The 229921-nt window shown below is 61.2% G+C and carries 211 protein-coding genes, 3 tRNA genes and 1 pseudogene (1 of these 215 cut by a window edge); 128 read left to right on the top strand and 87 right to left on the bottom strand.

The window, feature by feature from the left end:
- On the bottom strand, nucleotides 1-205 hold the start of the coding sequence (locus HFC70_RS01070; RefSeq protein WP_168471740.1) for an Rrf2 family transcriptional regulator. 296 nt of this gene lie to the left of the window's left edge; 205 of the gene's 501 nt are visible here — the first part of the coding sequence; the start codon lies at nucleotides 203-205; the stop codon falls past the left edge of the window.
- Between the two features lie 150 nt (nucleotides 206-355).
- On the opposite strand from HFC70_RS01070, the gene HFC70_RS01065 reads away from it, so the two are divergent.
- Both HFC70_RS01065 and pdeM read left to right on the top strand, forming a co-directional pair.
- On the top strand, nucleotides 356-2863 hold the full coding sequence (locus tag HFC70_RS01065) for a ligase-associated DNA damage response DEXH box helicase (RefSeq protein WP_168471339.1): 2508 nt from the start codon (nucleotides 356-358) through the stop codon (nucleotides 2861-2863).
- Between the two features lie 174 nt (nucleotides 2864-3037).
- A complete protein-coding gene (gene pdeM, locus HFC70_RS01060; RefSeq protein WP_168471338.1) occupies nucleotides 3038-3763 on the top strand; it encodes a ligase-associated DNA damage response endonuclease PdeM in 726 nt (241 codons plus the stop codon).
- A gap of 19 nt (nucleotides 3764-3782) precedes the next feature.
- On the opposite strand, the gene HFC70_RS01055 is transcribed toward pdeM, so the two are convergent.
- The 3 genes from HFC70_RS01055 to HFC70_RS01045 form a co-directional block, all read right to left on the bottom strand.
- Nucleotides 3783-4586, bottom strand: coding sequence for a TIGR02186 family protein (locus tag HFC70_RS01055; protein WP_168471337.1), 804 nt, complete (start codon nucleotides 4584-4586; stop codon nucleotides 3783-3785).
- Nucleotides 4586-5512, bottom strand: a complete 927-nt coding sequence (locus tag HFC70_RS01050) for a sulfite exporter TauE/SafE family protein (RefSeq protein ID WP_168471336.1) — start codon at nucleotides 5510-5512, stop codon at nucleotides 4586-4588. The genes HFC70_RS01055 and HFC70_RS01050 overlap by 1 nt, the downstream gene beginning before the upstream one ends.
- Before the next feature lie 211 nt (nucleotides 5513-5723).
- Nucleotides 5724-9515, bottom strand: coding sequence for a peptidoglycan-binding protein (locus HFC70_RS01045; RefSeq protein WP_168471335.1), 3792 nt, complete (start codon nucleotides 9513-9515; stop codon nucleotides 5724-5726).
- Between HFC70_RS01045 and HFC70_RS01040 the strand changes: the two genes are divergently transcribed.
- The 8 genes from HFC70_RS01040 (at nucleotide 9514) to HFC70_RS01005 (ending at nucleotide 17042) form a co-directional block, all read left to right on the top strand.
- Nucleotides 9514-9858 (top strand): hypothetical protein, encoded by a 345-nt coding sequence (locus tag HFC70_RS01040; protein WP_168471334.1) that lies wholly within the window; start codon nucleotides 9514-9516, stop codon nucleotides 9856-9858. The two genes, HFC70_RS01045 and HFC70_RS01040, sit on opposite strands and share 2 nt — an antisense overlap.
- 84 nt (nucleotides 9859-9942) lie before the next feature.
- On the top strand, nucleotides 9943-11736 hold the full coding sequence (locus tag HFC70_RS01035) for an acyl-CoA dehydrogenase C-terminal domain-containing protein (protein ID WP_168471333.1): 1794 nt from the start codon (nucleotides 9943-9945) through the stop codon (nucleotides 11734-11736).
- 59 nt (nucleotides 11737-11795) lie between these two features.
- Nucleotides 11796-12053, top strand: a complete 258-nt coding sequence (locus tag HFC70_RS27225; protein ID WP_168471332.1) for an AbrB/MazE/SpoVT family DNA-binding domain-containing protein — start codon at nucleotides 11796-11798, stop codon at nucleotides 12051-12053.
- Entirely contained in the window at nucleotides 12053-12382 is a 330-nt protein-coding gene (locus tag HFC70_RS01025) for a type II toxin-antitoxin system PemK/MazF family toxin (RefSeq protein ID WP_168471331.1), read from the top strand. The genes HFC70_RS27225 and HFC70_RS01025 overlap by 1 nt, the downstream gene beginning before the upstream one ends.
- A 57-nt stretch (nucleotides 12383-12439) precedes the next feature.
- On the top strand, nucleotides 12440-13648 hold the full coding sequence (locus tag HFC70_RS01020) for an acetyl-CoA C-acetyltransferase (protein WP_168471330.1): 1209 nt from the start codon (nucleotides 12440-12442) through the stop codon (nucleotides 13646-13648).
- Nucleotides 13649-13662: 14 nt separating this feature from the next.
- Nucleotides 13663-13860 (top strand): hypothetical protein, encoded by a 198-nt coding sequence (locus HFC70_RS01015; RefSeq protein WP_168471329.1) that lies wholly within the window; start codon nucleotides 13663-13665, stop codon nucleotides 13858-13860.
- Between the two features lie 32 nt (nucleotides 13861-13892).
- Nucleotides 13893-16109: an FAD-dependent oxidoreductase gene (locus HFC70_RS01010; RefSeq protein ID WP_168471328.1), complete on the top strand. Its 2217-nt coding sequence runs from the start codon at nucleotides 13893-13895 to the stop codon at nucleotides 16107-16109.
- 207 nt (nucleotides 16110-16316) lie between these two features.
- Nucleotides 16317-17042 carry a pentapeptide repeat-containing protein gene (locus HFC70_RS01005; protein WP_168471739.1) on the top strand — a complete coding sequence of 242 codons (726 nt, stop codon included), beginning with the start codon at nucleotides 16317-16319 and terminating at the stop codon, nucleotides 17040-17042.
- Between the two features lie 90 nt (nucleotides 17043-17132).
- Here HFC70_RS01005 and HFC70_RS01000 read toward each other — a convergent pair whose 3' ends face one another.
- Both HFC70_RS01000 and greA read right to left on the bottom strand, forming a co-directional pair.
- Nucleotides 17133-18059 carry an MYG1 family protein gene (locus tag HFC70_RS01000; RefSeq protein WP_168471327.1) on the bottom strand — a complete coding sequence of 309 codons (927 nt, stop codon included), beginning with the start codon at nucleotides 18057-18059 and terminating at the stop codon, nucleotides 17133-17135.
- Between the two features lie 163 nt (nucleotides 18060-18222).
- Entirely contained in the window at nucleotides 18223-18705 is a 483-nt protein-coding gene (gene greA / locus HFC70_RS00995) for a transcription elongation factor GreA (protein ID WP_168471738.1), read from the bottom strand.
- A gap of 268 nt (nucleotides 18706-18973) precedes the next feature.
- On the opposite strand from greA, the gene HFC70_RS00990 reads away from it, so the two are divergent.
- The 3 genes from HFC70_RS00990 (at nucleotide 18974) to HFC70_RS00980 (ending at nucleotide 21293) form a co-directional block, all read left to right on the top strand.
- The gene (locus HFC70_RS00990; RefSeq protein ID WP_168471737.1) at nucleotides 18974-19606 is read left to right on the top strand and encodes a CatB-related O-acetyltransferase; all 633 of its coding nucleotides are present in this window, start codon (nucleotides 18974-18976) and stop codon (nucleotides 19604-19606) included.
- 121 nt (nucleotides 19607-19727) lie between these two features.
- Nucleotides 19728-20219, top strand: a complete 492-nt coding sequence (locus tag HFC70_RS00985) for a ribonuclease H (protein ID WP_246735608.1) — start codon at nucleotides 19728-19730, stop codon at nucleotides 20217-20219.
- Between the two features lie 117 nt (nucleotides 20220-20336).
- On the top strand, nucleotides 20337-21293 hold the full coding sequence (locus HFC70_RS00980; RefSeq protein ID WP_168471325.1) for a bile acid:sodium symporter family protein: 957 nt from the start codon (nucleotides 20337-20339) through the stop codon (nucleotides 21291-21293).
- Between the two features lie 42 nt (nucleotides 21294-21335).
- On the opposite strand, the gene HFC70_RS26880 is transcribed toward HFC70_RS00980, so the two are convergent.
- Together HFC70_RS26880 and HFC70_RS00975 are read right to left on the bottom strand one after the other, a co-directional pair.
- On the bottom strand, nucleotides 21336-21695 hold the full coding sequence (locus HFC70_RS26880; protein ID WP_246735607.1) for a DUF4996 domain-containing protein: 360 nt from the start codon (nucleotides 21693-21695) through the stop codon (nucleotides 21336-21338).
- Complete coding sequence (locus tag HFC70_RS00975) at nucleotides 21650-22387, bottom strand: glycerophosphodiester phosphodiesterase family protein (protein WP_246735606.1); 738 nt, start codon at nucleotides 22385-22387, stop codon at nucleotides 21650-21652. Before HFC70_RS00975 ends, HFC70_RS26880 begins: the two co-directional genes overlap by 46 nt.
- Nucleotides 22388-22675: 288 nt before the next feature.
- On the opposite strand from HFC70_RS00975, the gene HFC70_RS00970 reads away from it, so the two are divergent.
- Nucleotides 22676-22885 (top strand): cold-shock protein, encoded by a 210-nt coding sequence (locus HFC70_RS00970; RefSeq protein WP_168471324.1) that lies wholly within the window; start codon nucleotides 22676-22678, stop codon nucleotides 22883-22885.
- Between the two features lie 164 nt (nucleotides 22886-23049).
- Complete coding sequence (locus tag HFC70_RS00965; protein ID WP_168471323.1) at nucleotides 23050-24753, top strand: GH32 C-terminal domain-containing protein; 1704 nt, start codon at nucleotides 23050-23052, stop codon at nucleotides 24751-24753.
- Between the two features lie 17 nt (nucleotides 24754-24770).
- On the opposite strand, the gene HFC70_RS00960 is transcribed toward HFC70_RS00965, so the two are convergent.
- Nucleotides 24771-26177, bottom strand: coding sequence for a bifunctional serine/threonine-protein kinase/universal stress protein (locus HFC70_RS00960; RefSeq protein WP_168471322.1), 1407 nt, complete (start codon nucleotides 26175-26177; stop codon nucleotides 24771-24773).
- A 3-nt stretch (nucleotides 26178-26180) separates the two neighbouring features.
- Nucleotides 26181-26921: a metallophosphoesterase gene (locus HFC70_RS00955; protein ID WP_168471321.1), complete on the bottom strand. Its 741-nt coding sequence runs from the start codon at nucleotides 26919-26921 to the stop codon at nucleotides 26181-26183.
- 300 nt (nucleotides 26922-27221) lie between these two features.
- Here HFC70_RS00955 and HFC70_RS00950 point away from each other — a divergent pair, with 300 nt between their 5' ends.
- Entirely contained in the window at nucleotides 27222-28709 is a 1488-nt protein-coding gene (locus HFC70_RS00950) for a pyruvate kinase (RefSeq protein ID WP_168471320.1), read from the top strand.
- Between the two features lie 49 nt (nucleotides 28710-28758).
- Here the strand turns inward: HFC70_RS00950 and HFC70_RS00945 are convergent, their stop codons facing one another.
- Nucleotides 28759-32268: a PAS domain-containing hybrid sensor histidine kinase/response regulator gene (locus HFC70_RS00945; RefSeq protein ID WP_168471319.1), complete on the bottom strand. Its 3510-nt coding sequence runs from the start codon at nucleotides 32266-32268 to the stop codon at nucleotides 28759-28761.
- 215 nt (nucleotides 32269-32483) lie between these two features.
- Between HFC70_RS00945 and mscL the strand changes: the two genes are divergently transcribed.
- The 8 genes from mscL (at nucleotide 32484) to HFC70_RS00905 (ending at nucleotide 40676) form a co-directional block, all read left to right on the top strand.
- Nucleotides 32484-32909, top strand: coding sequence for a large conductance mechanosensitive channel protein MscL (gene mscL / locus HFC70_RS00940; RefSeq protein ID WP_168471318.1), 426 nt, complete (start codon nucleotides 32484-32486; stop codon nucleotides 32907-32909).
- A 146-nt stretch (nucleotides 32910-33055) separates the two neighbouring features.
- Entirely contained in the window at nucleotides 33056-34225 is a 1170-nt protein-coding gene (locus HFC70_RS00935) for a pyridoxal phosphate-dependent aminotransferase (protein ID WP_168471317.1), read from the top strand.
- A 199-nt stretch (nucleotides 34226-34424) separates the two neighbouring features.
- Nucleotides 34425-35459, top strand: coding sequence for a UDP-glucose 4-epimerase GalE (gene galE / locus HFC70_RS00930; protein WP_168471316.1), 1035 nt, complete (start codon nucleotides 34425-34427; stop codon nucleotides 35457-35459).
- Nucleotides 35460-35608: 149 nt separating this feature from the next.
- Nucleotides 35609-36379 (top strand): glucose-1-phosphate cytidylyltransferase, encoded by a 771-nt coding sequence (gene rfbF / locus HFC70_RS00925; RefSeq protein ID WP_168471315.1) that lies wholly within the window; start codon nucleotides 35609-35611, stop codon nucleotides 36377-36379.
- Between the two features lie 2 nt (nucleotides 36380-36381).
- Nucleotides 36382-37455 (top strand): CDP-glucose 4,6-dehydratase, encoded by a 1074-nt coding sequence (gene rfbG / locus HFC70_RS00920; RefSeq protein ID WP_168471736.1) that lies wholly within the window; start codon nucleotides 36382-36384, stop codon nucleotides 37453-37455.
- Nucleotides 37452-38015: a dTDP-4-dehydrorhamnose 3,5-epimerase family protein gene (locus tag HFC70_RS00915; protein WP_168471314.1), complete on the top strand. Its 564-nt coding sequence runs from the start codon at nucleotides 37452-37454 to the stop codon at nucleotides 38013-38015. The genes rfbG and HFC70_RS00915 overlap by 4 nt, the downstream gene beginning before the upstream one ends.
- Nucleotides 38012-39241, top strand: coding sequence for a class I SAM-dependent methyltransferase (locus HFC70_RS00910; RefSeq protein WP_168471313.1), 1230 nt, complete (start codon nucleotides 38012-38014; stop codon nucleotides 39239-39241). The genes HFC70_RS00915 and HFC70_RS00910 overlap by 4 nt, the downstream gene beginning before the upstream one ends.
- A gap of 148 nt (nucleotides 39242-39389) precedes the next feature.
- Nucleotides 39390-40676, top strand: a complete 1287-nt coding sequence (locus tag HFC70_RS00905; protein WP_168471312.1) for a glycosyltransferase family 2 protein — start codon at nucleotides 39390-39392, stop codon at nucleotides 40674-40676.
- Nucleotides 40677-40709: 33 nt separating this feature from the next.
- On the opposite strand, the gene HFC70_RS00900 is transcribed toward HFC70_RS00905, so the two are convergent.
- The 14 genes from HFC70_RS00900 to HFC70_RS00835 all read right to left on the bottom strand — a co-directional run bounded on the left by HFC70_RS00900 (nucleotide 40710) and on the right by HFC70_RS00835 (nucleotide 56392).
- A complete protein-coding gene (locus HFC70_RS00900; RefSeq protein ID WP_168471311.1) occupies nucleotides 40710-41396 on the bottom strand; it encodes a metallophosphoesterase in 687 nt (228 codons plus the stop codon).
- Nucleotides 41393-42385: an ATP-grasp domain-containing protein gene (locus HFC70_RS00895; protein WP_168471310.1), complete on the bottom strand. Its 993-nt coding sequence runs from the start codon at nucleotides 42383-42385 to the stop codon at nucleotides 41393-41395. Before HFC70_RS00895 ends, HFC70_RS00900 begins: the two co-directional genes overlap by 4 nt.
- Nucleotides 42382-43257 (bottom strand): NAD(P)-dependent oxidoreductase, encoded by an 876-nt coding sequence (locus tag HFC70_RS00890; protein ID WP_168471309.1) that lies wholly within the window; start codon nucleotides 43255-43257, stop codon nucleotides 42382-42384. The genes HFC70_RS00895 and HFC70_RS00890 overlap by 4 nt, the downstream gene beginning before the upstream one ends.
- Nucleotides 43254-43979 carry a bifunctional 2-polyprenyl-6-hydroxyphenol methylase/3-demethylubiquinol 3-O-methyltransferase UbiG gene (locus HFC70_RS00885; RefSeq protein WP_168471308.1) on the bottom strand — a complete coding sequence of 242 codons (726 nt, stop codon included), beginning with the start codon at nucleotides 43977-43979 and terminating at the stop codon, nucleotides 43254-43256. The genes HFC70_RS00890 and HFC70_RS00885 overlap by 4 nt, the downstream gene beginning before the upstream one ends.
- Entirely contained in the window at nucleotides 43976-44692 is a 717-nt protein-coding gene (locus tag HFC70_RS00880) for a WbqC family protein (RefSeq protein WP_168471307.1), read from the bottom strand. The genes HFC70_RS00885 and HFC70_RS00880 overlap by 4 nt, the downstream gene beginning before the upstream one ends.
- Nucleotides 44693-44770: 78 nt before the next feature.
- Nucleotides 44771-45928, bottom strand: coding sequence for a class I SAM-dependent methyltransferase (locus HFC70_RS00875; RefSeq protein ID WP_168471306.1), 1158 nt, complete (start codon nucleotides 45926-45928; stop codon nucleotides 44771-44773).
- The gene (locus HFC70_RS00870; protein WP_168471305.1) at nucleotides 45925-46785 is read right to left on the bottom strand and encodes a phytanoyl-CoA dioxygenase family protein; all 861 of its coding nucleotides are present in this window, start codon (nucleotides 46783-46785) and stop codon (nucleotides 45925-45927) included. The genes HFC70_RS00875 and HFC70_RS00870 overlap by 4 nt, the downstream gene beginning before the upstream one ends.
- Nucleotides 46786-46905: 120 nt before the next feature.
- Nucleotides 46906-47661 (bottom strand): cephalosporin hydroxylase family protein, encoded by a 756-nt coding sequence (locus tag HFC70_RS00865; RefSeq protein ID WP_168471304.1) that lies wholly within the window; start codon nucleotides 47659-47661, stop codon nucleotides 46906-46908.
- A gap of 20 nt (nucleotides 47662-47681) precedes the next feature.
- Nucleotides 47682-48854, bottom strand: a complete 1173-nt coding sequence (locus tag HFC70_RS00860; protein WP_168471303.1) for a DegT/DnrJ/EryC1/StrS family aminotransferase — start codon at nucleotides 48852-48854, stop codon at nucleotides 47682-47684.
- On the bottom strand, nucleotides 48851-50008 hold the full coding sequence (locus HFC70_RS00855) for a glycosyltransferase family 2 protein (protein WP_168471302.1): 1158 nt from the start codon (nucleotides 50006-50008) through the stop codon (nucleotides 48851-48853). Before HFC70_RS00855 ends, HFC70_RS00860 begins: the two co-directional genes overlap by 4 nt.
- Before the next feature lie 185 nt (nucleotides 50009-50193).
- Nucleotides 50194-50532: a sulfur transferase domain-containing protein gene (locus tag HFC70_RS00850; RefSeq protein ID WP_168471301.1), complete on the bottom strand. Its 339-nt coding sequence runs from the start codon at nucleotides 50530-50532 to the stop codon at nucleotides 50194-50196.
- Nucleotides 50533-50659: 127 nt separating this feature from the next.
- Entirely contained in the window at nucleotides 50660-54031 is a 3372-nt protein-coding gene (locus HFC70_RS00845; RefSeq protein WP_168471300.1) for an error-prone DNA polymerase, read from the bottom strand.
- On the bottom strand, nucleotides 54028-55617 hold the full coding sequence (locus HFC70_RS00840) for a DNA polymerase Y family protein (protein ID WP_168471299.1): 1590 nt from the start codon (nucleotides 55615-55617) through the stop codon (nucleotides 54028-54030). The genes HFC70_RS00845 and HFC70_RS00840 overlap by 4 nt, the downstream gene beginning before the upstream one ends.
- Nucleotides 55505-56392: an ImuA family protein gene (locus HFC70_RS00835; RefSeq protein WP_168471298.1), complete on the bottom strand. Its 888-nt coding sequence runs from the start codon at nucleotides 56390-56392 to the stop codon at nucleotides 55505-55507. The genes HFC70_RS00840 and HFC70_RS00835 overlap by 113 nt, the downstream gene beginning before the upstream one ends.
- Nucleotides 56393-56721: 329 nt before the next feature.
- Between HFC70_RS00835 and HFC70_RS00830 the strand changes: the two genes are divergently transcribed.
- Nucleotides 56722-58014 carry an SGNH/GDSL hydrolase family protein gene (locus HFC70_RS00830; RefSeq protein WP_168471297.1) on the top strand — a complete coding sequence of 431 codons (1293 nt, stop codon included), beginning with the start codon at nucleotides 56722-56724 and terminating at the stop codon, nucleotides 58012-58014.
- Between the two features lie 18 nt (nucleotides 58015-58032).
- Here HFC70_RS00830 and HFC70_RS00825 read toward each other — a convergent pair whose 3' ends face one another.
- The 9 genes from HFC70_RS00825 to HFC70_RS00785 form a co-directional block, all read right to left on the bottom strand.
- On the bottom strand, nucleotides 58033-59352 hold the full coding sequence (locus tag HFC70_RS00825) for a hypothetical protein (protein WP_168471296.1): 1320 nt from the start codon (nucleotides 59350-59352) through the stop codon (nucleotides 58033-58035).
- Between the two features lie 19 nt (nucleotides 59353-59371).
- Nucleotides 59372-60724 (bottom strand): oligosaccharide flippase family protein, encoded by a 1353-nt coding sequence (locus tag HFC70_RS00820; RefSeq protein ID WP_168471295.1) that lies wholly within the window; start codon nucleotides 60722-60724, stop codon nucleotides 59372-59374.
- Nucleotides 60721-61797 (bottom strand): hypothetical protein, encoded by a 1077-nt coding sequence (locus HFC70_RS00815; RefSeq protein ID WP_168471294.1) that lies wholly within the window; start codon nucleotides 61795-61797, stop codon nucleotides 60721-60723. Before HFC70_RS00815 ends, HFC70_RS00820 begins: the two co-directional genes overlap by 4 nt.
- Before the next feature lie 63 nt (nucleotides 61798-61860).
- Nucleotides 61861-63144, bottom strand: coding sequence for a WcaI family glycosyltransferase (locus HFC70_RS00810; RefSeq protein ID WP_168471293.1), 1284 nt, complete (start codon nucleotides 63142-63144; stop codon nucleotides 61861-61863).
- Nucleotides 63144-64115, bottom strand: coding sequence for a GDP-L-fucose synthase (locus tag HFC70_RS00805; protein ID WP_168471292.1), 972 nt, complete (start codon nucleotides 64113-64115; stop codon nucleotides 63144-63146). The genes HFC70_RS00810 and HFC70_RS00805 overlap by 1 nt, the downstream gene beginning before the upstream one ends.
- A complete protein-coding gene (gmd, locus tag HFC70_RS00800) occupies nucleotides 64108-65211 on the bottom strand; it encodes a GDP-mannose 4,6-dehydratase (RefSeq protein WP_168471291.1) in 1104 nt (367 codons plus the stop codon). Before gmd ends, HFC70_RS00805 begins: the two co-directional genes overlap by 8 nt.
- A gap of 704 nt (nucleotides 65212-65915) precedes the next feature.
- The gene (locus tag HFC70_RS00795; protein ID WP_168471290.1) at nucleotides 65916-67028 is read right to left on the bottom strand and encodes an ABC transporter permease; all 1113 of its coding nucleotides are present in this window, start codon (nucleotides 67026-67028) and stop codon (nucleotides 65916-65918) included.
- A gap of 3 nt (nucleotides 67029-67031) precedes the next feature.
- Nucleotides 67032-69782, bottom strand: coding sequence for a ribosome-associated ATPase/putative transporter RbbA (gene rbbA, locus HFC70_RS00790; protein WP_168471289.1), 2751 nt, complete (start codon nucleotides 69780-69782; stop codon nucleotides 67032-67034).
- A complete protein-coding gene (locus tag HFC70_RS00785) occupies nucleotides 69779-70852 on the bottom strand; it encodes an HlyD family secretion protein (RefSeq protein ID WP_168471288.1) in 1074 nt (357 codons plus the stop codon). Before HFC70_RS00785 ends, rbbA begins: the two co-directional genes overlap by 4 nt.
- 411 nt (nucleotides 70853-71263) lie before the next feature.
- On the opposite strand from HFC70_RS00785, the gene HFC70_RS00780 reads away from it, so the two are divergent.
- Both HFC70_RS00780 and HFC70_RS00775 read left to right on the top strand, forming a co-directional pair.
- Nucleotides 71264-71479 carry a hypothetical protein gene (locus HFC70_RS00780; protein ID WP_168471287.1) on the top strand — a complete coding sequence of 72 codons (216 nt, stop codon included), beginning with the start codon at nucleotides 71264-71266 and terminating at the stop codon, nucleotides 71477-71479.
- Nucleotides 71480-71711: 232 nt separating this feature from the next.
- Complete coding sequence (locus tag HFC70_RS00775; RefSeq protein ID WP_168471286.1) at nucleotides 71712-75776, top strand: hypothetical protein; 4065 nt, start codon at nucleotides 71712-71714, stop codon at nucleotides 75774-75776.
- A 102-nt stretch (nucleotides 75777-75878) separates the two neighbouring features.
- Here HFC70_RS00775 and HFC70_RS00770 read toward each other — a convergent pair.
- The 10 genes from HFC70_RS00770 to HFC70_RS00725 all read right to left on the bottom strand — a co-directional run bounded on the left by HFC70_RS00770 (nucleotide 75879) and on the right by HFC70_RS00725 (nucleotide 82111).
- Nucleotides 75879-75954, bottom strand: a tRNA-Phe gene (locus tag HFC70_RS00770).
- A 262-nt stretch (nucleotides 75955-76216) separates the two neighbouring features.
- Nucleotides 76217-76429, bottom strand: a complete 213-nt coding sequence (gene yacG, locus HFC70_RS00765) for a DNA gyrase inhibitor YacG (protein WP_168471285.1) — start codon at nucleotides 76427-76429, stop codon at nucleotides 76217-76219.
- A gap of 3 nt (nucleotides 76430-76432) precedes the next feature.
- Nucleotides 76433-77053: a Maf-like protein gene (locus HFC70_RS00760; protein ID WP_168471284.1), complete on the bottom strand. Its 621-nt coding sequence runs from the start codon at nucleotides 77051-77053 to the stop codon at nucleotides 76433-76435.
- A 34-nt stretch (nucleotides 77054-77087) separates the two neighbouring features.
- Nucleotides 77088-77306, bottom strand: coding sequence for a translation initiation factor IF-1 (gene infA, locus HFC70_RS00755; protein ID WP_004435948.1), 219 nt, complete (start codon nucleotides 77304-77306; stop codon nucleotides 77088-77090).
- A gap of 119 nt (nucleotides 77307-77425) precedes the next feature.
- Nucleotides 77426-77929, bottom strand: coding sequence for a low molecular weight phosphatase family protein (locus tag HFC70_RS00750; protein WP_168471283.1), 504 nt, complete (start codon nucleotides 77927-77929; stop codon nucleotides 77426-77428).
- A 4-nt stretch (nucleotides 77930-77933) separates the two neighbouring features.
- Nucleotides 77934-78407, bottom strand: a complete 474-nt coding sequence (locus tag HFC70_RS00745; RefSeq protein WP_168471282.1) for a UPF0262 family protein — start codon at nucleotides 78405-78407, stop codon at nucleotides 77934-77936.
- 5 nt (nucleotides 78408-78412) lie between these two features.
- Nucleotides 78413-79711, bottom strand: a complete 1299-nt coding sequence (gene hisD, locus HFC70_RS00740) for a histidinol dehydrogenase (protein WP_168471281.1) — start codon at nucleotides 79709-79711, stop codon at nucleotides 78413-78415.
- Between the two features lie 99 nt (nucleotides 79712-79810).
- The gene (locus HFC70_RS00735; protein WP_168471280.1) at nucleotides 79811-80248 is read right to left on the bottom strand and encodes a DUF2948 family protein; all 438 of its coding nucleotides are present in this window, start codon (nucleotides 80246-80248) and stop codon (nucleotides 79811-79813) included.
- A gap of 138 nt (nucleotides 80249-80386) precedes the next feature.
- A complete protein-coding gene (gene murA, locus HFC70_RS00730) occupies nucleotides 80387-81679 on the bottom strand; it encodes a UDP-N-acetylglucosamine 1-carboxyvinyltransferase (RefSeq protein ID WP_168471279.1) in 1293 nt (430 codons plus the stop codon).
- A 123-nt stretch (nucleotides 81680-81802) separates the two neighbouring features.
- Nucleotides 81803-82111, bottom strand: a complete 309-nt coding sequence (locus tag HFC70_RS00725) for a hypothetical protein (protein ID WP_168471144.1) — start codon at nucleotides 82109-82111, stop codon at nucleotides 81803-81805.
- Between the two features lie 158 nt (nucleotides 82112-82269).
- Here HFC70_RS00725 and HFC70_RS00720 point away from each other — a divergent pair.
- From HFC70_RS00720 to HFC70_RS00690, 7 genes are all read left to right on the top strand, one after another.
- A tRNA-Thr gene (locus HFC70_RS00720) sits at nucleotides 82270-82344 on the top strand.
- Between the two features lie 348 nt (nucleotides 82345-82692).
- A complete protein-coding gene (kdpF, locus tag HFC70_RS27220; protein ID WP_168471735.1) occupies nucleotides 82693-82779 on the top strand; it encodes a K(+)-transporting ATPase subunit F in 87 nt (28 codons plus the stop codon).
- An 18-nt stretch (nucleotides 82780-82797) separates the two neighbouring features.
- Nucleotides 82798-84507: a potassium-transporting ATPase subunit KdpA gene (gene kdpA, locus HFC70_RS00710; RefSeq protein WP_168471278.1), complete on the top strand. Its 1710-nt coding sequence runs from the start codon at nucleotides 82798-82800 to the stop codon at nucleotides 84505-84507.
- 11 nt (nucleotides 84508-84518) lie between these two features.
- Nucleotides 84519-86555: a potassium-transporting ATPase subunit KdpB gene (gene kdpB, locus HFC70_RS00705; RefSeq protein ID WP_168471277.1), complete on the top strand. Its 2037-nt coding sequence runs from the start codon at nucleotides 84519-84521 to the stop codon at nucleotides 86553-86555.
- Between the two features lie 2 nt (nucleotides 86556-86557).
- A complete protein-coding gene (kdpC, locus tag HFC70_RS00700) occupies nucleotides 86558-87127 on the top strand; it encodes a potassium-transporting ATPase subunit KdpC (protein ID WP_168471276.1) in 570 nt (189 codons plus the stop codon).
- An 8-nt stretch (nucleotides 87128-87135) separates the two neighbouring features.
- Nucleotides 87136-89823: a sensor histidine kinase KdpD gene (locus tag HFC70_RS00695; protein ID WP_168471275.1), complete on the top strand. Its 2688-nt coding sequence runs from the start codon at nucleotides 87136-87138 to the stop codon at nucleotides 89821-89823.
- On the top strand, nucleotides 89820-90509 hold the full coding sequence (locus HFC70_RS00690; protein WP_168471274.1) for a response regulator: 690 nt from the start codon (nucleotides 89820-89822) through the stop codon (nucleotides 90507-90509). The genes HFC70_RS00695 and HFC70_RS00690 overlap by 4 nt, the downstream gene beginning before the upstream one ends.
- A gap of 80 nt (nucleotides 90510-90589) precedes the next feature.
- Here the strand turns inward: HFC70_RS00690 and HFC70_RS00685 are convergent, their stop codons facing one another.
- The 4 genes from HFC70_RS00685 to HFC70_RS00670 all read right to left on the bottom strand — a co-directional run bounded on the left by HFC70_RS00685 (nucleotide 90590) and on the right by HFC70_RS00670 (nucleotide 94761).
- Nucleotides 90590-91159 (bottom strand): putative colanic acid biosynthesis acetyltransferase, encoded by a 570-nt coding sequence (locus HFC70_RS00685; protein ID WP_168471273.1) that lies wholly within the window; start codon nucleotides 91157-91159, stop codon nucleotides 90590-90592.
- Nucleotides 91146-92318, bottom strand: coding sequence for a glycosyltransferase (locus HFC70_RS00680; protein WP_368669482.1), 1173 nt, complete (start codon nucleotides 92316-92318; stop codon nucleotides 91146-91148). Before HFC70_RS00680 ends, HFC70_RS00685 begins: the two co-directional genes overlap by 14 nt.
- Nucleotides 92315-93433 (bottom strand): glycosyltransferase, encoded by a 1119-nt coding sequence (locus HFC70_RS00675; protein ID WP_168471271.1) that lies wholly within the window; start codon nucleotides 93431-93433, stop codon nucleotides 92315-92317. The genes HFC70_RS00680 and HFC70_RS00675 overlap by 4 nt, the downstream gene beginning before the upstream one ends.
- Before the next feature lie 206 nt (nucleotides 93434-93639).
- On the bottom strand, nucleotides 93640-94761 hold the full coding sequence (locus HFC70_RS00670; protein ID WP_168471270.1) for a glycosyltransferase: 1122 nt from the start codon (nucleotides 94759-94761) through the stop codon (nucleotides 93640-93642).
- 255 nt (nucleotides 94762-95016) lie between these two features.
- On the opposite strand from HFC70_RS00670, the gene HFC70_RS00665 reads away from it, so the two are divergent.
- Nucleotides 95017-95889, top strand: a complete 873-nt coding sequence (locus HFC70_RS00665; RefSeq protein ID WP_168471269.1) for a DUF6030 family protein — start codon at nucleotides 95017-95019, stop codon at nucleotides 95887-95889.
- A gap of 139 nt (nucleotides 95890-96028) precedes the next feature.
- A complete protein-coding gene (locus tag HFC70_RS00660; protein WP_168471268.1) occupies nucleotides 96029-97666 on the top strand; it encodes a glycosyltransferase family 39 protein in 1638 nt (545 codons plus the stop codon).
- Between the two features lie 50 nt (nucleotides 97667-97716).
- Here HFC70_RS00660 and HFC70_RS00655 read toward each other — a convergent pair whose 3' ends face one another.
- Together HFC70_RS00655 and HFC70_RS00650 are read right to left on the bottom strand one after the other, a co-directional pair.
- The gene (locus HFC70_RS00655; RefSeq protein ID WP_168471267.1) at nucleotides 97717-98688 is read right to left on the bottom strand and encodes a glycosyltransferase family 2 protein; all 972 of its coding nucleotides are present in this window, start codon (nucleotides 98686-98688) and stop codon (nucleotides 97717-97719) included.
- Nucleotides 98685-99083, bottom strand: a complete 399-nt coding sequence (locus HFC70_RS00650) for a GtrA family protein (protein WP_210259095.1) — start codon at nucleotides 99081-99083, stop codon at nucleotides 98685-98687. Before HFC70_RS00650 ends, HFC70_RS00655 begins: the two co-directional genes overlap by 4 nt.
- A 766-nt stretch (nucleotides 99084-99849) precedes the next feature.
- Here HFC70_RS00650 and HFC70_RS00645 point away from each other — a divergent pair.
- From HFC70_RS00645 to HFC70_RS00585, 13 genes are all read left to right on the top strand, one after another.
- Nucleotides 99850-101496 (top strand): methyl-accepting chemotaxis protein, encoded by a 1647-nt coding sequence (locus HFC70_RS00645; protein ID WP_168471733.1) that lies wholly within the window; start codon nucleotides 99850-99852, stop codon nucleotides 101494-101496.
- Nucleotides 101497-101633: 137 nt separating this feature from the next.
- Nucleotides 101634-101933, top strand: a complete 300-nt coding sequence (locus tag HFC70_RS00640; RefSeq protein WP_168471266.1) for an STAS domain-containing protein — start codon at nucleotides 101634-101636, stop codon at nucleotides 101931-101933.
- Nucleotides 101930-102295, top strand: a complete 366-nt coding sequence (gene cheY1, locus HFC70_RS00635; RefSeq protein WP_168471265.1) for a chemotaxis response regulator CheY1 — start codon at nucleotides 101930-101932, stop codon at nucleotides 102293-102295. The genes HFC70_RS00640 and cheY1 overlap by 4 nt, the downstream gene beginning before the upstream one ends.
- Before the next feature lie 16 nt (nucleotides 102296-102311).
- The gene (locus HFC70_RS00630) at nucleotides 102312-104576 is read left to right on the top strand and encodes a chemotaxis protein CheA (protein ID WP_168471264.1); all 2265 of its coding nucleotides are present in this window, start codon (nucleotides 102312-102314) and stop codon (nucleotides 104574-104576) included.
- A gap of 4 nt (nucleotides 104577-104580) precedes the next feature.
- Entirely contained in the window at nucleotides 104581-105048 is a 468-nt protein-coding gene (locus HFC70_RS00625) for a chemotaxis protein CheW (RefSeq protein WP_168471263.1), read from the top strand.
- Nucleotides 105045-105950: a protein-glutamate O-methyltransferase CheR gene (gene cheR / locus HFC70_RS00620; protein ID WP_210259094.1), complete on the top strand. Its 906-nt coding sequence runs from the start codon at nucleotides 105045-105047 to the stop codon at nucleotides 105948-105950. The genes HFC70_RS00625 and cheR overlap by 4 nt, the downstream gene beginning before the upstream one ends.
- Nucleotides 105947-106987 carry a protein-glutamate O-methylesterase CheB gene (gene cheB, locus HFC70_RS00615; protein ID WP_168471261.1) on the top strand — a complete coding sequence of 347 codons (1041 nt, stop codon included), beginning with the start codon at nucleotides 105947-105949 and terminating at the stop codon, nucleotides 106985-106987. The genes cheR and cheB overlap by 4 nt, the downstream gene beginning before the upstream one ends.
- Nucleotides 106987-107376 (top strand): chemotaxis response regulator CheY2, encoded by a 390-nt coding sequence (gene cheY2, locus HFC70_RS00610; protein WP_168471260.1) that lies wholly within the window; start codon nucleotides 106987-106989, stop codon nucleotides 107374-107376. Before cheB ends, cheY2 begins: the two co-directional genes overlap by 1 nt.
- Nucleotides 107373-107927 (top strand): chemoreceptor glutamine deamidase CheD, encoded by a 555-nt coding sequence (gene cheD / locus HFC70_RS00605; protein WP_168471259.1) that lies wholly within the window; start codon nucleotides 107373-107375, stop codon nucleotides 107925-107927. Before cheY2 ends, cheD begins: the two co-directional genes overlap by 4 nt.
- A gap of 14 nt (nucleotides 107928-107941) precedes the next feature.
- A complete protein-coding gene (locus HFC70_RS00600) occupies nucleotides 107942-108328 on the top strand; it encodes a hypothetical protein (RefSeq protein ID WP_168471258.1) in 387 nt (128 codons plus the stop codon).
- Between the two features lie 268 nt (nucleotides 108329-108596).
- Nucleotides 108597-110288, top strand: a complete 1692-nt coding sequence (fliF, locus tag HFC70_RS00595) for a flagellar basal-body MS-ring/collar protein FliF (protein ID WP_168471257.1) — start codon at nucleotides 108597-108599, stop codon at nucleotides 110286-110288.
- Between the two features lie 276 nt (nucleotides 110289-110564).
- The gene (locus tag HFC70_RS00590) at nucleotides 110565-111311 is read left to right on the top strand and encodes a helix-turn-helix transcriptional regulator (protein WP_168471256.1); all 747 of its coding nucleotides are present in this window, start codon (nucleotides 110565-110567) and stop codon (nucleotides 111309-111311) included.
- 11 nt (nucleotides 111312-111322) lie between these two features.
- A complete protein-coding gene (locus HFC70_RS00585; protein ID WP_168471255.1) occupies nucleotides 111323-112072 on the top strand; it encodes a response regulator transcription factor in 750 nt (249 codons plus the stop codon).
- Between the two features lie 48 nt (nucleotides 112073-112120).
- Here HFC70_RS00585 and HFC70_RS00580 read toward each other — a convergent pair whose 3' ends face one another.
- From HFC70_RS00580 to motA, 6 genes are all read right to left on the bottom strand, one after another.
- On the bottom strand, nucleotides 112121-112561 hold the full coding sequence (locus tag HFC70_RS00580) for a hypothetical protein (protein WP_168471254.1): 441 nt from the start codon (nucleotides 112559-112561) through the stop codon (nucleotides 112121-112123).
- A gap of 5 nt (nucleotides 112562-112566) precedes the next feature.
- Nucleotides 112567-113649: a flagellar biosynthesis protein FlhB gene (gene flhB, locus HFC70_RS00575; protein WP_168471253.1), complete on the bottom strand. Its 1083-nt coding sequence runs from the start codon at nucleotides 113647-113649 to the stop codon at nucleotides 112567-112569.
- Nucleotides 113650-113995: 346 nt separating this feature from the next.
- Nucleotides 113996-115030, bottom strand: coding sequence for a flagellar motor switch protein FliG (fliG, locus tag HFC70_RS00570; protein ID WP_168471252.1), 1035 nt, complete (start codon nucleotides 115028-115030; stop codon nucleotides 113996-113998).
- A gap of 29 nt (nucleotides 115031-115059) precedes the next feature.
- The gene (gene fliN / locus HFC70_RS00565) at nucleotides 115060-115641 is read right to left on the bottom strand and encodes a flagellar motor switch protein FliN (RefSeq protein ID WP_168471251.1); all 582 of its coding nucleotides are present in this window, start codon (nucleotides 115639-115641) and stop codon (nucleotides 115060-115062) included.
- Between the two features lie 66 nt (nucleotides 115642-115707).
- On the bottom strand, nucleotides 115708-116655 hold the full coding sequence (locus tag HFC70_RS00560) for a FliM/FliN family flagellar motor switch protein (protein WP_168471250.1): 948 nt from the start codon (nucleotides 116653-116655) through the stop codon (nucleotides 115708-115710).
- A gap of 2 nt (nucleotides 116656-116657) precedes the next feature.
- Entirely contained in the window at nucleotides 116658-117530 is an 873-nt protein-coding gene (gene motA / locus HFC70_RS00555) for a flagellar motor stator protein MotA (RefSeq protein ID WP_168471249.1), read from the bottom strand.
- Between the two features lie 182 nt (nucleotides 117531-117712).
- Here motA and HFC70_RS00550 point away from each other — a divergent pair, with 182 nt between their 5' ends.
- The 44 genes and pseudogenes from HFC70_RS00550 to HFC70_RS00335 all read left to right on the top strand — a co-directional run bounded on the left by HFC70_RS00550 (nucleotide 117713) and on the right by HFC70_RS00335 (nucleotide 155307).
- Nucleotides 117713-118492 carry a DUF1217 domain-containing protein gene (locus HFC70_RS00550; protein WP_168471248.1) on the top strand — a complete coding sequence of 260 codons (780 nt, stop codon included), beginning with the start codon at nucleotides 117713-117715 and terminating at the stop codon, nucleotides 118490-118492.
- Nucleotide 118493: 1 nt separating this feature from the next.
- Nucleotides 118494-119228 (top strand): flagellar basal-body rod protein FlgF, encoded by a 735-nt coding sequence (gene flgF / locus HFC70_RS00545; protein ID WP_168471247.1) that lies wholly within the window; start codon nucleotides 118494-118496, stop codon nucleotides 119226-119228.
- A gap of 17 nt (nucleotides 119229-119245) precedes the next feature.
- Nucleotides 119246-120640 (top strand): flagellar protein export ATPase FliI, encoded by a 1395-nt coding sequence (gene fliI / locus HFC70_RS00540; RefSeq protein WP_168471246.1) that lies wholly within the window; start codon nucleotides 119246-119248, stop codon nucleotides 120638-120640.
- A gap of 2 nt (nucleotides 120641-120642) precedes the next feature.
- Nucleotides 120643-121203, top strand: coding sequence for a flagellar protein (locus HFC70_RS00535; protein ID WP_168471245.1), 561 nt, complete (start codon nucleotides 120643-120645; stop codon nucleotides 121201-121203).
- A 72-nt stretch (nucleotides 121204-121275) separates the two neighbouring features.
- On the top strand, nucleotides 121276-121665 hold the full coding sequence (gene flgB, locus HFC70_RS00530; protein WP_168471244.1) for a flagellar basal body rod protein FlgB: 390 nt from the start codon (nucleotides 121276-121278) through the stop codon (nucleotides 121663-121665).
- Between the two features lie 3 nt (nucleotides 121666-121668).
- Nucleotides 121669-122088 (top strand): flagellar basal body rod protein FlgC, encoded by a 420-nt coding sequence (flgC, locus tag HFC70_RS00525; RefSeq protein ID WP_168471243.1) that lies wholly within the window; start codon nucleotides 121669-121671, stop codon nucleotides 122086-122088.
- The gene (locus HFC70_RS00520) at nucleotides 122085-122423 is read left to right on the top strand and encodes a flagellar hook-basal body complex protein FliE (protein ID WP_168471242.1); all 339 of its coding nucleotides are present in this window, start codon (nucleotides 122085-122087) and stop codon (nucleotides 122421-122423) included. Before flgC ends, HFC70_RS00520 begins: the two co-directional genes overlap by 4 nt.
- A 19-nt stretch (nucleotides 122424-122442) precedes the next feature.
- A complete protein-coding gene (gene flgG / locus HFC70_RS00515; RefSeq protein ID WP_168471241.1) occupies nucleotides 122443-123231 on the top strand; it encodes a flagellar basal-body rod protein FlgG in 789 nt (262 codons plus the stop codon).
- Between the two features lie 22 nt (nucleotides 123232-123253).
- On the top strand, nucleotides 123254-123736 hold the full coding sequence (gene flgA, locus HFC70_RS00510) for a flagellar basal body P-ring formation chaperone FlgA (protein WP_168471732.1): 483 nt from the start codon (nucleotides 123254-123256) through the stop codon (nucleotides 123734-123736).
- Nucleotides 123737-123816: 80 nt separating this feature from the next.
- Nucleotides 123817-124854 (top strand): annotated as a pseudogene (locus HFC70_RS00505) (flagellar basal body P-ring protein FlgI); the annotation flags it as partial.
- Nucleotides 124851-125384, top strand: a complete 534-nt coding sequence (locus HFC70_RS00500; RefSeq protein WP_168471240.1) for a MotE family protein — start codon at nucleotides 124851-124853, stop codon at nucleotides 125382-125384. The pseudogene HFC70_RS00505 and the gene HFC70_RS00500, both read left to right, overlap by 4 nt.
- A complete protein-coding gene (gene flgH, locus HFC70_RS00495; RefSeq protein WP_168471239.1) occupies nucleotides 125381-126094 on the top strand; it encodes a flagellar basal body L-ring protein FlgH in 714 nt (237 codons plus the stop codon). The genes HFC70_RS00500 and flgH overlap by 4 nt, the downstream gene beginning before the upstream one ends.
- Nucleotides 126095-126134: 40 nt before the next feature.
- Nucleotides 126135-126653, top strand: coding sequence for a flagellar basal body-associated FliL family protein (locus HFC70_RS00490; protein WP_168471238.1), 519 nt, complete (start codon nucleotides 126135-126137; stop codon nucleotides 126651-126653).
- On the top strand, nucleotides 126650-127387 hold the full coding sequence (fliP, locus tag HFC70_RS00485; protein ID WP_168471237.1) for a flagellar type III secretion system pore protein FliP: 738 nt from the start codon (nucleotides 126650-126652) through the stop codon (nucleotides 127385-127387). Before HFC70_RS00490 ends, fliP begins: the two co-directional genes overlap by 4 nt.
- 327 nt (nucleotides 127388-127714) lie before the next feature.
- Nucleotides 127715-128674, top strand: a complete 960-nt coding sequence (locus HFC70_RS00480) for a flagellin (protein WP_168471236.1) — start codon at nucleotides 127715-127717, stop codon at nucleotides 128672-128674.
- Between the two features lie 312 nt (nucleotides 128675-128986).
- Entirely contained in the window at nucleotides 128987-129946 is a 960-nt protein-coding gene (locus HFC70_RS00475; protein WP_168471235.1) for a flagellin, read from the top strand.
- Nucleotides 129947-130248: 302 nt separating this feature from the next.
- Entirely contained in the window at nucleotides 130249-131208 is a 960-nt protein-coding gene (locus HFC70_RS00470; protein ID WP_168471234.1) for a flagellin, read from the top strand.
- A 322-nt stretch (nucleotides 131209-131530) separates the two neighbouring features.
- On the top strand, nucleotides 131531-132493 hold the full coding sequence (locus HFC70_RS00465; RefSeq protein ID WP_168471233.1) for a flagellin: 963 nt from the start codon (nucleotides 131531-131533) through the stop codon (nucleotides 132491-132493).
- A 320-nt stretch (nucleotides 132494-132813) separates the two neighbouring features.
- A complete protein-coding gene (locus tag HFC70_RS00460; RefSeq protein ID WP_168471232.1) occupies nucleotides 132814-133464 on the top strand; it encodes a GTPase in 651 nt (216 codons plus the stop codon).
- Nucleotides 133461-134738, top strand: coding sequence for a MotB family protein (locus HFC70_RS00455; protein WP_168471231.1), 1278 nt, complete (start codon nucleotides 133461-133463; stop codon nucleotides 134736-134738). Before HFC70_RS00460 ends, HFC70_RS00455 begins: the two co-directional genes overlap by 4 nt.
- Nucleotides 134739-134742: 4 nt before the next feature.
- Nucleotides 134743-136038, top strand: coding sequence for a chemotaxis protein MotC (gene motC / locus HFC70_RS00450; protein ID WP_246735605.1), 1296 nt, complete (start codon nucleotides 134743-134745; stop codon nucleotides 136036-136038).
- Nucleotides 136035-137690, top strand: a complete 1656-nt coding sequence (locus HFC70_RS00445) for a flagellar hook-length control protein FliK (RefSeq protein WP_168471230.1) — start codon at nucleotides 136035-136037, stop codon at nucleotides 137688-137690. Before motC ends, HFC70_RS00445 begins: the two co-directional genes overlap by 4 nt.
- On the top strand, nucleotides 137620-138195 hold the full coding sequence (locus HFC70_RS00440; RefSeq protein WP_168471229.1) for a transglycosylase SLT domain-containing protein: 576 nt from the start codon (nucleotides 137620-137622) through the stop codon (nucleotides 138193-138195). The genes HFC70_RS00445 and HFC70_RS00440 overlap by 71 nt, the downstream gene beginning before the upstream one ends.
- Before the next feature lie 279 nt (nucleotides 138196-138474).
- Nucleotides 138475-139146 (top strand): response regulator transcription factor, encoded by a 672-nt coding sequence (locus tag HFC70_RS00435; RefSeq protein WP_168471228.1) that lies wholly within the window; start codon nucleotides 138475-138477, stop codon nucleotides 139144-139146.
- A 130-nt stretch (nucleotides 139147-139276) separates the two neighbouring features.
- The gene (locus HFC70_RS00430) at nucleotides 139277-140545 is read left to right on the top strand and encodes a flagellar hook protein FlgE (protein ID WP_168471227.1); all 1269 of its coding nucleotides are present in this window, start codon (nucleotides 139277-139279) and stop codon (nucleotides 140543-140545) included.
- A gap of 24 nt (nucleotides 140546-140569) precedes the next feature.
- Nucleotides 140570-142039 (top strand): flagellar hook-associated protein FlgK, encoded by a 1470-nt coding sequence (gene flgK / locus HFC70_RS00425; RefSeq protein ID WP_168471226.1) that lies wholly within the window; start codon nucleotides 140570-140572, stop codon nucleotides 142037-142039.
- A gap of 3 nt (nucleotides 142040-142042) precedes the next feature.
- Nucleotides 142043-143095, top strand: coding sequence for a flagellar hook-associated family protein (locus HFC70_RS00420; protein ID WP_168471225.1), 1053 nt, complete (start codon nucleotides 142043-142045; stop codon nucleotides 143093-143095).
- Between the two features lie 37 nt (nucleotides 143096-143132).
- Complete coding sequence (gene flaF / locus HFC70_RS00415) at nucleotides 143133-143480, top strand: flagellar biosynthesis regulator FlaF (protein ID WP_168471224.1); 348 nt, start codon at nucleotides 143133-143135, stop codon at nucleotides 143478-143480.
- The gene (gene flbT, locus HFC70_RS00410) at nucleotides 143477-143926 is read left to right on the top strand and encodes a flagellar biosynthesis repressor FlbT (RefSeq protein ID WP_168471223.1); all 450 of its coding nucleotides are present in this window, start codon (nucleotides 143477-143479) and stop codon (nucleotides 143924-143926) included. The genes flaF and flbT overlap by 4 nt, the downstream gene beginning before the upstream one ends.
- A complete protein-coding gene (gene flgD, locus HFC70_RS00405; RefSeq protein ID WP_168471222.1) occupies nucleotides 143917-144405 on the top strand; it encodes a flagellar hook assembly protein FlgD in 489 nt (162 codons plus the stop codon). Before flbT ends, flgD begins: the two co-directional genes overlap by 10 nt.
- Before the next feature lie 39 nt (nucleotides 144406-144444).
- A complete protein-coding gene (fliQ, locus tag HFC70_RS00400) occupies nucleotides 144445-144711 on the top strand; it encodes a flagellar biosynthesis protein FliQ (protein WP_168471221.1) in 267 nt (88 codons plus the stop codon).
- Between the two features lie 174 nt (nucleotides 144712-144885).
- Nucleotides 144886-146973, top strand: a complete 2088-nt coding sequence (flhA, locus tag HFC70_RS00395) for a flagellar biosynthesis protein FlhA (protein ID WP_168471220.1) — start codon at nucleotides 144886-144888, stop codon at nucleotides 146971-146973.
- Complete coding sequence (fliR, locus tag HFC70_RS00390) at nucleotides 146970-147722, top strand: flagellar biosynthetic protein FliR (RefSeq protein WP_168471219.1); 753 nt, start codon at nucleotides 146970-146972, stop codon at nucleotides 147720-147722. The genes flhA and fliR overlap by 4 nt, the downstream gene beginning before the upstream one ends.
- Nucleotides 147723-147737: 15 nt before the next feature.
- Nucleotides 147738-148151: a hypothetical protein gene (locus HFC70_RS00385; RefSeq protein WP_168471218.1), complete on the top strand. Its 414-nt coding sequence runs from the start codon at nucleotides 147738-147740 to the stop codon at nucleotides 148149-148151.
- Between the two features lie 32 nt (nucleotides 148152-148183).
- The gene (locus tag HFC70_RS00380; protein ID WP_168471217.1) at nucleotides 148184-148735 is read left to right on the top strand and encodes a rod-binding protein; all 552 of its coding nucleotides are present in this window, start codon (nucleotides 148184-148186) and stop codon (nucleotides 148733-148735) included.
- A gap of 22 nt (nucleotides 148736-148757) precedes the next feature.
- Nucleotides 148758-149123, top strand: coding sequence for a hypothetical protein (locus HFC70_RS00375; RefSeq protein WP_168471216.1), 366 nt, complete (start codon nucleotides 148758-148760; stop codon nucleotides 149121-149123).
- A complete protein-coding gene (locus HFC70_RS00370; RefSeq protein ID WP_168471215.1) occupies nucleotides 149123-149662 on the top strand; it encodes a hypothetical protein in 540 nt (179 codons plus the stop codon). Before HFC70_RS00375 ends, HFC70_RS00370 begins: the two co-directional genes overlap by 1 nt.
- A 376-nt stretch (nucleotides 149663-150038) precedes the next feature.
- Nucleotides 150039-150923 carry a WecB/TagA/CpsF family glycosyltransferase gene (locus tag HFC70_RS00365; RefSeq protein WP_168471214.1) on the top strand — a complete coding sequence of 295 codons (885 nt, stop codon included), beginning with the start codon at nucleotides 150039-150041 and terminating at the stop codon, nucleotides 150921-150923.
- A 290-nt stretch (nucleotides 150924-151213) separates the two neighbouring features.
- Nucleotides 151214-152698 carry a nitrogenase cofactor biosynthesis protein NifB gene (nifB, locus tag HFC70_RS00360; protein WP_168471213.1) on the top strand — a complete coding sequence of 495 codons (1485 nt, stop codon included), beginning with the start codon at nucleotides 151214-151216 and terminating at the stop codon, nucleotides 152696-152698.
- 49 nt (nucleotides 152699-152747) lie between these two features.
- Complete coding sequence (locus HFC70_RS00355) at nucleotides 152748-152942, top strand: 4Fe-4S dicluster domain-containing protein (RefSeq protein WP_168471212.1); 195 nt, start codon at nucleotides 152748-152750, stop codon at nucleotides 152940-152942.
- A gap of 104 nt (nucleotides 152943-153046) precedes the next feature.
- Nucleotides 153047-153832, top strand: coding sequence for a 4Fe4S-binding leucine-rich repeat protein (locus HFC70_RS00350; protein ID WP_246735604.1), 786 nt, complete (start codon nucleotides 153047-153049; stop codon nucleotides 153830-153832).
- A gap of 3 nt (nucleotides 153833-153835) precedes the next feature.
- Nucleotides 153836-154165 carry a nitrogen fixation protein NifZ gene (locus HFC70_RS00345; protein WP_168471211.1) on the top strand — a complete coding sequence of 110 codons (330 nt, stop codon included), beginning with the start codon at nucleotides 153836-153838 and terminating at the stop codon, nucleotides 154163-154165.
- On the top strand, nucleotides 154162-154374 hold the full coding sequence (gene nifT, locus HFC70_RS00340; protein ID WP_168471210.1) for a putative nitrogen fixation protein NifT: 213 nt from the start codon (nucleotides 154162-154164) through the stop codon (nucleotides 154372-154374). Before HFC70_RS00345 ends, nifT begins: the two co-directional genes overlap by 4 nt.
- Nucleotides 154375-154410: 36 nt before the next feature.
- Entirely contained in the window at nucleotides 154411-155307 is an 897-nt protein-coding gene (locus HFC70_RS00335) for an SIR2 family protein (RefSeq protein ID WP_168471209.1), read from the top strand.
- 45 nt (nucleotides 155308-155352) lie between these two features.
- Here HFC70_RS00335 and nifA read toward each other — a convergent pair whose 3' ends face one another.
- The 11 genes from nifA to HFC70_RS00280 all read right to left on the bottom strand — a co-directional run bounded on the left by nifA (nucleotide 155353) and on the right by HFC70_RS00280 (nucleotide 165653).
- On the bottom strand, nucleotides 155353-157113 hold the full coding sequence (nifA, locus tag HFC70_RS00330) for a nif-specific transcriptional activator NifA (RefSeq protein WP_168471208.1): 1761 nt from the start codon (nucleotides 157111-157113) through the stop codon (nucleotides 155353-155355).
- Nucleotides 157114-157306: 193 nt separating this feature from the next.
- On the bottom strand, nucleotides 157307-157606 hold the full coding sequence (locus tag HFC70_RS00325) for a ferredoxin family protein (RefSeq protein ID WP_168471207.1): 300 nt from the start codon (nucleotides 157604-157606) through the stop codon (nucleotides 157307-157309).
- Nucleotides 157607-157662: 56 nt separating this feature from the next.
- Nucleotides 157663-158970 (bottom strand): FAD-dependent oxidoreductase, encoded by a 1308-nt coding sequence (locus tag HFC70_RS00320; RefSeq protein WP_168471206.1) that lies wholly within the window; start codon nucleotides 158968-158970, stop codon nucleotides 157663-157665.
- A 13-nt stretch (nucleotides 158971-158983) separates the two neighbouring features.
- Nucleotides 158984-160093: an electron transfer flavoprotein subunit alpha/FixB family protein gene (locus tag HFC70_RS00315; protein WP_168471205.1), complete on the bottom strand. Its 1110-nt coding sequence runs from the start codon at nucleotides 160091-160093 to the stop codon at nucleotides 158984-158986.
- A 107-nt stretch (nucleotides 160094-160200) separates the two neighbouring features.
- Nucleotides 160201-161055 carry an electron transfer flavoprotein subunit beta/FixA family protein gene (locus HFC70_RS00310; RefSeq protein WP_168471728.1) on the bottom strand — a complete coding sequence of 285 codons (855 nt, stop codon included), beginning with the start codon at nucleotides 161053-161055 and terminating at the stop codon, nucleotides 160201-160203.
- 249 nt (nucleotides 161056-161304) lie between these two features.
- Nucleotides 161305-161688 (bottom strand): nitrogenase stabilizing/protective protein NifW, encoded by a 384-nt coding sequence (gene nifW / locus HFC70_RS00305; RefSeq protein ID WP_168471204.1) that lies wholly within the window; start codon nucleotides 161686-161688, stop codon nucleotides 161305-161307.
- Nucleotides 161681-162490, bottom strand: coding sequence for a serine O-acetyltransferase (gene cysE, locus HFC70_RS00300; protein WP_168471203.1), 810 nt, complete (start codon nucleotides 162488-162490; stop codon nucleotides 161681-161683). The genes nifW and cysE overlap by 8 nt, the downstream gene beginning before the upstream one ends.
- Nucleotides 162478-163647, bottom strand: a complete 1170-nt coding sequence (gene nifV, locus HFC70_RS00295; protein WP_168471202.1) for a homocitrate synthase — start codon at nucleotides 163645-163647, stop codon at nucleotides 162478-162480. The genes cysE and nifV overlap by 13 nt, the downstream gene beginning before the upstream one ends.
- Nucleotides 163648-163675: 28 nt before the next feature.
- Nucleotides 163676-164878, bottom strand: coding sequence for a cysteine desulfurase NifS (gene nifS, locus HFC70_RS00290; protein ID WP_168471201.1), 1203 nt, complete (start codon nucleotides 164876-164878; stop codon nucleotides 163676-163678).
- Nucleotides 164879-164901: 23 nt separating this feature from the next.
- Nucleotides 164902-165315 (bottom strand): NifU family protein, encoded by a 414-nt coding sequence (locus HFC70_RS00285; RefSeq protein ID WP_246735603.1) that lies wholly within the window; start codon nucleotides 165313-165315, stop codon nucleotides 164902-164904.
- A 17-nt stretch (nucleotides 165316-165332) separates the two neighbouring features.
- Nucleotides 165333-165653 (bottom strand): iron-sulfur cluster assembly accessory protein, encoded by a 321-nt coding sequence (locus HFC70_RS00280; protein ID WP_168471199.1) that lies wholly within the window; start codon nucleotides 165651-165653, stop codon nucleotides 165333-165335.
- A gap of 490 nt (nucleotides 165654-166143) precedes the next feature.
- On the opposite strand from HFC70_RS00280, the gene nifH reads away from it, so the two are divergent.
- From nifH to HFC70_RS00215, 13 genes are all read left to right on the top strand, one after another.
- Nucleotides 166144-167043 (top strand): nitrogenase iron protein, encoded by a 900-nt coding sequence (gene nifH / locus HFC70_RS00275; RefSeq protein WP_028738197.1) that lies wholly within the window; start codon nucleotides 166144-166146, stop codon nucleotides 167041-167043.
- Nucleotides 167044-167140: 97 nt separating this feature from the next.
- Entirely contained in the window at nucleotides 167141-168652 is a 1512-nt protein-coding gene (gene nifD / locus HFC70_RS00270) for a nitrogenase molybdenum-iron protein alpha chain (RefSeq protein ID WP_168471198.1), read from the top strand.
- A gap of 167 nt (nucleotides 168653-168819) precedes the next feature.
- The gene (gene nifK, locus HFC70_RS00265; protein ID WP_168471197.1) at nucleotides 168820-170361 is read left to right on the top strand and encodes a nitrogenase molybdenum-iron protein subunit beta; all 1542 of its coding nucleotides are present in this window, start codon (nucleotides 168820-168822) and stop codon (nucleotides 170359-170361) included.
- A gap of 114 nt (nucleotides 170362-170475) precedes the next feature.
- Nucleotides 170476-170739 carry a type II toxin-antitoxin system Phd/YefM family antitoxin gene (locus HFC70_RS00260; RefSeq protein ID WP_168471196.1) on the top strand — a complete coding sequence of 88 codons (264 nt, stop codon included), beginning with the start codon at nucleotides 170476-170478 and terminating at the stop codon, nucleotides 170737-170739.
- Complete coding sequence (locus tag HFC70_RS27215) at nucleotides 170736-170978, top strand: PIN domain-containing protein (RefSeq protein ID WP_368669478.1); 243 nt, start codon at nucleotides 170736-170738, stop codon at nucleotides 170976-170978. The genes HFC70_RS00260 and HFC70_RS27215 overlap by 4 nt, the downstream gene beginning before the upstream one ends.
- Nucleotides 170979-171304: 326 nt before the next feature.
- Complete coding sequence (gene nifE / locus HFC70_RS00250; RefSeq protein ID WP_168471195.1) at nucleotides 171305-172810, top strand: nitrogenase iron-molybdenum cofactor biosynthesis protein NifE; 1506 nt, start codon at nucleotides 171305-171307, stop codon at nucleotides 172808-172810.
- On the top strand, nucleotides 172810-174192 hold the full coding sequence (nifN, locus tag HFC70_RS00245; RefSeq protein ID WP_168471194.1) for a nitrogenase iron-molybdenum cofactor biosynthesis protein NifN: 1383 nt from the start codon (nucleotides 172810-172812) through the stop codon (nucleotides 174190-174192). Before nifE ends, nifN begins: the two co-directional genes overlap by 1 nt.
- A complete protein-coding gene (gene nifX, locus HFC70_RS00240; RefSeq protein ID WP_168471193.1) occupies nucleotides 174158-174658 on the top strand; it encodes a nitrogen fixation protein NifX in 501 nt (166 codons plus the stop codon). Before nifN ends, nifX begins: the two co-directional genes overlap by 35 nt.
- A 13-nt stretch (nucleotides 174659-174671) precedes the next feature.
- Nucleotides 174672-175157, top strand: a complete 486-nt coding sequence (locus HFC70_RS00235; protein ID WP_168471192.1) for a NifX-associated nitrogen fixation protein — start codon at nucleotides 174672-174674, stop codon at nucleotides 175155-175157.
- A gap of 27 nt (nucleotides 175158-175184) precedes the next feature.
- Complete coding sequence (locus HFC70_RS00230) at nucleotides 175185-175385, top strand: CCE_0567 family metalloprotein (protein ID WP_168471191.1); 201 nt, start codon at nucleotides 175185-175187, stop codon at nucleotides 175383-175385.
- Nucleotides 175385-175702, top strand: coding sequence for a ferredoxin III, nif-specific (gene fdxB / locus HFC70_RS00225; RefSeq protein ID WP_168471190.1), 318 nt, complete (start codon nucleotides 175385-175387; stop codon nucleotides 175700-175702). Before HFC70_RS00230 ends, fdxB begins: the two co-directional genes overlap by 1 nt.
- 42 nt (nucleotides 175703-175744) lie before the next feature.
- Nucleotides 175745-176371, top strand: a complete 627-nt coding sequence (locus tag HFC70_RS00220; protein WP_168471189.1) for a nitrogen fixation protein NifQ — start codon at nucleotides 175745-175747, stop codon at nucleotides 176369-176371.
- Between the two features lie 190 nt (nucleotides 176372-176561).
- Nucleotides 176562-179096 carry a methyl-accepting chemotaxis protein gene (locus tag HFC70_RS00215; RefSeq protein WP_168471188.1) on the top strand — a complete coding sequence of 845 codons (2535 nt, stop codon included), beginning with the start codon at nucleotides 176562-176564 and terminating at the stop codon, nucleotides 179094-179096.
- Between the two features lie 72 nt (nucleotides 179097-179168).
- Here the strand turns inward: HFC70_RS00215 and HFC70_RS00210 are convergent, their stop codons facing one another.
- From HFC70_RS00210 to rsgA, 6 genes are all read right to left on the bottom strand, one after another.
- Nucleotides 179169-179657 (bottom strand): MucR family transcriptional regulator, encoded by a 489-nt coding sequence (locus HFC70_RS00210; protein WP_168471727.1) that lies wholly within the window; start codon nucleotides 179655-179657, stop codon nucleotides 179169-179171.
- 129 nt (nucleotides 179658-179786) lie between these two features.
- Complete coding sequence (locus HFC70_RS00205) at nucleotides 179787-180053, bottom strand: hypothetical protein (RefSeq protein ID WP_168471187.1); 267 nt, start codon at nucleotides 180051-180053, stop codon at nucleotides 179787-179789.
- Between the two features lie 211 nt (nucleotides 180054-180264).
- On the bottom strand, nucleotides 180265-181530 hold the full coding sequence (locus tag HFC70_RS00200; RefSeq protein WP_168471186.1) for an ATP-binding protein: 1266 nt from the start codon (nucleotides 181528-181530) through the stop codon (nucleotides 180265-180267).
- Nucleotides 181527-182258 (bottom strand): response regulator, encoded by a 732-nt coding sequence (locus HFC70_RS00195; protein WP_168471185.1) that lies wholly within the window; start codon nucleotides 182256-182258, stop codon nucleotides 181527-181529. Before HFC70_RS00195 ends, HFC70_RS00200 begins: the two co-directional genes overlap by 4 nt.
- A 234-nt stretch (nucleotides 182259-182492) precedes the next feature.
- A complete protein-coding gene (locus HFC70_RS00190; protein ID WP_168471184.1) occupies nucleotides 182493-182639 on the bottom strand; it encodes a hypothetical protein in 147 nt (48 codons plus the stop codon).
- An 83-nt stretch (nucleotides 182640-182722) separates the two neighbouring features.
- Nucleotides 182723-183763 carry a ribosome small subunit-dependent GTPase A gene (rsgA, locus tag HFC70_RS00185; protein ID WP_168471183.1) on the bottom strand — a complete coding sequence of 347 codons (1041 nt, stop codon included), beginning with the start codon at nucleotides 183761-183763 and terminating at the stop codon, nucleotides 182723-182725.
- Between the two features lie 281 nt (nucleotides 183764-184044).
- Here rsgA and HFC70_RS00180 point away from each other — a divergent pair, with 281 nt between their 5' ends.
- Complete coding sequence (locus HFC70_RS00180; protein WP_168471182.1) at nucleotides 184045-184944, top strand: bifunctional methylenetetrahydrofolate dehydrogenase/methenyltetrahydrofolate cyclohydrolase; 900 nt, start codon at nucleotides 184045-184047, stop codon at nucleotides 184942-184944.
- 17 nt (nucleotides 184945-184961) lie between these two features.
- Here HFC70_RS00180 and HFC70_RS00175 read toward each other — a convergent pair whose 3' ends face one another.
- Entirely contained in the window at nucleotides 184962-185987 is a 1026-nt protein-coding gene (locus HFC70_RS00175) for a substrate-binding domain-containing protein (RefSeq protein ID WP_168471181.1), read from the bottom strand.
- Between the two features lie 300 nt (nucleotides 185988-186287).
- Here HFC70_RS00175 and HFC70_RS00170 point away from each other — a divergent pair, with 300 nt between their 5' ends.
- From HFC70_RS00170 to HFC70_RS00135, 8 genes are all read left to right on the top strand, one after another.
- Complete coding sequence (locus HFC70_RS00170; RefSeq protein ID WP_168471180.1) at nucleotides 186288-187646, top strand: ABC transporter substrate-binding protein; 1359 nt, start codon at nucleotides 186288-186290, stop codon at nucleotides 187644-187646.
- A 124-nt stretch (nucleotides 187647-187770) separates the two neighbouring features.
- Nucleotides 187771-188781, top strand: coding sequence for a carbohydrate ABC transporter permease (locus HFC70_RS00165; protein ID WP_168471179.1), 1011 nt, complete (start codon nucleotides 187771-187773; stop codon nucleotides 188779-188781).
- Nucleotide 188782: 1 nt separating this feature from the next.
- On the top strand, nucleotides 188783-189928 hold the full coding sequence (locus tag HFC70_RS00160) for a carbohydrate ABC transporter permease (RefSeq protein ID WP_168471178.1): 1146 nt from the start codon (nucleotides 188783-188785) through the stop codon (nucleotides 189926-189928).
- A 47-nt stretch (nucleotides 189929-189975) separates the two neighbouring features.
- Nucleotides 189976-191631, top strand: coding sequence for an alpha-glucosidase family protein (locus tag HFC70_RS00155; RefSeq protein ID WP_168471177.1), 1656 nt, complete (start codon nucleotides 189976-189978; stop codon nucleotides 191629-191631).
- Nucleotides 191632-191649: 18 nt separating this feature from the next.
- Nucleotides 191650-192741: an ABC transporter ATP-binding protein gene (locus HFC70_RS00150; protein ID WP_168471176.1), complete on the top strand. Its 1092-nt coding sequence runs from the start codon at nucleotides 191650-191652 to the stop codon at nucleotides 192739-192741.
- Between the two features lie 181 nt (nucleotides 192742-192922).
- The gene (locus tag HFC70_RS00145) at nucleotides 192923-193279 is read left to right on the top strand and encodes a hypothetical protein (protein ID WP_168471175.1); all 357 of its coding nucleotides are present in this window, start codon (nucleotides 192923-192925) and stop codon (nucleotides 193277-193279) included.
- A 143-nt stretch (nucleotides 193280-193422) separates the two neighbouring features.
- Nucleotides 193423-194127: an SDR family oxidoreductase gene (locus tag HFC70_RS00140; protein WP_168471174.1), complete on the top strand. Its 705-nt coding sequence runs from the start codon at nucleotides 193423-193425 to the stop codon at nucleotides 194125-194127.
- 301 nt (nucleotides 194128-194428) lie between these two features.
- Nucleotides 194429-195664: a tlde1 domain-containing protein gene (locus HFC70_RS00135; protein ID WP_168471173.1), complete on the top strand. Its 1236-nt coding sequence runs from the start codon at nucleotides 194429-194431 to the stop codon at nucleotides 195662-195664.
- Nucleotides 195665-195709: 45 nt separating this feature from the next.
- Here HFC70_RS00135 and HFC70_RS00130 read toward each other — a convergent pair whose 3' ends face one another.
- The gene (locus tag HFC70_RS00130) at nucleotides 195710-196171 is read right to left on the bottom strand and encodes a MarR family winged helix-turn-helix transcriptional regulator (protein WP_168471172.1); all 462 of its coding nucleotides are present in this window, start codon (nucleotides 196169-196171) and stop codon (nucleotides 195710-195712) included.
- Between the two features lie 309 nt (nucleotides 196172-196480).
- Between HFC70_RS00130 and HFC70_RS00125 the strand changes: the two genes are divergently transcribed.
- Nucleotides 196481-197317 carry an alpha/beta fold hydrolase gene (locus tag HFC70_RS00125; RefSeq protein ID WP_246735602.1) on the top strand — a complete coding sequence of 279 codons (837 nt, stop codon included), beginning with the start codon at nucleotides 196481-196483 and terminating at the stop codon, nucleotides 197315-197317.
- Nucleotides 197318-197433: 116 nt separating this feature from the next.
- Here HFC70_RS00125 and HFC70_RS00120 read toward each other — a convergent pair whose 3' ends face one another.
- The 6 genes from HFC70_RS00120 to HFC70_RS00095 all read right to left on the bottom strand — a co-directional run bounded on the left by HFC70_RS00120 (nucleotide 197434) and on the right by HFC70_RS00095 (nucleotide 206497).
- Entirely contained in the window at nucleotides 197434-199230 is a 1797-nt protein-coding gene (locus HFC70_RS00120) for a methyl-accepting chemotaxis protein (protein WP_168471170.1), read from the bottom strand.
- 289 nt (nucleotides 199231-199519) lie between these two features.
- Complete coding sequence (gene edd / locus HFC70_RS00115; protein WP_168471169.1) at nucleotides 199520-201337, bottom strand: phosphogluconate dehydratase; 1818 nt, start codon at nucleotides 201335-201337, stop codon at nucleotides 199520-199522.
- A gap of 142 nt (nucleotides 201338-201479) precedes the next feature.
- Nucleotides 201480-202178 carry a 6-phosphogluconolactonase gene (gene pgl, locus HFC70_RS00110; protein ID WP_168471168.1) on the bottom strand — a complete coding sequence of 233 codons (699 nt, stop codon included), beginning with the start codon at nucleotides 202176-202178 and terminating at the stop codon, nucleotides 201480-201482.
- Nucleotides 202179-202188: 10 nt separating this feature from the next.
- The gene (zwf, locus tag HFC70_RS00105) at nucleotides 202189-203661 is read right to left on the bottom strand and encodes a glucose-6-phosphate dehydrogenase (protein WP_168471167.1); all 1473 of its coding nucleotides are present in this window, start codon (nucleotides 203659-203661) and stop codon (nucleotides 202189-202191) included.
- A 97-nt stretch (nucleotides 203662-203758) separates the two neighbouring features.
- Nucleotides 203759-205045: an FAD-binding oxidoreductase gene (locus HFC70_RS00100; protein ID WP_168471166.1), complete on the bottom strand. Its 1287-nt coding sequence runs from the start codon at nucleotides 205043-205045 to the stop codon at nucleotides 203759-203761.
- A 15-nt stretch (nucleotides 205046-205060) separates the two neighbouring features.
- Nucleotides 205061-206497: a glutamine synthetase family protein gene (locus HFC70_RS00095; RefSeq protein ID WP_168471165.1), complete on the bottom strand. Its 1437-nt coding sequence runs from the start codon at nucleotides 206495-206497 to the stop codon at nucleotides 205061-205063.
- 129 nt (nucleotides 206498-206626) lie between these two features.
- Here HFC70_RS00095 and HFC70_RS00090 point away from each other — a divergent pair, with 129 nt between their 5' ends.
- From HFC70_RS00090 to HFC70_RS00080, 3 genes are all read left to right on the top strand, one after another.
- A complete protein-coding gene (locus HFC70_RS00090) occupies nucleotides 206627-207808 on the top strand; it encodes an NAD(P)/FAD-dependent oxidoreductase (protein ID WP_168471164.1) in 1182 nt (393 codons plus the stop codon).
- Nucleotides 207809-208017: 209 nt separating this feature from the next.
- Complete coding sequence (locus HFC70_RS00085; RefSeq protein WP_168471163.1) at nucleotides 208018-208158, top strand: hypothetical protein; 141 nt, start codon at nucleotides 208018-208020, stop codon at nucleotides 208156-208158.
- 409 nt (nucleotides 208159-208567) lie between these two features.
- On the top strand, nucleotides 208568-209434 hold the full coding sequence (locus HFC70_RS00080; protein WP_168471162.1) for a LysR family transcriptional regulator: 867 nt from the start codon (nucleotides 208568-208570) through the stop codon (nucleotides 209432-209434).
- 228 nt (nucleotides 209435-209662) lie between these two features.
- Here HFC70_RS00080 and HFC70_RS00075 read toward each other — a convergent pair whose 3' ends face one another.
- The gene (locus HFC70_RS00075) at nucleotides 209663-209908 is read right to left on the bottom strand and encodes a hypothetical protein (RefSeq protein ID WP_168471161.1); all 246 of its coding nucleotides are present in this window, start codon (nucleotides 209906-209908) and stop codon (nucleotides 209663-209665) included.
- 229 nt (nucleotides 209909-210137) lie between these two features.
- Nucleotides 210138-211427 (bottom strand): isocitrate lyase, encoded by a 1290-nt coding sequence (aceA, locus tag HFC70_RS00070; protein ID WP_168471160.1) that lies wholly within the window; start codon nucleotides 211425-211427, stop codon nucleotides 210138-210140.
- A gap of 228 nt (nucleotides 211428-211655) precedes the next feature.
- Between aceA and HFC70_RS00065 the strand changes: the two genes are divergently transcribed.
- From HFC70_RS00065 to HFC70_RS00045, 5 genes are all read left to right on the top strand, one after another.
- Complete coding sequence (locus HFC70_RS00065) at nucleotides 211656-213083, top strand: short-chain fatty acyl-CoA regulator family protein (RefSeq protein WP_168471159.1); 1428 nt, start codon at nucleotides 211656-211658, stop codon at nucleotides 213081-213083.
- A gap of 140 nt (nucleotides 213084-213223) precedes the next feature.
- Nucleotides 213224-214318, top strand: a complete 1095-nt coding sequence (locus tag HFC70_RS00060) for a polyamine ABC transporter substrate-binding protein (protein ID WP_168471158.1) — start codon at nucleotides 213224-213226, stop codon at nucleotides 214316-214318.
- Between the two features lie 119 nt (nucleotides 214319-214437).
- Nucleotides 214438-215592, top strand: a complete 1155-nt coding sequence (locus HFC70_RS00055; RefSeq protein WP_168471157.1) for an ABC transporter ATP-binding protein — start codon at nucleotides 214438-214440, stop codon at nucleotides 215590-215592.
- Between the two features lie 12 nt (nucleotides 215593-215604).
- Complete coding sequence (locus HFC70_RS00050) at nucleotides 215605-216510, top strand: ABC transporter permease subunit (RefSeq protein WP_168471156.1); 906 nt, start codon at nucleotides 215605-215607, stop codon at nucleotides 216508-216510.
- Between the two features lie 9 nt (nucleotides 216511-216519).
- Complete coding sequence (locus HFC70_RS00045) at nucleotides 216520-217335, top strand: ABC transporter permease (RefSeq protein ID WP_168471155.1); 816 nt, start codon at nucleotides 216520-216522, stop codon at nucleotides 217333-217335.
- A gap of 7 nt (nucleotides 217336-217342) precedes the next feature.
- Here the strand turns inward: HFC70_RS00045 and HFC70_RS00040 are convergent, their stop codons facing one another.
- Together HFC70_RS00040 and HFC70_RS00035 are read right to left on the bottom strand one after the other, a co-directional pair.
- Nucleotides 217343-217588: a DUF6460 domain-containing protein gene (locus HFC70_RS00040; protein ID WP_168471154.1), complete on the bottom strand. Its 246-nt coding sequence runs from the start codon at nucleotides 217586-217588 to the stop codon at nucleotides 217343-217345.
- A 65-nt stretch (nucleotides 217589-217653) separates the two neighbouring features.
- Nucleotides 217654-219528, bottom strand: coding sequence for an AsmA-like C-terminal region-containing protein (locus tag HFC70_RS00035; RefSeq protein ID WP_246735622.1), 1875 nt, complete (start codon nucleotides 219526-219528; stop codon nucleotides 217654-217656).
- 171 nt (nucleotides 219529-219699) lie between these two features.
- Here HFC70_RS00035 and HFC70_RS00030 point away from each other — a divergent pair, with 171 nt between their 5' ends.
- Nucleotides 219700-221652 (top strand): acetoacetate--CoA ligase, encoded by a 1953-nt coding sequence (locus HFC70_RS00030; RefSeq protein ID WP_168471152.1) that lies wholly within the window; start codon nucleotides 219700-219702, stop codon nucleotides 221650-221652.
- Nucleotides 221653-221965: 313 nt separating this feature from the next.
- Here the strand turns inward: HFC70_RS00030 and HFC70_RS00025 are convergent, their stop codons facing one another.
- Together HFC70_RS00025 and HFC70_RS00020 are read right to left on the bottom strand one after the other, a co-directional pair.
- On the bottom strand, nucleotides 221966-223627 hold the full coding sequence (locus HFC70_RS00025) for an iron ABC transporter permease (RefSeq protein WP_168471151.1): 1662 nt from the start codon (nucleotides 223625-223627) through the stop codon (nucleotides 221966-221968).
- A gap of 137 nt (nucleotides 223628-223764) precedes the next feature.
- Entirely contained in the window at nucleotides 223765-227751 is a 3987-nt protein-coding gene (locus HFC70_RS00020) for an ATP-binding protein (RefSeq protein WP_168471150.1), read from the bottom strand.
- A gap of 244 nt (nucleotides 227752-227995) precedes the next feature.
- Here HFC70_RS00020 and HFC70_RS00015 point away from each other — a divergent pair, with 244 nt between their 5' ends.
- From HFC70_RS00015 to HFC70_RS00005, 3 genes are all read left to right on the top strand, one after another.
- A complete protein-coding gene (locus HFC70_RS00015; protein WP_168471149.1) occupies nucleotides 227996-228445 on the top strand; it encodes a phasin in 450 nt (149 codons plus the stop codon).
- Between the two features lie 136 nt (nucleotides 228446-228581).
- A tRNA-His gene (locus tag HFC70_RS00010) sits at nucleotides 228582-228658 on the top strand.
- Nucleotides 228659-229017: 359 nt separating this feature from the next.
- Complete coding sequence (locus HFC70_RS00005; RefSeq protein WP_168471148.1) at nucleotides 229018-229644, top strand: hypothetical protein; 627 nt, start codon at nucleotides 229018-229020, stop codon at nucleotides 229642-229644.
- The last annotated feature ends 277 nt before the right edge of the window (nucleotides 229645-229921 follow it).

The raw sequence follows: 229921 nt of genomic DNA, 5'->3' as shown, positions 1-229921 counted from the left end.
TCGCCAGCCGATAGCCCCCTTTGGGGCCGGGCAGGGTATCCACCAGTCCGGCTGCCGACAGCGATTGCAGATGCTTGAGCAGGTAACTCGGGGATACGCCGTGAAATTCCGCCAATGCGGCCGCCGAAAGCGTGCTGCCGGGCTCGAGGCTGGCCAGCATTGTCATGCTGTGGATCGCCTGCTCGACTCCATCTCCTAGCTTCATCTTGTCCACCTCCAAATCGTGGATAAAACATATCCGTGATTATGCTGCCTGTCAATCGGCAACCCATGCCATGCGGGCCGCGCTCGTGTGGTAGAGGAATATGTCCCTGAACCCGCTTCTCTTTTTCGGCCGTGCCACTACCTTATGGCGGTGCCAAAAGCTGATTCTGACACTTTATTGCTGCCCACCCCTTTCCTCCGCTGGTTTGCGGAAAAGGGTTGGCAGCCGCGCGACCATCAACTGGAGCTGCTGTCCCGTGCCAAGGCGGGCGAAAGCCTGCTGCTGATCGCCCCGACCGGCGCCGGCAAGACCCTGGCCGGCTTCCTGCCATCGCTGGTCGATCTGACGAAACGGGGCAAACGCCCGCCGGGCTCGGCCTTCACCGGCGTGCACACGCTCTACATCTCGCCGCTGAAGGCGCTGGCCGTCGATATCGAGCGCAACCTGACCCGGCCGGTCGAAGAGATGCGCCTGCCGATCACCATCGAGACACGCACGGGCGATACGCCGAGCGCCAAGCGACAGCGCCAGAAGCTGAACCCGCCGGATATCCTGCTGAGCACGCCGGAACAGGTGGCGCTGCTTCTGGCCAATGGCGAAGCGGCGCGCTTCTTCAAAGACCTGCGCTATGTGATCTTCGACGAGTTGCACTCGCTGGTCACCTCCAAGCGCGGCCATCTCCTGTCGCTGGGGCTGGCACGCCTGCGGCAACTGGCGCCAGCGCTGCAGACCATCGGACTGTCGGCAACCGTGGCCGAACCGCCGGATTTGCAGAAGTGGTTGGTGGCGCAGGAGGGCAAGGTGCCGCAGCTTGCCGGTCTCGTCACCGTCAGCGGCGGCGCCAAGCCTGATATCACCATCCTGCAGACAGAGCAGCGCATCCCCTGGTCGGGCCATTCCGCCCGCTATGCCATTCCCGACATCTACCGCACGCTGAAACAGTTCGGCATGACGATCGTGTTCGTCAACACCCGCTCCCAGGCCGAAATGCTGTTCCAGGAACTCTGGACGGTGAATGACGACAACCTGCCGATCGCCCTGCATCACGGTTCCCTTGATGTCGGCCAGCGCCGCAAGGTGGAGCAGGCCATGGCCGACAGCCGCCTGCGCGCCGTGGTCGCCACCTCGACGCTCGATCTCGGCATCGACTGGGGCAATGTCGACCTGGTCATCCATGTCGGCGCGCCGAAGGGGGCAAGCCGTCTTGCCCAGCGCATCGGCCGCGCCAATCACCGCATGGACGAGCCGAGCCGCGCCATTCTGGTGCCGGCCAATCGTTTCGAGGTCATGGAATGTCAGGCAGCGCTCGATGCCAACTATCTCGGCGCGCAGGACACGCCGCCGGTCGGCGAGGGCGCGCTCGACGTGCTGGCCCAGCACGTGCTCGGCATGGCCTGCGCCGAACCGTTCCGTTCCGACGATCTCTATCGCGAGGTCACGACCGCCTCGCCTTACGCCCGCCTCGACCGGCCGACCTTCGACCGCATCGTCGATTTTGTGGCAACCGGCGGCTATGCCCTGAAGACCTATGAGCGCTATGCCAAGATCCGCCTGACCAAGGACGGCACCTGGCGCATTTCCAATCCCGCCACCGCCCAGCAATACCGCCTCAATCTCGGCACCATCGTCGAAATGCCGATGCTGAATGTCCGCCTCGTCAAGCGCAACCATCTCGGCTCGATCGGCCGCGGCGGCATGACGCTCGGCAAGGTCGAGGAATATTTCACCGAGTCCTTGAGCCCCGGCGACACGTTTCTGTTTTCCGGCAAGGTGCTGCGCTTCGAGGGCATACGGGAGAGCGAATGCCTCGTCTCCAACGCCTTTTCGCAGGACCCAAAGATTCCCGCCTATGCCGGCGGCAAGTTTCCGTTGTCCACGTTTCTCGCTGATCTGGTGCGCTCTATGCTGGATGACCGCGCCAAATGGTCTGTCCTGCCCGATCAGGTGCGCGAATGGCTGGAACTGCAGCGCGAGAAATCCGTCCTGCCGAAGCGCGGCGAGCTGCTGGTCGAGACCTTCCCGCGCGCCAGCCGCTTCTACATGGTCATCTACCCTTTCGAAGGCCGCCTGGCCCACCAGACGCTCGGCATGCTCTTGACTCGGCGACTGGAGCGCATGGGCGCCAAGCCGCTCGGTTTCGTTGCCACGGACTATTCGCTGGGTGTCTGGGGTCTGGAGGATATCGGCACGATGATCCGCTCCGGCCGCCTGAGGCTTGCCGATCTCTTCGACGAAGACATGCTGGGCGACGATCTGGAAGCCTGGCTCGGCGAATCCTGGATGCTGAAACGCACCTTCCGCACCTGTGCAGTGATCGCCGGGCTGATCGAAAAACGTCATCCCGGCAAGGAAAAGTCCGGCCGGCAGGTGACGGTCTCCGCCGATCTGATCTACGACGTTCTGCGCGCCCACGAGCCGGACCACATCCTGCTCCACGCGACCCGGCAGGATGCGGCAAACGGACTTTTGGATATTGCCCGGCTTGGCGATATGCTGAAGCGAATCAACGGCCATATCGTCCACAAGGCGCTGGAGCGCATATCGCCGCTCGCCGTGCCGATCATGTTGGAAATTGGCAAGGAGCCGGTGGCCGGCGAGGCCCACGATCATGTCCTGGCCGAAGCGGCCGACGACCTGATCGGCGAGGCCATGGCGTGATGGTTGGGAGTGCCGCCCTGGCCGGGGCAAAGGGTGCCTAAGCATGTCGCCCGAAAGTGGGCACTGGTTTCGGGAGAACGACATGCGGTAAAATAAGGGGATAAAGCGTAAGGAGCGAATCTGGAAGATCGCGACACGCTTTAGGCCCGGTAGGGGCGATGACTGGGAATGGGAATGACAGGCTTAGCAGCAAAACGGCGGATGGATGTCGACCAGGCGGACACGACTGTGGAGATCGTTCTCCACGGCGTCGTTGCCCATTGCGATCTCTCTGGCGCTCTTTTCCTGCCGGACCTCGACTTGCTTGTTGTCTCCGATCTGCATCTGGAAAAAGGCGCTGCTTTTGCCCGCCGCGGCCAGCTTCTGCCGCCCTACGATACCCTGGCAACGCTTCGAAACCTCGAGCAGGTCATCGCCCGCTACGATCCGCGCATCGTCATCAGTCTCGGCGACAATTTTCACGATCGCATCGGCTCGGCGCTGATGCCGGCGGAATTCCGCGTGATGGTTGAAGCGCTCGCTCGTGGCCGCGAATGGATATGGATCAACGGCAATCATGATCCCGACGGCATTTGCGGATTGCCGGGCCAGTCGGCCGATGAAATCTGCTATGGCGGGCTGACCTTCCGGCACGAACCCTCGCTGATTTCCGGTGCCGGCGAAATCGCCGGCCATCTGCATCCCGCGGCCACGGTCCGCCGCCGCGAAAAATCGGTGCGCCGCGCCTGTTTCGCAACCGATGGTGTGCGTCTGCTGATGCCGGCCTTCGGCGTTTTGACTGGTGGTCTCGATCTGCGTCACAAGGCGTTTACCGGCCTCTTCGCCAAAGAGGCGCTGATCGCCCATCTGCTGGGCCGCGATCGGCTCTATTCCGTGCGTTTTGCCAATCTGCTTGGCTAGCCCGCAAACACTCCGACCGTCAATCCTTGCGGAAGATCAGGCTGGCGCCCCAGCCGGTGATCAGCGCCAGCATGACCGAGAACATGCCGTAGATCACCGGGTTCTGATGGGCAGCCTGCGAGATCGTCTGCTCCAGGCCGGTCTTGACGACACGCAGCCGCATCTCCCGTTCCGCGATGAACTCGCCGCTCTTGAAGAGATAGGCATGCACGACATGCACCCCGTCGGGAATGCTGGCCGGCAGGCGAAGGGTTGCCTTGAACAGGCTGGAGCTGACGAAGCGCACCCCGTTGGTGTCGTGCTGGTAAAGCCCATGCGTCTGCTGAAGCCGCCGATAGGCCCCGCGGAAATCGACGAGACTGACGGCATTGCCGAAATAGCCGGTGGGTGTCAGCGGCAGGAAGTCGATGCCGACCCCGAGTTCCGCCAGCAATTGCGGCGTCGAGATATTGGCGACCGGCCGGGTGGCGGCCAGCGAATAGGATTCCGGCACCCGCTCGAAGCTCATCGACAGCCGGTTGACCCAGATGCCGAACAGCCGCTCCTTGCGCCGTACGGTCGCATCGGTGCGCGGCCCTTCGAGCGTGACGACCACGTCATATTGGCCGATAGCCAGAAGCAGGGAATCCGTATTGCTCAGAGAGCCGAACACCGTCAGGTCTGCGCCGCGAAAATCCGAGGTAATGGCAATTTCGCTGGTCGACGTGCCGATATCGAGGCTTTCCTTGGTCGAATCGGCCGCCAGAAACGGGATCTGTGCCAGGGACGGCATGGCCGGCAGGGTGGCACCGAGCAGCAGAGCGGCTAAGAACAGGGCGCGCATCAGTTTCCAAAGCCTCCGATCGCCACGGAATAGACATCGGCCGGCGTTGCCACCAGTTCGATCGCCAGGCGCACACCGACGGCAAACACCAGCAGTCCGAGCAAAGCGCGAAGGTGTTCGCCGCGCAGCCTCTGGCCAACGCGCACGCCATATTGGGCGCCGATGACGCCGGCGATCATCAGGATGAAGGCCAGCACGATATCGACGGAATAGTTGGTCGCCGCCTGCACGATGGTCGTATAGGCGGTGACGAAGATGATCTGGAACAGCGAGGTGCCGACCACCACATTGGTTGGAATGCGCAGGAGGTAGATCATCGCCGGCACCATGATGAAGCCGCCGCCGACCCCCATGATCGAGGTCAGGATGCCGATCGCAAAGCCGAGGCCGATCAGCGGAATGACGCTCAGGTAGATCTTCGATTTCTTGAAGCGCATCTTGAAGGGCAGGCGGTGCACCCAGTTGTGCTGGCCGGGCCGTTTCAGCGTGGCGGGCTCGTTGCGCGCCGCGCGCCGCATGGCGTTGAGGCTTTCCATCAGCATCAGAGAGCCGATCGTGCCGAGAAACACCACGTAGAGCAGCGAGATGAACAGATCGAGCTGGCCGAGGCTGCGCAGCCAGGAAAAGATCCAGACGCCCACCGTGGCACCCGTCAGGCCGCCCATCAGCAGCACGGTTCCAAGCTTCATATCCAGCGTGCCGCGCCGAAAATGGGTGATGGCGCCGGAGACCGAGGAGGCCACGACCTGATTGGCGCCCGTGGCGACGGCCACGACAGGCGGAATATTGTAGAAGATCAGCAGTGGCGTAATCAGGAAGCCGCCGCCGACGCCGAACATGCCCGAGAGAAAGCCGACGGCCGCGCCCATGCCGAGAATGATGAAGATGTTCACCGACAATTCTGCGATCGGCAGGTAGATTGTCACGGTCGGCCCTCGAAAACTGCGAATGCCCGCGCGAGCGGGTGAACCTTATTAAGTGCGGATGACCACGTGATACCGTCGCGGCGCGGAAACTTGTCCATTGGCGGGCTGGAACGGCCCTGGACCATAACTTTTCATGCGCCCCAAGCAACCCCGAGTCAATTCAGGACATCGGATTACTCTTGCTTTTTTCAGGTTTTATGAAGGCAATCCGTCATTTGTTTCGTGCCAGCAGCGCCGTGACCAGTTGGTCGTTGATCCGGCCGGTCGGTTCCTGACCGATCGAGGTCTGGAAGGCCTTGATCGCGGTGATCGTCTTCTTGCCAAGCTTGCCGTCCGGCGTGCCAGCGTCGAAACCGTTGTTGTTGAGGATGGCCTGGATGTTGCGGATCGCCTTGTCCATGTCGACGCTGGCGGTCTTCAGACCCTTGCCGGCCCATTCGTCCGGAACATCCACCGCGTTGGCGTCGGCATTGAGCGGCTTGGCTTTCCAAAGGTCGACGGTCGCGCGCGCCTGTTCCAGCCGTTCGGCCGGCATGGCATTGGCGACTTCGTCGCGCTTCTTGGCGGCATCCTTGTCACCGTCCTTGGCGGCGATCGCAAACCACTTGTAGGAGGCCTCAAGGTCTTGGCTCACGCCGTTGCCGCGGGCAAAGAGGACGGCAAGGTTGAACTGGCTATCGGAAACGCCAAGCTCGGCTGCCCTGGTGAACCATTCGGCAGCTTTGGCAAAATCCGGCGTGCCATCGGCACCCGAGGCGTAAAGCACGGCCAGATTGTGCATGGCGCTGGCATTGCCGGCATCGGCAGCCTGCTGGTAGAGCGCCTTGGCCTTGGCGATATCCCGTTCGACGCCGGTGCCCTTTTCATAAAGATTGGCGAGGCGATATTGGGCCGGAGCAAAACCCCGGTCGGCGGCATGCTGGTACCAGACGGCGGCCTTGGACAGATCATTGGCAACACCGCGACCTTCGGTGAAGCGCGCGCCGATTTCAAACAGCGCCAGCGGATCGCCGGCCTTGGCGGCAGCGGTCAGCGATGGCGGGGTAATGCCTTCCGGAATCTCGATCGTGGCGGTTGCCGGCGCAGATTCAGGCGCCATCGCGGTTGCGGGCGGCGCCAGGCCGTCGGGTTCGGCGACGGTTCCAGCCGGTGCCAGCGTGTCGACGTCGCTGCCGCCATCCATCGGTGCATTGTCGAGGCTGGCGCTTGGACGCTCGACCGGCGCAACGGGTGCGGCTTCGATGGGTGCGCTTTCGTCCACTGCAGGCTGTTCCGCCGGTGCGACATTCTCTTCAAGTGCTGGCGGTACCGACAGGTCGTCGGTGGTTGCGGGCGCAGTTTCGGCGCTCATGGTGTCGGCGGTCGGTCCAGAGGGCAGGGCACCGGCGGGGCCGGGAGCCTGGCTGCTTTCCGGCGGCTCGATCGCCTCGATCGCAGCATCTGGAGCCTTTTCGCCGCGCGTCAGGGTGTTGACCAGCGGCAGCGCCATGGCGGCCAGCAGCACGGCGCCGACAGCCATCAGAATGGGCCGGCGGTAGCGCTTGAAGGTCGAGCCGGCGTTGACCTCGTCGGCAAGCTTGGCCATCGGGCTGCGCTGGCTGCGGTCGGTTTCCTGGGCTGCGGCCTGCGCGGCGCGACGGGCAGCGGCGATATAGTCGGCCCGGTCATCGGCGCCTGTTGTCGCCGTGCCTGAGGTGCCGGCGCGGGCGGCGTTCTGGCTGGCGCGCACCCGTTCGAGGATCTTGCGCACATCCGGCGTGCCGGAGCCGGGCTCCAGCAATTCGTTGGCCTCTTCCGGCGGCAGCATGTCGGCCGGGTCGATCGACGGCGAGGGGTCGATCATGTCGCGCTTCTTGGTGGCGGTCGGCTCGTCCTTCTTCGGGCCGGGGATCAGCCGCTTGCCAAGCCCGGCCAAAAGGCTTGGGCGGCCCGGCTTCTTGTCGGCGGCAGCCTGTGCTTCGACCGGTGCCACGGAATCGGAGGCGGTGCCCCTGTTGTCGGCTGCCGGCGGTGTCTGTTGGGTCTCCGGCGACTGGAAGGCGGCCTCCAGCTCGCGCCGCACGGTGCTGAGATGCGAGGCGGCAGCTGCGTCCATGTCGCGTTCAACACTGGCGGCCATTATCGCCTCCGGGCGGGCAAAGGCCGGCGCCGGCGCGGCCGTGCGCTGGTCCATCTGGTCGAGCTTCTCGGCAATCTGCACCAGGGTTTCGTGCAGCGCCTCGAAGGTCCGGTGGGTCCGCTCCTCGGTGCCGCGGCTGATCTCTTCCAGGTGCTTCAGATGATCGGCAAGGGCCGCCATCGTTTCCAGGCCCTGGCTCGCTTCGACGCCATGGGATTGGCCCTGCTGGCGGGCATAATTGTCCATTACGGCTTCGGCTGCCTGGCGGGCGGCCTCGATGATATATTCGTCGCTGGTCGATAAATAGTCTTCGAGCGCCGCCATGCGACCCTCGAACTGCTCGGTCTGCGGGCCGCCGGCAATCGGCGTATTGCTGATCAGCGCCGAAAGATGGGCGATCTGTTCTTCGAGGCTGCTGAGGCTTGCCTGGTCGCCAAGCGGCGCGGCCGTCGTTTCCTCAAGCCGAATTGCAATGCTGTGCAGTCGATCGTCGAGGCTCCGGAGCAGCCGGTCGTCCATGGCAGGAGCGGCCTGCGGCAGCTCGATGTCTTCGATGCGGCGGCCGAGAATTTCCAGGCGTTCGGCCAGCCGGTCGTTGACCGCGCCATGGTCGAGCGCATCGATCTTGCGGGAAATATCGGCGAGGTAGCCGGTCAGCTCCGGCTGCGCCACAGGCTTCTGTGAGCGTTCCAGTAGCAGCGACAGGTGGTCGAGCCGTTCTTCGAGCTTGCTGGCGGCCTGTTCGCTGGACAGTTCCTCAATCCGCGCCGAAAGCGCCTCTATCCGGCTGCCCAGTTCGCTGGCCGGGTCCGGCCGGGCGGCGGCATTGATCGCCATGGTTTCGATCTGCCGGGCAATGGCGCCGATGCGATCTTCGAGGCGGGCGATCAGGTCCATGTCGACACTGGACGCGCTGCTGCGCCCGCCGGCTGCAATGGCGCGAGTGATTTCGTCGAGCCTGAGGTCGATGCCGGCGAACTGGTCGTTCATCGCCCGCTCGTTGGGCTCGATATGCGAGCCGATATGTTCGAGCGCCGTGGCAACCGCCATCAGCTTGTCTTCAAGGGCACGGACCGAGCGCGCGTCGCCCATCGTGCCGAGCTGCTTCTTGATGTCATCCAGCCGATAGGCGAGCGACACCAATTCTTCCTGCAGGGCATCGGTGTCGAGCCGCTGCAGCTTTGTCTCAAGCGTGCTCCAGCGGTTTTCCATGTGGCGCACGGAATCTTCCCGCGCCAGTCCGTCCATCAGCGAGCGTAGGTCGTCGAATTCGGCCCGCAATCTGTCGCTGCCGGGAGCGGCGTTCTGGCCGAGTTCCGTGATGCCGCTGGCGATGCGCGCCAGGTCCTCGCGCATGTCGGCATGCAGCGGATGGTCCTCGGCAATCGTCCGGATGCCGTGGATCTCCGAGCGCAGCGCACTCACTTCCCGCGCCAGGCTTTCGGAAATGTCCTGCTTGAGATCCTGCCGCAGGCTGAGCAGAGCCTGGGTAATGTCCTTCAGCACCAGATCGGATGGGGCTTGCGCCGCGGCCGGGTATGGCTTGGCAGCCGCAGTCGGCGCCGTCATTGGCGCAGCGGAGCGGGCCAGAATATCGCTCGGCGTGTCTCGATAGGCGCGCTCGGCCGCACGTGGCCGGCTTGCCTCGAGCGCCCGCTGGCGCTGGCGGATTTCAGCAAGCGGATCTGCGCGCAACTCGCGTTCGCCTCGGCCGTCACGCTCGCGGGGCGCCTCGCGCCGAGGTTCTTCGGCCGGCCGGCTGTCGCGGGCTGTTCCGACCATCAAGCCTTCTATGCGGGCTTCCAATCCCTCGATCGTACGGCTCAGCGCATCAAGCGATGACGAGCCGGCCGGGCGGGAAGGAGTAGATCGCGATCCGTTCATGTTCTTGCTCGCTTCGACTTTGTCGCTCGCTGCCGTTCGGCGGACGAGAATAAGGCTTTCCCGGGTCGTGCTGTTGCAGGAAGGACAAGGCCGCCGGGCAGGGCGGCATGTATGTTCTTCCGTCGTTCGTTTGGCTGCGCCGGATCTCGTCCTGCGCAACCGGACGAACCGCATCCGACGCACCACGTTTCACCGGCAACAATTCACGAAACGTGGTAAACAAGCCGTTAACTGGGACGGGAATTTTTTAACGATTCGACAATATCTTGGAAAAAGGCCGGACATCGGCGCGCCCGGCGCGGTCGTGCGGACTCCAAAAAAATGTCTGCCGTGCAAATATTGACGTTTACGCAAACGTCAATATTTTATATAAGCATGAACCAGACCGGGCATGCCCCGGTGACAAGTCTTTGGAGGAAGATGGAAAATGCCGGTCTACAAGGCTCCCGTAAACGACACGCTTTTCATTCTGAACGACGTCCTCGGTCTCGACCGCTACAACAATCTGCCCGGTTTCGAGGATGCCAGCCCCGACATGATCGAAGCGATCGTTGGCGAAGCGGCAAGGCTTGCCGAAGAGGAGCTTTTCCCGCTCAATCTGTCTGGCGACCAGGAAGGCTGCACCCGTCACGACGATGCCTCGGTGACCGTGCCCAAGGGTTTCAAGCAGGCCTATGACGCCTATTGTCAGGGCGGCTGGAGCGGTCTGGCCGTTCCCCCGGAATTCGGCGGCCAGGGCCTGCCCTATACGCTGCACAGCGCGGTCGGCGAATATATGTCGTCGGCCAATATGGCGCTGACCATGTATCCAGGCCTCACCCAGGGCGCCATCGCGGCCATTCTGGTGCATGGCACCGATGAGCAGAAACAGACCTATGTGCCGAAAATGGTCGAGGGCATCTGGTCCGGCACCATGAACCTGACCGAGCCCCATTGCGGCACCGACCTCGGGCTCTTGCGCACCAAGGCCGTTCCGAACGGCGACGGTTCCTACCGGATTTCCGGCCAGAAGATCTTCATCTCGGCCGGCGAGCATGGGATGACCGACAACATCATCCATCTCGTGCTGGCCCGCATCGAGGGCGCGCCGGAAGGCGTGAAGGGCATTTCGCTGTTCATCGTGCCGAAATTCCTGGTCGAGGCCGACGGCTCGGTCGGCGCCCGCAACGGCGTCAGTTGCGGCGCCATCGAACACAAGATGGGCATCCACGGCAATTCCACCTGCGTGATGAACTATGACGAGGCCACCGGCTATCTGATCGGTGCCGAAAACAAGGGCCTTTCGGCCATGTTCGTCATGATGAACGAGGCCCGCCTCGGCGTCGGCCTTCAGGGCCTTTCGGTCGCCGAGATCGCCTATCAGAATGCCGTCCACTATGCCCGCGAACGCATCCAGGGCCGTTCCCTGTCGGGCGTCAAGGCGCCGGACAAGAAGGCCGACCCGATCATCGTCCATCCCGATATCCGCCGCTCGCTGCTGACCATCAAGTCCTTCACCGAGGCCGGCCGCGCCTTCACGCTGTGGACCGCGCTGAAATCCGATATCGCCCATCGCTCGACGGACGCTGCCGAAAAGCAGGCGGCCGACGATATTCTCGGTTTGATGACGCCAATCCTCAAAGGTGTCCTGACCGACAAGGGTTTCGAGCATGCCGTCATGGCCCAGCAGGTCTTCGGCGGCCACGGCTATATCGAAGAACACGGCATGAGCCAGTATGTCCGCGATGCCCGCATTGCCATGATCTATGAGGGTGCCAACGGTATTCAGGCACTCGACCTGGTTGGCCGCAAGCTCGGCTTGAACGGCGGCCGCGCTGCCATGGCCCTGTTCAAGGAGATCGGCGATTTCTGCGAGGAAAACCGCTCCGACGAAAAACTCGCCTTCTACACCAAGGGCCTGAAGAAGGGCCTCAACGACCTGCAGGCCGCCACCATGTGGTTCATGTCCAACGCCATGGCCAAGCCCGACAATGCCGGCGCCGGCTCGACCGATTACATGCATCTCTTCGGTCTGGTCGTGCTCGGCTATATGTGGGCGAAAATGGCGAAAGCCGCCAACGACGGCCTTGCCAACGGCGATCCGCGTACCGACTATCTGGAGACCAAGCTGAAAACCGGCCGTTTCTACATGGAGAAGATCATGCCGGAAACCGCCCTGCGCAAGACCCGCATCGAAGCCGGCGCTGACAGCCTGATGGACATGGCGGCAGACGCGTTCTGAGATGTTGTCCAATTGGCCGATAAGTTATATATTTATATAACTTTGGATGAGGGTGGAAAATGGCTGTATCAACCTTGCGTACCGTTGGCGGCTCGGTCGTCATGACGATCCCGAAAAGCGTCCTGGAGAGCTTGGGTCTCCAGGCGAATACGAGACTCGAAGTCACAGCTGAGGAGGGAAGGATCGTCGCCGCCCCGCGGAAGCGCCCGAAATATACCTTGGAGGAGTTGGTCGCACAGTGTGATCCAGATGCCCCGTTTTCGGAAGAGGATCTGGAATGGCTTAACGACCCGCCCGTTGGCCGGGAAGTCATCTAATGCAGCGGGGCGACGTCTGGCACGTCGATCTTGAGCCGACGATAGGACGGGAGCAGGCGAAGGCCCGTTACGTTTTGGTCGTTACGCAAGCCCTGTTCAACAAGCTCGGAACGCCGATCGTCGCGCCGATCACCAGTGGCGGTGGGTTTGCCCGCCACCAGGGATTTGCGGTTTCCTTGTCCGGCGCGGGCACAAGGAGCGCCGGTGTGGTCCTATGTAATCAACTGAGGGCTGTCGATCTTCAGGCCAGAGGCGCGCGATTTGTCGAGCGGGTGCCGGATTTCATCATCGACGAGGTTTTGGCCAAGGTCAGTACCTTCTTTGAATAACCGATAAAGAATGATTTGGCGGTCCCGCAACGGCCGCACCAAGGGAGATGAGAAACGATGACCGAAGCCTATATCTACGACCACGTGCGCACGCCGCGCGGCCGCGGCAAGAAGGATGGCAGCCTGCATGAGGTGCCGACACCTCGGCTTGCCGCAAAGACGCTCGAGGCGCTGCGCGACCGCAACGGCCTCGATACCGCGACCGTCGACGACATCATCTTCGGCTGCGTCGATCCGGTCATGGAAGCCGGCGCCGTGATCCCCAAGGCGGCCGCCTTCGAGGCCGGCTACGCCTTCTCCGCCCCGGGCATCCAGATCTCGCGCTTCTGCGCCTCCGGCCTCGACGCGGTCAACCTTGCCGCCGGCAAGGTCATGGCCGGGTCCGACGACATCGTCATCGCCGGCGGTGTCGAGAGCATGTCGCGCGTCGGTATGGGCATGTCCGGCGGTGCCTGGTACATGGACCCTTCCGTCAACTTCCCCGGCTATTTCATGCCCCAGGGCGTTTCCGCCGATCTGATCGCCACGAAATATGGCTTCACCCGCGATGACGTCGACGCCTATGCGGTCGAAAGCCAGAAGCGCTCTGCCAATTCCTGGGAAAAAGGCTATTTCGCCAAGTCCGTCATCCCGATCAAGGATGGCAACGGCCTCACCATCCTCGACCGCGACGAGCATATGCGCCCGAGCACCGACATGCAGTCGCTGGCCGGCCTCAACCCGTCCTTCCAGATGCCGGGCGAAATGGGTGGCTTCGACGCCGTCGCCATCCAGGCCCATCCGGAAATCGAGAAGATCTCGTATGTCCACCATGCCGGCAATTCGTCTGGTATCGTCGATGGCGCCGCCGCCGTGCTGGTCGGTTCCAAGGCCGGTGGCCAGTCGATGGGCCTGAAGCCCCGCGCCCGCATTCGGGCCTTCACCAATATCGGCTCCGATCCGGCCCTGATGCTGACCGGCCCGGTCGATGTCACCGAAAAGCTCCTGAAGCGCTCCGGCATGTCGATCGCCGACATCGATCTGTTCGAGCTCAACGAGGCCTTTGCCGCCGTCGTGCTGCGCTTCATGCAGGCCTTCAACGTCAGCCACGACATCATGAACGTCAACGGCGGCGCGATTGCCATGGGCCACCCGCTCGGCGCCACCGGCGCGATGATCCTCGGCACCGTGCTCGACGAGCTGGAGCGCCGCGATCTGAACACCGCCCTGGTCACGCTCTGCATCGGCGCCGGCATGGGCACGGCGACCATCATCGAGCGCGTCTGATCGAGGAGGCGAAGATGGCCGGTCATCAAAACGAGACCAAACGCCATTTTGAGCTGCGGAATCTCGACGACAATATGAAGGAGGCTTCGCAGCAGGCCTCCCGTCCGGTTCCTGCCGGTCATGTTCGTTCGTTGCGGTTGCGCAACCTCGCCCTGGTGGCCGTGTTGGTCCTGTTGGTTGGCTGGCTTTGCGCCGTTCTCGGCGTCTTCTGAGTGATTGAATTCAAGGGAAGAGGAATCCCATTATGAGCACCTACAAGAACTTCACCGTTGATACCGACGCCGACGGCATTGCCCTGGTGACCTGGAATATGCCCGACAAGTCGATGAACGTCTTCACCGTCGAGGTGATGGACGAGATCGAGGCGATCGTCGATGCCACTGTGGCCGATAGCACCGTCAAGGGCGTGGTCTTCACATCCGGCAAGTCGAGTTTCTCCGGTGGCGCCGATCTCACCATGATCAAGGGCATGTTCTCCATGCTGGAGGCGGAAAAGATCAAGGATCCGGCCAATGCCGTGCAGAAGCTGTTCGACGCTGCCGGCCGCATGACCTGGCTGTGGCGCAAGATCGAGACCAACGGCAAACCCTGGGTGTCTGCCATCAACGGCACCTGCATGGGCGGCGCGTTCGAGCTGTCGCTTGCCTGCCACGGCCGCATTGCTTCAAACGCCAAGTCGGTCAAGATCGCCTTGCCGGAAGTCAAGGTCGGCATCTTCCCGGGTGCCGGCGGCACCCAGCGCGTGCCGCGGCTCGCCAATGCGCAGGACGCCCTGCAGATGATGACCACCGGCTCCAGCCTCACGGCCAGCCGCGCCAAGGCGATGAACCTGGTGCATCAGGTGGTTGAGCCGGATCAACTGATCCCGGCCGCCAAGCAGATGATCAAGGACGGCCTGAAGCCCGTCGCTCCCTGGGACGAAAAGGGCTTCAAGGTGCCCGGTGGTGGCATCTGGACGCCAGCCGCAGCCCAGCTCTGGCCGGCCGCCTCCGCCATCCTGCGCCGCGAAACCGCTGGCAATTACCCGGCAGCACTCGCCATCCTCAAATGCGTCTATGAAGGCCTGCAGGTGCCTTTCGACACAGGCCTCAGGATTGAGCAGCGTTATTTCACCCAGGTCGTGCAGACCACCGAGGCCTTCTCAATGATCCGCTCGCTGTTCGTTTCCATGCAGGAACTCGGCAAGGGTGCCCGCCGCCCGGCAGGCCAGCCCAAGACCCAGCTGAAACACGTCGGCGTCGTCGGCGCCGGCTTCATGGGCGCCTCGATCGCCTATGTCACGGCCGCTGCCGGCATTCCCGTCACCCTGATCGACCGCGACATGGATGCGGCTTCCAAGGGCAAGACCCATTCCGAGGGTCTGGTGGCCGGCGCCATCAGTAAGGGTAAGCTGACCAAGGAAGACGGCGAAAAGCTGCTGTCGCTGATCACCCCGTCGGATGATTACGACACGCTCTCGACCGCCGATCTGGTCATCGAGGCGGTCTTCGAGGATCGCGACGTCAAGAAGGTGGTCATAGAGAAGGTCGAGGCGGTCCTGCCTGAGGGCGCCATCTTCGCCTCCAACACCTCGACCCTGCCGATCACCGGTCTGGCCGGCAATTCCAAACGCCCCGTCGATTTCATCGGCATCCATTTCTTCTCACCGGTCGAGAAGATGATGCTGACCGAAGTCATCCTCGGCAAGCAGACCGGCGACAAGGCGCTGGCCGTCGCGCTCGATTATGTCGCCGCGATCAAAAAGACGCCGATCGTCGTCAACGATACGCGTGGCTTCTTCGTCAACCGTTGCGTGCTGCGCTACATGGCCGAAAGCTACGACATGCTGATCGAAGGTGTGCCGCCTGTGATGATCGAGAATGCCGCGAAATTCGCCGGCATGCCGGTTGGCCCGCTATCGCTCAACGACGAGGTGGCGATCGATCTGTCCCTGAAGATCCTGAAAGCCACCGTCGCCGATCTCGGCGAAAAGGCGGTCGATCCGCGCCATATGGAGCTGGTCTCGCGGCTTGTCGAAAAGGAGGAGCGTTTCGGCCGCAAGAACGGCAAGGGTTTTTACGATTACCCGCCGAAGCCGGCCAAGAAGTCGCTCTGGCCGGGCCTGAAGGATCTTTATCCGCAGAAGGCGCCGGAAGACGTCTCGATGAAGACCCTGCAACAGCGCTTCCTGGCAACGATCGCGCTTGAGGCGGCCCGCACGGTGGAAGAGGGCATCGTCACCGATCCGCGCGAGGCCGATGTCGGCTCCATCCTCGGCTTCGGCTTTGCGCCCTATACCGGCGGGGCGCTCAGCTACATCGATGGTATGGGCGTCAAAACTTTCGTAGAGCTCTGCGAAAAGCTCGCAGCCACCTACGGCCCGCATTTCAAACCGACCCCGCTGCTGCGCGAAATGGCAGAAAAGGGCGAAACTTTTTACGGCCGCTTCGACCCCTACGGCCAGATCGACAAGGCGGCATAAGTCTCGGATTGCGCGTGAAACAGGCCCTCCGGGGCCTGTTTTTTTGACCTGGCGATTGATTGTTCGAGGAACAGGCTTCGGCCGCGCCGTGAAAATGCGATGAATGAAGCCATGCTCGAATTTTGGTTTCGGGCCGGCGACAAGCCCGATATAGTGCTCCGGTACAGTGGGATAGTGTACTGCCGTTCTGGCAGGTGGGATCACAATATGCGTCCATCGATCACGACTTACAGAAAAGCAATTCTTCAAAGCGTCCTGATGCTTGCGGCCTTGTTCGGATGTTCGTGGCAAGAGGCTTTGGCCGCGAATGAATGCCGCGTCTCGCCGACGCCGGGCATCAACTGGCAGAATTGCGACAAGAAACTGCTCATGCTGAACGGCAGCGATCTCGGCGGCGCCAACCTCACCGAAGCCGATTTTACGTCGACCGACCTCAGGGACAGCAACCTGGCGGGGGCCATCTTCGAGGACGCCGTCCTGGTGCGGGCCAGCCTGGCGCGTTCCAAGGCCCAGGGCGCGAATTTTTCAGGTATCGAAGCATTCAGAACGGAATTCGGAGGCATGGATGCACCAGGTGCTGTGTTCGTCAGCGCCGAATTGTCGCGATCTAACTTCACCAAGGCCAATCTTGCCGATACGGATTTCAGGAAGGCCGATTTGGGTCGCTCGCAATTCGACGGGGCCGATGTCAGCGGCAGCCGCTTCTCGCTGGCCAATCTCGCCCGTACCGATTTCCGACAGGCGGCATTTGCCAAGCCGGTCGATTTCGACCGGGCCTTCATGTTCCTGACCCGCATAGAAGGCGTCGATCTGTCCGCGGCGACGGGACTGACCCAGTGGCAGCTGGACATGGCCTGCGGAGACGACGCCACGGTTCTGCCGACCGGTCTGAAGAAGGCCGCAAGCTGGCCCTGCAAATTCCAGCAGGAATAGCAAACACTACGCGCGATCCGATGTCTACCGCTCGGCACAACCGCGGTGTTTGCGGCCTTACGATAGGGCCTCAACGATCGCGATGGACGGTCATTCCTTTGCAATGGCCTCGTTGACCGCCAGTTCCGCCATGGCAAGGGCTGCCTCGCGCGTCCGGGCGGCGGCGATGAAGCGGCCATTGTGGCAAAAACTGGCGCCCTTGATGCCGCAGACCGCTTCCAGGTCGCCATTGGTCAAGCCCGCCCAGGCGGCGGGCAGGTCGGCGCGCACCTCGAACCCTTCGTCATTGCTGCGGATGGTGGTCAGGCACCAGTCCTTGTCGCGTGGGTGGATGACGAACAGCAGCTGATCGGCACCCGCCTTGACCACGGCCGAACGGAACGGCATGCCCATCGGCAGTTCCAGAATGTGCCCCTGGCCGGCATCGACGATCGCCTTCTGCACCAGCGCCTCGGCTCGCAATTTGGCGGCACTTCCGGCAATCCGTGCCTCGACGAATGTGCGGGCGATGGCAAGAGCCGCATGGAAGCCCCGGGTCTCCGCCTCTGGATCGGTCTCGTCGAACACCGGCTTGAGGGTTTCCAGCAGCGCCGACAGCGTCAGGCCTGCCAGCGGTCCGGCCGTGGCGGGGCTGAGCGCGCCATTGTCGACCAGATCGATCGGCAGCACGAAGCTGGAATCGAAGGAGGCATAGACGCTTTCAACATGCGCCGTCGGAAGCTCGAGAGCGGCCAGATAATCCCGGCCGTAATGCGTCCAGATCAATCCGAACGAACTATAGGGTTGGCCATCGGGACGCAGCGGTGCGCCGCGCTGGTGATGATCGAAAATCCGCACCTCGGCATCATAGGCGCCGCCGACATCGTAGATGATACGGTCGGCACCGGGCGTGATCCATTCCGGCGCGCGGCTGCGGACAATGCGCGCCTGCGGGAAAAGCCGGGTCAGGATGACGCTGGATAGCAATTCATCGGCATGGAAGCCACCGGAATGGGTGACGAGAAAATCAGGGGTCATGCCGGGATGCGCCTTGTGGTTCGTGGGAGGTCTGTTTGCAGTCCGCCCCAGATAGCCTGTGCCGGCCACCATCTCAACCCGCCTTTGGCCGATTCCGGCACCCTGGCCCTGCCCGAACGGCTTGGGGCCTTTTTTGCTTGTGCAGGCGATTGCCTGCTCCCCTTTAGGAAATCGCCACGATCTCCAGCTCCCCGTCGCCAATGGCAACCACATCGCCGACCGCCTTGCCCATCAGCGCCCGGGCCACCGGCGAGACATAGGACATCGATCCGGCCCTGGGATCGGCCTCGTCTTCGCCGACGATGCGATAGGTCTGCACACGTCCGTCGTCGCGCTCGAAGGTGACCGTGCTGCCGAAGGCCACGATATCGGTCGAGGTCGGCGCGGCCATCACCTGCGCCGAACCGACCCGTGCTGCAAAATAGCGCGTGTCGCGCAACGGATTGGCCGTCTGCCGCCTGCGCTCGTTGACGTCCTCGATCACGCTCGCCACCTCATAGGCCGCCCGCGCCAAGCGGAGATGCTCCTCCAGCGCCTTCAATCCCGCCTCGGTCACCAGGTTCGGATGCGGCGAAACCGGCCGGTCCGGCAACATGGTCTCCGCTGCCGTCTCCGAACTTTCTTCCTTGGTAAAGGCAACACTCACGCTTTGAATTTCCTTGTTGGTATAGGGGCTGCGGTCGTCCTCGCCCTTGAGGCGAGGATCCACGGGCAGGCCCCGCCAATCATACATTATATCAGCGGGCCGGGGGGAGCCTTATATAGGACAGCAAAACCGGCAGCCAACCGTGCCGCATTCGCCATCACCATTCAAATAATTCATGAAAGCATCTGGCTCGCGCGGTGGATTCCCTCCCCCTTGGCGACTAGCATCGTTCGTCCACTGCGCCGGCTTTGTTCTGAACGGTATTTTGATGCCTCTTCTCGATGCGAATGCAACTCACCCCATCACTCTGCCGGACGGAACGCTGTATCGCGACACCGTCTACCTGAAGAACGTGATCAGCCATCCGCGCATGGAGATCGGCGAATACAGCTATTTCACGCATTCCGGGAAGCCGGAAGACACTGCCGAAATACTTGCACCTTATCTGGGGCATGGCGTCGGTGAGCGGCTCGTCATCGGCAAATTTGTCCAGATCGCTCGGGGAAGCTATTTTATCACAAGCTCGGCCAATCATCCGATGACGGGCTTCACGACCTATCCCTTCCGGATCTTCAAATCCGAGACCTTCGGCTACAAGGATCTGCCGGTGAAAGATACCGTGGTCGGGCACGATGTCTGGATTGGCCATGACGCAGCGATCATGCCCGGTGTGCAAATCGGTGCTGGGGCGATCGTCGCTGCCGCGTCGGTCGTTGTTCGTGACGTTCCCCCTTATGCCGTTGTTGGAGGAAACCCGGCCACGGTCATTCGAATGCGCTATCCCTCTGAGATCATCAGCGAACTTCTCGAAATTGCCTGGTGGGATTGGCCCCTTGAAAAAATTGAAGCGAACTTGGCCTTCCTTGAAAACGGTGACATTGCAGCTCTCAAGATGGCTTGAGAACCCGGCAATCGCAGCGTCTTGATGACTGCTCCGGTTCAAAAGGCGACTTCACTGGCAGGCTCATCTCCGCCAAAACAGGATGGTTTTCACCAACCGCAGACAAAGCAGCCTCTTCTCGATGTTCTTTCCTCCGACTGCCGCTCCAGTCCTCCACATCTTCACCGACGGCAGCTTTGACCCCGCCTCCCGCCATGGCGGCTGGGCCTTTGTCGCCTGTCGCGCCGGCGTGGAGGTCGCATCCGGGTTTGGCGGGGTCTCGCAAACGACCAACAATACGATGGAGCTGATGGCGCTGTTGCAGGCGGCGCGCTGGCTCCATCAGTCGGCCGGGGCTGAGCCGGCGGTCCTCTGGTCGGATTCCGGCTATGCCGTAGAGGGCTGCAACCGCCTGATGCCGATCTGGCGGAACAATGGCTGGAAGGTGATCTGCGCCAATGCCCATCGCCGCCGCCGCACGATCCCGGACCGGGACCTGTGGCAGGCGGTCGATGTCGAGCTTGATCGAAATCCCTTGATCACGGTCGCCTGGTGCAAGGGCCATTCAGGCCTTGTCGGCAACGAACGTGCCGATGCGCTGGCCGAAACCGGCCGCTTGTCGATCCGGACGTAATGAAGGCAACGCGCCGAAAATCCGCCGCATACGTACCAGTTTGCGCCATCAATGACTTGACAGAGACCGGCACGCGCCTAAACCGCGCGACAGACTATGTCGTCAAGGAGTGCTGTTTTGAAAGTTCTGGCTAATTTCTCGGCCTTTGTCGGCAAGACTTTTGCTGTCTGGGTCATCCTGTTCGCCGTGCTCGGCTTCTTTTTCCCCGATACGTTCAAGCAGATCGCGCCATGGATCGTCACGCTGCTGGCCGTCATCATGTTCGGCATGGGCCTCACCATTTCCGTCGATGATTTCCGCGAAGTGGTCAAGCGCCCGTTCGATGTGGCAATCGGCGTCGCGTCGCAATTCGTCATCATGCCACTTCTGGCCGTGCTTTTGACGATGATCGTGCCCATGCCGCCGGAAGTCGCCGCCGGCGTCATTCTGGTCGGCTGCTGCCCGGGCGGCACCTCGTCGAATGTCATGACTTATCTCAGCAAGGGCGATGTCGCCCTGTCGGTCGCCTGCACCAGCGTCACCACGCTGGCAGCGCCGCTCGTCACGCCCTTCCTGGTCTGGCTGTTTGCCAGCCAGTATCTGCCGGTTGACGCCATGGCCATGTTCATCAGCATCGTCAAGGTCGTGCTGGTGCCGCTGGCACTCGGCTTTGCCCTGCAGAAACTGCTGCCCAATCTGGTGCGCGCCGCCGTGCCGGCCCTGCCGCTGGTCAGCGTCATCGGCATCGTGCTGATCGTGTCCGCCGTCGTCGGCGCCAGCAAGGGCGCCATTGCCCAGTCCGGCCTGATGATCTTTGCCGTCGTCGTTCTGCACAATGGCCTGGGCTACCTGCTCGGCTTCTTCGCCGCCCGCGCTTGTGGCCTGTCGCTTTCCAAGCGCAAGGCCATCGCCATCGAGGTCGGCATGCAGAACAGCGGGCTGGGCGCTGCCCTTGCCAATGCCTATTTCTCGCCGGTCGCCGCCGTGCCCAGCGCCATCTTCAGCGTCTGGCACAATATTTCCGGCGCGCTCTTGGCCAATTGGTTCGCGTCCCGCGTCGATGGCGCTGAAAAGACGGTTGCCAGCAAGGCGTGATCATCCAAAACTGCCGGGCGGCATAACCGCCCGGCAGCCCCATCACTGGGTCAGCCCATAGGGCAGGCGGTGGCCGTTGGCTTCCAGCCATTCGATCAGCGCCCTGGGCTCGTCGGTCTGGACGATGGTGGCGCCGTGGTTGATCCAGAAGCCGTAGACATCGTCGGGACGCCCGGCCGCGAATGCCAGTCCGTCGCCGCGCCCTCCGGCCACCATGCCCTCGGGCCGGTCGGTGATCGGGTAGGTGTTGATCCACATGTGCCAGCCGCCCTTGACCGCTGCCGCCTGTGCTTCGGCCGAAAACAGCGGTCCGCCGGCCTCGGTTATCGGCTGTCCGGCCTCGCGCTGCCAGACGATCAGTTCGGCGGCCGGCGCGCCGAAGGCAGCGGTGACCTTCGCCATGAAGCCGGCATCCCGACCGCATCGTCGGCAAAGATCGGCATGAAGGCAACATCCGCGCCGATGTCGACCAGAGCGCTTTGCGTTTCGGCCAGCCGTTGCTCGTTCCAGATCGCATGCTTCAGCAGGATCCCGTCCGCCATTCCCAGGCTGCGGGCAAGGTGGGCGATCTCCGGCAAGTCGGCAGCCTCCAGCTTGTTGTCGACATTGACCAGGATCCGCCCCTTGGCGTGGGACAGCATCTCGGCAAGCGTCGGCACGCTTTCGGCGGTGACGCGGCGCTCTCCCTCGACCACAAGGCGACAGGTTTTCAGTTCAGCCAGTGTGTGGGCGCTCACCTTGCCTTGGCAGGTCGTGGTGCGCTCCAGCGTCGCATCGTGCAGGACCACCAGCACCCCGTCGGCCGATCGCCGCACATCCAGTTCGACGGCTTCCACGCCAATCGCCACCGCCGCGTCGATGGCGTCCAGCGAGTTTTCGGCCCGCACCACCTGGCCGCGGTCCTTCCAGCCGGCCCGGTGCGCCACCACCATCACATGGCCGCGCCATTGGTTGGCATGGGTCAGCCGCGCCCGGATCTGGGTGGCTCGACCGTTTTCGGGCATCGAGGCATTGCCGGCCAGCGAGGGAAAAAGCATCAGCATGCCGGTCAGCACGCTGGCAAGGATCGGCATGGTCGGGCGCATCGGCGGCATCTCCGGGATCCGTTAGGGTCCGGTCGCGATAGCGGCTTTGCTTGACGGGCGGATGAAGGTGGGATGACGGGACGATGACAGGCCTGCCGAAGGGCCGCAGCCTGTTTTTGTCGTTTGCGCCTTGCCATAGACACAATTGCGGAGTACATCAGCGCCATCGATCTTGCTAGATGAACTTTGTTTCGGCTTTCCGCTGTTACTGGCGAACTTCCTCAAAATCGGTTTTCACCGCAGTGATGGGCCTCCCAAGACTGCAAATTCTATGAACGATTTTAAAAGGATATCGTCATGAGCACTGGTACCGTAAAGTGGTTTAACGCAACCAAGGGCTTCGGCTTCATTCAGCCGGACGACGGCGCTGCCGACGTTTTTGTTCATATCTCTGCCGTTGAGCGCGCTGGCATGCGCGACCTGAAGGATGGCCAGAAGCTGTCTTTCGAACTGGTCCGCGACAACAAGTCCGGCAAGATGTCTGCAGACCGCCTCCAGGCCGTCTAATACAGATTATCTCCAGATCGTGACCACGGATGTACCGGCACGGTTTGTAGAGATTGAGGGAAGGTCGGGTTTGCCCGGCCTTTTTTTATGCGCTTTTTTCGGATGAGCGACCTTCCCCGGCCGCATTCGCGCTCTAGCTTTCTGAAAGACAACAAGGAAAGCCGATGCCCGACACAGCCCGGACGCAAGACAGCCAGCGCGTCATCCATGCCGATCTGCCGGTCAACACCACCTTGCATATCTGGCTAAAGGCCATGCTCCCCGGCATTCAAGGATCGCTGTCCTTCGTCAGCGCCAACGGCAAGTTCGGCGAGGTGCTGGCCACCAATACCGAGGAATACGATTTCCGCATCTACCACGTGTTCGGCGGCGGCCATATCGAGCTGCACTATGACAGCGACGTCACCTCGGTCTCGGTCGCCTACTGGTTCACCCCCGCCGATGTGCTGGAAACCGGCATCACCGTGTTGCACACCAATCCTGGCAATGCGCCGCCACGCCTGACGGACGGCTATCATTTTCGCCCGCCCTTCGGCTGGATGAACGATCCGAACGGCTTTGGCCGGTTCGGTGGCCGGCCGCATCTGTTCTATCAGCATTATTCCCACGGCCTGACCTGGAACACCATGCATTGGGGCCACGCCGTCTCGTCGGATTACCTGCGCTGGCGCCACCTGCCGATCTTCCTGTTTCCCTCCGAGGATCTGAGCGCCCGGCCCGACAAGCGCGGAGGTGCCTTTTCCGGCTCAGCCATTGCCTTGCCCAACGGCCCCGGCATCCGGGTCTTCTTCACCGAGCAGCAGAAGGATCGCCAGCCGGAGGAACAGATCCAGATGAGTGCCACCTCGGCCGACCTCTTCAGCGCCGGCCAGGCGGAGGTGATCCTGCCGCATCGGCCCGAAGGCGAGGGCCTGACGCTCGATTTCCGCGATCCTTACGTGCTGAAAGGCCCGGATGGTCTGTGGAAGATGCTGCTCGGCAGCCAGAGCGCCGAGGGAGGAGTGATCCTCCTCTATGAGACCGAGGACAGGACAGCCGCCGGTGGTTGGACCTATGTCGGCAAGCTGTTGGTGGACACACGCCACAAGACCACGGCGCTCGAATGTCCCTGCCTGCTGCCGCTCGACGGTCCGCTTACCAGTCCGTCCACCCGCTGGGTGCTGATCTATGGCCTGATGAACAGCGAGGACATCAGGACCGGGCGCAAGAACCTGACGATGGCCGAAGTCGGCTGGTTCGACGGCAAGACCTTTGCCAAGGAATTTGAGCAGGAGCTGGATTTCGGCACCGACAATTATGCCTTCCAGGCCTTCATGGATGGCGATGTGCCGATCGGCATCGGCTGGCTGGCCAACTGGGCGGATGCCGGTCAGACCATCGACTTTCCGACGGCCATGACCCTGCCGCGCACGCTGATGCTGGCCGATGGTGCGCTGTTGACGCCGCCGATCGGGGCTGCCGAAAGCCTGCGCAGCCACAGTCTCGACCGCACGCGGCTCGCCAGTGGCCAGACGGTCACGCTGCTGAACGGCGCCGTCGAGATCCTCTTCGAACTCCAGGAGACCGGCACCGGCTTCGAGCTGCAGCTTGATCACCCCGGCGTTCAATTGGCCGTCGTGCTGGATGATGCAGGCCTGTCCATTCGCCATGAGAAAGAGGGCGAGGTGTCGCCCCTTTATATGGCCGAGGGCGCCCGGCCGCGGCGCATCCGCGTCTTCCTCGATTACGGATCGATCGAGGTCTTTGCCGATCACGGCCGCTGGGTCGGTACCAAGCGCATTGCCGGCTTCGAGCCGGTCCGCTCCGCCCGGTTGATCGCCGCCCCCGGCGCCGTCACCCATGCAACGATCTGGGCATTACGGCCGTAACGATCGGTGCCGGCACTTCAGTCGTTCGCCGGCTGGCGCACCCGCACCACCGTCACGGTGCAGGGCGCGTGCCCGGCCACTTCGCCCGAAACGCTGCCCAGCAGCGTACGCATGGCGGAATTGGCGCGCGCGCCCATGACGATATGATCGACCAGATTGTCCCGCGCATGGGTGAGGATGGCCTGGGCCGGCGACACTGCTTCGATCACATGGTAGGTCGCGCAGCTCTCGGCCAGTTTCAGCGGCTCGGCCCAGTGCTTCAATTGCACCAGTCGGGATACATGCATGTTGTTGCCGCTCGCGTCGAGATCGCTGTCGATTTTGAGCAGGGCGGTTTTCAACACGTTGACGCAGGCGACACGGGCATCCGGTGTCTTTTCGATAATCCGGCTGACCGTCAGTCGCAGGGCTTCGGCAAGCTCGGCCGAGCCGTCGCTCAGATCGATGGCAACCATGACGATCGGCGCTTTCGACAGAAGCGTCGTGCCGGCATGGGGCCGGATCATCTCGATCGGATCCGGGTTGAATCGCCGCTTCATCACCTGCGCCCATCCGTCGCGCTTTATCTTTTCGGCGCGGGGTGACAGCGCCACCTTGGAGAGGTCCTGCAGGTCCATGGCGAGTTGCGCGGCAGTTGGATAGCGCCGTGCCGGGTTGACCTCAAGGCATCGCAGGATCACCTCCTGAAACGCCTTTGACAGATCTGGCCTTCGCGCCCGCGGCGGCACCGGGTCCCGCCATAGGCGGCGCTTCAATCCTTTCAGGCGCTCCGGATCGCCGAACGGCCGCGTTCCGGTGACAAAGAAATACATCAGCACACCGAGTGCGAAGATGTCGCTGCGAAAATCATTGCGGACGCCAAGGATCTGCTCCGGCGCCATATAGGGGGCCGTGCCATAGGGGAGGCGGAATTCCTCGTTCATCAGGTCGGGCAGATGCAGATGCCGGGCCAGTCCGTAATCGACCAGAACGGCTTCGCCCGTCTCCCGAAACAGGATGTTGGAGGGTTTTATGTCGAGATGCACGACATTCTGGCGGTGCAGGTCGGAAAGGGCTGTGGCGATACGGGCGCCGAGCCTTGCCACTTCGTCCGCCTCGAGCGGCAGCCGGTCGAGCAAGGGATAGAGCGACGGCCCGGACAGCCGTTCGAAGACGATATAGGGCTGGGTGGCGAAATCGCCATTGGCAACGAAGCGCGGCACATGCCGGCCGGAGAGCTTCGGCAGGATCATCTGCTCCATTTCAAAACCGACGATCATCGCCGGATCGGTGCCGGCCCCCATTTCAGGCACCTTCATCAGCATCGGAAAATCGATGTCGGGCCGGGTCACCGCGTAGAGCCGCGCCATGCCGCCCCGGTGGGCCAGTTCGCCGATCGTGAAGCCGTCGATCACGCTGCCGGGGTGGAGATTGGATCTGGCCATATGCTATGTTCCCTTGAACAGCCGGGCCGCCAACCTGTCCGGCAGTCCAGCCGCGCGGATGCTGGCGGCGGCCGCCTCGATATCGTAGGCGGCCCGCAAGAAGCAGAGCTCGCCCGTCTCGGTATCGAGCATCGCAAAGGCGGCGGCCGGATTGCCATCACGCGGCTGGCCCACCGAGCCCATGACGGCCAGCCAGCGTCGCTGCGGCAGAAGCGGTATGCCGGTCGACGAATGAGGCGCAAAGGCCGTCGGCTTGCCCGCTGCGGACAGCGCATAGAGAGCCGGCACATGGACGTGGCCGCAGAAGCTCAGCCGTGCCTGGCAGGCCGAGAAATGGACTGCGGCGTCGTCCGTGTCGGTGACATAGCGGAATTTCTGCGGTGCAGAGGCGTCCGCGTGGACATAGAGCCGGTCCTCCTCCCGGATTTCCAGCGGCAGGTCCTTGAGAAAGGCTTTCTCGCTGTGCGACAGCACGCCCGCGGTCCAGTCTATGGCGGCGCGGGCCGTGTCATTGAGCGATATGAGGGGATCTGACACCGCCTGGTCATGGTTGCCGCGAATGATGATCGCCCCCTGTTCGGCGAGCGCCATGCATGTCTGCACGCACCAGCCGGGGTCACCCCCATAGCCGACGATGTCGCCGAGAATGACGTAACGCGAAGCGCCGCGCCTGTCGGCCTCCCCAAGGACAGCCTCGAACGCTTGGCGGTTTGCATGAATATCGGACAGGACAGCGATCCGCATGGCCCCTCCCTGGCATCGAATGCTCTGATGGGGCACTTTATGCGCTAATCCGATGGCGCGCTATTGGCCGGAAGGAGAAGACGATGTCTTCTCGGCTTTTCAAAAGACAGGGCATGCTGCATCGCGAAATGTTATGGTCTGCTCCTGGGGTGCGGTGGCTTTCCGCCGTCACGCTGCCGTTACGTCGTTGGCTTAAGCATGGCCTGTTTGAAGCCTTGCAGGCGAAAACCGCGATCGGCCCGGCGTGTCGCAGCCGTCTCCTCACAGCGGTTCTCAACGAGCGGAAATGGAGTGCGGATCATGAACAAGCTGGATGTGCCGACGAGTGCCGAAAAGGCCTCCGATCTGCTGGACGAGATGCTGCAACTGCGGGCGACTGTTCTGGAAAAGGCAGCGGTCCTTCTCGCCGGTTTCGATGCTTCCACGGCGCCTGCCGATCCGGCCGTCGAAAATCTCTCCCACTATCTGAGCCTTCGCCATCACGACCTGCGCATCCTGCAGCGCCGCCTGATGGTTTTGGGCCTGTCGTCCCTCGGCCGCCTGGAAGGTCGCGTCCTGCCGACGCTCGATGCGGTGATTGCGGCCCTGGCGGCCCTGTCCGGCCGGGAAAGCCCGGTGGCCATGCCGACCGAAGGCACGTTCTTCAAGGGCGAGACCCGGTTGCAGGAGGCCGCCGATGCGCTGTTTGCCGCACCGCGCGCCCATCGCCGCACCCGCATCATGGTGACGCTGCCGAGCGAAGCCGCCAATGAACCGGACTTCATTCTGGATCTTGCCGCCAAGGGCATGGACATCGCCCGGATCAACTGCGCCCATGACGGACCGGATGCCTGGCGCGCCATGTCGGCCCATGTGCGTTCGGCTGCCAATGTGCTTGGTCGCGATCTGAAGGTTCTGATGGATATTGCCGGCCCGAAGATTCGTACCGGCGTCGTGGAGCTTCCCGATAAAAAGGCGCGCCTCTCGGTCGGCGACCGCGTCCGGCTGGTGGCCTCCGGCCTGCCCAGGACCTGCGGCGAGGTGCGTTTCTCGGCTGGCGTGTCCCTGCCGGAAATGGTCACGCGACTGTCGGTCGGCGATCGGCTGCGTTACGATGACGGCAAGCTCGAAGGCGTGGTAGACAGCACCGCTGACGGCGAGGCGGTCATCCTCATCACCAAGGCCAAATCGGGCGGCGCCAAGCTGAAGCCGGAAAAGGGCATCAACCTGCCCGATACAGCCCTTGGGCTCTCACCGCTGACCGCCAAGGACGAGACGGACCTGCCGACCGTGATCGAATGCGCCGACATGATCGGCTATTCCTTCGTCAGTCATCCTGACGATATCGATCTGCTCGACGCGGCGCTGGCGCGTCATGGCGCGACAAGCCGGCCGCTGGGATTGATCGCCAAGATCGAACAGCCGGACGCCGTACGCAATCTGCCGGCTTTGATTGCCCGTGCCCGCCGCCGCGGTCCGTTCGGCGTGATGATCGCTCGCGGCGATCTGGCAGCCGAAATCGGCTTCGAGCGGCTTGCCGAAATGCAGGAGGAGATCCTGTGGATCTGCGAGGCGGCATCTGTTCCGGCCATCTGGGCGACGCAGGTGCTGGAGGATCTGGTGCGCGACGGCATCCCGTCGCGCGGCGAGATGACGGATGCGGCCATGGCCGGCCGGGCCGAATGTGTCATGCTCAACAAGGGCCCGTCCGTCGGACAGGCCGTGGAACTGCTCGACCGTCTGCTTGGCCGCATGGACGAGCATGTCGTCAAGAAAACGCCGACCCTGCGTGCCCTGAAATCCTGGTGACATCCTGGCCGCACGGAGTTGTCGATCTCGCTGGAAGACGGCAGGCGGCCTATTCCGCGGCGGTCCTTTTAAGCGCCGAGACCTGGGTGATATAGGCGCGCAGCGCGGCCGGGCGGACCGGTTTGTGCTGGATGCCGATCGTCTGCCGCTCGGCCTCGCTGCGTACCTCCTGGGTGCGGTCCGCGGTGATCAGCAGGGCCGGGATGGTCGTGCCGTATAACGAACGCAGCATCAGGATCGCCCCGATGCCGCTGCCGTCGCCGAGATGGTAGTCGGCGACGATGACGTCGGGCGGTGTCGCGTGATCCGCGACGATGCCGTCGAGCTCGGCAACCGAACCGGCGCAATCGACCTGGCAGCCCCATCCCGTGAGCAGCAGTTTCATGCCTTCCAGGATTTTCGGCTCATTGTCGATGCACAGCACCCGCACCCCCTCCAGCGAGCGCGCGGTCTTGTCGGGCGAGGTCAGCGTCGCGACGGCTGCGGTCTGCGGCTGCGACACGTCGAGCGGCATGAACACGCGGAAGCTCGTGCCCTTGCCGGGGGTCGAGGAAAGCTGCACCGGATGGTTCAGAACCCGGGCGATGCGGTCGACGATCGACAACCCGAGCCCAAGCCCCGATGCGGTCCTGACCCCTTCCTCAAGCCGCGCGAATTCCTTGAACACCGTGCGGAATTTCGATGACGGTATGCCGATGCCGGAATCCATTACCTGGATCACCACGTCCTTGCCGTGACGGCGCGCGCCGACCAGAACCCGGCCGGACGGCGTGTATTTGATGGCGTTGGACACCAGGTTCTGGACCAGACGGCGCAGCAGATTGGGGTCGGTCCGCACTTTCAGCGATGTCGGGACGACGACGAGCTTCAGGTTCTTCTCCCGCGCCATCGGCGCGAAATCGGTCTCGATGCGCTCCAGCAGGCTTTGCAGGGGAACGGAGGTCAGTCGGGGTTTCATGGCGCCGGTGTCGAGGCGCGACAGATCGAGCACTGCCCCGAGGATGACCTCGACCGATTCCAGCGCCGAATCGATATTGCGCACCAGTGCGCTGTCGCTGGAATCGCCGAGCCGTTCGACCAGCGACGATGAGTAGAGCCGGGCCGCATTGAGCGGCTGCAGGATGTCGTGGCCGGCTGCCGCAAAGAACCGCGTCTTGCCGATATTGGCCTCGTCTGCCGCCGCCCGCGCTTCGGCCAGCGCATGGTTGACGCGGGTGAGTTCGGCCGTGCGTTCGCCGACCCGCTGTTCCAGGGTCTCGTTGGCCTGCTTCAGTGCCTTGTCGGCATCCACCTGGGCGGTGATATCGGTGAAGGTGGCAACGATGCCCTTGTCCGGCATGGCATTGCAGCGGACCTCGATGATGCGGGCGCCGCCCGCCAGCACCAGCTGGAACGGATCGTCCAGGTGATGGAAATTGCCGATCACCGTCGACTGCTCCTCGACGGCGATATCACCGCGTTGCGACAGGATCGAGATGATATCAGTCAGCGGAAAACCGACCTGGCCGACATGCTCCGGCAGATCAAGCAGGCTGCGGAACCGCCGGTTCCAGATCGTCAGGCGGCTGCCGGCATCGAACACGGCGATGCCCTGGTCCATCTGTGACAGGGCGGTCTGCAGCATGTCCTGATTGTATTGCAAGGCCTCGCTGGCCTGGTCGAGAAGCCAGGCGGTGTCGGCCGACGTATCCTCCGCCTTCTGCAGGATCAGCGACAGGACCAGGCGGGCGGAGGCCGAGCCGATGGCGCTGCCGAGCAACTGTTCGGAAAAGTGGATGAAGGCCATGTCGGCCGGACTGTCATCCGCCAGCTTGCGACCGGCCGCCTGCTCGTAGCTCTTGAAAGAGCGCTGCATGCGCTCGTCGCCGAGATAGCGGGCGATCGCCGTCTTGAGGTCGCCGACGCTGACACGGGTCTTCCAGCCGCGTGTGGCGAAATTGGCGCGCAGATGGCGTTTGACGAAAATGCCCGACTGGATCCGCTCGACCGGCCGTGGATTGCGGCTGAGCGTGCCGATCACGAAGGCCGCGCAGTTGATCAGCAGGCTCAAAACCGTGGCATTGACCAGTTGGTCCGCATCCGGCCCGCTGAACAGCGTGATGCCCGGAAACAGGAAGCTGAGAACGGTGGAGGCAAGGTCTGTGTGATCCTGGATGCCGAAGCTCGGCAGGAACAACAGGTAGATCCACACGACGAAACCGGCGCTGAGGCCAGCAATGGCGCCGCGCGCATTGGCGCGCCGCCAGATCAGCCCGCCGAATAGCGACGGGGCGATCTGGGCAATTGCCGCAAAGGCCAGCAGGCCGATGGACGACAGGCCGCTGCTATTGTCGGCCGAGCGGTAATAGGCATAGCCGAGCAGCATGACGCCGAAGATCGCCGTGCGGCGGATATGCAGGAGCGTCTTGGCGAAATCGTCGTGATGGCTGGTCCGCGACAGCAGCTTTTGCCTGAGGAAGATCGGCATGACGATGTCGTTGGACACCATGATCGCCAGCGCCACCGATTCGACGATGACCATGGCGGTGGCCGCCGAAAAGCCGCCGAGAAAGGTGATCAGCGAGACAACAGGCAATTCGTTGTGCAGCGGCAGTGATAGCACATAGAGGTCGGCATTGCCGGTGCCGCCAAACGCCATCAGTCCGCCGATTGCCGCCGGCAGCACGAAGATGTTGATGGCGATCAGGTAGAGCGGCAGCAGGTAGCCGGCCAGCCGCAGCTCTTTCGACGTGCGGTTCTCGACGACGCTGACATGGAACTGGCGCGGCAGCATGATGATGGCAAAGGCGGAGAGCGCGATCAGCAGCAGCCAGCGGCTGATCGGCGTTTCATGGGTCAGCGCCGACATCACCAGCGGCGTTTCGACCGCCTTCGACCAGAGGTCGCTCGGCCCGTCGAAGAGAAAGAAGACGACGGATATGCCGAGCGTCCAGAAGGCCACCAGCTTGACGACCGATTCCATCGCGATGGCCAGGATCAGCCCGTCCTGATGCTCGGTCGCATCCGTGTGGCGCGTGCCGAAGATCACCGCGAAACAGGCAAGCGACAGCGCGACGATCAGCGGTAGGTCGATGAAATAGAGATTGCCGGTGCCGATGCCGTAATCCGACGGATCGACCATGGCCGAGACCGACGAGGACACCGCCTTGAGCTGCAGGGCAATGTAGGGGATGGTGCCGACCAGCGAGATCAGCGTCACCAGCATGCCGACGATCGGGTTCTTGCCATAGCGGGCGGCGATGAAGTCCGCCCCGGAGGTCAACTTTTCCGCCTTAGCCAGTTCGATGATGCGGCGCAGGATCGGCATGCCGAGCGTGAACATCAGGATCGGGCCGATATAGATCGCCGTGAATTCCAGGCCGCGATCGGCTGCCAATCCTACCCCGCCAAAGTAAGTCCAGGAGGTGCAGTAGATCGCCAGCGACAGCGCATAGACGATGGGTCGGCCGTTCTTGGGAACACCGTGCAGCCGGCTCCGGCGGTCGCCGTAACTGGCCACCGCAAACAGCAGCAGCAGATAGGCGAAGGCCGAAAGAAAGATGACCCATCCTGGAAGCACGTACCCTCCTTGCCACGGCGTTCCAAAACTCCGTGCACGACATTAGGTCAAATCGCTGCTGTTTGAAATCGTCCGGCCAATTGGTAATAAGTCGAACATATTGGCGCGACGTATGTTTTTCCGCGCTCCCATGTTCCAAGTTTCGGCAGCTCTGCTAAATTGCGGTTTGCAGGATTGCTGCGGCAGTCGAGACATCGGATCAAGGGGAAACTGCAATGCTCAACGAGTTCAAAACGTTTGTCGCCCGCGGCAATGTCATGGACCTGGCTGTCGGCGTGATCATCGGTGGGGCGTTCGGCCTGATCGTCAATTCGCTCGTGGCCGACATTGTCATGCCGATTGTCGGTGTGGTGTTCGGTGGTTTCGACTTCTCGAACTACTTCCTGCCGCTCAGCTCCAAGGTGACGGCAACGTCGCTGGCGGCGGCTCGCGAACAGGGCGCGGTCTTTGCCTATGGCAATTTTATTACCGTGGTGATCAATTTCGTCATTCTGGCCTGGATCATCTTCCTGATGGTCAAGGGCGTAAACACCCTGCGCAAGTCGCTCGAAAGGCAGGAGGCCGCCGCGACCGAAGCTGCGCCTCCTCCGGCCGATATCCAGCTTCTGACCGAGATCCGCGATCTGCTGAAGACACGCTGACCGGTTGGACCGTCCACATTGAAAGCCTCGGCCTTTTACCCAGGCCGGGGCTTTGCCATTCATCACGGAAATCGATCTGTGCCTCACGTTTTATCATATGAATTCCAGCCGGCGATCGGTTATCAACGCCGAAACGGAGAAGCCTTATGTCGATCGTCAGCAGCCTGAGCCCGCGTGCCGTATCCGCGCCCGAAAGCGGTATCGTTGAAATCATCACCTATGCGCGCGGCAAGGAGAACCTCATCCCTCTCTGGGCCGGCGAAGGTGATCTTCCGAGCCCCGACTTCATCAATCGTGCGGCCAGCGACGCCCTTCTGGCGGGTGAGACCTTCTACACCTGGCAGCGCGGCATACCCGAACTGCGCCAGTCGCTGTCGGCCTATTACCAGCGGCATTTCTCCGCGGATCTTTCACCGGAGCATTTCTATGTGACCGGCTCGGGCATGCAGGCCATCGTTCTCGCCGTGCAGGCCCTGACCGGACCCGGCGACGAGATGATCTACCTGACGCCCTGCTGGCCCAATATCGTCTCGGCTATCGAGATCGGCGGCGCCCGGGCAGTAGGCTTGCCGATCGGTTTTGAAGGCGGGCGATGGGCACTTGATCTCAACCGGCTCGAACAGGCGATCACGCCGAAGACCAAGGCGCTGTTCATCAACACGCCCTCCAACCCGACCGGCTGGACAGCCAGCCGCGAGGATCTGGCGGCCATCCTCGGCCTTGCCCGCAAGCACGGCATCTGGATCCTCGCCGACGAGATCTACTCACTCTATCACTTTGCATCGGCCGACCGCGCGCCCTCGTTCCTCGACATCATGGAAGACGGTGATCGGATCATCTTCGCCAATTCCTTCTCCAAGAACTGGTCTATGACCGGATGGCGCGTCGGCTGGCTGGTGGCGCCGCCTGAGACCGGGCAGATTTTCGAGAACCTGATCCAGTATTCGACCTCGGGCGTGGCACAGTTCATGCAGCGCGGTGCCGTTGCCGCTCTCGATCACGGGGACGATTTCGTGCGCGAGAACATCGCGCGTGCCGTCACGTCCCGTGACATCCTCTGCGATGCGCTCATTGCCACCAATCGGGTGCAGATGATGAAGCCCGAAGGCGCGCTGTATGCCTTCATGAAGATCGACGGCCTGGAAGACAGCCGCGCCGCCGCCATCGACATCGTTGACAAGACAGGCGTCGCGCTGGCGCCCGGATCGGCCTTCGGCGCCGGCGGCGAACAGTTCCTGCGGGCCTGCTTCCTGCGCGATCCGGCCCAGGTCCGCGATGCAGCCGGCCGGCTCAGCGATTACATCCTGAAGCTTTAAGCGAGAAGAACGGAGCGGTCGAGTGACCGCTCCTTTTTTTGACCTGATCGATAAAATTTGAACATTTTTTATAATCGACGCTTAAGTATAGTTTGAATGGATAGGCGCAATTTCACCAGCTATTCTTCCAGATAAATAGTTTTATAGCCAAAATCGCTTAGACCTTTCCTGACGTAGGCTCAGGTCGAGGAATAGAGTTATGGCGATATTGGTGACGGGCGGTGCCGGTTACATTGGCAGTCACATGGTCTGGGCATTGCTGGATGCCGGGCACGATGTGGTTGTCGTCGATCGTCTTTCGACGGGCTTTCGCTGGGCAGTAGCGCCCAAGGCACGCTTCTATCTCGGCGATGTCGGCGACCGCCTGGTTCTCGATCAGATTTTTGCCGAAAATCCCATCCATGCCATCATTCACTTCGCCGGTTCGATCGTCGTCCCGGAATCCGTCAGCAATCCGCTCGACTATTACGACAACAACACAGGCAATTCCCGCGTGCTGATCCAGGCGGCGGTCAAAGCCGGCATTTCCCGGTTCATCTTTTCGTCGACCGCTGCCGTCTATGGCACGCCGGACCGCAACGAACCGGTCTGCGAGACAGTGACGCCGCGACCTGAGAACCCCTACGGCTCCTCCAAGCTGATGACGGAGGTCATGCTGCAGGATACGGCGCGCGCCCATGACTTCCGTTATGTGGCTCTGCGTTATTTCAACGTGGCCGGCGCCGATGCGCAGGGACGCGCCGGTCAATCGACCCGCGGCGCCACTCACCTCATCAAGGTCGCCTGCGAAACGGCGCTTGGCATGCGCGACGGTATGAGCGTCTACGGCACGGATTATCCGACGCCGGACGGCACCGGCGTGCGTGATTATATCCATGTGAGCGATCTGGTCACCGCCCATCTGAAGGCGCTTGACCATCTGCAGGGCGGCGGCGCATCGCTGGTCGCCAATTGCGGTTATGGAACCGGATCTTCGGTGCTGGATGTCATCGATGCCGTGGAACGCGTCAGCGGCAAGACGCTCAACGTCCGCTTCGAGCCACGTCGTCCGGGCGATGCTGCCTTCGTGGTGGCCGATGCCGGGCTTGCCCGGCATATTCTCGGCTGGTCCGCGATCAGCCCTGGGCTTGAGACCATCGTGGCCACGGCGCTCGACTGGGAGCGTCGCCGGCTCAGCGACGAGACGCACGACATCGATACGATTCGCCAGCGATTGGCCGCGACGCGGTTCTGATCGCACCTCCAGTTTGACAACAGGTTCGCCCGATAGCCTCTCGCCCGGTAATAAGCGTTTACCGGGCAGGGCGGATTCATGGCGTTTTCATTAGGCAGGGTTGAACGGGGCGGCGGCACGCTGCCCGGTGGCATGGGCCGGAGGTGGCGATGAAAGCCGTTATCCTGGCAGGTGGTATGGGTACGCGCATCGCGGAAGAGACCCATCTGAGGCCCAAGCCTATGATCGAGATCGGCGGGCGGCCGATCCTGTGGCACATCATGAAGCTCTATCATGGCCATGGCATCCGCGATTTCATCATCTGCTGCGGCTTCCGCGGCTATGTGATCAAGGAATATTTCGCCAATTACGGCCTTCACATGTCGGATATCACCTTCGACCTGGCGAACAACAGCTTGCAGTTCCATCGCCAGAGCGCCGAAAACTGGCGCGTCACCCTTGTCGACACCGGCGAGACGTCCCTGACAGGTGGTCGGTTGAAGCGGGTTGCCTCCTATCTCAAGGACGAGGAGGCATTCTGCTTCACCTATGGCGACGGTCTGTGCGATGTCGATATTGGTGCCACCGTCCGATTCCACAAGCAACACGGTCGTCTGGCAACGGTGACCGCGGTGCGCCCGCCGGCCCGCTTCGGCGCCTTGAAACTCGATGGCAACACCGTCAACGGTTTCATCGAAAAGCCGGAAGGCGAGGGCGGCTTCATCAATGGCGGCTTCTTCGTGCTGTCGCCGCGCGTCATCGACCGCATCGAAGATGACAACAGCAGCTGGGAAGGCGAGCCTCTGACGGGCCTCGCCGAAGACGGTGAGTTGCAGGCCTTCATGCATGAAGGCTTCTGGCAGCCGATGGACACGCTGCGCGACAAGAACCTTCTCGAAAGCATGTGGAGCAGTGGCAATCCACCCTGGAAGATCTGGTGACCATGGCCAATCCGCAATTCTGGAACGGCAAGCGTGTTCTTCTGACCGGCCATACCGGCTTCAAGGGAAGCTGGCTCGGCCTCTGGCTTGCAGACATGGGTGCCGAGGTCAGCGGCCTGTCGCTGGAACCTGATACCGATCCGTCGCTATTCCGGCTGCTGAACGGTGGGCAGGATGTTGAGCCCTGTGATATCCGCGACCGGACGGCAGTCTCAGCCCGCGTCTTGGCGTCCCGGCCGGAGATCGTCCTGCATCTGGCGGCCCAGCCCCTGGTGCGGGCCGGCTACCGTGATCCGCTTGCCACATACGAAACCAATGTCCAGGGCACCGCCAATCTCCTTGATGCGCTGCGTATCGCGCCGGATCTGCGCGCCGTGGTCGTCGTGACCACCGACAAGGTCTACGAGAACCCGGAAACCGGCCGGCCTTTCGTCGAAACCGATCCGCTCGGCGGCCACGATCCTTACAGCGCCAGCAAGGCTGCAGCCGAGATCGTGACTGCCAGCTATCGATCGTCCTTCTTCGCGGCGCGGCGCGTCGGTCTCGCCACGGCGCGGGCCGGCAATGTCATCGGCGGCGGCGACTGGGCCGAGGACCGGCTGATCCCCGACGCCGTCAGGGCCTGGGGCAGCGGCCAGGTACTGGACGTGCGCCGGCCCGGCGCTGTCCGGCCCTGGCAGCATGTGCTGGAACCGCTCAACGGCTACCTGATGATGGCCGAGCGGCTCTGGACGGAACCGGATTTCGCTTCGAGCCTCAATTTCGGGCCGGACAGCCATTCGGCGGCAACCGTCGGCGATGTCCTTCAAAGGGCGCGTAGCACTTTTGGCCAAGGCGATGTTCTGCTGGGCGACGGCAGCGCCGGCCCGCACGAGGCGGGCTATCTGATGCTCGACAGCGCAAGGGCAACGGCTACGCTTGGTTACAGGCCGTGCTGGTCCCTCGACGAAACAGTGAAACGGACCATGGCCTGGTATCGGGCCCAGGCAAGCGGCGTCCCGGCCCGGCAATTGTGCCTGGGCGATATCGCCGATTATCGGCAAGGTCTGGCAACGGATCTGCGGGAGGCGGTATGAGCGCCCGTTTCGAGGTCGTGCCGACAGCCATCGACGGTCTTTTGATCCTGAACCGGCGCCGCCTGGGCGACGAACGCGGGTTTCTGACGCGTCTGTTCTGCGCCGAGGAACTGGGTGCATTGGGATGGGACGGTCCGGTCTCGCAGGTCAACGAAACCGGCACGACCCACGCCGGCACGGTCCGCGGCATGCATTTTCAGCGCACGCCCTTCGGCGAGGACAAGCTGGTGACCTGCGTGGCCGGCACCGTTCTCGACGTCGCGGTCGACATTCGTCAGGGATCGCCGACCTTCATGCACCATGTCGCCGTCGAATTATCAGCCGACAACGCTCGCTCCCTGCTCATTCCTGCCGGTTTTGCGCATGGTTTTCAGACGCTGACCGACGGGGTGCGGATGATCTACGCCCATTCCGCGCCTTATCGTGCCGAGGCCGAAGGTGGGCTGCATTGCCAGGATCCGCAGCTTGCTATCGCCTGGCCGCTGCCGGTCGTCCATTTGTCTGCCCGCGATGCCGGGCACCCCTTTCTTGATCCGAGTTTCGAAGGGATCGCTGCATGAAATGCCGTCACTGCCAGTCGCAACGCATGCGGCCGTTTCTCGACCTCGGCACCGCGCCGCCATCCAATTCCTATGTTCGCATGGAAGATCGCGGCCGCCCGGAACTCTGGTATCCGCTGGTGATCCGCGTCTGCGAGGAATGCCTTCTCGTCCAGACCGAGGATTTTGCGGCGCGAGAGACGTTCTTCTCCGACGGCTACGCCTATTTTTCCTCATTTTCCTCGTCCTGGCTGGCCCATGCCCGCGACTACGTGGCGGGCATGGCGGAGCGGTTTACGCTGGGGCCGCAATCGCGGGTCGTGGAAATCGCCGCCAATGACGGTTACCTGCTGCAATATGTCAAGGAGCGCGGCATTGCCTGCCTGGGCGTCGAGCCGACCGCTAGCACTGCCGCGGCGGCGCGCCAGAAGGGCATAGTGGTCGTCGAGGATTTCTTCGGCACCGCCCTTGCCGAAAAGCTCGAAAAGGATGGCTGGTCCGCCGATCTGATGGCAGCCAACAACGTGCTGGCGCATGTGCCGGATATCAACGATTTCGTCGGCGGCTTCGCCCGCCTGCTGAAGCCGCAGGGTGTCGCCACCTTCGAGTTTCCGCACTTGATGAACATGGTGGCCGAGACGCAGTTCGATACCGCCTATCACGAGCATTATTCCTATCTGTCGCTGACGGCGGTCGAGCGCATCTTCCGGAAAAACGGCCTGTTGGTCTTCGACGTCGAAACGACGCCGTGGCATGGCGGCAGCCTCAGGGTCTTTGCCTGCCGAAGCGACCACGACCATCACCAGCGCCTTGGAAGCGTCGATGCGATGTTGGCGCGGGAAGCCGAAGCTGGAATGCGCGATCTGCAATACTATGCCGGCTTCCAGGCAGAGGCAGAGCGCGCCCGCAACGACTTCCTGGCCTTCATCATCGATTGCCAACGCCAGGATCTGAAAGTGGCAGCTTACGGAGCGGCCGCCAAGGGCAATACGTTGATGAATTTCGCCGGCCTCAAGCCGGACCAGATGGCCTTCGTCGTCGACAAGAATCCGGCCAAGCAGGGCATGCTACTGCCCGGCAGCCGCGTGCCGATTGTGTCCGAGAGTGTACTCAAAGCCGAGAAACCGCAAAGGGTGGTGATATTACCATGGAATCTTCAGACCGAGATCAAGCAGCAGCTTTCGTATATCACAGACTGGGGTGGGAAGTTCGTGACGGCGATTCCGCATCTGACGATTCATCCCTGATCAAAAACAGACAGATCGTTGAGGAACGCCAACCCGCCAAGATGACCCCGGTCGTCCTGCCGGCAGGCCGCGTGGCGCCGATCGACTGACGGTTTTGCGCCGGGCATGAACCTGGGCGAAAGCCTGTCGGGAAGACTGGAGAAGAACGATGACACAAGAGCCGCGACTTTCGATCTGCGTCCCCTCGCGAAACCGTCAGTATTATTTCAAGAAGACAATCGAGGGGCTGTTGCGCAGTTCGCGCACGGATATCGAACTGGTCCTTGTCGACAATTCCGACGACCCGACGATCATGAACGACTACATGAAGGAGGTGGCGAAGGATCCGCGCGTCATCTATCTTCCCTCGGCCGATCGCACGCTTTCCATGCTGGATAACTGGGAACGCACTCTGGAGGCCGCAACCGGCAACTGGGTCACGGTCATTGGCGATGACGACTACATCGACCCGGATGTGATGATCGTGCTGAAGAAGGTTGTCGCGGCCAATCCCGGCCTGGAAGCCTTTGCCTGGGGTGCGCTGAACTATATGTGGCCGAGCCCACAGGGGCGGGTGCAGAATGTCTTGATCGGCTTCAATCACAATGTGATCAAAATCCCGAGGTCGGATTCGCTGAAGGGCATGTTCGGTTGGCACGGGGCCGGCATCATTCCGAAAGCGGGATTTTCAGTCTATCATTCCGCCATCAGCCGCCCCCTTCTCGAAAAGATCAAACAGACCTTCTGCGGCCGCTATTTCGAGCACCCCACGGTCGACTACGACATGGCGATGAAAGTGATCGCCACCGGCCGTGAGTTTGCCTTCTGCCAGCGGCCTTTTTCGGTCATGGGCAGTTGCCCGGAAAGCAATTCCTACTCGATTGGCCGCATCGATGACATGAAAGCGAGAGTCGAGGCTTTCATGAAGGAACTCGGGCGCAATATGGACGAGGATCCGGAACTTGCCGACTTTCCGTTCAGCAGCCATCTCGGCGTGACATCGGTGATCGGCATCACGCAGCAATGGTTCAAGAAGAAGTACAAATTGAACTTCGACGGCTGGGAGAAGAACTTTACCGAGGCATGCGCGCGGAATGTCGAAGTTTTCCGGGAGCGGGAGGCCTTCGAGATTGTCAAGGAAGGCTACACAGCGGCCCTGAAGAAATGGCGGCGTGGCAAGTTCTTGAAATACTTCAATCCGGTCCTGATAGAGAACGAGCAAGGCATCGCCATCAGCGGCTCCAACGAAATCGGAACCTATATTCGCTCGGATATTGCCGGGGTGAAGACGCCGGTGGAATTGTTCGACATCGTCAACGCCATGGTAATGCCGGCGGATATGATCAAAGTTCGCGAAGAGGGACTGCGTTATCCGTGGGATGAATACATGCTGACGATCGATGGCGAGCGCCGCGCCGGGTTTCAGCCTGGCAAAGGGGACAAGAGGGTCGCCTGAGGGCGGCCGGCCTGGCCTTGACCCTGCTTGAGCTCAGGCGAGCGTGATCCTGTCGATCCGCCCGCCGATCTGGGCGCCGATATAGAGGTTCTCGTAGCATTTTGCCGGAAAGCCGGCATTGCGCATGTGGAAGGCCGTCTGATCGATGTCGTAGCCGACGCGGTGCAGATCGATCCGGTCGCCGGACAGGGTAGCAAAGGCAGCGCGCGGGTCGCCGTCGCGGGGTTGGCCGACCGCGCCGGGATTGCAGAATGTCTTGCCATTTACGTCAAGCACGGCCTGGACATGGGTATGTCCGGCAAACAATCGCCGCATGCCAGCCGGAAAATGCGCGTCGGCAATGGCGTAAAGATATTGGTCGATCGGGTCGTCCAAACCACCATGCACGAAATAATCCGTGCCATCAACGATATGGGATCTGGACGTCGACAGCCATTCGACCTGTTCGGGCGAGATTATGCCGCGCTGGTAGTCGGTGATCTCCGAGACCAGCCTGGAGCGCGGGCATCCTTCGCCGCTGACGATATAGTGGTCGTGATTGCCGAGGATGTTGACGATGCCGCGATCGCGCAGCACATCGACGCATTCGCCAGGCTGCGCGTAATAGCCGACGACATCTCCGAGCGACAGGATCTGGCGGCAACCCAGCGCGTCGATCCGTTCCAGAACGGCGGTGAGGGCGGGCAGGTTGCCATGAATGTCGGAAATGATCGCGATCATCTGACGACCAGGTCTTCGTAATATCGCCAGCCGCGGCCGCGCGTGATCGTCGGAGCCTCCGGCTCTTCGCCCGTCAGGTAGAACTGCACGGCAAGGGCTGCTTCATTATAGCCGAAAGCGGCCCGCAGCGAGGTGCTGCTCGAAAACCGCGGATTGATTTCCAGAAGATAGGGCACGTCGCCGGCCATGCGGAACTGGTAATTGGTCGGGCCGACCGGCTTGAAGATTGCTGCCAATTGTTCAACCGTCGCGGCCAGCACCGGGTGATCGACCACTTCGGCATATTGCGTATTGCCGGCCACCGACAGCTTTCGCCGGAAAATGATGGGCGGCAGGGCTGTTCCATCACCGAGACCGAAGGCGCCGACCGTGAATTCCTGATCGTCGCTGCCGACGAATTTCTGGATCAGAAAGGCGTCCTTGCTTCGGCGGCTCCAATAGGCGAAATCATCTGCGTCCCGCAGCACGGCGATACCGCGCGAGCCATTGCCCTGGCGCGGCTTCAGCAGCAAGGGCGGCGCGCCGAGTTCAGCCACGCACTCGTCCCAGGTGGCAGCCAGGCATCCGGGGATTACAGGCAGTCCGTGGGTCTTGAGCGCCTCGGCGAAAATCCATTTGTCCTGCGCCAGCTCGATCAGCTCGGCATCGTTGAGGACGATTCGGCTTCGGACTTCTGCAAAGACTGAACGGTTGCGGTTGAAGAACAGCACGTCAAGCTCCAGCCCCGGCAGGACGAGATCGACCGCTTCATTCTCCAACAGCGATGTCCAGAAGTCGAGATAGTCCAGGCTGTCTTCGTCGCAGTGCGGCTTGGCGAAGAAGGCATCGCAGAAGTGCCGGCCGATGCCGTTCGGGTCGCGGTCGACGCCGATGATGCGGACGGGAAGGCCTGCCTTGCGCAAAGAGGCGGCGATCCCCTGACCGATAATCGCGCCGACGGCCGTGACGACGACGGTGATGGGGACGGGTAGCGTCTCTGATGTCGTCATGTGATGTCCATGGGGCCAAAGGCCGGTGCCGTGCCGGCCGATTTGATCATCTTGATCCCATCGCGCATGCCGATCGTGGGCGACAGGCCAAGCAGGTCGAACGCCGGTCTGCCATCGGCGAAATGCACGGGGCGGAACGGGGATTTCTCCGGTGCATCCACCTGGCGTCCTCCAAGTCCGAAGACGTCATAGGCGATATCCGCCACCTGCTGCCAGGTGAGGGACTGCGGATGGGTGATCGGCAGGTCTCCGCGGATCTCAGCCTGCGCGCTGCGGATCATAAGATCGGCGGCATCCTGGACATGCAGCAGGTTGCGTACCCCAAGAGAGGGCGGCATGCGCATGTCGAGCCCTCTGGAAGCATAGGCAATGATCCGGCCGAACCAGGGCTGGTGATGGCAGCATCGCCCGTCGGTGTCGTAGAGCTGCGTGAAGCGTAGGCTGCAGAAGCGTCCGCCCTGTCTTTTCATGGTCCACTGGAGCAACTGCTCGGCAATCGCTTTGGTCAGGCCATAGGAGGTAAAATGAGCGGAGTCGAGGGCCGGATCGGAGGAGGCCGAGCCGGCATAGACGAGAACGGATGCGCCGAGCTGCCGAACCAGGTCGCCGGCGGCAATGGCGCTTGCAGCGTTGAGCGCAAAATTCTCGCGTAGGCCTTCGTCGCTGTCCCCGGCAAATCCAGCCGCGCAATGAAAGACCACATCGGCGCCAAGGTTACCCGGAACGGCAACCGTTGTGTCGAGCAGGTCGAAACGGATATCATCGCCCGGTCCGCGACCCACGGTGAGCGTCTCCACGCCGAGCTCATGCAGTCGCTGGATCAACTGGCGCCCGAGCATGGAACCCGCGCCGATGACGGCCGCGGTTTTCATGCCGCTTCGGCTTCGACCAGCAGCGCCACGCACAGATCCGGGAAGTCGATGCCGACCCTTAGCATCGCTTGAAGGTTTTCCTGGAAGTCGGGAAGCGTCTGCAGCACTCCGAGCGGAAGAGGCTTCAGGTAGATGCCTTCCTCATGGGTGATCCTGTAGCCATGTTGCTCGATGTCGGCGCGCAACGTGTCGCGGCAGTATTGCCGGCGATGGCCGAGCGCATGGTCATTGGCGTTGAGGTCGTAGATATTGGCGATCTTGCCGAGTTCGAAGCCAAGGCGCCGGTTCATGGACTTGGCATTGGGCACGGCGATATAGAGTTTGCCGCCGGGCTTCAGGAAGCGCTTGAAACGGGCCAGCAACACGCCCGGATCCTCGACATGCTCGAGCACGAAACCCATCACGATGGCATCGAAGCGTTCGTCCGTGTCGAAGTCCTCGAAATAGGCAAAGACCACGTCGCCGGAGAAGTCGGGGCTCTTCTCCCTGAACAGATCGATCACCACCTGCGAGCCCTCGATGATGACGTGGCGTTCGCAAACGGCGTTGAAGATACCCGGCGTGTAGCCATGGCCGATGCCGAGTTCGAGGATCGACTGGCAGGTGCCGAAACGCTCGATGATGCGTTCGGGATACCAGTTCAGGATCAGATCGTTCTCGATTGCCGTTGCGCCATTCGGCCGATACTCCGAGGTGACGGCGTCCAGATTGACTGCGTTCATGCGGCAAATTCCTTCCAGTCGAGGGTGCCCGAGTGAATCATCACCGCGCCGTCAGTGCCACAATTGGCGACAAGGTCGAGCGCGGTGACATAAGGGGTGAAGTCCCCATGCAATTGCGGATAGGGCGTGCGCTGATAGTCCATGTAGGCGACCGAAATGCCTTTGCTTTCGAAAAGCCCATGGTTCAGATAATTGCGCGCACCGTGGCCGGTGATGTAGTTGGTTCCGCCCAGATGCTCGACGATGTCGCAGACCCGCTCGCTGCTCGCCCCGTCGATCGGCAGATCCGATGAGAAGACGAAGCGGGCACGGTGCAGCTTGAAATAGGTGGCCAATTCGAGCATCGACTGGCGGGAGACGTCGGCCACGGTTACGAGATCATGGGCAAAGACGCGATCGACAAGGCTTAGCATCTCCTCGCGGAACGGCGCCTTCAGATAGTTCTGCCGCAGGATGTCGCGATGCTTGGCGCGCCAGTCTGTGCGGTCGTCGAGCATGACCTCGTCGATCCGCTGGCCGAAGTGAAAATCCCGAAGCGGTAGCGTCAACCAGCTCACGCCTTTCGGCCCTTTGACCTGCACCCGATTGGTGAAGCTGCCGCGCGAATACTGGACATCATCGTAGTGGACAAACACATCCGCAAGCCGGATTTGCTCCAGCATTCCCACCCAGGGGAAATACATCGACTGCGAAATGACGATATTGAGGCTCATGGTCCATTCGAACGGGGTTGATCGTCGCTGTTCACCAGCCCTACAGGTGATAGCTTTCACCAGGCTGGCCTTTGACGTTCATTCGTCGATCCACACCAGGTCCAGCCCAGGCCGGTTGAGAGCTGGCTGGCTGGCGATGATATCTCGTGCCTTGAGCGGGTTCAGCCCGACGAAGATCACATCCGTTTCGCTGGGCATGGCCGCCGGCGGCATGACCGGCCGGCCGAAATGTGAGGAGCCCTGCAGTTTCGGGTTCTGGTCGAGAAAGGCGGCGAGATTCACGTCGCCGGCAACGCGGCTGTGGATCCAGCTGCCGTAGAAGCCAGAACCGTAGATCGCCGCATTGCGACCGGCAAACCGCTTGGCGGAACCGTCCAGCCGGGCGGTGGCCTGTTCCCAGAAGGCGCAGATCTGCTTGGCGGCGGCGGCCGCTGCCGCAACCTCGGTCGCATCGGAATCGATGGCCACCGGGGCTTCGGATCGTGCCGCCACCGCGAAGAAGGCGCCGGGAAAAGCGGTGCTGTCGATGGTTTCCAGCACGAAACCGGACAGCGCGAAGGCATGCTTGAGGGAGGCCTCGCTGAAATGATTGAGATGGTCGGCCACCGTCATGTCGCCGGGATTGGCAACGACATTGGGCATCGACAGCAGCACGCGGCCACCCGGAGCCAGCAGGTCCCGCAGCGTCTTCAGGAATTCGACCGGTGCCTCGACGTGTTCGATGACGAAATGACTGATGATCGCCTGGAAGCGTCCAGCCCAGGCGGCGGGTACCTGATAGGTGGCCTGGTCCTCCTCGGCGACCCAGCTTGCCCAGGCACGCTTGTAGTCGCTGCTGACATCGAAGACATGCGGCCGTAGATCCGGCCGCGCCTTCAGCATCTTGCGCAACGTGTCGGCCTTGGCAGCGCCATAATCGAGGATCGAAGCACCCTGCGGCAGATCCAGCAGATGCAGGCCGACAGCCGCCTGATGATCGGTGCGGAAGATGGGCTGTCCCTTGGCGTCCACGGCGAAGATCTGGTCGTGATCGTCCGATTCCAGGGAAATCCGGTAGGTCGTGTCGTAGAAGCTGTCGATATCGGGCAGGTCGCCGCATTGCGCATGGCCGCAGTCATCACAGACATAGGCGAGCGTCGGAATGTCGATAAACGCCATCATCGAGGTGAGTGCCGGGGCTGATGCCTGGTAGGACGGCGCGGCAATCGCCGAACCGCAAACGCGACAGGAGATCATGCTGCGGTCTCCGCGTCCGTGACGAGTTCGGGCAGTACCTTGCTGAAATCCACGCCGGCCGCGAACGATCCGCACCAGCCGATCCGCACGCCGATCGGCTCGACGAAGTTGAAGTAGCGGAACTGGATGCTCCAGCGTGGAATCTTCGAGACGTTGTGGCCGCCCTGGTGCATGGTCAGGAAGTCCATCAGGATCAGATCGCCGGGAACGGGCAGGGGGGCGACGGTCGGATAGCGCGCCAGGCGCTGTTCCTCATTGTCCATGAACAGGGCATAGGCGCCCGTCTTGCCGATGCCGGCGTCGTTGCGATAGACCGGAATGATGCCCTCGGCGTGGGAGCCTTCGGCGATCTGTACCGGTCCCATGTCGCGGGTAACCGGCAGCAGCGGCGTCCAGAAGACGATGCCGTCAAGGCTGCGCAGCTGGCCGGGGAATTCCTGGTGCCAATGGGCCCGGAACTTTTCCTCGCCCGGATTGTCGATGCGAATGCCGTAACCGCCGGCGGCGATGCCCGGAATGGATCCGGGGCGAAGTGCCTCGAACACCTCCGTATTTTTGGCCTTGGTGACAAGCTGCATGAAGGCAGGAATCTGCTTCACCGCGTCATAGACTTCACCACCCCAGGCGCGGTTCTTGGCAATCAGGGCCGGATAGGCCTTGGTCATGGCGTCCCAGCTCGTGTCGGTCGCGGCGTCCACGGCATATTTGCGGCAGAGCAGCTCGATGATGACCCGGATGCCTTCCTGGATCGGCTCCACATCGGTTGCAGCGTCATAGAACTGCGGCAGCATGGTATAACCCTTGCTGGCGAATTGTTCTGCCGCATCAGTATTCACGAGGTTTCCGGCCTGCACCATGTCTTCGTCTCCCCAAACGGATGAGATTTTCGCCGGTCAGGCGCAGCGTTCGCGCCCGCTCCGATCGAACCTCACTTGATTCGCCAAGAACAATGCCATTTTCGACTTGAGCGAGGCTGTTCAGGCCTTGATGCAGCGGCAATAGCCGTTCGGCGAGGAGGCAAGCACCAGCTTGCCGTTCAAGACGGCGTCCATTTCGAAACGGTCGTTTTCTTCGAGGTAGACATTGACCGCATGCAGCGGCTCGTTGCCTTTGTACCAGACCTGCGAGCGCTTCAAGGCGAGTTCTTCGGTCAGATGTCCGATGAGCGTATCGGCCACCACAAGATAGCAACCTTCGGTGACAAGCGGGCCGTAGGCCCGGCACTCGGCCAGCACATGCTCGTAGGAATGATCGCTGTCGAGCACCACCATGACGCGGGCGCCCGGCGGGATCTCTGCCTTGACCTTGGCCAGCACGTCGTCGTCCACTGAACCACCTTCGATCAGCGTGATGCGCTTGGCCATGACATGGTTTTCGATCGTCTCGCGATTATGGGCGCGGATGTCGAGATCGACGCCGATCACCTTGCCGGCGTCATTGCCCATGGCCGCCAGCAGCGACGCCATGAAGATCACCGAGCCGCCGCGGGCGACACCGGTTTCAATGATGATGTCGGGCTTGGTGTTCCAGATCACTTCCTGCGTCGCCATGACATCGGCAGGCATCTGGATGATCGGCACGCCCATCCAGGACCAGAGATAGGAATAATCGTACTTGTTGAGGGTCAGGAGCAGTTCCAGTGCCTCGTTGAAGGCTTCGCTGTCGCGACCGAGCGCAAGGCTCATCGCCTTCTTGTGGTCCTCGAATTCCTGGCGGTCGTCTTTGTGGGTCATGGGCTCGGTCAGCCTTCTGTTCAGCGATGCATCTGCAATGCGGGAGAGTGATGGACTGTATCGGAGGCGGTCATGCGGTTGTGGGCGCGTTTGACCAGATCGATGATGACATGGGCAACCCGGGCAATCTGCTCGTCCGTCATGTCGTGATAGCTCGGCAGGTTGATCGCCCGTTCCGGAATGTCGTAGGCGTTGACGTTGCCGGCCACCGGTTCAAACATCGGCAGGCTCGACAGCGGATGAAAGAACACGCGCGCGTCGACATTCGCCTCGGCAAAAGCGGCGATCATGTCTTCGCGGCCAAGGCCCAGCTGCCGGTCGAGGACCGCGGTCGGCATCCAGGCGCCATTGACGGCACCGGCCGGTTCCGGATTGAGCGACACCCCTGGAATACCGCCGAGCAGGCCGCGGTAGATGCTGAAGATCTCGCGCTTTCGGGCCGTCAGCTCTTCGATGCGCACCATCTGCGCGCAGCCGAGAGCGGCCTGGATGTTCGACATTTTGTATTTGTAGCCGACGGCGTCCGGCCAGAACTGCTTCTTCTGGGCCCGCGCGCGGCCATGATTGCTGAGCGTCAGGACCTTTTCGTAAAGCTCCTTGTCGCTCGTCACGAACATGCCGCCTTCACCGGTGGTGATGGTCTTGGTGCCATGGAAGGAAAACGTTCCGAACCGTCCCATCGATCCGGCCCGGCGCCCGCGCCAGACCGAGCCGATGGCCTCGGCGCTGTCCTCGATGATGGCTATCCCATGCCGTTCGCCGATCGCCAGAAGCGCGTCCATGTCTGCCAGATTGCCGTAGAGATGGGTGGCGACGATGGCCTTTGTCTTCGGCGTGATGGCCCGTTCGGCGGCCTGCGGATCGATGCACCACGAGAGCGGGTCGATATCGACGAAGACAGGTTTGGCATGCAGGTGGACGATCGGCGCCGCGGTGGCGATCCAGTTGGTGTCGGCCAGGATCACCTCATCGCCGGAACCGATGCCGAGGGCCGCAAGCCCCATATGCATGGCGCCGGTGCAACTCGATGTGGCGATGGCATGGTCGACGCCGAGATGTTCCTGGAACATCTTTTCAAAACGGATGATATAATCATAGCACTGGCTGCCCCAGCCATTGGCGGCGGCATCGGTGGCGTATTCGGTTTCCAGTGCCGTGATGGAAGGCTTGGTATAGAGGATCCGTTCGTTCATGCCGCGCAACCCATTCCCGCCGTCGCCTCTTCGGCCAGCAGTTCGAGCTGGCCGGTCATGATCGGCACGGGCGCGATCATCGATCGGACCACGTTGAAAAACTCCTGCGCCGTCACCGCATTGCCGATGAAGCGATCGATCAGCAGCGTCTTGCCGTGCAGACCGCGGCGCGGATCGTCCGGCATCTGCGGCATGAATTGCGGCTTGAAGTCCTGGACGAGCTGCTGTCCGCCCGGCATCTGCAGGATGGCGGTAAAATAGGCTTGGCATTTGGGCTCGAAGGCGGAACTCTGGTGTTCCAGCACGCAATCATACATGCAGGCGCGGATGAAATGCTCGTTGAAGCCGCTCCAGGTGCTGCCGAGTTCGGCCAGCACCCGGGCCTGGACTTCGGCAATGGCAGCCGTCAGCCCGAGACCCGCGTGGAATGGGAAGCCCTCAAGCGCTGAGCGGGTGGAGCCGGATTTGAAGGGCGTCGTGCTGACGGCCGAAAGCGGCCGGTTGGAAAGGCCCATGCTATTGGCAAAGATCAGGACTTTGGCCGCCCATTCGTATTGCGGGACGGGTGTCAGCCAGCTCATCGGCCCGGATGTCGAGAGGATGGTCTCCAGAAGGCTGCGCTTGATCGCGCCATGATAGAGACCGAAGGGCATGCGGGGAACCTGCTGGCTGCCGGACCATTGGAAATAGGCCTCCAGCAGTTTGGTCTTGTTGATTTCCGAGACGTTGTGAAGCACGGGAACGGCGACGGTGGTGTTGATATGGCGCGGCGCGGCCGGGTTGATCTGGAAGGCGTTCCAGCCAAGCGCATCGATGTTCGGCTGGGTCTTGTCCAGATGCACGAGAAGACTGGGAAAATCCGGCTCCAGCATGTCGAGCGGATGAAGGAGGGTGATCCAGTCGCCGGTGGCCGCCGCCGCCGTGCCGAGCCACAGCTGGGCTGCCGAGATGTTTTCGGGCGCCGGCGGCAGGATCTTGAGACGTTTATCCTCGTTCGCCAGCGCGCGGAGTTCCTCGGCATCATCGCATGTGTTGCCGTAAGGGGCGACAATCACCTCGACGCTGGCATCGGGCTTTGCCAGAAGCCGTTGTGCCAGGTAGGTCGGTGCTGGCATGCCCGGCGTGACGGGAATGCAGACGGTGAGTTTCGGCATGGTCGGCCTCGCAAAGATCGTGTCCGGAGGCAGAGCCCGCCACCGGAATGGAATGCGCCGTCGATTGTCCGCCCCTCTTCCCAGGAGGCGGGGCAATGCTGGCGCCTGCCGTGTCTAGCCTCTAAAACTGGAGCGAGGCTTTGCTGCGCGATCCGTTGCGGTGGGGAGGTGAGGACCGAAAATCCTTACAGGCCGAGCTGCTGGGCCATCTGGTAGAGCCCCGTTGCGCGCGCGCCGGATGCGCAAAAGGCAAGGATGGGTCCGCTTGTGTCTTTCAAGAGAGCATTCAATCGGCTGGCCTGTTCCATCGGCATCGAACCGGGGGAAACCGGCAGATAATGGACGGCAATATTGCTGGATTTGGCAGCCGCCGCGATGGTGTCGAATTTCGGCTGGCCCCAGCCTTCGCCGTCGGGGCGCATGCAGATGACCGCAGCATAGCCGGCCTTGGCGACCTCGGCCATATCGGTGGGCTTCAGCTGTCCGCAGACATGGTAACTCTGGGTAACGGGTCGGATATGCAAGGCTTTCATCCTTTTCATGGGGGCATCGGGTCCCTCGGTCGCGACATCAAATACATATGTTAATTGCTATATATAATCAAGCCACAGCATGACGGGATGGCCGCAGCAAGAAAGCGCCCGGCGAAATCTATTGAAAGTTACGTCCTTTGGGCAAAGCCTGCACCGTCTGCCTGTGAAGCGTTGAGGCCGGCTTTCCCTCGTCCGTGGAAGGGCCGGGCAATGGCAGGCTGCGGGATGGGGAATGGCGGTGGCCGCGGATATCCTCCCGCACGGGCCGGCGCACCTCGTCGGCATTGGCAAGCCCGCCCATATGTGGGGCCATTTCGGCAATCTGCGCCATTAGCGGCGTCAGGTCCTGCATGTGCTGGGCGACCACATGAATGACGCCGTCCGCGTTTTGAACCCGGCCGCGTACGCTGACGCAGCGGCTGCCGAGCACCACCATGCGATAGGTCTCGAACACTTTCGGCCAGACGATGATGTTGGCAATGCCGCTTTCGTCCTCGATGGTTTCAAACACCACGCCCTTGGCCGAACCCGGTCGCTGGCGCACCAGGACGAGACCGGCCACGGTGACCGTCCGGCCGGACGATAGGGCCTGCAGGTCGACATTGCGGATATGCCCCATGGACTGCAGCTTGCGGCGCAGGAAATGCATGGGATGGGCCTTAAGCGAAAAGGCCAGCGACCGGTAGTCGTTGATCACCTGCTCGCCCAGCGGCATGGGCGGCAGGTGGATATCAGCTTCCTTCTGCAGATTGGCCTGGTCGACGATGGCAAAGAGCGGCAGGCGCTCGGCGCTGCTCAACGGATCGAGTGCCTTGACCGCCCATAGCGCATCGCGCCGGTCGAGCCCGATGGAGCGGAAGCAATCGGCATCGGCCAGCTTCTCGATCGAGCCGCGCGACAGGCCGGAGCGCATCCACAGATCCCGTACGCTATCGTAGCCACAGCCGCGATTTTCGATCAGCAAGCGGGCTTCCTCCTCGTTGAAACCTTTCACTTGTTTCAGCCCGAGCCGAACGGCATGGGTGTTCTTCATGATGCCGGCCATGGCCCGGTGCTGCGGGGCAATGAAAACCGGATCCGCCTCGGCTTCGAGCGTCGTGGTCCACTGCGAATGATTGATATCGACCGGCCGCATCTCCACGCCATGCTCGCGCGCATCACGGATCAATTGCGCCGGGGCGTAAAAGCCCATCGGCTGGGAGTTCAGCATGGCGGCGCAGAACACATCGGGATAATGGCATTTCAGCCAGCAGGACACATAGACCAGCAGCGCGAAGCTGGCCGCGTGGCTTTCCGGGAAACCGTATTCGCCAAAGCCCTCGATCTGCTTGAAGCAATGTTCGGCAAACTCCCGCTCATAGCCGTTGCCCACCATGCCTTCGACCATCTTCTGCTGGAAGGTGCTGATCGTGCCGACCCGGCGGAAAGTCGCCATGGCGCGGCGCAGCTTGTCGGCCTCGCCGGGCGTGAAATGGGCCGCCACGATGGCGATGTTCATCGCCTGCTCCTGGAACAGCGGCACGCCGAGCGTTTTTTTAAGCACGGCTTTCAGCTCTTCCTTGGGATAGGTCACTTCTTCTTTTTCCTGCCGGCGCCGCAGGTAGGGATGCACCATATTGCCCTGGATCGGCCCGGGGCGCACGATCGCCACCTCGATCACCAGGTCGTAGTAACATCTGGGCTTCAGCCGCGGCAGCATCGACATCTGCGCGCGGCTTTCGATCTGGAAGACGCCGAGCGTATCGGCGCGGCAGATCATGTCATAGGTCGGCGTGTCGCCTTCCTCGATCGAGGCCAGTGTTTCGCGCCGTCCGTAATGGTTGTCGAGCAGGTCGAAGGCCTTGCGGATGCAGGTCAGCATGCCGAGCGCCAGCACGTCGATCTTCAGCATCCCGAGGCTTTCCAGATCGTCCTTGTCCCATTCGATGATGGTGCGGTCCTCCATGGCGGCATTCTCGATGGGGATCAGCGAGGACAGCCGGTCGCGGGTGATCAGGAAGCCGCCGACATGCTGCGACAGATGGCGGGGGAAACCGATGATCTGGCTGGCCAGATCCAGCATCTGGGCGAGGCGCTTGTCGCTGGGGTCAAGCCCGGCCCGTTTGGCATCCTCCGGATCGATCTCGCGCGACCAGCCGCCCCATTTGGTGCCGGTGATCGCCATGATCGTATCGTCGGAATAGCCGAACACCTTGCCCACGTCGCGCAGCGCCGAGCGGGCACGATAGCTGATGACCGTCGCCGCCAGCCCCGCCCGCTCTCGACCGTATTTCGCATAGATATACTGGATCACCTCCTCACGCCGCTCATGCTCGAAATCCACGTCGATATCCGGCGGTTCGTTGCGCTCCTCGGAAATGAAGCGCTCGAACAGCAGGTCCACCTTTTCAGGATCGACGGAGGTAATGCCGAGGCAATAGCAGATCGCCGAATTGGCCGCCGAGCCGCGTCCTTGGCAGAGAATGTTCCGCGATCGGGCATGTCGCACGATGTCGTAGACGGTGAGGAAATAGGGGGCGTAGCCGACCTTGGCGATCAGCTGCATCTCATGGGCGATGGCCTTGACCACCTTGTCCGGTGCGCCATTGGGATAGCGCCAGGCACGCCCGATCTCCGTCAGCCGCTCCAGCGCCTCCTGCGAGGGCAGCGGCGTGCCGCCCAGTTCCTCGAATGTCGGATCCTCCGGATATTGATGCTTCAACTCATCGAGCGAGAAGGTCAGGCGATCAAACAGCCGCTGCGTGGCCGCAAGGGCCGTCTCATAGCCCTTGAACAGATGCGCCATGGCTAGGGGCGCATGCAGATGCCGCTCGGCATTGGGCTCCAGCCGCGTGCCGATCGAGCCCAGGGTTTCGTGTTCGCGGATGCAGGTCAGCACATCCTGCAGCGGCCGGCGGTCGGGATGATGATAAAGCACGTCGCCGACGGCGATGAGCGGCACATCCGTCGCCTCGGCAAGGGCTGCGACGCGCGCCATGCGGCGCTGGTCGGTGGCGCCGAAATCGCGGCAGAGCGCCAGATGGAGTTTTTCCGGAAAGGCCTTTTTCAGCCGGGCGAGCACGTCCGGCAGCCGCGCATCCAGCCGCCTTCCGGGCAACACGGCCATCTGCAACTGCGCGCCATGACAAAGCAGATCGTCGATGGCGAGATGGCATTCGCCCTTCGGCGCCCGCCGCTTGCCAAGGCTCAGCAATTCGCACAGGTAGCCCCAGCCGGTCCGGTCTTCTGGCCAGACCAGAATGTCCGGCGTCCCATCCCTGAAGACCAGCCGGCATCCCGGCTGGTAGCGCAAGCCCGCCTCCTTGGCCGCCATATGGCCGCGCACCACGCCGGCCACCGAATTGCGGTCGGTAATGGCGATGCCGGACAGCCCGATCTTGGCCGCTTGCGTCACCAGTTCCTCCGGATGCGAGGCGCCGCGCAGGAAGGAGAAATTGCTGGTGACGGCCAGTTCGCAATAGGACAGGGCCGGGGGAAGGGCTGGCTTCATGCGAAGAGCCCGTGCATATACCATTTCGGCCCGGCGGTTTCCCGCTCGTAGAGGCCGTGGCGAAACACCCAGAAGCGATAGCCCTGCACATCCTCGACGCGGAAATAGTCGCGCGAATAGGCGCCGCGACCCTCCCGCCACCATTCGCAGGCAATCCGCTCCGGCCCTTCCGAGCGCGCCACCTCATAGGACGCCCGCCGCCAGCGAAACCGCAAGGGCGGCCCGTCCGGCACTTCGGCCATGGCCTCCATCGGTTCCGGCCGGTTAAACAGGATCAGTGGCCGGGTCGGGCTTGGCGCGTCCTCGCCGGGCGCAAAACCAGGCTCGTCACGGCCGCGACCCTCGATAGTCCGGCCCTGCACGGCGGCATGGGTGGTGAAGCTGCGCTCCGGGATATGGGTATCGGCCAGCGAGAACTGGCGGATGGCGGCCGGGCCGAGACGGGCGCCGATCCGGTCGACCAGGGCGGCATAGTCTTCGCCGGAGGCCTTGCCGGCAACGAAATCCGCCTGCCGGGCATCGAAAGGGTCGGCACGGGTGATCTCCAGCCGGATGACGTCGAAGCCGAAGCCGGCATCCAGATCGTCATGCAGGCCGGTGATGCGGTCCTTGAACAGGCGCAGGATCCGGGCCGGATCGCGCACCGGCTGGGAGGCCAGAACGCTCAGCGACGAGACTTTGCCATCGGCCCGAAACAGCCGAAGACAGCATTGTCGCGCCCCCAGGCCGCGCTTTTCCAGCGGTTCGGCCAGGGTGCCGGCGAGATGGGCGATGGTTGCCAGAATGTCGTCCTCATAGACGACCGGTTCGGCAAAGCGTTTCTCGGCGGCCAGTTCCGCCACCGGCAGGAGCGGCGAAATCACCTCGTCCAGCTGCCCCATCGCCTGGTCGAGCCGTGTCAGTAGCGGCCGGCCGAAGCGCGCGGCAAGCGGCGCGCGCGGCAAGCCGGCAATGCAGCCGATGGTCTTCAGCCCGACGCGGCGAAGACCGGTCGCCACCCCGTCCTCAAGTCGCAGGGCGGAGACCGGCAGCGGCAGAAGCGCATCGGCCTGCTCGCCGGGCGCAAGCACGCTCCGCGTCCCGAAGCGCGCCATGGCAAAGGCTGCCCCCGCCGTATCGGCAAGGCAGAGCCTTATGGTGAAGCCTTGTGCCGTCAGCCGGGCCGACACATCGGCCACCAGCGCCGCCTCGCCGCCGAACAGATGGCAGCAGCCCGTCACGTCCATCAGCAGCCCGTCGCCCGTGCCGTCAATTGCCACAAGAGGTGTATAGCGGCCACACCACTCGGCCAGCGCATGCAGCAGTGCCCGAAGAGCGTCCGGGTCGTGCTCGTGGCAGTCGAGGCCGGGCACCAGGGCGCGGGCATCGCCGAGCGGCTGGTTGCGGAAAATGCCGAACCGTGCGGCATCCGCCTCGTGGGCGACGATGCGGATGGCATTGTGGACCATTGCCGTGACGACGATGGGCGGTCCGTCAGGACGCCCGTCCGAAATCCAGAAGGGTCCCCATGTCTGGCGGGCGATGCGGTCCGTTGCCAGGTGCGGGAAGGCGATGGACAGGATTCGTTGCGGGTTGCGGGGTGACATACTCAAACACCTTGTCTTTCATGTTCCATGCAACGGGCCATTGTCCCCCCTGGCCGTTGCGGTTGCGCTCCAGGGTCAGGATGTGCCGCACGCATCCGATCCCGTTTCGATGATCGTCAGATGCGGATGAAGCCTGCGGCTCCACCAGCCAGCGGGTGAGGGCAGCCGTTGCCTCCTCCTCGCCGCTGGAGCGCAGAATTCCGGCAAACACACCGTTTTCCCGCGCCCGGACCGCCAGCCGGCGGGTTTCCGTCAGGCCGAAGCGGGCCGGATTGCCCTTGATCTGCAGGATGACCGCTGCCACATCCCGGCAGGCCGCCGCCTCGTCGGCCGCCCAAAGGGCGGATTTGAGATCGCGCGGTGCCACCAGCGTGAAGCAGCCGGGATCAAGGCCATATTGCGCAAGCCCGGCCGGAAACAGCGATCCGCCATCCACAGCCGATGCCGGATCGACCACCCAGATGATCCGCCGCCCGTCATGCCCGCGGGCCAGCTGCGAAAGCAGGCCGAGGACAAAACCGCAGGCAAGGGCGATGTCGCGCCCGTGCCGGCAGCGGATCTCGTGCAAGGCCTGCATGGCAAGGCCGCCGCCCAGACAGTGATCGATCTCGGTTATGCCGAAGGTAAAATGCTCGTTCCCCTCTTTTGTCTGCGGCGGCGGCAAGAAGGCAAGGTGCCGGGCGTTGTCCGGCCTTTGCGCAGCCAGCCGCTCCAGGGACGGCGCGTGGAAAAGCCGGACAGCCCCGGCGGCTCCTTGCTCTCCCCGATCAGCCATGGCACGCTCCAATGTTCACTTTATGTTCTATTTATCAGCAGAAGCCGATGAAGGAGTCAACGGGCTTTGTGCAAGAGAGGGCTACGAATGGGACAAAGGAAGCCAAAGGATTTGCGGAGGCCCATTGCCGCAGGCATTTAAAGAGCCTGTCCGTGAGGACGGACAGGGAAGAAAAATCCCTGATATCAAGCCCCGGCGCCTCGCGCCGTCCGCCTCTGCCGCTTGTGTCCTATCATCCTGCCATTATGTCTCAAAGGAGCGCCCGGGATGAGAAAGAGTGCAACATGCCTGCCCTGCCGAAAATCGGACTGCATCGGAGGGACCTGCTGATGAGCGGACTTGGCCTGGGCCTTGCCCTTGGAAACGGGCTGTCGCGCGCCGCTGCAGCCGATGTCAGCAGCGATATCGTCGCCTGGGGCGATAGCCTGACGCAAGGGGTGGGTGCCAGCGCCGCGGCCTTTTCCTATCCGGCGGTGGCCGCCGGCCTGTTTTCCCCGCCGCGCGATATTGTCATTCGTGGCAATGGCGGGCAGGGCTCGCAGAGCATCGCCATCCGCCAGGGCGGGCTGCCGTTGCTGATCAGCGTGGCGAATAATGTCATCCCGGCCTGGGAGCCGGCCGCATCACCGCAGTTCTGGGGGTTCGATACGGGTGCTGATGGTTTTATCGTACAATGGACCGGTACCCGCACCTGGGCCAATGGCGCGCTCACAGGCCGCAAAACCTCCGGCGCGGCCTGGGGCGGCGTCGGCCGCGCAGTGTCGATCGCGACCGGCAAGCTGGTCATCGTCGAGTTCGATCTTCTGGCCGTCGATCCAGGGCTTGGCTTGCAAGTGGGCCTATTGAGTGGTGGCTCTTGGGGCCTGGCAAGTGATCGAGGTTATCCTACGTCGCCCGGCCACTACAAATTTTCGTTCGTCACCAACAAGGTCTGCGATACGCTGGCAATTGTAGGTTTTGCGACAGGGGTCACCGGGGATTTCACCCTCGACAATGTCAGCCTCACGGTCTTCGATGCGCAGGTCGCGGTGGCCGTCACCGCCCGCAACAACAATATCCTGACCAGCGGCGGCGCTTATACCGGAACGACCTCCGGCTTCGTCGCGGGCGTCGAGGGCACGATCACCACGGATGCCTCCGGCAACTGGACGTTCCATCGCGAAAGCACAGGTCCTGACGTGCCTGTGCCCGCCGACGCGCTCTTCACCATTGCGGAAACCGCACAGTTGCGGCCGCGCATCGCCTGGATCTGGTCCGGCCGCAACGATTATATCGCCTCCGCGACCGTCAAGGCCAATATCGCCGCCATGATCGCCTCTCTCGGCCACACCCGTTTTCTGGTGGCCTCGGTGCTGAATGCCAGCGGCGAAGGCACAGGCTCGTCCGCGCTCGACACCATCACGGCGCTGAATGCCGATCTGGCGGGGCTCTATGGCCGTCGCTTCGTCGATCTGCGCGCAGCACTCCTGGCCAACCATAACGGCTCGAGCGGGGATCTGGAAGATATCGCCGCGGGCATCCCGCCAAGGTCGCTGCGCAGCGATAATATCCATCTCAGCGATGCCGGGTATGCGGTGGTCGCGGGAGTGATGCAGGCGGCAACGGTGGCAAGGGGGTGGTGAAAAGTTATGGAAATCCAACTAATCGATATATTGTCGTGCTTTCAGCTTATGACGGGAGTGTAAAGTTTGGGCACCAATGAGTAATCCACTCCCAATTCCATACCAAAGTGAGGTTCCACGGTCTCCAAAAGAGCCAGCGTAAAAACCATAAGCTACGGTGCCAATAACAATCGTGCCCCCCCAAGTTCCAAGCTCTTTAATTTTACGGAATTGGACCTTATTTGTTCTTGTGTCCCATTGAAAAGTAAGAGCTTTAAAGGCGTGAAAAAACTGCAATATAAGCAAAGGACCGCCGGCGAGTAAACCACCAATGAACAGCAGGCTCCAGTGATTGTGATGACCAAATCCAAAGCCATGGCCTTGAATATTTTCCGATCCCACAATCATTGCTGCCAGTACAGCAGACGGGCCAATAAGCGACGTTTCTGCCGCTAAGCCATTTCCGAATACGGTCTGGCTAAAAGAACTGCCGAATTCTTGCCGCATAAAATCGACTTCGGCTACGCGTGTGAGCCGGGTCGGATCCATTCCAACATCACTGGCGACAAACAGACGCTCTAACCATCTCTGGCTTTGCCCAGTTCCCAGCAAAAAATCGGTGCCTATGACTGCCACCAGCATAAGGCATGCAGCGAATATGCGCCTCAAAAAGCCTTTGGACCTGATATGTGCTATCAATGTTGGCGCAAGTATCAGTGATTGCGCTGCTCCTACTACTATGAGTGTTCGCGTGACGGAAAGCAAAACCAGAGAGAGGTTCGCTAATATAATGGCGATATCCAGCTTCGTGATTCGAGAAACAAGAGCGACGAAAATGAGACCGAGGGCGGCTATGGTGGAACTACCGAGAATTTGATAGCGAATTGAGGTCAGGTCCACGCCGGACGTGCTTAAGACAATTAAAACCCGTGAGACCACAAATAGCAGGCAAAGCCATTTCAACGCACTCGTAAATGCCGGTTCTCCTGCTTTCAAAATGAAGACTTGGGCAGTGACATAAGCGGATGAGGCGTAGAGAAAAATTGGTATAACATTCACGAAAATAGGATAAAGCGCCTGCCCCCTGAAAAAACCGACGAAAGCGGACTCTATCAGGAAGCAAGCGCTCACGAAGATCAGCATTCGTGCACTAGGCAAAACTGAAAATCGCGACCTATATAAATAAAATATAGTCGCAATGAAAAAGCAATAAAATGACAGTATTGTTCCTTGAATTGCTGCCGCCGCGCCCGCCCCTTCCGATCTGAAATCAAAAACAAAGGGCGCTAACATCAAAAAATAAATATATATTATAGTAATTTTTCGACCATTTCGTCTGGAATAGCTTGAAGAGGTCATGGCTGATATTGTTTTCTCTTCAACGTTTCGGTTCATTGGCGAACATAATCAAACTCATTTTGATGCTGCTGCGAAATTTCTGCCCACTCGGCAAAATAGGCATCCTGAAGCGTCTGCAGTTCATGATCCACGATAGCAATGCACCCCCGGCAAGGCCTCCCATTGCCGCAGCAACGCTAGTCTCTTCGCCACCAAAGGTCTTGAACAAAACAAAACCCGCGAGCGGCCCAGCAAAGCTTGTGATGACATGCCCCGCCACATTCCAACCAATATGGCCACGGCTCAAGCCTAAAATATAGGCTGGCGCCGCAACCAAATTGACGAACCAGCCCAGGCAGCAGATCGCGGCAAAGGCAATGAAGGTCGTGTTCACATTGCCGATCCACAGCCAGCTGATGAGTGGCGATGCAAAGGCCAGAAGGGACAGCAGCGTGCCGCCCGCCAGCAGGGAGGAGACGACCGCCTTCTCATAGAGATCGCGCAGGGCCGAAGGGTCGGTCTCGTCCAGATGCGCGAAGGCCGGAAGAAGCGCCTGCAGGGGCGCCGCGATGATGTGGCGCACCTGCAGCACCATGCGATAGGCCATTTCGAAGACGCCCAGGGCCTCCAGCCCGCCGGTTGCGGAAATGACGAACTTGGTCAAGGGCTCGAAGGCAAAGGACACAAGGCTTGCCGCCTGAAGCTTCAGGCCGAAGCCCAGCAGGTCGCGAAAGGCCGTCTTTGAAAAGCCGATCGGGATCAGGCGGCAGCCGCTCGCCGGCGCGATCCGCCGGAACAGCAGCCGCGCCGTCAGGGCGGTAAAGCCATACTGGACGATCTGCCCGATTGCCATGGCCACCAGGCCGAAAGCCGAGATCAGCGCCGCCACAACGGCAATCTGCAGGAAAACGCTGGCAATGACGGTCTTGCTTTTCAGATCCGTCCGTTGGTGTCCGATCAGCGCCGACAGCATCACCGAATTCAGGTTCAGAAGGACGAAGGAGGCAATTGCATAGGGCAGCAGGGACCGAGCCTCGGCAAGCATCTCGACCGGCACGACGAAGGACAATCCGTACCGGAGCGGACCGTAGAGTACAGCCCCAAAGACGCAGTAGAGGATCAGGTTGGTGAGAAATGCCGTGTCGATATAGGCGCCGGCTTGTCTCTGATCGCCGCGCGCCATTGCGATCGCCACGAAGCGCGACAGGCCGGCCGCGGCTCCGAGATCCCCCAGCCGTGCCAGCGAGGTCGTAGCCAGCACCAGAGACCAGAGCCCCAGCCCTTTGATACCGACAAAGACCACGACATATTTGAACAGCACGAACAGCGCCAGGCCTGAGACGATGACCTCGGCTGTCGACCATATCGTGTTGGATCTCAGGTTGAGGTTCACCTTGCGAGCGGCTCCGTTCCGGCGGACTTAAGGCCTGATACGTCTATTCCGAAGGCGGAGAGCAAGACCTGCGTATCCCGCTGGCGCATGGCCGCGATCATCGTGGTGTGTGCCTTCGCGGGCGCGGGTTCGGTCGGCCATGACAACAACTCGTTGGTAGCTGTCGCATTGTCCTGCGCAATCGCAATCACGGGATGGTCCAGATGCCTGGCGATTGTCGCGATATACGAGCCGTCCCTGACGATTGCCGGCTTTCCCATTTGAAAGGCACGGCCGAAAATCCCGGATGCCTGGTTATAGTGAGGCGCGTAGCAACTCCACACGAGGTCTGATGCGGTATAGAGGGCCAGCAATTCCTCGTCTGAAATGAAGCGATCCAGCAGCAGGCCGTCTGCCTCGGCAAATGCTTGCGCATCTCCGGCACATTCTGCAGCCACGGTGCCTGCGGCGACAAACAGGTAGCGCTGCCGAAGGCGCAAATCGGACTGCCAGAGGGTGGCAAAACGGTCGAAACCTTTTAAGCGGTTTTGCCCACCGAGTGCGACCACCACCTGGCGACCGTTTGCGGCCGCTCGAACCGTTGCTGAGAGTGCATCCTGTGTCTCCGCTGCTGGCAGCAGGTCCATATCCCAAAGCTGCGGATCATGAATCCAGTCGTTCGCCACCAAGGCAAACCGCGGATCGACATGAAACGGCATGATGGTCAGAATGCGTATGGTCGGCATGCGTTTCAGGACGCGGAAGAGCAGGTTCTTCAAGCGGTATTTCACACGGTCTCTGCGAAAGCATTCGCCGGGCCGGAAGAACAGGCCGACCGTCCGGCGCCCCGAAAGCGCATTTTGAAGGCAGGATCGCAGGAACACCGGAATATTGTCGTCCAGCATCGGATAAAAGGCGACTCTGCTGCGCTCATGATGTGCAGAAATGTCGACGTTCTGGAGCCTCAGCAGGTGTGTGAAAACGTCATTGTAAGCGCTTCGATGTCCGTCTTGGGAGAATGATACCAGTTTCACCGCAGCCTGGAGCGATGCGGTTTGGTCTTGGTATTTTTGCGCAGAACGGTCATTTGCCATCACAGTAGGTCTTGCACCGTGTTCGAGTAGGGGCAGATTGTCTCCATCTATCAAGTCAAAGCCTCAAGCCGCATTAGAAACCAAGCTGATAAGAGCTGTAATACCTTCGCTTTTTGACGCTTGTCGAGCAAGCCTCGCCCGCTCCTCGGCGCCCTCGCTTTTGGGCATGCGCATGGCACCCAAAATCCCTTCCGCCAGCGCCCTGGCGTCGCCGGGCGGGGTGATTACGGCGGCGGTGCCGAGGAAGTCGGCGAGTTCCGTGCCGGGGTCTGCGGTAACGATCAGTGGTTTGCCGGAGGCCAGCATGCCACCGAGCTTAGAGGGCAGGACCAGGTCGGCCGCCCCCTTGTCCTGCGGCAGAGCGTGCAGATCCGCCATGTTGAGAAAATCGTTCAACCGGGCATAGGGCTGGAAGGGCAGGAAGCGGACGGTCTGCAGATGCCCGTAAAGGGCTTCGAGTTCGGCCTTGACCGGCCCTTCGCCGGCGATCACGAACTTGATCCGGGGATTGTCCTTCAACTGTTCGGCGGCATCGAGCAGCACTGGCAGTCCCTGCTTGGCGCCGAGATTGCCGGAATAGAGCACGACGAAATCGTCCGGCTGGTAGCCGAGTTCGGCGCGATAGGGGCTCGTCTGGTCCATCGGATAGATATGGGAGAGATCGACCCAGTTGCGCACCACGGCCAGCCGGTCCTGCGCCACACCCTTTTCGCCGAGCTTCTCGGCCATGCGGTTGGAAATGGTGATCACCCTGTCGAAACGGCCAAGCGTGAAGCGCTCGAAGGCATGGCCCAGCCGCTTCAGCCAGGGTTTCGAACCGAGGTGGCCGACCGCGAATGCCGCATCCACTTCAAGATCCTGCACATGCAGCACGGTCCGCGCGCCGGAAAGCCAGGCCGCCAATTGCGCGATGGGGGCTGCAAACAACGTCGGCTCGACGCAGAACACCGTGTCGGGCCGGGTCCGCAGGACCTGCCAGAACACCAGGGGGGCCGAGGTCACGGCAAAGCTGAGCGGCGCCATCAATCGCCAGATGCCGCGCATCCTCTGCCGCAGCAGCAAGGGCGTACGATGCACCTTGACGCCGTTTTCGCGGCGCGTCGAATAGCCGTTGCGATAGCCACCGGTCATCTTCCATCCCGGATAATGCGGCGGCGTGGTGATGACGCTCACATCCATACCGAGGCTTACCATATGCTCGGCGATCTCGCCGGTATAGCGTCCGACGCCTGCCATCTCAGGCGCATAATTCATGCCGTAAACGACGATGCGCCGGCGCCACAGCGCATCGGCCCGCGCCTCGCCGCCGCCAAGCGCAGGGGCGTCTGCCTCGACCAAGGCCTCCATCAGGCAGCATCCCCCTGGCGACGCTCGGAATATTCTCCCTTGAGGAAGGCCTGGTAAGCATCGGCGATGCCGTCCGAAAGGCCGATGCGCGGCACCCAGCCGAGCGCCCGCAGCCGGGCGGCGCTCATCAACTTGCGCGGCGTGCCGTCCGGCTTGGAGAGATCGTGCACGATGCGTCCGGAATAGCCGACCACGTCGCAGACACGCTGCGTCAATTCGAGGATCGTCACGTCCTCGCCGGAGCCGACATTGACATGGGGCTCACCCGAATAGACCTTCATCAGATGCACGCAGGCATCCGCACAGTCGTCGACATGCAGGAATTCGCGGCGCGGCGTACCGGTGCCCCATACGGTGATCTCCGGCTGGTGGCCGGCCTTGGCCTCATGCGCCTTGCGGATCAGTGCCGGCATGACATGGCTCGACGACAGGTCGAAATTGTCGCCGGGGCCGTAGAGATTGGTCGGCATGGCCGAGATGAAGTCCCGGCCACATTGCCGGCGATAGGCCTGGCACAGCTTGATGCCGGCGATCTTGGCTATCGCATACCATTCATTGGTCGGTTCCAGCGCGCCGGTCAGAAGTGCTTCCTCCACGATCGGCTGGTCGGCGAATTTCGGATAGATGCAGGACGAGCCGAGAAACAGCAGCTTCTCAACGTCGGTCCTGTGGGCGGCGTGGATGACATTGGCTTCGAGAATGAGGTTGTCGTAGAGGAAATCGGCCGGATAACGGTCGTTGGCCAGGATGCCGCCCACCTTGGCCGCCGCCAGGAAGACCGCATCGGGGCGGTTCTTCTCCATCCATGCCTCGACGGCGTCCTGTCGGGTGAGGTCCAGTTCGGCGCGTGTCGCGGTCAGGATCTCGCAATGCTCCGCCGCCAGCCGACGCACGATCGCCGCCCCCACCATGCCGCGGTGGCCGGCCACGAAGACCCGCTTGCCGGAGAGATCGTAGACCGTCTCAGGCATGCGCCAGCCCCTTGTTGGCCCCGAGCTGCGGCACGTTGCGCGCCATGACCTTCAAGTCTTCGCGCACCATTTCGGCAATCAGCTGGTCGAGATTGGTATCGTGCTTCCAGCCGAGCTTTTCGTGCGCCTTGGTCGGATCACCGATCAGCAGGTCCACTTCCGTCGGGCGAAAATAGCGCGGATCGATTTCCACGACGCATTGGCCGGAGGAGGCGTCGTAGCCCTTTTCCTCGACGCCTTCGCCCTTCCATTCGATCGGCATGCCGACCTTGGCAAAGCTCTTTTCCACGAAGGAGCGCACCGTATGGGTTTCGCCGGTGGCCAGAACATAGTCGTCCGGCTGGTCCTGCTGCAGCATCATCCACATCCCGCGCACATATTCGCGGGCATGACCCCAGTCGCGCTTGGCATCGAGATTGCCGAGAAAGAGCTTCTGCTGCAGGCCCAGGTGGATGGCCGCCGCCGCCCGGGTAATCTTGCGCGTCACGAATGTCTCGCCACGCAACGGGCTCTCGTGGTTGAACAGGATGCCGTTCGAGGCATGCATCCCATAGGCCTCGCGGTAGTTCACGACGATCCAGTAGGCGTAGATCTTTGCGGCCGCGTACGGCGAGCGCGGGTAGAACGGCGTCGTCTCGCTCTGCGGTACCTCCTGCACCTTGCCGTAAAGTTCGGATGTCGAGGCCTGGTAGAACCGGGTCTTGTCGGTCAGCTTCAGCAAGCGGATCGCCTCGAGCAGGCGCAACGTGCCGATGCCGTCGGCATTGGCAGTGTATTCCGGAGTCTCGAAGGAGACCTGCACATGGCTCTGGGCGGCAAGGTTGTAGATTTCGTCAGGTTGGGTTTCCTGGACGATGCGGATCAGGTTGGTGGAATCCGTCAGGTCGCCGTAGTGCAGGATGAATTTCGGGTCCGCTACATGCGGATCTTCATAGAGGTGCTCGATGCGGGACGTATTGAACGAGGACGAGCGACGCTTGATGCCGTGAACCGTATAGCCCTTTTCCAGCAGAAGTTCCGACAGATACGTGCCGTCCTGGCCGGTCACGCCGGTCACGAGGGCTACCTTGTTGTCGCCAGGCCTGACTATTTTCATGCGTCTGCTCCGATCGTTACTCTGAATGGGATGTGGCGAGCTCTTGGGATGAGGCGAAGTACTCGGAAAATCTGGCGGAGGATCAGTCGGGATGTCGCGCCGATGTGACATCAACCCGCCGGCATGAGCCGCGAGGTCCTCGGGCGGCGCGCTTTTCACGCGGTGAAGCGGATGTGTTCAGGCAGAGATGTGCAATCTTGACGTCAAATCTCACCGCGCAGATTTCCTTTCACCAATAACGCAGGCCACAAAAGGATGAGTTGCTATGAACGCATAAACATTTATCCGTTCTGCTCATGTTATAGCTATAGCGCGCCGCAGAAATGATTCCAAGTTCAGAGATAATGAATGGTTAAAGTGGTAAGATTTTATGTCAATCATGATCTATTTGCGGAAACTAAAATATTGAATACATCAACAGAATATTGATATACTTGATATATAATTGGGCAAATGATGCAAAAAATATAAGCAAATGAGCGTTCTGTGGCCATGAATGTAGAGGAATCCAGGTGGCGGACTTTTTTTGTTATTGCTTGAGGTGGCGGGCTCCTTGAGGCGGATTTATTGCGTGATACGGTCTGCCTGGTCGAGAATTGGCCGGCGTGGCCTGTGGATGCCGGTCAACGAGGCAAGACGATAGCTCGCGAGCGCGCGCAGATGGCGCTGCCGCGTCGGACCTGCGTGCTTTTGATGGGTGAACGCTACTGCAGCGTTTTGCGGAACCGGCCGAGCGAGAAGATGAACAACACGGATCCGATCACGGCCAGCGCCAGAAACTGCGGCCAGACCACGGAGAGGCCTGCGCCACGATAGAGGATCGACTGGGCGAGCATGACGAAATGCGTGTTCGGCGCGGCCAGCATGATGAACTGTATCGCTTCGGGCATGCTTTCGCGCGGCGTGGAAGCGCCCGATAGAACCTCAAGCGGCAGCAGGATCATCATCAGCAGCAGGCCGAACTGCGGCATGGAGGTCGCAACCGTCGCCAGGAAGATCCCGAGCGAGGTGGTTGCAAAGAGCTGCAGGGCAGCACCCGCCAGGAACAGGCTGACCGAACCCTCGATCGGAACGGCCAGCAAACCCTGGACGACGACGATCAGCGAAAAGGCGGATGCGACCAGCACGACCAGTCCCATCGACCAGATCTTGCTGATCATGATCTCGGTCGGTGTCACGGGCATGACCAGAAGATGTTCGATCGTGCCATGTTCGCGCTCGCGGATCAGGGCGGCACCCGTCAGGATGATCGACAGCATGGTGACGTTGTTGATGAGCTCCATGACTCCTCCGAACCAGACCTTGCTGAGTTCCGGATTGAAGCGGGCGCGCAGCACCAGGTCGACGGCCAGTGCTGTCTCGGAGCGATAGTGCTGCAGGAATTCCGTCACTTCGCTGGTGACGATGCTCTGCACATAGCCGCTGCCGCTGAAAGCCTGCGTCATGCGTGTCGCGTCGACGTTGAGCTGGATCGCCGGCACCCGGCCGGCCAGCACGTCGCGGTGGAAATCAGCCGGGATATCCAGCGCAAATGTATCGAGCCCGGCATCCATGCGCCGATCCATCTCGCCTGCCGTGATGATCTGCGGCGTTGTGAAGTATGGCGGATAGAAAGCCCCGATGATGCGTGACGACAAGGGCGACTGGTCTTCGTCGACAATGGCGATCGGCGCGTGATTGAGGGTTTCCGGCATGGCAGATCCGGCCGTGTAGACCGAAACGATGAACGAAAAGCCGATGAGCAGCAGAAGCATGGGGTCGCGCGCAAGACCGCGCAGTTCCTTGATGCCGAGTTGCAGAATGCTGGACAGCCGCATGGATCACCTTGCCTGCTTGCGGAGGAGGACGGTGCTCAGGGCCACCAGAACGGGTATGGTGATCAGGAGCGGCACAAATGCGCCGGAAAGATCGCCAAAGCTCAATGCCTTGGAGAAGGTGCCACGCGCAATGGTGATGAAATGGGTGGTCGGATAGATCCGGCCGATGACGGCGCCAGCGCCTTTGAGCGAGGAGACGGGATCGATCATGCCGGAATACTGCACTGCGGGCAGCAGCGTCAGGACGGCCGTTGCGAAGATTGCGGCGATCTGGCTGCTGGTGAAGGTCGACATCAGCAATCCCATGCCGGTCGAGATGGTAACGTAGAGCAGGGCGCCTGTCGCCAGCGCAAAGAAACTGCCGGTCAGCGGCACCTGGAACACGAAGACCGCGGCGGCGCAAAGCAGCAGGAAATTCACCATGCCAAGGGCGATATAGGGCAATTGCTTGCCGAGCAGGAATTCGAGCTTCGTGACCGGTGTGACATAGAGATTGACGATCGAGCCGAGCTCCTTTTCACGCACCACGCTTAAGGCTGCCAGCATGGCCGGAATGAGCAGCAGCAACAGCGGTATGACCGCCGGCACCATGGCGACCAGGCTGGCGATATCCGGATTGTAGCGATATCGGGTCTCCAGCGTGAAGGCGCTAGTCGTGGCATCGTCACCCAGCAATTCCCGGGTCTTGCGGGTTAGCCAGTGTGCATGCATTCCCTGCACGTAACCCTGGATGGTTTCGGCGCGCTGCGGCATGGCGCCGTCGATCCATGCGCCGATCTCGACATCCCGCCCGCGGGCGGCATTGGCGGCAAAGCCTGGCGGAATTTCGATGGCAAGGCTGATCTCTCCGGCCCGCATGCGCTGGTCGAGATCGGCATCGTCCCGGATGGGCGGTTTTTCGGAGAAATATCGCGACCCGGCGATATCGCTGACATAGTCCCGGCTGGTGGCGGTCTGGTCGTAGTCCAGCACGGCAAAGGACAGATCCTCTACATCCAGATTGATGCCGTAGCCGATCACGAACATCAACAGCATGCTGCCGAGCAGCGCCAGCGAGGCGCGGATGGGATCGCGCTGCAACTCCAGCGCCTCGCGGCGCGTGTAGCTGAACATGCGCCTGATATCGAACGCTTGATTGACTTTTGCGGCCGGTCGTTTCGGATCAGGCGCAGCGACGGCAGGCTTCGGCGCGTCGCCCTCCGCCTTCTCGGCATCGATGGCATCTTCGAGATAGGCGATGAAAGCGCTTTCGAGATCGGCGCTGCCACGGCTCTCGACAATGGCCGCCGGCCGGTCGCTGACCAGAACCTTGCCGGCATGCATCAGCGATATGCGGTCGCAGCGTTCCGCCTCGTTCATGAAATGGGTCGAGATGAAGATCGTCACATTGTCCTTGCGCGACAGATCCGACAGCAGCTGCCACAGCTTGTCGCGCGCAATCGGGTCGACGCCCGAGGTGGGTTCGTCGAGAATGAGCATTTCCGGCCCATGCACCATGGCCACGGCCAGGGACAGGCGTTGCCTTATGCCAAGCGGCAGGGCATCGGGCAGGGCGTCCGTCACCGCCTCCAGATCGAAGCGCTCGATCATCGTTTCGATACGGGCCGGGATGGCGTCAATCGGCATCTGGAACAGGCGGGCATGCAGGTCGAGGTTCTGGCGGACCGTCAGCTCGCTATAGAGCGAAAAGGATTGCGACATGTAGCCGACGCGGTGGCGCACGGCCATGTCGTGCGGGTCGATCGTCTGTCCGAACAGGGTTGCCCGGCCTTCGCTGGCCGCCAGCAGCCCGGTCAGCATTTTCATCGTGGTGGTCTTGCCGCAGCCGTTCGAGCCGAGAAACCCGAAAATCTCGCCGCGCGGAATGCGAAAGCTGACATTGTCGACCGCGACGAAATCGCCGAACCGCATCGTCAGCCCCTCGGCCTCGATGGCGATCTCGCTATTTGCCTGGCGCGGAGGGATGACCACAGCATGGTGATCCCTGCGCTTGTCCTCCGGCAGCATGGCGACGAAGGCGGCCTCCAGAGAGGCGGTGCCGGTCTGCGTCAGCAATTCGCCGGGCGTGCCGGTTGCCAACACCCGGCCGTCGTCCATGGCGACCAGCCAGTCGAAGCGGGCGGCCTCTTCCATATAGGCCGTGGCGACGATGACGCTCATGCCCGGCCGGCCGGCGCGAATGTTGTCGATCAGATCCCAGAACTGGCGGCGCGACAGCGGGTCGACGCCGGTTGTCGGCTCGTCGAGGATCAGAAGGTCGGGATCGTGGATCAGGGCACAGCACAGGCCGAGCTTCTGTTTCATGCCGCCGGACAGCTTGCCGGCCGGCCTGTCGGCGAAGGGGCCGAGGCCCGTACTGTCGAGCAGGGCGGCGATCCGCTGCTCGCGCTCCTGGCGTGCATGACCGAACAGCCGGCCGAAGAAGTCGACATTCTCGAACACCGACAGCGTGGGATAGAGGTTCTTGCCAAGGCCCTGCGGCATATAGGCGATGCGCGGGCAGGTGTCCCGGCGATGGGCCGCATCGGATATATCCCCGCCCAGCACGTCGATATGTCCGCTCTGCACAGCGCGTGCGCCCGAAATCAGCGACAGCAGGCTGGACTTGCCGACACCGTCCGGTCCGATCAGCCCGACCATGCAGCCGGACGGGATGGAGAGGCTCACGGCATCGAGCGCCCGGGTCTTGCCATAGGACAGGCTGACCCCGTCGATAGACACGACAGCCTTGCCGTCCGGGTTGGCGCCGTTCATTCGACCACGGCTCCGCTGATGTCGGCCGGCCAGGCAGCGGCCGGATCGAGACGCACATAAGCCACGCCCGGCAGGCCGGTCTTGACCATCTGTATGTGCTTGGCGAGCAGCGCCTGCGGAATGCGCGCCTTGATGCGGAACATCAGCTTTTCGCGCTCCACCTCGGTCTCCACCGATTTCGGCGTGAATTGTGCCACGTCGGCCACGAAGGACACCGAGGCCGGGATCAGATATTTCGGCGCCGCATCCAGCACGATGCGGACTTCGGAACCGAGCGCCACCCGCCCGGCTTGCTCAGTCGGCAGGAAGAATGTCATCGAGACATCGCTGAGATCGACCAGATTGAGAACCCGCCCGCCGGCGGAAAGCACCTCGCCGGGCTGCGCGACGCGATACTGCACACGCCCGTCGCGCGGCGAGATCAGCGTGCTGTCGTCGATCTCGGCGTCAATCCGCTCAAGGGTCGCCTTTGCCGCGTCCGTCGAGGCGCGAGCATCGACCACCTGTGCCTTGGCCGTGCTGATCGCCGCATCGGCGGCCGCCAGTTGCGCCTTTGCCGCGCTGACCGCCGCCCTGGCGCCTTCGAAGCTGGCTCGGTCGTCGTCCAGCACCTGCAGCGAGACCGTGCTGCTTTTCACCAGCTGTTCGGTCCGCTCAAGCCGCTTGAGGGCAGCGTTCAGTTCGGCCTCGCGCTGGGCAGCCACCGCCTCCGCCGCGGTCTTTTCCGCCTCCCTTTGCGTCACCACGCTGGCGTCAGCCTCGACGCCGATCACGGCGCGCTGCAATTGGGCATCCGCCTCGCGCCGCTCGGCCTGCAATTGCACCGTGTCCATATGGGCCAGCACCTGGCCGGCCTTGACCAGATCGCCCTCATTGGCGACGATGTCCCTGATACGGCCGGCCGTCTTGGTGGATATGTCGATTTCCACGGCCTCGATACGGCCGTTGCCGCTGGCAATGCCCTCGGGCAGTCCTTCCGCATTCATTGTCGACCAGCCGTAATAGCCGCCCGCGCCAAGCGCCACGACCACGACGGGGATCACCCAGGACTTCCATGGTTTTGCAAGCATAGGATGGCCTTCCTTGAACCTTCTGGAGAATGTCTCGCCGGAAAATACGGCCGGCTCGGCAAGCGTTTAAAAAATTCGACGGCTGCAACAATCGCACCGCCCCGGCGAAAACCGCCTGCTGCCGATGGTTCTAGCATCCCTGACGCGACGCCGATTTGACCAAAATCAATAGGGGATGATTAAGCGGATGATGTGGTCATAGAATTCCACGACGGTCTGTCTGGACTGCGTCGGGCTTTGAACGCGTCTATCGCCTGCACAACAGATGACGGTTTGCAGAGCGATGCAACGGCGCTGCTCGATAGGCTCCTGTCCTATATTGCATGATCCAGAAAGACTAGGGATTTTCCCTGACAGCCGCTCAGACCTTGTCTTAATGAAAAGATCGTCTTGAACCCGGAGGAGACGATCATGACCGACAAGGCCCCCGAAATCATCACCCTCAAGGCGCTGTGCGCCGAATTGAAGATCGACCCAAAAGAAGCACGCGAACAACTACGCGATGCCGCTCGCGATCAGAAGCAGTATCCCGAATTGGCGAAGTCCCATAAACCCCGCGCCCCTTGGCAATGGCTCAAGGGATCGGTGGGTGAGAAGGAAGCAAGGGGCTTGTTCGCAATGAAATGAGTCACAACCAGAAAGTGGCCTACGGTTAGCAAGGAGGGCGCACACAGCGCCCTTTTCTCAGAGTGGGCATTTAACTCCGAGCTAAATAGGCGCCAGCCTAAACTTGGTTTGGTAAAGGTCAGCGCATACTTTGTGGAAAGCGCTCCGCACCTGACCTCAAACGTGTCGTTTGGTTGTATTTTCGCAAACCGTATCCCACTATCGCCAAATTGATAAGCTGGCCGACTCACACATGAATAAACCCGTAGCCCCGAAAGGAAATGAAGGCCGCGAGGCAATCGCCTCCTTGGGGGGGTATGTTTATCAAATTTATCAGTCAGCACTTGCTTGGTTTGAACTTGGTGTAAATGAATTTTTATTCTTAGAGGTTGCCGAAGACTACGTTATTGCCGCAAAGCATGCTTTAAGTGCAGTTCAAGTCAAGCGCACCGAAGGCAATGTCACGATCAACTCCGACGACATTATCGCATCGATAAATAGCTTCGTCGAACTTCAGGTAAATCAGCCGCAACTTGAGGTCAGGCTTCGCCACCTGACAACATCCCATATAGGAAAAGAAAAATCTGAAAATGATCGGCTTGACGACACGCCAACTCTTGTCACTTGGCGTACTTTAGCTCGAACAGGCGATCTTTCTAGACTCAGAACCATTCTGGCCAATTCGAAATTGTCGGCACAGACAAAGAAATTTATCGAGGAGCTCGACGATGCTGACTTCAGAGAGAAATTCTTAAAGCGGATACACTTTGATTGCGGGGCTCTGGATTTCAAGTTCCTGAAACGACAACTCAAGGCGGTCACCACTAAAGCGCTACAAGAACGCGGCGGCATTGCCTCCCAAGCCGAGGAATGCCTCAACAATATTCTCTTACTTCTGCTGAACAAATCGACTCAAAAAGAAGATCGCTTTGTGGACCGCGCAGCTCTCGAAGAACTGTTGGAGCAAGCAGTTCGCATTTCTGTTAACCGAGCACAGTTCGACGCGCACAATGCACTTATCGCAAAAGCTTTAGCTTCCTCTGTGCCGAAGGCAACTGACCTTATTTCAAGTCGGCTAGCGCCGCCACGCCCTATTGATGAGGTACCGCTTCCCTCTGCTATTGCGCCGAGATCGGAGCAAATCGCGAAAATTGTTTCATCGCTTGAGAGAGACGGAATTAGCTGGGTACTAGGCGCTGCAGGTGTCGGTAAAACTGTTGCAGCAAAATTAGCGGCTGGAAAGGTCGCCGGAAACTGGGCAAGCCTTAACCTACGCAACTTGTCATCCGAGCAAGTAAGTTTGATTCTCACTGAGATTCAAACAGCTATAGCAGAAGTGAGGGACGTTCATGGCCTTCTGATAGACGACTTCGAATGCACGCCAGAGCCATACGTTATAGAGAGTTTCCTGAATTTACTATCAGCTTGTAGGCGCCGGGATTTACTTATTATCGTTACAGCACCAAGAACAACTCCTAGCGATTTGCTATTTTCGGCAAACTTGACGGCTAATATCGAAGAAAAGCTAGAGGAATTCAGAGAGGCAGACATTGAGCATATTCTGAGCTCGTTGGGAGTCCCAGATAAAAACTGGGCTAAGTATATATACTTGATCTCAGGTAGCGGACATCCACAGCTCGCCGTGGCGGCAATCAAAAGTATGCAGCAATCAGGGTGGGATAAAAACGAGTTACGGACACTTGGCTCTCTGGTGGACGGTAATTCTGAAATTGAACAAGTGCGCGCTGACACTCGCAGACGGTTGCTTAAGGATTTACCTGAAGGCGGCAGGCGCCTGCTGGAGCGCCTTTCCCTGACGACTGGTGGATTCACGCGGAGTCTCGTTCTCGACGTGGCTCAAGTTGCGCCCGTGGTTTCAGATGGCGGGATATTATTTGATAGCTTAATTGGATCGTGGATCGATCAACAGGAAAAGGATAGATTTTCCTTATCACCGCTGCTTTCCAATTTCGCCACAAACACTCTCAGGGATTCGGAAAAGAAGCAGATCAATTTCGAGATAGCGAACTCACTGGTCAAGCCACGGACCCTCGACCCCATCACAGCGAACTCAGCTTTGCTCGCTGCGTGGAGCGGCAAAAATGAGGGAGTGCTGTTCAAGCTTTGTTTTTCGGTGATCGGTTCGGACAATTCCGAATTAAAGATGATCGCGCCGCATCTTATGATGTTTACGCATATGAGAACCGATCAGCCTGCCTATGATGATAGCCCGGTTATTAGTCAGATTTTTCGAGGCGCTCAAATTCTTCTTCTTTGCCATGAAGAACGAGGCTCAAAAACATTCGCTTCGGCGCTTAGATCGTTCCAGAAGGAAGGTGCACTTATCCAGCCTGCGAAAATACGAGCTGGAATGGAGCTAATCATATATTCAAAGCTACTGCTTTCAGAGCCGATTTTTGGGCCACTGCCGGGCTTTATCGAAATTTTGCAGGAACTTAACAGCCTGTTCGAAAATCAGGATCGAAATCTTCCCACCGAGTTTCTAGAGGGGATAGCCGAGTTTAGCGATATTACCACGACGATCGGCTTCATGTTTTTGAACCAAATTCGTCAAACAAAACAAATCAGTGATCTCCTTTCGACGTTTAAAGCTCTTGACGCATGCAGTGAAGATTTCCGGGTGAAAATCTTCCAAATTTATGGCGTATCCGAACTTCCAGTCGATATCGACATGCTCATATCCGGCGCATGGTTAAGAGAGCATGATACAGAGACGATTGATTCTATCGCTCATACATCCGCCTATTCGCAAATGGAAAATCTAGCGAACAGGTGGAATCGTAAAGACCTAGCCGTTGCTTGCCGAAAATATCAGGCCATCATTCTTGATGAATATGGCAACGATAAAGAAGCTGCTCTTGACGTGCTTGAGGGCGGCCTAAAGCAGTATGGCCCAACGAACTCGGAGCTAATACGGGCGAAAGCAAAGGTTCTTTACCGAGCAAATGATCATCAAGCGAGCTTGGAACTATCCAGCAAGCTTATTGATGAAGGTGCCCCCCTAAGTGAAACGGAAAAAGCCTTTCTCGGAAGAGAAGCTGCGATAAGCGCGGAGAAGCAGGGCAACTTCGAAACGGCAAGGCGATACTACTTGTTCGGAGCCGAAGCCGCGAAAGATTCCGGTGTACCGGATATGATCCCAATGCATATCGGCCTGCTAGCCGATGCCGCAATAGCAAGCTGGCACGCTGATGACCGTGCTACGTGTCTGCGAGAATTCATTGGGGTGTTGGAAAAGCTCACCCTGTTAGATTCTAAAACATCCGTTAGAGCAGCTCATTGCCATGCTGTTTCCCGGCATGTGCTTCTGTGGCTTGACCAAGAGGCAACCGGTGAAAAGCGCTACATGGCAGATGGCGAAGCTCCGCGTATTTATCCGGGTCTAGTAAGCAATCCCGAGCCACACCCAGAGATAGGAAAACGGTTTCTGCCAGTCCTGGAGTTGTCCTGGTATATGCTGGCGCAGATTGAATGTCACTGTCTGCTGGACTTGGGCATAGCGCGAAATATCGATACTCGTCTCCCAAAGGGGCCTGTGCGAGAGGGGCAGTTCCTATTGACCCGCGCGAAACTGAATAAAGCGTTACGTCAACTAGACATCAGATCATTCAACCTAGCACTAACGGAAACGGTTGCGGAATTTGCGTTTGCGGTCCAGCAAGGAAGCAAGGAAAACAGCTTTAATATCCAAAATGTCACATATGGTAATTTCCCACCTCCGACAGCGGAAGCAATAAAAGGTCTCCGCGAGCTAGCGGGACAACAAATTCTGTCATTCGTCGCGGCTTGTATTCTTAGCGAAGACGCAGTTGCCTATGACGCATTTGTCGCTGGCCTCATGAGTCAAAGCGGCTTTACCTGTGATGAGAGGTTAGCGGCGTGCTTGGCAGGCAAGGTAGCTGCGACTGACTACTACACAAGTTATGCCAGCCTGCTTTTCGCCAACCGAAAGACGATTGACGACGGCTCATTACTCTCGCCGATCCAGGTTTTAGAGTTTACTTACAAAGTGCTGCAAACTGCGAAACAGGCGGGCTATCTTCAGCCTCTGTCTGAACAAATGCTGAAATGGTTGAGCGAACGATGGGCCTTCATATGGGAAAGACAAAGGTTCCTCCTGCAGCAGCCTTTGCTACATGAAAAAGAAATAGCTGCGGCGTGGGAACGGAATGAGCCGAATGACTCGGTAAAAGTGCTCACCGTTTTGATGGCTATCTTGCCCACGCTCGGCATATCAAATCAAAACGAAATTAGAAGATCGCTCGAAGGAATGTTGCAAACAGTGCGGGTAGCATAGGAACTATCTCACCTTCTACCCAGAATGACACCCAAGCGCATCAAGCGTTGCGACAACCATGCCGCTACGGCACCATAAAACATTGATGTTGCTGAAGAAAAATGGTGCCCGGAGGCGGATTTGAACCACCGACACGCGGATTTTCAATCCGCTGCTCTACCAACTGAGCTATCCGGGCATCAGGGCCGTTTCGGGCCGTTCGGTTGCTTGGTCCAACCGGCGGGGGATCGTTTCCCCCGGAAGCGAGCGGGTTATAACATCTTGTTCGGCCATGTCCAGCGCCAAATGGCACTTTTTTGACAGTCTGTGAAAAAACGGAAAAAATTGAACGAATAGAACGGTTTCAGTCTATGCGGGATGGTGCCGTGCCGGGCCTGGGCGGCCGGTCAGCGCCCATTCCTGGCGCCGCTGACGGGTCTCAACTGCCGCCGGCAAAAGTCTCAATCGTCGTCCTGATAGTCCGCCTTGCTTTCGTCGTCGGCAACCGGAATGGCATAGGAGCCCGTCAGCCAGCGCGACAGATCCAGCTCACGGCAGCGATTGGAGCAGAAGGGGTAGTGCTCGCGATGCGACGGCCGCTTGCATTCGGGGCAGGGGCGGGCCTTGCGCAAGGGCTCGATCTTTGCGCTGCGGGGGCTATTGTCGTCACTCATGGTTCAGCCTTCCATCCAGCCGGCATGCACGTTAAATCCCTCGCCGGACAACAGTTGCAGGGTTTCAAACAGCGGCAGGCCGACGACGTTGGTATAGGAGCCGACCAGCTTCTGCACGAAGCAGCCGGCCAGGCCCTGGATGCCATAGGCACCGGCCTTGCCCCGCCATTGGCCGGACGCCAGATAGGATTCGATATCGAGGCCCGACAGGCGCTTGAACCGCACCTTGGTCTCGATCACCTTCTGGCGGGTCTTGCCGTCAGGGGTGATCAGGCACACGCCGGTAAACACCCAATGGCCGCGACCGGACAGGAGATGCAGGCAGGACGAGGCCTCGTCGAGATATTCGGCCTTTGGCAGGATGCGCCGCCCGACAGCCACCACCGTGTCGGCCGCCAGGATATAGCTGTGCTTCCACAGCGGCTCGTCCTTCACGGCGGCAAGGGCTGCGCGGGCCTTCTCGGTGGAGAGCCGGCGGGCCAACGAGCGCGGATGCTCAGACTTGGCCGGCGTCTCGTCGAGATCCATCGGCATCAGCCGGTCGGGTTCGATGCCGGCCTGCTTCAAGAGGTCGAGCCGGCGCGGCGAACCGGAGGCGAGGATCAGCGTCTGTTTCAGCTCCATGGATCGTCAAGCCCTTTCGGGTGTCTGCCTTCGTTCACTTGAAGCGATAGGTGATGCGGCCCTTGGTCAGGTCGTAAGGGGTCATTTCGACCAGCACCTTGTCGCCGGCCAGAACGCGGATACGGTTCTTGCGCATGCGTCCGGCGGTATGGGCGATGATCTCGTGTTCGTTTTCAAGCTTGACCCGGAAGGTCGCATTGGGGAGCAATTCGGTCACGACGCCGGGGAATTCGAGGACTTCTTCTTTAGCCATGGAGGGGTTGTCTTCCTGTGAGTTGCATCGGACCCAGCGGGGCCCGGTAAAATGTGCGCGGAAACTACACAATCACCGCGCTTTTGTGAACCTTGTAGATTGGGCTTTTGAATTTTGTTTCAATCGGGCTTTTCGGCCGGTTTTTCGACCTGCGTCTGGGCCGCCTTTTCCGCCGGAGCCAGGCGTTCGGCGATCAGTCGTTTCAGCCGGTCGCGCACCTCGCGATAGGCTTCGAGGATCTGTTCGCGGGTGCCGGTGGCAACGGTCGGGTCTGGCATCGGCCAGTAGACCACGTCGACCGCCGACGTGCGCGTCAGTTCCAGCGCCGCGTGATGGGCCTCCGGCGCCAGCGTCACCACCAGGTCGAAGAAGTTGTCGGCCAGCTCTTCCAGCGTTTGCGGCTGGCGCTTGCCGAGCGACAACCCGATTTCCTCCAGCACGGCATCGACGAACGGATCGCGCTCGCCGGGCCGGACCCCCGCCGATGCGACATAGGTGCCGGCCGGCAGCATGTGCCGGGCGATCACTTCCGCCATCGGCGAGCGGATGGCGTTCATGCCGCAGACGAAGAGAATGGCGCCGGGCATCCTGTCCTGTGGTCGGGAAGCCGCGTGATCGTCCATCGGCCTATCCACGCCAGTAGAGAACGCAGACCAGTGTGAACAGCCGCCGTGCCGTGTCGAAATCCAGCTTGATCTTGCCCTGCAGCCGGTCCATCAGCGTCTGCGAGCCTTCGTTGTGAATGCCGCGCCGACCCATGTCGATCGCTTCGATCTGGCTGGGCGTCGAGGACCGGATCGCTTCATAATAGCTTTCGCAGATCATGAAATAATCCTTGATGATCCGCCGGAACGGCGTCAGCGACAGGATATGGGTGGCGACGTCTTCGCCGGCCTCCGTCTTGATGCCGAACACCAGCTTGGAATCGACCAGCGACAGGTTGAGCTTATAGGGTCCGCCCGCATGGCCGGCCGGCTCGAACGTGTTTTCCTCGATCAGGTCGAAAATGGCGACCGCCCGCTCGTGCTCGACATCGGGCGTCGACCGCCCGATCGTTTCGTCGAGGATCACGTCGCAGAGCTTGAAGTCGCCCTTTGCCATCAGGCTCAGCCTTCGAGGTTCAGGCGGATGGCGACCGAGCGGGCATGGGCGTCGAGGCCCTCGCTTTTCGCCAGTGCAATGGCCGCCGGCGCCAATTGGCGCAACTGTTCAGGCCCCAGCCGCAGGATCGAGGTGCGCTTGACGAAATCGAGCACCGACAGGCCGGAGGAAAACCGCGCCGAACGCGCCGTCGGCAGCACGTGATTGGAGCCGCCGACATAATCGCCGATCACCTCCGGCGTGTGCCGGCCGATGAAGATGGCGCCGGCATTGCGGATGCCGGCCATCAGCCGATCAGGATCGGCCACGGCCAGTTCCAGATGTTCGGCGGCAATGCGGTTGGCGAGCGGTATGGAGGCTTCGAGGTCGGGCACGATGATGATGGCCCCGAAATCGGCCCAGCTGGCCGCCGCGGTCTCGGAACGGCTCAGCGTCTTCAACTGCCGCTCGACGGCGGCCTCCACGGCGCGGGCCAGATCCGGGTCGTCGGTGATCAGGATCGACTGGGCGCCGCGGTCATGCTCGGCCTGAGCCAGCAGGTCGGCGGCGAGCCAATCGGGATTGTTGTCGCTGTCGGCAATGACCAGCACTTCGGACGGACCGGCGATCATGTCGATGCCGACCGTGCCGAACACATGGCGCTTGGCGGCCGCGACATAGGCATTGCCCGGACCGACGATCTTGGCGACCGGCTCGATCGTTTCCGTGCCATAGGCGAGCGCTGCCACGGCCTGCGCGCCGCCGATGCGGTAGATTTCGCGCACCCCGGCAATGCGGGCCGCCGCCAGCACCGTCGGGTTGATGTCGCCGCCGGTGGCGGGAACGACCATGACGATGCGTGGCACGCCGGCGACGTGCGCCGGCACGGCATTCATCAGCACCGAGCTTGGATAGCTCGCCGTGCCGCCGGGCACATAAAGACCGACCGCATCGATCGCCGTCCAGCGCGAGCCGAGGCCGACGCCGATGGCGTCCTCGTAGATATCATCCTTCGGCATTTGCCGGGCATGGTGCTTTTCGATCCGCTCGGCGGCCAGCCGCAGGGCATCCATGACATCGGGGGCGACGGTTTTGACGGCAGCGTCGATCTCGGCATCGGTGACGCGCATTGCGGTGGTGGCGAAATCGATGCCGTCGAAGCGCAGCGAATAGTCAGCCAGCGCTGCATCGCCTCGCGCCTTGACGTCGTCGATGATGGCGCGCACCACGGCATTCACATCGTCGGACACTTCGCGCTTGGTCGTCAGGAAGGCGGCGAAACGCTGTTCAAACCCTTCCGATGTCTGTTCGAGCCAGATAGCCACGTCTCTTGTCTTCCCTCTCCTCGGCCGTCCCTTGGGCACCAAACCCGTTGCACCGGGGTCGTTGATCAGAGCGACCCCCCTGGTCTCGGCGCGTCGTCGTCAGCTGCCCGGATGGCTGGGCTTGAAGCTGGTTTCCCATGCTCCGCCGGTATCTGCAAGCTGAACTTCGATGCATTCCACATCCAGCGCCACCATGCCATCGCCTGACAGCACCAGTTCCAGAACGCCGTCCGGCCCCTCGTCCTTTTGCTGAAAGCGGATGGCCAGCAGGCTCAGAACCTTGTCCTTGTCGTTGCGGTCGAAACCGACGGACCGTACGGCCTGGACGCGCTTGATGCTGAGCAGCGCCCGGCGGCGCTCAAAGGCCTTTTCGCCGGGTTTCAGCTTTTCCCAGACGAAACGATTGGCAGCCAGCGAAAACACGCCGGACCGCGTCGCGTAGTTGATGTCGCCGACCTTGAACACGGCATCCTGCATATGGGCGGAGACGACCGCAAGGTCGTCGGTGTCGAGCGACAGAAGCTTGAGACTTGTCATGGGTCGTTTCCTGAAATGAGCGCCCCGCAATGACGCGATCCTTGACCCCGACATAGGTTGCCACGCCGCAATCCGCAACGTCAAAGCGGCGGAATGAAACGGATTCCGCCGCGAATCATGTCGGGAGGTGCTAAGAGCTCAGTCGCTGATACGCTCGACCACGGCGCCGCAGCGCGTCAGCTTCTCTTCCAGCCGCTCGAAGCCGCGGTCGAGATGGTAGACGCGGTTGACCAGCGTCTCGCCTTCGGCGGCGAGGCCGGCAATCACCAGCGACACGGAGGCGCGCAGGTCGGTTGCCATGACGGGCGCGCCGCGCAGCCGCTTGACGCCCTCGATCCGCGCCGTCTGCCCCGACAGCGTGATGCGGGCGCCGAGCCGTGCCAGTTCCTGCACATGCATGAAGCGGTTCTCGAAGATCGTCTCGGTGACATGCGCCACACCGTCGGCGCGGGTCATCAGGCCCATGAACTGCGCCTGCAGGTCGGTCGGGAAGCCGGGGAAGGGCTCGGTGACGATGTCGACCGGGCGGATATCGTTGCCATGGCCGATGACGCGGATGCCGTTGTCCACGGCAATCAGTTCCGCGCCGGCCCGGCGGATCGCCGACACCGCGGTGTCGAGCAGGGTGATGTCGGTGCCGGCCAGCGTGACGTCGCCGCCGGTCATCGCCACCGCCATGGCATAGGTGCCGGTCTCGATACGGTCCGGCAAAACCCGGTGGCGGGCGCCCGACAGACTGGTCACGCCTTCGATGGTAATGGTCGATGTGCCGGCGCCGGTGATCTTGGCGCCCATGGCGATCATGCAATTGGCCAGATCCACCACCTCAGGTTCGCGGGCGGCATTGCCGATCACCGTCGTGCCGCGGGCCAGCACCGCTGCCATCATCATCACATGGGTGGCGCCGACCGAAACCTTCGGGAAGGTATAATGAGCGCCGATCAGGCCGCCCTTCGGCGCTGTGGCGTTGATATAGCCGGCGTCGATGTCCATGGTCGCGCCAAGCGCTGTAAGTCCCTCGATGAACAGGTCGACCGGACGCGTGCCGATGGCGCAGCCGCCCGGCAGCGAAACGCGGGCCTTGCCCTCGCGCGCCAGAAGCGGGCCGATCACCCAGAAGCTCGCCCGCATCTTGGAGACCAGATCGTAAGGCGCCGTCGTGTCGGCAATGGTGCGGCAGGTGAAATGGATGGTGCGCGAATACATGCCGTTCTGGGTTTCGCGGCGGCCGTTCACCGACACGTCCACGCCGTGATTGCCCAGAATACGCAGCAGCAGCTCGACATCGGCCAGATGCGGCACGTTTTCAAGCGTCAGCGTATCGCTGGTCAAAAGCGAGGCGATCATCAGCGGCAGGGCGGCATTCTTGGCGCCGGAAATCGGGATAATCCCGTTCAACTGGTTACCGCCGACAATCCTGATACGATCCATATATCCTTACGGGCAGCGCACCGGCGTCCCGCCTTTCCTATTGTTCTTTATGTCCGGATGTCCGGGCGAAGGGGCTCTTTAGACGAAAAGCCGGCGCGGTTCAATTCGCCAGCGGTGCCCGCACTAATCATCGCTCTCCGGCGAATTTGCGGCAGGTAGGCCCTCGCCCTCGATGGCGTCGCCCGAACGGCGCGCCCGCGATTGCTGCTTGCGCCGCATCAGGTTCTCGCGAAGCTTTTGCGCCGCCCGCAGGCGTCGCTGTTCGGCAACCTGCAGCGCCGAGGCATTGCGTGCCTCCGCCTTGAGCTTGCCGCTCGGCCGGGTCGCGGGTGGGTGGTCAGGGGAATGGCCCTGATGTCCAGGTTCGCCGTCCGATTCCGCGCCGGCTCCGGTCGCGGTTGTCGCGGCGGATTTCTTATTGTCTTCGTTCATGTCGCCCTGATAGCGCAAAACAGCACTTTGCAAAAGGTGCCGACCATCCCCGTCTTTTGTTGAACTTAGTTTCCAATAGCGCTTGCGCTCACCGCAAACCTGTGGCAATAGCCCCCTCGCTCCACACGCAAGCAGCGCCACGCTGCTTCGGACACGATGCTGCTATAGCTCAGGGGTAGAGCACTCCCTTGGTAAGGGAGAGGCCGAGAGTTCAAATCTCTCTAGCAGCACCATTTTTCTATCCCACACGCTATAGCCCGTGTCAGGAATGCAAGCCGACATCTCGGCCGGCTGCGAGACGTCATGTTTTGCACAACAGGCAATCGGGGTGGCCAAGCAGGCTCATCCTTGCGTTGGCGATGCATCAAGCGCCGAGCGCTACACCACCTCCTTATCTTTTCTTTACGCCGCCTTCGCCCCTTCCCAATCGAAGTCTGACCTGAAGCGCGTTTAATTCTCCTCCTGTACCAACAGGAGAAACGGATATGTCCGACCTCATCTTTCTGGCGCTCGGCTGCGGCACACTTCTTGTGCTGGCGCTTTATGCCCGCGCCCTCGACCGGCTCTGAAGGAGAACAAGCATGCTTGAACCTCTCTTCGGCCTTTTCGTCGCCATCGCCCTTGGCATCTATCTCCTGGTGACGCTGCTGCGTCCCGAGCGCTTCTGATATTCGAGGAGTATTCCCATGACCATTGTCGGGTGGCTGCAGATCAGCCTCCTCTTCCTCGCCGTGCTCGTCGCCATCAAGCCGCTCGGGCTTTACATGGCGCGGGTGTTTTCCGGCGAACGCACCTTTCTCTCGCCCGTGCTTGGCCGCGTCGAAGGTGATCTCTATCGCATCGCCGGCATCCGGCCGGACAAGGAGCAGGGCTGGTTTGCCTACACGGTCTCCATGCTGGCCTTTTCGCTGGCGGGTTTCGTGGCGCTCTACGCGATCCTCAGGCTTCAGGCCTATCTGCCGCTCAACCCACAGGGTTTTGCCGGCATGGCGCCGGATCTCGCCTTCAACACGGCGGTGTCTTTCGTGACCAACACCAACTGGCAGAACTATGCCGGCGAAACGACGCTCAGCCATTTCGCCCAGATGGCCGGCCTCACCGTGCAGAATTTCCTGTCGGCCGCAACCGGCATGGCGCTGGCCGTCGCCTTTGGCCGGGCCTTCGTGCGCTCCAAAGTCTCGACGCTCGGCAATTTCTGGGTCGATATGACCCGCGCTACACTCTACGTGCTCCTGCCGATCTCCTTCGTCGTCGCGCTCGCCTTCGTGGCCATGGGCCTGCCGCAGACGCTCGACGCGTCCGTGACCGCGACGACGCTCGAAGGCGGTCAGCAGGTCATCGCGCTCGGGCCCGTCGCCTCCCAGGAAGCCATCAAGCAGCTCGGCACCAATGGCGGCGGCTTCTTCAACGTCAATGCCGCTCATCCGTTCGAGAACCCGACGGCATTTTCCAACTATCTCAACATCTTCGCCATGTTGTCGATCTCGGCAGCACTCGTCTATACGTTTGGCCAGATGGTCGGTAACCGTCGCCAGGGCTGGGCCTTGATCTCGGCCATGGCCGTTCTGCTGATCGCCGGCGTCGCCGTCATCTATTGGGCGGAAGCCCAGGGCAATCCAATCCTGACCACCCTTGGCGTCGATCCGGCGCTTGGCAATATGGAAGGCAAGGAAATCCGCTTCGGCCAGGCGATGACCGCCCTTTACGCGGCCGTCACGACAGGTCTGTCCGACGGCGGCGTCAACGGCATGCACGGCTCGTTCACCGGGCTTGGCGGTCTGGTGCCGATGTTCCTGATCCAGCTCGGCGAGGTATTGCCCGGCGGCGTTGGTTCAGGCCTTTACGGCATGCTCGTCTTCGCATTGCTTTCGGTCTTCGTGGCGGGCCTGATGGTTGGCCGCACACCGGAATTCCTCGGCAAGAAAATCGAGGGTCGCGAGATGACCTTTGCCATGCTTGCCGTACTGATCCTGCCGCTGGCCATTCTCGGCTTCACCGCGGTCTCGGCCATGCTGCCCTTCGCGGTGGCAAGTGTCGGCACATCGGGCCCGCATGGCCTGTCGGAAATTCTCTATGCCTACACGTCGGCGGCCGGCAATAACGGCTCGGCCTTCGGCGGGCTCACCGGCAACACGCCCTGGTATAACACCACGCTCGGTATCGCCATGCTGCTCGGCCGCTTTGCCTATGCCATTCCGGTCATGGCCATTGCCGGATCGCTGGCCGCCAAGGTGAAGTCGCCGGCCTCCGCCGGGACCTTCCCGACCGATGGTCCGCTGTTCGTCGGCCTGCTGATCGGCATCATCCTCATCCTCGGCGGGCTGCAGTTCTTCCCGGCCCTTGCCCTCGGCCCCATCGTCGAACATCTGGCGATGCTCGCCGGCCAGACCTTCTGAAGGAACAGTCCATGTCAAAAGACCGCAAGGCCCCTGGTTTTCTCGACCCGGCCATCCTGCTGCCGGCAGCGCGCGACGCTGTCCTGAAGCTCGATCCCCGGCAATTGCTGCGCAATCCGGTGATCTTCGTCACCGAGGTCGTTGCCGCCGTCGTCACCGTGCTTTTCCTGCGCGACCTCGTCACAGGCGCGTCAGAGGCCGGCTTTTCCGGCCAGATCGCCGCCTGGCTGTGGTTCACCGTCCTCTTTGCCACATTCGCGGAAGCCGTGGCGGAGGGACGTGGCCGCGCCCAGGCCGACAGCCTGAAGCGCACCAAATCCGAACTGACGGCCCGCCGGCTGTCGTCTGACGGCAGTACCCAGACCGTGCCTGCTCCGAGCCTCAAGATCGGCGACATCGTCCTGGTCGCCGCCGGCGAACTGATCCCCGGCGACGGTGAAGTGATCGAGGGCGTCGCCTCGGTCAACGAAAGCGCCATCACCGGGGAATCCGCGCCGGTGATCCGCGAATCCGGCGGCGACCGTTCGGCCGTGACCGGCGGCACGCAGGTGCTGTCCGACGAGATCAAGGTGAAGATTACGGTTGCTCCGGGCTCCTCCTTCGTCGACCGCATGATCGCGCTGATCGAAGGCGCCCAGCGCCAGAAGACCCCGAACGAGATCGCTCTGTCGATCCTGCTGTCCGGCCTGACGCTGATCTTCCTGTTCGTCTGCGTGGCGATCTGGGGGCTGGCCGGCTATTCCGGCACGGTGATCTCCGTCACGGTTCTGGCCGCACTACTGGTCACCCTCATTCCAACCACGATCGGCGGCCTGCTGTCGGCCATCGGCATTGCCGGCATGGACCGTCTGGTGCGGTTCAACGTCATCGCCACCTCCGGCCGCGCGGTGGAAGCGGCCGGCGACGTCGATACATTGCTGCTCGACAAAACAGGCACGATCACCTTCGGCAACCGCATGGCCAGCGATTTCTTAGCCGCACCTGGCGTGACGCAAGCGGAACTGGCGCAAGCCGCGCTGATCGCCAGCCTGTCCGACGAAACGCCGGAAGGCCGTTCCGTGGTGGCACTGGCAACCGGCGAATTCGGCGTCGCCATGCCGGAAGCCCGGTTCGATGCGGTCATCGCCTTTACGGCCGAAACTCGCCTGTCGGGTGTCGACCAGGGCGGACGGCAGTTCCGCAAGGGCGCCGTCGATGCGGTCCTGAAGTTTGCCGGCCTCACGCAAGACGATGCGCCCGCCGATTTCCACCGCGCCGTCGACATGGTGGCCCGTAGCGGCGGTACGCCGCTGGCCGTTGCCGATGGCGACCGGCTGCTCGGCGTCATCCATCTCAAGGACGTGGTCAAGCCCGGCATCAAGGAGCGGTTTGCCGCACTGCGTGCCATGGGTATCCGCACTGTGATGGTGACCGGCGACAACCCGGTGACCGCGGCAGCAATCGCTTCGGAAGCCGGCGTCGACGATTATCTCGCCCAGGCAACGCCGGAAGACAAACTGGCCTTTATTCGGCGCGAGCAGCAGGGCGGCCGGCTGATCGCCATGTGCGGCGACGGCACCAATGATGCGCCGGCTCTTGCCCAGGCCGATGTCGGCGTCGCCATGCAGACCGGCACCCAGGCCGCCCGCGAGGCTGCCAACATGGTGGACCTCGACTCAAGCCCGACCAAGCTCATCGAGATCGTCGAGATCGGCAAGCAGCTCCTGATGACGCGCGGCTCGCTGACGACGTTTTCCATCGCCAACGATGTCGCCAAATACTTCGCCATCATCCCGGCGCTCTTCGTCGCCACCTATCCGGCGCTCGATACCCTGAACGTCATGGGGCTGGCCTCGCCGCAATCCGCCATCCTGTCGGCGGTCATCTTCAACGCCCTGATCATCGTGGCGCTCATCCCGCTTGCGCTGAAGGGCGTCGCCTATCGCCCGGCCGGTGCTGCCTCGCTTCTGCGGCGCAATCTGCTGGTCTATGGCCTGGGCGGCCTGATCCTTCCCTTTGCCGGCATCAAGGTCATCGACCTTGCGGTCAGCGCTCTTCATCTGGTGTAATCATGATCCAACATCTTCGCCCCGCAATCACCCTCGTCGTCGCCATGACGGCCTTGACCGGCCTCGCCTTTCCGCTGGCGGTCACCGGCATCGCCCAGGCCGTCCTGCCGGCTGCCGCAAACGGCAGCCTGATCGAGAAGGATGGAACCGTGATCGGCTCCGCCCTGATCGGCCAGACCTTCACCTCGGACCGCTATTTCTGGCCGCGCCCCTCCGCAACCGGGCCGGACGCCTACAATGCCGGCGCATCATCCGGCTCCAATCTCGGCACCACGTCGGTCAAGCTCCGGGACCGGGTGGCCGCCGACGTCGAACGGCTGAAGGCAACCGGCATCGCCGCTCCGGTTTCCGCCGACGCCGTCACGACGTCGGGCTCGGGCCTTGATCCTCATATCTCGCCGGACTTCGCCCGCGCCCAGATCGCCCGCGTCGCCAAGGCCAGAGGATTGGCGGAAACGTCCGTCGCCAATCTGGTCGAACAACGGATTGAAAATCCCGACTTCGGTTTCATCGGCGAACCGCGTATCAATGTGTTGGAACTCAATCTGGCGCTTGATGCCTTGAAGACGTGAGAGACTGAATGGCGGACGACGATCGCGACAAGACCCGCAGACCGGATCCGGATGCCCTGCTTGCCCTGGCGGAGAAAGACCGCCGAGGCAAGCTGACGGTTTTTCTGGGCGCCGCGCCAGGCGTCGGCAAGACTTACGCCATGCTGTCACGTGCTCGGCGATTGAAGGCGGATGGTGCCGACATCGTGGTCGGCCTGGTCGAGACTCACGGACGCAACGAGACGGCTGGCCTGCTCGATGGGCTCGAAGTTCTGCCCAGACAGCGCATCGCCCATCGCGGACGCGTGCTGGAGGAATTCGATCTCGATGCCGCGCTTGCCCGCAAGCCGCGCATCGTCATTGTAGACGAACTGGCCCATTCCAACCCGGACGGCAGCCGCCACCCCAAACGGCACCAGGATATCGAGGAATTGATTGCGGCCGGCATCGATGTCTGGACGGCGCTCAACATCCAGCATCTCGAAAGCCTTGCCGACCTCGTTGCGCAGATCACCGGCGTCACGGTACGGGAACGTGTGCCCGATATCGTCTTGAAGCGTGCCGATGAAGTGCTCCTGGTCGACCTGCCACCGACCGAGCTGATCGACCGCCTGAAGGAAGGCAAGGTCTATCTACCGGAGAGTGCAGGCCGCGCCGTCGACCGGTTTTTCCGCCTCGGCAATCTCACCGCGCTGCGCGAGCTTGCCCTTCGCCGGACTGCTGACCGTGTCGATGACCAGATGGTCGATTACCTGAAGCAGAACGCCATCGACGGGCCTTGGGCGACGGGCGAGCGGCTGATCGTCTGCGTTGGGTCGGATGCCCTGTCGGAAAAGGTGGTCCGGGTGGCAAGCCGTTTGGCCTCCGGGCTCAACGCACCGTGGATCGTCGTCTCCATCGAGCGTTCCGACCGCGAGGTGGAAACCCCCGAACGCCTGCAGAGGATCGAGACCCTCTTCCGCCTGGCGGAACAATTGGGCGCCGAGACCCGCCGCATTATCGGCAATGATTTCGTGGATGAAATTCTGAAGCTGGCGCGCCGCGAACATGCAACGCAGATCGTCATCGGAAGGAGACGGCGGCGCGGCTTGGAGCTCGTGTCCCGGTCGCTGCCCGATGCCCTGTCGAGAAAGGCCTCCGGCCTGGGCGTTTACATTGTCACGCCCGACAGAAGCGAAAAGCAACGGCCGGCGATGCGACCGCCGACGCCGAACCTTGCGACGCTGCGGCAGTCCGTCCTGATCGCTTTCGGCTTCGTCGCACCCACAACGGCGGTCGGCAAGATGATCGAGAGCGTTGTCGATCTGCCGAACATCTCACTGCTTTTCCTGCTGGCCGTGCTGGGTGCATCGGTGTCCGGCGGCTATCTCTCAGCCTTTCTGGCGGCTCTCCTGTCGACGCTTGCCTACAATTTCTTCTTCATCGACCCGCTGCACACCTTCACGGTCGCCGCGCCGCACGAGGTCTTCGCCCTGTTCGTGTTCCTCGCCGTCGCCATCATCGCCGGCGGCTTTGCCTCGCGCATCCGCGAGCAGGCCGAGATTGCGCGGGTCAGGGCGACGGCGCTTCAGTCCCTCTATGATTTCTCGCGAAAACTGGCGAGCACGGCCAAGACCGATGACGCCATCTGGCTGACCGTCTCGCAATTGCAGACAAGCCTGAAGCGAAAGGTCGTCCTGCTGCTTGCCCGCAACGAAGAATTGAGCGTGGCCGCAGCATGGCCGCCTGATACCGACCTTGACGTAACCGATCTGGCAGCGGCCCGCTGGGCGCACGAAAAGCGGGAAGCGGCGGGGCATGGCACGGGCACGTTGCCGAACAGCCGCTTCGAATTCCGGCCGCTGCTCGGGCCGCACGGGATCGTCGGCGTGTGCGGGATAGAGCACACGGACGACAGGCTCGACCTCAACGCCGAGCGCTCCCTGACGGCCATTCTGGATCAGACCGCCATCGCGCTGGATCGCGCCCGGCTTGCCGAGGAGACCGTGGTTCAGGCGGCAAAGCTTGAGGGCGAACGCTATCGCGAGGCCTTGCTGTCCTCGATCTCGCATGACCTGCGGACCCCGCTCGCCACCATCACCGGTGCCGTGACCGGTCTCCGCCAACTCGGCGAGCGGATGACGCCGGAAAACCGTGACGATCTTCTGCAATCCATCGAGGAGGAAAGCGGCCGGATGAGCCGCTTCGTCGCCAACCTGCTCGACATGACGCGTATCGAGGCCGGCACGCTGAAGCCCAAGCGCGATTGGGTGGACGTGGCCGACGTGGTGCAGTCCGCCGTCGAGCGGACCCGCAAGCACGCGCCGGACCGCATCATCGAAACAGGGATCGCGGCGGACCTGCCGCTCATTCGCGGCGACAGCGTTCTGATCGGCCAGGTCCTGTTCAACCTTCTGGACAATGCGGCCAAATATGGCGGCGACGAGCCGATCAATGTCTATGCCCGTCGCGACGGCAAGGATGTGCTGATCTCGGTCACCGATCTTGGCAAGGGCATTCCGTCCGAAGATCTGGACCGCATTTTCGAAAAATTCTATCGCAGGGGAAAACCGGACGGACGCTCGCCGGGTACCGGGCTCGGCCTTTCCATCGCCCGCGGCTTCGTCGAGGCCATGGGTGGCAGGATCCATGCCGAGAGCCCGGCGCTCAAGAAGCGGGGCACGCGCATCGTCATGCGGTTTCCCGGGAGCAATGAAGCAAGGGGCGATGTCCGATGAACCAGTCCCGCATCCTGGTGGTGGATGACGAGCCTCAGATCCAGCGTTTCCTGAAACCCTCGCTGTCCGCCGCAGGCTACGAGGTGGTCGCGGCTGTCACGGGGGCCGAGGCGCTGAAAGCCGTCGCGACCCAGGCGCCGGATCTCGTGATCCTCGATCTCGGCCTGCCCGACATGGACGGCAAGGAGGTGATCGCAAGCCTACGGGGCTGGTCGGACATTCCGATCATCATCCTGTCCGCCCGTGACCGGGAGAGCGAGAAGATCGCAGCACTCGACCTCGGTGCCGACGATTACGTGGAAAAGCCCTTCGGTATCGGCGAGCTCACCGCCCGCATAAGGACTGCCCTTCGCCATCGCGGACGACGTGATGCCATTCCGATGGTGATGGACGTGGATGGCCTGACGATCGACCCGATCAAGCGGCTGGTCTCGCGGGATGGCGAGACCGTGCACCTGACACCCAAGGAATACGACCTCCTTCTCCTGCTTGCCCGCCATGCCGGCCGTGTCGTGACCCATCGTACCCTGCTGACGACCGTCTGGGGGCCTGCCCATGGCGCCGACCTGCATTACCTGCGCGTCTTCATCGGCCAGTTGCGCCAGAAGATCGAGCGCGACCCGACTGAGCCGCGGATCGTCCGTACGGAAGCGGGTGTGGGTTATCGGATGGCCGAGCAGGACTGACATTTGAGGTGAACCGCCCCAGGCTTTGGCCAAAATCGACCGGCTTGCCATCGAGGCAAGGTGGGCGCTGAAGCGCATCTTTAGCGATCGGGACGCATTTTTCTGTCGCGAATGGCCTTTGCCGGATTGCCGGCGAAGATGGTCCAGGGGGCAAGGTTGCGCACGGTCACGCCTCGCGCGCCCAGCACGGCGCCTTCGCCAACGACGACGCCGGGCCCGACAAATGCTTCCGCCGCGACCCAGGCATTGGCCCCGATGGTGATGGGCTTCGGCAGGAGCTGGAAATGCGGATCGTCGGGGTCGTGGGTGCCGCCGCAAAGATGGGCTCCCTGCGAGACGATCGCGAAGTCTCCGACGGTGATCCGGTCCATGCAATAACAGATGACATTGGGCCCGAGGACGGCGTGCTGACCCATGTGGAGATGGGGCGGATACCAGATCCTTGCCGAGGGATAGACGCGTGCGGTGGAATGCAGGTTCGCGCCGAAGCACTTGAGAAGAAATCTCCGCCAACCGTGCAGGGGCACAGGCGTCCAGCGGCCGAGAAGAGCCCAGGTAAGACCCCAGACGGCCCGGAAGATCCGGTGTCGGAGCGAGAAGCTCGGGCCTCCCTCGCGCGGATTGGAGCTTGCGGCGTCAAGAAGGCTCATGCCGGTCTCCGTTTGTGGATGATGCTTCGGCGTAAAGGTCCAGCAGGGCTTGGCGGACGCCGGATGCGGAATATCGGTTCTCGACCACGGCCTTGGCCTTGTGGGCCATGGCTTGCCGTTCACTGGCGGGCAGGGCGGTCGTCATCTTGAGGGCCGTTCCGATCGACTCCGCCGTCGGCTCGCAACGCACCGCGATGCCTTCGCTGAAGCCAAGAGACAAGTTGCAGTATTCGGTCATGATCGTCGGCAATCCCGCCGACCATGCCTCAAGGATCGCCATCGGTAGGCCTTCGCTCTTGGACGGCAGGATGAAGAAGGTGGCGCAACTCAGCGTGCGGTTCTTTTCCGCGTCATATTGCGGGCCGGCAAAAAGCACGTTCCTATACTTCTCGCCGAGCGCAAGGACCTTGTCCTCGAAACCGGTCAGTCCATCGTTCCAGCCACAGAATATCAGGACGGATCGTTCATGGAAGCTCGCATCGTCTTCGCACAGGCGCGCCCAGGCGTCGCAAAGTTCGATGCAGCCTTTCTTCTCGTGGATGCGTCCAAGGAAAAGATAGATGTCGCGGCCCGCGAAGTCTTCCCGCCACCATCCGGGTTTTTCGAGGTCGGCGCGAAACGCCGGAACGTAGTTCGGAACGACATGAATGGGCTGGCCGATCGAGAATTCGGCGACATCGTCTCGCTCTTTCTCGGTCAGAATCTGGAAGCCGGCGGCCCGCTTGAGGAAGCGGTCTTGATAGAGCCGGGAAACCAGGGCCTTCAATCTCGGCGAACGGGCCCTGATCCATGGTTCCAGCATGCCGTGCGGCGTGACCACATAGGGGCGTCCGGTGACCAGCGACCATAGGAAGACCGCCAGGCAATGAAACTGCCAGACGCCATGCACATGGATCACGTCGGCGCTGGTCCAAAGCAAGGACCACACCATGCCGGGTGCAAAACTGTAACTGGTCGGTCCGAAGACCCGATGCTGATGAATGACGACGGCCGGCCAGGCGCTTTTACTGTCGTTCGAATAGGCATCTTGAAACGTTGAGATCTCCAGGGCCACCGCATCTTCCAATGCCACGGTCTGCAGGCGCGCGGCTTCCGAAACACCTCCGCCTGATCGCGAAATGGAAGGAAGGCAAAAGAGAATGTTCGGTTTTGCTGTCATGCTTTTCCGGCCAATTTGGTAACGCCTTCCACAAAGCGCCCGACATCGCCCCGTTCGGCGAATTGCGACGCTGCCGCGCTCACGTGCGTCCACAAGTCCTGGTCCTCACCCAGCATGGTCATGAAGAAGGCCAGGCCCTGCGGATTGTCCGGCTCGATGACGAAGCCGTTGACGCCGCTGCGCACCAGGTCGTCGCGCGATCCGCAATTGTCGGACAGAATGACCGGCAGCCCCATGGCCTGCGCCTCAATGGTCACCAATCCGAATTGCTCCTCGATGCTGGGCAGGATCAGCGCCACGCTATCGGCCAGGATCCGAGCGATGTCCGTCGTCTGCACGAAGCCATGGAAGACCACGCTATCCTCCAGCCCGAGCGCCGACACCTGCGCCCGCAATTCGGCCTCAAGTGGCCCGGACCCGCAAAGGTGCAGGGCACGCGGACTGGCGGTCTGCTGGCGGTAGAGCGCATAGGCCGCCAGCGCCATCTTGAGGTTCTTCTTCGGCACGAACCGCGCCACGATGGTGAAGTGGCGCTCGTCATAAGCCGTTCCGCCTGGCGCCGGCGGCTTGCCCGCCAATCGACGTATGCGGTCGATCGACAGGGTGTCGTAGCCATCGACGATCCTGGCCGCCGGCAGGCCGAGAAAGCGCATGTAGTCGCTCGCCCGTCCCTTGCAGGAGATGCCGCCCTGATAGGGCAGGTAGTAGAGGCTCTTTGCGACCTCGCGCCACAGGCGCCGTGAGTAGTCGTCGAATTTGGAATCGGCCATGGCATAGACGCGCCTGCCCGTCAGGCGAAGTGCCGCCGCCGCCAGCAGGATCGCGGTGTAGTCGTAATGGCACAGAAACACGTGGTTCAGGCCTTCCCTGAGGCACTTGCTGACGATCCGTGCCGCAACGGCAAAGGCGGACGTCGTCGACCTGCTGCCGCCGGGAAACAATGTAATCTTGCGGAAGGAAGATCCGGTCTCGCTGACCCATCCATAAGTGTCGCTCTTTGAAAAGAGTTCAAGGCCGACAACTTTGACCGAGGGGCCAAATGCTTTCGCGACTGCTTCACACCGATCGACATGCGTAGGACCAAAATTATCCCAGACGAATGCAATGCTCGTCATGCAATATCCCGAATTTAGAAGATGGTGCTGCTGAAGGATGGGTTTGGTTCAGTTGCGCCTTTATATTTTATATGCACTGCACTGTATAAAGAAGACTATCCAAGGTCTATGAAAAAATGAATACAATCCGCATCAGCAATTTCGATGCGGTCGGCTCTACATACGATATCGTCTTGTTGTGGTGTTGTTCGTTTCGATCAGGCGTTTCAGTCTGCGCCCGCCACCAGGAGAGACACAGCCTCCGCAAAACGCGCTGAATCGCCCCGCGAGGCAAATTCTGTCGCCGAAAGGCTCATTGTGGTCCAGAGATCTCGGTCCCGGCTGACGATAGTCATGAAGAAGGCAAGGCCCTGCGGATTGTCCGGTTCCACCACGAAGCCATTGACGCCGCTGCGGATCAATCGGTCACATGCGCCGCATACATTCGAAAGGATGACCGGCAGCCCCATGGCCTGAGCCTCGATCACCACATTGCCGAATTGCTCCTCGGTGCTGGGGAGCAGCAGGGCCAGGGTGTCGGCAAGCACGCCGGCAATTTCTCTGGTCTGCAGAAAACCGCGGAACACCACCTTGTCGCCAAGGCCAAGTTCGCCAACCTTCTGTCGAAGCTGGGCCTCCAGAGGGCCGGAGCCGCACAGATGCAACGGCCGGGGCCGGTCGACGGTGGCGCAGTAAAGCCCATAGGCTTCGAGGGCCATGAACAGGTTCTTCTTCTCGACCAATCGTGCCACGATGGAGAAATGCCGATCGGCGAAAGCGGTACCGTTCGGCGCAGCCGGCTTGCCGGCCAGCTTGCGGATGCGGTCGATCGACAGGGTGTTGTACTCGTTGGCGATCATCTTTCGGCCGACGCCAAGGAAACGCATGTAGTCGCGGGCGCGGCGGCCCGAGGAGAGCGCCCCATGGTACGGCAGAAAGAACAGGCTCTTGGCGACCTCTCGCCACAAGCGCCTCTCCTGATCATCGAATTTCGAACAGGCCATGGCATGGACCCGGCATCCTGTGAGGCGCAGGAGCGATGCAGCAATGAAAATTCCAGGGAGATCGTAGTGGCAGAGAAAGACGTGCCGCGCTTTGGCCCTGCGGCACGCCGCGACGATGCCAAGTGCAAGCTTCAGGGCGCCGACATCCTTGTTGCTCTTCCCGGGAAACAGCGTGCGCTTCTGAAAGGATGAGCCGCTCTCGCTGACCCAATCATAGGTATCGCTGGTGGAATAGAGCTCGATACCGATCACAGGACTTGATGTGTCCGTGGTCGCTGACACCGCTTCACAACGATCAACATGCATGGGCCCAAAATTGTCCCAGACGAATACAATACCGATCATGAATGTTCCTGTCTTCACGAAGAGGAACATGGCCATGATACTTACGTCAATGATAAATTGCGCGGTGCGATGCGTTCTGTACCGCAGCGCCGACTGGTGGTGGCAACAGGCCTGGGCGGATCAACCGCAGGCATCGCCGGGACAGACATGGATATGTCCGGGGTGGTCGCATAGCGGGCGGCGCGCATTAAATACACGTCTCGAAAACGATTTCGTGCCATAGACTTGATATGAGCCGGAATCCAGAAGGTTTGCATGCCAGAGACTGCAGAAAGGCAGAATAGCCGCGGCCACCCGACGGTGGCGCCTGTCCGGCGCAAGACAAGCGGCCGATGGTTGTTTGCCCTGCTGATCCTTGCGATCGGTTCGGCGATCCTGGCGACGGTTCTGCTGGCCAATGACATGCAGAACCTGCGGGCGGTCTATCGGCACTATGGCCTGCCTTGGCCTTTTGAAGACAAGCAGGTGGAGCGCGCGCCGCGAACGCTCAAGGGGAAACGACTGGCCGCACTTCCGATCAAGCTGCCGGACCATGTCCTGGCGGTGCCCGACGTCGCCAATCTCGGCGCTCTGGTGCGAGACATCCGCCGGCCTGGCGACTTGTTTTGTGCCGCCTTTGCCGAAAACGGCATGCAGAACGGTGGCTGGCAACCGAGCCAGTTCGACAGCGCCACGTTCGAATGCCTGTCGGAAACGCTGATTCCGTCCGAGGATGGATCAGCCCAGAACGCCTCGTTCTTCTTTATCGCCAAGGGTGATCCCGAAGGCAACATAGGCTCCATCCGCATGAAACTCGTGGCGCCGGACACTGATTCAGGAAAGAAGGTCCATGCCATGCTGGTGCGCGCGGTCGAACTGCTGATCGAGCAGACCCAGTGGGGCGATCTTGCGGCCGCTGTGGACCACGCCACCCGGCTGGAGGATTTTCAGGTCGTGCGTTTTGGCCTGTCCTTCAAGTTCACGCGGGAGTTCACCGCCCCCAACCGCTTCAATCTCATCGTGCTGCCGACCGGCAAGACGCCGGCCATCAAGGCGACACGCGCCTATTTCGAACGGCAGGACTGGCTGCCGGTACCGCCGATGCCCGCCCCCATGGTTCCGATATCGCGGCTGGCTGCCGCGCCATGACGTGTCCCCGCCGAGCCGCGATTAATCTTAATTGCAAGACGGTAGGATGCGCATCTTTCTTGCCTGCCTGCCGTCAAGTATAGACAAGACACTCTGCTTTCGTGGCACTCTGTCCAGATCGAATCGTAACGGATCAATCATGCCAATCGAGCTTTCCAAGACAAAGTCAGCCTCGATCTTGATGGCGATATTGGCTGTCGGCGCCGTGCTGCGTCTCTACGCCATCGACACCCAGGCGCTGTGGAGCGACGAGGGGCAGACGCTGACTCTGTCCCTCTGGCCGGTCATGGACATGATCACCAAGCCGACGGACCCCACGCCGTTTCTCTATTATGCGCTGCATCAGCTCTTCCTGACGCCGGAATCGAGCGTGGCGGCGGTGCGATCCATATCCGTCATCTTCGGTCTGGCCCAGGTCGTGCTGATGTTCGGGCTTGGCCGGCTGTGCTTCGGTCGTGCCGGCGGGCTGCTGGCGGCCGCCTTGATGGCCGTCTGGTCGTCCCATGTCGATTACAGCATGGAGGCGCGGGCCTATGCGCTTCTGGGGTTCCTGATCCTGCTCGCCTTCTATGGCCTGATCCTCTACGTCAGGAGGATCGGTGAGGCCGCGCCGCTTTCTCCAAGGCTTCTGGCCCTGGCGCTGTTTGCCGTCGGCAACGTGCTGAGCTTCTACACCCATGTCATCGCGGCCTTCAGCATCGCTTTCACCGGAGCCCTGCTGTTCGGCTTCGCATTGCTGCATCCGCGCCGCTACTGGCCGGAAGTCGCGATCACCTTCGCGGTAATGGCGCTCCTGGCGGTCCCCGGCGTGCTGCGAATCCTGGCGCAGGTGGAAACGGGCCACGAATTCAACTGGCTGGTCCAGGCAAGCCCGATGACCTTCGTCAGCACTGCGGCGGACATGTTCTTTCCGATCGGCTTCTGGGACAATCCGCTGACCAATGGCCTCGACATGCGGCTTGACGCAAAATTCGTCGCCATCCCGGTCTTCGCATTGCTGCTGGCGGTTAGCCTATGGTTTGGCCGCGCAACACTTTCGAAGGTCGCGCGCGAGCAACCGATGGCGGCCCTCCTGGTGCTGGGCTGTGCCGTGCTGCCGGCGGCCATCTGGCTGGTCGGTTATGTCGGCCGGCCGATCTTCCTCGGGCGCGTCATCCTGTTCTGCATTCCGGGCCTGATCCTGCTGCTGGTCGCGATAATTGTCGGCCAGCCACGCCAGCGCGCGATGGTCCTGTCCGTGGCAACGGTCGGACTGTGGCTCGCTTCGACACTCATGTTCGGCATGATGCGCGAAAAGCAGGACTGGCGCGGTGCAAATGGCTTTCTGGCCGCCTCGGTTGCCTCGGACGACATTGTCGCCCTGTGCCCGGACTTCGAATATCCGGCCCTGCGCCACGCGGCATCGGAACCTCTCGGCCGGGCGGTTTTGCTTGCCGACGACAAAGGCGCCGTCACGCTGATCGAGGCGGGCCTTGGCGCCAGCCAGACCTGGGCCGCCGACTATTTCGTGGCAAGCCAACGTTATGACGACCGTCCCACGGTAACGCTCGACATCCAGCCGGGGCAATCGATCTGGAGAGTGGATGGCATCTGCTGGGAAGGCCTTGCCGAATATGCGACGCTCGACAGGCTTCTGGCGCCGATCGATCCGGCTCCCTCGACCGAATGGTCGCAAAAGGCCAAATACGAGGACCACATCCTCATTCGACGCTATCGGGTGACGCAGCCGGCAAGCCTGACGCTGCGGCAGGGCCTGGACGCAGGCCTGCAGAGATAGCGGCGGGCGGAATCGACACTTGGTCGAAAGGGCGATCTGCCGCCCTTGTCTCAGGCTTCCTCAAGCGGCTTGATGGTCGGCGCCGTCACGGCGGCCTGCGGGCCGACATGGGCTTCCTTGACGATATAGCGTGGCCGGCCCTTGGTCTCGATATAGATGCGGCCGATATACTCGCCCAGCACACCGAGCCCCATGATCTGGATGCCCGACAGAAACAGCGTCGCGGTGATCAGCGAGGGGTAACCAGGCACCGGGTTGCCCCAGAGCAGTTTGTTGAGGACCATCCAGCAGGCATAACCGATCGACATGCAGGAAATGCTGAGGCCGACATAGGTCCAGACCCGCAACGGAAAGGTCGAGAAACTGGTAATCCCTTCGATCGCCAGGTTCCAAAGTTTCCAGCCGTTGAACTTTGTATTGCCGGCCGAGCGCGGCGAGCGGCGATATTCGACGATGTCGACGGTTCCGCCTACCCAGGACAGGATGCCCTTCATGAACAGGTTACGTTCCTGAAGCTGTTTGATGTTTTCGACGGTCGGGCGCGACAGCAGCCGGAAATCGCCGACATTGGCCTCGATCTTCGGTGTCGATATCATGTTGTGGAGGCGATAGAAGATCTCTGCGGTATTCCGTTTCAGCCGTCCGTCGCTGCTGCGGTCGATGCGCTTGGCCAGCACGATATCTGCGCCGTTGCGCCATTTGTCGATCATCAGCGGGATGATCTCGATGGGATCCTGCAGATCGACGTCGATCGGGATCATCGCCTCGCCGCTTGCTGCTTCCAGTCCGGCAAACAGGGCGGCTTCCTTGCCGAAATTGCGCGAAAGGCTGATTAGCGTGACGAGCGGGTCAGCCAGCGCCAAGGCCTTGATGATGTTCAGCGTTCCGTCCTGGCTGCCGTCGTTGACGAAGACGATTTCGACGTCGACGCTCTTCAGCGGGGCGAATTGCCTGACCGCATTGTAAAAGATCGGGACCGTATCTTCCTCGTTGTAGACGGGTACTACCAGCGATACTTTCATGAAGACCTCTTGCGGAACACGACATACTTAGAGAACAAAAATCCGAAAAAAAGACTAAAGGCCGAGAAGGAAACAAGCGTAACAAGGGCAGGAAGGTTAAAAATGTCTGACAATCCGCCAAACAGGAAGGACATCAATCCGAGAAAGCCGACATAGAGCAGATAGCGCGTGCTGCTGATCGCCGCCCGGAAGGTGAAGCGGGCATTGACGAAAAAGCTGAACGTGACAGCCGCAATGAAGGCAATCAGGTTGCTGACGCTCTGGTCCTGTCCAAGAAACTGGAAGAAAACGAAAAAGATCGCCCAATGAATGAATGTATTGGCGACGCCGACGACCACATATCTGGAAAACATTTTGATTGCGTGACCCACCCGCGGCTTTTCAAGTTCCGGCAAGCTTAGTTCGGCAATCGAAATTTATCATTAAACGCCGAGCATGAATTGAACATAAGTGTGCCGGGTGAGGCAACCTATCAGGCCATCAGATCTATCGATTTGAATTCATGAGGTAATTCGAGGGGAGATACGGATTTTCCGCTTCGCTTTTCGGCTCGGCCATCACGTCTCGAAACGTGCGCACGACAGTTCAGCCGATGCCATTCCAGCTGATTTGCTGCAGATCAGAATATGCGGACGTGGTCCGCTTCCTGTGTAGGGCGCGCTGCAAGAAGGGAAATTGCTGCGGTCGCCGCAGCGGCCAGAAGTGCCGCACCAATGCCAAGAACAATCATTGCTCATACCTCAACCGACTTCATCGTCGCCGGATAGCTTTCACCAGGAAACTTGCCCGAAACTTATCATTACTTGATTCTCCTCCATTTGTCCAAAGTTAACGAAACCCCATTTTGTCGAAAAGAACCGCCGGTGCAGAGATTATTAACCTTCAAGCAAGGAATTAACCATAAAGATTGAAGGACACGTCGGAATGGGGCTTTCCCAGCAGCTCCGGTCGGCATGAAGCCAGTCCCGTCGCACCGGTTTTTGGTCCGGTATGAATCATTGAAGTAAGTCCTGTCGCTCTCCTCGGCGAATACGGTCTTTGTCTGCAGGCGATGTCGGCAGCCGGATATCTGTCACCGCGGATGCAACGGACGGGTTTGATCGGATGGGTCTGGCCGCAAGGGCCGGCCATCCGGACGGGGATTGGCAGTTGCAGCAGGACATGCAGGCAGAAGAAGCAAGAGGAGCCCAGGCAGGCAGCCTGCGCGATCGGTTGCGCTTTGCCGCGCTCGATGCCGAGCTCTGCGAGCTTCTGCGCCGCCACCGTTCAAGCCTGGAACCCCATGTGAATTCCGGCCTGCGGGATCTCTTCCAGCGGTTTCAGACCTTCCCGGAGGCTGCTCGCAATTTTACCAGCGAGCGGCAGACCGATCGTTTCCATGATCTTCTGGGCTCCCATTGGGACGTTCTGACCGATGCCCGGTTCGACGCGCTCTATGCCGAACGCGTCAAGGTGCTGTCCGACACCGAGAGCCGGATGGGGCTCGATCCCCGCTGGCATATCGCCGGTCATGCCGTCGTGCTCGAGCATCTGCTGTCCGGCATTGTCGCGGACGCGGGCGGCGGATTTTTCACCGCATCCAAGAAGAAGACCCGCGAACTGGCCGATCTGGCCAATGCGATCGTCCGTCTGGTCATGGTCGATGTCGAAATCGCCGTCTCCTTGCGGTTCAACGAATTACGCGTCCGGCATCACCGTGAACTGGGCGAGATGCGGCGCAAGGAGCGCGCCGGCGTCGTGGAGGTGTTCGGTGAGGTTTTCGAGGCTCTGGCCGAAGGCGATCTTTCCGTTCGGCTGTCTGGCGAGTATCCGGACGAATATCGCGATCTTGCCGAGACGTTGAACAGGGCTATCGACGGTCTGCAGTCGGCCATGGTTTCCGCCGACCGAGGCACGCAGCAGGCCGCCGCGACCACCGGTGAGTTCGCCGTCAGGACCCGTCAGTATTGGGAGCGCGCCGATAGCCAGGCCGCCCAATTGGAGCAAGCCTCGGTCGAACTGCGCACCATCACCGACCAGGTCCGCGACAGCGCCGGCCACTCCAAGCGCACGGAAGAGGCCGCGACGCAGACCCGCAGGGCGGTCGAGGAAAGCGGTCATGTGGTCGGCCAGGCGATCAGTGCCATGTCCGATATAGAGGCCTCGGCTGAGCAGATCGGCCAGATCATCGGCGCTATCGACGAAATCGCCTTCCAGACCAATCTATTGGCCCTCAATGCCGGCATCGAGGCGGCCCGTGCCGGCGATAGCGGCCGCGGCTTTGCCGTTGTTGCACAGGAAGTGCGCGCACTCGCCCAGCGCTCGGCGGAATCGGCCCGTGAGATCAAGACGCTCGTGGCGACCACCAAGTCCCAGGTCGATGCCGGCGTTCATATGGTCGCCCGCACCCAGGAGGCGATCGCCAGCATCGTCACACAGGTGACCGGGATCAATGATGCCGTCGCCTCCATCGCCCGGGACACCGAGCGTCATGCCGGCGAACTCGGCGCCGTTTCCGGCACCGTGGCGGCACTGGGGACAGATGCGGCCGGCAATGCCGAAATGGCCCGGCAGTCGTCAGAGGGAACCGATGATCTTCACACGGTAATACTGGAACTGGGCAAGACGATCCGGGCATTCCGCATCGAGCGCCAGCAGCATGCGCCGAAACGGGACAAGCTTGCCGCCACGGCTTCTGAAGGCGAGACGCCCCGCCGATTACAGGCTCTGCCGATTTCTCAAGGGGGGCAGAAGCAGGAAGACATTTTCGCGCCGCCGATCGACGACGAATATAGTTACGCAACGCCTCTCGCGGGTCTTCGGCTATGAGGGGAATGTTTACTACCTTTCTATACAACAAGAGCAGTCGTGTTTCGCACGCCGTTGTTTCAGCCACGAAAAGCATGGCTGGCAATGGGGGTTAATCGAAACGGAGACGTGGAACAGGAAAGACGAGGTAAGAGCTGATGGCAAGCAAGAAAGGCGCATTGAAGGATTTGGAGCTGCCCGCTGTGCTGGACTTGAACGAGGCTTCCGCACTGCGCGACAAGCTTTTGTCCATGCGTGGCAGCGGGTTAACGGTCGATGCCTCCGGCGTCGAACGGGTCGGTGCATTGTGCGTGCAGGTGCTCATGGCGGGTGCCAAGGCCTGGGAAGAGGACAAGCATCCGTTTTCCGTAACGAAGGCATCCGACGCCTTCCTCAAGACCATCCAGCTTTTAGGCTTAAACATCGATCATCTGATCGCCAAGGAGATCCGTCAATGAAGAAAAAAGTGCTGACAGTGGACGATTCCCGCACCATCCGGAATATGCTCCTGGTCACCCTCAACAATGCAGGTTTCGAGACCATTCAGGCCGAAGACGGCATCGAAGGCCTGGAAGTGCTTGAGGAATGCAATCCGGACGTCATCGTTACGGACATCAACATGCCGCGCCTCGATGGCTTCGGCTTCATCGAAGGCGTTCGCCGCAACGAGAAATACCGGGCGATCCCGATCCTCGTTCTGACCACTGAAAGCGATGCGGAAAAGAAGAACCGTGCTCGCCAGGCAGGCGCCACCGGCTGGATCGTCAAGCCTTTCGATCCAACCAAGCTGATCGATGCCATTGAACGTGTAACCGCCTGAACCGGGAAATTCTCCGATGGATATGAACGAAATCAAAGAGATCTTCTTTCAGGAATGCGAGGAACAGCTCGCTGAACTGGAATCCGGTCTGCTGAAAATGAATGATGGGGATCGTGATCCGGAAACGGTCAATGCCGTTTTCCGCGCGGTGCACTCCATCAAAGGCGGCGCGGGTGCGTTCGGTCTCGATGATCTCGTCTCCTTCGCTCACGTTTTTGAAACGACGCTCGATTGCGTTCGTTCCAACAAGCTGGAGCCGGGTCCTGAAGTGATGAAGGTGATGCTCAAGTCGGCCGACGTGCTCGCCGACCTGACCAATGCATCCCGTGACGGGGGCAGTGTCGATCCGTCGCGCTCTGCCGGTCTTGTCAAGGAACTTGAAGCTCTCGCCAACGGCGACCCCTTGCCGGCGGCCTCCGCTGCACCGGCGCCGGCACCCAAGGCCGCGCCTGCCGCAGCGCCGAGCGATGCCAGCGGCTTCCAGCCGATCCCATTCTCCTTCGAGGATTTTGGCGGCGATGAGCCGGCAGATGAAGTGCCGACTTTCGAGGTATCCTTCAAGCCCCGCCGCGACCTCTATTCCAAGGGCAATGATGCGGCGCTGCTGCTGCGCGACCTGTCGCGCATCGGTGAGATGACCATCAATTGCAACTCGGACAACCTGCCGCCGCTCGACCAGATGGACGCCGAGGACGCCTATTTCAGCTGGAAGATCTCCATCAAGACGGAAAAGGGCGAAGAGGGTATCCGGAGCATCTTCGAATTCGCCGAATGGGATTGCGAACTCGAAGTGAAGCTCCAGGAAGCCGCAGCTGCAGCCAAGGCTGAAGAGCTGCCGATGGTTCCAGTACCCTTCGATCTGTCCATTCTGGACGAAGGCGGCGCGGAAGTCACCGGCAGCGCCTTTGAAGACCAGGCCGCCAGCGCGGTAAGTGCCGCCGTCGAAGCTGCCGAGACTGCCAGCAATGTCACGAAGCTGGCCGGAATCGCCGCCAAGGCCGAACGGCAGGAGAAAAAGGAATCGCCCGCTGCTGCCGCTGCAGCCGCCGCCGCAGCCCAGAACAATGCGGCTGCCGGACAGACCATCCGCGTCGATCTCGATCGCGTCGACCGCCTCATCAACCTGGTCGGCGAGCTCGTCATCAACCAGGCGATGCTCTCGCAGAGCGTCATCGAGAACGATACCAATGGTACCTCCTCGATCAACATGGGTCTGGAAGAACTCCAGCAACTGACCCGTGAGATCCAGGACAGCGTCATGGCAATCCGTGCGCAGCCGGTCAAGCCGGTCTTCCAGCGCATGTCGCGTATCGTTCGCGAAGTGGCCGACATGGTCGGTAAATCGATCCGCCTCGTCACGGAAGGGGAAAACACCGAAGTCGACAAGACCGTCATCGACAAGCTTGCCGAACCGCTGACCCACATGATCCGTAATGCCGTCGACCACGGTATCGAAACGCCTGAAAAGCGCATGGCGGCCGGCAAGGATCCGGAAGGCACGATCAAGCTGACAGCGAAGCATCGTTCCGGCCGTATCGTCATCGAACTGGTCGACGACGGTGCCGGTATCAACCGCGAACGCGTCCGCCAGAAGGCCATCGACAACGAACTGATCGCCGCCGACTCCAACCTGAGCGACGAGGAAATCGACAACCTGATCTTTGCGCCGGGCTTCTCCACGGCCGACAAGATCTCCGACATTTCCGGCCGTGGCGTCGGTATGGACGTGGTCAAGCGCTCGATCCAGGCACTCGGTGGCCGTATCTCCATCAGCTCGAAGCCGGGTTATGGATCGACCTTCACCATGAGCCTGCCGCTGACGCTCGCCGTGCTCGACGGCATGGTGGTCACGGTCGCCAACCAGACCCTGGTCGTTCCCCTGACGGCCATCGTTGAGACCCTGCAGCCGGAAGCGCAGAACATTCATTCGTTCGGTGCCAACCAGAGGCTGATCTCGATCCGCAATAGCTTCTGCCCTCTGGTGGATGTCGGCCGGATCCTGAACTTCCGCAACCTGCAGGCCAATCCCATGGATGGCGTCGCTCTCCTGGTCGAATCGGAAGGTGGCGGTCAGCGCGCGCTGATGGTGGATGCTATCCAGGGCCAGCGCCAGGTGGTCATCAAGAGCCTTGAGGCAAACTACACCCACGTGCCCGGCATTGCCGCCGCAACGATCCTCGGAGACGGGCGCGTCGCGCTCATTCTGGATGTCGATGCCGTCGTCTCTGCCTCGCGCGGTCAATCGCTCAAACAGGAAATGTCCTTAGCTGTTGCAGGATAATGTCATGTCGTTCGTTGTAAAAAGTCTGATTGAAGGAAACCGGGAGCTCATCGCCTTCCGGATCGGCGATCAGGAATTCTGCGTCAACATCATGAATGTACGGGAAATTCGTGGCTGGACCCCGGCGACGCCTCTTCCGCACTCGCCGTCTCACGTCATGGGCGTCATCAACCTGCGCGGTGCCGTCCTGCCGATCATGAACCTGGCCACCCGGCTCGGGATAAAATCTGCCGAACCGACGCCACGTCACGTGATCATCGTCGCCCAGGTTAAGCAAAAAGTCGTCGGCCTGCTGGTCGATGCCGTCTCGGATATTCTGACCGTGACGGAAGACAATATCCAACCGACACCGGAAGTGTCGTCAGATCTCGAACGGCAATACGCGCGTGGGGTCCTGGCAATTGAAAAAAGGATGATCTGCTTGATCGAACTTGGCGCACTATTTCCTGAAGCAGAGAGCGAAGCGGCATGATGTCGATGACCCCTGCTCAGACCAGGCAATCAGACGACGAGATCATGGCCAACGGCGAATATCCGTTGACCCGGCGGGATCTGAACGAGATCGCCGCGATGATCTACTCCGATGCCGGCATAGCGCTGAACGACAGCAAGGCCTCGCTGGTCTATTCCCGCTTGTCCAAGCATATCCGGGCCTTGGGTCTGAGGGGGTTTCGTGAATATTGCGCGCTGGTATCCTCCACCGAGGGCGCCCCGGCGCGGCGGGAAATGCTGTCCCATCTGACGACGAATTTCACGCGATTCTTCCGTGAAAACCATCATTTCGAACATCTGAAGACGGATGTGCTGCCTGAACTGATCAATCGCGCCAAGGCCGGTGGCCGGGTTCGCATCTGGTCGGCGGCCTGTTCGGACGGGCAGGAGCCCTATTCGATCGCGTTGACCGTTCTTTCCATGATGCCGAATGCCGCCGACTACGATTTCCGCATCCTGGCGACCGACATCGATCCGAAGATCCTGGCGCTGGCCCGGGCCGGCATCTACGATGAGGCAGCGCTGGAAACCGTATCCCCGGCCATGCGCAAGCAATGGTTCAAGGAAGTCGATGTCCAGGGGCGCCGCAAATACCAGGTCGATGACCGCGTCAAGCGGCTGATCACCTATAACGAGCTCAACCTGATGGCCCAATGGCCGTTCAAGGGGCCGTTCGACATCATCTTCTGCCGCAACGTCGTGATCTATTTCGACGAGCCGACGCAGATGAAGATCTGGTCGCGCTTCGCCGGATTGTTGCCGGAGGGCGGACATCTCTACATCGGCCACTCCGAACGGGTTTCGGGCGATGCCAAGAACCTCTTCGACAATATCGGCATCACGACCTACCGCTATCTGGGCAAGGGGGGCAAGAAATCATGAAGCTTCCTGCCCGTGTCCTCGTTGTCGACGACAGCCCGACCATGCGCGGTCTGATCACGGCCGTGCTCAATTCCGATCCGGAAGTCAATGTCGTCGGCCAGGCCGGTGACGCGCTTCAGGCGCGCGCTGCGATCAAGGAACTCAACCCCGATGTCGTAACGCTCGACATTGAGATGCCGAACATGAACGGCCTCGAGTTCCTCGAGAAGATCATGCGTCTGCGCCCTATGCCGGTCATCATGGTCTCCACCATGACCCATCGTGGTGCCGAAGCGACCCTTGCGGCGCTCGAAATCGGCGCCTTCGATTGCGTCGGAAAGCCGATGCCGGGCGAATCCCGCCCGTTCGGAGATCTGGCCGACAAGGTCAAGGCAGCAGCGCGCGCGCAACGCCGGCAGGCACCGGCCCCGGCCGCCGCCACGACCGCACCGGCCGCGGACTTTCGCGTCGGACGCAAGATCGTCGCGATCGGCTCGTCGACCGGTGGCGTCGAGGCGCTGATCGCCGTGTTGCAGAAATTCCCGCAAAACTGCCCGCCGACGGTAATTACGCAACACATGCCGCCGACGTTTACCAAAAGTTTTGCAGAACGCCTTAATCGTCTCTGCGCACCGGTGGTCCAGGAAGCGACCGATGGTGCAAGGCTGGAAATCGGCAAGATCTATCTCGCTCCGGGCGGAGACCGGCATCTGCAGGTCGTCAACGCCTCGGCGCCGAGCTGCCGGTTGATCGAAAGGGATCCGGTCAACGGACATCGGCCTTCGGTGGATGTGTTGTTCGATTCGGTTGCTGAGCTTGCTGGCCGCAACGCGGTAGGGGTCATACTGACCGGTATGGGCCGCGATGGGGCCGCTGGATTGCTCAAGATGCGTCACGCAGGTGCGCGCACCATTGGGCAGAATGAGAAGACCTGTGTGGTCTACGGGATGCCACGAGTGGCCCATGAATTGGGTGCGGTCGAGCATCAATTGCCGCTTGCTTCAATCGGCGATGAAATTCTGAAACTTACGGCCGCCCGAAAAGAAGGTAGTGAATAATGTCTATAGCTGAGAAAATCAAAGTTCTGATCGTCGACGATCAGGTCACAAGCCGCCTGCTGTTAAGCGATGCACTGACGCAGCTCGGTTTCAAGCAGATCACGGCCGCCGGCGATGGCGAACAGGGTCTGAAGATCATGGAGCAGCAGCCCCATCATCTCGTCATCTCCGACTTCAACATGCCGAAGATGGATGGCCTCGGCCTCCTTCAGGCGGTGCGCACCAACCCGACCACCAAAAAGGCCGCGTTCATCATTTTGACCGCGCAAGGTGACCGGGCTCTGGTTCAGAAAGCCGCGCAGCTGGGGGCCAACAACGTCCTGGCAAAGCCTTTCACCATCGAAAAGATGAGGGCTGCCATCGAGGCTGTTTTCGGAGCGTTGAAATGATCGAAGAGGTTGCGTCTCGGCGGGTCCATATCATACAGGGCGAGTATAAGGTCATCAGTGAACCAGATGTGGTCCTGTCTACCATTCTCGGCTCCTGTGTGGCCGCATGTCTGCGGGATCCGATCGCTGGCGTCGGAGGCATGAACCATTTTCTTTTGCCTGGTTCGGCCAATCCGGGGGCCGGCGGTGGAGATGCAACACGATACGGCGTTCATCTGATGGAACTTCTCATCAATGGACTGCTGAAAAAGGGAGCGAGACGCGATCGGCTCGAGGCGAAAATTTTCGGGGGCGCCAAGACCATCGCAACCTTTTCCAACGTCGGCGAACAGAATGCCGCCTTTGCAAACCAGTTCCTGAGGGACGAAGGCATCAAGATTGTCGGTTCGTCGACCGGGGGGGATCATGGCCGTAAGCTGGAATTCTGGCCAGTCAGCGGACGTGCCAGGCAGTATCCGTTGACGGGTGCCGAAACGCAGAAAACAGTGGCTCTGGAACAGCGGCCCACACCGGTCCTGCGGCCAGTGGAAAGCTCCATCGAATTCTTCTAGTGATAGGAATCTTCATGCATACCGAAAAGAAGACAGAGACTGTTCTGGAAGAGGCTCTGCCGGAAATCTTGATGCGGATTGTCTCCGAGCTGCATGACGTGGCCTATCTGATCGAACGGATAGAGCCGCAGATGCTGGAACTGGGCGGCGTCAACGTCCTGGAATCGCCTGACAGCGTCAAGGTCCTGCAGGGCATTGATCTGGCGGTCCAGAAGACGCGCGGCATCGCGGAATTCATCGACACCATTACCGGCACCATTCCCAATGAATGGGTGGTGGACCTCAGCACTGCCATCAGCCTGGTGAAACTTGCCGACATGCAGAAGGCGTTGGGCTCAGGTCTGCGCCATGGCCATTCGCAGCCGCTTGGCAAGGCCGCCGGAGACTTCGACTTCTTCTAGAGCACGCAGCCCGAAGGCCGCTACCGGCTCCGGGACAATGACATGCGGCAAGACAAACAGATAAAGTGTACGACGGATCGGATCTGAACGATCCCGACACGCGTTAGACGCATACCCTCCAAGGTTCTTCCCATCGTTTCATGTCACGCATTGCACCCGCTATTGCACCGGTCGCTTGCGTGCGACGAAACGCTCGCACAAGTTTCGCCTCGTAGTGTCTGGCCAAGGGCAAATGCCGCAACCACTTCGATCGACGGTGTGAGACAGAATGAATCTGTTTAATCAATTACTTCAAGTTTTTAAAAACTTGGCATCCCTGGGGCAAGGTCGCCTCATGGCCCTGGCGGGTGTCGGTGTCTTATCCGTGGCGTTGATCATCGGCGCCGCGCTTCTTGTCAACAAGCCCGCCTATGAGACCCTCTATGTCGGTCTCGAAACCACCGATCTCAATCAGATCAGCATTGCCCTTGCCGAAGCCAGCATCGATTTCGAAGTCGGCAGCGATGGCCAGAGCATTCAGGTTGCGGCCGGCATGACCGGCAAGGCCCGCTTGCTGCTGGCCGAACGTGGCCTGCCCAACAGCGCCAATGCCGGCTATGAGCTTTTCGATAATGTCGGCTCGCTCGGACTAACCTCCTTCATGCAGGAAGTTACAAGGGTTCGCGCCCTTGAAGGCGAAGTTGCCCGCACCATTCAGCAGATCGCCGGCATTGCCGCGGCGCGTGTCCACATCGTCATGCCCGACGTCGGCAATTTCCGGCGCGGCGACCAGAAGCCGACGGCTTCCGTCATGATCCGCGCCAGCACGACCACCGGGCGCAAGGCATCCGCCTCCATCCGCCATCTGGTCGCGGCCTCGGTGCCGGGCCTTGATGTCGACGATGTCACCATCCTCGATTCGACCGGCCAGTTGCTGGCGTCCGGCGACGAGACCGGCGGTGCGGCCAACAAGTCGCTTGGCGTCGTCCAGTCTGTGCAGCAGGAAATCGAATCCAACATCGACAAGGCGCTGGCGCCTTTTCTCGGCATGGACAATTTCCGCTCGAGCGTCACGGCCCAGCTCAACACAGATACCCAGCAGATCCAGGAGACGATCTACGATCCGGAATCGCGCGTCGAGCGCTCCGTCCGTGTGACCAAGGAAGCGCAAAAATCCATGCAGAAGATGCAGGATACCGCCGCGACCGTGGAACAGAACATTCCCCAGGGCGATCCGCAAGGCACCGGCGCAGGTCCGGAATCTTCCGACGAGGCGGACAAGAAGGAAGAGCAGACCAACTACGAAATCAATAGCAAGACGGTCGCAACGGTCAGCAACAGCTATAAGGTCGAGAAGATCTCGGTCGCCGTGGTCGTCAACAAGGGTCGCGTTGCCAAGATGGTCGGCGAACCGGTCGACCAGGCCAAGATCGACGCCTATCTGGCCGAGATGCAGAAGATCGTCACGTCGGCTGCGGGCCTCGATACCGGCCGCGGCGACATGATCACTCTGACGGCCATGGACTTCCTTGAGAACCAGCTTCTGGAAGAATCGGCAGCCGGTCCCGGTGTCATGGACATGCTGAGCCGCAATCTGGCCGGCATTATCAACTCGCTTGCCTTTGTCGGCGTGGCGTTCCTGATCGTCTGGATGGGCATCCGCCCGATGGTCAGATCCATCAACGGCTCGTCCTCCTCGGCGCTTGCCACCGGCGAAACGGCTGCAGGCCTCGAGCTTCCGGATTTCTCGCCTGGCATGCCCGGCATGGATGGTGCAGGCGGCGGCCTTATGGATGGCTTCGGTTCAGACTTCGGTTTCGACAGCACCGACGACATGCTGTCGCTGGACGACGATCCGAACGGCGGATTCAACCGCCGCGTCAAGGAAGGCCCCGAGCGGCGCCTGGCGCGGATGGTCGAAATCAGCGAAGAGCGCGCTGCCAAGATCCTTCGCAAATGGGCTGTGGACAAAGCCGCCTGATCAGACACCCCGACAGACCCGAACGCCGTGCCTTGCGCACGGCGTTTTCGTTAGCGCAGCGGGCTTTCGGCGGAGCGATTCGCGGTGATTCACGGATGCATGTTGGTGGCCAGCCCCCAAAGCTAGTTATGGCATTTGCCTATTTATCTCTTACAATGGAACCATGATTCGTCGGTATGCGCGGATCGCCAGACTGAGCTGAAGGAATAGGCGGCTTCCGACAGTTCATGGCGTTTATTGAGGACTGGCCGTTTCGTCCCGGAAAGGGGGAAACAAATGGACGCTGAGCTGTTGCAAGCAAGTGTCGGAAACAAGAAGCAGTCCGTGTTCCCCTCCGGCGATAGCGCCAAGGGCGCATCTGCGGAACAGCTGATTGGCAAATTGTCGACGGTGGCCGGATCGGGCAATATTCAGGCTGCCTTGCGAATTTTGACGAGCTATTCCGGTGCGTCGTATTTTCTTCTGGCCCGTTACGACCTGGTTCAGGAGCAGGGGCTGGACTTCGTCGTTTCGGCAAACTGGCCTTTCGATCTCGTGCGCAGGCTTGAGGTGGAACTGGCCGCGGCCTATTCCCGCACGACGGAACTGGAGAAGTGTCTCTCCCTCCTGCAGCCCAAGTTCGCTCTTCTGCCTGATGACGTGGATGTGCCTCCCGGTGCCAGCCGGCAATATTGTTCGCTGATGTTCAATGTCGGGCGCACCAGGCTGTCGTTGATGCTGCTCTTGCCGGACGGTTTTGTCCTGTCGCCGGAGCGGCTGCGCGAGGTAGGGCTACTGGCGGGCTATTGTGTCAGCCTCTCGTCCAGCAAAGGGCAGAAGACCGACCGTGATTTCGAATTGACCGAGCGGGAACTGGAATGCCTGTTCTGGATCGCGGAAGGCAAGACCAGTGACGAGATCGCCATGATCCTTGGAATCTCACGCAATACCATCAACAACTACATCACCAGTGTGATGCGCAAGACAGCCACAAAGACCCGCTCCGAAGCCATTGCCTATGCAGTGCGCAACAATCTCGTATGAAGGATCTTCCCATGGCCTATTCCGGGGGCTTTTCCGATGGTGGCGTGGGGGATTTCCAGTCGAGCCGTACGCGCCTGGCTGCCAGCCGCCCGGACATCTTCCCCAAGCTCGTTGCCATGCAGAAGACGATCAACGCCAAGAGCTTCGCGGTGCTGCGGGTCAGCGGCGCCGGCCTTCCCGGCAAGCGCAAGCTCTATTGCGAGATGGAAAACTGGGGTCCGGCCCACACCTCCTATTGCGAGGCCTTCGTCGCCAGCTATGGCGACAGGCTGCTGACCCATATCGATGCGTCGCTTCTGCCGCTGGTCTGGAATGCCCGCGACGACAGCAGCTTTACGGAAGCCTCCGATTTCACGGCCTTCGTCGTCCGCCTGGCGCCCGGTCCCCTGCCGTTCTCGGGCATTGCCTTTCCGGTCCGTCTCGGCGCCGTCGGCAATGGCTACATGGTTTTCACCACGACGGGCGGCATGGACGTTCCGGGTGAAATGATTCTTGATATGCATAGCCGCAGCTGCAAGCTGATGATGGATATTCTCTCGCTCACCGAGCGCCGCGCCGCGCCATCCGAATCGCTCAGCGATCGGGAGATCGCCTGCCTTCAGCTGGCAGGCGACGGCCGCATCAGCGAGGAAATCGCCGAGAAGCTCGGCCTGTCCGTGCATACGGTCAATGCCTATCTCGGCTCCGCGACGATCAAGCTTGATTCGGTCAATCGCATCCAGGCGATCGCCAAGGCGATCCGCCTCGGCTACATCAACTGAATTTGGAAGGGGCCGCCTGGCTCCAGGAAAACCTGTTGTCAAACGGTCTCAGCCGTAGGACGGGGCAGGGCGGCTTTTCACGAAGCGTGCATCGCGCAGGCTCTGTTCCAGGAATCGCGTGTTCTCGTCGGGATTGCTCGACGGTTTCTGGAATGAGATATGGTTGATTTCGATGCCTGCCAGCTCGTTCGTCAACGTCAGTTGTGCATAGACGGTGACATCTTTCGGCTTGATTTCCAGGTCGAGCACGACCTCCGGCACGCCGCCCCAGTCAAGACGGTAATCACCGCCCGCCCCGAAATTCACGGTGCCTGGATGAAAATAAAGCTCGGCCGCGGATGATACGAGATCCGCAATATTGCCGAAGAATTCGAATCGCAGAAGGGAAATCAGGTCCGCCGCATCCAGGAGCCTGAGCTCCGTGGCGACAGGGCTGATGGCCTCGGCGACGATCTTCTCACGTTGGCTTGTGTAGGGGCATTTCTTCATAATGCTTAGCGTATCCGTTTGTTCTTTTTGGCCTGCGAGGCGTAAACCCGGTGAACGAGTTCCGCTACGGCCTTATAAAATACTGACGGAATGACACTATCCACCGAGACTTGCGCAAACATGGAGCGCGCCAGCGGCGGATCCTCGAAAATCGGTATGTTGTTTTCCCGGGCAAGTTCGCGAATTTTCAACGCAATGATGTCCTGGCCCTTTGCCACGACGATTGGCGCATCGCCTTCCTCGCGCACATACCGCAACGCTATGGCATAATGGGTGGGATTGGTGATCACCAGCGTGGCGCGAGGCACATTGCTGATCATCCGGCGGCGAGCCCGGTCGCGCGCGATCGAACGCTGGCGCGCCTTGATGATCGGGTCGCCCTGGGCTTGCTTGAACTCCTCCTTCACCTCCTGCTTCGTCATGCGCAGCTGTTCGTACCAATGATAGCGGGTCCATGCGACGTCGATGATCGCCAGCAGTGCCGTGGCAAACAGGATGATGATGATGATCTGTTTCATGATCGCCGCAAGCTTCACGAAGATGACCTGCGGATCGGAAAACATCGCATCAAGCGTGGCGAAATACTGGCCCCGCATGGTGAAGATGATCACGGCGGAGACGATGACGATCTTGAACGCCGACTTTGCGAACTCGATCATCCCCGTTTTGCTGAACAGGCGCTCCCATCCCTTCATCGGCGAGATGCGGTTGATCTGCGGCCTTATCCTCTCCAGCACGAAACTCGGCATGTTCTGGGCGACGGAAGATATGACGCCCAGCGACATGAACAGCAGCATGGCCGGCAGCAGCAGCGCGCTTGCCTCCCATCCCAGATGAATGAACAGCGAGATCACATCCGTGCCAGTCGCAATGCTCCACTGGTCGGGTTGCTCGAAAAGATCCCGCAGGGTTTCGCCCATACGGGCGATCCCTTTGGGCAGGAAGAAGACGAAGTAGATGTAGAGAGCCAATGCGGACGCAAAGATCGGCGCTTCGCGTGAAGAGGGCAGGTTGCCTTTCTCGGCCGCGTCCCGAAGCTTTTTACTGGTCGGGTCTTCTGTTTTGCTGTCTTTATCGTCGTCAGACAAGGCCCGATCCGTTCGTTGCGGTCATCCGTCGAGGTAGAAAGCCCTTCGGGCCTGCTGCCATGTTCCGTCCATCGGATCGACACTTGCCAAGGCGGCCGGACGCGCGGTGATCGAGATATCGACGTCAAGGACGGCCATACGCGTCGGGCACGGCCGCATCATCAAGATACCCCCGGGCGTTCCCGCATTCAATCGTCGCAATTGGTGGGGCCAGGGTTTTCAACAGTGCATGCGGATAGATTGCAGCGGTAGGGCAGCTGGCAATCGAAGCGGCCGCCTGTGCCACCTCTGGTCTGCAGAAACCGAACCATGCGGACGTGAGTGGCCCGCATGGTTGACGTCAGGCTCAGGCGGCCTTTTCGGCCTCGGATTCCTTGAGCTGAATCTGGCCGGCATTGGCGAGGCGAATGGCCTCCTGGGCGACCGCCCGCCGGGCAATCGCGATTTCGCGCGGGTTGATGCCGACGGTGCCGGCCTGCAGATCCGATTCGATCATGCGGCGTTGACGCGGGCTGATCGCCGACAGGACACATTCGCGGATCTCCACCGAGGCGCCACGCAGCGCCATGGTGAGAATATCGGCGGAGATGTCGTTGAGCAGCATGACGCGGCTGCGCTGCGGCATCGACAGCAGATCCTCGAACAGGAAGATCTTCGGACGAACCTTGTTGACCGCTTCCTTGCTGATCGTCTCCAGCGAGCTGAGCAAGGTGTCGACCTGGGGCTTGTCCAGCTCGTTCATCAGTTCGGCCACCTTGTTGGTGCCGACAGAATTGCGATCGGTGTCGATTTCCTGGATCAGTTCGATGACCCGGTTCTCGATGATCTGGGCCGCTTTGGAACTGACGTTCTTCAGGTTCACCGTCCGGTTCATGATATCGGCCCGCCGGCTCTCCGGCAGGGTGAACAGCACTTTGGCGCCGAATGCGGACGGGATCATGGACAGGATATAAGCAACTGTCTGCGGATGTTCGCGCATCAGGAACTTGCCGATGAATTCCGGATCGGCATCCTGCAGGCGATCCCAGATCGAAGCCTCATAGGCCTGGAATGCAGTACGACGGCCGAGCAGGCCGTCGACTTCTTCCGGCGTGAGGCCTTCTTCGAGAATGCTCTCGATGGCCTTGGCATTGTCCATCAGGCCGGCGCCCTCGGTGAACAGGTCCTCAAATTCGCCGACGAGAACAGCCAGTTCGTCCGGCGGAATGGTGCGCAGTGTCTGGGCCGAGGCAATGATCGTCTGCAATTCGTTCTGGGTGAAATACTTCAGCAGCTTGCCGGCAACGCCCTTGCCCATGGCAAGAAGAACCGCAGCGGCCTTGTCCGCCTGGCTCAGGGGCTTTCCTGCAATGGGACCGCCGAAATCATCAAAGTCCATCATGGTCTTTCCCCTCCGGCCCTAGAATTGGGTCAGGATGTCTTGGTGCTCATCACTTCGATCAGTTTGACACCGAACCGGGTGTCGTCGTTTTCAAGCACGGTGATTTCGCCTTTGGCAATCCGCCGGCCATTCACCATGATTTCAACCGGTTCGCCGATTTTCTTGTCCAGCGCAATGATTGCGCCTTCCTCGAGATTCATCAAGCCCGAGACCTGCATGCGGCTGCTGCCGAGAACGATCTGGACATCGATCGGGATATCCATGATCAGATCGAGATTGGCGTTCAGCGCGCTGCCGAGGCCGGCCGTCTGGCCGCCCGTGTCGGAAAAGCCGCCACCGAACGACGTGTCGCCGAAGGAACCGGTATCCATCGATGGGCTACCGCCGCCAAAATCGGAATCAAAGCTCGCCATGCCGGGTGCATCGCTGCTGCCGGCACCGAAGTCGCCGCCGAGGTCCGAACCGAAGTCACCGCCGAGATCCGGCAAGGTTCCGTCGCTGTCGCTTTTCAGGACGCCGCGCAGATCGTCGATCGCCTGGTCGAAATCGGCATCGCTCGCCGGCATCGCCAGTGCATCGTCATCGGTCACAGGTGTTTTTTTCGTAGCCATGAAATCACTATTCCCGTTGAAACTTGCCTCAACCTGCCTTGCCGTGCCGGCGGCAGGATAAAGGTCTTACCCCATCAAATGTCTAAGTATCTCGTCTTCGGAACTGATGTTTGATTTAACGCGAACCGTGTAGTGCTCGCCGGCCCGGCCGAATTCGCATGCATACATGTCCTTGCCGTTCGCGCTGACGTCGACGGTGACGTCGCCATGATCGCGGAACGGAATGACATCGCCGACGGCAAGCTTGGAGACCGTCAGCAGCGAGATCGGCTGCAGCCGGACCTTGGCCTCCAACGTGATCTGCGAGCGACGAACCTGTTCGGCCAGCTGATCCGACCACTCCTTGTGGTTCTTCGACAATTGGCTCTTGGATCGGGGAGCGGTCACCTTGGTCTTGAGCAATGCCTTTTGCGGAATGATCAGGACAAATTCGGATGTCACCGTGCCGAGCGTGATGTTCATCCGGATTGCGGCGCCGAATTCGTCAATATGGTCGGGTTCGGGCTTGGGACGATCTTCCGCATTGTGCGGCCGCTCGGGGATGACTTCAAAGCCGCCCGTCGCGTTCACGCCGGAGCGCAGAACATTGGCAATCCGGTCGAACACCATGACGGCCAGATCGAGTTCGATGCGCGACAGCGGGCGCTGGATCGGTTGTTCGATGGTTTCCGGCATGGCGCCCAGCAGGTTTTCCATCAGGGTGATGACGAAGCCGTTGCCGCAAGCCAGGACGAAATTCTGGCTCCAGTTGCGCAGGGACGCATCGACCAGCACGAAATCGTCGCCCAGATCGGCGATCAGGTCGTTCATCAGGCCCGCGCTGTGACGGTTGTAGCTGACTTCGATCGCCAGTCCCGTCTCGCTGTGGAAGACGTCGGGCAGGAATTCGCTGTAGAGGTGGCCAAAATCGGCCGCCAGCTTCTCTACCGTCTTTTTGTCGCCGAGAGCGCCGGTCAGCTTTGCAAGCAGGGCGTGATCGATGGGGGTCGCGGGCTTTGTCTGTGTATCTGTCATGATCAAGCCGCCTTGTTCTCGCCACCTGGGTTCATCATTTCCTGCTCGACCGCGTCAATCGACGGACGCTCATAGGAGGAAATCGTCTTGCGGCCGTATTCCAACGCAACTTGCGGGACAGAGCCGTTCATGTAGGCAAGCAGGGTCTGCTTGACGATGATGTAGAGGCGGTGCTGCTTGGTACGAACCACCTTGATCTGCGAGACCAGCGGATTGCAGACCGAATAGGACAGGATGATGCCGAGCATGGTGCCGACGAGGGCGGCGCCGATCAGCGCGCCCAGAACTTCCGGCGATTCGTTGATCTTGCCCATGGCCTTGATGACGCCGAGCACCGCCGCAACGATACCGATGGCCGGGAAGCTGTCGCCCATGATGGTGATGGCATTGTACGGCTTCATCTTGTCGTAGTGGATGGTGTTGATTTCTTCGTCCATCAGCGCCTCGATCTCGTGGCTACGGGCATTGCCGATGATGATCAGACGGACATAGTCGCAGATGAAGGCCGTCAACTCCTTGTTCTTCAGGACCGACGGCGCTGCCTGGAAGATCGAGGACTCCTCGGGATTGTCGATATGCGCTTCGATCTCGTTGCGCGATTTCGTTCTGAGGTCGCGCATCAGAGAATAAAGGACGCCGAGCACATCCAGATAGTGCCGTTCCTTGGGAACCGCGTTCTTGAAGGCCTCGGCAAGCGCTTTGCCGGAGTCTTTCACGACCTTCATCGGATTGGCCATGATGAAACCGCCGATGCCGGCACCGCCGATAATCATGAGCTCGTAGGGCTGAATAAGCACGTCGATATGGCCACCCATGGCCATAAAACCTCCGAGGATACAGCCGATAGTGATCACAAATCCGATGATAATATTCATTTCGCGCCTGCATCTGAACGTTGCTTTTCAGATGAAGCGATAAGGTTGCTTCCTTGCGTGAGGCTGATGGTCGGGCTCTTCATGAATTGTCAACCTACAGACAGCTTCGCGCAAGCCATTTGGGACAATAACAGCGATAACGGACGCTATTCCCGCTTGTCCCATCCTGGAGGTAAACGACCGTGACGACAACCTATACAAGCTATCAGATGATTGCCAAGGACCTGCCGAGCTCGCTTGAACGCGTATCGCAGAAGCCGGATGTCGTACGCGAAACCGAATACTATCTCTCCAAGATCGGCGATGTGAAATCCGTCGACGATTTCATGGCCGATACGCGTCTTTATAATTATGCGCTGAAGGCGCACGGTCTCGAAGACATGGCCTATGCCAAGGCCTTCATCCGCAAGGTGCTGACCGAGGGTGTGACCGACGACGAGGCCTTTGCCAAGCAACTGACGGATCCCCGATATGCGGACCTGGCCACGGCACTGAATTTTGCCGCCTATGACACGGCCGCCACCTCCTTCGACCGGGCGCAAAAGGGCGTCGTCGACAAATATATGCGCCAGACCCTCGAGGAAGACGCCGGCGCCGACAACAATGGTGTGCGGCTCGCGCTTTATTTTGAGCGCATGGCGCCCGAAGTGACGTCGACCATGGATATTCTGGCCGATGGCGCCCTGGCTCAGGTCGTTCGTACCGCCTTTCAATTGCCGATGGAGGTTGCCGCCTCCGATATCGACAAGCAGGCGGCCTATCTCGAAAAGCTCTTCGACGTCGAGGACTTCAAGGACCCCGAGAAGCTCGGCACCTTTCTCGAGCGCTTTACGGCGCTCTGGGAGCTGGAAAACCCATCCAACAACTATGACCCGCTGGCCGTTTTCGGCTCCTCGGCCGGGCACGGCATTTCCGCCGATTTGTTGATCTCTATAAACTCCCTGAAACTCGGAGGCAGTTGACGTGCAATCTGGAATGTATGTTTCTCTGTCGTCACAGATTGCCCTCGAGCGGCGACTGACGACAATCGCAGACAATATGGCGAACATAAACACGGTCGGTTTCCGTTCGACCGAGGTCAAGTTCGATCAGGTGCTGAGCAAGACCCAGAACGACATGAATGCCAAGATCGCCTTCGTGTCCCAGGGCAATGACTATCTCAATACCGCATCCGGGCAGTTGGAGCAGTCCGGCAATCCCCTCGATTTCGCGGTCAAGGGCGACGCCTGGTTCGCCATCGATACGCCCGCTGGTCAGGTCCTGACCCGCGATGGCCGTTTCACCATGAAGGAAACCGGCGAACTGGTCTCGCTGCAGGGTTATCCCGTCCTTGACGCTGGCGGTGCGCCGATCCAACTCAACCGGGCCGGCGGCCCGCCGTCCGTTGGCGCTGACGGCGGCATCATGCAGGATGATCGCCAGGTCGCAACGCTCGGCTTGTTTACCGCCGATATCAGCAAGGGCTTCATCCGCCACGACAATAGCGGTGTGATCACCACCGACCGGCCGCAGCCGGTGGTGGACGATTCGTCGATCGGCGTCATCCAGGGTTATCTCGAGCAGTCCAATGTCAACGGCATCGGTGAGATGACGCAACTGATCCAGGTCAATCGTGCTTTCGAGAGCATTTCCTCCCTGATCCAGGAAGGCGAGACATCTCTCAGCGAGGCAATCAAGACGCTCGGCGGAAGCCGATAGGCTGAGGACGAAGACCGATGGCCACAGAGTTTCAAGTCGATATCGCTCCGAACACAAAGCTGGCGCAGCTGGCAGGATTGACGACGCGCTATGCCAATCCGGATTATTCCGTGACTCATGGCGGCCATGTCCGCACCATCGCGGCCGGCCACTACACCGTGACCGGTCTGTCTCGCCATCTGCATCTCGGCGATTTCGTCGCCCATCGCAGCGCGACCGGCATTCATCTGGGCGAGGTCGTACGGGTCGAGCCCGAGTTGGTCTATGTCTGCCCCATCGAGCCTGGCGAACCGATCGGCGTGCACGACGTGGTCATTCGCAAGGGCGCTTTTCGCATCGCGCCGGATGCCAGCTGGTGCGGCCGCACGATCAACGCTTTGGGCGAGCCGATCGATGGCCGCGGCCCCCTCACATCAGGACCTGAACGCCGGTCGATTTCCAATTCGGCGCCGCCATCCATGGCGCGCCGTCGCGTTGAAAAGGGATTCCGCACCGGCGTGCGGGCCATCGATATCTTTTCTCCGCTCTGCTTCGGCCAGCGTCTCGGCATCTTCGCCGGCTCCGGCGTAGGCAAGTCGACCCTGCTGTCGATGCTGGCGCGCGCCGATGCCTTTGACAAGGTGGTGATTGCGCTGGTCGGCGAACGCGGCCGTGAAGTGCGCGAGTTTATCGAGGATACGCTCGGCCCCAACATGGCCAAGGCCGTGGCGGTTGTTGCCACCAGTGACGAAAGCCCGATGCTGCGCAAGATGGCGCCGCTGGCCGCCATGACCATTGCCGAGCATTTCCGCGACAAAGGCGAAAACGTCCTGTTCATCGTCGACAGCATCACCCGTTTTGCCCATGCCATTCGCGAAGTGGCCACGGCCGCCGGCGAGCCGCCGATTGCCCGCGGATACCCGGCGTCGGTCTTCACCGAATTGCCGCGGCTGCTGGAACGGGCTGGCCCGGGCGAGGAGGGGGCAGGGACCATCACGGCGATCATCTCCATTCTCGTCGATGGCGACAACCACAACGACCCGATCGCCGACTCGACTCGCGGTATTCTCGACGGCCATATCGTGCTCGATCGAAGCCTGGCGGACGAGGGGCGATATCCGCCGATCAATCCGCTGACCTCGATCTCGCGTCTGGCGCGCAAGGCCTGGACGCCGGAGCAGGAAAAACTGGTCTCGCGCCTGAAGACGTTGATCCATCGTTTTGAAGAAACGCGGGATCTGCGGCTGATCGGCGGTTACCGCGCCGGCAGTGATCCGGATCTCGACATGGCGATCAAGCAGGTTCCCCTCATCTACGAGGTGCTGAAGCAGACGCCGAGCGATCGCGCGGCTGTGGACGCCTATGCCGATCTGGCCGGCGCCCTGAAGGCAGCAGCCGGCCAGCCTGGTACCACCGGAAAACTAAGAGGATGACCGTGACCGATTTTGATGCCGACGAAAAAGTGCCGCCGTTGAAGCAGCCTTTTCGCAAGCCGTCCCTGCTGACTGATCGCGTCCTCGCCGCGACCGGCGTGGCACTTGCCTGCGCCGCGGCTTTCTTCCCCTGGTATGTCTTCTTCAACGAAGAGAAATTCGGCATGCGGGTGACGGCGATCGATCACACGCGCGACCTGCCGGAAGGTCCCGGCCGAAACGTGTTCAGCGTTTCGCCGCTGGCCATGGTCGACAAGGACGACAATGGTCCCAAGTCGCCCCCGCAGGATCTGGATTCCCTGGTTACCGCGACGGTGTCGAAGCTGGGCGAAGAGACAAAGGCAGGCGACGCTCTGGATGAAATCCAGCCGTTCCCCGGTCGCGGTGGTTTCCGTCTGCTGCATGTCGCCAATGGCCGTGCGCTGATCGAGGACGGCTCGGCCATGTTCATGGTTCGCGTCGGCTCGATCCTGCCCGACAACAGCCGTGTCGCGACCCTTGAACAGCGTGATGGGAAATGGGTCATCGTGACGTCTGCAGGTGAAATCTACGAACACGAGTGAAGACAACTTTCTCCGTAAGTCCCACGCAAGATTAGCCCCATAGGCTTTAGGCAGTAAAACGGAGAGAACCCTATGGACCCGATCCAGCTTTTTGACTTGGCATCCCGGCAGGCCGAATGGCTTTCCGTGCGTCAGGAAGTTGTCGCCGGCAACATTGCCAACGCGAACACGCCGAAATTTCTGGCCAAGGATATCACCCCCTTCGATGCTGTCCTCGACGAGACCCGTTCTGTGCGCATGGCCAAGACCCACCCGGGCCATATGTCGACCAGTTCGCTGAGCGACGACGTGGAAGTGAAGGAAGCCAAGCTCAACAACGAGATCGGCGTTCAGGAGTCCGGCAACTCCGTCGCTCTTGCCGAGGAGCTCACCAAGACTGGTGAGATCCAGCGTCAGTACACTCTCAACACCAACCTGGTCAGTTCCTTCCATCGCATGATGCTGATGACCGTAAGGAAGTAAGTTATGGATCCGTTGACATCCGCCCTGAAGATCGCCGGTAGCGGGCTTGAAGTTCAGTCCACGCGCCTGCGCATCGTCTCCGAAAACATCGCCAATGCGCGCTCGACCGGCGATACGCCCGGCGCGGATCCCTACCGCCGCAAGACTGTGACCTTCGGTTCCGAACTCGACAAGGCCAGCGGTGCCACACTGGTTGAGGTTGAAAAGCTTGGCTTCGATGCCTCCGACTTTGTCGAGGAATACGATCCGGGCAATCCCGCCGCGGACGAGAAGGGCTTCGTCAAGCTGCCGAACGTGAACATTCTGATCGAGATGTCAGACATGCGCGAAGCCAATCGCAGCTATGAAGCCAATCTGCAAAGCGTCAAGCAGACGCGTGATCTCATCGCTTCGACCATCGATCTTCTGAAGGCCTCCCAATGATAGATTCAATCAATAGCGTAAGTTCGTTGTCCTTGACCAAGGGCCTTGAAGGCCTGTCGACCGAGACGGTGGACACCGGCCTGCAGACGGGTGCGGCGACCCCCGGCACGTCGACCGGAATGAGCTTTGCAAGCGTGCTCGGCGACATGGCCACCCAGGCGATGGACAATATCAAGCAGGCCGAAGTCTCGTCCTTCGAAGGGATCAAGGGAACGGCGAACACCCGCGAAGTGGTGGACGCAGTTCTCGCGGCCGAGCAGTCTCTCCAGACCGCGATAGCGCTGCGCGACAAGATCGTCTCGGCCTATCTCGAAGTCAGCAAGATGCAAATTTAACGGATTTGAGGACGAACATATGAGAGCGCTCGCTATCGCAGCCACCGGCATGGACGCCCAGCAGACAAATCTGGAAGTGATTGCCAACAACATCGCCAATATCAACACGACCGGCTACAAGCGGGCCCGTGCCGAATTCTCGGATCTGTTGTACCAGACGGAAAAGACCCAAGGCGTGCCCAACCGGGCAAACCAGGCGATCGTGCCCGAGGGTGCGAATATCGGTCTCGGTGTTCAGACGGCGGCCGTCCGTAACATCCATCTGCAGGGCGAACTGACCCAGACCGAAAACGAGCTCGACATGGCGCTTGTCGGGCGCGGCTGGTTCCAGATCGAATCCGCCGACGGCACGACGCAGTATACCCGCGCCGGCGCCTTCAACACCAATGCCGACGGCCAGCTGGTCACCATCGACGGCTATGCGGTGGTGCCGGGCATCACCGTTCCCGACGATGCCAGCGAACTGGAGGTCAGCCGTACCGGCGTCGTGTCGGCGCGCCTCGGCAACGACACCGACCTAACCGAAATCGGCCAGCTGACGATCGCCAATTTCGTCAACGAGGCAGGCCTGAAGCCGCTCGGCGACAACCTGTTCGGCGAGACCGCGGCTTCCGGCGAGCCGATTGTCGCCGCGCCGGAAGATCCGGGCTTCGCCTACATCAAGCAGGGTTACCTCGAATCGTCGAACGTCGATTCCGTGAAGGAAATCACCGATCTGATCTCCGCCCAGCGCGCCTACGAAATGAACTCGAAGGTCATTACCACGGCTGACGAGATGGCGCAGATCGTCAGTAAGAACCTGAAGTAAGCCACGGGAAAGGGCAAACATGATGTTTCGCCGCATCACAGGATCGAAGAGAATACCGGTGGTCCTTGCGACCGTTGCCCTGGCGCTTGGCGCCGGGGCCGATGTCATTGCCGCAGAAAGCGGTTATGCGGTCGTCCCCACCGAGATCATCTATCCCGGCGAGACAGTGTCCGCCCACCAGCTTGAGGAAGTCGCCATCACCAACCCGAATCTGGCCGGCGGTTATGCCGGCTCGATCGCCGAGGTGGTCGGCATGATATCCAAGCGAACGCTGCTTCCGGGCCGCACCATCCCCGTTTCGGGATTGCGCGAGCCTTTCGCGGTCAAGCGTGGCTCCAATCTTCGTCTGACATTCACGATCGGGCCGATGACGATTTCGGCCGCCGGCAGCCCGTTGCAGGACGCCGCGATCGGCGACGTCATAAAGGTACGCAATCTGGATTCCGGCGTAATCGTCAGCGGTACGGTGATGGCTGACGGAACCGTGCAGGTGATGGCAAAATGAGTACAATGCGTTTTCTGATAACTGTGCTGATGGGGCTCGCCATCGGGTTTGGGCCTGCCGGCAGCGGCTTGGCGGCAAACTCGCGCATCAAGGATATCGCCTCGTTGCAGGCCGGCCGCGACAACCAGCTGATCGGTTACGGTCTGGTCGTGGGCCTGCAGGCGACCGGCGACAGCCTTCGCTCGTCGCCCTTCACCGAGCAGTCGATGCGCGCCATGCTGCAGAACCTCGGTATCTCGACCCAGGGCGGACAGTCCAACGCCAAGAACACCGCCGCCGTCATGGTAACGGCTACCCTGCCGCCATTTGCGAGCCCAGGCAGTCGGATCGATGCGTCGGTCAGTTCGCTTGGCGACGCGACGTCGCTACGCGGCGGCACGCTGATCATGACCTCCCTCTCGGGCGCCGACGGACAGATCTATGCGGTCGCACAGGGTTCCATCATCGTTTCCGGCTTTTCGGCGCAAGGGCAGGCAGGCAGCATCACCGAAGGCGTGACGACCTCCGGCCGGGTACCCAATGGCGCGATCGTCGAACGGGAACTGCCGTCGAAATTCAAGGATGGGGTCAATCTGGTCCTGCAGCTGCGCAATCCCGACTTCTCCACCGCCATGGGCATCGCCGAGCGGATCAACGGTTATGCCGCCGCCAATTTCGGCGGCCCGATCGCCGAGGCCCGCGATTCCCAGGAGGTCGTCGTCCAGAAGCCGAGAACGGCCGATCTGGCCCGACTGATGGCGGATATCGAAAACCTCGTCGTCGCGACCGATACGCCGGCCAAGGTGGTCATCAACGAGCGTACCGGCACGATCGTCATCGGCGCTGATGTCCGCGTGTCCAAGGTGGCCGTCAGTTACGGCACCTTGACGGTTCAGGTCACGGAAACACCGCAGGTCATCCAGCCGCAACCGTTCTCCCGCGGCGAAACGGCCATTCAGCCGCAGACCGATATCCTGGCCCAGACGGAAGGCGGCAATGTCGCGATCGTCGAAGGCCCGGATCTGCGCACCCTTGTGACCGGTCTCAACAATATCGGCGTCAAGCCGGATGGCATCATCGCCATCCTGCAAGGCATCAAATCGGCCGGCGCCCTTCAAGCGGAGCTTGTACTGCAATGATTGCTCGACCCCGCGCTCCGGCATCTGCTCACCTGGTCCGGCTGGCCTTTGTCGCCGGCTCCCTTCTGCTGGCCTCGGTATCCGGCAGCCATGCCCAGGAAAAATCGCCGCTCGACTCCATCACCCAGGACGAAATCCAGAAATTCTGCACCAGCATTGCCGATCCGGCCCGCGATCAGCGCTATCTTCTGCAGAAGCAGGATCTGGAAAAGCTGCAGGCCGACGTCGACAGCCGCATCGCCATCCTGGAGGAGCGCAAGGCTGAATACGAGGACTGGCTCAAGCGCCGCAACGATTTCCTGGTGCAGGCCGAAGCCAGCCTGGTGGAAATCTACAAGAAGATGAAGGCCGATGCCGCTGCGCCGCAGCTGGAGGAAGTCAATGTCGGGCTTGCCGCTGCGATCCTGATGAAGCTGCCGCCCCGGCAGTCAAGCCTCATCCTGAGCGAAATGGACGCCGAGAAGGCGGGTGCTGTGGCATCCATCATGTCGAGCGCCGCTGATCCCACTACATCGAAAGATCCGTCATGACCAAGCGTTTTACAGTCTTCCTCGCGGTCGCATTCCTGGCGGGTTGCGAAAGCCAGACCGTCAAGGAGATCGGCAACGCACCGTCGATGAGCCCGATCGGCAGCGGACTGCGCTATAGCCAGACGCCGCAGATGGCGCTTTATCCCAAGCAGCCGCGACAGATTGCCAGCGGCTATTCGCTCTGGAGCGATTCGCAGGCGGCCCTGTTCAAGGATTCGCGCGCCCTCAATGTCGGCGACATCCTGACGGTCAATATCCAGATCAACGACAAGGCGACCTTCGATAACGAGACCGATCGCAGCCGCACCAACTCGAGCGGCATCACCTGGTCGACGGCCGCCGATCTGTTCGGCTGGTCGCCGCCGGAGACGACGGGTGATCTCAGCTCGGGCTCCGACACCAGCAGCGAAGGCAAGGGATCGATCAGCCGATCGGAGAAATTGACCCTGCTGGTCGCCGCCGTCGTGACGGGCATTCTGGAAAACGGCAATCTGCTGATCAGCGCCTCCCAGGAAGTGCGGGTCAATCATGAACTTCGCATCTTGAACGTTGCCGGTATCGTCCGGCCGCAGGATGTGGATGCCGACAACACGATCTCATACGAACGCATCGCAGAGGCTCGCATATCCTATGGCGGCCGCGGCCGTCTGACCGAGGTGCAGCAGCCTCCGGTCGGGCAGCAGGTTGTCGATCTGTTCTCGCCGATCTGATGCCGGCAGAGCTTTTGAAAACGAACGGCGGTTAGGGACCATGCAAGAAGCCGAAGCCAATGAAGGTGGGAAGAAAAAATCTTCGCTGATCCTGTTGATTGCAGCGATCGCCGGTCTGACGGTTCTGGGCGGCGGCGGCGGCTGGGTGGTCGGCATGCTGATCGCCCCGAAGATCCAGTCCGCCGAAGCGGACGCTGCGGCCACCGAGGCCGCGGCTGCAGGCGCCCATGGCGCCGGTACGGAAGAAGAGGGCCTGCCGCATATCTCGACCGAGGCGAACGGCGTTGTCCAGCTGGAGCCCATCACCACCAATCTTGCCTATCCCTCGGAAAGCTGGATCCGGCTGGAAGTGGCGCTTTTGTTCAATGGGCCGGCGGACGTGACGATGTCCGAAAGCATCCACCAGGATATTATGGCCTACATGCGCACGGTCTCGCTGCAGCAGGTCGAGGGCCCCCGCGGCTTTCAATATTTGAAGGAAGACATCCAGGAGCGTGTTGACCTTCGATCCGAAGGGCGCGTATCGAGAGTGATGTTCAGGACATTTGTGATCGAATGATTCGATACCTCATCTTGCTTGCTGCCATGATGGCGGTGCCGGAAATTGCTCACGCGCAGCAGTTTCCGACCGATATCCTGAACACGCCGATCGACGGCTCCGTTGCAGCCTGGATCATCCGGACCTTCGGGTTGCTGACCATTCTGTCAGTGGCTCCCGGTATCCTGATCATGGTGACGAGCTTTCCGCGCTTCATCATCGCCTTTTCCATTCTGCGCTCCGGCATGGGTCTGGCCAGTACGCCGTCCAATATGATTCTGGTGAGCCTGGCGCTGTTCATGACCTTCTACGTGATGACGCCCACCATGGACGCGGCCTGGCGCGATGGCGTTCAGCCCTTGCTCGACAACCAGTTGACGGAAGCCCAGGCGGTCGAGCGCATCGCCGAGCCGTTCAGAACCTTCATGACGGCCAACACCCGCGACAAGGATCTGCGTCTGTTCATCGATATCGCCAGCGAACGCGGACAGACGCCCGTGGTCGACCAGAAGGTCGACTACCGTGTCCTGGTTCCCGCCTTCATGCTGTCGGAAATCCGCCGCGGCTTCGAGATCGGTTTTCTGATCATCCTGCCGTTCCTGGTCATCGACATGATCGTCGCGACGATCACCATGGCGATGGGCATGATGATGTTGCCGCCGACTTCGATCTCGCTGCCCTTCAAGGTTCTGTTCTTCGTGCTGATCGATGGCTGGAACCTGCTGGTCGGCAGTCTCGTCCGCTCCTTCGCCTGACCCCTCCGAAGATCTGCCGGCCGTCTCGCCGCTCGCAAACCAGTTCCGCACTTTTGGGTGCCGGAAGGGCCATTTTGCGTCGATATTTGTGATATTATAAACCATTTTATTCAAATTTGACGCATCTGGCCTCTCTTTAAGGGCCAATTGCGCATTTAATGAATTCTTCACCATTTGCCTTCAGGCGGTGTTAAAGTCCTTGCTGTCATTTAGCTCTCAGAGGCGAATTAATTTCAGCATTAGTTAATTGACATGATGTCGATCGCCTCTTCCGGTAGCAAATCCGGCATGTCCCTCTCTCGTATCTTGTAATCAAGGGACAATCCTATGACCAGCATCATGACAAACTCTGCAGCGCTGTCCGCACTCGACACGCTTCGTTCGATCAACAAGAGCCTTGACACGACCCAGGGCCGGGTTTCTTCCGGCTACCGCGTCGACTCCGCATCGGACAACGCCGCCTACTGGTCGATCGCCACCACCATGCGTTCGGACAACAAGGCACTCGGCGCCGTCCAGGACGCCCTCGGCCTCGGCGCTGCCAAGACCGATACCGCCTACACCGGCATGGAAGCCGCCATCGACGTCGTTTCCGAAATCAAGGCCAAGCTCGTTGCCGCTCGCGAACCGGGTGTTGACAGGGACAAGATCAACAAGGAACTGACCGAACTGAAGTCGCAGCTCGCCTCGGTTGCCGAATCGGCATCGTTCAACGGCGAAAATTGGCTTTACAACGACTCCACGGTTGCCGTCGGCACCAAGGAAATGGTCGGTTCCTTCGTTCGTGACTCGGAAGGCAATGTTTCTGTCGAAACCCTGTCCTTCGACGCCTCGACGTCTGTCCTGATCGACGACAACGACGCCAGCCTGGGTCTTCTGACCAAGGACTACTCGGTCTCGGTTGCCACCGGCACGACCACCACGACGGTAACCTACTTCCTGATCACCTCGGCCGGCTCGGCTGCGTCTGGTACGGTTGTTGAACTGTCTGACTCGAGCACGGACTTCGAAGTCGAAGGCATGATCAGCGCCGTCGACGCCATGTTGGACGACATGACGGACGCCGCAGCGACCCTTGGTGCCACCAAGAGCCGCATCGACATGCAGGATGAGTTCGTCGCCGACCTCATGGACGTGATCGACACCGGGGTGGGCCGACTGGTCGATGCCGACATGAACGAGGAATCGACGAAGCTCAAAGCCCTGCAGACCCAGCAGCAGCTCGGTATCCAGGCGCTGTCGATCGCCAACTCCAACTCCGAAAACATCCTGTCGCTGTTCCGTTAATCGGACACGCCATAGCCGCCTGATCGAAAGGCGGAGTTTTCAGGCAGTCGCGCCCTCCTGGGCGCGGCTGTTTTTTTGTTTTTTTCAATCAAGCCAGGGCTTTTAGGGCAGTCGAACGGCATTTATCCGAAATATTCGCTTTTTCATTTCAAGCTTTAGTGTCTGTTAACCTTAATGAGGTTGAATGAGGACATCAAAACGACGGATTAACCAGTTGTAAACAAAGGTTAATTGCATGACGCGTGCTGTCGTTGCCGGTATCACAATCCGGTATGTCCCTTCCAAATTTCCTGTCAACAAGGGGCAGTACCTATGACGAGTATTATGACGAACAATGCTGCAATTGCAGCTCTTGACACCCTCCGCTCCATCAACGCCTCCATGGATACCACGCAGTCGCGTGTTTCCTCCGGTTACCGCGTTGAAGACGCATCGGACAACGCCGCCTACTGGTCGATCGCCACCACCATGCGTTCGGACAACAAGGCACTCGGCGCCGTTCAGGACGCCCTCGGCCTCGGCGCTGCCAAGGTCGACACAGCCTATACCGGTATGGAAGCCTCCATTGACGTCGTTTCCGAAATCAAGGCCAAGCTCGTTGCCGCTCGCGAGCCGGGCGTTGACAAGGATAAGATCAACAAGGAACTGACCGAACTCAAGGCACAGCTCGGCTCGATTGCCGAATCGGCCTCCTTCTCCGGTGAGAACTGGCTCTACAATGACTCCACGGTTGCCATCGGCACCAAGGAAATGGTCGGCTCCTTCGTTCGCGATTCTTCCGACAACGTATCGGTCGAAGTCTTGTCGTTCGACGCCTCGACGTCTGTCCTGATCGACGACAACGACGCCAGCCTGGGTCTTCTGACCAAGGACTACTCGGTCTCGGTTGCCACCGGCACGACCACCACGACGGTAACCTACTTCCTGATCACCTCGGCCGGCTCGGCTGCGTCTGGTACGGTTGTTGAACTGTCTGACTCGACCACGGACTTCGAAGTCGAGGGCATGATCAGCGCCGTCGACGCCATGCTGCTCGATATGACCGATGCCGGTGCAACGCTTGGTGCCACCAAGAGCCGCATCGACATGCAGGGCGAATTCGTCGCCGACCTCATGGACGTGATCGACACCGGCGTAGGCCGACTGGTCGATGCCGACATGAACGAGGAATCGACGAAGCTGAAAGCGCTTCAGACCCAGCAGCAGCTCGGCATCCAGTCGCTATCGATTGCCAACTCCAACTCCGAAAACATCCTGTCGCTGTTCCGCTAAGGGACGGTGGCGTTCGGGAGGCGCTTCGGCGCGTCCCGAACGGGTTGAAAAAAGACGCCGCGGTCCCAAGGATCGCGGCGTCTTTTTTTGCAAAATGCCGCGCCTTCATTTTTTCTCAATTGTTATTAACGAAAGCCATCCGGCGTTTAGTATTCATTAACCATAATGGTGTTTTCTGTGCCTATCGAAACGGCGGGCCGATGACCAAAGTCATCCGATAGGCGGGCATGAAGCTGACCTCCGTTGCCGGTATAAAACCCGGTATGTCCCTTCCAAATCACTGTCAATAAAGGGGCAGCACTATGACTAGCTTGATGACCAACAACGCCGCAATCGCAGCACTCGACACCCTCCGCTCCATCAACTCCAGCATGGAAACCACGCAGTCGCGTGTTTCCTCCGGTTACCGCGTTGAAGACGCATCGGACAACGCCGCCTACTGGTCGATCGCCACCACCATGCGTTCGGATAACAAGGCACTCGGCGCCGTCCAGGACGCCCTCGGCCTCGGCGCTGCCAAGGTCGACACAGCCTATACCGGTATGGAAGCCGCCATCGACGTCGTTTCCGAAATCAAGGCCAAGCTCGTTGCCGCTCGCGAACCGGGCGTTGACAAGGATAAGATCAACAAGGAACTGACCGAACTGAAGTCGCAGCTCGGCTCGATTGCCGAATCGGCCTCCTTCTCCGGTGAGAACTGGCTCTACAATGACTCCACGGCAGCCATCGGCACCAAGGAAATGATCGGCTCCTTCGTTCGCGATTCTTCCGACAACGTATCGGTCGAAGTCCTGTCCTTCGACGCCTCGACTTCGGTCCTGATCGACGACAACGACGCCAGCCTGGGTCTTCTGACCAAGGACTACTCGGTCTCGGTTGCCACCGGCACGACCACCACGACGGTAACCTACTTCCTGATCACCTCGGCCGGCTCGGCTGCGTCTGGTACGGTTGTTGAACTGTCTGACTCGACCACGGACTTCGAAGTCGAGGGCATGATCAGCGCCGTCGACGCCATGCTGCTCGATATGACCGATGCCGGTGCAACGCTTGGTGCCACCAAGAGCCGCATCGAGATGCAGGGCGAATTCGTGGCCGACCTCATGGACGTGATCGACACCGGCGTGGGCCGACTGGTCGATGCCGACATGAACGAGGAATCGACGAAGCTGAAGGCGCTTCAAACCCAGCAGCAGCTTGGCATCCAGGCGCTGTCGATTGCCAACTCCAACTCTGAAAACGTGTTGTCGCTGTTCCAGTAAGCTCTTCGGCAAACGCCGCTCTTACCGCTTAGTCACCACGACAAACGCCGCGATCCCTAGGGGTCGCGGCGTTTGCCGTTTGTCCCAGGCTTGAGCGACGCTTGCGGCCCGGCACGATCTTAGCGATTTATTCATCAAGATTAACAAAAACTTTATTGCGTTAAGGTTTTGTTAACCATATGACTGTTAATCATTCGTTAAGAACGTCAGGTTGGTCGCCAGGGCAAAGAAGCGACCGATGCGCATGAAGCGATCCGACGTTGCCGGTAATCATTAGATTTTCAGTCCGGTATGTCCCGTAACCTTCATGGGGCACCATTCAATGACCAGCATTATGACCAATACCGCCGCGATGGCGGCTCTTCAGACACTTCGTTCCATTGACGCGAACATGGAAGAAACGCAGGCGCGCGTCTCCTCTGGGTACCGGGTCGGCACTGCCGCTGATAACGCTGCATACTGGTCGATCGCGACCACCATGCGCTCCGACAACGCGGCACTCTCCACCGTTCAGGACGCTCTCGGCCTCGGTGCCGCAAAAACCGACACGGCCTACACGGGTCTGGAATCCGCAGTCGAGGTCGTCACCGAAATCAAGTCCAAGCTGGTGGCCGCCCGCGAGCCGGGCGTCGACAAGGAAAAGATCAACAAGGAACTGGCCGAACTCAAGAACCAGCTGGCATCGATTTCCGAATCGGCTTCGTTCTCCGGCGAAAACTGGCTCTACAACGAATCCACCGCCGCCCCCGGAACCAAGGAAATCGTCGCGTCGTTCAACCGCGCCACGGACGGCACTGTGTCCGTCACGACCCTTGCCTTCGATACAGCGGAATCCGTATTGATCGACACCAGCGATGCATCCCGCGGCATTCTGACCGGCGGCGTTGTCGTTGAGCAGCCGTCTGGCACGGCCACGACCAGCGCTACCTACTTCCTGATCGATGCGGGCTCGACTGCAACGGCTTCCGGCACGGAAATCGAGCTGTATACCACCACCAGCGAGGATACGCTGGACGGCATGATCAGCGCTGTCGACGCCATTCTCCAGCAGTTGACCGATTCGGCTTCCACGCTTGGCGCCATCACCAGTCGTATCGAGATGCAGGACGAATTCGTCTCGACGCTGATGGACGTGATCGACAAGGGCGTAGGCCGACTGGTCGATGCGGACATGAACGAGGAGTCCACGAAGCTGAAAGCGCTTCAGACCCAGCAGCAGCTTGGCATTCAGGCGCTGTCGATTGCCAATACCAATGCCGAGAACATCCTCACCCTGTTCCAGTAAGGCATTGATCGACCAACCGGAGTTGACCGCATTTCCCTCTACCGTGCCGCCGGTCATCGGCATCAGGTGGAACCGTTGGACCGCGCAACTGCCCTGGCGCGCGGTCCAACACCTTCATCCTCGCACAAGTTTGACCTTCTAGTTTTCCATGTGGCGTCTTTCCGGCGCCGATCGGCAAAAGCAAAGCCGGATGTCCCGGGATTGAAACGGATCGTGGGTGTAGAGTTGGCAGAGATTTTTGAAATGATCCCGAATTCCGGCCTGTCGGTCGTCGGCGTATCGCGCCGGCGCGTTTTTGCGCAAGCGGGAGGGCGCGTCCTATGAGCATGCCTCTTGCACGCTATCTGAAAGATTTTAGCGCTCCGCAGACAGCGACGGTTGTCATGAACGACGTTGGCTTCGACGCGCCCGGGATGGCTTTCGACGACGGAGATTTTCCAGCCTTGAGTGCGCCCGATCCGATCGACCTGGATGCGGAGAGGCGTGAGGCCTATGCCGAGGGCCATGAAGCGGCGGAACAGGAACTTCGCGAGCAATTCGAGGCCGAGAGGCAGGCCCTCGAAGCCCGTCACCGTGAAGAGATCGACGCCTTGCAGCGAGTTCATGATGCAGCCACGAGCCAGCTGATCGCCGACGGTTTGCGTCTGATTGCCACGGACATCGCCGCGTCTGTCGGGGAGCAGGCCATGGCCGCCCTGGCGCCGCTGGTCTCCAGAGATATTGCCGAAAATGCCGTCAAGGATCTGGCGCGCCTGATAGAGGATGCCATCCTGGCCGGCGAAGCGGGTGTGATCACCGTCAAGGGGCGACGCGATCTGTTCGACATCCTCAAGGCCGAGCTCCCGGAATGCGCAGGGCAACTGAACCACGTTGAAGCGGACGACCTGGATCTGACTGTCGATATTGCGGAGACCGTTCTGGTTACACGTATTTCGGCCTTTGCGGCCAGCCTTAAGAAAGTGTTGGGATGAGCGACGGCGAGAATCACCATCACGGCAAAAATGAGATCGTCATCATCAAACGCCATGGCGGCGGCGATCATGACGGGCACCATGGTGGTGCGTGGAAGATTGCCTATGCCGACTTCATGACCGCCATGATGGCCTTTTTCCTGGTCATGTGGCTGGTCAATGCCGCCAACGAGGAAACCAAGGCCTCGGTTGCCAGCTATTTCAACCCGATCAAGCTGTCCGATGAGAAGCCGACCGAAAAGGGTTTGAAAAAGCCCGTCGATCAGGCCGAGGGGGAAGAGAAACAGGAGCGTTCGACGGTCAAGGAAGAGCAGGAGACGGTTGGCGCAGCCGCTGCCACCGGTGAAGACCAGACCGCGACATCCGGCGACCAGGCCAACTATTCCGAGGCTGATTTCTTCGAGAACCCGTATTCCGTTCTGGCCGAGATCGCCCAGGAAGTCGGCCAGCAGGCCAATGTCAGCGCCAAGGGCGAGGGCGGTGCCAGCGATTCCGGTCCTTCGACCGGTGCCGAGGGCGGCGAGGCCTATCGCGATCCATTCGACCCCGATTTCTGGACTCAGCAGGTGCAGACCGCCAAGGGTGAGCCCGGTACACCGCGCAACACGGAACTGCCGACAGCAGAACAAGCCACCGCCGAAGAATCCGATGTCGCGCCAAATCAGGAGGTGGCAGTCGCTGTTCCGACGCCGCGTCCCGAAAGCGCCGACGAAATCGCGGCCAAAGACAAGGATAAGGATGCTGATCCCTCGAAACCGGTCACTCCGCAGGATGTTGCGGACAGGACCAAGGAGTTCGACAAGGAGAAGAACGCCGATGCCGAGGCGCTGCGTGATAGCATTGAGACGGCCATCGGCGGCGTGACCGGCAAATTGGCCGAAGGGTTGATCGTCATGCCGGCCGAAGGTGGTCTCCTGGTCACCATTACCGATCAGGCCGACACGCCGATGTTCAACGTCGGTTCGGCCGTTCCCCGCAAGGAACTCGTGGTGGCGATGGAGAAGATCGGCAAGATCCTCGAAGCGCGCAAAGGATCGATCCTCATTCGCGGCCATACCGATGGCCGGCAGTTCAAGGGCACGGAAAACGACAACTGGCGGCTTTCGATGGCGCGCGCTCACAGCGCCTATTACATGCTGGTACGCGGTGGCCTGAGCGAAAAACGCGTCAGCCAGGTCTCCGGCTATGCCGACCGGCGTCTTCAGGTGCCCGAGAACCCCTTGGCGGATGCCAATCGGCGTATCGAGATCCTGATACAGGCGGATCAGGGATAGCGCCATGGCAGCTGCAATGATGCCGTTCCGCACCATGTTGCTGGCAGCCTTCGGGCTTGCCGCCGCGGGACCGCTTGGCGCGCAGACACTGGATTCCATCGAGCCCTTCCGCATGCTGCGGTCGCTGCAGTTCGTGCAGGATTCCGTCGTGCTCGGCGACCATTCGGCGGCCGAAATGCAGCGCTTCATGCTGGAGACCATAGACGGCCGATTGCGCGATGCCGACGCCTCCATTTTCGAGGAGCCGCGCAATGTCGATGCAGCCTTGATCTACGCGATGAGCGGCGGCAATCCGGCTACCCTGGAGTTTCTGGTGGCGCGCGATGTCGATGGCAATTTCGACAATCGCGTCACCGATGCCTTGCGGAAATATCTGAGCGGCAAAGGCACGCTGATCGCCAAGAGCCTTGCCGACATGGTGCCGGAATATCGCGACCAGAAAATCGGGCCCTATCTGGCACTGGTGGCTGGCAACGTGACCATTACCCGGGACCCCACCGCCGCCCTCAAATTCTATGACTGGGCGCGCCTGACCGCTCCGGGCACCATTGTCGAGGAGGCCGCCCTGCGCCGCTCCCTGTCGATAGCCCTGGATACGGGTATGGTCGAAAAAGGTGCCTCCTATTCCAATCGCTACGCCCGGCGTTTTCTCCATTCCCCCTATGCCAGCCAGTTCGCCGACCTGTTCGTCCGTCTGGTGGTCGATCATTTCGACAAGCTGGACGAACAGTTTATTCTGACGACGCTCTCCTTCATGGATGAGCCGCGCCAACGCGAGGTATATCTGCGCATTGCCCGGCAGGCCGCCATCAACGGCCATACCGAGCTGGCCCGCCTGTCCGCGGCCCGCGCAAAGGGGCTGGCCGGCCAGGTTGATGATGGCATGGACGCTCTGGCCGATCTCTACGGCGGCGTTGCGGATGTTTCGTCCGGCAGTGTCGAGGCGGCCATGCAGGCCATCATAGACATTCCCGACGAAAAGCTGTCTCCGTCGGACCGGGCTCTGCGCACCGCCGCCCAGGCGGTGGCCGAGGAAGTTTTGCGCCTGCCGGTCATGGAAAGCCCGACGCAAGCCGACTCAACGACTCCTGATGTCGTCATATCCGAAACTGCTTCGGATGACCCGACCGCGATGACAGCGGATGAGCGTGCGGCGGCTGTTCCCGTCGCGGCAACGCCTGCCGGAACGAAAGAGGGAGCGACGGATAGCGATCCGGCCTTCCAGTCTTTCGTCGATACGGGCCGTTCCAAACTCGAAGAAATCGATAAGCTGCTGAATGAAGAAAGTGCCACAAAATGATGGATGCCGGTCTTTCGGGAAAAGTTGCCGCCGCTGATACCAAGGCCTATTCGGGCTCTGCGCGTGGATCAGGCGCGGGCGCGACGTCATCGTCCAAGGGCGGTTTCTTCGATGAATTGTCCAAGGCCTCCTCGCAAAAAACGACATCCGGCGACGATCAGGATACGGCCATCGACACGGACGAGCAGGACCCATCGGAGCTGCTCGCCGAGGACGGCGCCGGCACCGAACTTTCCGAAGACGTGGTCGCCACGATGAAGACGGGTAGCAAGGCCAAGCCGATCATCGACATTTCTGTGGCCAGCTTGCGCAAGGCCACGGATCAGTCCGTCTCGGAGGTCACACTGAACCAGGTTGCCGATGGCAACGCAGAAGTCGTGACGCCTGATGGTGATACCGCCACAACGGATCCCGCGACGACGGCACAGATGGACAAGGCTCAGCAGACCGCAAAGGCGGCTCTTGGCGCCTTGTCGGACAGCGCGGTGACCTTGACGGTCGACGAGGCCGCTGTCTTGCAGCAGGCGGCCAAGGTCGGGCTGGCATCGGCAGGCGCACCGGAAAAGCTGTCCGCAGACGCTGAAGAGGCTGAAGAGGTTGAGGAGGCTGAAGAGGTCGATGACGGCAGCACGGCCGCCGCAGCCGGCGACGAAGATCTCGAAGCCGTTCTGTCGCTGCTTGGCGGCAACACCGCCGCCGTGGTCGAAGATGCGGACGCAATCCTGGTCGAAGATGCGCACGCGACTCTGGTCGAAGCGGTGGCCGATCGGATTGTCGTGGCGCCCCAGTCGTCCGAGGATGCGACCGACCAATCCGACGCCGTAGAGACCACCAGCCTGTCGGCCGCCGTGACCGCCGATGGCAAAACAACGGCCAAGACGAACACCGCAACGACCCAGGTTTCGGGCAATACCATCGCCCAGGAGACAAGCTCTACCGACCAGGCGTTCCGCGCTGTTCGGGCCGATGGAAAATACGAATCGGCAGCAGTCAGCGTACGTCAGGATGACGCCGCCGGCGTCGAGACCAAGGCTGCGGCCTCCGACACCCTTCAGACAGTGACGGTTCTCGACAGCAGACGCTATCTGGCACCCGCCGAGACCTCCAACGCTGCCAATATTGCCGCAAGCATGATGGGTGACGCCGAGTGGGCGAGCGCCATGCGGGCAGGCACGGAGGCGACCGATGCAACGGCTGGCGGTGGCCGGGTGCTCAACACCTTGAAGATCCAGATGAGCCCGATCGACCTCGGCAATGTCACGGCGACGTTGCGCCTGACGGGCGACGAATTGACCGTCAGCCTGGTCGTTGAGAGCAGCGCGGCCTATCGCAAGCTGAGCGAAGATCAAAACGAGATTGTCAAGACGCTGCGGGCCCAGGGCTTTAGTGTCGATCAGGTTCAGATCACCATTGTCAGCAGCGACAAGACAGGTAGCGACCCCAGCCAGTCCGGCGGGCAGAACCAGTTCTCCGGCCAGCAGTCCGCCCAGAACGGCGCGCAGGGCGGAGCAACGAACAACCGGTCGCAGGATACCTTCTCGTCCTCGCTCGGCAATGATAAGTCACTGGGAGTGTCTTCCGATGAAGCGACCGCGGCTCAATCCTCTGCGGACGGCACTGGCGGCACTCGTTCTGGCCAGCTGTACCTCTGAAGCCCAAGCAACCGTCGGCATATGCGAGCGCGAGATACAGCACGCAGCGGCCAAGTATGGGGTGCCGGAAGGCATTCTCTATTCGGTCGGTCTGACGGAAACCGGACGCAAGGGATCCCTGCAGCCTTACGCCATGAATATCGAAGGCAAGGCCGTGTTCCTCGGGTCGAAATCGGAGGTCCTGGAAGCGTTTGCAGCGGCCCGGCAGCAAGGTGCCAAGCTCATCGACGTCGGGTGCATGCAGATCAATCATCATTTTCACGGCGAGAATTTTGCCTCCGTTCAGGAGATGCTGGACCCTCGTCGCAACGTAGAGTATGCGGCAAAGTTCCTCAGCAACCTTCATGGCCGCCATGAAACATGGACGATGGCGGTAGCCAGATACCATGCGGGACCCAATAACGACCCCGCGCAGAAGCGCTATGTGTGTCGCGTGATCGCCAATCTGGTGGCAACGGGGTACGGAAAGTGGACCTCCAACGCGCGACAATTTTGCAGTGAATAACAATCTATGATTGCTTGCATCAACCGCCGGACGCGGTCGCCAAAATGTGACCACAATGCGGAGGAAAAAAGTCGTGCAAGCGGAACGTTAACCATGCGTTAACTTTTCCACTAAAGAATTGTGGCTGATTTTGCCCTTAGCTACTATATGTAGATCAAATCACCACTAAAATCTTAATCAACTGTTAATACCTATCATTAACTTTATCCAGTTGTCGCTGATTCCCGCGATTCGTACCGATAGGGTGTTGAAACACCACACTGATTCGGAGGCGGACGAATGATCGTAGTGGTTGATGAGCGCGAGCTCGTTAAAGATGGGTACACATCACTATTTGGACGTGAGGGTATTCCCTCGACCGGATTTGATCCGGGGGAATTTGGAGAGTGGGTCTCGACTGCAGCCGATTCGGATATCGCTGCGGTCGAAGCGTTTTTGATCGGCCAAGGCGATCGGACGTTCGAGTTGCCGCGGGCAATTCGTGACAGAACCACGGCACCGGTGATAGCAGTCAGCGACCACCCGTCGCTGGAAGCCACGCTGGCACTTTTTGATAGCGGCGTCGATGACGTCGTTCGCAAACCAGTGCATCCACGCGAAATCCTGGCACGGGCGGCGGCAATTCGCCGACGCCTGAAAGCAATAGCCAACTATACTGAAATCGGTGCAATCCGGGTGTTCTCGGATGGACGGGACCCGGAAATCTCCGGAGAGATATTCCCCTTGCCCCGGCGCGAGCGCCGTATTCTTGAATATCTAGTCGCAAACCGCGGACGTCGCGTGTCGAAGACCCAGATCTTCAGTGCCATCTACGGCATTTTCGACGAGGAAGTCGAAGAGAACGTCGTCGAAAGTCACATCAGCAAACTGCGCAAGAAGCTGCGGAAAAAGCTTGGTTTCGACCCGGTCGATTCGAAGCGGTTTCTTGGTTACTGCATTGATTGGAAGTGATTTTACGGTCTGAGGACCGAACCGGCGGGTCCTTGCGCCAATCAAAGTTGTCAAACGGCACCTCGCCAGACAGCTTCACGCAAGGCCCGCCTTTTACTCTCTGCAATGACGATAGAAACGGGGACTTATTATGAGCCTTTTCGGTACTATGAAAACCGCGGTGTCGGGAATGAATGCACAGGCAAACCGCCTAGGCACTGTCGGTGACAATATCGCCAATTCCAGTACAACCGGCTACAAGAAGGCCTACACTTCATTTTCATCGATGGTTTTGCCTTCCACGGGTGGCTCCTACAATTCCGGCGGCGTCGATACCAACATCCGCTATTCGATATCCGAGCAGGGTGCGCTTACCTACACCACGTCGACAACGGACCTCGCTATCCAGGGCGAAGGCTTCTTCGTGGTCTCTGATGCCACCGATTCGACTTATCTGACGCGCGCCGGTTCTTTCCAGGTCGACGAAGACGGCTACCTGGTCAATTCAGCCGGCTACACGCTCCTCGGCTATTCCTACGATTCGGGTACTCCGGCCGCAGTCGTCAACGGGTTTGACGGTCTCGAAGCCGTCAATGTTGGTCAGTCTCAATTGACCGCGACGGCTTCCACGACGGGTGAGTTCGGAGCCAACCTCGACTCCGGTTCGGATATCGTCACCGGCGATACGCCAGCCCTCAATTCCGCCACAAGCGAATACACGCACAAGAGCTCGCTGGTTGCTTATGATAGCCTCGGCAACGAAGTGCTGTATGACTTCTACTACACCAAGATCAACGACAACGAGTGGGAAGTCTCGGTGTTCCGTAACGACGAAGCCACGTCCGGCACGTCGTTCCCCTACAGCCCAACCGGCCTCCTGGCCAGCACGACACTTACCTTCGATCCGACGACCGGGGCACTGGACAGCTCCAGCGCAGACGCGATCTCGTTCACCGACTCAAGCGGCACAGTGCCGTTGACGCTCGACATCGATCTGTCGGAGATGACGCAGCTCTCCTACGACTTCACGGTTGCGACGGCAGATGTGGACGGCAACGCGCCGAGCAGCATCGAGAGCGTCGAGATCTCCGAAGACGGTACCGTGTCTGCGGTTTACGCCGACGGTACCAGCGAGCCGCTCTACCGTGTCGCCATGGCGACTGTGCAGAGCCCCGACAACCTCACCGTCGTCAGTGGTAACGTCTACAGCGCCGGTTCCGACTCCGGCGTCATTACCACCGGCTTTGCCGACAGCGGGACCTTCGGAACCATCGTTTCTGGTGCCCTGGAAAGCTCGAACGTCGACCTGGCAAGCGAACTGACGGAAATGATCGAAGCACAACGCAGCTACACCGCCAATTCCAAGGTCTTCCAGACCGGTTCGGACTTGATGGACGTACTGATCAATCTGAAGCGTTAATAGAAGCGCGTAAAAGGCAGCTAAATGTCGCTCTCATCTGCAGTTAATACGGCTCAAGCCATTTTCAGGAACACCGGCGAACAGTCTTCGGTGATATCCAAGAACATTGCCAATGCCGGTAACGCAAACTATGTGCGGCGTTCCGCTGTTGTCGCTACCACCATGTACGGCGCGCAGGTCGTCACGACCGAGCGCGCCCAGAATGACGCCCTGCTGCGCCAGACGCTGGACAGCACAGCCGGCAGCAGCGGTCAGGAGACCCTGCTTGCCGGTCTGGAACAGCTCCAGTCGCTGTTGGGTGGCAATGACTATGAATTGGCACCCTCGACCTACATCGCCGAGCTGCGCGACAGCCTCCAGGCTTTTGCCGCCAAGCCCGGCGAACTTTCCCTGGCCGAAACGACCGTCAATACCGCCCAGGATGTCGCCAGATCGCTGAACACGGCGTCCGAGGGTGTCCAGAGCCTGCGGGCGCAAGCCGATCGGGAAATCGAGACCTCCGTTGCAACGCTGAACGACCTGCTGGCCCAGTTCAAGATCGCCAATGATGCGGTAACATCAGCAACGGCAGTCAACGGCGATCCGAATGATGCGCTTGACCAGCGCGAGACGCTGACCAAGCAGATCTCGGAGATCATCGGCGTCACGGCCGTGACCCGCACCAACAACGACATGGTCCTCTACACCGCCGACGGGATGACGCTGTTTGAAACGTCGCCACGCACGGTCAGCTTCGAGCGGATCATTGCCTACGGTTCGGCCACCGAGGGCAACCCTGTCTATATCGATGGCGTTGCGCTCGATAGCGGCGCGGGCGGCAATACGACGGCCCAGGGCTCTCTAGCGGCATCGCTGCAGTTGCGCGACGAGATCGCCCCGGTCTTCCAGAACCAGCTCGATGAAGTGGCCCGCGGCCTGGTCACGGTTTTTTCCGAAGTGGATCCGCTGACACCGGGATCGGAAATGCCGGGCCTGTTTACCTGGGAGCCTGCCACCCCGCCGGCCTACACACCGACAGCCGGGACGGTCGAGCCAGGCATTGCCGCGACGATCACGGTCAATACGGCGCTCCTGAGTTCGGCGGGCGGCGATCCGATGCTGTTGCGCGATGGTGGCATAAACGGTGCCTCCTACGTCTGGAATACCACAGGCGGCAGCGGCTATTCGGAACTTCTCGATGGCTATGTTACCGGCATGGATGCCGACATGGCATTCGATACGGCGGCTCAACTCGATGATCAGGCAAGCCTGATGTCCTACGCGACCGATTCGATCGGCTGGCTCGAAGAGCTTCGCTCGAATGCGACGACAGCTTCGGAAAACAAGGCCGCGATGCTGCAGAGGGCGACGCAAGCCTATCAGAACGAAACGGGGGTCAGCCTCGACGAAGAATTGTCGCTGCTCCTCGACATCGAGCAGTCCTACAAAGCATCGACGAAATTGATGAGCGCAGTAGATGAAATGCTGTCCGCTCTCATAGAGATGGCGGGTTAAGTCATGAAGACATCCAACGTATCGAATTTGGCCATTCAAAATGCGATGCGATTGACGATCCAGCAATCGCAGAACCAACTGGTCGAGGCGCAGACGGAAGTCACGACCGGCAAATATGCTGATGTCGGGGCCGAACTCGGCGCCGATACTGCCGTCGCCCTCGATCTCAATCGGGATGTGTTGCGGCTCCAGTCACTGATCGATACCAATTCGATTGCCGAGCAGCGGCTTGAAGCCTCCGAGGAGGCCATGAACCAGATGGCAGCCTCCGGACAGAACATGATGGATGCACTGGTCGCGCTGAGCGGCAGCCAGGATTCCACCAGCCTTGCCGTGGCAACCCGTTCCATCAGCGATGCGCTCGATAGCTTTACGAGCATGGCCAATACCTCGGTCAACGGCGAATATCTGTTTTCCGGCATCAATACGGATGTACAGCCGCTCGACAACTACCTGGACGCCGGTTCTCCCGCCAAGGCAGCCTTCGACGCTGAGTTCCTCACCTATTTCGGCTTCTCCCAGACCGATCCGGGTACGGCAGGCATTACCGCCGCCCAGATGGATGACTTTCTGACCAATGTCGTCGAACCGATGTTCTCCGGAGCGGATTGGACGACCAACTGGTCGAACGCCACCGACGAAAGCATGACCAGTCGGATCAGCAAGACGGAAGTCGTGGAAACCTCGACCAGCATCAATGCCGACGGAATGCGTAATTTCGCCATGGCAGCAGTGGTGTCGATCGAGCTTCTCGGCCTCGATCTGCAGGGTGATGTTCGCAAGGTCGTCAGTGACAAGGCCATCGCCTATACGGGCATCGCGGTCACCGGCATTAACGAAGAGCGCACCCAACTGGGTTTGTCGCAGGATCGAGTGACGCGAGCCAACGAGTCCCTGGCGGTCCAGAAGGACATTATCGAGAACAACCTGTCGGATCTCGTCGGTGTCGACGCCTACGAGGCTTCGACCCGGGTCAACAATCTCCTGTCGCTTGTCGAAACATCTTACACGCTGACTTCACGAATACAGCAGTTGAGCCTTGTCAATTTCCTTTGATGAGCAAAGGATGAAATAAGAAATGAAGGAAATCTAAATGTATCAGTTTTCCTACGCCGAAATCATGGAGGATGGCGTCGCCGACGCCAAGGATCGTGAACGGCAAGCACTGAGCCGGTCGATCGATCTGCTGACGGCGGCGCGTGACCACGGCGGCTATTCGCGCGAGGCGATCGAAGCGCTGTTCTACACCAGACGAGTATGGATCCGCTTCATCGAGGATCTTAAGCAGCCCGAGAATCAGCTGGGATCTGAATTGCGCGCAAACCTGATCTCCATAGCCATATGGATCTTGAAGGAATGCGAGCGAATTCGAAAACGACAGTCCAGCAACTATCAGGGCATCATAGACGTTACAACCATCATCAGGGATGGACTTAAATGAAGAGCACTCTGCGCATATCGCTGAAATCTGGGGAACGAATCTTTATCAATGGAGCGGTGTTGCGCGTTGATCGCAAGGTTGCATTGGAATTTCTGAACGACGTGACCTTCCTGCTGGAAAACCACGTATTGCAGCCGGAAGACGCCAACACGCCGCTTCGGCAGCTCTACTTCATCGCCCAGATGATGTTGATCAATCCGGAAGGCCGCGACCAGTCCATGGCCATGTTCCGCAAGTCGATCATCATGCTGGTGTCGTGCTTCCAGGACGAGGAGGTTCTGGCCGAACTCAAGCGCATCGACGGCATGGTCACGTCAGGCCGGGCCTTTGACGCTTTGAAGGCGATCCGCTCGCTCTATCCGATCGAGGACCGCATTCTGAACAATCAGGAAATGGCCCCGGCCACCATCGAACAGATTCGCAAGGAGATCGCACCATGGCGGTAGATGCAGTCAGCACGAGCGCGACCAGCTCCGTTTCCAATCCGTGGGTAAATGCCGGATCTTCCACGGAGGATTCGGACGATGCCACCCTCAATTATGACAGTTTCCTGCAACTGCTGATCGCGCAGATGTCGAACCAGGATCCAACGGATCCGATGGACGCCTCCGAACAGGTCGCCCAGCTTGCGACATTCTCGCAAGTCGAGCAGACCATCCAGACGAACACCCATCTGAAGAGCATGCTGCAGGCCGAGGCGCTGACCCGGGCTGGCGATCTGATTGGCAAGGCGGTCACAACGGCAGACGGTGAGACCTCGGGCATGATCAAGGAAGTCGAAGTCTATTCGGACGGCGTTGTTCTGATCACTGAAGATGGCGACGAGCTGCTTCTCGAAGTGGGCATGTCCTTCTCGGACGAAGTCACGGACACCGACACTGACACAGACACAGACACAGAAACTGATACAACTACGGACAGTTGACCGATTCGTTTAAGGCTTCTGGCCTTTGGAGTGCTGTTCATGAATGAAGCTGACGCCCTCGATATCATGCAGGCTGCCGTATGGACGGTGTTGATTTCGTCGGGGCCGGCTGTTCTGGCCGCCATGATCGTCGGGGTCTCGATCGCCTTGATCCAGGCCCTGACGCAGGTTCAGGAAATGACGCTGACCTTCGTTCCGAAGATCGTGGCGATTATGATCACCATCGGTGTCAGCGCGCCCTTCGTGGGCGCGCAGATTTCACTTTTCTCCAATCTGGTCTTTTCCCGCGTCGAATCCGGCTTCTAGGGATCAGGTAGCACCGGTCGAACCGCCGGTTTTGCTCGCCGTTTTATCGGCGCCAATCGTTCGCTTGAAGTGAACCCGGCCACCTTCGCGCAAGCTTCACCGTCTACTCATTAGGGCAATCTGGTCGTGGAACCCCTTCCTCCGACCGCCTTCTCATGAAGAGACGGACTGTAAATGGCGCAAACACCGGCTTTATCCATCCCGAAGGTCAGCCCGAACGGCCGTGATATCGGCTTCGCGGCCGGCATTGTCGCGATCCTTTGTATCCTTTTCCTGCCGATTCCGCCGTTCCTCATCGATATGGGCCTGGCGTTTTCCATTGGCTTTTCGGTGCTGATTCTGATGGTCTCGCTGTGGATCAGGCGACCGCTGGACTTCTCGTCCTTTCCGACCATCCTGCTGATCTCGACGATGATCCGCCTGGCGCTCAACATCGCCACGACGCGCGTCATCCTTTCGCACGGTCATGAAGGCCACACGGCCGCCGGCGGCGTCATCGCCGGCTTCTCGAGCCTGGTAATGTCCGGCGACTTTGTCATCGGTCTGATCGTCTTCCTGATCCTAGTCACGGTGAACTTCATCGTCATCACCAAGGGTGCGACGCGTATCGCCGAAGTCGGCGCGCGCTTCACCCTCGATGCCATTCCCGGCAAGCAGATGTCGATCGATGCCGACCTGTCGGCCGGTATCATCGACGAGAAGGAAGCCCAGCATCGGCGCCAGGAACTCGAGCAGGAAAGCTCTTTCTTCGGCGCCATGGACGGTGCCTCCAAGTTCGTGCGCGGCGACGCTGTCGCCGGCCTGCTGATCACGGCGATCAACGTCTTCGGCGGCATCATCATCGGCTATTTCCGCCACGGCATGGAAATCGGCGAGGCCGCCGACGTCTTCGTGAAGCTGTCGGTCGGCGACGGTATCGTGACGCAGATCCCGGCGCTGATCGTGTCGCTCGCGGCCGGCCTGCTTGTTACGCGTGGCGGCACACCGGGCTCGACCGACGAGGCGGTTATCAATCAGTTGAGCGGCTATCCCCGCGCGCTGTCCGTCGCGGCCGGCCTGATGGTTCTGCTGGCCTTCATTCCTGGCCTGCCGTTCTTTCCCTTCATCACGCTTGGCGGCATCATGGCCTTCGGAGGCTGGTTCATTCCGCGCCAGATCGAAGCCGAGAACAAGGTCAAGCGCGACCAGGAGGAAAAGAAGGTCGTTCAGACCAAGGAGGCCGAAAAGGACTCCGTCAAGAATGTCCTGAAGACCGCGGAGATCGAGCTTGCCCTCGGCAAGCTGGTGTCCACCCGGCTTCTCGGCGCCCATCAGGAACTGGCCTTCCGCGTCGGCAAGATGCGCAAGAAATTCGCCAGCCAGTACGGGTTCGTCGTGCCGGAAATCAAGGTCACCGACGATATCGGCATTCAGGAAAAGTCCTATCACATCCGCATACACGGCACGACGGTTGCCTCGAATCAGCTGCGCGTCGGCGAAGTGCTTGTCGTCACAGGCTCCGGCCGCAAGCCGAGCGTACCGGGCGACGACATCCGCGAGCCGGCCTTCGGCATGCCGGCGGTGTCGATCATGGAGACTTTCACCGAGGACCTGAAGCGCGAAGGCTTCCACCCGATCGACAACGTCTCGGTGGTGCTCACCCATGTCAGCGAAGTCATCCGCAACAACCTGCCGCAATTGCTGTCCTACAAGGATGTCAAGATTCTCATCGACAGGCTCGATCCGGAATACAAGAAGCTCGCCGACGAGATTTGCTCTTCGCACATGTCCTATTCAGGCCTGCAGGCCGTGCTGAAACTGCTGCTGGCAGAACGCGTCTCCATCCGCAACCTGCACCTCATTCTCGAGGCGGTGGCGGAGCTGGCGCCCCATGTCCGCAAGACCGAGCAGATCGTCGAGCACGTGCGGGTGCGCATGGCCCAGCAGCTCTGCGGCGACTTGACCGACAACGGTGTGCTGAGGGTCCTGCGGCTCGGCAGCAAATGGGATCTGGTCTTCCATCAGGCCCTGAAGCGTGATGCCAAGGGCGAGATCGTCGAATTCGATATCGATCCGCGCAGCCTCGAGGAATTCAGCGAGCAGGCCAGCAAGGTCATCCGCGAATTCATGGATCGTGGTCTGCCCTTTGTGCTTGTCACGTCGCCCGAAACGCGCTCCTATGTGCGCATGATCATCGAACGGCTGTTTGCCACTTTGCCTGTTCTGTCCCATGTGGAATTGGCCAAGGGCATCGAGATAAAGATCCTGGGTTCCATTTCATGATTGACGATCCCGAAGGGACTGTCATGGCCTTGTTTGTGGCCTTCTGCCGCATTGGCGGATGCATGATGGTCCTGCCGGGATTCGCCACCTCGCGTGTTCCAGCCCAACTGCGCCTGTATATAGCCCTGGCAATGTCCATGGCGATCCTGCCTGTTCTCTGGGACATGATCTATCCCCGCGTTGCCGGCGGTGCCGCGACCTATATTGGCCTGATCGTCACGGAAACCCTGATCGGCACCATGTATGGCATGATTGCTCGCATCTACACGCTGGGACTGCAGTTTGCCGGAGCGGTCCTGACCATGTCGATCGGCTTCAACGCGCCCGGCACGGCCGACGCGCTCGAGGATTCCTCTGAAAACCAGCTGACCAACCTGATCAGCTTCGGCGGATTGCTGCTGCTGTTCATGATGGATTTTCACCATATCGTCTTCAGGGCGCTGATCGATTCCTACGATATCATGCCGCTCGGTGGCGTCCCGGATACCCAGAAGATGCTGATCACCATGACGGATACGCTGCAGGCGACCTTCATGGTGATGCTGCGTCTGGCCAGTCCCTTCATCATCTTCAGTATCATGTTCAACTTTTCGATCGGCCTGATCAACAAGCTGGCGCCACAGATCCCGATCTACTTCATCTCGACGCCCTATCTGCTGGTCGGCGGTCTGTTCCTGGTCTACCTGTCCATTGCCGCCCTGGTTCGCCAGTTCGCCGAAAACTTCACCCCGATTTTCCTGGGCAATTAGGGGAGGGCACTGACCATGGGGCCGATCAAGAAATCGGATAAGCTGAAGCGCCTGGTTGCCGTGCAGCGTCATCTGGAAAAGATGGCCGAGAGCGATCTGGCGGCCACCGCCAAGCAGCGTGTGGAAGTGGCCATCGAACTGGAGCGCGTGATCGAAGCGATCGGCTCGCTCGATCCCGTGCACCGCTTGTTTGCCCAGAGCTATGCCGATCGTTTCGGCAGGCTGACCGCCGCCGAGAAGCAGCTCGCCGGCGTCCAGAAATTGCAGGAAATGAAGGTTCTGCGCGAGCGCACCAAGGGTGATCGCCTCGAAGGAAACATGAAGGACGCACGCGTTCTCGAAGACCGGGAAGTCGACGACAACGCCATTTACGACCTTGTCGACATGCAATTTGCCACGCCAGCCTCCAGCAAGGTTCACAAGACATAGTCCGCCGGTAATTAGGAAGTGAGGACTATAACGTGGCGATTTCTCCCCCGAGTGACCTTGTGCTGGATGTTGTTCGAGCGGCCGATCCGACGGAAGTCCAGGCAGCGCAGGAAAAGCTGAAAACCAGCCGCGCCTCTTACGAGGCGGCAAGCCTTGCAGAAAAAGGGGCCGGCTTCGAAGCGGCTGTGGGTGTCCTGAACGGCGCTGCCAACCGGGCAGGGCTTGGCAATGTCAACGCCAAATCGAGCGAAGTCCCGGAAACCTACCGGCAGTTCGAGGCTGTGGTCCTGCAGAATTTCGTCAAGTCGATGCTGCCCTCCGACAGCGAGGCCGTATTCGGCAAGGGCAATGCCGGTGAGATGTGGAAGAGCATGATGGCCGAGCAGATCGGCGAGGTCCTGTCCGAGCGCGGCGGCGTCGGCATCGCCGAACAGATGTTCTCCGACGAGGTCAAGGCCCGCCGCGGCAAGGATGTCGTTAATGTCGTGACCGACGAGGACGACCGCAGCGTTGCCCTGAACATGTTGACCGACCTTGAGCGCCGGACCTTGGGCGTCTCATCTACTGAACAGGCGCAAGCCTAGAATTTTAATGTGGGGCAGAAATATGGAATATGTCTCTAGCGAGTATCGCATCAAATCGGTCCTGGGACGGCTCGAGATGATCGTCGACAACGAGAACCAGCGTCTCGGCAAGGACCCTGAATTCGACCTCAAGGTGTCAAATGCGCATAAAAGCCGTTGCCTCTACGAATTGACCATGCTGTTCCGCGATACTGCGCCAAGCGATCTTGCCGCCGGCTATGTCGAACAGATGCATGCCTTGAAGAAGAAGCTGGCGATCAATGCTCGGCGGGTCGAAGCGCATATGAACGCGGTGCGTGCCGTGGCGGATCTTCTCAAGAATGCCGTTCAGGATGCCGATGCCGACGGTACCTATTCCCAGGAACAATTCCTCTTCTGTGAGACGTGATGGTCAAGCTGCTGTTTGCCGGTATATGGGTCTGTGTCGTTACCCTGGGTGCGGTCTATTTCTCCGTGCAAATGGCAACGGCTCCGGCTGTCGTCGACGAGGAAGCGGCCCGCCAGGCGGCGCTGGAAGTGGTGCCCGGTGAATCGATCACCATTCCGTTGATCGCCGACGGCAAGGTCAAGGGCTATTTCCTCAGCAAGATCTCCTTCATGGTCGACAAGGAAAAGGCCAAGGGCCTTCACCTGCCGATGACGGAACTGATGACGGATGAGCTTTTCACCCTCCTGGTCGGCAACAAGATGGTGGATATTGCCAATATCGCAGCATTCGACGTCGCCACGTTTCGGGACACCATCAAGACCGACATGAACGTCAAACTCGGCGAGGGCATGGTCAACGAGGTGCTGATCGAGCAGCTCGATTATCTCTCCAAGGACGATGTGCGCGCCAATGACGAGGGGACGACTAAGCCTCCCGGCCAACCGGTCAAGATCGTCGAGGGTCAAGCCCCTGCAGAACCGGCGAAAACCGGCCACTAGGCAGGAAAATCGGGCAGCTTTCATAACCGTATTTGAAGAAGGCTCAAGCAGTGATGCTCGGGCCTTTTTCTATACTGTCGAGCTTTGAGATTCGAGAGCCGCGGCGGTCGGAAACATGGTTACCATTTCGTTTATCTGCAGGGGTTAATCCTAAGGTTTACCTTAAGTCGGGTTTCAACCTTGCCTGCTATACCCATGCATAGTCGTTTCTTGTTCTGCGTGGTCCTATGCAATCCCAATTTCAGTTCCAGATCCTTGCGGCATTGACCGGCGGCGCATCATGCTCGCGGCCCCTTGGCGTGGGTCTGGCAGGTCCGGTCGCTGCGTCTGCGATTTCAAAAAACGGCGAGTCCCGACATGATGAAGGGTCTGCCCGATGAACATTGTTCCTGCTTTTACACTGATTGCCCCGCGGCGGGCGATCCTCGGATTGCCGGTCTTCGATCTCCCGTGGGACGGCGCCCTGTCGTTCGTCAATGAACTGGCCTCATTGCCGGACGGACAGACGCAGATCGCCTTTCTGAATGCCAACAATGCCAATATCATGCTGGCCGATGCCGAATACCGCGAGGTGCTCGACAGGCAGGTGGTGCTGCCGGACGGCTTCGGCATCGATCTGGCATCCGGCGTCCTGCATGGCCGCACCTTTACCGCCAATCTCAATGGCACCGATTTCGTCCCGGCGTTGCTGACCTACATGGAGAGCCGCAAGCGCGTCGGCCTGATTGGCGGCCGCAAGGCCGTGCTGGCCGCCGCCACGGAGCAATTTCGCAAGCATGCGCCCTGGCACGATTTCATCGAGATTTCCGACGGGTTCTTCAGCGAAGGCGAAACGGCCGACGTTCTCGACCGCATCGAAAAGGCCGATCTCGACATTCTTCTGGTTGGCATGGGCACCCCCTTGCAGGAAAAGTGGATGGCCCACACGATCCGTCCCGAGCATGCACGTCTGGTGATCGGTGTCGGTGCGCTGTTCGATTTCATCTCCGGCACGGTGCCGCGGGCGCCTAACTGGGTTCGCCGCTTCCGCTGCGAATGGCTTTATCGCCTGACCCGCGAGCCGGACCGCCTGTGGCGGCGATACCTGATCGGCATCCCGGTATTTCTCACCTATATCGTGCTGTTCCGGTTGGGCCTGCGCAAGGCAGCCGATCCGGCACCAGTGGTGACGGTGGCGCCGAGCCGACCGACAGCCGTCAACGATGGCCGCAGGTCGCTGAACCTGCCGCGCCAGAAGCTGCGCCGCTCCTCGGTCCGCTGAAGGCGGGCGGTTCGGCCTCATCAAAAGCAGATCACTTGTACCAAATCTCGATGATAGGATCCTATCATCGAGATTTGGTATTAGACGCCGCCGCTGTGCGGCGTCTTTTTTGTGCCGGACCATTTGTTCGGGCCCTGACCTTTTGTCGCAACCCCGACAATCGTGTATCCGACACGACAGAATAGGTCTTGTCGAAATCGCATAATCTATTGAAAATGATGACATAAATTAGCTGGCACGGGCTTTGCTTCGGTGTGGTTATCGATTAACCGACCGCAACGGAGCATCAGATGTCTGCACCGATGATATCCCTGGAAAGCCTCGTCTCCGCCAATTTCTCCGTCGACACCATGCTGGCCAAGGCCAATTCAGGCGGCTGTTCGTCATCGTCCTGCGGCTCGTCTGCCAAGCCCGATGATATGGACCCCGCGGTCTGGGACAAAATCAAGGACCACCCCTGTTATTCGGAGGAGGCGCATCACTATTTCGCCCGCATGCATGTGGCGGTGGCGCCGGCTTGCAACATTCAGTGTAATTACTGCAACCGCAAATACGATTGTGCCAACGAGAGCCGGCCCGGCGTGGTGTCGGAAAAGCTCACCCCCGATCAGGCCCGCCGCAAGGTGATCGCCGTTGCCAACGAGGTGCCGCAGCTCTCTGTTCTCGGCATCGCCGGGCCGGGCGACGCCTGCTACGACTGGAAGAAGAGCAAGGCGACATTCGCCGACGTGTCGCGGGAAATCCCCGACATCAAGCTGTGCATCTCGACCAACGGCCTGGCGCTGCCCGATCATGTCGATGAGCTGGCCGAGATGAATGTCGACCATGTGACGATCACCATCAACATGGTCGATCCCGAGATCGGCACGAAGATTTACCCGTGGATCTTCTACAAGAACAGGCGCTACACCGGCCTGGAAGCCTCGCAGATCCTGCATGAGCGCCAGATGCTGGGGCTCGAAATGCTGACGGCGCGCGGCATTCTGACCAAGATCAATTCGGTGATGATCCCCGGCATCAATGACGAGCATCTCATCGAGGTCAACAAATGGGTGGAGGCGCGCGGCGCCTTCCTGCACAATGTCATGCCGCTGATCTCCGATCCGGCCCATGGCACCCATTTCGGCCTGACCGGCCAGCGCGGCCCGAAGGCCATGGAGCTGAAGGCCTTGCAGGACAAGCTGGAAGGCGGGGCCAAGCTGATGCGCCACTGTCGCCAGTGCCGGGCCGATGCGGTCGGCCTGCTTGGCGAGGACCGCGGCCAGGAATTCACCCTCGACCAGCTGCCGGAAGAGGTCAGCTACGACCCGGCCAAGCGCGAGACCTATCGCGAGATCGTGGCGCTGGAACGCGGCGATCACATCGCCGCCAAGAAAGCGGCCGTCTCGACGGTCAAGGAGACCGAAGCCGCCGGCTCCCTGCTGGTGGCCGTTGCCACTAAGGGCGGCGGCCGGATCAACGAGCATTTCGGCCACGCCAAGGAATTCCAGGTCTACGAGGCCTCGCCCAAAGGCATCACCTTCGTCGGCCATCGGAAGATCGAGCAGTATTGCCTGAGCGGATGGGGCGAGGACGCCACGCTCGACGGCGTCATCGAGGCGCTGGAGGGCATTGATGTCGTGCTGTGCGCCAAGATCGGCGATTGCCCGCAGGACCAGCTGAAGGCCGCCGGCATCCGCGCCAGCGACGCCTACGGATACGACTATATCGAGACCGCGATCGGGACCCTCTATGCCGCCGAGTTCGGACTGGAGTTCCTGGCGCAGACCGCCTGATTTAACCATCGCAGGACCACGCGACCGCAAGAGCCGAAAGGAGACGACCATGGCTTTCAAGATCATCGCATCGCAATGCACCCAATGTTCCGCCTGTGAATTTGAGTGCCCCACCGCGGCGATCAAGTTCAAGGGCGAGACCTATGTGATCGACCCGAACAAATGCACCGAATGCGAAGGATATTTCGACACGCAGCAATGTGCGGCGGTCTGTCCGGTGCCAAAAACCTGTGTTCCTGCCTGACCACCCGGGCCGGGAACCCCGTCTGCTGCCTTTGGGCCTTGACCCCTTGTGGCGGCAGCCGGGGCCATGATGCAACCGCCTGATCCCGGACGAGGAGTGATGGTATGAACGCCAGGAGCAGCTCGAAGCAGATCGATGACGAGATGCCGGCCGCAGTCGACTGGCTGGGCAATCCGGTGTCCTGCGGCGATTGTCCGCATGACGAGAACCGGGTGACCGGCCGCTGCGATCTGGGCAAGGCCTGCGTTCGTGACCTGCGGGCCCGCCGCGTCGACCGGTTCTTCTCGCTCAATCCCGATGAGGCGGACAATTATCTCGATCATCCGTTCTTCGAGGTCCGCAGCATTGCCGCGCGCTATGCCTCGCCGTTTCGGCTGCTGCCGTTGCTGAGCGACCCGGAGTCCGATGTCAGGGCCATGGCTGCCGTCCGGCTGCCGGCATCCCGCGTGCTGAGCCTGCGTTTCGATCCTGATCGCCGTGTCCGCATTGCGCTGGCGCGCCGGCTCGAGGGCGACGATCTCCTGCCCTTGCTGGCCGACCCGGACGACCAGGTTCGGCTGACGGCGGCACGCACGGCAAGCCCTGTCCTGCTCGTGGCCCTGCTGGGCGACCGCGAACCGGATATCCGCCGGGAAGCGGCACGGCGCGTCGAACTCTATCACTTGCCGGCACTCGTGAGCGATCCCGAGCCGCTGGTGCGCATCGAGGTAGCGCGCCGCATGGAGCCGGAGCGGCTGCATCTTCTGGCACGCGATCCCGACTTTCGCGTCCGCTATGCCGTGGCCGAGCGCATCGGTCTCGATCAATTGCCGGCCTTTCTGAGCGACCAGGACGAGGCGGTCCGCGAGATCGCGCAGGAACGCATGACCCGCCTTGAAAAGGAGAGCTGACCCATGGGCCTTGGACGCGAGGAAGAGATCGAAATCCGCAAACCCCCGGTCTTCAAGCCGGGCGAGCAGGTTCGCGCCACCCGTCATGTTCGAAACGACGGGACCTATCCCGGCAAGGACATCGGCGAAAATCTCGTGCGCAAGGGCGATGTCGGCTACGTCCGCGATATCGGCACCTTCCTGCAGCAGTTCTACATCTACTCGGTCGAGTGGATCGGGCGCGGCACGCTGGTCGGCATGCGGGCTCGCGAACTTGTCAGCCTCGACCATCCCGTCGACACCGGCGCCGGCATGTCGTCGGCGGAAAAAAACCAGCAAGGAATTGCGCCATGAAAGTGATGATCCGGAAGTCCGAACGCGGCTTTTCCGTCTATGTGCCGAAGAAGGATCTCGAAGAGCCGATCGTCGGCGCCGAGAATGACGCTCTCTGGGGTGGCATCGTCACCTTGAAGAACGGCTGGCGGCTGGGCCTGCCCGAAATGCCCGCTGACACTCGTCTGCCCGTCACCGTCGAGGCGAAAAAGCTGTCGGGCGACGCATAGCCCGTCGGCAATCCAGCAAGCCAAGGAGGCTGAGCGATGAATGCAATCTTGAACACTGATTTCCTGTTCACTCTGGATGGCGAGGAAGGCGCGCGGGCCGTCGAGGATATCGGCCGGCTGTTGCGGGTCGGCGACCTTATCCCCTATCTCGGTCCGGGCCTGCTGGCGCTTGATGGGGCCGTGCCGGCAGTGCCGGTCTCCCCGGAAGAGGTGGCGGCTGCCCTGCATGCCCGTGCGCCGGCACCGTCGCGCATCCGCACCAATATGTGGTCGGTCGCCCAGTATATCGAGCAGCGCCGTCATCGGGTCACCCTGCGAACCTGGATGGCGGAGATTTTTGCCGCCGATCCGCAGCCGAGTGCGCTGCATCGCTGGCTGGTGAGCCTGCCGTTGCCGCTGGTAGTCGACACCTGGTATGACGGCGCAATGCGTGCGGCCTTTGCGGCGGCCGGCCGCCCCGATGTCCCGGCCATCCAGGGGATCACCCGGTCCGGCGAGTTCCGCGATATCTGGACGAAGGCCTATGACGGCGAGGGCCAGGAGATCGACGAAGCTGTGGCCGAGGCGACGGCGACCGTGCTCTACGAACCCCATGGCGGTGCAAGACCGGCCGGCAATTTCCTGGTGGCCGATTCCGATTATGTCGAGGTGCTGACCGAAATCGACATCCAGACCCCAATCCCGGATCTGGTGCGGACCCGCCGCAGCAATCGCGGCTTCCTCTTTCTCGGCTGCCGTTTTCACGACCAGATGCTGCGCACCTATGCAAGGCAGATCATGAAACGCTCGAAGGGGCCGCATTATGCCATCATGGATGCAGCCGCGCTAACCAGAAACGAGCGCCGCTTCCTGGCGGGGCAGGGCATCACGCTGATCGACATGCCGCTGGCCGAAGCCGCCGGACTGCTAACTGGCGAGCATGTTCCAGCCTGATCATACCAAGTCTCGATAAAAGGACGCGACGCCATCGGCGGCGCGTCAGAACTTCTTGACCGGAACATTGTGGCGGCGCAGGGCATAACCGACTTGGCGGGGCGTCAGGCCGAGAATGCGGGCGGCCTTGGCCTGTACCCAGCCGGAGCGCTCCATCGCATCGACCAGCCGATCCCGTTCCGTGAGCCGGCCGCCATTGGCGGGACAATCCGGATCTTCCGGGTCGCAGGTCTTGGTGCTGGCTTGCGGCAGCGCGTCGCCCGCAACGGGACGCGACGGCAGCGCGCCGGCCGGCAGCATGTGGCCGGCCGCCAGGGCGTCGATGGCATGGGCCGCTCCCGTCTTGCCGGCGCCTTTCCACAGCAGGGCCGACAGACATTGCCCGGAACTGCAGGCGAAATCGCTCGGCCCGATGGTTTCGGAGCGGGTCAGCGTTGCCGTGCGTTGCACGCAGTTTTCAAGCTCGCGAACGTTTCCGGGAAAATAGCATCGCGAGATCAGGTCGAGCGAGGTCTTGTTGAAGCTCAGGTGACGGCTGTTTTCCCGGTTGAACCGTTGCAGAAAGGATTCCGCCAGCTGCGGAATATCGCCCGGCCGGTCGCGCAAGGGCGGCAGCGTGACCGGCACGACGCTGATGCGGTAGTAGAGATCGGCGCGGAATTCGCCCTTGCGCACCGCCTCTTCGAGGTCGCGGTTGGTGGCGCAGATCAGCCGCACATCGACCTTGATCGTCTTGTTGCCGCCAACCCGCTCAAACTCGCCCTCCTGCAGCACGCGCAGCAGCTTGGCCTGAAAGGCCGGCGAAATCTCGCCGATCTCGTCGAGTAGAAGCGTACCGCCATGGGCGAACTCGAAGCGTCCGACGCGCTGGCTGGTCGCGCCGGTGAAAGCGCCCTTCTCATGGCCGAACAGTTCCGATTCCAGCACGCTTTCAGGCAGCGCCGCGCAATTGAGTTTGACGAACGGCTTGTCGTGGCGGGTCGACAATTCGTGAATGGTCTGGGCGAACAGTTCCTTGCCCGTTCCGCTTTCGCCGCGCAGCAACACGGTCGAGTTGGTCGTGGCGACGATGTTGATGACCTCGAGCACCTTCTTCACGGCGGCGCTCTCGCCGACGATGCGGTTGGTCTTGCCGCCGCGGCGCGGCCTGACATCATACTTGCCCTGGGCCTCAAGAGATTTTTCAAGCCGCTGCTGCTGCTCGATCAGCCGCTGCCGGTCTTCCGACAGGATGCGGTGCAGGCGAATGGTCTGCCCCACCAGGTTGGCGACCATGGTCAGGAAACGCATGTCCTCGTCGAAAGTGAAATCGTTGCCCTTGCCGCTGTCGCGGGCCCTGTCGATCGACAGCGTGCCGAGAACCTGATGGTTGGCCTTGACGGGAACGCCGATGAAACAGACGCTGGATGCGGCATGGTCGGTTTCGCTGAACAGGCTGGAGCGACGGATATCCTGCACCACCAGCGGCGTCGCCGTTGCGACGATCTGGTCGATCACCGCCTGTGGGACTGGCATGAAATGATCCTCACCCGGCGGATGGCTGTAGCCGGCGGTCGCAATGATTTCCGGCAATCCCGCCTCGTCGAGTACGAGGATCGCGCCCTGGCGCATCTGCAGGAAGGACGAAAGGATGTTGACGACATTGGCAAGCGTGATTTCCAGCCGGGCCGGTTCAGCCAGGATCTTGGAAATCTCGTAGATGCCGCTGAGCGAGATATTGGCGCGCCGCCCCGACCGCACTGCCGCGTCCGACGGGGGAGTGCTCTCTTTCGGCCGGGCAATATGCTCGACATAGCTGTGGTTCATCTGATGACCTCTTGGACTATCCGCATCTGGATTGTTCCAAGGGTAACCTCCCCGAGCCGAATTTTGTTATGCAAACAGCTTATGCCGACACTTGTCTTTGTCAATTCGATTTCGCTCTGCAGGCCCTGCAAAGCAGGGATTCCTTGGCAAATGTAAAGTTTTTGAGACATGATCCGGTACGGGTTGCCAAACCTCAGCCAAACTTGAACAGCACGCCGAAGCCGCCGCGCGGATAGTTCCACTCGATCTCGCCGCTTGCCTCGCAGAGCACCCGGCAGGTGCCGCATTCCATGCAGCCATCGGCGGTGATCTCCACCTGACCCTGATCGTTGGTCTCGTAACATTTTGCCGGACAAACCCGGGTCAGTGCCAAAAGGTTTGCGCTCGGCGTTTCGTGTGGCCGGACCGTGATATGCGGGCGGCCGACATCGACCAGGTAGCGATTCTGGAAAAGCTTGTCTTCGACCCTGATGTCCTTGATGGCGATGGTCATGTCGGTGCTCCTCGTTGACTATGGGTTGCGGTAGAGGCGGCTTGTGGTTTTTTCGGTCAGCGCCAGGCGAGTGCCAGCCTGACCGCGTCGGACACCATGCCCCATCGGCTGCGGCGCTTGACGAAGGAGGCGATCGTCGCCTTCTCCTTGTCGATCTTCGGCGTACCGTCGACGCGCACGAAACTCTGTGCCGCCGCCGACAGCAGTTGCGGATAGGTCATGAAGAAATTCTGCGAATTGGTGTGCAGCAGGGCGGGCATGTCCTTGTGCTTCTTCAGATCCTTGACCACGAAGGACTCGTCCAGCATCTTTTTGTAGAGGCTAAGGTTCTCGGCCGTCATCGGATCGCGCCGGCTTTTCACCTGGAAGATTGCCTCGGCGGCCAGCCGCCCTGATGTCATGGCGAGGTTCGACCCTTCGCGGTGCACGGCATTGTTGAGCTGCGCCGCATCGCCAACCACCACCCAGCCGTCGCCAAAGAGCTGCGGAATGGCCTTGTAGCCGCCTTCCGGGATCAGATGTGCAGAATATTCCTTGACCTCGGATCCTGCCAACAGCGGCTTGATCGAGGGATGGTTCTTGAATTCCTCCAGCAGCGCATAAGGACTTTCCATGGTCTTGGCATAGTCGGAGACCAGGCAGCCGAGACCGAGTGAAATGCATTCCTTGTTGGTATAGAGGAAGGCAAGTCCAGTCATGCCTTGCGAGAAGGTGCCGGCCGCCTCGATCACGCAGCCTTCGTTGCCGGACAGGCCGAAGCGCTGACAGATCACCTCCTCGGGGAGGAAATGCATTTCCTTGACGGCCAGTGCCACCGTTTCGGGCTTCGGCATGTCGCGCAGGCCGGCCCGCGTGCCGAGCAGGCCGTTGACGCCTTCGGCCAGCACCACGACATCGGCGAGAATGACGCCGCCGGTGCGGTCGGTATGCACGCCGATCACCTTGCCCTTGGTGTCGCGAGCAAGCGCCGTCACGGTGGTCTCGCACAGCACCGTTCCGCCGACCTCCTTGACCTTGCGCGAGAACCATTTGTCGAATTGCGCCCGGATGATCGTGTAGCGGTTCGGCTTGTCCTCGTTGAAGTCCGACGAGCGGTAATGCATGCCGGTATGCGAGGTGTCGTCCATCATCCAGAAGCGCTGTTCGACCAGATGGCGCTCCAGCGGCGCATCCTCGCGGAAATCCGGGATGATTTTTTCCAGCATGCTGGCATACATGATGGCGCCCTGGACATTCTTGGAGCCCGCATATTCGCCGCGCTCCAGCTGCAGCACTTTCAGGCCACGGCTGGCCAGCGTATAGGCGGCTGCATTGCCGGACATCCCGGCGCCGATGACGATGGCATCGAATTTTTCCTCGATCATGATCCTCACCCCTTCAGCTTGCGAGCTTGTCGCGATTGTGCGGCGAAAGCCGGCGGACAAAGGCTTCTTTCAGCGCCGGCAGGAAACGCACGGCATCGGTGACGATGCCGACATGGGCGAAATCGAAGATCGGCGCATTGGCATCGGTGTTGATGGCGACGATCAGGTCTGCTCCCTCGACGCCCACCCGGTGCTGGATCGCCCCGGAAATGCCGGCGGCGATATAGAGCTTTGGCCGGATGGTCTTGCCGGTCTGGCCGATCTGGCGCTCGGCCGGCATCCAGCCCTTCTGCACCACCGGCCGCGAACAGCCGTATTCGGCGCCAAGCGTCGCAGCCAGCCCCTTGATCAGCTGGAAATTCTCCGCAGCCCCCATGCCAAGCCCGCCGGCCACGACGATATCGGCATAGGCAAGGTTGACCTTTAGGGACTGGCCGTCGGGAAGGAAGCTGAGGATCTTCGTGACGATATCCTCCTCTACCATGGAGAGCGGATGCTGGATCACCCGGCCGATCGGCCGTTCGCGGCGCTCGGGCATGGCCATCACTCGCGGCCGGATCGTCGCCATCTGCGGCCGGAAATTCAACGTGTAGATCGTGCACAGCAGCGAACCGCCGAAGGTCGGCCGTGTCGCGGCCAGCGACTTGTCGTCATCGACGTCGAGTTCGGTGCAGTCGGCTGTCAGCCCCGTCTTCAGCGTCGTCGCGACGGAGCCGGCCAGATCGCGGCCGAGCGTCGTGGCGCCCAGCAGCAGGATTTCCGGCTGGTAGGCATTGACCAGATCGGTCAGCCCCTTGGAATAGGGCTCGTTGCGATAGTCGCGCAGCAGGGGATCCTCGATGAGATAGGCAAGATCGGCGCCATAGGCGAAACACTCTGCCACCGCATGCCACGTTGCCTCGCCGGGCGGGCCGAGCACGACGCCGGCCAGTTGCACGCCGAGCTTGTCGGCGAGCTTGCGGCCTTCGCCTAAAAGCTCGAACGAGACGGGATGCACCTGGCCGCGCTCCATCTCGACCGCCACCCAGACATGTTTGTAGGACTTGAAATGCTCCGGCAGTTCTTTTTTCATGCCGGCCCGGCCGGCGGCCGGTGGCGGTGCTTTCGGGCTTTCGTCGGCCATGATGGTGTCCTTTCTCAGAGCAATTCCAGGAAAAGTGCGAAGCGGTTTTCCGTCCGGAATTGGGTAAAACAGATAGAGAGAGCCTTTCACAGAAACGGTGAAGGGCTCTAGGCGAGGCTATTTTCAGCGATCAGCGCCGTTTCAAGCACGGGTTGACGGGCGAAGATTTCGGCGATGAGGGCATCGGCCAGATCCCTGGGGCTATCGCCAGCCTCGCCGATCAGCACTGCCTTGTCCTGGCGGGCGGTCGGCGCAAAGACGCGCTTGACCACGGTCGGCGAGCCGCGCAATCCGCATTTGGTGAGGTCGATGATGCCGGCATCGGCAGCACTCCAGGTGAGGATTTCGGCCCGCGCCGCCCGCAGCGCATCGTTCATGCTGCCGCGGCGGATCTCGTTACTGCCTTCAAGCATGGTGATCAGGCAGGGCAGCCGAGTCTTCAGCACCTGCGTACCGCCTTCGGCACGCCGCTCCACGGTAATCTCCCGAGCGCCCGGATCAATCGCGCCGATCTTGGCCACATAGGTCAGTTGCAGCAGGTTCAGCCGCTTGGCGATGCCGGGGCCGACTTGGGCGGTATCGCCGTCGATGGTCTGCTTGCCGGCAAAGATCACGTCGGGCGTGCCGTAGAGTTCGCCGATCTTCTCAATCGCTGCCGACAGCGCAAACGAGGTGGCCAGCGTATCTGAGCCGGCGAAATAGCGGTCGGTCAGCAGCACGCCGCGATCCGCCCCGTAGGTCAGCGCTTTGCGCAGCGAATCCGCGGCCATCGGCGGCCCCATGGTCAGCACAGTCACCTCGCCACCATGGGCGTCGCGCATCCGGAGCGCTTCTTCGAGCGAGAACAGGTCGTAAGGGTTGATGATCGTCGGCACGCCCTGCCGCATGATGGTATTGGTCACCGGATGGACGCGGATCTGCGCCGAATCCGGCACCTGCTTGATACAGACGACGATATGCATGTCCTGCGCCTCCAAATCCCTGGTCGTTGCGGCCTTGTCGGTCTCAGGCATTGATCAGCATAATCCGTGCCAGATTTCTAAGTGACTGAATTCAAGCGATTTTTATTTTGTGTCGGTCGGCTGTTGCAGGCTTTTGTCGGGTTTTCGACATTGTCGCGTCGGATGCGGCGCGTGTCGGGTGGTGCGGCGGACCGACAAAAAGAGACCGGTCCGCCTTTGGCGGACCGGTCGAGGCTGGGGAAGAGCGGTTCAATTGTCGGCGAATGGTTTCAGGGCCGCCTCGAAGGCGACGAAGGCGCCGCGCTTTTCGGCCGGCTTGTCCGGATCGTGGTCCTTCAGCACCTTGAACACCCGCTGCGACAGCGGCGAGGCGGCTTCAAAATCGCCATAGGCCCGTTCCAGCGTCGAGCGGGCGCGGGCTGCGATCACCCGGTCCGGCAGGCTGTCGAAATCTTCCTCAGCCAGATACTGGCCCATGCGTTTGAGGATATGTAGCCGGGCGACGTTGAGGATCTTCGGATCGTAGAGAATGCCCAGCTGATGGAAGAAATCCTCGGCCGACGACAGGCCGCGCAGGCGTTCCAGGATATTGTCGACGTCGATCGGACGGGAATTGCTCGAGCAGTCACTCATGTTTGTCTCCCTGGTCTGGCGATGAGTTCGCCGCCTGGCGACGAACCGCGGGTGGAACGAAAGGTTGTTTTGCGGCGCGCTGGCCCTGCAGATGCGCCAGCCGCAGTTCGAGAAATTCGATCCGGTCGATCAGTGCAGAGACGGCATCTCCCACCGGATCGGGCATCAGGTGATGATCGAGATCGATGCGGCCGTGGCCGAGCCGGCGCCGTTCGGTGTCCGGCCGCACAACGCGGCCCGGTATGCCGATGACGGTCATGCCGGGCGGCACATCCTCGATGACCACGGAATTGGCACCGACGCGGCACCCAGTGCCCAGCGTGATCGGCCCGAGGATCTTGGCGCCCGCTCCCACCAGCACGCCGTCGCCAAGGGTCGGATGGCGCTTGCCCGGCGACCAGGAGGTGCCGCCGAGGGTCACGCCGTGATAGAGCGTCACGTCGTCGCCGATCTCCGCGGTCTCGCCGATCACCACGCCGGCGCCGTGATCGATGAAAAACCTTTGCCCGATCGTGGCGCCGGGGTGAATGTCGATATTGGTCAGGAGCCGCGACAGCCAAGATAGGAAGCGGGCGGCAAAGCGTAGTTTTGCCTGCCACAGGCGATGGGCGAGGCGATGCCAGATGATGGCGTGCACGCCGGGATAAAGCGCCAGGATTTCGAGGCGATTGCGGGCTGCCGGATCCCGCGCCTTGACGCAGGCGATATCGTCCTTGATCGCGGTGAAAAGTCCTCGGCGCGGTGGCGCCACGGCGGCGGGCCGGTCTTGCTTGGATCCACTGGTCAGCATCACGAATGACATCTCGACCCCCTTATCCGCGGCAGGACTGCGGCATCTGTTACCAGCCGGTCGTAGAGGCGCACCAGTTCGCCCGGCGGCAGCGACGCCTTGGTCTCGGTGGCCCGTTGGCGCACCAGAGGGATGAGCGCCGTGATCTCGTCGCGATTTGGAAAGCGGCCGTTTTCTTCGAGCACATGCGCTATGGCCGTTGTCCCCGAATGCTTACCGATGGCGATCCGGTGCCGCCGGCCGACATCCTGCGGGTCGAGGCCCTGATAGGTCTGCGGTTCGCTCAGCAAGCCGGCGACATGGATGCCGGATTCATGGGTGAAGACATGGGCGCCGGTGATCGGCTTGGCCGGGGCGATCACCTGTCCTGCGGCACGCGCGACAAGACCGGCAAGGTCAGGCAGGGCGGCCAGGTCGATGCCGCCCGTCAGGCCATGACGATGGTGCAGCGCCACGGCGACCTCCTCCAGCGCCGCATTGCCGGCCCGCTCACCAAGCCCGCCGACCGTGACCGACAGGTGCCGCACACCGGCCCGAAACGCCGCCAGCGTATTGGCGGTCGCCAGTCCGAGATCGTTATGGGCGTGGAATTCAAGCGCGACCGGCGATTTCGCGGCAAGCGGTGCCAGCATGTCGAAGGTCGAAAACGGATCGAGAATGCCGACCGTATCGGCCAGCCGCACCCGTGCCGCGCCCGCATCCACAGCAACGGCGATCACTTGCTCAAGATGCTCGGCATCAGCCCGCGATGCATCCTCGCAGCCAACGGCAACGAACAGGCCGCGGGCGACCGCCTTGCGCACCATGGCCTCGATGACGGTAAGCGCCTGCTTTCGATTCAGGCCGAGCTTGGCGGCAAGCTGCAGATCGGAGGCCGGCATCGACAGGTTGACGGCATCGACCCCGCTGGCAAGGGCGGCGTCCAGATCGCGGTCCGTCATCCGGCACCAGGCCATGACGCGTAGCGGCAGGCGCAGCGACACCACGGCGCGGATGGCCGCCACCTCGTCCTCGCCCATGACAGGCGTTCCAACCTCGATTTCCGGAATGCCGGCGGCGGCCAGGGCCTCGGCGATCCCCAGCTTCTCCGCCACGGAAAAGGCCACGCCCGGCGCCTGCTCGCCGTCACGCAGTGTCGTGTCGTTCAGAAAAACCGGGGCTTCCGTCATCTCAAGTTCGTGTCCATGGCGCGGTGGGTCATGCGAGGGCCGACATGGGGATCGCCAAACTGCGACCGGTGCCGGCGGGTGATACCGATCGGGTCCGCAGCGTTTCGACGATGCCGGGCAAGGTCGCAATGACGCGGTCGATCTCCCGCTCGGTACTGTCGCGCGACAGGGAGAAGCGTAAGGCCCCGTGTGCGGCACCGGCGGCAAACCCCATGGCGCGCAGGACGTGGCTCGGCTCCATCGATCCGGAGGCGCAGGCAGAGCCGGTCGAGCAGGCTATTCCCTGGCGATCGAGCAGCGCGACGATCCCCTCGGCATCGACATCGGCAAAGGCGATATGAGCGGTGTTGGGCAGGCGCTGCTGTCGATCGCCGGTCACCGACGCGTCGGGAATGCGTTGCAACAGCCCATCCTCCAGCCGATCCCGCAAGGGCCTAACGCGGCTGGTCATCTCGTCCATATGGGCAAGGGCCAGTTCGGCAGCCTTGCCGAGCCCGACGATGGCCGGCGTGTTCTCCGTTCCGGCGCGGCGGCCGCGCTCCTGCTGCCCACCGCGCAGCAGCGGACAGAAGGGCGTGCCGCGCCTGACATAGAGAACGCCGATGCCTTTCGGTCCGTGCAGCTTGTGGCCGGACAGCGACAGCATATCGATCCCCGCCTCTTTCAGATCGATCGGCAGCTTGCCGGCTGCCTGTACCGCGTCCGTATGGAATAGAGCGCCGGCCTGCCGGGCGAGTTCGGCCAGCTCGGCCACCGGAAACAGAGTGCCGGTCTCGTTATTGGCCCACATGATGGAGGCGACTGCGACCTTGTCGGAAAGTGCTGCGCGATAGGCCGCTATATCAAGCCTGCCCTGCCTATCGACCGGGATGCGGTGCACCCGGATGCCGCGCTGCCGCTCCAGATGGGCACACAGCGACAGGATGGCCGGATGCTCGACGGCACTCGTGACGATCTCGTTGCGGCCGGGCATGGTCTCGAGCGCCGAGAGGATCGCCGTGCTGTTGCTCTCGGTGCCGCCGGAGGTGAAGGTCACCTCATGGTCGTGCGCGGCGCCCAGCAGTGCCTGGACCTGCCGGCGGGCGGTCTTCAATGCGCCGCTGACACCGGACCCGAAGGCGTGTCGCGACGAGGGATTGCCGAACTGGTCGCCAAAGAACGGCAGCATGGCATCGACCACGGCAGGCGCCACGCGGGTCGTGGCATTGTTGTCGAGATAGACGGCATCCATGTCCGGCACCTCCTCTCAAGCCGTCAGTTGATCGGGATGACGCGCAGCGCCGGCAGGCCGGTTGCCTCGATCAGCTTCTGCCGCACGCCGTTCAGGGTCAGCGAGGCCAGTTGACAGCCGACGCAGGCGCCTGACAGCTTGACGCGCACCGCATCGCCGACGATCTCGACCAGTTCGCAATCGCCGCCGTCGCGCCGTAGGTTGGGCCGGATTGCTTCAAGGGCTGCCTCGATCAGCGGGCGGCGGCGTTCCATCAAGGCTGCCCTGAGCGCTGCCGCCTTGCCATCTGGATCGGTGCCGTCGGGCTCCGGCCGGCTGGCTGCATCGCCCGGATCGGCCATGGCGCCGTGGCGCACCGCAAGAGTGGCCGGCCTCGCCGGGCGATCGCGCAATCCGTCGTAAAGCGTGATGCGTGCCGCATTGCTGTTGTTCTGCATGATCCCGCTCTCCCGGTTCAACCGAACGACTTGCCGCAGGCGCATTTTTCCGCCGCGTTGGGATTGTTGAAGACGAAGCCGGAAGATTCCAGGCCAGTGACGAAATCCACCGTCATTCCAGCGACATGCTGCTGCGAGCCGGCGTCGACATAGACCTTGACGCCATCGGTCTCGATCACGGCATCGCCGTCGCGGATAACGGATTCCAGGCCCATCATGTATTTCAGCCCGGCGCAGCCGCCCGCCTCCACCATGATGCGCAAGCCCTCGGCGGGCTCGGCGGCCCTCGACAGGGCTGTCTTGACGGCGGAAACGGCATTCTCAGTCAGGTTAATCATGGCGGTTCTCCATCTCGAATAGGACGACGAACCCTGCGATGCACATGCCGTGCCAAAAGTGAAAATGCAGAAATATCAATTGAATAGGTCTGATGTCGCTTTGTCGTCAATCCGACAACGTCGGTAACGCGACATAAGCTGCAGGACATCGCTCACCGGTACCGGCCGCGCAAAACAGACCTTGCCGTCACGATTTTCCGGTCGCCGCGGCAGACCTGGCATGCAGGGGAATACCGGCGGGCGCCGGACGTGGACAAATCGGACAAGGCCTGTCGGATTTGTCGTGTCTGCGACAGAGGCCGGGCGGCCGTCATGAGACCGCTCGTGAATTTTATCATATTGAAAAATATGGATAAAATTTTTTCCTCAAGGCGGTTTTTCAAACTGGCACGGCTTTTGAAACGAGAGGGACGGCGGCGGTCAAGCCTGCCGATCCGGTATCCAACTCGCGGCCTTGCCGCGGTTGCCTTAAGCGAAGGAAGGAAAAGTCATGGCAGCTCTGCGTCAGATTGCATTTTACGGGAAAGGCGGCATCGGCAAGTCCACCACCTCCCAGAATACATTGGCCGCACTCGTCGACCTGGGTCAGAAGATCCTGATCGTCGGCTGCGACCCCAAGGCGGATTCCACCCGCCTCATTCTCAACTCCAAGGCCCAGGACACCGTCCTGTCGCTCGCAGCCCAGGAAGGCTCCGTCGAGGATCTCGAGCTCGAAGACGTGCTGAAGATCGGCTACAAGGGCATCAAGTGCGTCGAATCCGGCGGTCCGGAGCCAGGCGTCGGCTGTGCCGGCCGCGGTGTCATCACCTCGATCAACTTCCTCGAAGAAAACGGCGCCTATGACGACGTGGACTATGTGTCCTACGACGTTCTCGGCGACGTCGTCTGTGGCGGTTTCGCCATGCCGATCCGCGAAAACAAGGCCCAGGAAATCTACATCGTCATGTCCGGCGAGATGATGGCGCTCTATGCCGCCAACAACATCGCCAAGGGCATTTTGAAATACGCCAATTCCGGCGGCGTGCGCCTCGGTGGCCTGATCTGCAACGAACGCCAGACCGACCGCGAACTGGACCTCGCCGAAGCTCTGTCAGCACGGCTCAATTCCAAGCTGATCCACTTCGTGCCGCGCGACAACATCGTGCAGCATGCCGAACTGCGCAAGCAGACGGTCATCGAATATGCGCCGAATTCCCAGCAGGCCGACGAATACCGCCAGCTGGCCCAGAAGATCCATAACAATTCGGGCAAGGGTACCATCCCGACCCCGATCACCATGGAAGAGCTGGAAGACATGCTGCTCGCCTTCGGCATCATGAAGACCGACGAGCAGATGCTGGCCGAACTGGCCGCCAAGGAAGCCGCCAAGCAGGCCGTCGCCGCTGTGTAATCGGCTCAGACGAAACCGGGCGCCGGCCTTGACCCGGCGCTCCTTTCAAACCCGGCGGATCTGCCGCCATCCATCTTCGAAGAAGGGGTCGATTGCCATGAGCCTCGATTATGAAAACGACAGCCAGCTCCACGAGAAACTGATCGAGGACGTGCTGTCGCACTATCCCGACAAGACGGCCAAGCGCCGCAAGAAACACCTGAACGTCGCCAAGACGGGCGAAGAGGTCGATGCCGAGGATGGCAAGCCGCTGTCCGAATGCGACGTCAAGTCGAACATCAAGTCCATTCCGGGCGTCATGACCATCCGCGGCTGCGCCTATGCCGGCTCCAAGGGGGTCGTTTGGGGTCCGGTCAAGGACATGGTCCACATCTCCCACGGACCGGTCGGTTGTGGCCAGTATTCCTGGTCGCAACGCCGCAACTACTATATCGGCACGACCGGCATCGACACCTTCGTCACCATGCAGTTCACCTCCGATTTCCAGGAGAAGGACATCGTCTTCGGTGGCGACAAGAAGCTCGAAAAGGTCATCGACGAGATCGAGGCGCTGTTCCCGCTCAACAATGGCGTGACGATCCAGTCCGAATGTCCAATCGGCCTGATCGGCGACGACATCGAAGCCGTGTCGCGCAAGAAGAAGAAAGAGATCAACAAGACCATCGTGCCGGTACGCTGCGAAGGCTTCCGCGGCGTGTCGCAGTCGCTCGGCCACCACATCGCCAACGATGCCATCCGCGACTGGGTGTTCTCCGGCGAAGACAAGCATGCCGACTTCGAGACTGGCCCCTACGACGTCAACATCATCGGTGACTACAATATTGGCGGCGATGCCTGGGCGAGCCGCATCCTGCTTGAGGAAATGGGCCTGCGGGTGGTCGGCAACTGGTCGGGCGATGCGACACTCGCCGAAATCGAGCGGGCGCCGAAGGCAAGGCTCAACCTCATCCACTGCTACCGGTCGATGAACTATATCTGCCGCCACATGGAAGAGAAATACGGCATCGCCTGGACGGAATACAACTTCTTCGGTCCCTCCCAGATCGAATCCAGCCTGCGCAAGATCGCCAAGTATTTCGGGCCGGAGATCGAGGCCAATGCCGAAGCCGTCATCGCCAAGTACCGGCCGTTGGTCGATGCGGTGATCGACCGTTTTCGCCCGCGTCTCGAAGGTAAAACCGTGATGCTCTATGTCGGCGGCCTGCGCCCCCGCCACGTCATCACGGCCTATGAGGATCTCGGCATGGAGATCGTCGGCACTGGCTACGAGTTCGGCCATAACGACGATTACCAGCGCACCAGCCACTACGTCAAAAGCGGCACGCTGATCTATGACGATGTCACCGGCTACGAGCTGGAAAAGTTCATCGAGGGCATCCGTCCCGATCTGGTCGGTTCCGGCATCAAGGAAAAATACCCTGTCCAGAAGATGGGCATCCCGTTCCGCCAGATGCACTCGTGGGACTATTCCGGCCCCTATCATGGCTATGACGGCTTCGCGATCTTCGCCCGCGACATGGATCTGGCCATCAACAACCCGGTCTGGGGCCTCTACGACGCACCGTGGAAGAAGAAGGCGCCGGCACCGATGGCGATTGCCGCCGAATGAACTGCCATTCCCGCTTCGCCCGCGAAACGGGGATACCGACATCCGGTCGGTGAGACCGGCGGAATGAACCAGCGCCGGTGGGCGAACGCCCGTCCGGTTCCTTTAAATGTCTCATATGTCCCAGTGCCGCCGTATGGCGCGGCCTGCAAGGATGGAGGTGACCCGTCATGCCACAGTCGGCTGAAAAAGTACTCGACCACGCCCCGCTCTTCCGCGAGCCCGAATATGTCGAGATGTTGAAGAACAAGAAGGAAAATTTCGAATGCCCGCATCCGGGCGAATGGGTCGATGATCAGCGCGAGCTGACCAAGACCTGGGAATATCGCGAGAAGAACCTTGCCCGCGAGGCTCTTGTCGTCAATCCCGCCAAGGCCTGTCAGCCGCTCGGCGCGGTGTTTGCCGCCGCCGGGTTTGAGAAGACCATGTCCTTCGTGCATGGATCGCAGGGCTGCGTTGCCTATTACCGCTCGCATCTGTCGCGCCACTTCAAGGAGCCGTCGTCGGCGGTTTCCTCGTCGATGACGGAAGATGCAGCCGTATTCGGCGGCCTCAAGAACATGATCGACGGGCTTGCCAACACCTACACGCTCTATGAGCCGAAGATGATCGCGGTCTCGACCACCTGCATGGCCGAAGTCATCGGCGACGACCTGCGCAGCTTCATCGAGAACGCCAAGAACGAAGGCTCGGTGCCGGCCGATTACGACGTGCCGTTCGCCCACACGCCGGCCTTTGTTGGCAGCCATGTCGACGGCTACGACAACATGGTGCGTGGCGTGTTCGAGCATTTCTGGAAGGGCCAGCCGCGCACGGAGATCAAGGGCCGCTTCAACCTGATCCCCGGCTTCGACGGTTTCTGCGTCGGCAACAACCGCGAGATCAAGCGCATGCTGGCGATGATGGGTGTCGACTACACCTTCATCCAGGACGCTTCCGACCAGTACGATACGCCCTCGGACGGCGAATACCGCATGTATGACGGCGGCACGAAGATCGACGACGTCAAGGCGGCGCTGAATGCCGAGTGGACCTTGTCGCTGCAGCATTACAACACTCGCAAGACCGAGGACTACTGCAAGGAGGTCGGCCAGAAGGTCGCGTCGCTGCACTATCCGATGGGGGTTCGCGGCACCGACGACCTGCTGATGAAGGTCTCGGAGATGACCGGCAAGGAAATCCCCGAAGAGCTGCGCATGGAGCGCGGCCGCCTGGTCGACGCCATGGCCGACAGCCAGGCCTATCTGCATGGCAAGAAATACGCGATCTACGGCGATCCGGATTTCGTCTACGGCATGGCGCGCTTCATCCTGGAAACCGGTGGCGAACCGACCCATTGCCTGGCCACCAACGGCTCCGCCGCCTGGGAAGCCGAGATGAAGGACCTCTTCGCCTCCTCGCCCTTCGGCAAGGATTGCCAGGTCTGGCCCGGCAAGGACCTCTGGGCCATGCGCTCGCTGCTGTTCACCGAGCCGGTCGATCTTCTGATCGGCAGTTCCTATGGCAAATATCTGGAGCGCGATACCGGCACGCCGCTGCTGCGCCTCACCTTCCCGATCTTCGACCGCCATCACCACCACCGCTTCCCGGTCATGGGCTACCAGGGCGGTCTTCGGGTCCTGACGACGATCCTCGACAAGTTCTTCGACGTCTACGACCAGCAGACGATCATCCCATCGAAGACAGACTATTCCTTCGACCTGACGCGCTAAGTCCGGCAGCATCCTGCAACGACGAAACCGGCTCCTCTTTGGGGCCGGTTTTGCTTTGGGCGCTGATTTGCGCTGTCAATCGTGGTATATGTCGGTCGGACCATGGAGACAGTCATGAACATTTCCGTCAGCGAAGCCGCCAAAAGACTTGCCGAACTCGTCCGCCGCGCCGAGGCGGGGGAGGAGATCGTCCTGACCGACGCTGGAAAAGCGGTTGCGAGGTTGAAGGCGGAAGAGAAAAGAGCGCTAACGCCCGAAGAGAAGTTGGCGATCATTGATGACATAAGTCGCCGCGCCGCGAAGGAAGCGACGCCCGGCCCCGATGCGGCGCACAGTCAGGATTTTCTCTACGATCCTGAGACCGGACTGCCCGCGTGATTGTTTTGGACACGTCGGCGATGCTGGCGATCCTCTTGCGAGAGCCCGCGGCGGGTGAGTTGGCCAACCGATTAGCGGTGTCAGGCGACGTTCTTATATCTGCGGGGACCTTGTCTGAAATGTATATCGTGGCCAGCAGGCGGGGTATTTTCGAAAGGCTTGACGAGCTTCTGGCGCGGATCAAGCCGGAGATTGTTCCGGTCACGGAGGAAGTCGCGCAAAAGATAGGTGCCATCTAGCGCCAATGGGGCAAGGGCTTTCATCCTGCCGGTCTCAATTTCGGAGATTGCTTCGCCTATGCGCTGGCCAAGGAGCGCGATCTGCCGCTGCTGTTCGTCGGTAACGATTTTGCGCGGACCGATATCCGCCCGGCAATCGGCATGGCCTGACCGCTTTGTCGGGAAGCTGACAAGCCGACAACGGTTTTGTCGCAACCGGATTCCGGGAGATTCCGGAACGCCATGAATTTCCTATGAAAAATTGTTTTTCTTGATGCTGGCATGCCGCTTGCAGAACTCTGTTTGTCGCCTCCTTTCCGGAGGTGGTTCGAACAAGGAACCCGCCAATGTCGCTGAAAGCAAAGATCGACGACGTGTTCAACGAGCCCGGTTGCGACAAGAACCAGGGCAAGGATGCCAAGGCGCGCAAGAAGGGCTGTTCCAAGCCGCTGACGCCGGGGGCGGCGGCCGGCGGCTGCGCCTTTGACGGCGCCAAGATCGTGCTGCAGCCGATCACCGATGTCGCCCATCTGATCCACGCGCCGCTCGCCTGCGAGGGCAATTCCTGGGACAACCGCGGGGCGGCGTCCTCGGGGCCGGATCTCTGGCGCACCTCGTTCACGACAGACCTGACCGAGCTCGACATCGTTCTGGGACAAGGCGAGAAGAAGCTGTTCAAGGCGATCCGCGAGATTTCGGACACATACGCCCCGCCGGCGATCTTCGTCTATTCGACCTGCGTGACGGCGCTGATCGGCGACGATATCGAAGCGGTCTGTCGGCGGGCGGCGGAAAAGTTCGGGCTTCCCGTGGTGCCGGTCAACGCGCCGGGCTTTGTCGGCTCGAAGAACCTCGGCAACAAGCTGGCCGGCGAGGCGCTGCTCGACCATGTGATCGGCACGCAGGAGCCGGACGACGTCACGGATATGGACGTCAATATTCTCGGCGAGTTCAACCTCTCCGGCGAGTTCTGGATGGTGAAGCCGCTGCTCGAAAAGCTCGGCATGCGGATACGCGCCTGCATCCCCGGCGACGCGCGATACCATGATGTCGCCACCGCCCACCGCGCCCGGGCGACGATGATGGTCTGTTCCACCGCGCTCATCAATCTCGCCCGCAAGATGGAGGAGCGCTGGGGCATCCCCTATTTCGAAGGCTCGTTCTACGGCATTTCCGACACATCCGATGCCCTGCGCCAGCTGGCGCGGCTGCTGGTCAATCAAGGAGCGTCCCCTGTGCTCCTTGACCGGACGGAATCCCTCATCGAGGAAGAGGAGGCCGCCGCCTGGGCCGCCCTCGAGGGATTCCGTCCCCGCCTTGAAGGAAAGCGCGTGCTGCTCAACACCGGCGGCGTGAAGTCCTGGTCGGTGGTCCATGCCCTGCAGGAAATTGGCATCGAGATCGTCGGCACCTCGGTCAAGAAATCGACGCCGGAGGACAAGGAGCGCATCAAGCAGATCCTCAAAGACGAGAACCACATGTTCGACTCGATGGCGCCGCGCGATCTTTATGCCATGCTGGCAGAGCACAAGGCAGACATTATGTTGTCGGGCGGCCGTACCCAGTTCATTGCGCTGAAAGCCAAGATGCCCTGGCTCGATATCAACCAGGAACGCCATCACCCCTATGCCGGCTATGACGGCATGGTGGAGCTGGTACGCCAGATCGACATCGCCATTCACAATCCGGTCTGGCAGACGGTGCGCGAACCCTGTCCCTGGGACGGAGAGGGGAATCCGGCCGAAATCGCCGTGGTTGTGTCTCCGCCAAGCGATGAGGCCGCGCTGCCGGCGCCAAACCATGCCTTCCGAAAATTTCTGTCCACCACCGCCGACGACATGGGAGAATGCTGATGGCTCGCGTATTGCACCAGACCAAATCCGCGGCGGTCAATCCGCTCAAATCCTCGCAGCCGCTGGGCGCCGCCTTTGCCTATCTCGGCGTCGATGGCGCCATGCCGCTGTTCCACGGCAGCCAGGGCTGCACGTCCTTCGCACTGGTTCTGTTCGTGCGCCATTTCAAGGAGACCATCCCCCTGCAGACCACCGCCATGGACGAGGTGGCGACCATTCTCGGCGGAGCCGATCACCTGGAAGAGGCGATCCTCAACTTGAAGAGCCGCACCAAGCCGTCGCTGATCGGCATCTGCACCACGGCGCTGGTCGAGACGCGCGGCGAGGACTTCGCCGGCGATGTCGCGGCGATCAAGGTGCGCCGCGCCGAGGAACTGGCCGGTACCGAGGTCGTGCTGTCGACCACGCCGGATTTCGACGGCGCCATCGAGGAGGGCTGGGCCAAGGCCGTCACATCGATGATCGACGGCGTGACGATCGCGGGCGAACGGGTGCGGGATCCGAAAAAGGTAGCGATCCTGCCCGGCTGGCACCTGACGGTGGCCGATATCGAACATATCCGCGAAACGGTGGAAAGTTTTGGCCTGACGCCGGTCATCCTGCCGGATGTCTCCGGTTCGCTCGACGGCACCGTGCCGGACCGCTGGATCCCGACCACCTATGGCGGCACCCGCGTCGAGGATATCCGCGATCTCGGCACCTGCTTCCAGGCGATCGCCATCGGCGAACACATGCGGGCGCCGGCCGAAGCCCTGCAGGCCCGAACCGGTGTGCCCTATTCGCTGTTCCAGCAACTGTCGGGCCTGAAGAGCATCGACCGTTTCATCACCATGCTGGCGCTCATCTCAGGCAAGCCGGTGCCGCAATCGATCCGCCGCCGCCGGGCGCAATTGCAGGATGCCCTGCTCGACGGCCATTTCCATTTCGGCGGCAAGAAGATCGCCATCGGTGCCGAGCCCGATCATCTCTACCAGCTCGCGACGTTCTTTCTCGGCCTTGGTGCCGAGATTTCCGCCGCGGTGACCACAACAGGCGGTTCGCGCATCCTGTCGAAAGTGCCGACCGACACCGTGCAGGTCGGAGACCTCTCCGATCTCGAGTTCCTGGCCGAAGGCGCCGATCTGCTGGTCACCCATTCGCACGGCCGCCAGGCCGCCGAGCGCCTCGGCATTCCGCTGATGCGGGTCGGCTTCCCGATCTTCGACCGGCTCGGCAGCCAGCACAAGCTGAGCGTTCTCTACGAGGGCGCCCGCACCATGATCTTCGAGGCGGCGAATATCTTCCAGGCCAATATCCGACCGCCGACCCCGCAAGGCCTCAACCCGTTCCGCAACAGGGAGACTGACAATGACAGCTGTCCGACGTCTATCACTCGTCACTGACGAGATGCCGGCACCTGCACCTGAGCGCCCGAAGGGCGTGCTTCGCATCGCCATCGCCACGCAGGACATGAAGGGGCTGAACGCCCATTTCGGCTCTGCCAAGCTGTTTGCCGTCTACGATGTCACCCCCGCCGGCTGGCAATTCGTCGAGGCCGTCGGCTTCGGCGATGTGTCGGACGAAAGCGGCAATCACAAATCCGAGGGCGATGACCGCATCACGCCCAAGGTGGAGGCGCTGAGAGGCTGCCACCTGCTGTTCTGCCTGGCGATCGGCGGCCCCTCGGCCGCCAAGGTCGTCTCGGCCAAGATCCATCCGATCAAGGTGCCGCAGCCGTCCTCAATCGACGAGGTGCTGGCGCGGACCCAGACCATGCTGAAGACTGCACCGCCGCCCTGGCTGCGCAAGGTTCTGGCCGAAGCCGGCCTTGGCGAGACGAAACCATCCTTCGATGACGACGACAATTGAAAAGGAACCGACCATGACTCCGACAGCCGTACTCGAGAAGCTCGCCGCCAATGATGATGTCGACGCGCTCGCGACGCCCTTCATGAAATGCTTGGTGCGCCTGATGCGTGCCCAGGACACCTATGACGCCTGGGAGGGCCGCTCCGATGCGTCGATCCTCGGTGATTACATCCTGACCAAGGAACAGCGCCGCGAGATCCCGATCATCGGCGATCCGGATCCTGATGTGCTGTGGCGGCTCGATATCTTCTATTCCGCCATTGGCCTGGCCATCGAGCAGGAGACCGGCATCATCGCGTCGCCGATGATGAAGATGAGCCATGAGGGTTTCGGCCGGGTGCTGCTGACGGCGGGCCGATTGGTGGTCGTGCTGAAATCGCTGCGCGATGTCCACCGCTTCGGCTTCGAGACGCTCGCCAAGCTGTCGGACGCCGGCGACAAGCTGGTGCGCGATGCGGTCGAGATGATCGAGAAATATCCCGAAGTGGCCCGGTACTGAAACCCCGTTCGATCAAGGAGACATCGCATGTCCGAACTCGAGGAACTGCAGAAGAAGGTCCGCAAGCTGAACTCCCGGGCCGGCAATGCCAAGATGGAATTGCATGACCTGGCGGAAGACCTGCCGGTCAACTGGACCGAGATCAAGGCGGTGGCCGAGCGCACCTATGCGGTGTTTGCCGAGCTGGAAGCGGCCAAGCAGCAATTGAGCGCATTGGAGAACGCCTGATGGCCGCCCCCTTTGAAACCCGCGACGGGTCAGCCTGGATGCCGGACTACCTGACGGCGATCGATGGTGCGACCTGCATTGGCTGCGGACGCTGCTTCAAGGTCTGTTCGCGCGAGGTGATGCATCTCTACGGCGTCGACGACGAGGGCGAAATCCTCGGTCGCTGCGACAATGACGGCGACGATTTCGATGGCGACCTCAACCGCATGATCATGGTCGTCGACCGGGCCGGCGCCTGCATCGGCTGCGGCGCCTGTGCGCGCGTCTGTCCCAAGAACTGCCAGACCCATGTGACGGCCGGAGCGCTGGCCGCATGACCCGACCTCTTGTCTTGGCCGATAACTTGAAGGAGCGTTTCGATGTTTGCTGATCACTATGCCTGCCTGATGGCCGGACAATGGCCGGCGATCGACGCGGATACCGCCTTCGACCATCATGCGCTTGCCTGCGCCCTTTCGATGGCCCGCGACGAAGCCCTTGACGGTTCGACAACCTTCAATGCAGCCTGCGGGCTGGGATCGCGGGATCTGGCCTCGGTCATCGCCTGCAACTTTCCCGGCGTCTGTCTGAGCTTTTTCGATGTCGGGCGCGCGGGCACCGAGCCGGAGCGGGAGGTGGAGGAGGACCTGCTTCTGGCGCTGCTGCTGGACCATGCCGACGGCGCCAAGATCAACAGCGTGTTTTTCGCCCATATCGTTGCCCGCCGCGCCATGCGCGACGATCATCTCTGGCAGGATCTGGGCCTGTTCGAGCGGCCTGAATTGACCCGCCTGCTGAATCGCCACTTCCCGAGTCTCGCGCGCGGCAATACCAGTAACATGAAGTGGAAGAAGTATTTCTATCGCCGGCTCTGCGAGGCCGAAGGATTTTCGATTTGCAGCGCGCCCAGCTGTCGCGAATGCCATGATTTCGAGGGCTGCTTCGGCGAGGAGAGCGGCGAGAGCCGGCTGGCGCGCCTGAAGAACGGGATGGTCCAGGCGGCCTGAGAGCGCATGCCGCCGGCTCAATCAGCAGACGTTTTAACAAAATGCAATTATATGATCTTTCTCTCCTTTAATCATTCCTCAGCACTCCCGAATGTAGGATGCCCGGATTCTGAAGAGGGTGGAGGCCCTCTTTGTCGTGCGGCCTCTACTGTCTTCTTGGTGGTATTCAACGTTTGGGAGCGTAGAAAGCATGTTTATTGATCGTATCCTGTCCCGGTTCAGGATTCAGACAAAGGTGCTGATCTTCATTTTACCTTTCGTCGTCAGCATCACGGCTGTCGGCTTTACCGGCCTCTACGCATCAGGTCTGCTGCAAGGGCGGATTGAGATATCCAACAGCGTTCTGCAATCCTTGAGCGGCTTCCGCGACGTATCCGGCGCGATGAACGACTTCCTGAAAAATGCCACGGCCGAAAGCCGGGACAAGGTCGTCGACAAGCTGCAAAGCCAGCAGGCGACCTTGAAGGAGACGCTGTCGCAGCTTGGTGCCGATGCCGATGGCCGGGCCGAACTGGAGGAGACAACGACGGCCGTCGATGGCGTGGTCAAGCATATGGCGTCCCTGTGGAGCCTGCATGAAACCGAAACCGGCCTGATCCAATCTCTGCAGAAGGGTGTCAGCGCCATCGTCAGTTCGCAGATCGACATTAACGAGGCGATGAAGAAGGTCTCCCGCGCTGTCGAGGACGACGAGACCGCCGCCAAGCAGATGCTGCGCGATGCCGACCGCATCGCGCTCAGCGCGACGGTTCTTTCCGGCATCAATTCCAAGTTCACCAAGATGAAGACGCCGGAGGAAAAGTTCGACGTTGTGGCAGGTAGCCTCGACGAGATGAAGACGCGCCATCGGCTGCTGTCCATCTCGCTGCCGGAGAAGAACAAATCGGCGGCCAAGACGCTGGAGACGATCATCAAGGATCTCGGCGGCATGGTGGCAGCCGGCGACAAATCCCAGCTCGTGGTCGACGAGATGACGGCACGGCTGCGCAATTTCACCCAGATGTCCGCCTATCTGGGGATTGCCGCCCAGCAGAAGATGAAGGACGCTACGGCCCGCTTCGGCGAACTCGACGAGCCGCTGCAAAAGGCCCAGGCCATTCTCGACAACAGCCGCAGCCTGATCAATTCCTCCTATTCCATCCAGATCATGATGGCTCGTTTCATGCTGGCGCCGACCAGCCAGAATCTGACTCGCCTGACGCAGGAATTTGCCAGCGTGCGCAAGGATCTGGCGACGCTCGAAGGCAGCGCCGGTGATCGCGAATTCCTGCCGCCGCTGAAGGCCAAGCTGGCGCCTGCTATCGAGACGATGGAAAAGGCGAGCGCTGATCTCGTAAAGATCGCTGAGGAACGGGCTAAAAACTTCCAGGTGGCTGCGGCAGATCTTGACGTCATCTGGAGCCAGCTCACCTCCTTTGCGGAGCAGCAGAAGCAGAGCGCCGGCGTGGAGCGCGAAAGTGCCAATTCGATTTCGATCGGCGCTACCGTGCTTGGCATTCTGATTTCGCTGTTTGCCGGTATCGGCCTGGTCATCACCTTCAAGGGGCCGATCGGCCAGATTACCGACGCCATGCGCAGGTTGGCAGAAGGCGTACTCGACACGCGCATCAACGGCGAGAGTCGCGTCGACGAGATCGGCGAGATGGCCCGCGCCCTTGGCGTCTTCAAGCAGAATGCCCTGTCGAAGATCGAGATCGAAACCCGCAGCGAGGCCGAGCGGGCCGAGGTCGAAGAAGAGCGTCGCCGCAACGATCGCGACAAGCAGGAAACCGACCGCCAGATCGACTTCGCCGTCAATGCCCTGGCAATGGGCCTCGGGCGTTTGTCCCAGGGCGACATTTCCGAAACAATCGAGACGCCGTTCTTTGGCCGTCTCGAACAGTTGCGTACCGATTTCAATTCCTCGCTGGTGCGACTGCAGGATACGATGATGCAGATCCGCTCCAACACCTACATGATCCAGCGCAATGCCGGAGAGATGAGCCAGTCGGCCGACGAACTGGCCAAGCGCACCGAGCAGCAGGCGGCATCGCTGGAGGAAACGGCGGCAGCCGTCGAGCAGATCACCACCACGGTCAAGTCCTCGGCGGCCCGGGCCGAAGAGGCAAACCGCATCGTTGCCGAGACGAAGAAGTCGGCCGATACCTCGTCAGCCGTCGTCGCCGACGCCATCGAGGCCATGGACCGCATCGAAGCCGCTTCGGGCCAGATCGTGCAGATCATCGACGTTATTGACGAAATTGCCTTCCAGACCAATCTCTTGGCGCTGAATGCCGGCATCGAGGCGGCGCGGGCCGGAGAGGCTGGCAAGGGCTTTGCCGTCGTTGCCCAGGAAGTGCGCGAACTGGCACAACGCTCGGCCACCGCCGCGCACCAGATCAAGGACCTGATCAACAAGTCGAGCACCGAGGTTTCGTCCGGCGCACGCCTGGTGCAGCAGACGGGCACGGTGCTCTCGGAAATCTCCTCCAAGATCGTTACCGTCTCGGATCGCGTCCATGTGATCGCGACGGCCAGCCGCGAGCAGTCGGATGCGCTGGGCGAAGTGAACTCGGCCGTCAATCAGATGGACCAGATGACGCAGCGCAATGCCGCGATGGTCGAGGAAACCAATGCTGCGACACGCCAGCTTGCCGACGAGGCCGATGCCTTGATGTCGCTGGTCGATCGGTTCAAGCTGGCCGACCAGCGTTCCGGCAGCGCCACGACGCATCGCGCCGCCTGATCGCTGAGCGGATTTCTCGCTCCATAAAGTGATACCATGCCCGCGACCGCCGCGCGGGCATGGACAACAAGCTCAGACCAGTTGCAAGCGCTGCGCTTTTTGGGTGCGCGGTCGGACCTCTACCGTTGGTCCGGCCTGCCGAGCCGGCTCGGCGACCACCGGTCGCTTGCCGAGGCCGCTGGCGCGGGCCAGTTCCGAACGCTTCTTGGCATAGTTGCGCGCGACCATCGGATAGGACGGTGAGAGATCCCATTTCCTGCGGTACTCTTCCGGAGTCAGATTGTACTGCGTTCTCAGGTGACGCTTCATCGATTTGAACTTCTGCCCGTCCTCCAGGCAGATGACGAAGTCGTCGGTCAGCGATTTCTCAATCGGCACGGCAGGCCGCAGGACCTCGACAGTGCGCGACGAAGCGCCGTTTGCGGTGCAGGCGGTAAGCGACGAATGGGTTTCCGATATCAGGCGCGCGATATCGGCGACCGGTGTCACGTTGCGGCGCAGATAGGCCGAGACGATCTGTGCGGTCAGCGTCAGCCGGCTCTCGGCCGGGTCCTGCTCCATGCTTGCAAGGCTGGCCCTGTCTTCGTCCTGGTTCGGTGTCGAGGATATCAAATCGAGGCTCCTATCGTGCCCGTGATCGCCCGTCGGCACGGTGGGGCCGTCCGTCGATCCGTCGGGTGCAGAATTGGTTTAGTGTTCCGGAACGTCGCCAAATCCGGCTACATCCCGCCAGAAATGCTGGGCCAGGAAACCAATGGTTTGGTTCCTGCCGAAGGCGTCGCAGTCTTCCAACTTGAATAGGTCGGGATGCATCTGCAGCGGTTCGTGATTGCCGCACTGCCAGATTCTGTCCTGTTCCGTATCAAAGCGGTCTTCAGTTGCCACCGTCATTGCGGCCCTTGCATATCGGTGTGCCGGAACGGTGTCCGGGGTCTGGCGCGAAAGATCCACGGACATGCTTGGTCCCTGGTAGGATCTCTCTTGTGTCCCATCGATGGACTGTCGATCTCCACCGGATGGTTAATTCGACAATACTGTCGGGAACGAACGTAAAGATTTCTGAATATTTCTGAAATCTGGAATTTTCATGGAATTGTGTTTCGGCGCTTTTCTGAGGGGCATTACCTGAGCCGAAAATCGGCGCCGCCGGATGACGCGCCATCATCGGCTATGGAGCGTCGTCCGAGGCCTCGGGCAGGGCGACAACGACCTCAAGGCCGCGTGCCACGCGGTTGCGCACGGTGATGCCGCCGTTGAACCGCTCGATGATTTCCTTGGCGATCGCCAACCCCAGGCCCGCTCCGGGTATCGCCTTGCGCCTGGCGATGTCGATGCGAAAGAACGGCTCGAAGATCTGGCCGAGCAGATCGGGCGGCACGCCGGGGCCGCTATCCTCGATCCTGACCAGGGCCTTGCCCGCCTGTCGCTCGACGGTCACCATCGCTGCTTCGCCGTGGGTTGCGGCATTGATGATCAGGTTGCGCAGGGCCCGCGTCAGAGCGAGCGGATCTGCGTAGACGGTTATCGTCTCAAGCGATCCCTGTTTGACCTTCAAGTCGAGTGCCGAGACTTCGCTGATGATCTTCCCAACGGCCGTGTCGAGACGCAGCTTCTCCGGTTTGCTGGCGCCGACCTCTTCGCGCACCAGCCGGATGGCGCTGTCGGCAATGGAATCCAGCTCTTCAAGATCGGCAAACCACTTGCCGCGCTCGGCGTCGTCCTCAATAAATTCGGCGCGCAGGCGCATCCGGGTCATCGGTGTACGCAGGTCATGCCCTGCGGCCGCAACCAGCCGCATGCGGCTCTCCGTTGCCGCCCTCAGGCGTGTCGAAAGCCTGTTGAGCGCTTGTGCCGTGGCGCGCAACTCGCGATTGCCGGTCTCTGGAATATGGGCAAACATCCCGTCCGCCCCGACGTCAGCCATCGCATTTTCGATCAACTGCAGCGGCCGGGTGATCTTCGTGGCGGCGAATACGGCAATGAAAGCGCTGCCGACAATGATCAACGCCAGCCAGGTCAACAGCCGCTTCCACTCGCCGGGCGGAGGTCCGAGCCCGCGCAACGGAGCGATCAGCCAATTGCCGTCGGCAAGCTGGAGTGACACGATTGCGGTCCAGGACTCATCGCCGCGCACCACGGAGGAGGATCTGGACGATCCGATCCGTTTCAACGACTCGGACATAACAGTCGAAAACTCTGTGTCGGCTTCGCCATCGTTCGGCTGCGGACGGATGACTGCGCCCGCCGAGATGGCTGCAGTCCGGTCCCTCTCGACCAGTGTGGCAAGCAGTTCCAGCTTGCGCGCCTCGACCCTGCTGAAGTCCTCGCTGATCGGTGGCCGTAGCACGAAAAAGGCCGCCACGGTGGACAGGATGACCACGAACACGATGGCTGCCACCAGAAGGGCGGCAATACGGAAGACCAGGGATTTCATTCGTCATCCAGAAGCGTTGTTACCGGCACGACCAATTGGTAGCCGCCATGGCGGATGGTTCTGAAAATGGGGGCCTCGGCTGTTTCTCCAAGCTTGCGGCGCAGCCGGCTCACCAGAACGTCGATGGAACGGTCGGCCGAGTCCCGTTCCTTGCTCTGGGTGAGATCCAGCAATTGCTCCCGCGACAGGCGTTGCCCGGAATGTTCGACGAAGGCCTGCAGCAGGTCGAATTCGGCACCGGTGAGATCAAAGACCTCGCCCGCAAACCGCTCCACCCGCCGTCTTTGCGGGTCCAGGGAAAACTCGCCGAAGCGGTAGCGCCGCGGCAGATCCTCCAGTGAATCGATGGCATGGACACGGCGCAGCACCGCCCGGATACGTGCCGCCAGTTCGCGGGGATTGAAGGGTTTGCCCAGATAGTCGTCCGCACCGATCTCAAGGCCGAGGATACGATCGATGTCCTCCTTCAGCGCGGTGAGCAGGATGACGGGCATATGCGGCGTTTGCCGGTGCAGGTCGCGGCAGAAATCGAAGCCGGACCCGTCCGGTAGCATCACGTCAAGCACGATCAGGTCCGGCCGCGACCGGCTGATGGCCTCGGAGCAGCCCCGCAGATGGGCGGCCGTCGAAATCTCGAAGCCCTGTTCTTCCAGATACCGGCTGAGAAGCGTGCGGATTTCCATATCGTCGTCGACGATCAGAACTCTTGGCGCTGACCTCGAAATCATGAGCTGCGTTTCCTCTCGGCAGGCAGGGTGGTGGACCTCTTTATGCATCAAACGGTCCCGGTTTCCAGCGCTGATGCCAGTCTTCTTACAATGACCGTTTTTCGGAAACATTGGGAAAAAATAGGGGGCGCTTCCTGCCACGGGTCGTCCCATGGCACTTCGGTGCTGCGACCGAAACCGCCGATACGAGCGCCGTCACCGGACCTGTGCTCGAGCAATCGTCCGCCCTGGCGGTCAGCCGCCAATGAAGCTGAAATAGGCCCATGCCGCCACGAATGCCGCGACGACGCCGAGGATCGTCAACGCCTTGCGCAGCCCTGGGCGGGGTGTCTTCGGCTTCGGGGGTTTCGGCGGTTGCTTGAAGTCGATGATATTTGACACGCTGGGCTCCGTTCCGTCTGTGGCAGATTATAGGGCGCCAAGGTTTCCAAAGTCCTGCCGCTTCCGAAAGCGGCGCAGCCGCCTCAATATTTCTTGCGGTTCGACGTCGTCTTGTTGCCACGCGGCCCGGTCTGTGCGGGCGTGTTGTTGCGGTTTTCTTCGAGCAGCTTGCGCCAGCGTGCCAACCGCTCGGCGGGCAGGGTGCCGGCGGCAATCGCCGCCTGCACCGCACAGCCCGGCTCATGGGCATGGGTACAGTCACGAAACCGGCAGGATGGTGCCAGATCGGTGATTTCGGCAAACAGTGTGTCGATGCCCTCGGCGGCGTCGCTGACATTGAGCGTGCGCATGCCGGGTGTGTCGATGATCCAGCCGCCGCCGGCAATGGCATGCAGCGAGCGCGCCGTCGTGGTATGGCGCCCCTTGGCGTCGCGTTCGCGGATACCACCGGTCTCCTGCGACGTGTCGCGGTTCGGGCCGGCCAGCGTGTTCACCAGCGTCGACTTGCCGACGCCGGACGAACCGATCATCGCCACCGTCCGGCCGGGCCTGCACCAGGGAGCAAGCGCCAAAGCGCTGTCGGGCGAGCGGGCATTCACGGTTACCACCGCCAGCCCGCGCTGCAGAGCAGCTGCCTCGTCTTGATAGGTGGAAGCGTCTTCGGCTGTGTCAGCCTTTGTCAACACGATCACCGGCTCGGTGCCCGCCTGGTTGGACAGGGCCAGATAGCGCTCCAGCCGGGCCGGATTGAAATCGAGATTGCAGGAAGTGACGATGAACAGCGTATCGACATTCGCGGCCGCCAGCTGCGGCGCCTTCCTGCCTTCGATGCGCCGCTGCAGCAGTGTCCGGCGGTCGAGCCGGCGGTTGAGCGCAAGGCTGCGGGGCTCGGCCAGAACCCAGTCTCCCACCGCAAAGTCGCCTGTGTTGGCATGCACCGGCAATTCGACGTCGACAGGGCCTTCGATGGATAGGCCTGTCAGCCGGGCGCGATGCACGGAGGCGATCCGCACGATGGCAAGGTCGGATTCGGCGGGCAGCAGCTGTTCCGCGAAAAAGGCGGTCCAGCCGAGCGCCGTCAGCGATGGGTCGACAGGATCTGTCACAGAAATGCCCGGGGGCATGGCGTCGCAATCATCGATCATCTCCCGGACGGAACAGATAGGAGACGCTGATAGCAGAAGCGTCACCCCTCCGGCAATCGTTTCCGCAGCCGTGGCGGAGCCATCGACCGGGATATGGTCTGCGGCATCGTGACCGTCTTTTTTCAGTGCTGTGGATGTTCCTTCGGCTCCAGATCTCTTGCATTTGCCGATTTTAGACACCATAGGGCGGTGGCAGGAAAATCGTGGCGAGAACCGGACGCTAGAGTGGACCGGACGTATCCAGGCAAGGGATGATCGGTGTGACGACAGTGATTGATGGCAAGCAGGCAGCCGCATCTGTGATCGAGGCAGTGACCTCTGCCGCGGCAGGTTACGAAAAACAGACCGGCGGCAAGGTGGGGCTTGCCGTGGTCATCGTCGGCAACGATCCGGCCAGCCATGCCTATGTCGGCTCCAAGAGCAAGATGGCCAAACAATGCGGCTTCAACTCCGTCCAGCATACGCTGCCCGAGGAGACGACCCAGGAAGAGTTGATGGCGCTGGTCGCCACGCTTAACGCCGACGCCTCCATTCACGGCGTCCTGGTCCAGCTACCGCTGCCCAAACATCTGCAGTCCGATGCGGTGATCCAGGCGATCCTGCCGGAAAAGGATGTCGATGGCCTCAACATCCTCAACGCTGGAAAGCTCGCCGTCGGCGATCTGGAGACGGGCCTGATCTCCTGCACTCCGGCCGGCGCCATGCTGCTGGTCCGCCAGATCCACGGCACGGATCTGTCCGGCCTCAATGCGCTGGTGATCGGCCGCTCCAACCTGTTCGGCAAGCCGATGGCGCAATTGCTTCTCGCCGCCAATGCCACCGTGACGATCGGCCATTCCCGCAGCCACGATTTGGCATCGCTCGGCCGCAATGCCGATATCCTGGTTGCCGCCGTCGGCCGCGCCCAGATGGTCAAGGTCGATTGGATCAAGCCTGGCGCGACGGTCATCGATGTCGGCATCAACCGCATTCCGGCGCCGGAAAAGGGCGAGGGCAAGAGCCGTCTGGTGGGCGATGTCGCCTTCGACGAATGCGTGGCCGTTGCCGGTGCCATTTCGCCGGTTCCAGGTGGCGTCGGCCCGATGACCATCGCCATGCTGATGGCCAATACCGCCATCGCCGCCTACCGCACGGCCGGGCTGACCGCACCGAAATTCTAAGCGGCAAATAGCCCGGTCTATCTGGGGGCGGGGCCGGTCGAGGCCCTGATCACCAGGTCGGCCTTCCACAATTCGTGCAGCGGCGGCTGTGGTTCCTGGCCGCCGATCTGACAGATCAATCGCTGGGCGATGCGATTGCCCGCAGCCCGCAGCGAAGACCGCGTCGTGGTCAGCGGGATCGAGAAGTTTTCAGGCTTCAGCAATGGCAGCACGTCGTCATGGGCGATCAGCGAGATGTCCTTGCCGAGCTTCAGCCCGGCCTGGTTGATCGCCCGCACCGCGCCGAGCGCGAGGACCGTGCTGGCGCACAGCACGGCGGTCGGCGGTTCCGGCTGGCGCAGCAGTTCTGCCATGCCGCGAAAGCCGAATTCGTCGGTCATCACAGAATGCCGCGTGTGGGAGGCGGCAAGCGTCAACCCGGCGCCGGCCAGCGCCGCCACGACGCCGTGGCGCCGGCGCATGGCGAAGTCGAGATCTTCCGGGCCGTTCAAAAGACCGAAATGGCGGTGGCCGAGCCGCAGCAGCAGGCTGGTCGCATCGTTGAAGGCTGCCTCGTTGTCCACGTCGAGATAGGGATAGTCGGGTTCAAGACCCAGAGATCGGCCATGCACCACGAAGGGTACCGGCAGGGTCTTGGCCATGGTGATGCGCGGATCCCTTTCCCGCATATAGGCGAGATAGTAGCCATCGACGCTGCCACTGGCGACCAGCCATCGGATGGCCTGCTCTTCCTCGCGCGGATGGGCCGGCATGATCACGAGGTGAAAGTCCTGCCGTAGCGCTTCTTCCGCCAGACCGCTCTGGAATTCGGCAAAATGGATGTCAGAACTGTGATCGGCGGCGATCGGCATGATAAGGCCGATCGATCCGGCTTTGCCCGTCGCCAGTCTCTGGGCGGCAAGATTAGGTCGGTAGCCGGTCTCCTTTGCCACCCGCAGCACGCGCTGACGCGTCTCCTCGTTGACCTCGGGATAACCGTTCAAGGCGCGGCTGATCGTCGTTTGCGACAGGCCGAGCAATTGCGATAACTGTTTCAGATTCACCTGTTGGCCACTCCTCGGGCCTGGCATCCGGACGTCGACGCCCTCCTCGTGAATGCCGAAGCGCTTCAAGCTTCTAGCAGCAGCGCAATGGCACATAAACAGGAAAATGACAAAGCCGATTGCCTGTGCTTAATTCGTAGTCACCTTATTGCGGCCTTTTGAGGCATTGGCTGAAAAAGGCTTGACTCTGTTTCGATCCAAGTGAAATTACACGTCGTCAAAGCGCTTTGAATAAATCCACTATTCAGGACGGACCTGGCGGGATCATCTCGCTGGACAATGTGATGGGAGGTAAATCACATGAAAAAGACTCTGCTATTGCACGTTGCTGCCCTTGCGCTGCTTGCCGGTTCTGCTGGCGCGGCGGAGCTGAAATTCGCCCCCGGCGAAGACAAGAAATTCAACTGGACGAGCTTTGAGGATTTCAAGAAGGGCCATGACCTGAAGGGGCAGAGCCTGACGATCTTCGGCCCCTGGCGCGGCGAAGACCAGACGCTGTTCGAAAGCGTGTTTGCCTATTTCGAGGAAGCGACCGGCATCGACGTCAAGTATTCCTCCTCTGAAAACTATGAACAGCAGATCGTCATCGACACCCAGGCCGGCAGTCCGCCGGAAGTCGCCATCCTGCCGCAACCCGGCCTGATCGCAGACCTTGCTTCCAAGGGTTATCTGACGCCGCTGGGCGACGACGTGAAGACCTGGCTGCTCGAAAACTACGCCGCCGGCCAGTCCTGGGTCGATCTGTCGACCTACAAGGGCAAGGACGGACAGCCCGCCCTTTACGCCTTCCCCTACAAGATCGACGTCAAGTCGTTGGTCTGGTACGTGCCGGAAAACTTTGAAGACGCCGGCTATGAAGTGCCCAAGACCATGGAAGAGTTGAAAGCCCTGACCGAGCAGATCGTCGAGGATGGCGGCACGCCGTGGTGCATCGGCCTTGGTTCAGGCGGCGCCACTGGCTGGCCGGCCACCGACTGGGTCGAGGACATGATGCTGCGCACCTCGTCTCCGGAGACCTATGACAAGTGGGTTACCAATGCCATCCCGTTCACCGATCCGGCCGTTCTGACCGCGATCGACGAGTTCGGCTGGTTTGCCAAGAACGACAAGTTCGTCGACGGCGGCTCGGCAGCCGTTGCGTCCACAGACTTCCGCGACAGCCCGAAGGGCCTGTTCGGCGCGCCGCCGAAGTGCTACCTGCACCATCAGGCGTCCTTCGTGCCGTCCTTCTTCCCTGAAGGCACGGTTGTCGGCGAAGATGCCGATTTCTTCTACATGCCGCCTTACGAAAGCAAGAAGGATCTCGGCAATCCGGTGCTCGGCGCTGGCACACTGGCACTGATCACCAAGGATTCGCCTGCCGCCCGTGCTTTCATCGAATTCCTGCAGACCCCGATCGCCCACGAATTGTGGATGGCACAGTCGAGCTTCCTGACGCCGTATAAGAGCGCCAGCAAGGATACTTATGCCAATGCGCCGATGGCCAAGCAGGGCGACATTCTTCTGAATGCCACCACCTTCCGCTTCGACGGCTCCGATCTGATGCCGGGCAAGATCGGCGCTGGCGCCTTCTGGACAGGCATGGTCGACTATACCGGTGGCAAGTCGGCAGCCGACGTGGCTGCTGAAATCCAGAAGGCCTGGGACGGCCTGAAGTAAGCCACTATCCTCGAAACGGATTGCCGGGCCAGAACGGGTCCGGCAATCTTCAAAAAAGCCGCGCCGCTGGCTCGTGCCGGATGAATGAGCGCGACGGACAAGAGAGCGAGGGGAGGGGGAGACTGTGGATCAGTTACTCTACGCACTGGTAACCATCGTACTCGGTGTTGCAGGCGCAATCGGCTATTTCTACGGGTCGAACCTGCTGCTCGACCGGATATTTCCATCCAATATCGATGACATGGCTCGCGCCTCGCGCAATATGCGCCGGGCCAACATGATAAGGCCCTGGCTGTTTTTAGGCCCGGCCTTCATTTCCCTGTCGGTCTATCTGGTCTATCCGCTGTTTTCGTCCATCGCCTATTCCTTCTACAACCGGTCCGGCACCAGCTTCGTTGGGCTCGCCAATTACCGCTGGATGCTGACCGACGACGAATTCCGCGAATCCATCTTCAACAACATGCTGTGGCTGATCGTCGTTCCGACCTTTTCCACGCTGTTCGGCCTGATCATCGCTGCCCTCACCGATCGCATCTGGTGGGGCAATATCGCCAAGTCGCTGATCTTCATGCCGATGGCGATCTCCTTCGTCGGCGCCTCGGTCATCTGGAAATTCGTCTACGACTACCGCGACACGGGCTCCGAGCAGATCGGCATTCTCAACGCTATTGTTGTCGCCTTTGGCGGCGAACCGCAGATCTGGATCGCCCTGCCGTTCTGGAACAATTTCTTCCTGATGGTCATTCTGATCTGGATCCAGACGGGCTTTGCCATGGTGCTGCTGTCGGCGGCCCTGCGCGGCATTCCGGAAGAAACCATCGAGGCGGCGGTCATCGACGGCGCCAATCCGTTCCAGATCTTCATGAAGATCAAGGTTCCGCAGATGTGGAGCACGATCGCCGTCGTCTGGACGACCATCACCATTCTGGTCCTCAAGGTGTTCGACATCGTTCTGGCCATGACCAACGGCCAGTGGAACACGCAGGTGCTGGCCAACCTGATGTTCGACTGGATGTTCCGCGGTGGCGGCGATTTCGGCCGCGGCGCGGCCATTGCCGTCGTCATCATGGTCATGGTCGTGCCGATCATGATCTGGAACATTCGCAATGCCCGCCGCGAAATGGAGGGACGCTGACATGCGCGCCGCCAAGAATTCTCCGCTCACCTGGGCCGTGCATCTTTCCGTGCTGCTGCTGGTGGCGCTCTGGACCCTGCCGACCGCCGGCCTGCTGATCTCGTCCCTGCGCGACAAGGACCAGATCGTCGCCTCAGGCTGGTGGACGGCCTTGACCACCTCCAGCCAGAACGGCATCTACCGTGCGCCGGCGCCCAGCGCCCAGGTGGAGCAGAACGGCACCTTCGTGATTTCCGGCAATGTCTTCGACGGCAAGGGCGGTACGGTAAGTGCCTTCGGTGTCAACATCAACCAGCCGACCGCCTATGAACCCGGCGCAACAGCCGAGCGCAACGACGGCAGCAAGCTCACGCTCGAGGAAAACGGCGACTTCCGCCTGGAATCGCCAAAAGCCTTTGAAGGCACGCGCGGCGACCGCATCTTCTTCACCTCTGTCGTTCCACCCCGCTTCACCTTCGACAATTACCGCACGGTGCTGACAGCCGAAGGCATCGGCCAGTCGTTCCTGAATTCGCTGACGGTGGCAGTTCCCTCGACCATCATCCCGATCCTGGTGGCAGCCTTTGCGGCTTACGCGCTTGCCTGGATGAAGTTCCCCGGCCGGGCGCTCATTCTGGCGGTGATCGTCGGCCTGCTGGTCGTGCCCCTGCAGATGTCGCTGATCCCGCTTCTGCGGATGTACAACGAGGTTGGCGTATTCTTCGGCGTGCCGTCCAAGACCTATCTCGGCATCTGGCTTGCCCATATGGGCTTCGGCTTGCCGCTGGCCATCTATCTGCTGCGCAACTACATCGCCGGCCTGCCGCGCGAGATCATGGAATCGGCGCGGGTCGATGGCGCCAGCGATTTTACCATCTTCGTCAAGATCGTCCTGCCGCTGTCCTATCCCGCTCTGGCGTCGTTTTCGATCTTCCAGTTCCTGTGGACCTGGAACGATCTGCTGGTCGCCATGGTGTTCTTAGGTGCCGGCGACAGCGAACTGGTGCTGACCGGTCGCCTCGTCAATCTTCTTGGCTCGCGCGGCGGCAATTGGGAAATCCTGACGGCCTCAGCCTTCATCACCATCATCGTGCCTCTGGCGGTTTTCTTCACCCTGCAACGCTACCTGGTGCGCGGCCTTTTGGCCGGATCCGTCAAGGGCGGCTAAGCGACACGAACACTCATGTTTTCGAACGGATACAATAAGGAATGACCATGACTGCAGTTTCGCAATCGGTACTGGCGCAGGACAAGGATTGGTGGCGCGGCGCGGTGATCTATCAGATCTATCCGCGCTCCTACCAGGATTCCAACGGCGACGGCATCGGCGACCTGAAGGGCATCACCGCCCGCCTGCCGCATATCGCCAAGCTCGGTGCCGACGCCATCTGGATCTCGCCCTTCTTCACCTCGCCTATGAAGGACTTTGGATACGACGTTTCGAACTACGTCGATGTCGATCCGATGTTCGGCTCGCTGTCGGATTTCGACGGCCTGATCGCCGAGGCCCATCGCCTCGGCATCAAGGTGATGATCGACCTGGTCATCTCCCACACCTCCGACCAGCACGCCTGGTTCATCGAGAGCCGGTCGAGCCGCATCAATCCCAAGTCGGACTGGTATGTCTGGTCCGATGCCAAGCCGGACGGCACCCCGCCCAATAACTGGCTGTCGATCTTCGGCGGCTCGGCCTGGCAGTGGGATCCGACCCGCATGCAGTATTACATGCACAATTTCCTGACCTCGCAACCGGACCTCAACCTGCACAATCCACAGGTTCAGGACGCCGTTCTTGATGCCGTGCGCTTCTGGCTGAAGCGCGGCGTCGACGGCTTCCGTCTCGACACCATCAATTTCTATTTCCACGACAAGGAATTGCGCGACAACCCGGCGCTGGCGCCGGAGCGCCGCAACGCCGCCACCGCGCCGGCCGTCAACCCTTACAATTTCCAGGAGCATATCTACGACAAGAACCGCCCGGAAAATCTTGAATTCCTGAAGCGCTTCCGCGCAGTGCTCGACGAGTTCCCGGCCATTGCCGCGGTCGGCGAGGTGGGCGACAGCCAGCGCGGACTGGAAATCGTCGGCGAATACACCTCCGGCGGCGACAAGATGCAGATGTGCTACGCCTTCGAATTCCTGGCGCCTGACGTATTGACCGCCGAACGCGTCGGCGAGGTACAGAAAGCCTTTGCCGCAGCTGCCGCGGAGGGCTGGGCCTGCTGGGCCTTTTCCAACCACGATGTCGTGCGCCATGTCAGCCGCTGGGGCGCCGACGTCGTCGATCGCATCGCCTATGCCAAGATGCTGGCCGCGATCCTGCTGACGCAACGCGGTTCGGTCTGCATCTATCAGGGCGAGGAACTGGGGCTCACCGAGGCCGATATCGCCTTTGAAGACCTGCAGGACCCCTACGGCATCCAGTTCTGGCCGGAATTCAAGGGCCGCGATGGCTGCCGCACGCCGATGGTCTGGGATGCCCAGGCCACGCAGGCGGGCTTCAGTTCCGCCGAAAAGACCTGGCTTCCCATTCCGGTCGAGCATGTCCTCAATGCCGTCAGCGTTCAGGAAGGCAATCCGGATTCAGTGCTGGAGCAGTACCGGCGCTTCCTGGCCTTCCGCAAGCAGCACGAAGCCTTTGCCAAGGGCGACATCGCTTTTCAGCCCGCAGACGGCTCGATCCTGGCCTATACGCGGTCGCTCGGCAACGAAACGCTGCTCTGCGTCTTCAATATGTCGGCGGTTGAAAGCGATGCCGTGATGCCGCAAGGTGACTGGCAGGAACTGTCCGGCCATGGCTTTGCAAGCAGTGTCGAAAATCAAAAAATCCGGCTTCCGGCCTGGGGCGCGTATTTCGCGCGTCACGGCTAAGGCACGAGGGGGGAGATCATGACAGGCCTCATCTTAAAAGACATCCGCAAGTCCTACGGCCAGGTGAAAATCCTGCACGGCATCAATCTTGAGATTGCCGAGGGCGAATTCATCGTTTTCGTCGGGCCGTCCGGCTGTGGCAAGTCGACCCTGCTCCGGATGATCGCCGGGCTGGAGGACATAACCAGCGGCGAGATGATCATCGATGGCCAGGTGGTCAATGATGTGCCGCCGTCCAAGCGCGGCATTGCCATGGTCTTCCAGTCCTATGCGCTCTATCCGCACATGACGGTCTACGACAACATGGCCTTCGGCATGCGCATTGCAGGCGAAAGCAAGGAGGAGATCGACCGCCGGGTTCGCTCGGCCGCCGGTATCCTGCAGCTGGAACCCTATCTGGATCGTCTGCCGAAGGCGCTGTCCGGCGGCCAGCGCCAGCGCGTCGCCATCGGCCGCGCCATCTGCCGCGATCCGAAGGTCTTCCTGTTCGACGAACCCCTGTCGAACCTCGATGCGGCCCTGCGGGTTGCCACCCGCATCGAGATCGCCAAGCTCAACGACACCATGCCCGACACCACGATGATCTACGTCACCCACGACCAGGTCGAGGCCATGACGCTGGCCGATCGCATCGTCGTTCTGTCGGCCGGCAAGATCGAGCAGGTCGGCCCGCCGCTGGAGCTCTACGATCACCCGGCCAATCTGTTCGTCGCCAAGTTCATCGGCTCGCCGGCCATGAATATCATGCCAGCCACGATCGAGACGGCCGGCGCTAGTACGGTGCTGAAGCTTCTCGATGGCAGCACTGTGTCGATCGATATTGCCACGCCTGCCGCAGACGCCGGCAAGAAGGCGAGCTTCGGTGTCCGTCCCGAGGATCTCAGCATCGCCACCGGCGATACCCATCTCTTCGAAGGCGTCGTTGCACTCGTCGAGGCACTCGGTGAAGTGACCATGCTCTACGTCGAAGGCCCGGTTGAAGAAGAGCCGATTGTCGTCAAGCTGCAGGGTACGGTGCCGGTCAGGAAGGGAGAAAAGCTGCGCTTTGCTTCCGATCCGGCCAAGCTGCATCTTTTCGATGCGCAGGGCCAGGCCTATGCCAAGATCTGACCGTTTTCGCTTAACCACCGGTTAGCGATAAACAGAGCCAGAGAGGAAGGACACCCCCACCGAAAAGGAACTGTTAAATCCCTCGTTTTAAGCTGTTTCCCATAAGAAAACGGGTGGGCGGACAATGGCAATGCGAGCGTCTTCAAGCGGTGGCAACTACTTGAAAAAAGAGGAATCCTTCATGTACGACCGCGAGGCGCGGTTCAAGATGGAGGACACGATGAATGCCGCCCGTATCGAGTATACGGAGAAGGGCGTCATGCATATGGCCGCACGCCGTTGCGACGTCATCCGGATCTCGATGAGCGGCGCTGTTCTCGGTCTGCTGACCCAGTATAACCTGCCGCAGCAGTTCTATCTGGACCTGCCGGATGCCCGCATCACCAAGGTCGGTTGCCTGCTGATGAAGGTCTATTCCAACAACACCGCCGAAGTGCGTTTCCTGCGCCTGCTGACGCAGAAGGAACTCGACAGGATCTTCGTCTTCTCGACCCATCCGGCCCATCGCGACCGGGTGCTGGACGTGCGCTCCTGGTAAGTGGATGCTGACCGATGCGGCAGGGCGGCGCCAGCGCCGGCCTTGCCTGCAAAGTCCTGAATAGTCGCCGAAATAGACCATTCCCCTCTGGACATTCCGCGCCGTAAGCGAAATCCTGCATGACCAATGTGCAGGAGGATGCGATGGCAGTGGAAAAAGTGGCGATCATCACCGCCGGCGGCAGCGGCATGGGTGCCGCCTCGGCAAGGCGGTTGGCCGCCGATGGCTTCAAGGTCGCGATTCTGTCGTCCTCAGGCAAGGGCGAGGCGCTGGCCGAAGAACTCGGCGGTCTGGGCGTCACGGGATCCAATCAATCCCCTGAAGATCTGCAGCGCCTGGTCGACAGCACGATGGAGCGCTGGGGTCGGGTCGATGTGCTGGTCAACAGCGCCGGCCACGGACCGCGCGCCCAGATCCTCGAAATCAGCGATGAGGATTGGCACAAGGGTATCGATGTCTATCTCCTGAACGTCATTCGCCCGACGCGGTTGGTGACGCCGATCATGCAGGCCCAGAAGTCGGGCGCGATCGTCAACATCTCGACGGCCTGGGCCTTTGAGCCGAGCGCCATGTTCCCGACCTCGGCTGTTGCCCGGGCCGGGCTTGCCGCCTTCACCAAGATTTTTGCCGATACCTACGCGGCCGACAATGTGCGGATGAACAACGTCCTGCCGGGTTGGATCGACAGTCTTCCCGCCACCGAGGAGCGGCGCGACGGCGTACCGATGAAGCGTTACGGCACCAGCGAGGAAATCGCCGCGACCGTCGCCTTTCTCGCCTCCGACGGCGCCGGCTATATTACCGGCCAGAACCTCAAGGTCGATGGCGGTCTGACCCGCTCCGTTTGAGGCGAAAGCTCTCTCGGCTCATCGCCTTGCGTCGATTTCGCACGACATCGTCCATAAGCGATGCCGCGTAAACGACTTGGTTACCAAGTCTCTTCATACTTGTCTCCAGTCGGCGAGCGCCGACGGGCACAAATGCGGCGTCGGGGGTCGCCGGACCTGTGCTCATGGTAAACGCGGCGCGTATGGCCGCCGGCTGGAAACGGCCGCTTTGGTAACGAGTAAGAGTATGGCGTTCTCGACCGAAACGATGCGTAGCCGTAACCCCGCAAAGGGATCGGTTCCCCCGAAAAGAAAGCCGGCCATGTCGAAGGCCGGCGTGGTCGGCGTCGGCATTGCCGCCGCCTTCTGGGTCACGGTTGCGATCACGACCATGCAGACCATGTCGATCTCCGCTCCGAAGACCCCGGCCGGTCGCTCCGACGCTCTGCTTGTGTCGTCACGGGTGGCGATCGTCGATCGTTCACTGTTGAGCCCTGCGGCCGAGAAGCGACAGGATATGACCGCTCTGGAAGAGGCCAAGGCGCGGCTTGCCCGCGCCGTGGCCCTGACCGACGATCCACTGCTTGCCGTCCTGCCGCGCTCCATGAGCCTCTCCGATGTCGACAAGTCCCAGCGTCTGGCACTGGCGTCCTCCGTGCCGAACGAACAGCGCATTGCCATCCTGCGCCAGGCGATGGCGCAGGCCGAAGCAGAGGTGACCCGCGAACTGGCGCTCGCGGCAAAGCCGGCGACCCCGGGCGTTGCAATGACCGATCCGCTGGTCACGGCCTCGATCCCTGCGAAGTCCGTACCGGCGCTTGAGGATGTGTCTTCTGTCTCTTCGGTGACGACGCTTGCCTATGCGGCACCCATGCCCGTCGACGAGATCGTGCCGCCTGCCGTGGATCCGCGTGAACAACCCTTTGACGAAGTGCTTTCCGAGTCCGACCACGATACCGAAGACGACCTGCTGGCCATCGGCCCGTTGCCGGCCGCCCGTCCGGAACCGCCGAAGACCGCCAAACCGCCGACCGAAAAAGTCGCTCCGCCCGCTGCCAAACAACTGGCCGTGGCGCGACCGGAAAAGTCTGTCGTCGAGGAGGACGACGGCTGGAAGCTGTTCAGCAACAAGCCCAAACTGCCCGGCAGGAACAGCCGGATCGCCGTGTACGACATCTCGGCCGGTGTGGTGCATATGCCGAACGGTGAGAGGCTGGAGGCCCATTCCGGCCGCGGCAGCATGCGCGACAATCCGCGCTTTGCCAATGTCAAGAATCGGGGTCCGACACCGCCGCATATCTACAATCTGCGCATGCGTGAAAGCCGCTTCCACGGCGTCGAGGCGATCCGCATGCTGCCCTATGACGGCCGCAACAAATACGGCCGCGACGGGTTCCTGACCCATACCTATCTGCTGCGCGTGCGTGGCGACAGCAGCGGCTGCGTGGTGTTCGAGGACTACAATCGTTTCCTTAACGCGTTCAAGCGCGGCGAAGTCCAGAAACTGATCGTCGTGCCGCGCATGGCCGAATTGCCGAAATACCTCGCGGCGCTATAAGGGCCGCCGCGGCCCGTCAAGTCAGCCAGGAACGGGCAGGCGGGTCTAATCCGCCCGCTTCAGGATGGCGTCACGGGTCGCGGTCATCTGTTCGATCAATTTGGTCAGGACCTCGGGCTCCAGGGCGGTCGCCTCGGCAATGCAGGCCGGAATGCCGCGTGCCTTTTCGCGCAGCGCCAATCCGTCAGCCGTTAGCCGCACCCGCACCATGCGTTCGTCGACGGGATCGCGGCTGCGGGTCAGATAGCCCATGCCCTCCAGCCGCTTGATGAGCGGCGTCAGCGTGCTCGATTCCAGAAAAAGTGCCCGTCCGAGATCCTTCACGGTCTGGTCGTCCCGCGACCACAGCGCCACCATCACAAGATATTGCGGATAGGTAAGGCCGATCGCGTCCAACAGCGGGCGATAGAGCTGGTTGAAGGCATGGCCCGCCGAATAGACCGCAAAACAGAGAAAGCTGTCGAGGCTCAGCGGTGGCAGGGTCTGCGATTTTTCGTGCGAGGTCATTCTGGCTTCATCGCTCTGTTAGAATTCCTCAATAATATAAATCGTGCGCAATTGAATCGCAAGCGCTTGACGGCCGTGACAAAACGAGTCATATAGATCGCACACGATTTAAACGTGCGCAATTAATATGGAGCCGGAGCGATTGTATCCGGCACAGAACTGAAGGAGACTGCCATGTCCGGGCAACCGAACCTCATCCTGACCCGCCGCGGTGCGCTCCTTGGCAGCGCGGCTCTGACCGCTTCCCTCGCTTTGCCGGCACTGTCGGCAGTCGCCACCACTCAAAACCCAGCAGATGGAGATGTTCCCATGACCGAGAGTTTCGTGAAGACCAAAGACGGCGTTGAGATTTTCTACAAGGATTGGGGTCCGAAGACCGCCCAGCCGATCGTCTTTCATCATGGTTGGCCGCTGTCCGGCGACGACTGGGACGCGCAGATGCTGTATTTCGTCGGCAAGGGTTATCGGGTAATCGCCCATGACCGCCGCGGCCATGGGCGTTCGACCCAGGTTTCCGACGGCCACGACATGGACCACTATTCCGCTGACGTTGCGGCCGTCACCGAGCATCTCGACCTGCATGATGCCATTCATGTCGGCCATTCCACCGGCGGTGGCGAAGCGGCAGCCTATGTCGCCCGCCACGGCAAGGGCCGCGTTGCCAAGCTGGTGATGGTCGGCGCTGTGCCGCCGATCATGCTCAAGACAGAAGCCAATCCGGGCGGCTTGCCGATCGAAGTGTTTGATGGTTTCCGCTCGGCGCTTGCCGCCAACCGCTCGCAGTTCTATCTCGATGTCGCCTCGGGTCCGTTCTACGGCTTCAACCGGCCGAACGCTCAGGTGTCACAGGGGGCGATCCAGAATTGGTGGCGCCAGGGCATGGCCGGCGGTGCAAAGGCCCATTACGACGGCATCAAGGCCTTTTCCGAAACCGACTTCACTGCCGACCTCCAGGCCATCGACGTTCCCACGCTGGTCATGCATGGCGACGACGATCAGATCGTGCCGATCGACGATTCGGCCCGTCTCGCCGTCAAGTTGCTGAAGAACGGCACCCTGAAGGTCTATGAAGGCTATCCGCACGGCATGCTGACCACCCATGCCGAAGTGCTGAACGCCGATCTGCTCGCCTTCTTCAAGGGCTGATCAGCCGACCCCACTATGGAAAAGGCGCGGAGTGCTCCGCGCCTTTTCTGTTTGGGTTTGGTTCTTCAGACCCGACCCGTGCCCGAAAATGGCGTCCCGGGCGCCGGAACTGCGTCTCAGAATTCCTGCCAGTCGTCCTGCTTCAGTGCCGTGTTGCCGACAGAGACCGGGGCCGACCGGGTGGGTCGGCGGTCAGCGGCAGGTGCCGAGGAGCGTGGTGCGGAGGACGGGGCAGGGCGAGACGTCTGCCGCGATGTGCCCTCGGCTTGGTAATGCGATCCGAGCGCGAAGCGGGAAATCAGCTGGCGCAGCCGTTCGGTTTCCTGGGCCAGCGTCGCGCTTGCGGCATTGGACTCTTCCACCATGGCGGCATTCTGCTGGGTGACCTGGTCCATCTGGTTGACGGCGGCATTGACCTCGGAGAGACCCGTCGCCTGTTCGCGGGCTGAGCTGGAGATGGCCTCCATGTGCTCGTTCACGGCGACGATATTCTGCTGGATGGTGCTCAGGGCTTCACCGGTCTCGCTGACCAGCTTGACGCCGTTGCGGACCTCGTCCGACGAATTGCGGATTAGTTCCTTGATTTCCTTGGCGGCCTGGGCGGAGCGCTGGGCCAGTTCGCGGACTTCCTGGGCAACGACGGCAAAACCCTTGCCCGCTTCACCGGCGCGTGCCGCCTCAACACCGGCATTGAGGGCAAGCAAGTTGGTCTGGAAGGCGATTTCGTCGATGACACCGATAATGTTGGAGATCTGGCTCGATGATGTTTCGATGCGGGCCATCGCGCTGACGGCGTCGGCCACCACCTTGCCCGAGCGGGCCGCGTTGTTGCTCGCTGTTTCTGCCGCGGTGCGGGCTTCCTCGGCGCGCTTCGAAGCATTCGAGACGTTCACGGTGATCTGGTCGAGGGCTGCCGCGGTTTCCTCCAGCGACGCTGCCTGCTGCTCTGTCCGCTTGGACAGGTCCTGCGCGCTGTGGCTGATTTCACGGGTGCCGCTGTCGATCTGTTCCGTCGATTTCGATACCGCGGCAAGCGTGCCTCCAAGCTGCGTCAGGGCATCGTTCATGCTGTCACGGAGGCTTTCGAAATCCGTGGCAAATGGCGTGTCCAGAGTGAAGGCGAGGTCGCCCGCCGCCAGCTTGGTCAGGGACTCGCCAATCGTTCTGACTGCATGAACCCGTTCGGTCACATCGGTGGCGAATTTCACCACCTTGGTGACCTGGCCCTTGTCATTCAGGATCGGGTTATAGGAAGCGTTGATGACGACCTTCTTGCCGTTCTTGCCGATACGCGTGAATTCGTCGGCTTGAAACTTGCCTGCGCGCAATTCCTTCCAGAACGTCTCATAGGCGGCGCTTTTCGCAAAATCCTTGTCAACGAACATGCTGTGATGCTTGCCCTTGATCTCCTCAAGGCGATAGCCAAGCGCATTGAGAAAATTCTCATTCGCGCTGACGATCTCGCCCTCGGTGGTGAACTCGATGATGGCCTGCACGCGGCTGATCGCCTCCAGCTGGCTCTGGAAATCGAGGTTCTGCAGCCGCGCCGCCGCATTGGCCCATTCGACGACGAAGCCGGTGGTCTTGTTGCCGTCACGAAGCGGCGTGACGATCAGGTCAAAAGCCCGGTGGCCGACCCAGATCGTCGCCTTGTGCTGCACCTTCAGCGCGGCAAGCATGTTGCGCTGGTGCGAAGGGTTCTTGTGAAAGATATCGATGTTGGCGCCGATCAGCGACTTGACGTCGAACCGCGGCAATTCCTTCTTAAGATCGCTTTCCGCTTCCTTCAGCAGGTCTTGAACGGCGGCGTTCATGTAGCGGATGTTGAGATTGGCGTCGGCGATCATGATATTGGCGGTAATAACTTCGAGCGAATCGAGTTTCGAGCGCGAGGCGTTGTTGAATCCGAACATCAGTTTGTCCTTGGGCCTGGAAGATTGATCGAGACTGTTTGCAATCGTTAGCTGCAGAAGACAAGAAAGCGTGTGGACCCGTCTGTCAGGGTCAACGTTTGATGCTGCCGAGCCGAACAATGGATCGTTAAACTACTTTATATTTCAGAAGTATAAGATGTGTTAACCGTATCTAATGTTCGCGCACGCAAAGAAAAGCGAGCGCTGGTGGTGGCGCTCACTTGATAGAAATCAACTTTAATGAGACGAAAGAAGTAGGGCGCGACCTCGTCCTATAGGAGTGCCATCCTTAGAACAGCACACTCGCGCCCTGGTCGGCCGGTCCGGCAATGCGACGCAGCGGCGCGAAGAGCTCGCGGCCCATGCCGAATTCATTGTCGGAGAGATCGGCGGTTGCAGGCTCCCGTGCGGCGAACTCCGCCGCGTCGACCAGAACTTCCAGCGTGCCGTTGACCGCATCGAGGCGAATCATGTCGCCTTCGCGGATGCGGGCGATCGCGCCGCCGTCGACGGCTTCCGGCGTGACGTGGATGGCGGCCGGCACCTTGCCCGAGGCGCCCGACATGCGACCGTCGGTCAGAAGCGCCACCTTGAAGCCACGGTCCTGCAGCACGCCGAGCGGCGGCGTCAGTCGGTGCAGTTCCGGCATGCCATTGGCCTTCGGTCCCTGGAAGCGCACCACGGCGACGAAATCACGGTTGAGCTGGCCATCCTTGAAGGCGTCCTGCAGCGACTGCTGGTCATGAAAGATCATCGCCGGTGCCTCGATCACGTGGCGCTCGGGCTTGACGGCGGAGATCTTGATGACCGCCTTGCCGAGATTGCCGGTCAGCATTTTCAAACCGCCATTCGGCTGGAACGGCGCCTCGATGCGTGACAGCACCTTCGGATCGGCGCTCTCCTCCGGCGACGGTTCGCGGATGACGTTGCCGTCTTCGCCCAGCCGCGCATCGATCGTATAGGCGGCCAGTCCCTGGCCGAACACGGTGCGCACGTCGTCATGCACGAAGCCGGCGTTCAGCAACTGCTTGATCAGGAAGCCCATGCCGCCGGCGGCGTGGAAATGGTTCACGTCGGCCAGGCCGTTCGGATAGACGCGGGCCAGCAGCGGCACCACGTCGGACAGGTCGGAAATATCCTGCCAGGTCAGCAGAATGCCGGCCGCCCGCGCCATGGCGATCAGATGCAGGGTGTGGTTGGTCGAGCCGCCTGTCGCATGCAGGCCGACCACGCCATTGACGACCGAACGCTCATCGATCATCTCTCCGGCCGGGGTGAATTCGTTGCCCTGCGCGGTGATCGCCAGCGCCCGCTTGGCGGCTTCCTTTGTCAGCGCATCGCGCAGCGGCGTGCCGGGATTGATGAAGGAGGCGCCAGGCATGTGGAAGCCCATGATCTCCATCAGCATCTGGTTGGAATTGGCCGTTCCATAGAAGGTACAGGTGCCGGGACCATGATAGGATTTGGATTCCGCCTCCAGCAGTTCCGCCCGTCCGACCTTGCCCTCGGCATAGAGCTGGCGGATGCGCGACTTCTCGTCGTTCGGCAGGCCCGTCGTCATCGGCCCGGCCGGCACGAAGATCGCCGGCAGATGGCCGAAGGTCAGCGCCGCAATCACCAGACCCGGCACGATCTTGTCGCAGACCCCGAGATAGACGGCAGCGTCGAACATGTTGTGGGACAGGCCGATGCCGGCCGCCATGGCGATCACGTCGCGCGAAAACAGCGACAGCTCCATGCCCGGCTGCCCTTGCGTCACGCCGTCACACATCGCCGGCACACCGCCGGCCACCTGGGCGATGCCGCCGGCCTCATGGGCCGCGGCGCGGATCAGCGCCGGATAGGTCTCGAAGGGCTGATGGGCCGACAGCATGTCGTTATAGGCGGTGATGATGCCGAGATTGCCCACGACATCGCCGGCCAGCGCTGCCTTGTCGGAGGGGGAACAGACGGCAAAGCCATGGGCGAGATTGCCGCAGGACAGGGTCGAGCGATGCACGCCCTTGGTGATCTGCCGGCGTACGCGGTCGAGATAGACCTCGCGATGCGGCTTGGAACGCTCGACGATACGCTTGGTAATGGCTTCGATGCGGCTGTCGGCGGTCATGGGGTCCATCCTGTCTGTTTGCGAGCAGGCGCGGCGACGGAGGGGAAAGGGCCTCGCGGCGCGGCCTGTTCAGGCCAAGGTCGAGTTCGGCATGCGGCGATCGGCCGTCGCATGTGCCAGGGCATGTGGTCTCAATGGGCGCTCAGGCCGCCCAGTATATCGCAAGCGGCGTGTCGGCGCGATTGAGCACGGCGCGGATCGGCATCTCTGCCTCGTCCGTGCCGCTTTGGGCCTTTTCCAGCACGGCCTTCTTTTCCGCCCCTTCGATATGCAGCACCAGCAGGCGGGCATCGTGGAGGCTGGAGAAGGAGAAGGTCAGCCGTGGTTCGCCGGCCCCTTGCGCTTCCATGGTCATGACGCGGCGCGGAAGCTTGAGATCGAGCGCATCCGCCAGATGATTGCCGCCGGGAAAGAACGATGCCGTATGGCCATCGCCGCCCATGCCGAGAATGACGATATCGAAGGGCGCGCTGATGCCGGCGGCAGCCTTGGTCGCCCGTTCAGCCGCCTCTTCTGCCGACGAACAGTCATGGTAGAGTGGCAGGAACTGCGCCTTGGCGGCGGCATTCTTCAGGAGATGCCGTGCCACCAGTCCGTGGTTGGAACGGTCATTGTCCTCAGGCACGAAGCGCTCGTCCACCAGCGTCACCGTGACCTTGTCCCAGTCGAGCGGCCTTGCCGAGAGCGCCTCGAAAAAGGTCTTCGGCGTCGAGCCGCCGGAAACCGCGATCGAGGCGGCTCCGCGTGCCGCGATGGCGGCGGACAAGGCGTCCACCACCGTATCGGCCAGCGCATCGGCGAGCGCTTTGCCATTGTCAAAGCTGTTGAGATGGGTCGCCATGCGCCGGCCCTCAGTCGATTTCGTGCCAGGTACGGCCGTCGCGCTCGATCAGCGCGATCGCCTGGCTCGGACCCCAGGTGCCGGATGTATAGCCCTGCGCCTTCTGTCCGACCTCTTCCCAGCTCTTCAGGATCGGATCGACCCACATCCACGCCGCTTCCACTTCGTCGCGGCGCATGAACAGCGTCTGGTTGGAACGGATAACGTCCATCAGCAGGCGCTCATAGGCATCCGGGTTGCGCACGTCGAAAGCCTGCGCAAAGCTCATGTCAAGCGAAACGTGGCGCAGGCGCATGCCGCCCGGACCTGGATCCTTGATCATCAGCCATTGCTTGACGCCTTCGTCCGGCTGCAGGCGGATCACCAACTGGTTGGCCTCGATCCTGCCTGCCGCGTCGTCGAAGATCGAATGGGGGATCGGCTTGAAGGAGATGACGATTTCCGACATGCGGCTGGCAAGGCGCTTGCCCGTGCGCAGGTAGAAGGGCACGCCGGCCCAACGCCAATTGTTGATCTCGGCCTTGATGGCAACGAATGTCTCGGTATCGGAGGCAGCCTCCAGCTCTTCGGTATAGCCCTTCACCGGCCCGCCGGCAGAGGCGCCCGCCCGGTACTGGCCGCGCACGGTCTGCTTCTCGACATTGGCCGCGGTGATCGGCTTCAGGGAGCGCAGAACCTTCAGCTTTTCGTCGCGCAGTGCCTCGGAATTCATCGAGGACGGCGCTTCCATCGCCACCAGGCAGAGCAGCTGCAGGATATGGTTCTGCACCATGTCGCGCAGCGCACCGGCCTTGTCGTAATAGCCGACGCGGCCTTCAAGGCCGACGGATTCGGCCACCGTGATCTGTACATGGTCGATATGCGCCGAATTCCACAGCGGCTCGTACAGCGCATTGGCAAACCGCAGCGCCATCAGGTTCTGCACGGTTTCCTTGCCGAGATAGTGGTCGATGCGGAAGATCTGCTCTTCCTTGAACACCTTGCCGATCGTGTCGTTGAGCGCCTGGGCGGAGGCGAGATCGCGGCCGATCGGCTTTTCGACGACGATGCGGGTCGATTTGGTGATCAGCTTGTGGTCGCGGATCTTTTCCGCGATATCGCCGAAGATCGATGGCGATACGGCCAGATAGAAGGCGCGTACCACGTCCTTGCCAGTGTCCAGCAGCGTTTTCAGCTTGTCCCAGCCGTCGGGCGACTTGGCATCGACCGGCACATAGAACACCCGCGCGCAGAACTTGGCGACTTCGGTGTCGTCATATTCCCCCTGCTTCAGGTGTTCCTTCAGGGCGTCCTGGGTATATTTGCGATATTCCTCGTGCGTCATGGCGGTGCGCGATGCACCGATGATCCGTGTCGGTTCGGTCAGCTGGCCGGCCAGCTGGCGATGATAGAGGGCGGGCAGGAGCTTGCGCTCCGCAAGGTCGCCGGTGGCTCCGAACACGACATAGTCAAAGGGTTCGACGGGGATGATCTGGCTGCTCATACGGGCTTCTCTCAATCAGAAACGTTGCGCGGAAGAATAATCTAATCGATTTAAAAAGGCCAGCACCTTGCAGCGCAAAAAGTCCTTTGCCGCAAAATCAGAACCTGTCCCGGAGCGCATACCAGGTCAACGCCAGGAACAGCAGCGGCGTGCGAAGCCTTGCGCCGCCGGGAAAGGGCGGGACTTTCAGGTCTTTCAGCAGGTCGAGGTCCGGGGCCTTTCCAAGGATCGAATCGGCGTAAAGCTTGCCACAGTAGTTTGACAGCATGACGCCATGGCCGGAATAGCCGCCGATCGAGGTGACGCCCGGCATGACATCGCGGGCGAACGGCTTGCGCGGCAGGGTGATGCCCACCGATCCGCCCCAGGCATGGGTCATGTCGATCGAATGCAGGGTCGGGAAGACTTCGGCGATCTGCCGGCGGATATGGCTCGATATGTCGATCGGGTTGTCGGCGGTATAGGCCTCGCGCCCGCCGAACAGCAGCCGCCCGTCGCGGCTCTTGCGGAAATAGCGCACCACGAAGCGCGAATCGGCGACGGCTTCCGATCCGGGAATGATGTCCGGGAATTTGTCGAGCGGCACGGTGGCGCCGATGAAGGAGCGGATCGGCATGACATGCGCCGCGGTCACCGGCTCCAGGTTGCCGATATAGGCATTGGTGGCGATCAGAACGCGGTCCGCGGTGATCGTGCCGGTCGGCGTGTCGATCATCGTCTTGCCGCCCGCCTGGCGGATGGAAAGGGCCTTGGTCATCTCGCGGATATCGGCGCCGGCTGCCTTTGCCGCGCGGGCAAGCCCCACCACCAGTTTCAGCGGATGGATATGGCCCGTGCCGGTGTCGCGGACGCCGCAATGATAGCGGCTCGTTCCGAGCCTTTCCGCGGTTTCCTTGCCGTCCATGAAGGTCACATGCGGGTAACCGTAGCGGCTGGCCAAGATCTCGGCGCTGGCCCGGTAGTCCTTGTCCTGTCCCGGCTTGTGGCTGACATTCATCTGGCCGGGCATATAGTCCATATCGATGGCCTGCGCCGCGGCGAAGTCGTGCACGTAGCGCTTGGCCCGTTCGGCCATGTCGAACAGCGCCTTAGAGCGTTCATAGCCAAGCTCGGCTTCAAGCTCGTCCGGCCAGGCGCGCTGGCCGGTGCCGAACTGGCCGCCATTGCGCCCCGACGCGCCGTCGCCAATGCGGTGCCCCTCGATCAGCAGGACCGAGACGCCGGAGACGGCCAGATTGTAGGCCGCCTGCAACCCGGTGAAGCCGCCGCCGACGATCGCCACATCGACGCTTCGTGAACCGTCGAGCGGCGGATACTCCGGCCTGTCGTCAACAGTGGCCTGATACCAGGAGAGACCCGGTGCGATGGGGCTTTGCCAAGCCATGGGATACTCCTTACCTCAGACGTTCAGCAGAAGGAATTCGCGTTCCCACGGGCTGATCACCTGCATGAATGTCTCGAATTCGCCGCGCTTGACACCGGCATAGAGGCCGATGAACTCCTGGCTCAGCACCTCCGCCAGTGCCGGCTCCGCCTCCATCAGCGAGACGGCTTCGAGCAGGCCGCGCGGCAGGTCGACCGAGCCTTCGTTGGCGGTACCTTCGGAGGCTGCCGTCGGTTCGATCCCCCTGATGATGCCGAGATAGCCGCAGGCCAGCGACGCGGCCAAGGCCAGATAGGGATTGCAATCCGAGCCGGGCAGGCGGTTTTCGACGCGCCGTGCGGCGGCATCGGAGACCGGCACGCGGAAAGCCGTCGTGCGGTTGTCGTAGCCCCACGCATTGTTGACCGGCGCCGACATGTCGGGCGTCAGACGGCGGTAGGAATTCACGTAGGGCGCCATCATCACCAGGGCGCTTGGCACGTATTTCTGCATGCCGCCGATGAAGGAGAAGAACTCCTTCGACGCCGAGCCGTCAGGATTGGAAAAGATGTTCTTGCCGGTCTCCAGGTCGATCACCGACTGGTGGATATGCATGGCCGAGCCCGGCTGCGCCTGCATCGGCTTCGCCATGAAGGTCGCATAGATGCCGTGTTTCAGGGCGGCCTCGCGGATCGTCCGCTTGAACAGGAAGACCTGGTCGGCAAGCTCGATCGGATTGCCATGGCGCAGGTTGATTTCCAGCTGCGCCGGACCTTCCTCGTGGATCAGCGTATCGATTTCCAGACCCTGCTTTTCCGAGAAATGATAGATGTCGTCGATCAGTTCGTCGAACTCGTTGATGCCGGCAATCGAATAGCCCTGGCCGCCAAGGATCGAGCGGCCCGAACGGCCCTTTGGCGGATGCAGCGGATAGTCCGGGTCCTCGTTGACGGCGACCAGGTAGAATTCGATCTCTGGTGCCACCACCGGCTTCCAGCCCTTGGCCTCGTAGAGTTTCAGGACATTCTTCAGCACGTTGCGCGGCGTATAGGGCACGTCGTCGCCATCCGTGGTGATGATGTCGCAGATCACCTGCGCGGTCGGGTCGGTTTCCCAGGGCACCACCGACAGCGTCGACAGGTCGGGCATCAGCTTGATGTCGCTGTCACGCGAATCGTAGCGGAACTGGCCGCTTTCTTCCGGATATTCGCCGGAAATCGTGTGGCGGTAGAGCGCCGAGGGCAGGGCGAGCGACGTATTGCTGGTGAATTTCGAGGTCGGCATCATCTTGCCGCGCGGCACGCCGGCCAGATCCGGCGTGATGCACTCGATATCCTCGATGCCGCGGGCCCGCAGCCAGGCGGCCGCTTCCTTCCAGGACTGGACGCCACGGGTGGAATTGATGTCCGGGGGAATGCTTGCCTTCTTGGATGCCGCGCCTTTGGGTCTGAGCATTGATTTCTTAGGAGGCATGTCTCACCGGTTCTGGTTGTTGTCTTGTTCCATCATATCGGCTGTTTGGGAATTGGCGAGGGGGAAACCGTCATTGACTTTGCCGCACCGATCGAAAAGACAGGATTTCAACTGCCTTGGGAGCCGCATGTGGCGCGAAACTACGATGTTGTTATAATCGGTGCGGGAGCCGCCGGCATGATGGCGGCCATTGCCGCCGGTCGCCGCGGCCGCTCGGTCATCGTGCTCGATCACGCTAAGTCGCCCGGCGAAAAGATCCGCATTTCCGGCGGCGGCCGCTGCAACTTCACCAATATCCATACGAGCCCGAAGAACTTCCTCTCCGCCAATCCGCATTTCGCCAAGTCGGCGCTCGCTCGCTTCACGCCCGCCGATTTCATCGCAATGGTCGACCGCCACGGCATCGCCTGGCATGAAAAGACGCTCGGGCAATTGTTCTGCGACGACAGCGCCAAGGACATCATCCGCATGCTGCTTCAGGAGATGCGGTCGGCCGATGTGACCCTGTCGCTGGGACGCGAGATATCCACGGTGTCAAGGGTCGGCGATGCCTTTCGCATTGAGACGCCGGAAGGGCCGGTCGAGGCCGGCGCCCTGATCGTGGCGACCGGCGGCAAGTCGATCCCCAAAATGGGCGCCACGGGTTTTGCCTACAGGCTCGCCGAACAATTCGGCCTCACCGTGCTGGAAACCCGGCCGGGCCTGGTGCCGCTGACGCTCGATCCTGGTCTGCTCGAAAACCTGGCGCCGCTGGCCGGTATCGCCACCCAAGCCGAAATTCGCCATGGCAAGACAGGCTTTCGCGAGGCGCTGCTCTTCACCCATCGCGGCCTTAGCGGCCCGGCCGTGCTGCAGATTTCCAGCTATTGGCGCGAAGGCGACGAGATCCTGGTGTCGCTGGAGCCGGATATCGATTTTCTGGCCGTCCTGAAGGCGGCCCGCCGGGAAAACGGCAAGCAGGCGCCGCAGACCGTGCTGTCCCTGCATCTGCCGAAACGTCTGGCCCAGCATGTGGTTGAGCGTAGCGGCTCGACCGGCCCGCTGGCCGATCACTCCGATAAGGCGCTGCAGACCCTGGTGGACGCCTTGCGCTGCTGGGCGATCAAGCCGGCCGGCTCGGAAGGCTATCGCACCGCCGAAGTCACGCTGGGCGGCGTCGATACGACTGGGCTGGACTCCAAGACCATGCAGGCCAAATCGGTGCCGGGGCTTTATTTCATCGGCGAATGCGTCGACGTGACCGGCTGGCTCGGCGGTTACAATTTCCAATGGGCCTGGGCCTCCGGCCATGCCGCCGGATCGGCAGTCTGAGAGGCGCTAAGGCCTTATAATCGCAAGCGACAGACCTATATCAGGGGAGACGGCCCAATTGCCGCCTTTTTCTTTCAATACTTCTTAACAGACTTCATTCATCCTGATCGAATGCCGGAAAGACCTGTCCTGATCATGGACGGGTGCATGGCAGCAGAGCCATCGGTATGGAATTGAATTCTGAACGGCAACATTGGGAATTTCAGCTCATGAACAGACCAAATCGCCAAGCGCGTGCTATCGCCATCGCGAAGGCCAATGAAGACCAGTCCAAGATCATGCTTTTAACCGCAGCACTCGGTCTGGGTGCCTGTACCCTCATCGCAGCGCTTGCAATCCTGATCGGCTGATCGCAGGAACTAGCCGGCAATAGCGCTCGACGGCCTACCATGGCCGCAGCACGGGTCCTGTGCCGACCCATGCCGCTTGTGTCTGGGCGGCTGCCGCTTGGCGGCGGTTGATGACGGAACGGCGGCTTTCTCACTCTCGACGGCTGCATGCCGGCTTGCCGCATATCCTTGCCGAAGCGCCGCCCATTGCCTGATGAGCCTCTGCCAGAACGGCTCTCGAAAACGCGCGTAAAACGCCTCTTCGCGCTCGACGGCTGACTGGCCACGCCCCCTTTGTTCCGCCGCTGACAACGCTTCTATCATTCCCCATAATTCCAGCATGACGCATCTCCTTGTTCGGACATGCCCTATGATTTATGCGTCAAATATCGCTTTATAAACACTGCATTCCGCGCTACATCGTTCATCTATGAAAAACCCATCCTGGGATGCCTATCAGATCTTCCTGGTCGTGGCCCGTTCCGGCGGCCTGACCGGCGCGGCCGAGGGGACCGGCCTCAGCCCGGCCACGATCGGCCGGCGCATGGTCGATCTGGAACGCCAGATGGGCCGCGCCCTGTTCGTGCGTAGCCAGCAGGGCTACGGCCTGACCGGCGACGGGCGGCAATTGCTGGAACAGTTGCTGGATATGGAAACTGCCAGCCGCAAGGTGGAGACCTGGCGGGATGGAGCGGCCGCGCCGGCTTTGGTGCGCATTGCCGCCGGCACCTGGAACGGCCTGCGGCTGGCGGAGAATTTTGCAGCTCTCTGCACGGCCCGCGATGCCTTTCGCGTCGATCTGTTCATCGCCGAACAAAGGGCGGCGCTGGCCCATCGCGAGCACGATATCGGCATCCGCGCCTTCGAGCCGGAGGAGATCAACCTTGCTTCCATTCCAGCCGGTGATGTGGCTTACGCGGCCTATCAGGCCCGCAATGCCGGGGATGTCGGACCTGGTCGCTGGCTGGCGGTGGGCCGTGAAGATGCCATTTCCGCCTATCTGCGCTGGCCGCACGACAACCGGGCGGAAAACATCGTCGCCACCGTCAACCGGCCGCGCTCGCTGCGCGACCTGGCGGTGGCCGGCGCCGGCATCGCGGTGCTGCCCTGCTTCATCGGCGATTTGGAACCACGGCTGGAGCGTGTCGGCGCGGAGATCGACGAATTGCGCCATCGCCAGTGGATCGTCATGAACAACGACGACCGCCACCGCCGCGAAATCCGCACCGTCGCCGACCGCATGACACGGCTGCTGCGCGGCCATGCGGACCTGATTGCCGGCAAAGGGGGCCTCTGAGTCCAGGGGCCTAAACTTGGCTGGGCCAAGGGCGCTTCTTGTCGGCGCGGCATGTCATTCCATCAAAAATCCCGCGCAAAGGTCCGCTGCCGCTTCCCCCTCGAAGCGCTGCGGTCCATTGCGCGGGACAGAACCCGGCGTCGGGCAGCCGGGTGTTTGTGCCGGGTGTGTTCAAAAGCCGTCCGCCCGCGACACGTCGAAGGCGGACGGCTTCTGGAGCCGAATGGTTCAGGCGGCGTTCTGGCCCTGGGTGACGATGACCGGGATCAGCAGGTCGCCCCAGTTGCCCTGGCCACCATGGTGGCGGGCCGAGCGCACGAGTTCGACCGAGACGCCCGCATCGACCGCCTTCATGACCGACTGGTTGAGGCGGTGCAGGTCATTGGCCAGCATGCGGATCATCGCCTGCTGATCGGTATTCATGGCCGAGGATTGCTCTTCTGCGCGTTCTTTGACTCGGGTCTGCGGTGTCATGGTATTTCTCCTCTCGTTATCCGGGGTTTTTGAAATGCTGTCCGATTTGCCCCTCAACCGCCTGCCGGCACCTTCTCCCCGCGAGCGGGGAGAAGGACGGTTGCCGCAAGCCTCCCATACGGGAGCCTGCTGCCGGCTTAGCGTCTTGGGGCACGTCCCCTCTCCCCGCTTGCGGGGAGAGGTCTAGGGTGAGGGGCAGGTCCCGGATGGTGCCGGGCCTTGTCTCCGATTACTCCGCCGCCGGGCGGAACTGTTCGTGTTCGGTCGATTCGCCCATGGCAGTCGTCGAGGACTGGCCGCCGGTGATGGCCATCGACACGGCGTCGAAATAGCCGGTGCCGACTTCGCGCTGGTGCTTGGTCGCCGTGTAGCCGTTGACCTCGGCGGCGAATTCCGCCTCCTGCAGCTCCGAATAGGCAGCCATCTGGCGGTCCTTGTAGCCGCGAGCCAGTTCGAACATGCCGAAGTTCAGCTGGTGGAAACCGGCCAGCGTGATGAACTGGAACTTGTAGCCCATCGCCCCCAGCTCGCGCTGGAACTTGGCGATCGTTGCATCGTCGAGGTTCTTCTTCCAGTTGAACGACGGCGAGCAATTGTAGGCGAGCTTCTTGCCCGGATGGACCTTGTGCACGGCCTCGGCAAACTTGCGGGCCTGCTCGAGATCCGGCTTGCCGGTCTCCATCCAGATCATGTCGCAATGCGGCGCATAGGCGATGGCCCGGGCAATGCAGGGCTCGATGCCATTCTTGACCTGGTAGAAGCCTTCCGTGGTGCGGCCGGCATCATAGTCGACGAAGGGCTGGTCGCGCTCGTCGATGTCGGAGGTCAGGAGCTTGGCGGCTTCCGCATCGGTGCGGGCGACGATCAGCGTCGGCGTGCCCATGACGTCGGCGGCGAGCCGTGCGGCGTTGAGGTTGCGGATATGGGCCGCCGTCGGGATCAGCACCTTGCCGCCGAGATGGCCGCACTTCTTCTCCGATGCCAGCTGGTCCTCGAAGTGAACGCCGGCAGCGCCCGCCTCGATGAAGGCCTTCATGATCTCAAAGGCGTTCAGCGGTCCGCCGAAGCCGGCTTCGGCATCGGCGACGATCGGTGCGAACCAGGTGTCGACCGACAGGCCCTTGCCTTCAGCAGTCTCGATCTGGTCGGCGCGCTGCAGCGTCTTGTTGATGCGCTTGGCGAGTTCAGGCGCTGCATTGGCCGGATAGAGCGATTGGTCGGGATACATCGACGAGGCGGTATTGGCATCGGCGGCGACCTGCCAGCCGGAGAGGTAGATGGCCTTCAGGCCGGCGCGGACCATCTGCATGGCCTGGTTGCCGGAGAGTGCGCCGAGCGCATTGACGAAATCTTCTTCCTGGATCAGCTTCCACAGGCGGTTGGCGCCCATTTCGGCCAGCGAATACTTGATCTCGACGCTACCGCGCAGGCGCTGCACATCCGCTGCCGTATAGGGGCGCTCGATGCCGTCGAAACGACCCTTGGCTGCACCCGGAACGAGATTGTAAAAATCGGTCATAGCTAACTCCCTCTTGCTTCGGCGCCCGGAAAAGGGGACCGCGTCTTGCGGTCGTTTCTCCGTTGTTGATGTGACGATATTTACAGTGCGTTGCGAAAAAACGCCAGAAAAAACAGAATATTCAGCCTTTGAAAGAGGTTATCCTGTCTTGTGCTTTACAGCGGAGCGCTGTAAAATTGTAAAGAATGTAAATTCTGAATGCCGGACAGTTTTGTAAAAGGGTGTCACATGGCCGAGAACAAGATCTTCGCTGGCCCGCGCGTGCGGCGCATCCGCAATGGCCTGGGGCTGACCCAGACTGCCATGGCCGAGGCGCTGGATATCTCGCCGTCCTACCTCAACCTGATCGAGCGCAACCAGCGGCCGCTGACGGTGCAGCTGCTGTTGAAGCTTTCGGCCGTCTACAAGGTCGATCTCGACGAATTGCAGGGCGAGGCGGGCGGCAGTGCCGGGCAGTTGCGCGAGGTCTTTGCCGATCCGCTTCTCGCGGGCGAGGTGCCGGGCGACCAGGAGCTGTTCGAGGTGGCAGAGGCCGCCCCCAATGCCGCGAACGGCATCATCAAGCTGTACAGGGCCTATCGCGAACAGGCCGCCCGGCTCTCCGATCTTGCCGAATTGCTGGCCCGCGAGGGCCATGAGACCTCGCTGTCGGGAACGCGCCTGCCGATCGACGAGGTGCGCGAGAAGCTGGAGCGCCGGCCGAATTTTTATGCGCGGATCGAGGATGCGGCGGAAGCCTTTCACGCCGGCTTGGGACTGTCTGCCGGCGACGACCTGGCGGTGGCGCTGAAATCCTGGCTGCGCAGCCAGCACGGCATTGTCGTACGCACCCTGCCGATCCATGCCATGCCCAATCTGCGGCGGCGCTACGACCGCCATTCGATGCGCCTTTTCCTGTCCGAGCGGCTAACGCAGTTCGACCAGTTGCGGGAAGTGGCCATGGAAGCGAGCCTTCTGGGTCTTGCCGACGAGATCCTCGCCGAGCTGGAGGCGCTTGGCTTTTCCACCGGCGAGGCCAAGCGCCTCGGCCGTTTCGAGCTGGCGCGTTATGCCGCCCATGCGCTGATGATGCCCTATGGCGCCTATCTCGCCGCCGCCCAGCGCGCCCGCTACGACATCGACATCCTGCGTTCGCGCTTCAACGTTTCCTATGAACAGGCCGCCAACCGGCTGACCATGCTGCAGCGACCGGGCGCCCAAGGCATTGCCTTCTTCATGCTGGAGATCGACCATGCCGGCAACCGCTTCCGCAAGGCGGGCGCGCAAGGGTTTCCGCAGGCGAAATTCGGCGGCGGCTGTCCCAAGCTCAATGTTCACGCCGCCTTTTCCCAGGCCGGCCAGGTGCTGGTCGACAGCGTCGAGATGCCGGATGGAGCCGGTTTTCTTACGGTGTCGCGCACGCTGGACGGGCCGCAGGCCGGCTTTAACGAGCGGGTGCGGCGCACGGCTCTGCTGATCGGCTGCGATATCGGATTTCGCGATGAGGTCGTCTATGGCCAGGCGGTGACGGCAGCCGGCCTGCCGCCGGTCGGCATCGGCACGATCTGTCGGCTGTGCGAGCGGCAGGGCTGCCTGGCGCGTGCCGAGCCCCCAGTGACGCGTCCATTGGGTCTCGACGAAATGGTCACGGGGCTTTCGGCCTTTGATTTCCAGTGAGGGTCCGGCCTCCTGCCGACCCTGTATGAACATACAGTATTTTCTCCTTGTCGCGCCCGCGTTTCCTTTCTAGTCTGAGAAAAAACAAAGGGAATAGTGAGCGGGCGCCAACGTCCTTCACCTTAAGAACAGGAGATAGTATGAAGTCCAATTTGATCCGTTTGGCCTCCGTCGCGTTAGCGACCATCTTCATGGCATCGGCCGCAAAGGCCGATGGCGTTGTCAACGTCTACAACTGGTCGGACTATATCGACGAGTCGATCCTGGAGGATTTCACCAAGGAAACCGGCATCAAGGTCGTCTACGACGTCTTCGACAGCAACGAATTGCTGGAAACCAAACTGCTGGCCGGCGGCTCCGGTTATGATGTCGTGGTGCCGACCGGTCCGTTTCTGGCGCGCCAGATCCAGGCCGGCGTGTTCCAGAAGCTCGACAAGTCCAAGCTGCCGAACCTGTCCAACATGTGGCCGGATATCATGGCGCGGCTGGCGAAATACGATCCGGGCAATGAATATGCCGTCAACTATATGTGGGGCACCACCGGCATCGGCTACAATGTCGCCAAGGTGAAGGCTGCTCTCGGCGATATGCCGATCGACAGCTGGGACGTGCTGTTCAAGCCGGAAAACGCCGAAAAGCTCAAAGGTTGCGGCGTCAACATTCTGGACGCCTCCGACGAAACCTTTGCCATCGCCATGAACTATATCGGCAAGGATCCCGACAGCAAGGCGACCGCCGATCTGGAAGCCGGCGGCGAGGTCTATTCGAAGATCCGTCCGTCCGTGAAAACCTTCAATTCCTCGTCCTATATCGACGATCTGGCCAATGGCGACACCTGCATCACGCTCGGCTGGTCCGGCGATATCCTGCAGGCCAAGGCCCGTGCCGAGGAAGCCAAGAACGGCGTCGAGATCAATTACGTGATCCCGAAGGAAGGCACCTATATGTGGTTCGACAACCTGGCCATCCCGGCGGATGCCAAGAATGTCACAGAGGCCCATGCCTTCATCAATTACCTGATGAAGCCGGAAGTGATCGCCAAGGCATCGAACTATGTTCAATATGCCAACGGCAACCTGGCGGCCCAGCCACTGCTCGACAAGGAAGTCTTTGAAAACCCGTCGGTCTATCCGGATGCGGAAACGGTCAAGAAGCTCTTCACCATCTCGCCCTATGGCCCGAAAGAACAGCGCGTTCTGAACCGGGTCTGGACGCAGATCAAGACCGGCAGCTGATCGATACGAACGAGCGGGGCACAGGGTGCCCCGCTTTCATTTTGGGCGTGCCTCATCGGGGAGGGGTTGCACGTTCCGCACGCATGACAATCATAAATCGGGGATAAGGGTGTTTCGGCATGGCGAAGTCTTTGGGGCCGGTAAAGCGTAAATTCAGTCCGTGGACAGATCCGGCCGCCGTGCCGTTCATCCGGTTTGAAAATGTCACCAAGCGTTTCGGCAATTTCACCGCCGTCGCCAATCTCACTCTCGATATCTACGAGCGCGAATTCTTCTCGCTGCTGGGGCCGTCGGGCTGCGGCAAGACCACGCTGATGCGCATGCTGGCCGGCTTCGAGGATCCGACCGAAGGCCGCATCCTGCTGCAGGGCAAGGACATTTCCGGCGTGCCGCCCTACAAGCGGCCGACCAACATGATGTTCCAGTCCTATGCGCTCTTTCCCCATATGACGGTCGCCAAGAACATTGCCTTCGGGCTGGAACAGGACAATCTGCAGCGCGCCGAGATCGATGCCCGCGTCGAGGAAATGCTGAAGCTCGTCAAGCTTGAGGATTTCGCCAAGCGCAAGCCGAACCAGCTGTCGGGCGGCCAGCGCCAGCGAGTCGCTTTGGCCCGGTCCCTGGCCAAGAAGCCGAAGGTCCTGCTGCTCGACGAACCGCTCGGCGCGCTCGACCGCAAGCTGCGCGAGGAAACCCAGTTCGAACTGATGGACATCCAGACCAAGCTTGGCCTCACCTTCCTGATCGTCACCCATGACCAGGAAGAAGCCATGACCGTCTCCGATCGCATCGCAGTCATGGACAAGGGCGAGATCGTCCAGGTGGCAACGCCGGCCGAAATCTACGAGGCGCCGAATTGCCGTTATGTTGCGGATTTCATCGGGGACATCAATATCGTCGAGGGGCACTTCGAAGCCGAGACACCCGGCGGCCATCAGGGTATGGCGCTGGTCACCTGCGACGGCTTCAAGGTTGCCGTCGACCAGGTCTGCGATGTCCCGGCCGGCACCAATGTCGCCTTCGCCATCCGGCCCGAAAAGGTGCATATCTCCACCGAAGCGCCGGCCGATACCAGCGTCAACGCCCTGCATGGCGAAGTCTGGGATATCGGTTATCTCGGCGACTTCTCGGTCTTCATCGTCAAGCTGGACGATGGCCGGATGTTCCGCGCCGCGCAGGCCAACATCTCGCGTCTCGTCGACCGGCCGATCACCTTCGGCGACATGGTCTGGCTCACCTGGCCGGCCGATGCCGGCCTTGTCCTGACACGTTGAGGGGAGGGCATCATGGCTGAAACCGCAACTCTGCCCTCCGCCAGCCGGGCCCGCTGGCTCGTCGTCGTCATTCCCTATGTGTGGATGGTACTGTTTTTCCTGGCGCCGTTCTTCATCATCGTCAAGATCTCGCTGTCCGACACCGCCATCGCCATGCCGCCTTACACGCCCGTGCTGGAAAGCCTGTCGGCGATCGGCGCATTTTTCAGCGAGCTGGACTTCGAGAACTATGTCTTCCTGACCGAAGACCCGCTCTACATGAATGCCTATATCTCGTCGCTGCGCATCGCCTCGATTTCGACGCTGCTGCTGCTTCTGATCGGCTATCCCATTGCGCTGGCCATGGCGCGCGCCTCGGTCACCATCCGCCCGACCCTTCTGATGCTGGTGATCCTGCCGTTCTGGACCTCGTTCCTGATCCGCGTCTATGCCTGGATCGGCATTCTGAAGCCGGAGGGCCTGCTGACGCTCGCCCTGCAGACACTCGGCCTCTACGGGCCGGATGAGCAGGTGCAGATTTTCCGCACCGAGACCGCTGTCTTCATCGGCATCGTCTATTCCTACCTGCCCTTCATGGTACTGCCGCTCTATTCGGCGCTCGAAAAGCTTGACGGCAGCCTGCTGGAAGCGGCCAGCGATCTCGGCTGCCCGCCCTGGAAAGCCTTCTGGAAGGTCACCTTTCCCTTGTCGCTGCCCGGTGTCATTGCCGGCGCGATGATCTGCTTCATCCCGATCACCGGCGAATTCGTCATTCCGGATCTGCTGGGCGGCGCGGAAACCCTGATGATCGGCAAGACGCTCTGGACGGAGTTCTTCGGCAATCGCGACTGGCCGCTGGCCTCGGCCGTGGCGGTCCTGTTGCTGCTGATGCTCGTCGTGCCGATCGCCATCTTCCAGAACCAGCAGCAGAAAGTGTGAGGGCGCGCCATGAAACCCGGCAAATTCGACGCGACCGTTCTCACCCTCGGCTTCGCATTCCTCTACATCCCGATCATCATCCTGGTGATCTATTCGTTCAACGACTCCAAGCTGGTCACCGTCTGGGGCGGCTTCTCGCTGAAATGGTACAGCCAGATGTGGTCGAACGACGGCCTGATGAGCGCCGCCTGGGTTACGCTTCGGGTCGGCCTGCTCAGCGCCTCGCTCGGAACGGTTCTCGGAACGCTGACAGCACTTGCCCTGGTGCGCTTCAACAAGTTTCCCGGCCGCCTGCTGTTTTCCGGCATGGTCTATGCGCCGCTGGTCATGCCGGAAGTCATCACCGGCCTGTCGCTGCTGCTGCTCTTCGTGGCGATCGGTCTCGACCGCAGCCTGCTGACGGTCACCATTGCCCATACGACCTTCACGATGTGCTATGTGGCGATCGTCGTGCAGTCGCGCCTTTTGACCTTCGACCGCAGCCTGGAAGAGGCGGCCCTTGATCTCGGCTGCCCGCCGGTCAAGACCTTTTTCAAGATCACCCTGCCGCTGATCCTGCCCGCCGTCATCTCCGGCTGGATGCTGGCTTTCACCTTGTCGCTCGACGATCTGGTCATTGCCAGCTTCACCACGGGGCCGGGTGCCACCACCCTGCCGATCAAGATCTACAGCCAGGTGCGCCTCGGCGTGACGCCCGAGATCAACGCGGTCTGCACGATCCTCATCGCCATCGTCACGGTGGGCGTGATCATCGCCTCAATCACCACCAAGCGGCACGAATTGCAGCGCCAGCGCGACGAGCACTTTGCCGCCGCCGCTCCTTGAAAGCGCTTCAGAGATCGCGCGGCGGCGACAGGATATAGGTGAGCAGCCAGATCGGTACGACGACCAGCGAGCCCAACGCAGCCCGCGGCAGCGACCAGTCGACGGTGCGCTGCAGGCCGGCCCAGAATTCCGCCTGGGTCGCGCCGAAGAAGGCGAGGATGTTGTCGGCGGTGAAGCCGAAAAAGGTGAGGGCGGCGCCTGCCAGCAGCGACGCCAGGGCGATCTTGAAAACGGCCGTCAATATCCGAAACATCGCCCGCCTCCCCCTCGGTTGATTCGTCTACTAATATATCAAATCACCGATGAAGAGACCCGGTATTACGGGCCGTTCGCCCCGGGCAAGGTGATCGGCGAGATCACCGGGTCCGGCCAGGACCCGCCGACGAAGAAACGCAGCGATGGCGGTGCCGGTAACCCGGCAACAGGCTCGGCCGCAAGCTCGGCCGATAGTGCCAGCCCATTGGAGCTGAAGGGAATGACGCCGGTCATGCTGAGCGTCTCGGCGGCATTGCTAAGCAGCGCCCGGTCTATCTCGGCTGATCCCTCGGCAAACCGCGCCGAAAGCTCTAGCCGGTCGAAGGGTATCTCGCCATCGGCAGCTTCGCTCAGCCGGAAGAACGGCCGTTGCGCTGCCAGCTTGCGAATCTGGTCGACATCGGCGCCGCTCAAGGTGCCGGGCCCGGCGGTAAAGCTCAGTCGACCCTTGATGTCTTCGGGGCCGGTTTCCCAGATCGGCCGGTCGGTCTGCAGGGCCAGGTCCACTGAACCAAGGCCCTGCAGCAGGGGGCCTTCCAGCGCCAGCCGCCGGCCAAGGTCGCCGAGATTGGCGTCCGTCACCGATAGTTCCAGGTGGGCGCCCTGGTCGAAGCCGCTGCTGGTGCCTTCCAGATGGCCGGTCAGCCGACCCTCCTCAAACAGGCTGTCGGCGATGTCGAAGGTCATGGAATTTCCCGTCGCCAGAATGCTGGCCGCCATGTCTTCGAGTGTGAAGGGCGTCAGTGTCGCCTGATTGGCTGAGAGCGTCAGGTCCAGTTCCAGCCAGTCGAGCAACCCGGAGCTCTTCTCGGCGTCCCGGTGGGAAAGGGCGGGCAGGTCGAGCGAGAAGGCGCCAAGCAGCCCGCGGATATCAAGCGTTTCAAGCGCCAGCGTACCGCTGACTCTGGGCTTGGTCGATCGCGACGGGGACAGCACCATGATGCCCGAGGCACGGGTGTCGTTCGCCTGGAATTCCAGATCTTCAAGGCGCAGGTTTTCGCCGCTTGTCGTCAGGCGCGTTGTCACCGAAGCCGTCTTCAACACTTCGGTGCCGGGCAATTGCACACCCAGCCAGTCGAGCAGCGCCGGCATGTCGGGTGTCGAGGCATCGATTGCGCCGCTGAGGACATAGTTGGGCTGCAGGCTGGCTACGCCATCGAAGCTGGCATTGAGCGCGGCCGAGCGAAAGTCAAATCGCCCCTGGCCATTCCGGCCGCCGAGCAGCAGCAACGGCTGGCTCGAGGAAAAGTCGATCCGTGCGTCCTGGCCGGCAAGGCGAAGATCCGCCGATCCTTTCAGTTCGCCGGACAGGTACGGCCAGCCGATTACGGCCGAAATTCCGTCGACCGTGAAGCTGCGGCCGCTCGCCCGGTCGCGCAGTTCGACCACGCCGTCCTCGATCGTTACGGAACCGATGCCGGTGTCGAACGCCGCGTCGAGGGTCTGTTTGCCGCCGGCAAGCGGTTGGGCATGGCGCACGGCAGCGCTCAACAGCCCTTCGCTCGCCCAGTCGATATGGCCCTTGCCATTGCGGTCGATGAACACCCGCGGCCGGGTCAGATGGAAATCGCTGAAGACTGGCCGGCCCTTGACGGCGTCGATGATGCCGAATTCGGCCGACAACAGGTCGATCCGGCCGAGCACGACGGTGCCGTCCGGCGTCGATTTGGCGATCGTCACGAAGGGCAGCGAGATCCGCGGCTCCGGCCAGAATTGCAGTTGCGGCGTGCCGGCAATCGTCACGTCATGGCCGGTCCATTGCGCGACGGCATCTTCCATGGCGCTGCGCACCAGGCTGCTGGAAATCAGATAGGGGGCCACTGCCCGCGAGGCGACGAAGATGCAGAGACCGACCAGCAGCACGACGCCGCCACCGCGCAGCAGGCGACGCATCAGCCGGTTGCGGCGCGGATCCGGCCGCAGAAGCTTCTTCCACATGGCGCTCACGGTTCGTCTTCAACCTGCATGCCGGATCGAATGGTCCGGCCTCTGTTCCGGTCGGATATAGGAAATAGGCGCGGCTTGCAAATCTGGGCGCGACGGCTTCTTCAGAGACTTTATATTGCGCTGCGAAGTGTTATACAGGCCGGGGAAAAAGTGGAGGAAGGAATGACGAACGAAATGCCGCTCTGGGTGCCGTCGGAGGCGTTCCGCAACGCGACGCCGATGCATGCCTTTATGATGTTCTGCAGTGCCCGTGCGGGAATGGATTTCGCCGATTACGATGCGTTTCACGCCTGGTCGGTTGAGGATCGGCCGGCCTTCTGGTCGGCTGTCTGGGACTATTGCGGCGTGCGCGGGGAGAAAGGCACCACATTTCTGGAAAATGGCGATGACATGCTGGCGGCGCGGTTCTTTCCCGAGGCCCGGCTGAACTTTGCCGAAAATCTGCTGAAAAGCACTGGCCCGGGCGATGCCATGGTCTTTCGCGGCGAGGATAAGGTGAGCGACCGCTGGTCCTGGGATCGCCTTTCGGCCATGGTCTCGCGCCTACAGCAGGCCTATCGCACGCTCGGCATCGGGCAAGGCGACCGTATCGCGGCGATGATGCCGAACATGCCGGAAACCGTGGCGGCCATGCTGGCGGCCAGCGCCATCGGCGCGATCTGGTCATCCTGCTCGCCCGATTTCGGCGAACAGGGCGTGCTCGACCGTTTCGGCCAGATCGGTCCGAAATTGTTCATCTGCTGTGACGGCTATTGGTACAATGGCAAGAAGCAGGACGTTGCGGACAAGGTTCAGGCTGTGGCCGTCAAGCTCGGCGTGCCGGTTCTGGTCATTCCCTATGCGGGCGACGCCGAGGCGCTGGCCAAGGCCCTGCCGGATGGCAAGACGCTGGAGGCCTTCGTGGCGCCGTTTACGGCAAAGTCCATCGACTATGTGGCGCTTCCCTTCTCCCATCCGCTCTACATTCTGTTCTCGTCGGGCACGACAGGCGTGCCCAAATGCATCGTCCACTCGGCCGGCGGCACATTGCTGCAGCATCTGAAGGAGCAGCGTTTCCACTGCGGTCTGGTCGAGGGGGAAAAGCTATTCTACTTCACCACCTGCGGCTGGATGATGTGGAACTGGCTGGTCTCAGGCCTAGCCTGTGGGGCCACGCTGTGCCTTTACGATGGCTCGCCCTTCTATCCCGACGGCAATGTACTGTTCGACTACGCGGCCGACGAGAAGTTCGCGGTGTTCGGCACCTCGGCCAAATATATCGACGCGGTACGCAAGGGCGGCCTGACGCCGAAGACCACCCACGACCTCTCAAGCCTGCGCCTGATGACGTCGACCGGATCGCCACTGTCGCCGGAGGGCTTTTCCTTCGTCTACGACGGCATCAAATCCGATGTGCATCTGGCGTCGATTTCGGGTGGCACGGATATCGTCTCGTGCTTCGTTCTCGGCAATCCGCTGAAACCCGTCTGGCGCGGCGAGATCCAGGGGCCGGGCCTTGGTCTCGCCATGGATGTCTGGGACGACGAGGGCAGGCCGGTGCGCGGCGAAAAGGGCGAACTGGTCTGCACCAAGGCGTTTCCGTCCATGCCGGTGATGTTCTGGAACGATCCGGACGGCCAGAAATACCGCGCCGCCTATTTTGAGCGTTTCGACAATATCTGGTGTCACGGCGATTTTGCCGAATGGACCGCGCATGGCGGCCTGATCATCCATGGGCGCTCGGATGCGACGCTGAACCCGGGCGGGGTACGCATCGGCACGGCGGAGATCTACAATCAGGTCGAGCAGATGGCGGAAGTGGCAGAAGCGCTTTGCATCGGTCAGGACTTCGACGACGACGTTCGTGTCGTGCTGTTCGTGCGGCTGGCGGGCGGCGTCAGCCTCACCGACGATCTGGTCAAGGCGATCAAGACCCGTATCCGCCTCGGCTGCACGCCGCGCCATGTGCCGGCCAAGGTGATCGCCGTTGCCGACATTCCGCGCACCAAGTCCGGCAAGATCGTCGAACTGGCGGTGCGCGACGTGGTGCACGGCCGGCCGGTGAAGAACAAGGAGGCGCTGGCCAATCCGGAGGCGCTCGATCTGTTTGCCGATCTGGCTGAGCTCAGGAGCTGAAAACGCCGCTTTACCGGGCGGCAGGGGAGGAAATGGCGACTAACCTTTCCATTGTTAGAAAGATGGGCGGCCGGTAACCTTCTCTTAAATGTCTTTTGGCAAGACTGTGCCAACTTGGAGGCACAGGATGAACCTGTGGCGTGGAACCGTCCGGCTCCCGAACACATGATGTTGATCGGCTCGAACTCCAGTTGAACAGCATTCCACTTTCAGGGCAGCCTCGGCTGCCCTTTTTCTTTGGGCAAGCGGATGCAAGCATGTCGCCCGAAAGTGGGCACCGGTTTCGGGACAGCGACATGCGACAAAAAGAGGATCAGCGACGCGCGTCGAGCGAGCGCGACACCAGGATCACGGGAATGAGACCGGCCGCAATGATGATGATGGCGGCCACCGACGCATCCTGGACCTTGGACCGCGACGCATCCTCATAAACCAGCGTCGCCAGCGTGTTGAAGTTGAACGGCCGCAACAGGATGGTCGCCGACAGTTCCTTCAAGGTCTCGATGAAGACAAGCAGGGCGGCGGTCAGCACGGCCGGACGCATGTTCGGCAGAAGCACGCTGCGCAGCGTCTGGAAACCGGTGCGCCCGAGCGTGCGCGAGGCCATGTCGAGATGCGGCGAGAGCTTCTGGAAGCCGGCATCGATCGTGCCTTCGGCCATGGTCATGAACCGCACCGTCGAAGCATAGACGATGGCAAAGCCGGTGCCGGAGAGCAGCAGGCCCGTCGAGATGCCGAGCGAGGAACGGAACCAGCCGTCAATGGCATTGTCGATGCCGGCAAGCGGGATCAGCACGCCGATGCCTAGCACGGTGCCCGGTATGCCATAGCCGAGCGACGACAGCCGGCTGGCGGCGCCGGCAAGGTTCGAGCGTTCGGCGCGCGCTGCATAGGCCAGCACGAAGGCACAGAGAACGGCGAGCAGGGCGGCTGATGCCGATACCGCGACGCTGTGCCAGAGGGCGCGCACCAGCCGTGGTTCGAGAAACTGGTCGAGCCGCCTGAGCGCAAAGCCGGCCAGCACGATCACCGGCACGGCAAAGCCGATGATGACGGGCAGGGCACAGAAGGCCGTTGCGGCCAGCCGTCGCCAGCCGGTTAGCGACAGGCGCAACGCATCGCCGACCGATGCCGTGGTCTTCTGGTTGGCAAAACGCTGGCGCCGCCGCGCCGCGCGCTCGATCAGCAGCAGGCCGACGACGAAGAACAGCATGACGCAGGCGATCTGTGCCGCACCCGACAGGCTGCCGCGGTTGAGCCACGTATCGTAGATCGAGAAGGTCAGGGTATTGACCCCCAGATATTCCACCGCACCGATATCGTTCAGCGCTTCCATCATCACCAGCGTCAGGCCGACCATGATGGCCGGCCGGGCCATCGGGATCTGCACCCGGAAAAACACCCGGAGCGGCCCGGCGCCCAGCGTGCGCGCCACGTCGGCGGCCGTGCGGCCCTGCATCAGGAACATCGAACGACAGGCGAGATAGACATAAGGATAGAGAACGGCACTCATCACCAGGACCGCGCCACCCAGCGAGCGGATCTCCGGGAAGGAATATTGCCGGACGCTGGTAAAGCCGAACAGCTGGCGATAGGCGGTCTGCACCGGGCCGGTATAGTCGAAGAATTCGCCGAAGGCATAGGCGGCCAGATAGGACGGAATGGCCAGCGGTAGCACCAGGGCGGAGGAAAAGAACCGCCGCAGCGGAAAATCGCAGGCGGCGATCAGCCAGGCCGAGGCGATGCCGAAAAAGGCGGTCACCGTGCCGGTCAGCAGCAGCAGCAGCAGGGTGGGGCCGGTGGCGCGCGGCACGACATTGAGGATCACATGGCGCCCGCTCTCGGTGTCGCCGGACAGCGCAATCCACAGGATCGCGAAGATCGGCATGGCCACCACGGCCGAAACCAGAACCGAAGACAGCGTCAGCCAGCTCAAGCGCTGCCGGAAAACACCGCGACCGGAGCGGATGGTCATAGGACCTGTTTCCTGCAAATGCCCAGTCTCCTGCAAATCCCTTGCCCTTCAAGTAACGGCGACGAACCGATGTCTAGACCAAACGCCGGCGCAAGGGAACGGGCCAGAGCCGGCACAAGGCCGGTTCGCCCGCCATCTTAGTTGGCAAGCACGCGCGGCGAGGGGAAGGTGACTTCGACCAGCGTTCCCTCGTTGGGAGAGGAATGGATGGCGAAGGTGGCACGGTTGGCATCGACCATGGCCTTGGTGAGCGGCAGGCCAAGCCCGGTGCCTTCGCCACGAATGCGCGGTCCGGTCGAGACCTGCCGGAACGGCTTCATCGCTTGTTCCAACTCGCTGCGCGACATGCCGACACCGGTGTCGCGGATGCGCAGCACCACGCTGCCGTTCGCCTCATAGGCGGTCGAGACGATGATCTGCCCGCCCGACGGCGTGAAGCGGATGGCATTGGCGAGGATGTTGAGCACGATCTGCTTGACCGAGCGCAGGTCCGCCACGACATTCGGCACCGCTTGCGATAGCGCCGTGCGGATGATCACCCGCTGGCCATTGGCTTGCGGCTGGACGATCGACACCGCTTCTGACACCGTCTCATTCAGGCCGACGGCGACGAAATCCAGCTCCATCTCGCCCGCCTCGATCTTGGAGATGTCGAGCAGGTCGTTGACGATGTCGAGCACATGCCGGCCGGAGCGGCCGATATCGTTGGAATATTCCACATAGCGCGGATGGCCGATCGGTCCGAAGCGTTCGCCGGCCATGATGTCGGCAAAACCGATGATGGCATTCAGCGGCGTGCGGATCTCGTGGCTGACGCGGGCGAGGAAGTCGCTCTTGTGGGCATTCGCCGTCTCGGCGGCCCGCTTGGCGTTGCGCAATTCCTCTTCGGTGCGCTTCCACTGGGTGATGTCGCGGATCACGGCGCAATAGCCGTTCGACGAGGTCAACTGGCCGATCGTCATGAAGATCGGCAGGAAACCGCCGGAGGCCTCGCGGCCGATCACTTCGCGGCCGTCGTTCAGCACGCTGGCGACGCCATGGCCGGCAAGGCCGCTCAGATAATCGAGGATCGCCTTCTGGCTCTCATGGGCAAACAGCATGACGAAGGGTTTGCCGCGCGTCTCCTCGTCGTCATAGTTGAACAGCGCGCTGGCCGCCCGGTTCATCGACCGGATGTCACCGTCGGCGCCGAGAATGACCACGCCATCGGTGGCCGTTTCGAGGATGGCGCGCAGTTCCTCTGCCTCGACCTGCAGCCGCGCCAGTTGCTCGGCCTCGGCGTGCGCACGTTGCTCGACCTGCTTTGCGGCAGCTGGCATCGGCAAGGCCTCGTCGCGCACCGAGACCGGAACAAGCGCCAGAAGCAGCGCCGAGGACTGTTCCCAGCGGATCGATTGCAGCCGGGCCGAAACGGGCACGAGTTCGTCATCGGCGCGCACCACGACCAGGCTACCGGCCTGTTCGGCGGCATCCTTGAGATCGTCACGCTGCAGCAGCGCGTCGAGCCCTCCGGCCTCGTCCAGCGCTTCGATACTGTCATAACCGGTCAGGCCGAGGAATTCGGGATTGCCGTGGATCAGCCGGTCGCCCAGATGCACCAGCAGCGGAACCGGCATCATGTCGAGGATATCGGCGGTGAGCGCAATCTCGCGCTTGGCCCGCGGCAGGGACACCACTTCGCCATGCGCATCGGCGAAGGGTTCGGCATCGGTCGTAGTCTCCGGATGCGCATCGTCCGGTTCGGGGCGCTCGTCCAGCACGGCGACGGCCGTATCGTTCTCGTCAAAGCTGGCCTGCTCGGCGGCTCCGACGGCCGGAGCCGCTGCGCCGTCATTGTCGTTTCCGGCTTCTAACAGAATTTCGTCTTCGTCGTCATCGTCGTCGATGGGCGGCACGTCATTGCCAAGACCGCTCAGGCCATGAGGATCGAGCTTGCGGGCGATCTCGCGGAACGCCGCCTGTTCGCCGGGCGTCAGGCCTTCCTTCGGCTTGAAGCGGCGCTCCTCGAGCTGGATGACCTTGTCGGAGGAGCGGCGGCTCGGCGTCTCGACGATCTGCAGGGCCGGCGGTTCGTACGCAGCCACGAAAGGAGCCCGCGGGGATTCTTCGGCGTCGAACAGGTCCGGCTCGTCGTCCTCGGGGATTTCATGATCCCCGGCCGTCTCGTCGTCCGCGATCACTTCATCGGCGGCGGTCAGGTCGGCCTCGGCACCCGGCTCGGCCTCCTCCAAGGCGTCCGCGCCGTCATCCTCGATCGTCGGCAACGGCCCCTCGTGGACGTCAACGGCCGGCGTTTCGCTATCCACCACGGGCTCGCCGGCGTCTTCCGTTGCCGCCGCCTCGAGAGCGGCGCTGCCTGTCTCGCCGGGCACGAAGGTCAGGCCGACGGCGTCGGGATCGTCGATCACATCGGCGACGCGCACGATGCCGAAGCCGCGGAAACCGTCGAAATCGCGGTCGCGGGTATAGGTCGGCAGAGCTGCCAGATCGACCGGCACCATCAGCGCCGTGCCTTCGATCGGCCAGTAGATGGTCTTGCCCGACCAGGTGTCGCGCTTCTTCAGCAGTTCGGCAATCTTGCCGTCCGGATCGAGATTGAACAGGGCGGCGAGATCGCCGAAGGCCTGGCCGTTGATGTCGGCGGCGCGTGGCCCCACCGTCTGGGCAAATTCACTCGACACTTCGCTGAAACGCCCCGCCGCATCGATCTTCCAGACAAAGCGGGCGGCCCGCGAGCCGGGCACGAAGCGGAAGGCGCCGCCGTCCGTGTCGGCGGCCGTCTCGACGACAACCGGATCGGTCTCCTGGACAAAGGCCACAGCGTCCGGCAGCTCTTCCGAATTGCCCTCGGCCTCATCGCTTCCGCCATCATCGCCGGACACCTCGTCCGTGGCTTCAACCGGCTCGATGTAGTCCATCGCTTCGGCGGCGGGCAACGCGTCCGCCGGGTCGCTTTCAGTCACGGCTCCGCTTTCGGGCGCTTCCGGTTCGGCAGAGACAGCCGCGTCAACCGGGACCTCTTCCGCAATCGCTGACGGCACGTCGTCGTTGGGCAGATTGTCGTCCGTCCTGTCTTCGGCAAGCGCAGCACCGTCTTCGGTCGCGATCTGCTCGTCCACCGTGACAGTCGTCTGCTCGTCGTCGTCCAAAAACTCTTCCGGCGCCTGCTCGATATCCTCAATCCCGCCGATCGCCTGCATCACATCGGTGAAATCGGGCGTCGTATCGGTGAGGGCGGGCTCGGCCGCAGCCGGTTCCTCCACAGGCGTTTCGGTCGTCGTGTCAGGCGCGGCCTCGATGGCGGACACCGGCGCAACCGTCTCCATGATAACCGGCGCTGCCACGGGCAGCACGTCTGCCGCAGGAGCCGGCTCATCCGCCACAACGGCTGCTACCGGCTCGTCGTCGCTCACGTTGCCGTCGGTCCGCTCGAAGCCCTCGGTCGGATCCATGGTGCCGAGGATCGTTTCCACGGCAAATAGCAGATGCAAAGCCGGCGTATCGGCCACCTTGCCGATTGCCGCCGGCAGATAGCCGCGCCCGGTCGGGATCGGCCGCTTGAGAATACGCTCCGGCGTGCTGCCGACCAGGTTGACCAGCGTCTTGGCGGTATGGGCGGTAATGCCGAGCTGATGGAAATGCGCCGATGCGGCGATCACCTCGCCCTCGCCGCCCAGCATCGCCATATGGGTGTCGGGATCGTCGAAGCCGGTCAGCATCAGCTGGGCGCAATCCTTTGGCGTCTTGGACTGGCCGGGCAGGGCGATCGAGAACAGCACCACGGGCTCGCCCGGCCGGATCTCGATCAGCTCGACATGGGCCTGCACGGGAATGCGCTGGAAGCCGGAGGCGACGCGCACCAGCAGGCTGCGGCTGTCGCCGAGCTTGGCCAGCTGATGCACGGTGGTTTCCAGCTGGCGGAAGGTGACGTCCGTCGGGGTCGGCCCCTGTTCCAGGAAATCATAGATCGACGCGCTGCCGAAAAAGCCGGCGCCGGCACCGTTTGCCCACAGCACCTGGCGCAGATCGGCCGAAAACAGCGCCAGCGCTTCACCACGCGCAAAGCGGTCCCGCACACGTCGGTGAACGGCAATGTCGATGAACGGGTATTGGACTGCGGGCATAGCATACCTGTCGAGCCGATCGCCGGCTTTTGCACATATTAACAGATTTTTAATAACTTCGCACAGCCCTTGGGTCCAGCTTACCCAGCGGGATTTGACAAACAGAGTTAATACGCAAGTCGATGAGACTATGGTGCAACGCACAAAGATATTGCAATGCAACATGAGCGATGCTATATAAGACTTATCCAATCAATGAGGTGCCTCTGGCGAGGACCCGTGACGAACCCAAGGAGCGCATGACATGGCTACCACCAAGACCAAGGACGTATTCTCGATCTCCTCTTTTGATCCGTCGAAGCTGTCGGAAGGCTTCCGCGACTTCGCCGAAAAGGGCGCCGCCCAGTCGAAGGAAGCTTATGCCAAGATGAAGACCGCTGCCGAAGAAGCCACCAAGACGGTGGAAACCACCATGCAGACCGCCCAGGCCGGCACTGTCGAACTCGGCCTCAAGGCCATCGACGCCCTGCGCACCAATGCCGAAATGTCCCTGTCGCACATGGAAGCGCTGCTTGGCGTCAAGTCCATTGCCGAACTGGTCGAACTGCAGACCTCCTTCATCCGCAAGCAGGCCGAAGTCACCATCGAGCAGGCCAAGTCCATGCAGGAAGCCGCCAAGAAGGTCGCCGAAACCGTGACCAAGCCGGCCAAGGAAGCCACCGAAAAGGCGATCTCGACCCTCAAGGTCGCCTGATCCGCCAACAATGCCAGAAATGCCAAGGCCGGGACGCCAATGTCCCGGCCTTTTGTTTTGCCGGCGCAGAAAGTGCTTGAAAAAAGCAGCGACTGCCCGTATGTGACCCCTGCAAGCGCGGTTAGCGCCTGCATGTGCGGTTGTAGCTCAGTTGGTTAGAGCGCAGGTTTGTGGCACCTGAGGTCGGAGGTTCGAGACCCCCCAACCGTACCATTTTTTCCTCCTTCGCCAGTCCCGGATATTTAGTATGTTATGAAATCCATGACATTTTCGCTGTGTTGACAACGCGGAACGGGAGTGGAACGGTCGCGATAACGGCGGTTCGAGAGGGTCGTCAAATCGCCGATCTACAACAGCGAGTAACCCCGATTCCTGGCAGCGCACGGCACCGAGGCCATCATGCACGAGCGGCCTTCCTCGCATTGCCGGGGGCCGTGGCGCTCTGCCTTGAGCTATTGCCATCACCCCATTATCCTGCCTGACAACATGCCATCGCGAAATAGCCTGCCGAGAAGCACATCGACACTTCGTGTATTTTCAGCCAGAAATAGGCGGGCATTGGAGGGTGCGACATGTGGCCGTTTGCAAAGAAGAAAGTTCGGGAGGCTGCGCTGACGAAACCGAAGCCGTGCGCCACGCCGCTGCCGCTCGCCGCCGTCCCGCTTCCCGCCGAGATTAAGCGCCAGGCAGTCAGAGAGGCTATATCCGCTCTTGGTCTCCTCAAACCCGAGGCCGAGGATACCATCGTCGGATTCCTTGCCGACGAAATGGAAACTCACCCCAGGCAGACGCTGACCGAGTACCGCAAAGGCGGCGAGCAGTTGTCGAAGGAAGAGAAGAAGACGCTGGGCCTGCGGTCGAATGCTTTCCTAAGTCGAAGGGCGTACGATGACCTGACGGAGGCGGGCCTAGAAGTCCCGCTCAAGGCTCACGAGACCGTACTGCTGCGCTCCACCTTTACATTCCAGCGCTATCGGTCACTCCAGTCGATAAAGGCATCAGGCCTGGTCGGCGACAAGGTCTTCAAGGGCATGCGGTACGACGTGCTAAACATGTCTTGCCCTGTGTGTGGGCCGCTTGACGGCGTGACGATAACGCTCGACGAGGCGACGATCTTTCCGTTTGAAGGCTGCACTTGTCACACGGCAAACTGGGGTTATCGCCCGAGTGTCGATTTCTTGGCCGCATGGAACAACTAGAATGGTCGGGATCGAGTTCTGCGGAACAAACATACTGCATGAAACGAAGTCCTCCGTGCCTGAGAGGGTGCGCAGAAAAATGTGGGTATCGCAAGAAATCCAAGCCGGGCCTTTTCCCTGAAAAACCGCCAACCCCACCCACCCGTCATCCTCGGGCTTGACCCGAGGATGACGGGTGGGTGGGGTGGCGCCCCGCCGATAGCGGGTGCCTCCGCCTCCAGCAGCGCATCCCGCCTGTAGCCAACGCCTACAGCCGCCACCCCCCCGCAAACAAAAC

Source organism: Agrobacterium sp. a22-2 (assembly GCF_012276985.1).
Taxonomy (GTDB): Bacteria; Pseudomonadota; Alphaproteobacteria; order Rhizobiales; family Rhizobiaceae; genus Allorhizobium.
The sequence above is the reverse complement of the archived record's forward strand: the minus strand, read 5'-3'. Positions and strand labels throughout refer to the sequence as shown.

Bases quoted from the DNA above. Each gene is read 5' to 3' on its own strand.
- nifH (WP_028738197.1), top strand. From the start codon at position 166,144: ATGGCAGCTCTGCGTCAGATTGCATTTTACGGGAAAGGCGGCATCGGC.
- HFC70_RS01010 (WP_168471328.1), top strand. From the start codon at position 13,893: ATGAGCACCTACAAGAACTTCACCGTTGATACCGACGCCGACGGCATT.
- rfbG (WP_168471736.1), top strand. From the start codon at position 36,382: ATGGCCAATCCGCAATTCTGGAACGGCAAGCGTGTTCTTCTGACCGGC.
- fliQ (WP_168471221.1), top strand. From the start codon at position 144,445: ATGAATGAAGCTGACGCCCTCGATATCATGCAGGCTGCCGTATGGACG.
- HFC70_RS01015 (WP_168471329.1), top strand. From the start codon at position 13,663: ATGGCCGGTCATCAAAACGAGACCAAACGCCATTTTGAGCTGCGGAAT.
- HFC70_RS00170 (WP_168471180.1), top strand. From the start codon at position 186,288: ATGAAAAAGACTCTGCTATTGCACGTTGCTGCCCTTGCGCTGCTTGCC.
- HFC70_RS00625 (WP_168471263.1), top strand. From the start codon at position 104,581: ATGTCGTTCGTTGTAAAAAGTCTGATTGAAGGAAACCGGGAGCTCATC.
- HFC70_RS00870 (WP_168471305.1), bottom strand. From the start codon at position 46,785: ATGGTGCAGGCCGGAAACCTCGTGAATACTGATGCGGCAGAACAATTC.
- HFC70_RS00080 (WP_168471162.1), top strand. From the start codon at position 208,568: ATGAAAAACCCATCCTGGGATGCCTATCAGATCTTCCTGGTCGTGGCC.
- nifW (WP_168471204.1), bottom strand. From the start codon at position 161,688: ATGAGTGACTGCTCGAGCAATTCCCGTCCGATCGACGTCGACAATATC.
- HFC70_RS00775 (WP_168471286.1), top strand. From the start codon at position 71,712: ATGAATAAACCCGTAGCCCCGAAAGGAAATGAAGGCCGCGAGGCAATC.
- kdpB (WP_168471277.1), top strand. From the start codon at position 84,519: ATGTCAAAAGACCGCAAGGCCCCTGGTTTTCTCGACCCGGCCATCCTG.
- HFC70_RS00060 (WP_168471158.1), top strand. From the start codon at position 213,224: ATGAAGTCCAATTTGATCCGTTTGGCCTCCGTCGCGTTAGCGACCATC.
- HFC70_RS00750 (WP_168471283.1), bottom strand. From the start codon at position 77,929: ATGGACGATCACGCGGCTTCCCGACCACAGGACAGGATGCCCGGCGCC.
- flhA (WP_168471220.1), top strand. From the start codon at position 144,886: ATGGCGCAAACACCGGCTTTATCCATCCCGAAGGTCAGCCCGAACGGC.
- HFC70_RS00025 (WP_168471151.1), bottom strand. From the start codon at position 223,627: ATGACCATCCGCTCCGGTCGCGGTGTTTTCCGGCAGCGCTTGAGCTGG.
- HFC70_RS00985 (WP_246735608.1), top strand. From the start codon at position 19,728: ATGTTCTTTCCTCCGACTGCCGCTCCAGTCCTCCACATCTTCACCGAC.
- fliG (WP_168471252.1), bottom strand. From the start codon at position 115,030: ATGATGGACTTTGATGATTTCGGCGGTCCCATTGCAGGAAAGCCCCTG.
- HFC70_RS00675 (WP_168471271.1), bottom strand. From the start codon at position 93,433: ATGACGAGCATTGCATTCGTCTGGGATAATTTTGGTCCTACGCATGTC.
- HFC70_RS00725 (WP_168471144.1), bottom strand. From the start codon at position 82,111: ATGAACGAAGACAATAAGAAATCCGCCGCGACAACCGCGACCGGAGCC.
- HFC70_RS00965 (WP_168471323.1), top strand. From the start codon at position 23,050: ATGCCCGACACAGCCCGGACGCAAGACAGCCAGCGCGTCATCCATGCC.
- HFC70_RS00285 (WP_246735603.1), bottom strand. From the start codon at position 165,315: ATGCAGAACAACAGCAATGCGGCACGCATCACGCTTTACGACGGATTG.
- HFC70_RS00895 (WP_168471310.1), bottom strand. From the start codon at position 42,385: ATGACGACATCAGAGACGCTACCCGTCCCCATCACCGTCGTCGTCACG.
- HFC70_RS00050 (WP_168471156.1), top strand. From the start codon at position 215,605: ATGGCTGAAACCGCAACTCTGCCCTCCGCCAGCCGGGCCCGCTGGCTC.
- HFC70_RS00580 (WP_168471254.1), bottom strand. From the start codon at position 112,561: ATGAAGAAATGCCCCTACACAAGCCAACGTGAGAAGATCGTCGCCGAG.
- HFC70_RS00375 (WP_168471216.1), top strand. From the start codon at position 148,758: ATGGAATATGTCTCTAGCGAGTATCGCATCAAATCGGTCCTGGGACGG.
- infA (WP_004435948.1), bottom strand. From the start codon at position 77,306: ATGGCTAAAGAAGAAGTCCTCGAATTCCCCGGCGTCGTGACCGAATTG.
- nifN (WP_168471194.1), top strand. From the start codon at position 172,810: ATGGCTCGCGTATTGCACCAGACCAAATCCGCGGCGGTCAATCCGCTC.
- HFC70_RS00810 (WP_168471293.1), bottom strand. From the start codon at position 63,144: ATGGAGGCCTTGGTCGAGGCAGACGCCCCTGCGCTTGGCGGCGGCGAG.
- HFC70_RS00960 (WP_168471322.1), bottom strand. From the start codon at position 26,177: ATGGCCAGATCCAATCTCCACCCCGGCAGCGTGATCGACGGCTTCACG.
- HFC70_RS00365 (WP_168471214.1), top strand. From the start codon at position 150,039: ATGAACATTGTTCCTGCTTTTACACTGATTGCCCCGCGGCGGGCGATC.
- HFC70_RS00420 (WP_168471225.1), top strand. From the start codon at position 142,043: ATGAAGACATCCAACGTATCGAATTTGGCCATTCAAAATGCGATGCGA.
- flgA (WP_168471732.1), top strand. From the start codon at position 123,254: ATGTTTCGCCGCATCACAGGATCGAAGAGAATACCGGTGGTCCTTGCG.
- HFC70_RS00880 (WP_168471307.1), bottom strand. From the start codon at position 44,692: ATGAGCCTCAATATCGTCATTTCGCAGTCGATGTATTTCCCCTGGGTG.
- HFC70_RS01055 (WP_168471337.1), bottom strand. From the start codon at position 4,586: ATGCGCGCCCTGTTCTTAGCCGCTCTGCTGCTCGGTGCCACCCTGCCG.
- edd (WP_168471169.1), bottom strand. From the start codon at position 201,337: ATGACCGCCGACAGCCGCATCGAAGCCATTACCAAGCGTATCGTCGAG.
- kdpA (WP_168471278.1), top strand. From the start codon at position 82,798: ATGACCATTGTCGGGTGGCTGCAGATCAGCCTCCTCTTCCTCGCCGTG.
- HFC70_RS00905 (WP_168471312.1), top strand. From the start codon at position 39,390: ATGACACAAGAGCCGCGACTTTCGATCTGCGTCCCCTCGCGAAACCGT.
- HFC70_RS00875 (WP_168471306.1), bottom strand. From the start codon at position 45,928: ATGATCTCCTGTCGCGTTTGCGGTTCGGCGATTGCCGCGCCGTCCTAC.
- HFC70_RS00065 (WP_168471159.1), top strand. From the start codon at position 211,656: ATGGCCGAGAACAAGATCTTCGCTGGCCCGCGCGTGCGGCGCATCCGC.
- HFC70_RS00315 (WP_168471205.1), bottom strand. From the start codon at position 160,093: ATGGCCGACGAAAGCCCGAAAGCACCGCCACCGGCCGCCGGCCGGGCC.
- HFC70_RS00830 (WP_168471297.1), top strand. From the start codon at position 56,722: ATGAGCGGACTTGGCCTGGGCCTTGCCCTTGGAAACGGGCTGTCGCGC.
- HFC70_RS00970 (WP_168471324.1), top strand. From the start codon at position 22,676: ATGAGCACTGGTACCGTAAAGTGGTTTAACGCAACCAAGGGCTTCGGC.
- HFC70_RS00640 (WP_168471266.1), top strand. From the start codon at position 101,634: ATGGCAAGCAAGAAAGGCGCATTGAAGGATTTGGAGCTGCCCGCTGTG.
- HFC70_RS00440 (WP_168471229.1), top strand. From the start codon at position 137,620: ATGAAGCGACCGCGGCTCAATCCTCTGCGGACGGCACTGGCGGCACTC.
- HFC70_RS00145 (WP_168471175.1), top strand. From the start codon at position 192,923: ATGTACGACCGCGAGGCGCGGTTCAAGATGGAGGACACGATGAATGCC.
- HFC70_RS00075 (WP_168471161.1), bottom strand. From the start codon at position 209,908: ATGACACCGCAGACCCGAGTCAAAGAACGCGCAGAAGAGCAATCCTCG.
- HFC70_RS00645 (WP_168471733.1), top strand. From the start codon at position 99,850: ATGCAGGCAGAAGAAGCAAGAGGAGCCCAGGCAGGCAGCCTGCGCGAT.
- HFC70_RS00665 (WP_168471269.1), top strand. From the start codon at position 95,017: ATGCCAGAGACTGCAGAAAGGCAGAATAGCCGCGGCCACCCGACGGTG.
- HFC70_RS00470 (WP_168471234.1), top strand. From the start codon at position 130,249: ATGACTAGCTTGATGACCAACAACGCCGCAATCGCAGCACTCGACACC.
- motC (WP_246735605.1), top strand. From the start codon at position 134,743: ATGGCAGCTGCAATGATGCCGTTCCGCACCATGTTGCTGGCAGCCTTC.
- nifV (WP_168471202.1), bottom strand. From the start codon at position 163,647: ATGACGGAAGCCCCGGTTTTTCTGAACGACACGACACTGCGTGACGGC.
- HFC70_RS00480 (WP_168471236.1), top strand. From the start codon at position 127,715: ATGACCAGCATCATGACAAACTCTGCAGCGCTGTCCGCACTCGACACG.
- nifS (WP_168471201.1), bottom strand. From the start codon at position 164,878: ATGGATGCCGTCTATCTCGACAACAATGCCACGACCCGCGTGGCGCCT.
- flgC (WP_168471243.1), top strand. From the start codon at position 121,669: ATGGATCCGTTGACATCCGCCCTGAAGATCGCCGGTAGCGGGCTTGAA.
- HFC70_RS00200 (WP_168471186.1), bottom strand. From the start codon at position 181,530: ATGAAATCCCTGGTCTTCCGTATTGCCGCCCTTCTGGTGGCAGCCATC.
- HFC70_RS00835 (WP_168471298.1), bottom strand. From the start codon at position 56,392: ATGGCTGATCGGGGAGAGCAAGGAGCCGCCGGGGCTGTCCGGCTTTTC.
- HFC70_RS00815 (WP_168471294.1), bottom strand. From the start codon at position 61,797: ATGGCAAATGACCGTTCTGCGCAAAAATACCAAGACCAAACCGCATCG.
- flaF (WP_168471224.1), top strand. From the start codon at position 143,133: ATGTATCAGTTTTCCTACGCCGAAATCATGGAGGATGGCGTCGCCGAC.
- HFC70_RS00885 (WP_168471308.1), bottom strand. From the start codon at position 43,979: ATGAACGCAGTCAATCTGGACGCCGTCACCTCGGAGTATCGGCCGAAT.
- HFC70_RS00500 (WP_168471240.1), top strand. From the start codon at position 124,851: ATGATTGCTCGACCCCGCGCTCCGGCATCTGCTCACCTGGTCCGGCTG.
- HFC70_RS00460 (WP_168471232.1), top strand. From the start codon at position 132,814: ATGAGCATGCCTCTTGCACGCTATCTGAAAGATTTTAGCGCTCCGCAG.
- HFC70_RS00585 (WP_168471255.1), top strand. From the start codon at position 111,323: ATGGCCTATTCCGGGGGCTTTTCCGATGGTGGCGTGGGGGATTTCCAG.
- HFC70_RS00120 (WP_168471170.1), bottom strand. From the start codon at position 199,230: ATGTTCGGATTCAACAACGCCTCGCGCTCGAAACTCGATTCGCTCGAA.
- HFC70_RS00900 (WP_168471311.1), bottom strand. From the start codon at position 41,396: ATGATCGCGATCATTTCCGACATTCATGGCAACCTGCCCGCCCTCACC.
- HFC70_RS00125 (WP_246735602.1), top strand. From the start codon at position 196,481: ATGACCGAGAGTTTCGTGAAGACCAAAGACGGCGTTGAGATTTTCTAC.
- HFC70_RS01035 (WP_168471333.1), top strand. From the start codon at position 9,943: ATGCCGGTCTACAAGGCTCCCGTAAACGACACGCTTTTCATTCTGAAC.
- HFC70_RS00320 (WP_168471206.1), bottom strand. From the start codon at position 158,970: ATGATCGAGGAAAAATTCGATGCCATCGTCATCGGCGCCGGGATGTCC.
- HFC70_RS01045 (WP_168471335.1), bottom strand. From the start codon at position 9,515: ATGAACGGATCGCGATCTACTCCTTCCCGCCCGGCCGGCTCGTCATCG.
- flgB (WP_168471244.1), top strand. From the start codon at position 121,276: ATGGACCCGATCCAGCTTTTTGACTTGGCATCCCGGCAGGCCGAATGG.
- HFC70_RS00445 (WP_168471230.1), top strand. From the start codon at position 136,035: ATGATGGATGCCGGTCTTTCGGGAAAAGTTGCCGCCGCTGATACCAAG.
- HFC70_RS00780 (WP_168471287.1), top strand. From the start codon at position 71,264: ATGACCGACAAGGCCCCCGAAATCATCACCCTCAAGGCGCTGTGCGCC.
- HFC70_RS00465 (WP_168471233.1), top strand. From the start codon at position 131,531: ATGACCAGCATTATGACCAATACCGCCGCGATGGCGGCTCTTCAGACA.
- HFC70_RS00260 (WP_168471196.1), top strand. From the start codon at position 170,476: ATGAACATTTCCGTCAGCGAAGCCGCCAAAAGACTTGCCGAACTCGTC.
- HFC70_RS01005 (WP_168471739.1), top strand. From the start codon at position 16,317: ATGCGTCCATCGATCACGACTTACAGAAAAGCAATTCTTCAAAGCGTC.
- HFC70_RS00150 (WP_168471176.1), top strand. From the start codon at position 191,650: ATGACAGGCCTCATCTTAAAAGACATCCGCAAGTCCTACGGCCAGGTG.
- HFC70_RS00630 (WP_168471264.1), top strand. From the start codon at position 102,312: ATGGATATGAACGAAATCAAAGAGATCTTCTTTCAGGAATGCGAGGAA.
- HFC70_RS00840 (WP_168471299.1), bottom strand. From the start codon at position 55,617: ATGTCACCCCGCAACCCGCAACGAATCCTGTCCATCGCCTTCCCGCAC.
- HFC70_RS00345 (WP_168471211.1), top strand. From the start codon at position 153,836: ATGGGCCTTGGACGCGAGGAAGAGATCGAAATCCGCAAACCCCCGGTC.
- nifE (WP_168471195.1), top strand. From the start codon at position 171,305: ATGTCGCTGAAAGCAAAGATCGACGACGTGTTCAACGAGCCCGGTTGC.
- HFC70_RS00855 (WP_168471302.1), bottom strand. From the start codon at position 50,008: ATGCCGAAACTCACCGTCTGCATTCCCGTCACGCCGGGCATGCCAGCA.
- fliR (WP_168471219.1), top strand. From the start codon at position 146,970: ATGATTGACGATCCCGAAGGGACTGTCATGGCCTTGTTTGTGGCCTTC.
- mscL (WP_168471318.1), top strand. From the start codon at position 32,484: ATGCTCAACGAGTTCAAAACGTTTGTCGCCCGCGGCAATGTCATGGAC.
- nifA (WP_168471208.1), bottom strand. From the start codon at position 157,113: ATGAACCACAGCTATGTCGAGCATATTGCCCGGCCGAAAGAGAGCACT.
- HFC70_RS00560 (WP_168471250.1), bottom strand. From the start codon at position 116,655: ATGACAGATACACAGACAAAGCCCGCGACCCCCATCGATCACGCCCTG.
- HFC70_RS00685 (WP_168471273.1), bottom strand. From the start codon at position 91,159: ATGAGCCTTCTTGACGCCGCAAGCTCCAATCCGCGCGAGGGAGGCCCG.
- cheR (WP_210259094.1), top strand. From the start codon at position 105,045: ATGATGTCGATGACCCCTGCTCAGACCAGGCAATCAGACGACGAGATC.
- HFC70_RS00210 (WP_168471727.1), bottom strand. From the start codon at position 179,657: ATGGAGCAGGACCCGGCCGAGAGCCGGCTGACGCTGACCGCACAGATC.
- HFC70_RS00795 (WP_168471290.1), bottom strand. From the start codon at position 67,028: ATGCGGCTGTCCAGCATTCTGCAACTCGGCATCAAGGAACTGCGCGGT.
- HFC70_RS27225 (WP_168471332.1), top strand. From the start codon at position 11,796: ATGGCTGTATCAACCTTGCGTACCGTTGGCGGCTCGGTCGTCATGACG.
- HFC70_RS00590 (WP_168471256.1), top strand. From the start codon at position 110,565: ATGGACGCTGAGCTGTTGCAAGCAAGTGTCGGAAACAAGAAGCAGTCC.
- HFC70_RS00030 (WP_168471152.1), top strand. From the start codon at position 219,700: ATGACGAACGAAATGCCGCTCTGGGTGCCGTCGGAGGCGTTCCGCAAC.
- rsgA (WP_168471183.1), bottom strand. From the start codon at position 183,763: ATGCCCCCGGGCATTTCTGTGACAGATCCTGTCGACCCATCGCTGACG.
- fliN (WP_168471251.1), bottom strand. From the start codon at position 115,641: ATGGCTACGAAAAAAACACCTGTGACCGATGACGATGCACTGGCGATG.
- flgD (WP_168471222.1), top strand. From the start codon at position 143,917: ATGGCGGTAGATGCAGTCAGCACGAGCGCGACCAGCTCCGTTTCCAAT.
- HFC70_RS00430 (WP_168471227.1), top strand. From the start codon at position 139,277: ATGAGCCTTTTCGGTACTATGAAAACCGCGGTGTCGGGAATGAATGCA.
- HFC70_RS00005 (WP_168471148.1), top strand. From the start codon at position 229,018: ATGTGGCCGTTTGCAAAGAAGAAAGTTCGGGAGGCTGCGCTGACGAAA.
- pgl (WP_168471168.1), bottom strand. From the start codon at position 202,178: ATGGCGACCCATCTCAACAGCTTTGACAATGGCAAAGCGCTCGCCGAT.
- fdxB (WP_168471190.1), top strand. From the start codon at position 175,385: ATGGCCGCCCCCTTTGAAACCCGCGACGGGTCAGCCTGGATGCCGGAC.
- HFC70_RS00370 (WP_168471215.1), top strand. From the start codon at position 149,123: ATGGTCAAGCTGCTGTTTGCCGGTATATGGGTCTGTGTCGTTACCCTG.
- HFC70_RS00475 (WP_168471235.1), top strand. From the start codon at position 128,987: ATGACGAGTATTATGACGAACAATGCTGCAATTGCAGCTCTTGACACC.
- nifB (WP_168471213.1), top strand. From the start codon at position 151,214: ATGTCTGCACCGATGATATCCCTGGAAAGCCTCGTCTCCGCCAATTTC.
- HFC70_RS00455 (WP_168471231.1), top strand. From the start codon at position 133,461: ATGAGCGACGGCGAGAATCACCATCACGGCAAAAATGAGATCGTCATC.
- flgH (WP_168471239.1), top strand. From the start codon at position 125,381: ATGACCAAGCGTTTTACAGTCTTCCTCGCGGTCGCATTCCTGGCGGGT.
- HFC70_RS00335 (WP_168471209.1), top strand. From the start codon at position 154,411: ATGAATGCAATCTTGAACACTGATTTCCTGTTCACTCTGGATGGCGAG.
- HFC70_RS00955 (WP_168471321.1), bottom strand. From the start codon at position 26,921: ATGCGGATCGCTGTCCTGTCCGATATTCATGCAAACCGCCAAGCGTTC.
- motA (WP_168471249.1), bottom strand. From the start codon at position 117,530: ATGAATATTATCATCGGATTTGTGATCACTATCGGCTGTATCCTCGGA.
- HFC70_RS01040 (WP_168471334.1), top strand. From the start codon at position 9,514: ATGTTCTTGCTCGCTTCGACTTTGTCGCTCGCTGCCGTTCGGCGGACG.
- HFC70_RS00100 (WP_168471166.1), bottom strand. From the start codon at position 205,045: ATGGCTTGGCAAAGCCCCATCGCACCGGGTCTCTCCTGGTATCAGGCC.
- cheB (WP_168471261.1), top strand. From the start codon at position 105,947: ATGAAGCTTCCTGCCCGTGTCCTCGTTGTCGACGACAGCCCGACCATG.
- cheD (WP_168471259.1), top strand. From the start codon at position 107,373: ATGATCGAAGAGGTTGCGTCTCGGCGGGTCCATATCATACAGGGCGAG.
- HFC70_RS00055 (WP_168471157.1), top strand. From the start codon at position 214,438: ATGGCGAAGTCTTTGGGGCCGGTAAAGCGTAAATTCAGTCCGTGGACA.
- HFC70_RS00160 (WP_168471178.1), top strand. From the start codon at position 188,783: ATGCGCGCCGCCAAGAATTCTCCGCTCACCTGGGCCGTGCATCTTTCC.
- flgK (WP_168471226.1), top strand. From the start codon at position 140,570: ATGTCGCTCTCATCTGCAGTTAATACGGCTCAAGCCATTTTCAGGAAC.
- aceA (WP_168471160.1), bottom strand. From the start codon at position 211,427: ATGACCGATTTTTACAATCTCGTTCCGGGTGCAGCCAAGGGTCGTTTC.
- kdpF (WP_168471735.1), top strand. From the start codon at position 82,693: ATGCTTGAACCTCTCTTCGGCCTTTTCGTCGCCATCGCCCTTGGCATC.
- gmd (WP_168471291.1), bottom strand. From the start codon at position 65,211: ATGAAAATAGTCAGGCCTGGCGACAACAAGGTAGCCCTCGTGACCGGC.
- cysE (WP_168471203.1), bottom strand. From the start codon at position 162,490: ATGTCATTCGTGATGCTGACCAGTGGATCCAAGCAAGACCGGCCCGCC.
- fliI (WP_168471246.1), top strand. From the start codon at position 119,246: ATGGCCACAGAGTTTCAAGTCGATATCGCTCCGAACACAAAGCTGGCG.
- HFC70_RS00520 (WP_168471242.1), top strand. From the start codon at position 122,085: ATGATAGATTCAATCAATAGCGTAAGTTCGTTGTCCTTGACCAAGGGC.
- HFC70_RS00760 (WP_168471284.1), bottom strand. From the start codon at position 77,053: ATGGAGCTGAAACAGACGCTGATCCTCGCCTCCGGTTCGCCGCGCCGG.
- HFC70_RS00355 (WP_168471212.1), top strand. From the start codon at position 152,748: ATGGCTTTCAAGATCATCGCATCGCAATGCACCCAATGTTCCGCCTGT.
- HFC70_RS00915 (WP_168471314.1), top strand. From the start codon at position 37,452: ATGAGCGCCCGTTTCGAGGTCGTGCCGACAGCCATCGACGGTCTTTTG.
- HFC70_RS00235 (WP_168471192.1), top strand. From the start codon at position 174,672: ATGACTCCGACAGCCGTACTCGAGAAGCTCGCCGCCAATGATGATGTC.
- HFC70_RS00655 (WP_168471267.1), bottom strand. From the start codon at position 98,688: ATGAAAGTATCGCTGGTAGTACCCGTCTACAACGAGGAAGATACGGTC.
- HFC70_RS00280 (WP_168471199.1), bottom strand. From the start codon at position 165,653: ATGATTAACCTGACTGAGAATGCCGTTTCCGCCGTCAAGACAGCCCTG.
- HFC70_RS00095 (WP_168471165.1), bottom strand. From the start codon at position 206,497: ATGCCTCCTAAGAAATCAATGCTCAGACCCAAAGGCGCGGCATCCAAG.
- nifX (WP_168471193.1), top strand. From the start codon at position 174,158: ATGACAGCTGTCCGACGTCTATCACTCGTCACTGACGAGATGCCGGCA.
- flgG (WP_168471241.1), top strand. From the start codon at position 122,443: ATGAGAGCGCTCGCTATCGCAGCCACCGGCATGGACGCCCAGCAGACA.
- HFC70_RS00990 (WP_168471737.1), top strand. From the start codon at position 18,974: ATGCCTCTTCTCGATGCGAATGCAACTCACCCCATCACTCTGCCGGAC.
- HFC70_RS00805 (WP_168471292.1), bottom strand. From the start codon at position 64,115: ATGCCTGAGACGGTCTACGATCTCTCCGGCAAGCGGGTCTTCGTGGCC.
- cheY2 (WP_168471260.1), top strand. From the start codon at position 106,987: ATGTCTATAGCTGAGAAAATCAAAGTTCTGATCGTCGACGATCAGGTC.
- HFC70_RS00845 (WP_168471300.1), bottom strand. From the start codon at position 54,031: ATGAAGCCAGCCCTTCCCCCGGCCCTGTCCTATTGCGAACTGGCCGTC.
- HFC70_RS00695 (WP_168471275.1), top strand. From the start codon at position 87,136: ATGGCGGACGACGATCGCGACAAGACCCGCAGACCGGATCCGGATGCC.
- HFC70_RS00385 (WP_168471218.1), top strand. From the start codon at position 147,738: ATGGGGCCGATCAAGAAATCGGATAAGCTGAAGCGCCTGGTTGCCGTG.
- murA (WP_168471279.1), bottom strand. From the start codon at position 81,679: ATGGATCGTATCAGGATTGTCGGCGGTAACCAGTTGAACGGGATTATC.
- HFC70_RS00860 (WP_168471303.1), bottom strand. From the start codon at position 48,854: ATGAACGAACGGATCCTCTATACCAAGCCTTCCATCACGGCACTGGAA.
- kdpC (WP_168471276.1), top strand. From the start codon at position 86,558: ATGATCCAACATCTTCGCCCCGCAATCACCCTCGTCGTCGCCATGACG.
- cheY1 (WP_168471265.1), top strand. From the start codon at position 101,930: ATGAAGAAAAAAGTGCTGACAGTGGACGATTCCCGCACCATCCGGAAT.
- HFC70_RS00220 (WP_168471189.1), top strand. From the start codon at position 175,745: ATGTTTGCTGATCACTATGCCTGCCTGATGGCCGGACAATGGCCGGCG.
- HFC70_RS00680 (WP_368669482.1), bottom strand. From the start codon at position 92,318: ATGACAGCAAAACCGAACATTCTCTTTTGCCTTCCTTCCATTTCGCGA.
- HFC70_RS00085 (WP_168471163.1), top strand. From the start codon at position 208,018: ATGAACAGACCAAATCGCCAAGCGCGTGCTATCGCCATCGCGAAGGCC.
- yacG (WP_168471285.1), bottom strand. From the start codon at position 76,429: ATGAGTGACGACAATAGCCCCCGCAGCGCAAAGATCGAGCCCTTGCGC.
- rfbF (WP_168471315.1), top strand. From the start codon at position 35,609: ATGAAAGCCGTTATCCTGGCAGGTGGTATGGGTACGCGCATCGCGGAA.
- HFC70_RS00890 (WP_168471309.1), bottom strand. From the start codon at position 43,257: ATGAAAACCGCGGCCGTCATCGGCGCGGGTTCCATGCTCGGGCGCCAG.
- HFC70_RS00195 (WP_168471185.1), bottom strand. From the start codon at position 182,258: ATGATTTCGAGGTCAGCGCCAAGAGTTCTGATCGTCGACGACGATATG.
- HFC70_RS00230 (WP_168471191.1), top strand. From the start codon at position 175,185: ATGTCCGAACTCGAGGAACTGCAGAAGAAGGTCCGCAAGCTGAACTCC.
- HFC70_RS00205 (WP_168471187.1), bottom strand. From the start codon at position 180,053: ATGTCCGTGGATCTTTCGCGCCAGACCCCGGACACCGTTCCGGCACAC.
- HFC70_RS00310 (WP_168471728.1), bottom strand. From the start codon at position 161,055: ATGCATATCGTCGTCTGTATCAAGCAGGTGCCGGATTCGGCGCAGATC.
- HFC70_RS00670 (WP_168471270.1), bottom strand. From the start codon at position 94,761: ATGATCGGTATTGTATTCGTCTGGGACAATTTTGGGCCCATGCATGTT.
- HFC70_RS01025 (WP_168471331.1), top strand. From the start codon at position 12,053: ATGCAGCGGGGCGACGTCTGGCACGTCGATCTTGAGCCGACGATAGGA.
- HFC70_RS00865 (WP_168471304.1), bottom strand. From the start codon at position 47,661: ATGACCCACAAAGACGACCGCCAGGAATTCGAGGACCACAAGAAGGCG.
- HFC70_RS00435 (WP_168471228.1), top strand. From the start codon at position 138,475: ATGATCGTAGTGGTTGATGAGCGCGAGCTCGTTAAAGATGGGTACACA.
- HFC70_RS00690 (WP_168471274.1), top strand. From the start codon at position 89,820: ATGAACCAGTCCCGCATCCTGGTGGTGGATGACGAGCCTCAGATCCAG.
- HFC70_RS00745 (WP_168471282.1), bottom strand. From the start codon at position 78,407: ATGGCAAAGGGCGACTTCAAGCTCTGCGACGTGATCCTCGACGAAACG.
- zwf (WP_168471167.1), bottom strand. From the start codon at position 203,661: ATGAGCAGCCAGATCATCCCCGTCGAACCCTTTGACTATGTCGTGTTC.
- HFC70_RS00155 (WP_168471177.1), top strand. From the start codon at position 189,976: ATGACTGCAGTTTCGCAATCGGTACTGGCGCAGGACAAGGATTGGTGG.
- HFC70_RS00600 (WP_168471258.1), top strand. From the start codon at position 107,942: ATGCATACCGAAAAGAAGACAGAGACTGTTCTGGAAGAGGCTCTGCCG.
- nifK (WP_168471197.1), top strand. From the start codon at position 168,820: ATGCCACAGTCGGCTGAAAAAGTACTCGACCACGCCCCGCTCTTCCGC.
- HFC70_RS00035 (WP_246735622.1), bottom strand. From the start codon at position 219,528: ATGTGGAAGAAGCTTCTGCGGCCGGATCCGCGCCGCAACCGGCTGATG.
- HFC70_RS00825 (WP_168471296.1), bottom strand. From the start codon at position 59,352: ATGACCTCTTCAAGCTATTCCAGACGAAATGGTCGAAAAATTACTATA.
- HFC70_RS00045 (WP_168471155.1), top strand. From the start codon at position 216,520: ATGAAACCCGGCAAATTCGACGCGACCGTTCTCACCCTCGGCTTCGCA.
- HFC70_RS00215 (WP_168471188.1), top strand. From the start codon at position 176,562: ATGTTTATTGATCGTATCCTGTCCCGGTTCAGGATTCAGACAAAGGTG.
- nifT (WP_168471210.1), top strand. From the start codon at position 154,162: ATGAAAGTGATGATCCGGAAGTCCGAACGCGGCTTTTCCGTCTATGTG.
- HFC70_RS00935 (WP_168471317.1), top strand. From the start codon at position 33,056: ATGTCGATCGTCAGCAGCCTGAGCCCGCGTGCCGTATCCGCGCCCGAA.
- HFC70_RS00975 (WP_246735606.1), bottom strand. From the start codon at position 22,387: ATGCCGCCGATGCGCCCGACCATGCCGATCCTTGCCAGCGTGCTGACC.
- HFC70_RS01000 (WP_168471327.1), bottom strand. From the start codon at position 18,059: ATGACCCCTGATTTTCTCGTCACCCATTCCGGTGGCTTCCATGCCGAT.
- HFC70_RS00040 (WP_168471154.1), bottom strand. From the start codon at position 217,588: ATGTTTCGGATATTGACGGCCGTTTTCAAGATCGCCCTGGCGTCGCTG.
- fliF (WP_168471257.1), top strand. From the start codon at position 108,597: ATGAATCTGTTTAATCAATTACTTCAAGTTTTTAAAAACTTGGCATCC.
- pdeM (WP_168471338.1), top strand. From the start codon at position 3,038: ATGACAGGCTTAGCAGCAAAACGGCGGATGGATGTCGACCAGGCGGAC.
- HFC70_RS00910 (WP_168471313.1), top strand. From the start codon at position 38,012: ATGAAATGCCGTCACTGCCAGTCGCAACGCATGCGGCCGTTTCTCGAC.
- HFC70_RS00785 (WP_168471288.1), bottom strand. From the start codon at position 70,852: ATGCTTGCAAAACCATGGAAGTCCTGGGTGATCCCCGTCGTGGTCGTG.
- HFC70_RS00020 (WP_168471150.1), bottom strand. From the start codon at position 227,751: ATGCCCGCAGTCCAATACCCGTTCATCGACATTGCCGTTCACCGACGT.
- HFC70_RS00950 (WP_168471320.1), top strand. From the start codon at position 27,222: ATGAACAAGCTGGATGTGCCGACGAGTGCCGAAAAGGCCTCCGATCTG.
- HFC70_RS00350 (WP_246735604.1), top strand. From the start codon at position 153,047: ATGAACGCCAGGAGCAGCTCGAAGCAGATCGATGACGAGATGCCGGCC.
- flbT (WP_168471223.1), top strand. From the start codon at position 143,477: ATGAAGAGCACTCTGCGCATATCGCTGAAATCTGGGGAACGAATCTTT.
- HFC70_RS00490 (WP_168471238.1), top strand. From the start codon at position 126,135: ATGCAAGAAGCCGAAGCCAATGAAGGTGGGAAGAAAAAATCTTCGCTG.
- HFC70_RS00735 (WP_168471280.1), bottom strand. From the start codon at position 80,248: ATGACAAGTCTCAAGCTTCTGTCGCTCGACACCGACGACCTTGCGGTC.
- HFC70_RS00015 (WP_168471149.1), top strand. From the start codon at position 227,996: ATGGCTACCACCAAGACCAAGGACGTATTCTCGATCTCCTCTTTTGAT.
- HFC70_RS01020 (WP_168471330.1), top strand. From the start codon at position 12,440: ATGACCGAAGCCTATATCTACGACCACGTGCGCACGCCGCGCGGCCGC.
- HFC70_RS00135 (WP_168471173.1), top strand. From the start codon at position 194,429: ATGTCGAAGGCCGGCGTGGTCGGCGTCGGCATTGCCGCCGCCTTCTGG.
- nifD (WP_168471198.1), top strand. From the start codon at position 167,141: ATGAGCCTCGATTATGAAAACGACAGCCAGCTCCACGAGAAACTGATC.
- HFC70_RS00130 (WP_168471172.1), bottom strand. From the start codon at position 196,171: ATGACCTCGCACGAAAAATCGCAGACCCTGCCACCGCTGAGCCTCGAC.
- HFC70_RS00140 (WP_168471174.1), top strand. From the start codon at position 193,423: ATGGCAGTGGAAAAAGTGGCGATCATCACCGCCGGCGGCAGCGGCATG.
- HFC70_RS00660 (WP_168471268.1), top strand. From the start codon at position 96,029: ATGCCAATCGAGCTTTCCAAGACAAAGTCAGCCTCGATCTTGATGGCG.
- HFC70_RS26880 (WP_246735607.1), bottom strand. From the start codon at position 21,695: ATGGCGAAGGTCACCGCTGCCTTCGGCGCGCCGGCCGCCGAACTGATC.
- HFC70_RS00325 (WP_168471207.1), bottom strand. From the start codon at position 157,606: ATGACCATCGCCATCAAGGACATCAGGGTCGAAGACAAGCTTTTCCAG.
- fliP (WP_168471237.1), top strand. From the start codon at position 126,650: ATGATTCGATACCTCATCTTGCTTGCTGCCATGATGGCGGTGCCGGAA.
- galE (WP_168471316.1), top strand. From the start codon at position 34,425: ATGGCGATATTGGTGACGGGCGGTGCCGGTTACATTGGCAGTCACATG.
- rbbA (WP_168471289.1), bottom strand. From the start codon at position 69,782: ATGAACGGCGCCAACCCGGACGGCAAGGCTGTCGTGTCTATCGACGGG.